Origin of the sequence: Acinetobacter calcoaceticus DSM 30006 = CIP 81.8 (assembly GCF_000368965.1) — a bacterium.
Taxonomy (GTDB): Bacteria; Pseudomonadota; Gammaproteobacteria; order Pseudomonadales; family Moraxellaceae; genus Acinetobacter; species Acinetobacter calcoaceticus.
In genome coordinates, this window is record NZ_KB849780.1 from 2,362,011 (window position 1) to 2,592,696 (window position 230,686).

General features: G+C 39.3%; 221 protein-coding genes, 8 tRNA genes, 3 rRNA genes and 1 pseudogene (2 of these 233 only partly in view). 55 read left to right on the plus strand and 178 right to left on the minus strand.

Annotated features, from left to right (window positions below):
• Positions 1 to 461, plus strand: the 3' portion of a protein-coding gene (locus tag F936_RS15980) for a hypothetical protein (protein ID WP_005048875.1). Its footprint begins 424 nt before the window's first position; 461 of the gene's 885 nt are visible here — the last part of the coding sequence; its start codon lies beyond the left edge, outside the window; its stop codon occupies positions 459 to 461.
• 110 nt (positions 462 to 571) lie between these two features.
• Here F936_RS15980 and F936_RS15985 read toward each other — a convergent pair whose 3' ends face one another.
• From F936_RS15985 to F936_RS16000, 4 genes are read right to left on the minus strand one after another with little or no spacing between them, the layout of a single operon-like run.
• Positions 572 to 3,289, minus strand: a complete 2,718-nt coding sequence (locus F936_RS15985; RefSeq protein WP_005048877.1) for a toprim domain-containing protein — start codon at positions 3,287 to 3,289, stop codon at positions 572 to 574.
• 15 nt (positions 3,290 to 3,304) lie between these two features.
• On the minus strand, positions 3,305 to 3,487 hold the full coding sequence (locus F936_RS15990) for a hypothetical protein (protein ID WP_005048879.1): 183 nt from the start codon (positions 3,485 to 3,487) through the stop codon (positions 3,305 to 3,307).
• 4 nt (positions 3,488 to 3,491) lie between these two features.
• Positions 3,492 to 3,725, minus strand: coding sequence for a hypothetical protein (locus tag F936_RS15995; protein ID WP_005048882.1), 234 nt, complete (start codon positions 3,723 to 3,725; stop codon positions 3,492 to 3,494).
• Positions 3,726 to 3,730: 5 nt separating this feature from the next.
• Entirely contained in the window at positions 3,731 to 3,931 is a 201-nt protein-coding gene (locus tag F936_RS16000; protein WP_005048885.1) for a hypothetical protein, read from the minus strand.
• 85 nt (positions 3,932 to 4,016) lie between these two features.
• Here F936_RS16000 and F936_RS16005 point away from each other — a divergent pair, with 85 nt between their 5' ends.
• Entirely contained in the window at positions 4,017 to 4,370 is a 354-nt protein-coding gene (locus F936_RS16005; RefSeq protein ID WP_005048886.1) for a hypothetical protein, read from the plus strand.
• Between the two features lie 147 nt (positions 4,371 to 4,517).
• Positions 4,518 to 5,372, plus strand: a complete 855-nt coding sequence (locus F936_RS16010; protein WP_005048888.1) for a hypothetical protein — start codon at positions 4,518 to 4,520, stop codon at positions 5,370 to 5,372.
• 31 nt (positions 5,373 to 5,403) lie between these two features.
• Here the strand turns inward: F936_RS16010 and F936_RS16015 are convergent, their stop codons facing one another.
• From F936_RS16015 to F936_RS19385, 3 genes are read right to left on the minus strand one after another with little or no spacing between them, the layout of a single operon-like run.
• Positions 5,404 to 5,970 carry a hypothetical protein gene (locus F936_RS16015; RefSeq protein WP_016802067.1) on the minus strand — a complete coding sequence of 189 codons (567 nt, stop codon included), beginning with the start codon at positions 5,968 to 5,970 and terminating at the stop codon, positions 5,404 to 5,406.
• Positions 5,971 to 5,981: 11 nt separating this feature from the next.
• Entirely contained in the window at positions 5,982 to 6,788 is an 807-nt protein-coding gene (locus F936_RS16020; RefSeq protein ID WP_005048891.1) for a Rha family transcriptional regulator, read from the minus strand.
• A gap of 4 nt (positions 6,789 to 6,792) precedes the next feature.
• Positions 6,793 to 6,963: a hypothetical protein gene (locus tag F936_RS19385; protein ID WP_005048893.1), complete on the minus strand. Its 171-nt coding sequence runs from the start codon at positions 6,961 to 6,963 to the stop codon at positions 6,793 to 6,795.
• Positions 6,964 to 7,290: 327 nt separating this feature from the next.
• On the opposite strand from F936_RS19385, the gene F936_RS16025 reads away from it, so the two are divergent.
• From F936_RS16025 to F936_RS16040, 4 genes are all read left to right on the plus strand, one after another.
• Positions 7,291 to 8,130 carry a hypothetical protein gene (locus F936_RS16025; protein ID WP_005048895.1) on the plus strand — a complete coding sequence of 280 codons (840 nt, stop codon included), beginning with the start codon at positions 7,291 to 7,293 and terminating at the stop codon, positions 8,128 to 8,130.
• Between the two features lie 163 nt (positions 8,131 to 8,293).
• Complete coding sequence (locus F936_RS16030) at positions 8,294 to 8,737, plus strand: OB-fold protein (protein WP_005048897.1); 444 nt, start codon at positions 8,294 to 8,296, stop codon at positions 8,735 to 8,737.
• Positions 8,738 to 9,056: 319 nt separating this feature from the next.
• A complete protein-coding gene (locus tag F936_RS16035) occupies positions 9,057 to 9,722 on the plus strand; it encodes a hypothetical protein (RefSeq protein ID WP_005048899.1) in 666 nt (221 codons plus the stop codon).
• A gap of 80 nt (positions 9,723 to 9,802) precedes the next feature.
• Positions 9,803 to 10,000 carry a hypothetical protein gene (locus F936_RS16040; RefSeq protein WP_005048901.1) on the plus strand — a complete coding sequence of 66 codons (198 nt, stop codon included), beginning with the start codon at positions 9,803 to 9,805 and terminating at the stop codon, positions 9,998 to 10,000.
• A 236-nt stretch (positions 10,001 to 10,236) separates the two neighbouring features.
• On the opposite strand, the gene F936_RS16045 is transcribed toward F936_RS16040, so the two are convergent.
• A complete protein-coding gene (locus F936_RS16045) occupies positions 10,237 to 10,677 on the minus strand; it encodes a hypothetical protein (RefSeq protein ID WP_005048904.1) in 441 nt (146 codons plus the stop codon).
• On the minus strand, positions 10,664 to 10,975 hold the full coding sequence (locus tag F936_RS16050; RefSeq protein ID WP_323806868.1) for an ogr/Delta-like zinc finger family protein: 312 nt from the start codon (positions 10,973 to 10,975) through the stop codon (positions 10,664 to 10,666). Before F936_RS16050 ends, F936_RS16045 begins: the two co-directional genes overlap by 14 nt.
• 104 nt (positions 10,976 to 11,079) lie before the next feature.
• Between F936_RS16050 and F936_RS19665 the strand changes: the two genes are divergently transcribed.
• Together F936_RS19665 and F936_RS16055 are read left to right on the plus strand one after the other, a co-directional pair.
• Positions 11,080 to 11,280 (plus strand): Com family DNA-binding transcriptional regulator, encoded by a 201-nt coding sequence (locus F936_RS19665; RefSeq protein WP_080595375.1) that lies wholly within the window; start codon positions 11,080 to 11,082, stop codon positions 11,278 to 11,280.
• Positions 11,246 to 12,049: a DNA adenine methylase gene (locus F936_RS16055; RefSeq protein WP_005048910.1), complete on the plus strand. Its 804-nt coding sequence runs from the start codon at positions 11,246 to 11,248 to the stop codon at positions 12,047 to 12,049. Before F936_RS19665 ends, F936_RS16055 begins: the two co-directional genes overlap by 35 nt.
• Here F936_RS16055 and F936_RS16060 read toward each other — a convergent pair.
• The 25 genes from F936_RS16060 to F936_RS16180 form a co-directional block, all read right to left on the minus strand.
• On the minus strand, positions 12,037 to 13,539 hold the full coding sequence (locus F936_RS16060) for a contractile injection system protein, VgrG/Pvc8 family (protein ID WP_005048913.1): 1,503 nt from the start codon (positions 13,537 to 13,539) through the stop codon (positions 12,037 to 12,039). The two genes, F936_RS16055 and F936_RS16060, sit on opposite strands and share 13 nt — an antisense overlap.
• Entirely contained in the window at positions 13,536 to 13,958 is a 423-nt protein-coding gene (locus F936_RS16065) for a phage tail protein (protein WP_005048916.1), read from the minus strand. Before F936_RS16065 ends, F936_RS16060 begins: the two co-directional genes overlap by 4 nt.
• 5 nt (positions 13,959 to 13,963) lie before the next feature.
• Positions 13,964 to 16,606, minus strand: coding sequence for a phage tail tape measure protein (locus F936_RS16070; RefSeq protein ID WP_005048919.1), 2,643 nt, complete (start codon positions 16,604 to 16,606; stop codon positions 13,964 to 13,966).
• The gene (locus F936_RS19090) at positions 16,603 to 16,764 is read right to left on the minus strand and encodes a GpE family phage tail protein (RefSeq protein ID WP_323806869.1); all 162 of its coding nucleotides are present in this window, start codon (positions 16,762 to 16,764) and stop codon (positions 16,603 to 16,605) included. The genes F936_RS16070 and F936_RS19090 overlap by 4 nt, the downstream gene beginning before the upstream one ends.
• Entirely contained in the window at positions 16,731 to 17,066 is a 336-nt protein-coding gene (locus F936_RS16080) for a phage tail assembly protein (protein ID WP_005048920.1), read from the minus strand. The genes F936_RS19090 and F936_RS16080 overlap by 34 nt, the downstream gene beginning before the upstream one ends.
• A gap of 65 nt (positions 17,067 to 17,131) precedes the next feature.
• Entirely contained in the window at positions 17,132 to 17,650 is a 519-nt protein-coding gene (locus tag F936_RS16085) for a phage major tail tube protein (RefSeq protein WP_005048922.1), read from the minus strand.
• A gap of 10 nt (positions 17,651 to 17,660) precedes the next feature.
• Positions 17,661 to 18,833, minus strand: coding sequence for a phage tail sheath protein (locus tag F936_RS16090; RefSeq protein ID WP_005048925.1), 1,173 nt, complete (start codon positions 18,831 to 18,833; stop codon positions 17,661 to 17,663).
• 102 nt (positions 18,834 to 18,935) lie between these two features.
• Positions 18,936 to 19,217, minus strand: coding sequence for a hypothetical protein (locus F936_RS16095; RefSeq protein ID WP_005048927.1), 282 nt, complete (start codon positions 19,215 to 19,217; stop codon positions 18,936 to 18,938).
• Between the two features lie 11 nt (positions 19,218 to 19,228).
• Complete coding sequence (locus F936_RS16100) at positions 19,229 to 20,617, minus strand: phage tail-collar fiber domain-containing protein (protein ID WP_005048930.1); 1,389 nt, start codon at positions 20,615 to 20,617, stop codon at positions 19,229 to 19,231.
• A 13-nt stretch (positions 20,618 to 20,630) separates the two neighbouring features.
• Complete coding sequence (locus tag F936_RS16105) at positions 20,631 to 22,760, minus strand: SGNH/GDSL hydrolase family protein (protein ID WP_005048932.1); 2,130 nt, start codon at positions 22,758 to 22,760, stop codon at positions 20,631 to 20,633.
• A 1-nt stretch (position 22,761) separates the two neighbouring features.
• The gene (locus tag F936_RS16110; protein ID WP_005048935.1) at positions 22,762 to 23,364 is read right to left on the minus strand and encodes a phage tail protein I; all 603 of its coding nucleotides are present in this window, start codon (positions 23,362 to 23,364) and stop codon (positions 22,762 to 22,764) included.
• Positions 23,364 to 24,257 carry a baseplate assembly protein gene (locus F936_RS16115; RefSeq protein ID WP_005048938.1) on the minus strand — a complete coding sequence of 298 codons (894 nt, stop codon included), beginning with the start codon at positions 24,255 to 24,257 and terminating at the stop codon, positions 23,364 to 23,366. The genes F936_RS16110 and F936_RS16115 overlap by 1 nt, the downstream gene beginning before the upstream one ends.
• Positions 24,254 to 24,598: a GPW/gp25 family protein gene (locus F936_RS16120; RefSeq protein WP_005048940.1), complete on the minus strand. Its 345-nt coding sequence runs from the start codon at positions 24,596 to 24,598 to the stop codon at positions 24,254 to 24,256. Before F936_RS16120 ends, F936_RS16115 begins: the two co-directional genes overlap by 4 nt.
• Complete coding sequence (locus F936_RS16125; RefSeq protein ID WP_005048942.1) at positions 24,595 to 25,260, minus strand: phage baseplate assembly protein V; 666 nt, start codon at positions 25,258 to 25,260, stop codon at positions 24,595 to 24,597. The genes F936_RS16120 and F936_RS16125 overlap by 4 nt, the downstream gene beginning before the upstream one ends.
• A 72-nt stretch (positions 25,261 to 25,332) precedes the next feature.
• Entirely contained in the window at positions 25,333 to 25,785 is a 453-nt protein-coding gene (locus F936_RS16130) for a phage virion morphogenesis protein (RefSeq protein WP_005048943.1), read from the minus strand.
• Entirely contained in the window at positions 25,786 to 26,286 is a 501-nt protein-coding gene (locus F936_RS16135; protein ID WP_005048945.1) for a phage tail protein, read from the minus strand. It lies immediately after the preceding gene.
• Positions 26,283 to 27,137 (minus strand): N-acetylmuramidase domain-containing protein, encoded by an 855-nt coding sequence (locus F936_RS16140; protein ID WP_005048947.1) that lies wholly within the window; start codon positions 27,135 to 27,137, stop codon positions 26,283 to 26,285. The genes F936_RS16135 and F936_RS16140 overlap by 4 nt, the downstream gene beginning before the upstream one ends.
• The gene (locus F936_RS16145) at positions 27,134 to 27,406 is read right to left on the minus strand and encodes a phage holin family protein (RefSeq protein WP_004842378.1); all 273 of its coding nucleotides are present in this window, start codon (positions 27,404 to 27,406) and stop codon (positions 27,134 to 27,136) included. Before F936_RS16145 ends, F936_RS16140 begins: the two co-directional genes overlap by 4 nt.
• Complete coding sequence (locus F936_RS16150; RefSeq protein WP_005048951.1) at positions 27,403 to 27,759, minus strand: putative holin; 357 nt, start codon at positions 27,757 to 27,759, stop codon at positions 27,403 to 27,405. Before F936_RS16150 ends, F936_RS16145 begins: the two co-directional genes overlap by 4 nt.
• Positions 27,760 to 27,761: 2 nt before the next feature.
• Positions 27,762 to 27,974, minus strand: coding sequence for a tail protein X (locus F936_RS16155; RefSeq protein ID WP_005048954.1), 213 nt, complete (start codon positions 27,972 to 27,974; stop codon positions 27,762 to 27,764).
• 3 nt (positions 27,975 to 27,977) lie between these two features.
• Positions 27,978 to 28,211 (minus strand): hypothetical protein, encoded by a 234-nt coding sequence (locus F936_RS16160; protein ID WP_005048957.1) that lies wholly within the window; start codon positions 28,209 to 28,211, stop codon positions 27,978 to 27,980.
• Positions 28,208 to 28,657 (minus strand): head completion/stabilization protein, encoded by a 450-nt coding sequence (locus F936_RS16165; protein ID WP_005048960.1) that lies wholly within the window; start codon positions 28,655 to 28,657, stop codon positions 28,208 to 28,210. The genes F936_RS16160 and F936_RS16165 overlap by 4 nt, the downstream gene beginning before the upstream one ends.
• Before the next feature lie 101 nt (positions 28,658 to 28,758).
• Positions 28,759 to 29,649 (minus strand): phage terminase small subunit, encoded by an 891-nt coding sequence (gpM, locus tag F936_RS16170; RefSeq protein WP_005048963.1) that lies wholly within the window; start codon positions 29,647 to 29,649, stop codon positions 28,759 to 28,761.
• A gap of 6 nt (positions 29,650 to 29,655) precedes the next feature.
• On the minus strand, positions 29,656 to 30,666 hold the full coding sequence (locus F936_RS16175; RefSeq protein WP_005048966.1) for a phage major capsid protein, P2 family: 1,011 nt from the start codon (positions 30,664 to 30,666) through the stop codon (positions 29,656 to 29,658).
• Between the two features lie 48 nt (positions 30,667 to 30,714).
• Positions 30,715 to 31,545, minus strand: coding sequence for a GPO family capsid scaffolding protein (locus tag F936_RS16180; RefSeq protein WP_005048969.1), 831 nt, complete (start codon positions 31,543 to 31,545; stop codon positions 30,715 to 30,717).
• Between the two features lie 177 nt (positions 31,546 to 31,722).
• Here F936_RS16180 and F936_RS16185 point away from each other — a divergent pair, with 177 nt between their 5' ends.
• Positions 31,723 to 33,501 carry a terminase large subunit domain-containing protein gene (locus tag F936_RS16185; RefSeq protein WP_005048972.1) on the plus strand — a complete coding sequence of 593 codons (1,779 nt, stop codon included), beginning with the start codon at positions 31,723 to 31,725 and terminating at the stop codon, positions 33,499 to 33,501.
• Entirely contained in the window at positions 33,501 to 34,562 is a 1,062-nt protein-coding gene (locus F936_RS16190; RefSeq protein WP_005048974.1) for a phage portal protein, read from the plus strand. Before F936_RS16185 ends, F936_RS16190 begins: the two co-directional genes overlap by 1 nt.
• A gap of 258 nt (positions 34,563 to 34,820) precedes the next feature.
• Here the strand turns inward: F936_RS16190 and F936_RS16195 are convergent, their stop codons facing one another.
• The 15 genes from F936_RS16195 to rpe form a co-directional block, all read right to left on the minus strand.
• Positions 34,821 to 35,333 carry a hypothetical protein gene (locus tag F936_RS16195; RefSeq protein ID WP_005048977.1) on the minus strand — a complete coding sequence of 171 codons (513 nt, stop codon included), beginning with the start codon at positions 35,331 to 35,333 and terminating at the stop codon, positions 34,821 to 34,823.
• A gap of 610 nt (positions 35,334 to 35,943) precedes the next feature.
• Positions 35,944 to 36,020: transfer RNA gene (locus tag F936_RS16200), tRNA-Pro, on the minus strand.
• 4 nt (positions 36,021 to 36,024) lie between these two features.
• Positions 36,025 to 36,100: transfer RNA gene (locus F936_RS16205), tRNA-His, on the minus strand.
• A gap of 32 nt (positions 36,101 to 36,132) precedes the next feature.
• Positions 36,133 to 36,209, minus strand: a tRNA-Arg gene (locus F936_RS16210).
• A gap of 56 nt (positions 36,210 to 36,265) precedes the next feature.
• Positions 36,266 to 36,342: transfer RNA gene (locus F936_RS16215), tRNA-Pro, on the minus strand.
• Between the two features lie 142 nt (positions 36,343 to 36,484).
• On the minus strand, positions 36,485 to 37,549 hold the full coding sequence (gene nadA / locus F936_RS16220) for a quinolinate synthase NadA (RefSeq protein ID WP_003655894.1): 1,065 nt from the start codon (positions 37,547 to 37,549) through the stop codon (positions 36,485 to 36,487).
• Between the two features lie 145 nt (positions 37,550 to 37,694).
• Complete coding sequence (gene argJ, locus F936_RS16225; RefSeq protein WP_005048980.1) at positions 37,695 to 38,915, minus strand: bifunctional glutamate N-acetyltransferase/amino-acid acetyltransferase ArgJ; 1,221 nt, start codon at positions 38,913 to 38,915, stop codon at positions 37,695 to 37,697.
• A gap of 133 nt (positions 38,916 to 39,048) precedes the next feature.
• On the minus strand, positions 39,049 to 39,528 hold the full coding sequence (locus tag F936_RS16230) for a methylated-DNA--[protein]-cysteine S-methyltransferase (RefSeq protein WP_005048982.1): 480 nt from the start codon (positions 39,526 to 39,528) through the stop codon (positions 39,049 to 39,051).
• A gap of 11 nt (positions 39,529 to 39,539) precedes the next feature.
• Positions 39,540 to 39,860, minus strand: a complete 321-nt coding sequence (locus tag F936_RS16235) for a DMT family transporter (RefSeq protein WP_003655889.1) — start codon at positions 39,858 to 39,860, stop codon at positions 39,540 to 39,542.
• A gap of 149 nt (positions 39,861 to 40,009) precedes the next feature.
• Positions 40,010 to 41,005 (minus strand): cation efflux transmembrane domain-containing protein, encoded by a 996-nt coding sequence (locus F936_RS16240; RefSeq protein WP_005048984.1) that lies wholly within the window; start codon positions 41,003 to 41,005, stop codon positions 40,010 to 40,012.
• Positions 41,006 to 41,033: 28 nt separating this feature from the next.
• A complete protein-coding gene (locus tag F936_RS16245) occupies positions 41,034 to 41,789 on the minus strand; it encodes a copper resistance protein B (RefSeq protein ID WP_005048985.1) in 756 nt (251 codons plus the stop codon).
• Positions 41,776 to 43,713: a copper resistance system multicopper oxidase gene (locus tag F936_RS16250; protein WP_005048986.1), complete on the minus strand. Its 1,938-nt coding sequence runs from the start codon at positions 43,711 to 43,713 to the stop codon at positions 41,776 to 41,778. The genes F936_RS16245 and F936_RS16250 overlap by 14 nt, the downstream gene beginning before the upstream one ends.
• A gap of 40 nt (positions 43,714 to 43,753) precedes the next feature.
• Complete coding sequence (locus F936_RS16255; RefSeq protein ID WP_005048987.1) at positions 43,754 to 44,149, minus strand: hypothetical protein; 396 nt, start codon at positions 44,147 to 44,149, stop codon at positions 43,754 to 43,756.
• A gap of 103 nt (positions 44,150 to 44,252) precedes the next feature.
• The gene (locus F936_RS16260) at positions 44,253 to 45,074 is read right to left on the minus strand and encodes a Cof-type HAD-IIB family hydrolase (protein WP_005048988.1); all 822 of its coding nucleotides are present in this window, start codon (positions 45,072 to 45,074) and stop codon (positions 44,253 to 44,255) included.
• A 356-nt stretch (positions 45,075 to 45,430) separates the two neighbouring features.
• The gene (gene rpe, locus F936_RS16265) at positions 45,431 to 46,117 is read right to left on the minus strand and encodes a ribulose-phosphate 3-epimerase (RefSeq protein ID WP_003655878.1); all 687 of its coding nucleotides are present in this window, start codon (positions 46,115 to 46,117) and stop codon (positions 45,431 to 45,433) included.
• A gap of 184 nt (positions 46,118 to 46,301) precedes the next feature.
• Here rpe and F936_RS16270 point away from each other — a divergent pair, with 184 nt between their 5' ends.
• Complete coding sequence (locus tag F936_RS16270; RefSeq protein ID WP_005048990.1) at positions 46,302 to 46,574, plus strand: DUF2218 domain-containing protein; 273 nt, start codon at positions 46,302 to 46,304, stop codon at positions 46,572 to 46,574.
• Here the strand turns inward: F936_RS16270 and fghA are convergent, their stop codons facing one another.
• From fghA to F936_RS16300, 6 genes are all read right to left on the minus strand, one after another.
• Positions 46,575 to 47,420, minus strand: coding sequence for an S-formylglutathione hydrolase (gene fghA / locus F936_RS16275; RefSeq protein ID WP_005048991.1), 846 nt, complete (start codon positions 47,418 to 47,420; stop codon positions 46,575 to 46,577). It lies immediately after the preceding gene.
• Positions 47,389 to 48,840, minus strand: coding sequence for a C13 family peptidase (locus F936_RS16280; RefSeq protein WP_005048993.1), 1,452 nt, complete (start codon positions 48,838 to 48,840; stop codon positions 47,389 to 47,391). The genes fghA and F936_RS16280 overlap by 32 nt, the downstream gene beginning before the upstream one ends.
• A 136-nt stretch (positions 48,841 to 48,976) precedes the next feature.
• A complete protein-coding gene (locus F936_RS16285) occupies positions 48,977 to 49,768 on the minus strand; it encodes a class I SAM-dependent methyltransferase (protein ID WP_005048995.1) in 792 nt (263 codons plus the stop codon).
• Positions 49,769 to 49,779: 11 nt separating this feature from the next.
• Entirely contained in the window at positions 49,780 to 50,445 is a 666-nt protein-coding gene (tsaB, locus tag F936_RS16290) for a tRNA (adenosine(37)-N6)-threonylcarbamoyltransferase complex dimerization subunit type 1 TsaB (RefSeq protein ID WP_003655868.1), read from the minus strand.
• A 136-nt stretch (positions 50,446 to 50,581) separates the two neighbouring features.
• On the minus strand, positions 50,582 to 51,109 hold the full coding sequence (locus F936_RS16295) for a gamma carbonic anhydrase family protein (protein ID WP_080595378.1): 528 nt from the start codon (positions 51,107 to 51,109) through the stop codon (positions 50,582 to 50,584).
• A 19-nt stretch (positions 51,110 to 51,128) separates the two neighbouring features.
• Complete coding sequence (locus tag F936_RS16300; protein ID WP_080593110.1) at positions 51,129 to 51,758, minus strand: CoA pyrophosphatase; 630 nt, start codon at positions 51,756 to 51,758, stop codon at positions 51,129 to 51,131.
• A gap of 114 nt (positions 51,759 to 51,872) precedes the next feature.
• Between F936_RS16300 and F936_RS16305 the strand changes: the two genes are divergently transcribed.
• Entirely contained in the window at positions 51,873 to 52,421 is a 549-nt protein-coding gene (locus tag F936_RS16305; protein WP_016802050.1) for an NUDIX hydrolase, read from the plus strand.
• A gap of 54 nt (positions 52,422 to 52,475) precedes the next feature.
• Here the strand turns inward: F936_RS16305 and filF are convergent, their stop codons facing one another.
• The 6 genes from filF to filA form a co-directional block, all read right to left on the minus strand.
• Positions 52,476 to 54,428, minus strand: coding sequence for a putative pilus system protein FilF (filF, locus tag F936_RS16310; protein ID WP_005049000.1), 1,953 nt, complete (start codon positions 54,426 to 54,428; stop codon positions 52,476 to 52,478).
• 18 nt (positions 54,429 to 54,446) lie between these two features.
• Positions 54,447 to 55,688, minus strand: a complete 1,242-nt coding sequence (filE, locus tag F936_RS16315; protein WP_005049003.1) for a putative pilus assembly protein FilE — start codon at positions 55,686 to 55,688, stop codon at positions 54,447 to 54,449.
• Positions 55,682 to 57,346: a putative pilus system OmpP1/FadL family transporter FilD gene (gene filD, locus F936_RS16320; protein WP_005049004.1), complete on the minus strand. Its 1,665-nt coding sequence runs from the start codon at positions 57,344 to 57,346 to the stop codon at positions 55,682 to 55,684. Before filD ends, filE begins: the two co-directional genes overlap by 7 nt.
• 12 nt (positions 57,347 to 57,358) lie before the next feature.
• Positions 57,359 to 58,546, minus strand: a complete 1,188-nt coding sequence (gene filC, locus F936_RS16325; protein WP_005049005.1) for a putative pilus system protein FilC — start codon at positions 58,544 to 58,546, stop codon at positions 57,359 to 57,361.
• 44 nt (positions 58,547 to 58,590) lie between these two features.
• Positions 58,591 to 59,424, minus strand: a complete 834-nt coding sequence (gene filB, locus F936_RS16330) for a putative pilus system C39 family peptidase FilB (protein WP_016802052.1) — start codon at positions 59,422 to 59,424, stop codon at positions 58,591 to 58,593.
• Positions 59,425 to 59,732: 308 nt separating this feature from the next.
• Positions 59,733 to 60,581 carry a putative pilus system protein FilA gene (gene filA / locus F936_RS16335; protein ID WP_005049007.1) on the minus strand — a complete coding sequence of 283 codons (849 nt, stop codon included), beginning with the start codon at positions 60,579 to 60,581 and terminating at the stop codon, positions 59,733 to 59,735.
• 355 nt (positions 60,582 to 60,936) lie between these two features.
• On the opposite strand from filA, the gene F936_RS16340 reads away from it, so the two are divergent.
• Positions 60,937 to 62,295, plus strand: coding sequence for an anthranilate synthase component I family protein (locus tag F936_RS16340; protein ID WP_005049008.1), 1,359 nt, complete (start codon positions 60,937 to 60,939; stop codon positions 62,293 to 62,295).
• Positions 62,296 to 62,298: 3 nt separating this feature from the next.
• On the opposite strand, the gene hisC is transcribed toward F936_RS16340, so the two are convergent.
• The 13 genes and pseudogenes from hisC to F936_RS16405 form a co-directional block, all read right to left on the minus strand.
• Positions 62,299 to 63,384: a histidinol-phosphate transaminase gene (gene hisC, locus F936_RS16345; RefSeq protein ID WP_005049009.1), complete on the minus strand. Its 1,086-nt coding sequence runs from the start codon at positions 63,382 to 63,384 to the stop codon at positions 62,299 to 62,301.
• A gap of 69 nt (positions 63,385 to 63,453) precedes the next feature.
• Positions 63,454 to 64,743, minus strand: coding sequence for a histidinol dehydrogenase (hisD, locus tag F936_RS16350; protein ID WP_017389985.1), 1,290 nt, complete (start codon positions 64,741 to 64,743; stop codon positions 63,454 to 63,456).
• A 106-nt stretch (positions 64,744 to 64,849) separates the two neighbouring features.
• A complete protein-coding gene (hisG, locus tag F936_RS16355) occupies positions 64,850 to 65,533 on the minus strand; it encodes an ATP phosphoribosyltransferase (RefSeq protein ID WP_003655841.1) in 684 nt (227 codons plus the stop codon).
• On the minus strand, positions 65,533 to 66,789 hold the full coding sequence (gene murA / locus F936_RS16360; RefSeq protein WP_005049013.1) for a UDP-N-acetylglucosamine 1-carboxyvinyltransferase: 1,257 nt from the start codon (positions 66,787 to 66,789) through the stop codon (positions 65,533 to 65,535). The genes hisG and murA overlap by 1 nt, the downstream gene beginning before the upstream one ends.
• 6 nt (positions 66,790 to 66,795) lie before the next feature.
• On the minus strand, positions 66,796 to 67,047 hold the full coding sequence (gene ibaG / locus F936_RS16365) for a BolA family iron metabolism protein IbaG (RefSeq protein ID WP_004794487.1): 252 nt from the start codon (positions 67,045 to 67,047) through the stop codon (positions 66,796 to 66,798).
• A gap of 138 nt (positions 67,048 to 67,185) precedes the next feature.
• Positions 67,186 to 67,524 carry a ribosome hibernation-promoting factor, HPF/YfiA family gene (hpf, locus tag F936_RS16370; protein ID WP_005049016.1) on the minus strand — a complete coding sequence of 113 codons (339 nt, stop codon included), beginning with the start codon at positions 67,522 to 67,524 and terminating at the stop codon, positions 67,186 to 67,188.
• 168 nt (positions 67,525 to 67,692) lie between these two features.
• Positions 67,693 to 69,141: an RNA polymerase factor sigma-54 gene (locus tag F936_RS16375; RefSeq protein ID WP_016802280.1), complete on the minus strand. Its 1,449-nt coding sequence runs from the start codon at positions 69,139 to 69,141 to the stop codon at positions 67,693 to 67,695.
• A 279-nt stretch (positions 69,142 to 69,420) separates the two neighbouring features.
• A 5S ribosomal RNA gene (gene rrf / locus F936_RS16380) occupies positions 69,421 to 69,535 on the minus strand.
• A gap of 182 nt (positions 69,536 to 69,717) precedes the next feature.
• Positions 69,718 to 72,611, minus strand: a 23S ribosomal RNA gene (locus tag F936_RS16385).
• Between the two features lie 370 nt (positions 72,612 to 72,981).
• A tRNA-Ala gene (locus F936_RS16390) sits at positions 72,982 to 73,057 on the minus strand.
• 56 nt (positions 73,058 to 73,113) lie between these two features.
• Positions 73,114 to 73,190: transfer RNA gene (locus F936_RS16395), tRNA-Ile, on the minus strand.
• A gap of 59 nt (positions 73,191 to 73,249) precedes the next feature.
• A 16S ribosomal RNA gene (locus F936_RS16400) occupies positions 73,250 to 74,787 on the minus strand.
• The 16S, 23S and 5S rRNA genes sit together here with 2 tRNA genes alongside, the layout of an rRNA operon.
• 520 nt (positions 74,788 to 75,307) lie before the next feature.
• Positions 75,308 to 75,878 (minus strand): annotated as a pseudogene (locus F936_RS16405) (TetR/AcrR family transcriptional regulator).
• A gap of 89 nt (positions 75,879 to 75,967) precedes the next feature.
• Between F936_RS16405 and F936_RS16410 the strand changes: the two are divergent.
• Positions 75,968 to 77,182 carry an oxygenase MpaB family protein gene (locus tag F936_RS16410; RefSeq protein WP_003655498.1) on the plus strand — a complete coding sequence of 405 codons (1,215 nt, stop codon included), beginning with the start codon at positions 75,968 to 75,970 and terminating at the stop codon, positions 77,180 to 77,182.
• Between the two features lie 67 nt (positions 77,183 to 77,249).
• On the opposite strand, the gene F936_RS16415 is transcribed toward F936_RS16410, so the two are convergent.
• The 4 genes from F936_RS16415 to def all read right to left on the minus strand — a co-directional run bounded on the left by F936_RS16415 (position 77,250) and on the right by def (position 80,698).
• Positions 77,250 to 77,456 carry a hypothetical protein gene (locus F936_RS16415; RefSeq protein WP_003655499.1) on the minus strand — a complete coding sequence of 69 codons (207 nt, stop codon included), beginning with the start codon at positions 77,454 to 77,456 and terminating at the stop codon, positions 77,250 to 77,252.
• 54 nt (positions 77,457 to 77,510) lie between these two features.
• Positions 77,511 to 79,625, minus strand: coding sequence for a TonB-dependent copper receptor (locus F936_RS16420; protein ID WP_003655502.1), 2,115 nt, complete (start codon positions 79,623 to 79,625; stop codon positions 77,511 to 77,513).
• A 73-nt stretch (positions 79,626 to 79,698) separates the two neighbouring features.
• Positions 79,699 to 80,124, minus strand: a complete 426-nt coding sequence (locus F936_RS16425) for a DUF2946 family protein (protein ID WP_005049024.1) — start codon at positions 80,122 to 80,124, stop codon at positions 79,699 to 79,701.
• Positions 80,125 to 80,167: 43 nt separating this feature from the next.
• Positions 80,168 to 80,698, minus strand: a complete 531-nt coding sequence (gene def, locus F936_RS16430; protein WP_004795267.1) for a peptide deformylase — start codon at positions 80,696 to 80,698, stop codon at positions 80,168 to 80,170.
• 122 nt (positions 80,699 to 80,820) lie between these two features.
• Between def and F936_RS16435 the strand changes: the two genes are divergently transcribed.
• From F936_RS16435 to F936_RS16445, 3 genes are read left to right on the plus strand one after another with little or no spacing between them, the layout of a single operon-like run.
• Positions 80,821 to 81,975, plus strand: coding sequence for a LysM peptidoglycan-binding domain-containing protein (locus tag F936_RS16435; RefSeq protein ID WP_005049027.1), 1,155 nt, complete (start codon positions 80,821 to 80,823; stop codon positions 81,973 to 81,975).
• A 20-nt stretch (positions 81,976 to 81,995) separates the two neighbouring features.
• Positions 81,996 to 83,126: a DNA-processing protein DprA gene (dprA, locus tag F936_RS16440; protein WP_005049029.1), complete on the plus strand. Its 1,131-nt coding sequence runs from the start codon at positions 81,996 to 81,998 to the stop codon at positions 83,124 to 83,126.
• Between the two features lie 51 nt (positions 83,127 to 83,177).
• Complete coding sequence (locus F936_RS16445; protein ID WP_003655507.1) at positions 83,178 to 83,747, plus strand: L-threonylcarbamoyladenylate synthase type 1 TsaC; 570 nt, start codon at positions 83,178 to 83,180, stop codon at positions 83,745 to 83,747.
• Positions 83,748 to 84,137: 390 nt separating this feature from the next.
• Here the strand turns inward: F936_RS16445 and F936_RS16450 are convergent, their stop codons facing one another.
• Positions 84,138 to 85,058, minus strand: coding sequence for a DMT family transporter (locus tag F936_RS16450; protein ID WP_003655508.1), 921 nt, complete (start codon positions 85,056 to 85,058; stop codon positions 84,138 to 84,140).
• A gap of 104 nt (positions 85,059 to 85,162) precedes the next feature.
• Positions 85,163 to 85,816: a TetR/AcrR family transcriptional regulator gene (locus tag F936_RS16455; protein WP_080595492.1), complete on the minus strand. Its 654-nt coding sequence runs from the start codon at positions 85,814 to 85,816 to the stop codon at positions 85,163 to 85,165.
• A gap of 135 nt (positions 85,817 to 85,951) precedes the next feature.
• Here F936_RS16455 and F936_RS16460 point away from each other — a divergent pair, with 135 nt between their 5' ends.
• The 4 genes from F936_RS16460 to F936_RS16475 all read left to right on the plus strand — a co-directional run bounded on the left by F936_RS16460 (position 85,952) and on the right by F936_RS16475 (position 89,358).
• Positions 85,952 to 87,166 carry an MFS transporter gene (locus tag F936_RS16460; protein ID WP_005049032.1) on the plus strand — a complete coding sequence of 405 codons (1,215 nt, stop codon included), beginning with the start codon at positions 85,952 to 85,954 and terminating at the stop codon, positions 87,164 to 87,166.
• Positions 87,167 to 87,187: 21 nt separating this feature from the next.
• A complete protein-coding gene (locus tag F936_RS16465) occupies positions 87,188 to 87,952 on the plus strand; it encodes an AraC family transcriptional regulator (protein ID WP_005049035.1) in 765 nt (254 codons plus the stop codon).
• Positions 87,953 to 88,073: 121 nt separating this feature from the next.
• The gene (locus F936_RS16470) at positions 88,074 to 88,619 is read left to right on the plus strand and encodes a glutathione peroxidase (protein ID WP_004640554.1); all 546 of its coding nucleotides are present in this window, start codon (positions 88,074 to 88,076) and stop codon (positions 88,617 to 88,619) included.
• A gap of 142 nt (positions 88,620 to 88,761) precedes the next feature.
• Entirely contained in the window at positions 88,762 to 89,358 is a 597-nt protein-coding gene (locus F936_RS16475) for a hypothetical protein (protein ID WP_026055602.1), read from the plus strand.
• 62 nt (positions 89,359 to 89,420) lie between these two features.
• On the opposite strand, the gene F936_RS16480 is transcribed toward F936_RS16475, so the two are convergent.
• The 10 genes from F936_RS16480 to F936_RS16525 all read right to left on the minus strand — a co-directional run bounded on the left by F936_RS16480 (position 89,421) and on the right by F936_RS16525 (position 97,597).
• The gene (locus tag F936_RS16480; protein WP_003655525.1) at positions 89,421 to 89,840 is read right to left on the minus strand and encodes a F0F1 ATP synthase subunit epsilon; all 420 of its coding nucleotides are present in this window, start codon (positions 89,838 to 89,840) and stop codon (positions 89,421 to 89,423) included.
• Positions 89,841 to 89,857: 17 nt separating this feature from the next.
• The gene (gene atpD / locus F936_RS16485) at positions 89,858 to 91,252 is read right to left on the minus strand and encodes a F0F1 ATP synthase subunit beta (protein ID WP_003655528.1); all 1,395 of its coding nucleotides are present in this window, start codon (positions 91,250 to 91,252) and stop codon (positions 89,858 to 89,860) included.
• Between the two features lie 30 nt (positions 91,253 to 91,282).
• On the minus strand, positions 91,283 to 92,152 hold the full coding sequence (atpG, locus tag F936_RS16490; RefSeq protein ID WP_003655530.1) for a F0F1 ATP synthase subunit gamma: 870 nt from the start codon (positions 92,150 to 92,152) through the stop codon (positions 91,283 to 91,285).
• Between the two features lie 77 nt (positions 92,153 to 92,229).
• Positions 92,230 to 93,774, minus strand: coding sequence for a F0F1 ATP synthase subunit alpha (gene atpA / locus F936_RS16495; RefSeq protein ID WP_004640548.1), 1,545 nt, complete (start codon positions 93,772 to 93,774; stop codon positions 92,230 to 92,232).
• 46 nt (positions 93,775 to 93,820) lie between these two features.
• A complete protein-coding gene (locus tag F936_RS16500) occupies positions 93,821 to 94,357 on the minus strand; it encodes a F0F1 ATP synthase subunit delta (protein WP_003655534.1) in 537 nt (178 codons plus the stop codon).
• 12 nt (positions 94,358 to 94,369) lie between these two features.
• A complete protein-coding gene (locus F936_RS16505; RefSeq protein ID WP_003655537.1) occupies positions 94,370 to 94,840 on the minus strand; it encodes a F0F1 ATP synthase subunit B in 471 nt (156 codons plus the stop codon).
• Between the two features lie 38 nt (positions 94,841 to 94,878).
• The gene (gene atpE, locus F936_RS16510; protein ID WP_000424060.1) at positions 94,879 to 95,124 is read right to left on the minus strand and encodes a F0F1 ATP synthase subunit C; all 246 of its coding nucleotides are present in this window, start codon (positions 95,122 to 95,124) and stop codon (positions 94,879 to 94,881) included.
• An 84-nt stretch (positions 95,125 to 95,208) separates the two neighbouring features.
• Complete coding sequence (atpB, locus tag F936_RS16515; protein ID WP_003655543.1) at positions 95,209 to 96,084, minus strand: F0F1 ATP synthase subunit A; 876 nt, start codon at positions 96,082 to 96,084, stop codon at positions 95,209 to 95,211.
• 104 nt (positions 96,085 to 96,188) lie between these two features.
• Positions 96,189 to 96,587 carry an ATP synthase subunit I gene (locus tag F936_RS16520; RefSeq protein WP_003655545.1) on the minus strand — a complete coding sequence of 133 codons (399 nt, stop codon included), beginning with the start codon at positions 96,585 to 96,587 and terminating at the stop codon, positions 96,189 to 96,191.
• Between the two features lie 170 nt (positions 96,588 to 96,757).
• Positions 96,758 to 97,597 carry a metal ABC transporter solute-binding protein, Zn/Mn family gene (locus F936_RS16525; RefSeq protein WP_005037453.1) on the minus strand — a complete coding sequence of 280 codons (840 nt, stop codon included), beginning with the start codon at positions 97,595 to 97,597 and terminating at the stop codon, positions 96,758 to 96,760.
• 127 nt (positions 97,598 to 97,724) lie between these two features.
• On the opposite strand from F936_RS16525, the gene F936_RS16530 reads away from it, so the two are divergent.
• Genes F936_RS16530 through znuB form a run of 3 tightly spaced genes read left to right on the plus strand, consistent with a single transcriptional unit; the run spans position 97,725 to position 99,796 of the window.
• Positions 97,725 to 98,222 (plus strand): transcriptional repressor, encoded by a 498-nt coding sequence (locus F936_RS16530; RefSeq protein WP_003655556.1) that lies wholly within the window; start codon positions 97,725 to 97,727, stop codon positions 98,220 to 98,222.
• On the plus strand, positions 98,195 to 98,983 hold the full coding sequence (znuC, locus tag F936_RS16535; protein ID WP_016802044.1) for a zinc ABC transporter ATP-binding protein ZnuC: 789 nt from the start codon (positions 98,195 to 98,197) through the stop codon (positions 98,981 to 98,983). The genes F936_RS16530 and znuC overlap by 28 nt, the downstream gene beginning before the upstream one ends.
• 3 nt (positions 98,984 to 98,986) lie before the next feature.
• Complete coding sequence (znuB, locus tag F936_RS16540) at positions 98,987 to 99,796, plus strand: zinc ABC transporter permease subunit ZnuB (protein WP_005049046.1); 810 nt, start codon at positions 98,987 to 98,989, stop codon at positions 99,794 to 99,796.
• A gap of 1 nt (position 99,797) precedes the next feature.
• Here the strand turns inward: znuB and F936_RS16545 are convergent, their stop codons facing one another.
• Complete coding sequence (locus F936_RS16545) at positions 99,798 to 100,424, minus strand: LysE family transporter (RefSeq protein ID WP_005049049.1); 627 nt, start codon at positions 100,422 to 100,424, stop codon at positions 99,798 to 99,800.
• 159 nt (positions 100,425 to 100,583) lie between these two features.
• Between F936_RS16545 and F936_RS16550 the strand changes: the two genes are divergently transcribed.
• Positions 100,584 to 101,504, plus strand: a complete 921-nt coding sequence (locus F936_RS16550; protein WP_005049051.1) for a Dyp-type peroxidase — start codon at positions 100,584 to 100,586, stop codon at positions 101,502 to 101,504.
• Between the two features lie 44 nt (positions 101,505 to 101,548).
• Here F936_RS16550 and F936_RS16555 read toward each other — a convergent pair whose 3' ends face one another.
• Positions 101,549 to 103,246 carry an NAD-dependent malic enzyme gene (locus tag F936_RS16555; RefSeq protein WP_005049054.1) on the minus strand — a complete coding sequence of 566 codons (1,698 nt, stop codon included), beginning with the start codon at positions 103,244 to 103,246 and terminating at the stop codon, positions 101,549 to 101,551.
• A gap of 495 nt (positions 103,247 to 103,741) precedes the next feature.
• On the opposite strand from F936_RS16555, the gene argS reads away from it, so the two are divergent.
• Together argS and F936_RS16565 are read left to right on the plus strand one after the other, a co-directional pair.
• On the plus strand, positions 103,742 to 105,532 hold the full coding sequence (gene argS / locus F936_RS16560; RefSeq protein ID WP_004640529.1) for an arginine--tRNA ligase: 1,791 nt from the start codon (positions 103,742 to 103,744) through the stop codon (positions 105,530 to 105,532).
• Between the two features lie 156 nt (positions 105,533 to 105,688).
• The gene (locus F936_RS16565) at positions 105,689 to 106,303 is read left to right on the plus strand and encodes an SPOR domain-containing protein (RefSeq protein ID WP_003655571.1); all 615 of its coding nucleotides are present in this window, start codon (positions 105,689 to 105,691) and stop codon (positions 106,301 to 106,303) included.
• Between the two features lie 40 nt (positions 106,304 to 106,343).
• Here F936_RS16565 and F936_RS16570 read toward each other — a convergent pair whose 3' ends face one another.
• The 8 genes from F936_RS16570 to guaA form a co-directional block, all read right to left on the minus strand.
• Positions 106,344 to 107,012, minus strand: coding sequence for a glutathione S-transferase (locus F936_RS16570; protein WP_003655573.1), 669 nt, complete (start codon positions 107,010 to 107,012; stop codon positions 106,344 to 106,346).
• 112 nt (positions 107,013 to 107,124) lie between these two features.
• Complete coding sequence (locus tag F936_RS16575) at positions 107,125 to 107,532, minus strand: OsmC family protein (protein WP_005049058.1); 408 nt, start codon at positions 107,530 to 107,532, stop codon at positions 107,125 to 107,127.
• Complete coding sequence (locus tag F936_RS16580; RefSeq protein WP_005049060.1) at positions 107,529 to 108,476, minus strand: pirin family protein; 948 nt, start codon at positions 108,474 to 108,476, stop codon at positions 107,529 to 107,531. Before F936_RS16580 ends, F936_RS16575 begins: the two co-directional genes overlap by 4 nt.
• Positions 108,477 to 108,634: 158 nt before the next feature.
• Entirely contained in the window at positions 108,635 to 108,940 is a 306-nt protein-coding gene (locus F936_RS16585) for a DUF3861 domain-containing protein (RefSeq protein WP_003655579.1), read from the minus strand.
• A 22-nt stretch (positions 108,941 to 108,962) separates the two neighbouring features.
• Complete coding sequence (locus F936_RS16590; protein WP_005049063.1) at positions 108,963 to 109,352, minus strand: transcriptional repressor; 390 nt, start codon at positions 109,350 to 109,352, stop codon at positions 108,963 to 108,965.
• Between the two features lie 13 nt (positions 109,353 to 109,365).
• Positions 109,366 to 109,893, minus strand: a complete 528-nt coding sequence (locus F936_RS16595) for a PadR family transcriptional regulator (RefSeq protein WP_005049064.1) — start codon at positions 109,891 to 109,893, stop codon at positions 109,366 to 109,368.
• Between the two features lie 298 nt (positions 109,894 to 110,191).
• Complete coding sequence (locus F936_RS16600; protein ID WP_003655584.1) at positions 110,192 to 110,701, minus strand: DinB family protein; 510 nt, start codon at positions 110,699 to 110,701, stop codon at positions 110,192 to 110,194.
• A gap of 332 nt (positions 110,702 to 111,033) precedes the next feature.
• Positions 111,034 to 112,602 (minus strand): glutamine-hydrolyzing GMP synthase, encoded by a 1,569-nt coding sequence (guaA, locus tag F936_RS16605; RefSeq protein ID WP_005049067.1) that lies wholly within the window; start codon positions 112,600 to 112,602, stop codon positions 111,034 to 111,036.
• A gap of 384 nt (positions 112,603 to 112,986) precedes the next feature.
• Here guaA and F936_RS16610 point away from each other — a divergent pair, with 384 nt between their 5' ends.
• Positions 112,987 to 114,204 (plus strand): DUF445 domain-containing protein, encoded by a 1,218-nt coding sequence (locus F936_RS16610; RefSeq protein ID WP_171061279.1) that lies wholly within the window; start codon positions 112,987 to 112,989, stop codon positions 114,202 to 114,204.
• Between the two features lie 66 nt (positions 114,205 to 114,270).
• On the opposite strand, the gene F936_RS16615 is transcribed toward F936_RS16610, so the two are convergent.
• Positions 114,271 to 114,708 (minus strand): DoxX family protein, encoded by a 438-nt coding sequence (locus F936_RS16615; RefSeq protein WP_005049072.1) that lies wholly within the window; start codon positions 114,706 to 114,708, stop codon positions 114,271 to 114,273.
• A 194-nt stretch (positions 114,709 to 114,902) separates the two neighbouring features.
• Here F936_RS16615 and F936_RS16620 point away from each other — a divergent pair, with 194 nt between their 5' ends.
• Positions 114,903 to 115,544: a DedA family protein gene (locus F936_RS16620; RefSeq protein ID WP_004640509.1), complete on the plus strand. Its 642-nt coding sequence runs from the start codon at positions 114,903 to 114,905 to the stop codon at positions 115,542 to 115,544.
• 7 nt (positions 115,545 to 115,551) lie between these two features.
• Here F936_RS16620 and F936_RS16625 read toward each other — a convergent pair whose 3' ends face one another.
• The 5 genes from F936_RS16625 to F936_RS16645 form a co-directional block, all read right to left on the minus strand.
• On the minus strand, positions 115,552 to 116,142 hold the full coding sequence (locus F936_RS16625; RefSeq protein WP_004640507.1) for a LysE family translocator: 591 nt from the start codon (positions 116,140 to 116,142) through the stop codon (positions 115,552 to 115,554).
• A gap of 214 nt (positions 116,143 to 116,356) precedes the next feature.
• Positions 116,357 to 116,743, minus strand: a complete 387-nt coding sequence (locus F936_RS16630) for a hypothetical protein (RefSeq protein WP_004795328.1) — start codon at positions 116,741 to 116,743, stop codon at positions 116,357 to 116,359.
• A 10-nt stretch (positions 116,744 to 116,753) separates the two neighbouring features.
• Positions 116,754 to 117,596, minus strand: a complete 843-nt coding sequence (locus F936_RS16635) for a ParA family protein (RefSeq protein WP_005049075.1) — start codon at positions 117,594 to 117,596, stop codon at positions 116,754 to 116,756.
• A gap of 77 nt (positions 117,597 to 117,673) precedes the next feature.
• Positions 117,674 to 118,066: a SirB2 family protein gene (locus F936_RS16640; RefSeq protein WP_005037496.1), complete on the minus strand. Its 393-nt coding sequence runs from the start codon at positions 118,064 to 118,066 to the stop codon at positions 117,674 to 117,676.
• Positions 118,067 to 118,077: 11 nt separating this feature from the next.
• Entirely contained in the window at positions 118,078 to 118,386 is a 309-nt protein-coding gene (locus tag F936_RS16645; RefSeq protein WP_004640501.1) for a BolA family protein, read from the minus strand.
• Positions 118,387 to 118,616: 230 nt separating this feature from the next.
• On the opposite strand from F936_RS16645, the gene F936_RS16650 reads away from it, so the two are divergent.
• Together F936_RS16650 and F936_RS16655 are read left to right on the plus strand one after the other, a co-directional pair.
• Positions 118,617 to 118,692 (plus strand) — tRNA-Gly (locus F936_RS16650).
• A gap of 45 nt (positions 118,693 to 118,737) precedes the next feature.
• Positions 118,738 to 118,813 (plus strand) — tRNA-Gly (locus F936_RS16655).
• Between the two features lie 172 nt (positions 118,814 to 118,985).
• Here the strand turns inward: F936_RS16655 and F936_RS16660 are convergent.
• The 9 genes from F936_RS16660 to abaR form a co-directional block, all read right to left on the minus strand.
• Positions 118,986 to 119,747: a 4'-phosphopantetheinyl transferase family protein gene (locus tag F936_RS16660; RefSeq protein WP_005049078.1), complete on the minus strand. Its 762-nt coding sequence runs from the start codon at positions 119,745 to 119,747 to the stop codon at positions 118,986 to 118,988.
• On the minus strand, positions 119,747 to 121,600 hold the full coding sequence (locus tag F936_RS16665) for an alpha/beta fold hydrolase (RefSeq protein ID WP_005049080.1): 1,854 nt from the start codon (positions 121,598 to 121,600) through the stop codon (positions 119,747 to 119,749). Before F936_RS16665 ends, F936_RS16660 begins: the two co-directional genes overlap by 1 nt.
• A 53-nt stretch (positions 121,601 to 121,653) precedes the next feature.
• Positions 121,654 to 122,928, minus strand: coding sequence for a hypothetical protein (locus F936_RS16670; protein ID WP_005049084.1), 1,275 nt, complete (start codon positions 122,926 to 122,928; stop codon positions 121,654 to 121,656).
• The gene (locus F936_RS16675; RefSeq protein ID WP_005049086.1) at positions 122,925 to 126,566 is read right to left on the minus strand and encodes an outer membrane lipoprotein-sorting protein; all 3,642 of its coding nucleotides are present in this window, start codon (positions 126,564 to 126,566) and stop codon (positions 122,925 to 122,927) included. The genes F936_RS16670 and F936_RS16675 overlap by 4 nt, the downstream gene beginning before the upstream one ends.
• 24 nt (positions 126,567 to 126,590) lie before the next feature.
• Positions 126,591 to 130,550, minus strand: a complete 3,960-nt coding sequence (locus F936_RS16680) for a non-ribosomal peptide synthetase (RefSeq protein WP_005049089.1) — start codon at positions 130,548 to 130,550, stop codon at positions 126,591 to 126,593.
• Entirely contained in the window at positions 130,547 to 130,807 is a 261-nt protein-coding gene (locus F936_RS16685) for an acyl carrier protein (protein ID WP_003655615.1), read from the minus strand. The genes F936_RS16680 and F936_RS16685 overlap by 4 nt, the downstream gene beginning before the upstream one ends.
• Complete coding sequence (locus F936_RS16690; protein ID WP_080595499.1) at positions 130,804 to 132,579, minus strand: acyl-CoA dehydrogenase family protein; 1,776 nt, start codon at positions 132,577 to 132,579, stop codon at positions 130,804 to 130,806. Before F936_RS16690 ends, F936_RS16685 begins: the two co-directional genes overlap by 4 nt.
• A 51-nt stretch (positions 132,580 to 132,630) precedes the next feature.
• Complete coding sequence (locus F936_RS16695; RefSeq protein WP_005049093.1) at positions 132,631 to 134,520, minus strand: fatty acyl-AMP ligase; 1,890 nt, start codon at positions 134,518 to 134,520, stop codon at positions 132,631 to 132,633.
• An 842-nt stretch (positions 134,521 to 135,362) separates the two neighbouring features.
• Entirely contained in the window at positions 135,363 to 136,079 is a 717-nt protein-coding gene (abaR, locus tag F936_RS16700) for a LuxR family transcriptional regulator AbaR (RefSeq protein ID WP_005049095.1), read from the minus strand.
• Between the two features lie 635 nt (positions 136,080 to 136,714).
• Here abaR and F936_RS16705 point away from each other — a divergent pair.
• Both F936_RS16705 and abaI read left to right on the plus strand, forming a co-directional pair.
• A complete protein-coding gene (locus tag F936_RS16705; protein WP_005049098.1) occupies positions 136,715 to 137,131 on the plus strand; it encodes a DUF4902 domain-containing protein in 417 nt (138 codons plus the stop codon).
• A gap of 63 nt (positions 137,132 to 137,194) precedes the next feature.
• Entirely contained in the window at positions 137,195 to 137,761 is a 567-nt protein-coding gene (gene abaI / locus F936_RS16710) for an acyl-homoserine-lactone synthase AbaI (protein WP_003655624.1), read from the plus strand.
• A gap of 140 nt (positions 137,762 to 137,901) precedes the next feature.
• On the opposite strand, the gene F936_RS16715 is transcribed toward abaI, so the two are convergent.
• From F936_RS16715 to F936_RS16745, 7 genes are all read right to left on the minus strand, one after another.
• Positions 137,902 to 139,263 (minus strand): MFS transporter, encoded by a 1,362-nt coding sequence (locus F936_RS16715; protein ID WP_005049103.1) that lies wholly within the window; start codon positions 139,261 to 139,263, stop codon positions 137,902 to 137,904.
• Between the two features lie 122 nt (positions 139,264 to 139,385).
• Positions 139,386 to 140,411: an enoyl-CoA hydratase/isomerase family protein gene (locus tag F936_RS16720; RefSeq protein ID WP_005049105.1), complete on the minus strand. Its 1,026-nt coding sequence runs from the start codon at positions 140,409 to 140,411 to the stop codon at positions 139,386 to 139,388.
• 12 nt (positions 140,412 to 140,423) lie between these two features.
• Positions 140,424 to 141,197 carry an enoyl-CoA hydratase gene (locus tag F936_RS16725; protein ID WP_003655631.1) on the minus strand — a complete coding sequence of 258 codons (774 nt, stop codon included), beginning with the start codon at positions 141,195 to 141,197 and terminating at the stop codon, positions 140,424 to 140,426.
• A gap of 21 nt (positions 141,198 to 141,218) precedes the next feature.
• Positions 141,219 to 142,346, minus strand: a complete 1,128-nt coding sequence (locus tag F936_RS16730; protein ID WP_003655633.1) for an acyl-CoA dehydrogenase family protein — start codon at positions 142,344 to 142,346, stop codon at positions 141,219 to 141,221.
• An 11-nt stretch (positions 142,347 to 142,357) separates the two neighbouring features.
• Entirely contained in the window at positions 142,358 to 144,007 is a 1,650-nt protein-coding gene (locus tag F936_RS16735) for an AMP-binding protein (protein WP_005049109.1), read from the minus strand.
• Positions 144,008 to 144,084: 77 nt separating this feature from the next.
• Positions 144,085 to 144,975, minus strand: coding sequence for a 3-hydroxyisobutyrate dehydrogenase (gene mmsB / locus F936_RS16740; protein ID WP_005049112.1), 891 nt, complete (start codon positions 144,973 to 144,975; stop codon positions 144,085 to 144,087).
• A gap of 11 nt (positions 144,976 to 144,986) precedes the next feature.
• Entirely contained in the window at positions 144,987 to 146,504 is a 1,518-nt protein-coding gene (locus tag F936_RS16745; RefSeq protein ID WP_005049114.1) for a CoA-acylating methylmalonate-semialdehyde dehydrogenase, read from the minus strand.
• Positions 146,505 to 146,670: 166 nt separating this feature from the next.
• On the opposite strand from F936_RS16745, the gene F936_RS16750 reads away from it, so the two are divergent.
• The gene (locus F936_RS16750) at positions 146,671 to 147,552 is read left to right on the plus strand and encodes a LysR family transcriptional regulator (protein ID WP_005049117.1); all 882 of its coding nucleotides are present in this window, start codon (positions 146,671 to 146,673) and stop codon (positions 147,550 to 147,552) included.
• 57 nt (positions 147,553 to 147,609) lie between these two features.
• Here F936_RS16750 and F936_RS16755 read toward each other — a convergent pair whose 3' ends face one another.
• The 5 genes from F936_RS16755 to F936_RS16775 all read right to left on the minus strand — a co-directional run bounded on the left by F936_RS16755 (position 147,610) and on the right by F936_RS16775 (position 153,777).
• Positions 147,610 to 149,043 carry an amino acid permease gene (locus tag F936_RS16755; protein WP_003655645.1) on the minus strand — a complete coding sequence of 478 codons (1,434 nt, stop codon included), beginning with the start codon at positions 149,041 to 149,043 and terminating at the stop codon, positions 147,610 to 147,612.
• 372 nt (positions 149,044 to 149,415) lie between these two features.
• Positions 149,416 to 150,855 (minus strand): amino acid permease, encoded by a 1,440-nt coding sequence (locus tag F936_RS16760; protein WP_005049120.1) that lies wholly within the window; start codon positions 150,853 to 150,855, stop codon positions 149,416 to 149,418.
• Between the two features lie 162 nt (positions 150,856 to 151,017).
• A complete protein-coding gene (locus F936_RS16765) occupies positions 151,018 to 151,377 on the minus strand; it encodes a RidA family protein (protein ID WP_003655648.1) in 360 nt (119 codons plus the stop codon).
• 10 nt (positions 151,378 to 151,387) lie between these two features.
• Positions 151,388 to 152,491: an alanine racemase gene (gene alr, locus F936_RS16770; RefSeq protein WP_005049123.1), complete on the minus strand. Its 1,104-nt coding sequence runs from the start codon at positions 152,489 to 152,491 to the stop codon at positions 151,388 to 151,390.
• 20 nt (positions 152,492 to 152,511) lie between these two features.
• Positions 152,512 to 153,777: a D-amino acid dehydrogenase gene (locus tag F936_RS16775; protein ID WP_005049125.1), complete on the minus strand. Its 1,266-nt coding sequence runs from the start codon at positions 153,775 to 153,777 to the stop codon at positions 152,512 to 152,514.
• 136 nt (positions 153,778 to 153,913) lie between these two features.
• Between F936_RS16775 and F936_RS16780 the strand changes: the two genes are divergently transcribed.
• On the plus strand, positions 153,914 to 154,381 hold the full coding sequence (locus F936_RS16780) for an Lrp/AsnC ligand binding domain-containing protein (protein ID WP_003655656.1): 468 nt from the start codon (positions 153,914 to 153,916) through the stop codon (positions 154,379 to 154,381).
• 41 nt (positions 154,382 to 154,422) lie between these two features.
• Here F936_RS16780 and F936_RS16785 read toward each other — a convergent pair whose 3' ends face one another.
• Entirely contained in the window at positions 154,423 to 155,568 is a 1,146-nt protein-coding gene (locus F936_RS16785; RefSeq protein ID WP_005049128.1) for an acetyltransferase domain-containing protein, read from the minus strand.
• Between the two features lie 74 nt (positions 155,569 to 155,642).
• Here F936_RS16785 and F936_RS16790 point away from each other — a divergent pair, with 74 nt between their 5' ends.
• The gene (locus F936_RS16790) at positions 155,643 to 157,733 is read left to right on the plus strand and encodes a TonB-dependent siderophore receptor (RefSeq protein ID WP_005049131.1); all 2,091 of its coding nucleotides are present in this window, start codon (positions 155,643 to 155,645) and stop codon (positions 157,731 to 157,733) included.
• Positions 157,734 to 157,778: 45 nt separating this feature from the next.
• Here the strand turns inward: F936_RS16790 and F936_RS16795 are convergent, their stop codons facing one another.
• The 7 genes from F936_RS16795 to F936_RS16825 all read right to left on the minus strand — a co-directional run bounded on the left by F936_RS16795 (position 157,779) and on the right by F936_RS16825 (position 163,225).
• The gene (locus F936_RS16795; RefSeq protein WP_005049133.1) at positions 157,779 to 158,156 is read right to left on the minus strand and encodes a nuclear transport factor 2 family protein; all 378 of its coding nucleotides are present in this window, start codon (positions 158,154 to 158,156) and stop codon (positions 157,779 to 157,781) included.
• Between the two features lie 28 nt (positions 158,157 to 158,184).
• Positions 158,185 to 158,568, minus strand: a complete 384-nt coding sequence (locus tag F936_RS16800; protein ID WP_003655664.1) for a ribonuclease E inhibitor RraB — start codon at positions 158,566 to 158,568, stop codon at positions 158,185 to 158,187.
• A 127-nt stretch (positions 158,569 to 158,695) separates the two neighbouring features.
• Positions 158,696 to 159,361: an RluA family pseudouridine synthase gene (locus tag F936_RS16805; protein ID WP_016801754.1), complete on the minus strand. Its 666-nt coding sequence runs from the start codon at positions 159,359 to 159,361 to the stop codon at positions 158,696 to 158,698.
• A gap of 111 nt (positions 159,362 to 159,472) precedes the next feature.
• A complete protein-coding gene (locus F936_RS16810) occupies positions 159,473 to 160,174 on the minus strand; it encodes a DUF1003 domain-containing protein (RefSeq protein WP_003655668.1) in 702 nt (233 codons plus the stop codon).
• Between the two features lie 77 nt (positions 160,175 to 160,251).
• On the minus strand, positions 160,252 to 160,755 hold the full coding sequence (locus tag F936_RS16815; protein WP_005049139.1) for a DUF2867 domain-containing protein: 504 nt from the start codon (positions 160,753 to 160,755) through the stop codon (positions 160,252 to 160,254).
• Positions 160,756 to 161,243: 488 nt separating this feature from the next.
• A complete protein-coding gene (locus F936_RS16820; protein ID WP_005049142.1) occupies positions 161,244 to 162,443 on the minus strand; it encodes an MFS transporter in 1,200 nt (399 codons plus the stop codon).
• 197 nt (positions 162,444 to 162,640) lie between these two features.
• Positions 162,641 to 163,225 carry a TetR/AcrR family transcriptional regulator gene (locus F936_RS16825; RefSeq protein ID WP_005049148.1) on the minus strand — a complete coding sequence of 195 codons (585 nt, stop codon included), beginning with the start codon at positions 163,223 to 163,225 and terminating at the stop codon, positions 162,641 to 162,643.
• A gap of 251 nt (positions 163,226 to 163,476) precedes the next feature.
• On the opposite strand from F936_RS16825, the gene F936_RS16830 reads away from it, so the two are divergent.
• Positions 163,477 to 164,178, plus strand: a complete 702-nt coding sequence (locus tag F936_RS16830) for an SDR family NAD(P)-dependent oxidoreductase (RefSeq protein WP_005049151.1) — start codon at positions 163,477 to 163,479, stop codon at positions 164,176 to 164,178.
• 86 nt (positions 164,179 to 164,264) lie between these two features.
• Here the strand turns inward: F936_RS16830 and F936_RS16835 are convergent, their stop codons facing one another.
• From F936_RS16835 to F936_RS16845, 3 genes are read right to left on the minus strand one after another with little or no spacing between them, the layout of a single operon-like run.
• Positions 164,265 to 164,723, minus strand: a complete 459-nt coding sequence (locus F936_RS16835; RefSeq protein ID WP_026055552.1) for a hypothetical protein — start codon at positions 164,721 to 164,723, stop codon at positions 164,265 to 164,267.
• Positions 164,724 to 164,729: 6 nt separating this feature from the next.
• Complete coding sequence (locus tag F936_RS16840; protein WP_005049156.1) at positions 164,730 to 165,467, minus strand: hypothetical protein; 738 nt, start codon at positions 165,465 to 165,467, stop codon at positions 164,730 to 164,732.
• The gene (locus F936_RS16845) at positions 165,457 to 168,243 is read right to left on the minus strand and encodes a type VI secretion system Vgr family protein (RefSeq protein ID WP_005049158.1); all 2,787 of its coding nucleotides are present in this window, start codon (positions 168,241 to 168,243) and stop codon (positions 165,457 to 165,459) included. Before F936_RS16845 ends, F936_RS16840 begins: the two co-directional genes overlap by 11 nt.
• Before the next feature lie 261 nt (positions 168,244 to 168,504).
• Between F936_RS16845 and F936_RS16850 the strand changes: the two genes are divergently transcribed.
• The 3 genes from F936_RS16850 (at position 168,505) to F936_RS16860 (ending at position 170,720) form a co-directional block, all read left to right on the plus strand.
• Complete coding sequence (locus F936_RS16850) at positions 168,505 to 169,197, plus strand: tetratricopeptide repeat protein (protein ID WP_005049160.1); 693 nt, start codon at positions 168,505 to 168,507, stop codon at positions 169,195 to 169,197.
• Positions 169,198 to 169,872: 675 nt separating this feature from the next.
• Positions 169,873 to 170,157: a hypothetical protein gene (locus F936_RS16855; RefSeq protein ID WP_005049162.1), complete on the plus strand. Its 285-nt coding sequence runs from the start codon at positions 169,873 to 169,875 to the stop codon at positions 170,155 to 170,157.
• Positions 170,158 to 170,378: 221 nt separating this feature from the next.
• Entirely contained in the window at positions 170,379 to 170,720 is a 342-nt protein-coding gene (locus tag F936_RS16860; RefSeq protein WP_005049165.1) for a hypothetical protein, read from the plus strand.
• 262 nt (positions 170,721 to 170,982) lie between these two features.
• On the opposite strand, the gene F936_RS16865 is transcribed toward F936_RS16860, so the two are convergent.
• The 3 genes from F936_RS16865 to F936_RS19435 all read right to left on the minus strand — a co-directional run bounded on the left by F936_RS16865 (position 170,983) and on the right by F936_RS19435 (position 172,731).
• Positions 170,983 to 171,492 (minus strand): GNAT family N-acetyltransferase, encoded by a 510-nt coding sequence (locus F936_RS16865; protein WP_005049167.1) that lies wholly within the window; start codon positions 171,490 to 171,492, stop codon positions 170,983 to 170,985.
• A 407-nt stretch (positions 171,493 to 171,899) separates the two neighbouring features.
• A complete protein-coding gene (locus tag F936_RS16870; protein ID WP_005049170.1) occupies positions 171,900 to 172,475 on the minus strand; it encodes a DUF4126 domain-containing protein in 576 nt (191 codons plus the stop codon).
• A gap of 121 nt (positions 172,476 to 172,596) precedes the next feature.
• Entirely contained in the window at positions 172,597 to 172,731 is a 135-nt protein-coding gene (locus F936_RS19435) for a zinc ribbon-containing protein (RefSeq protein WP_004640417.1), read from the minus strand.
• Between the two features lie 234 nt (positions 172,732 to 172,965).
• Between F936_RS19435 and F936_RS16875 the strand changes: the two genes are divergently transcribed.
• Both F936_RS16875 and F936_RS16880 read left to right on the plus strand, forming a co-directional pair.
• On the plus strand, positions 172,966 to 174,072 hold the full coding sequence (locus tag F936_RS16875) for an AAA family ATPase (RefSeq protein WP_005049172.1): 1,107 nt from the start codon (positions 172,966 to 172,968) through the stop codon (positions 174,070 to 174,072).
• On the plus strand, positions 174,069 to 174,839 hold the full coding sequence (locus F936_RS16880; protein WP_005049175.1) for a hypothetical protein: 771 nt from the start codon (positions 174,069 to 174,071) through the stop codon (positions 174,837 to 174,839). Before F936_RS16875 ends, F936_RS16880 begins: the two co-directional genes overlap by 4 nt.
• A 328-nt stretch (positions 174,840 to 175,167) precedes the next feature.
• Here F936_RS16880 and F936_RS16885 read toward each other — a convergent pair whose 3' ends face one another.
• The 5 genes from F936_RS16885 to F936_RS16905 form a co-directional block, all read right to left on the minus strand.
• Positions 175,168 to 175,683, minus strand: coding sequence for a hypothetical protein (locus tag F936_RS16885; RefSeq protein ID WP_005049177.1), 516 nt, complete (start codon positions 175,681 to 175,683; stop codon positions 175,168 to 175,170).
• Positions 175,684 to 175,901: 218 nt separating this feature from the next.
• Entirely contained in the window at positions 175,902 to 178,508 is a 2,607-nt protein-coding gene (gene acnD, locus F936_RS16890; protein ID WP_005049178.1) for a Fe/S-dependent 2-methylisocitrate dehydratase AcnD, read from the minus strand.
• Entirely contained in the window at positions 178,508 to 179,665 is a 1,158-nt protein-coding gene (gene prpC / locus F936_RS16895) for a bifunctional 2-methylcitrate synthase/citrate synthase (RefSeq protein WP_005049181.1), read from the minus strand. Before prpC ends, acnD begins: the two co-directional genes overlap by 1 nt.
• Before the next feature lie 66 nt (positions 179,666 to 179,731).
• The gene (gene prpB, locus F936_RS16900) at positions 179,732 to 180,616 is read right to left on the minus strand and encodes a methylisocitrate lyase (protein WP_004706036.1); all 885 of its coding nucleotides are present in this window, start codon (positions 180,614 to 180,616) and stop codon (positions 179,732 to 179,734) included.
• Positions 180,609 to 181,319, minus strand: coding sequence for a GntR family transcriptional regulator (locus F936_RS16905; RefSeq protein ID WP_005037608.1), 711 nt, complete (start codon positions 181,317 to 181,319; stop codon positions 180,609 to 180,611). The genes prpB and F936_RS16905 overlap by 8 nt, the downstream gene beginning before the upstream one ends.
• Positions 181,320 to 181,834: 515 nt before the next feature.
• Between F936_RS16905 and F936_RS16910 the strand changes: the two genes are divergently transcribed.
• Positions 181,835 to 183,049, plus strand: coding sequence for an amino acid aminotransferase (locus tag F936_RS16910; RefSeq protein ID WP_003655711.1), 1,215 nt, complete (start codon positions 181,835 to 181,837; stop codon positions 183,047 to 183,049).
• Between the two features lie 51 nt (positions 183,050 to 183,100).
• Here the strand turns inward: F936_RS16910 and dld are convergent, their stop codons facing one another.
• The 4 genes from dld to lldP form a co-directional block, all read right to left on the minus strand.
• The gene (gene dld / locus F936_RS16915; protein WP_005049184.1) at positions 183,101 to 184,807 is read right to left on the minus strand and encodes a D-lactate dehydrogenase; all 1,707 of its coding nucleotides are present in this window, start codon (positions 184,805 to 184,807) and stop codon (positions 183,101 to 183,103) included.
• Positions 184,808 to 185,104: 297 nt separating this feature from the next.
• Positions 185,105 to 186,256: an FMN-dependent L-lactate dehydrogenase LldD gene (gene lldD / locus F936_RS16920; RefSeq protein ID WP_005049186.1), complete on the minus strand. Its 1,152-nt coding sequence runs from the start codon at positions 186,254 to 186,256 to the stop codon at positions 185,105 to 185,107.
• Positions 186,253 to 187,005 carry a transcriptional regulator LldR gene (gene lldR / locus F936_RS16925; protein ID WP_005049187.1) on the minus strand — a complete coding sequence of 251 codons (753 nt, stop codon included), beginning with the start codon at positions 187,003 to 187,005 and terminating at the stop codon, positions 186,253 to 186,255. The genes lldD and lldR overlap by 4 nt, the downstream gene beginning before the upstream one ends.
• A gap of 19 nt (positions 187,006 to 187,024) precedes the next feature.
• The gene (gene lldP / locus F936_RS16930; protein WP_171061277.1) at positions 187,025 to 188,692 is read right to left on the minus strand and encodes an L-lactate permease; all 1,668 of its coding nucleotides are present in this window, start codon (positions 188,690 to 188,692) and stop codon (positions 187,025 to 187,027) included.
• Positions 188,693 to 189,067: 375 nt separating this feature from the next.
• On the opposite strand from lldP, the gene F936_RS16935 reads away from it, so the two are divergent.
• Entirely contained in the window at positions 189,068 to 190,438 is a 1,371-nt protein-coding gene (locus F936_RS16935; protein WP_005049191.1) for a phosphohexomutase domain-containing protein, read from the plus strand.
• A 43-nt stretch (positions 190,439 to 190,481) separates the two neighbouring features.
• On the opposite strand, the gene galE is transcribed toward F936_RS16935, so the two are convergent.
• The 18 genes from galE to tviB form a co-directional block, all read right to left on the minus strand.
• Positions 190,482 to 191,498: a UDP-glucose 4-epimerase GalE gene (gene galE, locus F936_RS16940; RefSeq protein ID WP_005049193.1), complete on the minus strand. Its 1,017-nt coding sequence runs from the start codon at positions 191,496 to 191,498 to the stop codon at positions 190,482 to 190,484.
• Positions 191,491 to 193,161 (minus strand): glucose-6-phosphate isomerase, encoded by a 1,671-nt coding sequence (gene pgi / locus F936_RS16945; RefSeq protein ID WP_005049196.1) that lies wholly within the window; start codon positions 193,159 to 193,161, stop codon positions 191,491 to 191,493. Before pgi ends, galE begins: the two co-directional genes overlap by 8 nt.
• Positions 193,158 to 194,420: a nucleotide sugar dehydrogenase gene (locus tag F936_RS16950; protein WP_005049199.1), complete on the minus strand. Its 1,263-nt coding sequence runs from the start codon at positions 194,418 to 194,420 to the stop codon at positions 193,158 to 193,160. Before F936_RS16950 ends, pgi begins: the two co-directional genes overlap by 4 nt.
• A gap of 117 nt (positions 194,421 to 194,537) precedes the next feature.
• Positions 194,538 to 195,413, minus strand: coding sequence for a UTP--glucose-1-phosphate uridylyltransferase GalU (galU, locus tag F936_RS16955; protein WP_005049201.1), 876 nt, complete (start codon positions 195,411 to 195,413; stop codon positions 194,538 to 194,540).
• Positions 195,414 to 195,424: 11 nt separating this feature from the next.
• Complete coding sequence (locus tag F936_RS16960) at positions 195,425 to 197,299, minus strand: polysaccharide biosynthesis protein (protein WP_005049204.1); 1,875 nt, start codon at positions 197,297 to 197,299, stop codon at positions 195,425 to 195,427.
• Between the two features lie 141 nt (positions 197,300 to 197,440).
• The gene (locus F936_RS16965; protein ID WP_005049206.1) at positions 197,441 to 198,616 is read right to left on the minus strand and encodes a DegT/DnrJ/EryC1/StrS family aminotransferase; all 1,176 of its coding nucleotides are present in this window, start codon (positions 198,614 to 198,616) and stop codon (positions 197,441 to 197,443) included.
• A 23-nt stretch (positions 198,617 to 198,639) separates the two neighbouring features.
• Positions 198,640 to 199,290, minus strand: a complete 651-nt coding sequence (locus tag F936_RS16970) for an acetyltransferase (protein ID WP_005049209.1) — start codon at positions 199,288 to 199,290, stop codon at positions 198,640 to 198,642.
• Entirely contained in the window at positions 199,287 to 199,898 is a 612-nt protein-coding gene (locus F936_RS16975) for a sugar transferase (protein WP_005049212.1), read from the minus strand. Before F936_RS16975 ends, F936_RS16970 begins: the two co-directional genes overlap by 4 nt.
• Positions 199,895 to 201,136 carry a glycosyltransferase family 4 protein gene (locus tag F936_RS16980; RefSeq protein WP_005049215.1) on the minus strand — a complete coding sequence of 414 codons (1,242 nt, stop codon included), beginning with the start codon at positions 201,134 to 201,136 and terminating at the stop codon, positions 199,895 to 199,897. The genes F936_RS16975 and F936_RS16980 overlap by 4 nt, the downstream gene beginning before the upstream one ends.
• 1 nt (position 201,137) lies before the next feature.
• Complete coding sequence (locus tag F936_RS16985; RefSeq protein WP_005049218.1) at positions 201,138 to 202,244, minus strand: glycosyltransferase family 4 protein; 1,107 nt, start codon at positions 202,242 to 202,244, stop codon at positions 201,138 to 201,140.
• A gap of 5 nt (positions 202,245 to 202,249) precedes the next feature.
• Complete coding sequence (locus F936_RS16990; protein ID WP_005049220.1) at positions 202,250 to 203,476, minus strand: O-antigen ligase family protein; 1,227 nt, start codon at positions 203,474 to 203,476, stop codon at positions 202,250 to 202,252.
• Between the two features lie 11 nt (positions 203,477 to 203,487).
• Positions 203,488 to 204,798, minus strand: coding sequence for an oligosaccharide flippase family protein (locus F936_RS16995; RefSeq protein WP_005049223.1), 1,311 nt, complete (start codon positions 204,796 to 204,798; stop codon positions 203,488 to 203,490).
• Positions 204,795 to 205,952: a glycosyltransferase gene (locus F936_RS17000; protein ID WP_005049226.1), complete on the minus strand. Its 1,158-nt coding sequence runs from the start codon at positions 205,950 to 205,952 to the stop codon at positions 204,795 to 204,797. Before F936_RS17000 ends, F936_RS16995 begins: the two co-directional genes overlap by 4 nt.
• A 15-nt stretch (positions 205,953 to 205,967) precedes the next feature.
• Positions 205,968 to 206,462, minus strand: coding sequence for an acyltransferase (locus tag F936_RS17005; RefSeq protein WP_005049228.1), 495 nt, complete (start codon positions 206,460 to 206,462; stop codon positions 205,968 to 205,970).
• Positions 206,459 to 207,547, minus strand: coding sequence for a DegT/DnrJ/EryC1/StrS family aminotransferase (locus F936_RS17010; RefSeq protein ID WP_005049230.1), 1,089 nt, complete (start codon positions 207,545 to 207,547; stop codon positions 206,459 to 206,461). The genes F936_RS17005 and F936_RS17010 overlap by 4 nt, the downstream gene beginning before the upstream one ends.
• 1 nt (position 207,548) lies before the next feature.
• Positions 207,549 to 208,127: a UDP-2-acetamido-3-amino-2,3-dideoxy-D-glucuronate N-acetyltransferase gene (wbpD, locus tag F936_RS17015; protein WP_005049232.1), complete on the minus strand. Its 579-nt coding sequence runs from the start codon at positions 208,125 to 208,127 to the stop codon at positions 207,549 to 207,551.
• Positions 208,124 to 209,074: a Gfo/Idh/MocA family protein gene (locus F936_RS17020; RefSeq protein ID WP_005049235.1), complete on the minus strand. Its 951-nt coding sequence runs from the start codon at positions 209,072 to 209,074 to the stop codon at positions 208,124 to 208,126. Before F936_RS17020 ends, wbpD begins: the two co-directional genes overlap by 4 nt.
• A 32-nt stretch (positions 209,075 to 209,106) precedes the next feature.
• Positions 209,107 to 210,402 carry a Vi polysaccharide biosynthesis UDP-N-acetylglucosamine C-6 dehydrogenase TviB gene (tviB, locus tag F936_RS17025; protein ID WP_005049237.1) on the minus strand — a complete coding sequence of 432 codons (1,296 nt, stop codon included), beginning with the start codon at positions 210,400 to 210,402 and terminating at the stop codon, positions 209,107 to 209,109.
• A gap of 375 nt (positions 210,403 to 210,777) precedes the next feature.
• On the opposite strand from tviB, the gene F936_RS17030 reads away from it, so the two are divergent.
• The 5 genes from F936_RS17030 to F936_RS17050 all read left to right on the plus strand — a co-directional run bounded on the left by F936_RS17030 (position 210,778) and on the right by F936_RS17050 (position 216,169).
• Positions 210,778 to 211,878: a polysaccharide biosynthesis/export family protein gene (locus F936_RS17030; protein WP_005049239.1), complete on the plus strand. Its 1,101-nt coding sequence runs from the start codon at positions 210,778 to 210,780 to the stop codon at positions 211,876 to 211,878.
• Positions 211,879 to 211,883: 5 nt separating this feature from the next.
• The gene (locus tag F936_RS17035; protein ID WP_005049242.1) at positions 211,884 to 212,312 is read left to right on the plus strand and encodes a low molecular weight protein-tyrosine-phosphatase; all 429 of its coding nucleotides are present in this window, start codon (positions 211,884 to 211,886) and stop codon (positions 212,310 to 212,312) included.
• Between the two features lie 18 nt (positions 212,313 to 212,330).
• Positions 212,331 to 214,514 carry a polysaccharide biosynthesis tyrosine autokinase gene (locus tag F936_RS17040; RefSeq protein ID WP_005049245.1) on the plus strand — a complete coding sequence of 728 codons (2,184 nt, stop codon included), beginning with the start codon at positions 212,331 to 212,333 and terminating at the stop codon, positions 214,512 to 214,514.
• A 191-nt stretch (positions 214,515 to 214,705) separates the two neighbouring features.
• A complete protein-coding gene (locus F936_RS17045) occupies positions 214,706 to 215,431 on the plus strand; it encodes a BamJ family beta-barrel-assembly machinery protein (protein ID WP_005049247.1) in 726 nt (241 codons plus the stop codon).
• 48 nt (positions 215,432 to 215,479) lie between these two features.
• Positions 215,480 to 216,169, plus strand: coding sequence for a BamJ family beta-barrel-assembly machinery protein (locus F936_RS17050; protein WP_005049248.1), 690 nt, complete (start codon positions 215,480 to 215,482; stop codon positions 216,167 to 216,169).
• A 48-nt stretch (positions 216,170 to 216,217) separates the two neighbouring features.
• On the opposite strand, the gene F936_RS17055 is transcribed toward F936_RS17050, so the two are convergent.
• The 3 genes from F936_RS17055 to ampD all read right to left on the minus strand — a co-directional run bounded on the left by F936_RS17055 (position 216,218) and on the right by ampD (position 219,709).
• A complete protein-coding gene (locus tag F936_RS17055; protein ID WP_005049250.1) occupies positions 216,218 to 217,432 on the minus strand; it encodes a hypothetical protein in 1,215 nt (404 codons plus the stop codon).
• 84 nt (positions 217,433 to 217,516) lie between these two features.
• The gene (murJ, locus tag F936_RS17060) at positions 217,517 to 219,067 is read right to left on the minus strand and encodes a murein biosynthesis integral membrane protein MurJ (RefSeq protein ID WP_171061278.1); all 1,551 of its coding nucleotides are present in this window, start codon (positions 219,065 to 219,067) and stop codon (positions 217,517 to 217,519) included.
• Between the two features lie 72 nt (positions 219,068 to 219,139).
• Entirely contained in the window at positions 219,140 to 219,709 is a 570-nt protein-coding gene (ampD, locus tag F936_RS17065) for a 1,6-anhydro-N-acetylmuramyl-L-alanine amidase AmpD (protein WP_004640357.1), read from the minus strand.
• Between the two features lie 171 nt (positions 219,710 to 219,880).
• Here ampD and nadC point away from each other — a divergent pair, with 171 nt between their 5' ends.
• Positions 219,881 to 220,726 (plus strand): carboxylating nicotinate-nucleotide diphosphorylase, encoded by an 846-nt coding sequence (nadC, locus tag F936_RS17070; protein WP_005049254.1) that lies wholly within the window; start codon positions 219,881 to 219,883, stop codon positions 220,724 to 220,726.
• Here the strand turns inward: nadC and F936_RS19105 are convergent.
• The 6 genes from F936_RS19105 to F936_RS17090 form a co-directional block, all read right to left on the minus strand.
• Entirely contained in the window at positions 220,723 to 220,890 is a 168-nt protein-coding gene (locus F936_RS19105) for an ABZJ_00068 family colistin stress protein (RefSeq protein WP_005049256.1), read from the minus strand. The genes nadC and F936_RS19105 overlap by 4 nt on opposite strands.
• Positions 220,891 to 221,354: 464 nt before the next feature.
• On the minus strand, positions 221,355 to 223,523 hold the full coding sequence (locus F936_RS17075) for a phosphocholine-specific phospholipase C (RefSeq protein ID WP_005049258.1): 2,169 nt from the start codon (positions 223,521 to 223,523) through the stop codon (positions 221,355 to 221,357).
• Between the two features lie 21 nt (positions 223,524 to 223,544).
• Positions 223,545 to 223,679 (minus strand): hypothetical protein, encoded by a 135-nt coding sequence (locus tag F936_RS19635; RefSeq protein ID WP_255787789.1) that lies wholly within the window; start codon positions 223,677 to 223,679, stop codon positions 223,545 to 223,547.
• A gap of 134 nt (positions 223,680 to 223,813) precedes the next feature.
• Complete coding sequence (rph, locus tag F936_RS17080) at positions 223,814 to 224,530, minus strand: ribonuclease PH (protein WP_003655775.1); 717 nt, start codon at positions 224,528 to 224,530, stop codon at positions 223,814 to 223,816.
• A gap of 174 nt (positions 224,531 to 224,704) precedes the next feature.
• Positions 224,705 to 225,868 (minus strand): fatty acid desaturase family protein, encoded by a 1,164-nt coding sequence (locus F936_RS17085; protein ID WP_004640351.1) that lies wholly within the window; start codon positions 225,866 to 225,868, stop codon positions 224,705 to 224,707.
• A 33-nt stretch (positions 225,869 to 225,901) separates the two neighbouring features.
• Positions 225,902 to 226,927, minus strand: a complete 1,026-nt coding sequence (locus F936_RS17090) for a ferredoxin reductase (RefSeq protein ID WP_005049260.1) — start codon at positions 226,925 to 226,927, stop codon at positions 225,902 to 225,904.
• Between the two features lie 173 nt (positions 226,928 to 227,100).
• On the opposite strand from F936_RS17090, the gene F936_RS17095 reads away from it, so the two are divergent.
• Entirely contained in the window at positions 227,101 to 227,739 is a 639-nt protein-coding gene (locus tag F936_RS17095; protein ID WP_003655781.1) for a TetR family transcriptional regulator, read from the plus strand.
• A 137-nt stretch (positions 227,740 to 227,876) separates the two neighbouring features.
• The gene (locus F936_RS17100) at positions 227,877 to 228,524 is read left to right on the plus strand and encodes a TetR/AcrR family transcriptional regulator (protein WP_004640346.1); all 648 of its coding nucleotides are present in this window, start codon (positions 227,877 to 227,879) and stop codon (positions 228,522 to 228,524) included.
• A 108-nt stretch (positions 228,525 to 228,632) separates the two neighbouring features.
• Here the strand turns inward: F936_RS17100 and F936_RS17105 are convergent, their stop codons facing one another.
• A complete protein-coding gene (locus F936_RS17105) occupies positions 228,633 to 229,250 on the minus strand; it encodes a thiol:disulfide interchange protein DsbA/DsbL (protein ID WP_004640344.1) in 618 nt (205 codons plus the stop codon).
• Positions 229,251 to 229,430: 180 nt separating this feature from the next.
• On the opposite strand from F936_RS17105, the gene ubiG reads away from it, so the two are divergent.
• Complete coding sequence (ubiG, locus tag F936_RS17110; protein ID WP_005049263.1) at positions 229,431 to 230,144, plus strand: bifunctional 2-polyprenyl-6-hydroxyphenol methylase/3-demethylubiquinol 3-O-methyltransferase UbiG; 714 nt, start codon at positions 229,431 to 229,433, stop codon at positions 230,142 to 230,144.
• On the plus strand, positions 230,141 to 230,686 hold the 5' portion of the coding sequence (locus F936_RS17115) for an HAD family hydrolase (RefSeq protein WP_080592408.1). 156 nt of this gene lie beyond the right edge of the window; the window shows 546 of its 702 coding nt (coding positions 1–546); it begins with the start codon at positions 230,141 to 230,143; its stop codon lies beyond the right edge, outside the window. The genes ubiG and F936_RS17115 overlap by 4 nt, the downstream gene beginning before the upstream one ends.

The following is a 230,686-nucleotide window of genomic DNA, read 5'->3' on the forward strand; positions in this document are numbered from 1 at the left end:
GGGCTTCAAAATCTAAAGACTTTTATGGAACATTTAGCAAATTAAAAGAGTTTTTCCAAAATAAAGATACAAAAGAATTAGGGGGGTTAAAATTATTTATAAAAGGATTTGTAGATCCATATTTGGCCATAACTACGGATTTTAATATTATATCCATAAATCAAGATTGGCAAAAAGAATATTTTATGTCAATCAAAAATGCAGCGACCAAAGCTCAAGGCTCTAACACTCCATTAATTGAAACACCATTTAACCGCATTTCCATTAAAAATGAAGACATCATTGGATTTATAATTGAAATACGGAATAAGTATTTTCATGCTCTAACAGGTGCAAATGCAAGTTTCACTTCTAAAAATATAATGTGCACTGATGAATTTTTTGAAATCATCAATGAACCTTGTATTAATTGGTTAGCATTTCTTATTATGGAAGTAATAAAAATTGATTTAACACTTTAATATCCTATTTAGGAGATTTTATTTTTTTAACTAAATAGTCTTTAATGGCTGAATATTATAGTATTACAGCCATTCGTTTAATTTCCAAACTATATACTTTATATGGGGAATCAATCCCGTTGTGAAGCTGGTTTTTCAAAGATCCAACATCGTTTTGTTGAATTGGTAATTTTGCTCTGTATGGCTTTATTGGCTTCAATGAAGCGATAATGCAGGCTATGGCGCAGTGCATTTTGAAGATCATTTACATCAGGTAATGCATATCGATAATCCGCTGCGACCTTGTATAAATGGGCAAAATTGATGGCGATAATGTCTGTCTTAGCAGAGTGGTTTACGACCGTATCGTGGTTTTCCATTTTTCTAATTGAATCTTCCATTTCTTCGATCGTGTTCCAGAAGTTCTGAACAATAACTGGATCTGATTTGAGGACCTTGTCACGGCTCTGAGCCATCTTGATAAATTCTTCAGTCACCTGTTTTTGTACTTGTGGTGGCACTTCAATTACATGACGACACATCGCATCAAATAGAGACATAAGCTGCGCGTGGTTATGAACAATACGAGAGCTTTGAATGTTGTATTGTTCCTGGTGCAGCATCGCATCATATTTTTCATAGCCAATATTGAAGGCTTCTAAAATGTCTTTTTCTTTGCTTAAACATTGCAAAAGAAACTGGCTAACGTTCTCTGGTTCGTACTTTGATAAGTTACGTGATGCATAAAGGCTTGTTTTGCTTAGTTGATCTTTAAAGAATTTAACATGAACAATACGACCCATGATTGCTTCTGAAGCTAGTACTTCAGCATTCTGGCTAATAATTAACGTGCCCATAAATAATGGTTCGTATGTTGTATTACCTCCTGATTTCACACCCATTGCACCTAGTGACCCACCGTCATACATGGTTTTGCACATATCCCAGTTGAACTGCTTTGATGCATTTTCCCCTTGGCGATCTGACTCAATGAATACGACAGGGAGGTTAGATACTTGGCGTAAAGTACGGATTAAACCTGCTTTGGATGTTTTAGTAGGATCTAGACCTTCATAGTTCACACGGCCAAACAGTTTCCATAGAAATTGGATTAAGGTTGATTTACCTGTGCCGGGTTCACCTACTAGCTCCAAGAATGGAAAAGACTTGTGAGTCTTACGAATCTGTTGTGCATATAAACCACCAAAAAAGGCTGTTAAACCGATTAAGCCTTTAACGCCATAGGCATCAATGAGATCTTTAACCCAAGTTTGTTGATACTCTTCTTGGTTCTTGTTTATTTCCAATACAAATGGCGCATTGCACTTTAAGTTTGTATGGCGTGGAAGCTCAAAATAATCTTCCTTATTGATTACGAATTGTTTACCTGATTGATAAGCCAAATCGCCTAAAACATAGGTTTTTTGCTCTAAGTGATAGCCGACATAATCGATTAGCTGAACACGTTTAATATCCTTGAGCTCACGTTTTAGGAATGTAAGCAGCTGCTTACTGTTACCTTCATAAAAAACACCAGGTGCAACATGTAGAAGACGCTTGCCAAACTCTGGAGCTGAAGAAATGTGGGAAGGGCTAAATGTGTTTTTAATCGTCTTCGCACCACGTGGGAAATCTATCTGAAAGTAATAATCTGCTTCATCAACTTCTTTCTGATATTGGTAGTAAAGCCCGTGTGGTCTGCACTCCATCATAATTTCGACATCTGCCGCATGTTCAATGGCTTTTTCACGACGTTCAGCAGTAGCTTTGTCTTTTTCTTCTTGTGCCCAGTCTTCATTGTTATTTGGTTCGAAACTAATGTCTTTTAAGTAGTCATCATATTTATCCATATTCAACTTGAACCAATAAACGCAGTTATTGAAATCGAACGGAAATGACTTGGTACCATAACGCTTGTAGATAAGTATGCCTTTATCCACAGGTTTCTCTGCGATTAATAAAGAACCGTAATATTTATATGTTTCTATGTCTGAAAACTTGAGACGATCTTGTTTATAAAGGTCATTCCAGTCTATTTTTTTACGCCCACCAGGAGGAAGTGCAGCTTCTGATTCAAAGCCGAGTTCTTCTGCTAAAGCTATATTTTTTCTTATACCTTCATGGCCAGCGTTGTCGTTATCGTATGCCCACACTAGCTTTGGTAAAGAAAGCTCTTGTTCGGCACATTTCATTGCAATGTGATTAAGTAAAATTTTTGGGAAATTGCCAGCTGATAATGCTGAAAAACTGGTAATGCCCGATAACCAAAGAGCGATCGTGTCGAAGATCCCTTCAGTGATCCAGATCTCTTTAGACTCGATATAATTTGTGTTTGGAGTCATCCAAGCATGACCTGCCGATAACCAGTCTTCTTTAAAGGTAGTTTTAGGCAAAACGCCTTGTTCATCTAGAACACGCTGCCACCAACCTATGTTCTCTTTGTCATCGGTTATTGGAAATCTTAACGTAACAGAAGTGGTTTTCTTTGGCTTATAACGCGTGATGCTTTCTTGCGTGTATAGACCTTTAAGTTGCTCTAACGGAAAGCCACGGCCTTCAACTAAATAAGCATTTACAGTTTTGTTTGGATCTTCAGGTGTAGGTTCAAATCGTTTTTCCCATTTTTCAAATAACTCTGGGAATAAATCACGAATGTGGTTTTCGCTACCACATTCGTTTTTACGTGGGCAGAAAACTACCCACGGTTCCTCAGGATATACCCAAGCTGATGCTTCCTTATGGTTGCAGTCTGGGCATCTACCACGCAATTTATTGTTGCCTTTTACTTTGAAGCCGTAGATATCTTGCAACTTCTCTACTACTAAAGCTTTGGTTTCTGGAAACATCATTTTCAATAAACTGCCTTAAAATAAATGCCGATTTTTCTTTCTAAGTTCCTGCCCTGCTAATTTTCCAAGTAGTTCTTGGATCCTTTGTCTGGCAAGGTACTCAATGGTTTCTTCAATGGTTTCATGACCTAAAGATTTTTGTACTTCCTGTACAATTTCCTTCTCTTTATCCGTAAGAGCTATTTCCTGTGTTGGCATCAATTCAGCTCCTTGAAAGGTGATCTGATGCGCCTTTGTTTAAGTAGTTCTCTAAGCTAAAGTTATCTTGAATGTCTTCTGCGATTAGCAAAGCTAAAGCTTGTTTCATCACAAGCTGACGCATGATTACGCCAGGATTAATACCTGTAAGCCGTGAGACAACTTTAAAAAGATCAGATTCATCATCAGTTAGGTTGACGTTGTAACGGTTATCCCGTTTTTGCTTCATTAGACTCATTGGTATTAGTTCTCCTTAGTTGCAGTTTGCTTTTTACCTAGGTAGTAGTTTTGGGAAATAATGCTTGAACGGCTCATTCCTGCTTCTTCAGCATTTTTATCAATTTCTTGGACTTCTTCTTTTGGTAGATAAACGATGCACCGAACACGTCCACCGGTGATCTTTTTAGACCGAGGACGATTTAGAGGTGAAATATTTGTACTCATACTTTATCCTAGCGGGCATAGTGATTTGCTATGACTCACTATAGCACAAATATTTAATCCTTCAATTCAAAAAGGGAATATTTTTATGCCTAATCTCGACCCTAATATTGGGATAGAAATTGGAAAGCGATTCAATGAAGAACTCGAAAAAAAGAATTTAAAAGCTAAACCGTTGTCCCGTGTGATTGGTGCGAGTGACAACACTTTGGGTGTGTATGTCCGTGGAAAAATTCCTGATCAATGGTCTTATTTACATAATCTACATAAGCAAGGTGTAGATATTCGATATGTAATTCTTGGAATTGATCCTGATTATGCTGGACTTACTAGTGAAGAAAGCTTGCTTTTAAAAGCCTATAGACAGCTCAGCTCTGAAGCTCAACAAGCATTGCTTGGGTTAAGTAAAGTGATGGCAAAAGATTTAGAAAAAAATAATTAAATATGAGAAAAGCCTCCATATTGGAGGCTTTAATTGATTTTATCGAATAATTGTTGTTTTTTTAGGCAAAATGGAATATCAATTTAGTATAGTAATATTACTTTAAAACCAAAATAAACATATACCTATACAACAAGGAAGAAAACTATGAAAATCTCAAAACTAGCTATAGTTCTTTCACTATTATTAACAAGTAGTATCTCAAATGCTGACTTATTTGGATACTCTGGGAATAATCCAACAACAAATCCTAAAGGTGAGATAGTAGCCACCAAATTAGATAATCCTTTTGCTGGTTTTCTGATACTAGATGGTACTATTTATAATCCTGATAATATTTCAAATTTTCCAGGCAGCGTAATTGTTATTTATGAAGACTCTAATGGTAAGACCAAAGGATATCCCTATATTGATCGTATTCTTAAAGATGGTATAAGTAATCCAAAAATAAGATTATCTGATCTAAAATATGATACTTACCTATTAGATACCAAGGATGCAATTAATATGGGAATCCCTGCTATAGGAGTTGAATATGAAAAAAATTCAAAAGTAGAATATAAGTTTTTTAAAAGTGCAGATAGTTCTATCAGTATTGATGATCTTGATAAAAAGAAATTTAGTGAATTAGCGAAGGCAGCAAAAGCAGAGTTTGAAAATAAAAAAGACGTAAAATTTAAATCAGTTGCAGTGATTCTTGAAGCAGCTATTTTAACAACGTCATTTTCAATGCTGAAAGGTACAAAAGCTAATTCAAAAATTACTGGGCCTGGTTGGCAAGTTGGTGGATTGTTTTATTCTTCTCAAGAAAAGTCGAAAAGCAGAACACAAGTTGGCGTTATTACAGCGAATTACACCCCATCTCTTTCTGATACTATAATTAAAACTCTACCACCTGTTATTCCAACTTTATCACTAGAAGGTAAACAAGGTATAAGAGTTGGAAATACAGATAAAAGCTCTACTGAAACAAAGTTTAGTAATATTATGCGATTTGAATAATTTAAAAAGCCTCCATTTGGAGGCTTTTTATTTACTCAGTGCCTTCAACATATTGCTGAACAATTTCTAGCCTCTGCTCTAAATCCATTAACTTATAAATCAGATCATTTCTTTTATAAATTACATCTCTATTTTCAGACCCAGTTTCCAATGAATTACGCCAAATGCGTATAGCACTTAAAGCCATGTCTAAGTTCAATTCTGCATCTTTATCTAAAAGTTCCATATTTACCCCATTAGCAATTTGATTTAATTGAAATTGCCAAACCCGTACCTCTGTGTTGTTCCAGATCGGGCTGCTAATGGTGAGTTCTCCATTAAACTTAGGATAAATAAGATCTTTTAGCGACGAATTTAATAACTTTATATCGATTTTTTTGAATGAACGATCAGTTTTTGACAGTTCTTCAATCAAATCATTAATTTGATCAGGGGAAATTGATAAGAATCCCTTATCAGTCTGGTGGTTAAAAAGGATTTGACTGCTGGTCACACTATCTATGAGCAAAAATAATTGTTCGCACAGCAAACGGCTTTTTTCATTGGTTGCTTGAACCCGTGGTGCAATGGGCACATAGGGAATAATATTTTCGTTCATCATCATTCCCCTTAGCGACCGACATCAATCATGGTAGGTTGGCTACTTGTAAATATCCAACAACGAATCGTTTTACGTTCCAACCTGCTCTGAATTGCAATATTGTGTTCCAAATACTTAGGATATGGCGGTTTACTGTGAGGTAAAGTCTGAATTAGATCTGGGCGTTTAAACAGATTGGGGAATAGATCTAGAACTTGTGTGAGGTTAATCGCAATTTGATCGGTACGATTGCTGTGATTAAAGTTGTGAATGCCATGTGTGTACATACTTGACCAAAATGACTCAAGTGAACTCGCAACATTTGGTGCAATCTGATCATTTTCGCCCAAACTTAAGCAACTAATCGGAAGATGTTCACGAACAATACGCCCTCCTCTAAACCAAATCACCTCGGCAATATCATCAAAAATATTATTTACAGTTAGGTTAGGGCTACCTGAGCGTAACTGAACTACCGATCCAACTTGTATTGTTTGCAATTGATTTCGCTGTTTTAAGAGCAGCTCTGCCATTTGGTTAAAAGCCTTTATGTAGGCTTCTTTGATCTGAGCTGCTTTTGCACCTGTAAAACCCATCGCAAGGAAAATAAAGCCGTCTTTGGTCATCTCATACATTGGACGGGATTTTCCTTGCTCATCTAAATAATCAGCCGACGCAAAATTGCGTTCGCTAAACTCAGTTGAGCAGTCAATATTTTTTATTGCACGAATAATGTCACTGTGACGCTTTCCAAATACTTCGGCAACTTTAAGACTGTCAGTTTTGATTTGATCATTTTGAATGAATACAGCATTTTGTAATTCGAGTGTCGTCATGAGATTACTTCCCCAAAAAAAAGAAAGAGAATGTAAACGCGACCATACAAATAAATGCAGATCCTTCATAGAGGTTTTTGAGAAAGTTAGAACGTTTGATTTGCTTCTGGCGTTTTAAAAACGCTTCTAAATCATGGATAGGCGTGTGTTCGATGATTTGAATAGATTTTTTCATGGTGAATACTCTAGTAAGTTCTTTGCAAACCTACCGCCATTCTTTCCACGGAATGGTGGCAGACCGAACAGGGGTGGAAATACCGTACTAGAGAACGGCCAGCTAAAAGCTGCCCTGCCCGATCTACCATAACAAGTATAGCCGATTAGACATTTTAGGCAAAAAAAAGCCGCTTCAGAGCGGATATTTTCTGCCCTCTAGTACAATTTACAGGTTTCCACGCCTGTACGCAGATTTTGCTGCGTTTTTCCATATTGCCGATAGTGAATCGTTATGTCAAGATACCATTTTGCTATTTTTAAATAATTCCTAGGTTATTAGCCACTTATGCAAGATCAACAAAATAATGAATCTTTAGAAATTAAAAATCATCAAGTACTTCAGGTTTTCAAATATTCATTTTTAAAAGACTTTAACTTTTTTAAAAGTAATTTACCCTTATTTATTATTCTTCCATCAATCTTAGGTGGAATATGGCAAATACTTGAACTATCTTCTATTGATCTATCCTATATTAGATTCTTTTCAATTAATCAAATAGTACCAGATGGTTTATTGGCATTATTCTTATTGTTTTGGTTTTTCGGACTTTATAACTTAATAAGATTCTTACCATATCCTAAACTTGACTTCGATAATGACGAATTTAAAGAAACTTCTTTTATTTCAATCGTTTTTTTCAATTTCATTCCCTTAATGGCAATTATTTTAGCTTATAACTATATTTATAAATTCAACTATAATTCATTTTTTTCAATATTAATTAACTCATTCCTACTTGCTGTTATAGTTTTTATAATCTTAGGAATAATTAAACAGATAGATGCATATATATCTCATAAAAATAATTTTATAAAAAAAGTCTTTTTGCATTACGATTTTAGAAAGATCATGTTTATAATATTTGTTATTTTCCTATCCCTTCCTGCTTTTCAGATGGTAAAAGCGGCTAGAGAATTAGTAAGCATACCAACAAACTTGAATAACTTTAACAAGGCTACAAATAAGCTATCTAAAGAATATAAGCTAAATTCACATCCCAAATTATTATATTTCAGCAAAGATTATTTATTTTACGAAATAAAAATTGGAAATAAAAAAATGATTGAGATCGTAGAAACGAAAAATTTATTTTCTGATGATTCAAAAAAATCAAAAGATGAGTAAGGTTTGATGCTCCACTTATCGAAATCCTTAGACGACCTTCAAAATGACTTAGACATTATGCGACCTTAGCGTTATATTCTTGTAAAATAGTGAATCGTTATGTAAATATACTTAAACTTTTATTAACTATATTTTGTTTACGTAAAAAATAAGAGGGTATGACATGTTAAAGATTTTAAAGTGGATTGCGATAATTATCATTGTTTTAGTTGTGCTAGGCGTTATTTTTGGCAAAGATGATAAGACACAACCAGCTTCTAGTTCTGCTGAACCAACTGCTCCAGCTGAGCCACCAATCGAAGTTACTGCAAATGAATTATTGAATGCTTATAAAAATAATGAAGTTGCTGCAAACCAACAATTTAAGGGTAAAACTCTATTAGTTTCAGCTACAGTAAGCTCAATTGATGCTGGTATCTCAGATGAACCTTACCTCACTTTAAAAGCTGGTGGCGAATATGAGTTTAACCAACCACAAGCTCATTTAGCTGATGCTGAGCAAAACAAAGCTGCTAGCTTGAGCAAAGGCCAAAAGATCAAATTATTGTGTACAGGTAATAGTGAGATTGCTGGTACTCCAATGCTAGATAACTGTTCAATTCAATAAGTTAATATTTCTTAATCAACCGTCTAAAACTAGCTTTTAGACGGTTTTGTTTTGTGAGAAAAAAATGTCTTCTAAAAAATATCCCAATTCAAAGAAAAAAAAATCTAGTGATTGGAAAGGCTTTATTTATTGTTTCTTATTAATTATCTCAGTTTTTGGAATGTGAGTAGGCTTTCCCTATGCATTACCGCATCTCCATACCATAACTAACACTGCAACATATGGAACTTTTGGTGATTCATTTGGTGCATTAAATACATTATTTAGTGGCCTTGCATTTGCAACACTAATTATTACCTTGATTTTACAGAGCAAAGAGTTGCAATTACAAAGAAAGGCTGTTCAAGACCAACAGTTAGAAATTGAGAAAAGTAATGATATAGCTGAACAACAAGTGCTGATTACAGAACAACAAGCAGAACTTTTAGAAAAACAGATTAAAGAAGCTCAGGTTCAGAATTTCTTCAATATACTTTTTCCATTACTTAATAGAAAAAAAACTTACTATGAAGATGCTGATAGTTTACCTATTTTTGGCTCTTCTTCTGCATTGGAACATTTAAAGGAAAACGGTACTTTTAAGAAATTACATTATGGTGCAACAACTACATATGATAAGTTTATGAAATTTCATGGGGATGAAAATCTTCACAAAGATGAAATTCTAAAAACTTTAAAAAACATGATCCTTAATATTTCTCCTTATATTATCCCTTATAGTCATTTGAGAGCATCTCAATATAAAGAATATTTCTTATATATCATTAATTTTATTGAAAACTTTAAAGGTATTAATAATGAAGATAGAGAAGTGGCTATGTCTATTTTTCTTTCAGATTATTCTAAAATAGAACTATACGCCATTTCTCTATTAACACTTGAAGATGATGTACTTATGGAAAAAGTTATTAAGCACAAAGTTTTTAATTCATTTATAGAGGACGATGTTGGAAAATCGGTTTTTAGCTTATTATTCTCAGAATAAAAAAAAGCCGCAAAGCGGCTTTTTTATCGAATTGGCATCTGTTCTTAATCTTATTTATAATTCTCAAAAGAGGAAATTTTATGCAAGTCATGATTAGGGTTTTAGAAGCTAGAAAAATAGAGCACGGTTGTAATTTGCTTGCTGAAATAAATAAGAAAGGTGAAGTCACCAATCTGTATGATTACAATGGGAATGAATTAAAAATAAATTTCTTACGCAATGAGGTTTATTTTAATAAGATTTGGTGGACGTTCCCCTCTAAAGTAGAAAACTTTTAATTAAAATCTAAGCTATCTTCATTATGTTTTTCTCTATATCCAGCCAGCCACATTTGCGGTGCTTCTGCCCAACTTCTTAGCCCATACGGTTCTTGAATACCACAATAGGCGTTCATGAATCTTTCATGTCACCAAATATACATCCCCTTTCCACGTCTTATAAAAGGAGGATTCATATCATCACGGACGTTCTTAAAAAATAGTTCAAATAGTTCTTCAGGATGCATATTTACCTCCTACTCTGCCAAATCCCAAGTGCACAAATACTTGGTTTTAAAATTCAGTGAAAGAAATGCATAAGACATTGCATCTGCTATATCACTAAACTTTTTAACAGCACTTTTAGTTGCCTCCAGCATTGAAGCTTTCCATTCCTCAAATGATGGCCATTCATATTTTGAAATTTTTAGTTTTGGGATAGGTCGTGGTTTAAAAGATTTTTTATATTGTGAAAATGACTGATAGCAAGCTTTACGCAATTTTCTATCTGAAACTTTTTTTATATTTTTAGGGTTAAAACAAAAATTTTTAGAATAATCCCACTGGAGCATTGGCAATCTAGCAGAGCATAATCCAATAAAATTAATAGTGGTTCGACCACATGCCCTGCCTTTAATAATAATATTTGTCTTTAAAATCGCTGAAATAATCGGATTTAAATAATTATTCTGAAGCATGATCTTGCTCCATTCTATCGTCATTAGCGGCCTTTATTTGCAGTAGCGTTGGTATATGTATTTTAGGATCTGGTGAAGCACTGGGTGAAATAGTGTGAGTGATTTCGATATGTCCCCCACAAGTGAAACCACAAAATAAATTAGGGCATATGAGCCAAACATCTTTAAGTAGTGGATGTCTTTGTTCACTCGATCTGATCTTCAAGTTGGTACTTTTACAATGTGGGCAATTTATTTGTGGACGGGAATTGTTCTTGTTAATTTTGTTGTAGTTATCGGGTGAAATCATTCGGCACATCCTAAGAACATATTTATATATATTTTAAATTAAAAGAACAAATATTTGTTCTTTTTCTATATTTTTTATAGTATTTAGTTGGTTTTTCTAATGCAGAAAAATATATGCAAAATTTAAAATGCCAATGTTGTTTTAAATTATTGGCTAAAACTAAGGGATTTGATCACTTTGAGATTAAATGCCCTCGCTGTAAGACATTAAATACATTCCAGAGCACCCAGAGTGCCTTACCTGAATGCCCAGAGCATCAAACACAATCAGGTAAGATTCATGACACAAAACCTCTCACCACAATACAATCCTAGTGGCCATAGTTTCAGTGGTTGGCTCGGCGGTAAATCACAACTGGCCAGAACCATTATTGATATGCTTCCAGAACATAAAACATATGTTGAAGTTTTCGGAGGAGCTGGCTGGGTTCTTTTTAAAAAGACTCCTTCAAATGTTGAAGTTATTAATGACATTAATGATGATCTGATTAACTTATATCGGATTTTAAAATTTCACTTTGATGCATTTTTGGCTGAATTTGAATTGATGTTATTTTCACGGACCCAATTTGACGATTTTAAACGTGATCAATCTGGTCTCACTGATATTCAACGTGCAGTTAAATTTTATTATTTACTACGCTCTGCCTTTGGTTGCCAACTAGATGGCACTTTCACCTATTCTAAAGATAGAACTAACCGCATGCGCCTGGGCGAACGTCTACGTGAACATCTGCTTTCTATCCATGAACGTTTGCAAAATGTAGTCATTGAAAATCGGTCTTATGACTATGTCATTAATCGGATGGATAGCCCTGACACCTTGTTTTATCTGGATCCACCCTATTGGGATTGCGAAAATGTTTATGGTAAAGGCATTTGGTCTAAAGAGGATTTTTATACTTTAAAAGACAAGCTAGATAAGATTAAAGGGAAGTTCATTTTAAGCTTAAACGATGTGCCTGAAGTGAGAGAACTCTTTAAGGACTATCAAATGACACATCGTAAAATCCGTTGGTCTGTGAACTCTAAAGCAGCTCATGAAGATCACAACGGCAATGAGTTGATCATTTATAACTTTTGATCTGTTTTGACTTGCTCAAGCATATCTTTTTTAGCATTAAGGCGCGGTAATTCGCGCTTTAATCGCTTCTCGGCAGCAGCTTTGCTATGAAAGACGCGATCAATCACTTTTGGATTAGATTGATCACCTAAAGTTACCCACTGACGTGGGGTTTTATTCTTTCCGACCGTGTATTGAGTTTTCAAGCCAGTATAAGGTTTCTGATCTAGTTCGTTATGCGCTGTAAATTTACCTGTTTCAAGGTCTAATAACGCGTATTCACGATCAAGCCGCTGCTGCGCTCCAGCTTTAGTAAGATAAAGGTAAGAGAAGTGTTTAGGGTTTGCTTGATCCCCTTTTGTAAGCTTAACGGCCTTGTCTCCCTCTTGATAATAAACAACGACTCCAGTCCATTTTTTATCTTTTTCTGAGACAAATTGGTCTTCGAATAATTCTGAAACATCGTCTGCATCTGGGAAAAAAACTTCAAGCTGAAGATCAGTTGTATATCCACCAGAGCTGTCTAACGTATCGGTGATGGTTGTTCCAAGCCAATAAATTTCGTCAATTTGTTCTTTGATCCCAATAAATAAAAAAGTCTGTTCCGGGACAAGATCTGGAATACCTTTGGCCAGCTTATAACTGAGTGTTTCGGCTGTTCGTTTAAAGTGGTTAAGTTTGGCTCTTGCAGCTAAAGTTGCAGTTTGTTTATCACGATGAATATGACGTAGTTCTTTTATATTTTCGTTTGATTGATCGCCGACAATGACTTCAAGTTTTTTGGCCATCTTCTCATCATAATAAAAAGCACGAATTGCAGTGACTTCTTCACCTCCATCACTATAGCTATAACGATGTTCATCGCCCATTGTCCTGGTCAAAAGGTAAGTTGGTAGATCTTGGCCAGAAATGGTCTGACTCTGGCCTTTTGGCATAAAGAGTAAGGTACCGTTTTTGATGGTTGCTATAGCATCATGCTCATCTGCTAAACGAGTCAGTAAATTTGCGTCTGATTCATTTTGATCGATATGAATAATTTTATGTTTGGCCAGTTCTTCAGATACTTGGTCATTAAGATCATGTTCGATTGCAATCTTTCTAATCAGATCACCCAAAGTAATATCATCAAAGCTACGTTCCTTTTTTTGCTTTAATGATTTTTTCATATCTGCGCTGGTCGCACGGATCCGAAGTGTATCTGGTGCTCCGCCATGCTCAACTTCTTTAACGATGTAGCTACCTTTATAAACAAGTCCAGAATGCTGCCAACCAAGCCATGCTTGTATGACTGCACCCTTACTTGGTATTTCAAGTAAACCATCATGATCGGACAGCGTTAAATCAAGCGTATCAACCTCAAAACCACGTTTGTTTTCAATACGCATTTGCCCTAAGCGATTGTTGACCTTTGATGAGATATCCACGCCATCTACAGCAAGCCTATAAATAGGAACAGAATTCGCCTGCAGAACATCATCAACAACTGAATTTAATGCGGAAATAACGGTCATAATAAGCCTATCAATTTGCCTGCAGCATTACCGATTAGAGTTCCTGGTTTCTTTCCTTGCGTCAGTTTTAAACTAAACTCAATTTTTCGAGGGGTGCCATCTTCAAAAAAATAAGTTTGTGTTTCTTGCAAATCATCAATGTGATAAAGCCCAAAAACTTTACCTGTTCCTGCAATAAGCGGAAAATCTTTACCTGTATCACCCATGGTACGTAAAGCTGTGATACTCATCTGAGAGCCGAACTCCGGCACAATACTTCCTTCTAAAGAAATGGTATCTTCCCCTCTACCAACAAACTGATAGGCTGGCATATCGCCAACCCGTGAATTACTTGGATGCCGCCAATTAGTACTACGCTGTAACTGCTGGTAAACCGTAGTCGGGATGCTAAACGGGAACATGCCCAATATCATCATCATATGATTTACTCCTGATCTGCCATGATTGTGCGTACACGTGACAATTTGTCGCGTTGTAAACGCATAACGACTTGTTCAATTTGACGTTCAAGATCCTGAACAAGTTGTCCTGGTGCAGCATGAATATGGATGGTGTATGTGTCTCCAGCCACAGCTAATGAAGACTGTCGGCTTGAGGTTAGGTTTGGTGCAGTCTGTATTTTTGAAATGACTGGAGCAGCAATATCAATCTGATCCATAACTGGTGATTGGGTTTTATTGGTGAACAAATTGAGAACTTGATTGTATTTGTTCTTTAACTCTGGAAATGCCTGAGTTAAACCCATCCCAATACCGCCAACAATATGCCCACCTAGACCAGCCATTACACGACTTGGACTACGGATAACCATTCTTTGTTTCAACCAATCGGGCATGTAATCTGCAACGGTATTCCAGATCTCTTTAAGTTTCGGAAAGTATGATTTGATACCATTGATCAAGCCATTGATAATATTTGCACCAAATGTTGAAAATTTTGTTGGTAACTCAAATCCGAACCAATTCATCACAGTTGCAAATGCAGAGTAGAACAGGCCAAGTGGTGACCAATTCAAAATAGTTGCAGAAATATTGCCAATACCACTTTGAAAGAACCCTTTAATCATGGTCCAAACTTTTTGGAAGTAAGGGCCAATAGTGTCCCAATTTTTGTAAATCAAATAAACGCCAAAAGCGACTGCAGTAATTAAAGCTAAAAGTGGATGTGCCATCGCTAAGCGCCCTAACCACATTAATGCAGATCCGACTCCAGTAATCGCTCCTCTTAATAATGAAAAAGGAGAAAGGAGAAGTCGGAATGCAAAACTTAATGCACTCCCTTGCACACCCAATGTCACCATCATGAGCCGCAGACTTAACATGCTTAAAATGAGTGGTGAGAAAACAAGAAGTAAACCTCCAATAGCGACTAAGCCTCCAGCTATCAACAGTAGGCCTGTACCTAGTGCTTTTGCCAAAGTCGGGTTCTGTTGCATCCACCCGGTAAAACCTTGCATCGCATTTGTTGCCATCACTAATGCTTGGGTATAGATCGGTAAAATAGTCTGGCCAAACTGTAAATATGCATCGTTAAGTTTTGCTCTTGCTTCTAATTCTTTACCAGATGTTGTGCCTTGAGCCTGTGTATTGAGCTGATCAATATTGAATGCACCTTCATTTAGTTTGGCATTTTTATGAATTTGGGCACGTTGCATATACATCTGAGAAAATAAGTTGGATGCAGTACGGTTACTGAAGATACTTCCGATCGCATCAATGACATCCCCTTCTTTTGTTATACCTCTGGCATTCAGTGCCGGCACTAAAACTTTTTCCATCCAAGCGAATTGATCTTTTTTAAAGAGATCTGCACCTTTGATTGCACCAATATCTAAATAAGATAAATCTCCGGTCTTGTTATGCTTAACTTTTGAATAGTCACCGATAAGACCAAATTTATCCAGATTTGCAGCTGCTCGCTGCGTGGTTCTACCCTGATATAAGTTTTGGTAAGCAGACATCATGGATGTACCCACACGGAAACCTCCCATTTCTTGCACCAAGGGTTCCATTTTGTAGTAAAAGGCTTTGTTATCCATGCCCTTTGCTGCAATACCACCTGTTTTAATGACGTTGAGCCATTCTTCAGCCTGCACACGTCCACCTGTAGCCGTGATGACTTGCTGAATGATATTGGCTTGTTCTGTAAATGATTCTTTACTTTTTAGGCCATTACGCATTTCTATGACTTTAAGCATATCCATGAATTTTTTTTCATTTTCTACACCGTGATCACCGTACATGGCTTCATTTGCAAATTTCATTTTGGCCAGTGTTGGAGCTACCCATTGAGCATGATGTACATCACCAAAAGCTGTGACACCATCACGGACCAGGGATAAGTTATCAAGCGTACTGGTACCAAAAGTTTTCATTGCCTTAGCGTATTGAATCGCTTCATCTGTGGCTTTTTTACCAAAGCCTAATGAGGCAATACGATTTTCTTCAACATCTACACGTTTGGATTCATCAAGTGGTTTACGCATTTGATATAAGGCAGCTGTACCAGTTGCAGCCATGCCAGCACCATACATAGCTGCAGTACGAACATTCCCCGACATATTGCTATGTGATTTTTGGATACGGTTCAGGTTTTCGAGCTTATTTTTTTGACTGTCGATCGATGTATTCGCGGCACTAATTTTTTCTTTTAATTCTTGCTGCTGTTCAGCAAAGTTTTTTGACTTTAGGCCAGCATTGTTTAGTTCATTTCTGAGCTCAATAAGACGTGGTCGACCTTCAGTCACAACCTTAGTCAATTGCTTAACTTGGGTTTCAGCTTTTTTTAACTCTTTTGTCAATTTTGCATCAGGATTAACTGCTAATTGCTCACGTAATGTCTGTACTATTTTTTTATTACGTTCTAGTTCAGTAGAGGCTTGTTTAACGTCCTCTTTGAGCTTTTTAAAAGAATCGAGTTGCTTTTGTTGGTCATTAAGTCGTTTTAATTCATCACGGGTATTTTTTAATGCTTTGGAAGCAGCATTGCTACTTCCAATCATTAACTTGAGAGCTGGGCTTAAACTATCTTTTGATCCAAATAGGACTTCAAGTTTTAAGGGTTTCATTCGGCATCATTTCCATTACGATCAATGGCTTTTTGATGCCATTGCATCAGCTGACTGAGTGACATATCTATAAATGCTTGGGGTGGCCAATGAAAGACCACCGCAATATTTGCTATTGCATCGTCTACTGTTGGCGTAATACTTGAACACGCGTCGATTTCGGTTGCAAAAAAAGTATGATAACTCCACCAATTTGAGCCAGATCAGCGGGTTCTAGCTGATTAATCTGAGATTTAGTTAACTCAGGAGTACAAATACGTGGAAGTACAGCACAAATTGCTGTTACATCCCCTTGTAAAAGATCTGCAATTTTTACACCCTGCAATGCTGGAACATTTGGTTTACGGATCTCTAATGATGAAATTTCTAAACTACCCATCATGAGTGGTTTTTCCAGATCTACTGTCTGAATGTCAGGGTTAATAGTTGCAGTGTTTTCTACTTGCTCTAAAGTTTTCATAGTGACGTTCCAAAAAATATATAAAAAAACCTCTGCTCACGGGGCATGAACAGAGGGATGGAAAGTTAAATTAAACCGATGTTGGCACGGTGCTTTTCGAGAATATCGACACCACCAACCTTTTCTTTAAGACCAGTAATGTCAATTTCAATCTCAACTACACCATCGATCGTGAGTTTGTAATAAGACCAAATTGTTTTTACAGTGATTTCAGTGTCATCACCTGCTTTAGCATTACCAAAATCAATTTCTTCATGACGGCCACGAACTACAATTTCGACAGCAGTAGTTTCACCTGTATCATCACGCTGATATGAACCAGCAAAACGTAAACCGATTGCTCCGACTGTAGCTGCACCGAACTGCCTTAAAACAAGTTTATCGATACCACCGAGTTTCCACGTCATTTCAATCGAATCATCGCTTAGACCTAAATCGACTTTGACGTTGCCATTCATACCACCGCCACGCCAGTTTTCGAATTTACGGCCTAGCTTTGGTAATGTGACTTCACCCGTTTGTCCCAGATATGAATTACCTTCGTTATATAGGTTTGAGAGTTTTAATTTGCTTGGTAGAGCCATGATCTAGTCCTTATCCTGCTGTTACACGCGAAGCAAAGTCGACCAGGTAACGGTCAGTGATACGCTGGCGTAATGCTAAGTTTTCAAGTGGTGGGACAGGTCCGTAGTCATAGTCGATATAGAACTTGCCTGACTTTATGAGTTCTTTGGTATTGATAACTGGATCTAACCAGCACTCACCACCAAGTAAATAATTGCTTAGAGTCATTTCACGCATTTTTGCGTTAATGCCTTCAATAATGTCTCTGGCCAGACCAGGTGTAAGAGGTAGGTCAACTGCCCACATGTGCCCTTCAGCCATGGTATCTGCAAGGATTTGCGCAGTACGCGTGTAGTTCTCAAATGCAAATAAAGGATCATCAGAACAAGTTCGTGAACCCCAGAAACGGAAGCCATCACGCTGGATAAGCGTGGTAATGTCATTCTGGTTCAGATAGCCAGCATCTGTATCAGGATCTTGCAACTGCCAATACACATCTTTACTAATGCCCGTCACACCATTAACTGCAACGTTAGAAAGTGTTTTATGCCACCCTGTCTCATTATCAATTTTTGCTCGGAGGCCAAGTGCTCGAGCAGTCGCTTCAAAAGTGGTGGTTGCGTTGGTCGCTGTATCCCAACCTAAGAAATCTGGCCAAATAACCATTGCTTCACGTGCACCAAAAGTTTGACGGTACGCTTGGGCTTCTTCCTTAGTTTGGCAACCATTTGCTGAGATGTAAGCGAATCCACGTAGCTTTTGTGCCAATGCGACCAAGGCAACTGATACAGCAGATGTATCAAGACCAGGAATGCCTAAAATCCGTGGTTTCACTCCAAGCTGTGCTTCAGCTGCAAGCAAGGCTTTCATACCAGTGTATTTACCATTGACCGAACCACCGATAATTTCAGAAGTCTGTTCAGCAGCATCAGTTTTTTGTTCTACACGCACGACTACAGTGGCTGGATTGGTTTGATCTGCAATTGCTTGAAGTGAACGTGCCAACGTACCCTGATCCCCTGCTTTATCTAAAGCAGCTTGTACATTGGTCAATAGCACTGGTGTATTTAAAGGAAATTTTGTTGCATCTGCGTCAGATGCGGTACAGACCATACCAATCACTGAGCTGGATACTGTACGAATGGGACGAGTGCCATCATTGAGTTCTAAAACTCTGACACCGTGGTGATAATCTAGAGCCATAAAAATAGCCTGTATTCTGGTTGGTTTTCAGATCACAGGCTTACAAATTGGCGTTTTTAAGTCATGTTTTAAGGTTTGTATATGAGTTATATACAAATGCTCTTAATTATTGATTAAAGCTACTACATCAGGGTTACTCTGTAAAAACTCTGCTAACTTCTGCTCTGGAGAGATTGGCTCTGGTACTTTGGGCTTCGGAATTAAATCCCAACCTTTACCATTGAACCTTGGCCATTTATCTTCTGGCCAATCTTCAGGCGGTGAAGTTTCAGTACTGTTCCCCGGCATTAAAAAAACACCAGGTTCAAGCGGAGATTCATCTGCAGCAGTTTTACAAATATAAAGGCCAGCCTGATTGTACTGGTAAACTATTTTCTCGTTCATAATGTCCTCAATCAATATTTAATACAGCAGAGCCAAGCAACGTTACGTGGACGTGTTTCGTCTCCAATCACCCCTGATGGATTTGGCTGTGCATCTCCCACATCAGAACCATCATTTGTATAGTAATAGCGGTTATCCCAATCAGTACCACCATTCGAACCTAGCTTACCGAGACTTGGGGATGCACCAAATGGCCAAATAATTGTTGGATCAGCTTCCCCCAGAGAAAGATGTTTATGCTTCTGCACTTGCTGACTTTGTCGACTACCGATAACACGACCAACATCAATGCCTCGGCCATCATCTAAACCGCGAACAAATTCTGCGCGACCGTCTGGCACGTTAAAAGTTGTTACCCCATCTCCAGCGCCATACATCGTTCCAATAGCAGCAAATAAATCTGCGTATACAGTTCTTGAAACAGCTGCAAAATTTGCCTTTAAAAAACCTGTAGGTGCTTTATTCATAGCAAAGTAAACGATTGCTCCAGCTGGTAGGCCATTAGCTTTGGCTTCTTCTTTACTGTACACATTCAAATTTTGACGGGCTAAAACCTTATTGGGAACATCTGCTAGATTTTTATCTTTGGCCAAAGGATAAGGTGCAGATCCAAGCGGATCATTTTGTACACCTAATATTTTGGTACCAGCTGGATATGACTTACCTAATATTGATTCAGTCGCACCATTTGCCGTCCAGCCATCTGCACCAGTTGCTTGATGTAAGCGTATGCCATTGATGTAAACAGCTAAACCATTAGTTGTAACTGTTGACCAGGTCACATGGGTTTGATCGGCTGCCAATACTTGCTGCTCTTCAATTGAATCAACAAAAATATTAACTTCAGATGCATTTCCCCACTCTACATCCCCATCATTATTTGATTTCTTTTTTAAAACTTGGCCAGTGGTACCACCAGGTAAAAGCTTGGCAGTGTTAATTGTATTAATGATCCAGCTATGTGTAGCAATCACGACATTTGGATCAATTTTTAATTCAACACTTTCAGCATTTTTTACAAAAAAAGGAATACGGAAAACCGTATCATTTGTAATACCATCTTGTGCAACTGGTTTTGTGATATCAGGTAAATTACCAACAGCAAATAAATTACCGTTACTATCAAAAATACCGATCTCACGTATAACGAAACTGCCAATAGCAGCAGGAATAATCAGTTCAGCAGTAAATTTCAAATCATTTTCTGGATCAGGATAAACACGGTTTACTACCGCTCTAAATCGTTCACGAACTAAAGCTGTCATGTCTAGACTTAATTGAATAGGTTGGCCACCGCCATCACCCACAGCCATATGTGTGAGACGAATTTGAGTAGCAGTTGACTCAGCCTGAGCAAGTAGCTGTAAACCTAATGTTGTATGAATAGTTTTATATTTCATTTGTTCACACCTGCTAATTAATGAATAGAGTATTTCTCAAATTTTCGTAAATTAATTTATTACCTAAATCATTTGGGTGTAACAAATCAGGTGAAGTAAATATCGGTTGGTTTTCAATCATAGCTGTTGATGTATATTTGTAATGACTGATATGTGGTAATTTCCTTTGTTCTGCAACTTTAGAAATAACTTGGTCTACGATTCTCATTTTGAATGCATAAACAGGATTAGATTCATTTGATAAGGAAGCATGTGCTGAAGTGGCTAAACAGATTCTAGCTTTGCTATTAGACAAAATTTTAATTTTATCAATACAAGTATTTAATCTAGTTTCAAAACCAGATTCTCCTCCAGCAGTACCACGATCATTTGTACCAAGCATCATCAAGACAAAATCATCATATTCAGTAATAGTATCTTCAAATAACTTTCGGTCTAACCAAGTCAAAGTACTTGATCCACTGATCCCTTCATTAATTAACCAAATCTTCTGTATTGTTTGGCAACACTGTATATGAGCATAAGAGTTTACATTTGTCGCAATATTCTTGACGCGGACCTTATGTTTGCCATATTCAAATGTAGTGGAAAAAGTATTTTCGTATGAGGATGTTTCAGAGTAATAATTAAATGTACCTACTAGTGTTTCATCAATATAAACTTCAACAATATCGTTGATATCACCAATATTCCATTTCTGATAAATAATTGAAATATTGTCTGAAGTGATTTCAAATGAGAATTCATTTTGACGTAATGACTGAAAATTCAAACCTAGTAAATTGATAGCTTCACCATTTTTACTGGGTTGTGTTGAAATAGTTTCTAAAACTGTAGATTTAGGAACAAAAGTACCTTTATTAGTTTTAAAAACAAATTTATCTATATCTTGCTTAAAACTAATTATACGATTTCGTTTTGTATAAGCACGGCCAGGTGCATCCTCAGTTATACTCCGATCTCCGAATGCATAAGCTAAATATTGTAGATATAAGTTAGCCCAAGTTGGTGATATAGGGTCCATTTTATTTCGGGGATCTGTTAAATAACCTGTTCGGGGATCTGTTGGTGAGATATTACTTACACCCATTCCCCATGTAATCGAATCTCCAATAAGCTTAAAAATTAAAGAATCAAAACTATTTAATTTATTAATCAAACTTGTTTTGAATGCTTCTAATGGATTTATATTTAGTTTAATTATATTTTGGACTTCTTCCTTATAATTATTTAACTCAGATGCTAGAATTAATCGTTCCCATGTAGTCCAACCATTTGTTCCCCAATGGGACCTTGTTTCTACTCTATTTGAAGCACGATCATAGGCAATTTGTCGCTTTACGTTTCCAATTTCAAAATGATCAATAATCCATTGTATTCCTGCTTCAGGATGATTTGTAATTAAAACATCATCGGTCGAATAAACCGAATATCTACCATTATGTGAAATCGTATTTAATGGTTGAATAAACGGATTTACAGCATTTGCCCATGTTTCCACAAGAGACTTTGTACCAATTTGCTCCCAAAGGCTATAAGTAATCCCACTACCATCAGTACCACGTATAAATAATTTGCCTGAAAAAGTTAAATAAAATTGAGGAATCAAAGTTCCAGTAGAACCTGTGACAATTTCGTAAGGTACAAAAACACCAGGTTCATTTCCTGGTGGATAACTATTTTCAGTAGAGGGAGTTCCATTTCTAGCGATATAAATTCCTGTCTTCTTGATATTATTTAAATTTTCACTCGATAAAATTACAGGAGTAACTAAGGGATTTTTACTAAAGAATTCTTGTAAAAGTTTAACTGGATCATATTTTGATTTTGTAAAATTGCTACCATCCCATCCCCAAGGACCATTTTTTGATGGATCAGGATCATCAAGAATGGTAATCGTAGAATTTTCTGAAAGACTGGTTTTAGCCGCATCCATTAAATCATATGTTTCAAATGAGTAATTTCCGCCAGCTAATTCTGCAACTTCATCTTTCGTAGCGGAATTAGCTTTTAGAAATTGAGTACGATTTACTAATGATTTTGCCTGTTCATTCATATTTCCATTTTCGCCCCCCATAGCTAATTCATTTTCATCAAGTAATCGAACTGGGGACCATTGTGGTTGGCCAATAATTTCAGTCATATTAGAACACCTTTATACCATTTAATTTCTGTGTACCATCAAGTCTCCAAGTTCCATCAAGAGTTAGAGAGCCTGGATAATTTGAATATTCATATTCACTGCCGATGAGAGTGAATAAAGCAATTTCAGCTTGAAGTTCACTAGTGACAATGAGAGTTGAGTCAATTAGATGCGAACGTAAGTTCTTATTATTTCGGATGATTGCAAAAAGCTTTTTGAAGTGCTCGGGAGATACTTCCGCACTACTTGTTTCAATAAATATTTTGAATGTGTAGGGTTCACCAGGCGGTTGCATGTTGAACCATTCCTGCACACGGACAGTAAAGCCCAAAGCACCCAAAGCGGCTTCTAAACCACCAATGGTTCCTTTATGACAATGCACGTTATATGAAGCTTTAATCACTGCCCGTTTTTTTTCTTCAGACCATGAGATATCCCAATCATCAACTGATTTTTCCCAAGCAAGCCAAGGTAGAACCACTTCAGGCGCTTCTAAAGGATCATTAAATGTTCGGGCAGGCGTTGGTACATTAGAGATACGTGAGAACGCATCTTCAAAGGCATGTTCAAAAACCGTAGAGTTTGGAGGTAATAACTTAGACATTATTCCCCCTTGATTCTGACTGCTATTTCGTTGCAGTAAGCAGCTTGACCAGATACGGGTTCAATTTTTGCAATTGGTGAAATCAGATCAACATCAATGACACCCTTTCGTTGAAGGGCACTTGCTATACCCGTAATAGAAACTTTGGTATTCAGTTTATGGACAGAATTAACATATTCCTGAAGCTTTAAAACAGCGTCTTGAAGAACTATATTTTTATCAGGACCATCTTGAATTTCTAAGACAGCTTCAACCTGATAATGAATAATGCTTGCTGAGTAAACCTGAACATAATCTGTAAGAGGCCTAATAAATTTTTTATTTAATGCCTTATCAACACTATTAATAATTTCTTCTGAAGCAGCTCCATCACCCTCATTAGAAAGGACATACATGGCTGCAATACCTCTATCAGGTGATACAGGTTCAATATCTTTGACTCTTACATCAGCATTCATTCCATGAAACAAATAGGATCCTTCAGATCCGGCAGTTGTATAACCTTCAGGGGCTAGTTGGACTCTTTTACGTAACAAACTATCACTTTCATAAATAGCTTCTGATGTTTCTGTTGCTTCAGAAATTAAGCGTCGTTCTAAATTCTTTTCAGCTGCTTTATGATCTAAGTCTGTTCCTGAAGCGTAGGCTAATAACACCGCTTTAGCTGAATCATTAGCACGTTGACGAACTAACATTTCCCGAAAAGCAAACACTTCTGCCAGTTTATATGCTGGATCTGATTCTCTGAGTTTGGTGTACTCAACTCCAGTTGAATCCATGCGATCGTAATAATCTTGAAGACCTGCAGCAAGAATCGTTTCAAAATCAATTTGCTCAACAATGGCTGGTTCAGGAAGTTGTGAAAGATCAATAGCTGTTGATGAAGTTGTCATGCTGCAGATCCCATTTGAAGTGGAATATTTAAGTTAAGAGACTGGCCAGTAAGGGTATGAACGGCTTCTAAATCGAGTTGCATACCACCAGCAAACACAGCACTGACATTTAAACTCTCGATACTGATCCGCTCTTCCCAACGCGATACTGGCGTATAGATTGCGCTGTAAAGTTTCACTTTAAGAACATCACTCATGGGTTGATCAATTAAATCGGCAACGATAGATCCATACTCTCGTCGCATTACTCTGCTACCAAGTGGAGTGGTAACGATGTCTTCAATCGATTGCTTAATGCTTTCTATTTCTGTGATTGGTACACCTGATCGTCTAGACATCATGGCACTGGTACTCCTGAAGTATCACCACCAGATTGAATACCGGAAGTTTTATGGAGCTTGAGACTGATTTCACCTGCTTTCACATCACCCTCTGTACTAAAGTCTCCACTTGAGTGACTTGATCCTTGTACTAATTGGCTTCCTCCAACGGTGTTATTCCCTGTCATGGCTGTACTGCCATTGGTTTGGACGTTACCGTTTGTTGTTGAGTCGCCATTGGTGATGAGATTTCCATTAATGGTTGTATTCCCATTAACAGTTAAACCACCAGGTGCAGTTAGGATGGCGGTTGCATTGGCTGGCAAGATTGCTTGTAAAGAATGATTATTGGTGTCGTAGCTAATGACAGCACCATCTTCAAATACCCGTAACTTAATATTCTGATCTTGTGATGGCGTAGGAAAGTCTTCGTTATTCAAACCAACAACAACAATGCCAAGCTCGATGACTCCACAAGGACTAAGTACAATGCATTCTTCGTCTTTACTTGGTAGATCATGAGTGGAGTCTTTCCCAGCTCTCAAATTTAATAGACGTAATTCTTTAGTTACGATGTCACCTAAATTGACTGTAACTGTATGAAAAGGACTAGACGGGGTTACGGTCTTGATACGACCTAAACGGATCGTATTTTCAAGACGACGGATGGTTTCTGCGTTCATGCTGCAATCGTTATGCAGCTAAAGGTTTAATGCATTTGGTTTGGTTTGTATGTCAGTTATATACAAGTGGTTTTATTTTGAATCGAAGAGTTTTAAAACATCGTTTTCTATGATTTCAACTTCAGCATCAGTAAATCCAAGTAAGATTCGTTGAGCATATCTGACCTTAAATGTCCGACCGTTATATTTCAAATTATCGACCAAGCCGTCCTGGTGAATTCTGGCAAGCCTTGATACTCGTTGATCAAAACCAATAGTCACACCATCAGGGATTTTTTCTATTTTCATGAATTTTGCTGTTTTTAATTTCATGAACATCTTTCTTTTAATTTGGCCCTTTTTATTTCTTAAATTTTTTCTAGGGATATAAGAACTTCCATCAGGGTTTTGTTGACGTGTAATTCTCTGGCTTTGGCTTGCACGAACTTTTCGAGCAATCATCATTGCAAATTTTCGACGTTCAGCATCACTTAATGTTGTTAATAGCGCATTAAGATGCTCGGAAAGAAATTCAAGCTCAGCCATTTATAAAAAATACTCTTGCTGTGGATCTCTTGAGGTCCAAGATGCAAGCTCATTACCATCTTTATCAAACAAGGTAACTTGTTTTGATTCTTCAGCTTTATGATATTGCGGCTCGTCAGGATAATCGACACTAAGACCTTCACTAGTTTGTTTAACGATAACACGCTCAGTTAATGGCATTTGGATTGCCAAATCTACTTTATCGTTTGCCAAAATTTCAGCTTCAAACTTAATGCCAGATTTAACTTTATCTAGATTGGCCATTAGTTCAGATTGGTTGACTCGAACCCAGTCGAGCACAGGAATACTAACTGCAGCAAGATCGCCAGCATAATCTGTCAGAATCATGGTCAGTGTATAGACATATTCAAATGATAAACCATTTGCCATCGTACTCCGCACCGCACCCTCATCAACAAAAATAAGAATGCGATCTGGGTCACGACATAGTTCAGGGATAGCAGCTAGTAAGTGTGCTCTTAAACTTTGTGGTTTTTTCATGCTGCTTTGATCCCACCATAAATAGGTTCTAAATGATCGTATTCTTTTTGGAATTTGGCCTGATACCCAAGTTTTTTATAATTTGGACCATTATAAAGTGTGAAAACAATCTCCCAATTTTCTGCTCGCAGCGCATCGATCAAAGTGACTTTTTTCTTATCAAAAGTACCTGTTTTCCATTCAATGAATCGGATAAAAGCTTCTAGTTGATAAGACTCACTAGCAAACTGTTGTTCAACAAATTCTTGTACAGATGCATAGCCTAACTGTTTCCAGTTTTCACCCATTACTTGAAATTGTCCCCAACTCGTCGACATCAAAGCACAATCAACATCAATTTGTTTTGCCTGTTCCAAACGAACATATTCAGCTTCATTACCCTGATATCCACCTGCTTTACGGTTAACAATATTAGGACGTTCATCAGCCATTTTGTCAGCGAAAGCAGTTCCTTTTTTCAGCCTTAAATATGCATACATACGGTGACGTTCAAACAGGATTTTAGGTTTACTATTACTAAGAAAACCGACTCCCCTGCCTTCAACTGCACCAAAAACACGAATGGTAAGCTCCGAAACTTTCAAACGCTCAGCTGCTTTTTTATAGTCACTATCTTTAAGAAATTTAGATGTATCTTGGTCAAATAGAGCTGCTCTTGTTTTGTCCCCTATTTTGCCATCTGCTACTAAGTTTTTTTGCTTTTGGAATGTCATTACAGCAAATTCAGTAGATGCACCAAAATCGCCATCGATGGACAGTTCTTTTCCTTTAACGCCTTTAAAACCAAGCTTTTTCAACTGCTTCTGCAATGTAATGACATCATTACCTTTTGATCCGAACTTTAAAATCATGTTGTACTCCAGATAAGTTTTGCGACATTACCTTTCGCACGGCAAATAAGGACGGCCAGAAGTACTGCAAAAATTGCATCCCATAAAGTGACTGGATCTTTAAAAAACAGGATGTGAATTGACTGACCAATAAAAGCTGCAATAAGTATCGTGGCTAAAATAGAAAAGCCATGACGGTGACGAAGCCCTTCAGCATCAAAACAAATGATTCGTAGGCCACAGATCAGGTATGCAATAAGAGCAATCAGTTGAAACATAATTTCGATCATGACTTACCTCCTCCACGAAATTTATTCCAGATGTCAGTTAGGCTGGATTGATCCACCCAAACCATAATTTTTAAAATAATTGGTAATGAAAAAATAGAAGCAATCATCCCTGCTGTAGCATCATTAGTAATGAACGTTCGGGTAGTCACTTCCGGTGCTAACAAATATCCAAAACCCACAGCAATAATCATTGTTGAAAGTCGTTGTAGAGGTTTTAAATCTTTTTTCGTTGTTGCAAAAAGAGCTGCTCCGAAAACTGCTCCAAGTAATGCATTACCATTTACGAATGGGAGCAATGAAGCTGCGCTAATTGATACTGCTGTTACAGCTGCTGTTGTAGTTGGTTCTGGCATTATTAATCCCACAGTTGGACAGTTTGTTTAATTTGTTGTGGTGTATCGATATCAGGAAGAATCACTGAAGTGCCAATCGGTAGAAAAACACCGATATCAGCTAGATTGGGATTTGCTTCAAGCACTTTTTCAACCACGCCTGAACTGCGTCCGTAATATCGCCAGCATATTGAATCGACGGTATCGTTCTGAATTGCTGTAATGGTTTTACTCATGGCCTAATCCTTACAGTCCAAGTTTTCAATAATTGAAACTTCGCACTCATAAGTTGTTGGATTAATGCCCCCAGAGTTAGGGATAATTCTGGATTCAGTTTTTAAACTATTTTTGGTTAAGTCTAGACCTAACTCTGCTGCTATTTTTTCAAGAGCCAAACGCTCTAAAGATTTTTGGTCAAATCGATAGCTATGAGTACGTTGATGCTTTTCTACAGATGAAATTTTCATTTTCATATCAACTCCACAACACTATGGTTTTCACCTTTAAGCTGTTGAATTGCCCATTGCTTATTTCGTCGATAATCTTCAACTGAACATTCAGTTACTTCCGATTTTTTAACGCCAGAGTTAGTACTGTCATAATTTCGATAGTTTTCATTTACTTTTGCAGCCACCCCATTAGAGACCGCTGACAGGTAAAGAACCTCAGTATCTGGTTTACCGTCAATCTGATTAACAGCTAAATCCACCAGTTTTTCGGCTTTCATCACAAGGCTTGCAAGCAGCCGATTTACATCAATGATTTCTTCGCGGATAACTTGTCTTAAACGAAAATCAGTGACGGATCCGTCGATACGAACAACACTTCGTATTTCATCAAGAGAAATATCAGGAAAGAATGTGCCACTGGAAATAATGATATTGCTTGGTGTAACGGCACCATTTGCGACAAATCCCATGTAGATCTCCTTCATAGTGCACTGGGAGGGGCAATGGCTCGTTGAAGATTTACTGTGATGTGAAGATCACGACCATTGCACTCCAGTGCGGTGCGGGGCACTTATTCAGATGTCGGTACCAAACTGCCGTGGTTATCTACCACTGGCGTTCCATTTTGATTTAACAAAACGTTGGCGACTTCTGGTTGTTCTGCTTCATTAACCACTGGGTTTTCGTTTAATAAAACATTAGTGGCTTCTGGCTGTGTAGATTGTTCAGATAATTGAGATTCATCTTTATTAAAGATTGCATTCAATTTACTGGCTAGTTTCGTCATCTTGTTTAGATCAGTACGGCCGCCACATTTGTCATCGAGCTTACATGCCTGGTCTAAGAAATCACGAGCACGGGTCGCATGCACTAAATCAACTAACTCTTCACCAGTGACAAAACGCATTTCAGTTTTACCCAAGGCTAAGTAAAGCTTGGCTTTAACTTCATCAGGCATATCACGCTTGGACTGAACCAATGATTCATCTGTAATTAGCTGCTCTAAACGCTCTAATACAGTGATATCTACCGTAACATCGGTTTTAAGAGTTTTTAAAAATTCATCAGCAATATCTTCAGTAATAAAGCATGCTTCAGAACGCTCAAAACGATCTGGTAGCTTCAAGCCATGTTCAAGAACATATTCAGCAATATTGAGTGCAAATTCATATTCACCGATATCAATTGCCCAAACTAAAATCTCAGTGATAACTGCATCTTGAACACCAGGCTTCACTTCTAAAATGCCTTCAATATATGGCTTATAATTTGGAAGTAACTGGCGTTTCAGTTCGATTTTATTTTGTTTTGACTGAATATTTTTGAGACGATTCTTATCACTGTTGAGCTGCAAAAGTTGCTGCTCATAGGCGTTTGTATTTAGCATGGTACCGAACTCCGCAGCTGTTTCAGCTGCGGATTTGGCCTGATGCTGTTGGAAATGCTTTCGAGCCAAGTTCATATTGAATTACTCCGGCTGAATTTCGATGTTTTCAGCCATACAAGCAAGACCAAGATCTTCGATGTAATAATCTTCATTTGAAGACTCATAGTTTTCGATCTGGTCACGTTTTGGATTGTCGATGACTGTACGACGACGGGCACCTTCCTGAACATAAATCGATAAGTTATCGAAAGTAGTTACAAAGATGATTCCTTCAGGGAAAAACGGTACTGAGTAAACAGGCAATCCACCCATACGTTTTTGGCTAATGATGATGTCCGCAGCCAATTTTTCAGAGTTGTCTTGGTCTTTGTTTACAAGTGGGAAGTACTTATCCGAAACAGTTTTTCGGTTACACATTACGACTAAATCTGGATTTCCTTGATGAACATCATCAATCATTTCATCAACAATATTCATTACAAGTGCATCTAGGTTTTTATAGTCACCTGTTTTACCAATTGTAATTTTGTTTAGTACAGCACCTGATTTCATCACACGCGATTGGTTTTCTTCGCGCATCTTTTGCAACCAGCCTTTATTAACATCTTGCAATAAAGGATTTGCAGTAATGTCTGTATTGGACGCAATGCTGGTACCATTAAAACCAATCATGATTCGGTCAAGTGCTTGACGTTTTACGATAGCACCGCGGAATCGGCTATAAAAATCTTTGAATTTTGCCCATTGATCAAGTTTTGCATATTTAATTGCTGTGTCGAAATCCGTTTTACGACAAAAGTAAAAACGCTCATCCATACTCGTTGGATCAGTTGCTTGACGTTCAGTAGCATCTGTATTTGTACGTGAAGCAATAGGACGAGAAATACCAAGACCAACTGCTGAACCTGATTGTTCAGGAACAAGAAAAATATTAACTTTTTTCAGAAATTCAGAAGATTCTTGGATTTTATCTTCAAGTTTTTGTTGAACCGTTGGAGTCACATTAAATTTTTGTGAAACCTTTTCTACACCATTGAGTTTTGCTAACTCAATCATGACTTTATTGTACTTAGTACGTGTATCTGTACGCATGTTTTTTTACTCTAAATATGAATTAATTGGGTGCTTAAACCGACTGAATTAGCAGTCGACTTCGCCGACTTCTTCAGTAAATTTGCTGTTGTTTGACTGTGGACGTTGTTGTCCTTGAGGCTCTTGATCCAGCTTGTTTTTTAGTTCATTAAAATCAGACTGCAGCTGCTCGTATTTATTCTTGAACTCAGAAAATTCAGCACCTTGATTAGCTGTTTGCTGGGCAATTTCTAGGATGGCCTGTTCGTTTTGACTGAAGTTTTCTTGAGTCTGCTGTTGTTGCTGTTCTTGATTTTTAAATAAGTTTTTAACTTTATTCACCAAGTCACTAGCAAATGACTCTTTAACTTCTTCGAATTCGAGCTTTGTTTCTTGTGCTGCACTGAATAAATTTTCAGGACGTAATTTCTTCGCTTTGAGTGGATTTTCAGTTGCCCCAGCAGCAAATGAGAGCATTTCTGTCCCAAGTGATGCAGGACTATCAGTAACCGCAAGACCTACTAAATAGGCTTGGCCAGTTTTTGCAAAATTTTCATCGACTTCGATAGACGTATAAATTTTTTGATTTTTTTGATTTAAAGCAATCAAATTTTCATTTGGCTGGATCTGAACATACAAAGCATCTTTTTCTTCGCCATTAATTGTAACTTTCTCTGTTTTTACTGCGAGTACATCACCATAAGCACAAAAAATGCTTTCAGGTGAAAGCCCTTTAATGTGTTCTAAATTAATACGCGCACCATACGTATTCAGACTATAAGTTTGCGCCATTTGGATGATCCATTCAGGTTGAATTTCACGACCATCTGTAGTGTCACCAGCCACGGCAACTCGAAACCATTTCGATTTAAATTTTTTCGGCTGTGTTTTATCAGTCATTCTGCTGTACCTGTTGCAAGGTTTTTTGGGCAATTTCAATAGGTGCAGAATGGGCAATATTAGTTATGTGTAGCAATTGAGCATGCTTGTATATAACTGACATACAAATTGCCATGACTGATAAAAGAGAACTTGCCTGCCATCGTTTGCGGATGAAATCAAATCAATCCGCAAGATATGAACGAACTCTCACAACTAGCTAATCTTGAGCTGATACTCGACAACAAATTAAAAGCCAAGTTTCTCTTTTGGCTTGGCTGGAAAATTGTCGATATAGCTGAAGCGCTAGACGAAAATGAACGTACAGTTCAGGCTTGGAAAACCAGAGAAGAGTGGGACAAGACACGATCTGATAGTCGTGTTGAAGAAGCATTAACAGTTCGTTTAATGACACTTACGCTGAAGAATAAGAAGTCGAGTGGTGACTATAAAGAGCTAGGCGAATTATTTAAAAATTATAAAGAATTTGCCCGGATTGAACGTTATAAAGAAGGTGGTAATGAAGCGGATCTTAATCCCAATATTGCCAAGCGTAATGCAGCGCCCAAGAAGAAAAAAGAAAATAATCAGTTTACTGAAGAACAAGTTGAACAACTTATTTCAGCTTTTGAAGATAGCTTATTTGACTATCAACGCGATTGGTATAAAGCAGGCAATCAACGTACTCGAGTAATTTTAAAAAGTCGTCAAATTGGCGCTACTTGGTACTTTGCTCGGGAAGCGTTGGTCGATGCAGTCAAAACTGGCCGTAATCAAATTTTCTTATCTGCTTCAAAAGCTCAGGCCCATATTTTCAAAGAATATATTAAAGGTTTTGCTTATGAGGCATGCGGAGTTGAATTGGTCGGAGATCCAATCGTACTCCCAGATAATAATCAGGCTTCATTGTCATTTTTAGGTACAAACTACAGAACGGCCCAAGGTCACCACGGTAACTTTTATTTCGATGAGTTCTTCTGGACATTTGGCTTCAATGAATTAAACAAAGTCGCGTCAGCAATGGCTTTGCATAAAAAATGGCGTAAAACCTATTTTTCAACGCCTTCGACGATGGCACATGAAGCATATACATTCTGGACTGGAACACGTAATAACCGTGGTCGACCGAAAGACCAAAGACTTGATATCGATGTATCACATGATTCACTGAAAAATGGTCGTTTATGTGAAGACCGGATGTGGCGTCAAATCGTTACGATATTAGACGCTGAAAATGGCGGGTGTGATTTATTCGATATTGAAGAATTGCGATTCGAATATTCACCTGAAGAATTTGCAAACCTTTTGATGTGCCAATTTATTGATGATGGTGCATCTATTTTTCCATTAGCGATGCTCCAACCTTGCATGGTTGACTCATGGGAGGTTTGGGGCGATGACTACAAACCATTTCATAGTCGACCTTATGGAAATAACCCAGTCTGGATTGGGTATGACCCAGCAGAAAGCGGTGATAGTGCTGGCTTAGTAGTTGTTGCTCCCTCCCCTGTTCCTGGTGGAAAGTTTCGAGTACTTGAAAGAATCCAATTCAGAGGAATGGATTTTAAAAATCAAGCTGAGATGATTCGCCAAACAACCCTACGCTATTACGTGACTTATATCGGCATCGATATAACAGGTATGGGAACTGGTGTATCTCAATTAGTTAAACAATTTTTCCCAAATGTCACCGAGTTCAGCTATTCACCAGAAGTCAAAACAAAGCTTGTGCTTAAAACAATGGATGTAATCAGAAATGGGCGTTTGGAGTATGACGCAGGCTGGACTGACCTTTCTCAATCCTTAATGAGCATTAAAAAAACTCTTACAGCAAGTCAGCGCCAAATGACATTTACAGCTGGACGCTCTGAAGAAATCGGACATGCGGATCTAGCTTGGTCTCTCATGCATGCACTTTATAACGAACCACTTGAAGGCCAAACACAAATGAATCAATCTTTCATGGAGATCTATTAATGAATCCCCTATCGACAGCAAAAAGTTTAGTCAGTTTTGCCAAAAGCCAACTACCAGTTTTTCAGAGCAAATCAACTAATAAACAAGAATCAATGGCCTTTACTTTTGGTGATGCAGTTCCAGTACTTAATGGAAATGAATTATCAGATTACATGGAATCTTGGTTTAATGGCCGATGGTATGAACCACAGGTTAGTATGAATGGCTTAGCCAAATCATATAAATCGACACCATATTTAAATAGCGGAATTATTTTTAAACGTAATTTTCTGGCTAACCTTTTTATTCCACATGCAAAGTTGAATCGAAAAGCATTTGAACAAGTCGCATTGGATTATGTTTGGTGTGGTAATACCTACTTAGAAGAAATCAAATCACGACTCGGAAGTGTCATTCAATATAAACCAGCTTTAGCAAAATACATGCGTCGTGGTGAATATTCTGATCAGTTCTTTTTACTTTGTGATGACCATAAAGGCTATCAAGAATTTGAGTTTTATAATCGGGTTTGTCATATTCGAGAAACTGATATTGATCAGGAAATTTATGGAGCACCTGAATACATATCTGCTTTACAAAGCGCATGGCTCAATGAATCGGCGACATTATTCCGTCGTAAGTACTACAACAATGGATCTCATGCTGGGTTCATCTTATATGTGAATGATGCAGCACAGGATCCGAATGATATTACAGCCTTACGTCAGGCACTAAAGGATAGTAAAGGACCAGGCAACTTCCGTAATTTATTTTATTATGCACCTGGTGGAAAAAAGGATGGTATCCAGATCTTGCCTGTTTCCGAAATTGCGGCAAAAGATGACTTCACAAATATTAAATCTATCACCCGTGATGATACTTTGGCAGCACTTCGCATACCTCCACAACTCATGGGTATCGTTCCAAATAATACGGGTGGTTTTGGATCAATTAAGGATGCAGCAGAAGTCTTTTACCAAAATGAAATCCTTCCACTTCAGTCACGCATGCAACAGCTCAATGAGTGGGCTGGTGACGAGGTCATTAGATTTAAGGAGTATGATTTAAAAAACGTCACATAATCGTTTAGAAACAAGAAAGCCAGCTAATGCTGGCTTTTTTTATGGGATTTTGGCAACCCCACACAAATGAGAATAATTATCATCTAAATCACAGGCCACTGGCTTCCGCGCAGTCACCCGCGCGCCTGCGGTTCATCTAAATGAAGCTATTTTACTGCAACCCGTTTCACTGCAACGAGAAACGAAGGAACCGTTGATACTTAGGCTATTGAACCTTATAAACTTAACTTATTAATACTGCATTTCACTGCAACATTACTAAAACCGAGATTCGGGTTCATAAATCCCTTTTCTGATCTTGTAAGTACTTTTTCTTTCTTCGATTTCACTCTTAGTTAAATTTTCCAACTTAAATTGTTCAATAGCTGCGAATGGAATATTTAAACAATAATCAAAATCAGACTTTGTCGGAGGTGATGCCTCCCAAAGCTTACAATCATATATTGAGGGTAAATTCTTCATGATGGTCAGATAGTCTGAAGACCTTCTGAAATCTTCATCGAAAATCTTATTTTTGCATTCTTCGAGATCATCAAATTCAAAAAAATCAAAGCGGTAATCATAGTAATGACTTGGGACAATGACTACCTTACAACCCATTATTTCGTCAATTTTATATTTTGACTCAAATAATACTTTCCAATTCGGATTTTTCTTAAATTCATCATAAAGATCTCTATAAACGTTATTACCTATAAAAATTAGATCAGGAAATGAATCAAACCTTAATACATATTCATCATAAGATTTTCGAACCGATTGAAAGGACATAGCAGTTATCTGTGATCAATTGACTAATTTTATTCTAGAACATTACTAACTTCATTATCAAAAATTCTTCGGAACAATATTTAAATCTATATTTAGACCTAAGCACATAAATATAGCTTTAAATAGGAAGTCGAATTCATTTGAAGTAATAATGTAATAACAGAAGTTAAGCTATTAATATTTAATAATAAATTAGATTACATAAAAGTGTAATTTCTTGTAATAAGTTAAGTAATATTTTATAAGTTATTGATTTTATTGAACAGGATCTAGATTGAAAAACACTTATTTGTACAGAAATAAATTACATGCTTATTACGTTAATATTACATTTTAAAAATAGTTTAATGTATTGAATATAAATGATTTATTTGGAAATATTACTTTATTACTTCAAAATCTTCATAACCCAATTATTTTTCATTGGTGCTTAATATAAGGGGTTTTGCATGATTTTCATACTCAAATCATTTTTTTGCTGGGAATGATTTGGGAATGCTTCAGTAAGATATATGTACACATGAACACATGGTGTCCTATGGGTAATATGTACTATGAGATTTAATTGAGAGGGTTTTTAATATCTGATTTTCTTTTAAAATCAAGAATATGGTCGGAGCAGTAGGATTCGAACCTACGACCCCCTGGTCCCAAACCAGGTGCACTACCAGGCTGTGCTATGCTCCGAAATTGGGGTGAATGACGGGATTCGAACCCGCGACAACTGGAATCACAATCCAGGGCTCTACCAACTGAGCTACATCCACCATCAAATAGTTCTATGTACCAAGCTACCGAGTGGCGCGCCTGACAGGATTCGAACCTGTGACCATCCGCTTAGAAGGCGGATGCTCTATCCAACTGAGCTACAGGCGCTTAACCGATGATGCTTATCATGCGATACTTCGCCGATCTTAAAATATTATTTTAAGTGGTCGGAGCAGTAGGATTCGAACCTACGACCCCCTGGTCCCAAACCAGGTGCACTACCAGGCTGTGCTATGCTCCGATCTATCTCAGCTTTTGCTGTATCGCACATCGTGCGGTACGGTGTGCATTCTAGGCGCGACGCCCTCAGACGTCAACACCTATTGTCAAAAAAAGTTAAAAATCCTTATCAAATGTATATTTAACAAGCATTTTGAGGATTTTTAACGCTTTAACGATGCACTAAAGGCTAACATTCGATCTAAAGGCATTTTGGCACGTTCAGCGAGTGCTGGATCTACGTGTATTTCCTGATCGCCCTTTTGTAAAACTTCTAAAATTCCATCGAGTTCATTCATAGCCATCCACGGACAGTGAGCACATGAACGACAAGTTGCACCCTCACCTGCTGTTGGCGCCTCAACTAAAATCTTATTGGGTACAGCTTGCTGCATTTTGTAGAAAATACCACGGTCAGTTGCCACAATAAGTCTTTCGTTTGGCAAAGTCTGCGCAGCTTTAATCAATTGAGAAGTACTACCTACCGCATCTGCAATGTCTACAACCGATTCTGGCGACTCAGGATGTACCAATACCGCAGCGTCTGGGTACAATGCTTTCATGTTGGCAATGCCACGTGCACGGAATTCTTCATGCACAATACATGCACCGTCCCAAAGCAACATATCAGCACCGGTTTTCTTTTGGATATAGCGACCTAAGTGCTGATCTGGTGCCCAAATAATTTTTTCGCCCAAGCTATCAAGATGTTCAACAATTTCGACCGCACAGCTTGAAGTCACCACCCAATCTGCTCGTGCTTTAACAGCAGCAGATGTGTTGGCATAAACAACCACGGTGTAGTCAGGGTGCTGATCACAAAAGGCCGTGAACTCATCAACTGGACAACCTAAATCGAGTGAACACGTCGCTTCGAGTGTCGGCATTAAAATTGTTTTTTCAGGAGACAGAATTTTTGCTGTTTCTCCCATAAATTTAACACCTGCCACAACCAGTGTAGAGGCAGCATGATCTCGTCCGAAACGGGCCATTTCTAAAGAGTCAGAAACGCACCCACCTGTTTTTTCGGCAAGTTCCTGTACTTCAGGGTCGCAATAGTAATGAGCAACAAGGACAGCATCACGTTTTTTGAGCTCTGCTTCGATCTGAGCAAACTTTTGTTGTTTTGCTTCTTCACTTAAGCGGTTGTCTTTTGGCTCACCTAAACGGTCTAAATGCGCTTGTACAATGTTTTTTGCATCGTTGGCAATTAAAGTCGCATCACTCATAAAACGTCTTCTCTATCCTTCATGCTGGCATACCTGCTCGCATATAACGTTACTGCTTAAATGATTTAAGAACTTGAATCATTTAATATCAAAAGATGGGGCTAATAAAAAAGCCTCTTTGTCGAGGCTTGATTATAACTGATATTTAAGAACGGTAATCAGCATTAATTTTGACATAGTCGTAAGATAAGTCACAGGTATATACCGTGTCTTTGGCCTGACCGCGTCCTAAATCAACTCGAATGGTAATTTCTGTTTGTGCCATAACACGCGCACCCGCCTCTTCGGTATAGTCCTCGGCAGCTCCACCATCCTTACAGATTTGTACATCATCTAGCCATACCTGAATTTTAGATACGTCTAAGTCTTTCACTCCAGCATAGCCAATTGCTGCCAAAATACGGCCCCAGTTCGGGTCAGATGCAAAAAGTGCAGTTTTGACGAGTGGTGAATGAGCAATACTATAAGCAATATCACAACATTCTTGAGTGTTAGCACCGCCTTCTACAGCAACAGTAATAAACTTCGTTGCACCTTCGCCATCACGTACAATTAACTGTGCTAAACGATTCATAACACGAGCCAGTACTTCTAACACTTGAGCATATCGTGCATCGTTAATTGAAGTAATTTCAGCTCCACCTGCCTGACCTGTTGCCACAAAAATACAAGAGTCATTGGTTGAGGTATCGCCATCAATCGTAATACGGTTAAATGAATGCTCAACCGTTGTCTTTAATAAGCTTCGTACTAAATCACGGCTAATAGGTGCATCTGTAGCTACAAAGCTCAGCATGGTTGCCATGTTTGGACGAATCATGCCAGCGCCTTTACTAATACCTGTCATAGTATAAGTAATGCCATCTAGCTCAAATTGTTCAGATGAGCCTTTAGGCACTGTATCTGTGGTCATAATGCCAGATGCCGCATCATACCAAGCAGCCTCTTGCAAAGTGTTTAATGCAGGTCGAAGTCCAGCGAGTAAACGTTCCATTGGAAGCTGTTCGCCAATCACACCTGTAGAAAACGGTAAAATTTCTGAGCTGTTTACCCCAGCAATCTCAGCTAATTTTGCGCAAGTATCTTGAGCATTTTTCAAGCCTGTAGGTCCAGTACCTGCATTGGCATTACCCGTATTAATCACTAAATAGCGAGGATTACCTTGGGTAAGATGGGCTTTAGAGACATGAACAGGTGCAGCACAAAATGCATTTTGGGTAAATACACCTGCAACATTTGAACCTTCTGCAAACTCAAAAATGACTAAATCTCGTCGGTTTGGGTAACGTACATATGCTTCTGTTGAGCCAATTTTTACACCTTTTACCACATGCATTTGTGGCATTGTTACGTCACCGACAGCCATTTTTAGAACATCCAGAGTTTGTTATGAATAAGATTAATATTTCAAAAAAGCGATGCAATGAAGCACACTCTTTATGAAATATCATTGTTAACAGCTTAGTAGAAAAGTCTAAAAAAATCGAGCGCAAAACGGCTCATTGTTGCTCTAGCTTTAATAAAATATCTTTCTTATCAAGACCACCAGCAAAACCAACTAATGCCCCACCCGCACCAATTACTCGGTGACAAGGCGCAATAATCGAAATCGGGTTTTTCCCATTTGCAGCGCCCACTGCTCGTACAGCTTTTTCATTACCAATTTGAAGTGCAATCTCTTTATAACTTCTTGTTTCCCCATAAGGGATGGTGAGTAACGCAGCCCACACCTGTTTTTGAAATGCGGTTCCTTCGAAATCTAGTGACAAAGAAAACTCACAGCGCTTGCCTTCAAAATATTCTTCTAATTGCTGCTGAGTTTTTAATAAAACTGGATGTTCAAGTTGTTCGACCAGCTCAGCCAGCCGAACACGTTTCGGATTTTCATTGTCCCAGAGTACTGCCACCAAAGCATTTTCATTCGCAACCAGCTTTAATTGCCCAACAGGCGAATCAATATACTTATAAGACAGAAACATAATTTATTCTCTTAGGACGGCGATGAAATTTTCATTAAAACCAAACCTGACACAATCAGTACAGCGGCAATCATTCGCATAGCTCCAATAGGTTCATTGAGAAAGAATATGCCCACTAAAAATGATCCAATTGCACCAATTCCTGTCCAAACCGTATAGGCAGTGCCAAGAGGTAAAGTTTTCATTGAAATTGAAAGTAGAACTACACTCAAAATCATAAAAACTACGGTAATAATACTAGGGGTTAAGCGTGTAAAACCTTCAGACATTTTCATAGAATATGCCCAAATGATTTCAAATACACCTGCTAAAATTAAAATAGCCCAAGCCATAACATTCACTAATTTTTATATTGTCAGGTCGTCCTGACATGATGACCCATTATGGGGGAGGTCGTTCCTCCTTTATGTGAGGACTCAGTTTACTTTAAAATAAAAAATGAAGGCAAACCCTATCTAAAGCTAGCCTGTCTTAGAAAATCTTATTGGTTTTTTAACTGTAAAATTTTTCGGGCACTATTTAAAACAAATAAAACAATAATCAGTCCAATAATTAAATCAGGATAAGGAGAACCTGTCATTGCGACCAATATTCCCGCAACAATAACACCTAAGTTTACAATGACATCATTTGCAGAAAAGATATAACTCGCCTTCATGTGCGCCCCACTCTCTTTATGGTCACTCATTAAATAAAGACAAGTAATATTCGCCGCAAGAGCCAATCCACCAATTAAAATCATTAAAATTGAAACAGGTTCACTGCCATATATAAAGCGGCGCAGGACATCAATTAACACAATTATGGCTAAGCCGAACTGCAACCAACCAGAAAGATGTGCAGCCTTTAATTGAGCATTAAGATTTTTACCTACCACAAATAAGGCAATACCATAGATTGCAGCGTCTGCGAACATATCGAGTGAATCGGCGATTAACCCTGTCGATGATGCAATGATGCCTGCCATAAACTCAATGACAAACATGACCCCATTAATGAGTAACAACCATTGTAAAACTTGCTTTTGTGCTGCATTCATTGAAGAACTGGTTCTAACCTTTTTAGGTTTTTCAACAGGTTCATAATGTGGCTGCGTTTGTTGTAACTCGGCTCCTAATCCTAGACGCTGTAGGCTTTGGGTAATCATTTCAGCTTGAGCACTGTGATAAATCGCCAAATGGCGTGCCGGTAAGTCAAAATTAAGTTCCTGAATATCGTCAGCGTAAGAGGCTAAAGCCATCCGTACCATTTGCTCTTCGGCTGCACAATCCATGTGAGGAATATGATAATAACTCACCCATTGGCTCTTCTTAGCCCCGAGTTCACTTGGCGTAGAATACTCCTGAGAAGGCATGCTTGAGCACCCGCAGCTAGAACTACTTTTACTTAAATGTATTTGATTCTCTTGTTTTTCTAAAGCCATCTGTGCACCATAACTGACACAAAAAACAATGCCATTAGTATAAACCAATGGCATGTCGTTAAGCTTACTTTTTGTTCTGCAATTAGAATTTAAGTGTTAACCCTGCTCCATAATACCAACCATGTTCAGAGTCGGTTCCAGTTTGCCAAGCAGTTTGTTTTAAGCCTTTTTCATAGCCATAACCGAAATCAACAAAAGGCATTACCTTTTTGTTGATTTCATAACGGGTTTGAAAGCCTGCTTGTAAACTCGATAGACCTGTTTTACTGGCATAGCGAGATTCATCTTGCAAAACAACGTCTGCTTTTAAATAAGGTTTACCAATTAACTTTTGGGTAAAGAGTAAGTCTCTTTCAGTTTCTAAGCTTAGCTTCCATAGCTGGTCTTCACCTGCATAAAGATATGCATCGGTTTCAAAAAAGTAAGGCGCCATGCCATGTAAACCAACTACACCAGCCCAGCGATCTTGCTTTTTGTCTTCCCGCTGTAAACGCTCGTAATTTACCCCAGCCTGTACATCCCAATAATCAGCTACATTTCGGCTGTAAAGTAATGAGCCACTGTAATTAGTATCTTCTGACTCGGCCTTTTCAACATGAGCTTTGATAAATAGTTTGTTTTCATCAGTTCCCACCCAACTTTCTAATTCAGAAGAAAAACTACCTTCCCCTTCTTCATTTTGAGTCCAGCCCGTATCAATTGTAGTCGCCTGATAAACCTGACCACCATGTTCGCGTAAATGATCATGTGTTAAAGGTTCTTGAGCAAAAGTAAATACAGATATGCTCGAGAAAGCACCGCAACATATCATTTGAGAAAATAACTTAGTGATGCGCATGACTAGCTCCTTTCTCATTTTCAGATTGAACAGGCGATTGAGCTTGAGGTAGCTGTTGCCCATCATTCACTTGAGCCACAATCAACTTATTCATCATTCCGGCACTCATGTGATAGAGCAAATGACAATGAATCGCCCATTCTCCTAAGGCATCGGCTGTCAATAATGCAGTAACTGTCTTTCCTGGTGGAACAATAACGGTATGTTTATTTGGCAAGTTTTCAGCTTGTTGACCATTTTCCAATTGCATGAACATGCCATGTAAATGCATTGGGTGAGCCATCATGCTGTCATTCACGAACTTCAAGCGAATACGTTCGCCATATTTAACTTGCAATGGCTCAGCTTCGCTAAATTTCTTGCCATTAATGGTCCAGATATAACGCTCCATGTTTCCGCCTAAACGAATAACTAATTCGCGTTCTGGTGCACGGGTGTCTGGTTGAGGTGTTAAAGATTGCAAATCACTATACTGCAATGCTTTCATACCGACTGGTGTTGAAGCATTTGCCCAGCCATACACCGGCTCATCTTTTTTAACTGTAGTTTTAGGTTGAGCAGGCATCTCATGATTCATATTCATCATAGCGTGATCATGCTCACTAGATGGCTTTGCCTGCATATCGTGTTTCATTTCAGGCATAGCTGACATGTCGTGCTTCATTTGCATCATGGAATGATCATTTTTGTAAGATGACATGTCTTTCATGCCATGGTCCATGTTCATCATTGCATGATCATGATTGGCATGGCTTGTCTCTTTTTTCATTTCAGGCATGGTCGACATGTCATGCTGCATATTCATTTGATGTCCAGCATGTTCATCACTCGCTCCATCACCATGACTCATGCCCATATCATCCATGGTCAATAAAGATCGCGGACGTGGCTGTGGCATTTGAATTGGACCAACCACCTGAGTATTTTCATCATGCAAAGTACCGATAGCAAAGCCACTACGGTCAATTGACTCAGCCTCAATTTGATAATTTGCCTGTTTAGGTTCAACAATCACATCGTAGGTTTCGGCTGTGCCAATACGAAACTCATCAATTGCAACAGGTTTTACTGGCTGCCCATCTGCACTCACGACTGTCATTTTTAAGTTTGGAATTCTGACATCAAAAAATGACATTGCAGAGGCATTAATGAAACGTAGTCGGACTTTATCTCCCGCCTTAAAATCACCTATCCAGTTTTGCTGCGGTGTCTTACCGTTAACTAAGAAGGTATAACCCGTCACATCAGACATATCTGTTTTTAACATCCGCATCTGATTCCACATCGAACGATCTTGCCAAGTTGCTTTTAAGCCTTGTGCTTTAACCTGCTTCCAGACATCAGATGCGGTTTCACGGCGATTTTGATAATACTCAGCAGATTTTTTCAAATTCTTCATAATGCTATCGCTAGAAGAATTATGAAAATCTGAAAGCATCACAACATAATCACGGTCAGTTTTTTCATGGGCTGCAACTGGTGTTCTCCCTTTCGGGTAAATCACGAGTGGGCCATATAAGCCATCTTGTTCTTGGCCTTTACTGTGGGCGTGATACCAGTAAGTGCCGTTTTGTTTCACCTTAAAGCGGTAAACAAAATCTCCGTTTGGAGCAATTCCTTTGAAATTATTAAAACCCGGTACACCATCCATTAAGCCTGGCAATAACAAACCATGCCAGTGCAAAGACGTATCCTGATTCTTTAATTGGTTATGCACATGAATAACAGCGTCATCCCCTTCTTCGAACTCAAGGAGTGGTGCTGTAAATTTTCCATTTACGGTAATTCGTTTTAGCGGTTGGCCAGTAACATTGACCTGTTGTTCATTAATATTAAGGTGATATTCCTTAATTGCCGCGAGGGACCATGGTGAAACCAATAGCCCAAATACAGCGACTAAGCTGCTAATTGTTTTATGAGACATTGCTGTAATCCTTTTTAATTAAAAAATAAGTAAGAAAGGATTAAGCTTTAGGAGGACGTAAAATTTCTTGCCAGTATCCAGCTAAATGCTGAGCCTGATAAATACTGCTAAATTGAGACGATATTGGAATAAATGATGATTCAAGGTCTGGTACAGCTTGTTGCAATGCCAGATTCACGATTTGGCAATGTACAGGGTTACAGTCCTTACAATGCTCACCGTGCGAATGAAGAGACTGTGTCATGGTTTGATGACATACAGTCTGATCATCTGCTTGAACATGTACAGAGTGATCAGTCATTTTTTCACTATGACATGGCATAGTGTGAAGATCATGCTGCATAGGCGTCTGAGCAATAGACACACCACTCCACCCAATGACCAAAGTCATTAGGAACACAAACCAAGCATACTTGCGTAGGTGTTGTAGGGCCATTGTCGTATATTGCCTAGAGCAAACGGATAATCTTAATAGTACTAGCATAACCAAGTTTCTACTGATATACAATTTTCAACTCTAGGCAATTGATCTTCATCAATTAAGAAAATGGAGCTTCATGCTTAAGCATTAAATCGATTACTTGCAATGCACCCTCTTGCTCATTACTCGCAGCCCCATAAGGTGCTACTGCTTTTAAAGCTTCTACTGCATTTTCAACCGCAAACCCATAACCCACTGCTTTAATCATCTGGATATCATTATTATTGTCGCCAATTGCAACGACTTGACTGGGTTCAACCTTCCATTTTTCTAATAAAAGCTTCAAACCATGTGCTTTATGCTGGTCAGGAAGAATAAGATCGATAAAGTCAAAACCACTTGAAACGGGAACTAACAATCGATCTGCAACAAAACTTTGCTGCTGAAGATCTTGAAAAATAGCAAAACTTTCGTTTTTCTGAGCAATAAAAGTAATTTTGCACACTAAATCATTTAATGCATAAAAATCCTCTACAACTATTAGCTTTTCGAAGTATCGAGCGACCTTAGCATAGTCATCGGCTCGCATAGACTTGTGTACATAAGCGCTCTGCTTTCCGCAGATCACCATTTTAGACGTATAGGTTGAATCAATTGCTTTTAATGTCTCAATAAATTGTTGGTGACTTAAATGAGCAAAAGCTATTTCTTGCCCTGCATCTACAACATGTGCACCATTTTCTGCAATAAAAGCAATTTCATGACTAATTTCTGGAAAGTAGGTAACAAGCTTTGCAAGTTGGTTACCACTGGCAACCACAAAATGAATATTATTTTGTTTGAGTTGTTCGTACTGTTTTAAAAAACGTGCTTTGTTGTACTGCTTCTTAGAATTAAGAAAAGTCCCATCCATATCTACCGCTAAGATTTTTATCGTCATTAATTATCTAAATCTCTTACTAAAATCTTATTAAACCAAATTTAGCTTTATTTTTCATGACACTTTTACAGTTTTACATCTATATATTTCTTAAAAGGTGTCCACATAATATTATCGTTTTTTACACTGGTTATTTTTTAGTAAAGCTTAATAAAAAATCAGGTAATAAAATATCCAACTCGCATAAAAAAAGAACGCCAAAACGTTCTTTTTTCATACATTATGCCTAGAGAATAAGCAGTTGATCTAATTTTGTTTATTTTACCAACATCTTATCCATATGGTTATCAACACAGTTATCCATACAGTTATAAACAAAGTTATCCACAAGCCTACCCTTGATTAAGCATACTTTTTTAAGCGTCTACACTACCTACTTTCGCAAGCTCTGCACGCATTTGATCAATTACAACTTTATAATCTGGTTGACCAAAAATGGCTGAACCAGCAACAAACATATCTGCACCAGCTTCTGCAATTTCACGAATATTTGCAGGGCCAACACCACCGTCTACCTCTAAACGAATATCACGACCACTCGCATCAATAATTTTACGAGCTTCACGCAATTTTTCTAAGGTCATTGGAATGAACTTTTGCCCACCAAAGCCAGGGTTCACACTCATGATTAAAATTTGGTCAACTTTATCAAGCACATAATCTAAATAGTGTAATGGCGTTGCAGGGTTAAATACTAAACCGGCTTTTGCACCACCTGATTTAATCAGCTGTAATGAACGGTCAATGTGATGAGAGGCTTCTGGGTGAAACGTAATAATATCAGCACCAGCTTCCAGAAAGTCTCCAATAATGCGGTCAACCGGAGACACCATTAAATGCACATCAACAGGCGCTTTAATTCCATAATTTTTTAAAGCCTTACAAATGCCAGCACCAAAAGTTAAATTTGGAACATAGTGGTTATCCATTACATCAAAATGCACTACATCTGCACCTGCGGCTAACACTTTGTCTACATCTTCGCCTAAACGAGCAAAATCGGCAGATAAAATAGAAGGAGCAATCAAATAAGGCTTGGACATAAGTGGATGACCTGGCTAAGAGTTTAAGGAGAGGCTTAAAATTATAACAAAAAACCGTCTACTTGGCCTGCTCTTCCTTGCTCAAATCGCAACATTTCAAACTTGCAACGTAACGTTGCAACATTAGAATGCTAAGCGCTAAATGAATTTGTTAAGGTACATTAAAGTAATGTGAGGATTGATAATGAAAAGCACAACTCATCTATTAACAAATGATGGTAAACGTATTGCAAAACGTCTAGTTAATCATTGGAAACACAAATTTGAAGTACAAGAGACTGAACAAGATTTCAAAATCTTAATGCCTACAGCAACCATTACGCTTGTCCCTGCACCAGAGCAGTTAAACGTTGCTATTGATAGTCAGCTAGATGACCATGACCACTTAGAAAAAGTCGTGCTTGATCATCTAAACCGCATGGCTCAACAAGAATTTCAGGTGGAATGGCAGCATTAATTAGCCATTTACCTTTTCTAACTGGATTGCATGAAACTGTAAATGCTCATCCATAAAGGTTTGAATAAAGTAATAGCCATGATCATAGCCAGCATGTTGTCTTAAAGTTAAAGGTTGTCCTGCTTTTAAACATGCTTGCTTAAATTTTTCAGGGTGAAGTTGTTCATAAAATTGGTCATCCAATCCCTGATCAACCAAAATTTCATCAAACACTGCACCATTTTTCAAGACTAAAGCTGTGGCATCATGAGCAAGCCAGCTTTCTTGGTCATTGCCCAAATAGTGACTAAAGGCTTTTTCACCCCACGCACATTCAGTTGGTGCACAAATCGGTGCAAAAGCAGATACAGACTTGAACTTCTCAGGATATTTAAACGCCAAAGTTAATGCGCCATGACCACCCATCGAATGCCCAAAGATACCGACTTGTTGAGCGTTTACGGGAAAGCTTTTCAAAATGAGTGGATATAACTCATCAATCAAATAGCTTTCCATTTGATAATGCTCAGACCAAGGTGTTTGCGTTGTATTAATATAGAAACCTGCGCCTTGACCTAAATCCCAATTATCCCCTGCAGCGACTTGTTCTCCACGAGGAGAAGTGTCCGGTGTAATCAGTATTAGACTTAATTGTGCCGCCATATGTTGTGCGTGCGCTTTTATGGCAAAGGTTTCTTCAGTACACGTTAACCCAGCGAGATAAAACAAAGTTGAACAAGGCCTACCTTCTAAAGCGGCTGGTGGCAAATACACACCAAACTTAGCTGGCCCTTTTAATAACTGAGATTCAAATTGGTAAACACGTTGCTCACCTTCAAAGCAGCGGTTTTTTTGCAGGAGTTGCATCGTTTTTGGCCTCTGTTTTTGTTTGAGCAATATCTACACTACCAGTATTTTGCTGAGGAAATAGATACTTTTCCAATTGAGGTAGCATAAGTTCCATATTTTTACCAATCATCCACTGAGGCTCTGAAGGTTCTACACCTTGGGCCACTTCCCATTTGGTTACCGTTTGCTTAGCTGTGTTAAACGAATCTTTCATCGAAGATTGCTCTCGCATAGCCAAATCAAACAAAGCTCGACCAAAATAAATATAGTCAGCTTCGTTATTACATCCAAAAGAAGTTTTATCAGCAGCAGAGGCAGTAATAATTAAAGTATCAGGAGACTGTAAAGCAGGAATAAAGCTTCCTGAATAACAGGCAGAGATGACAATCACACGCCAGCGAATACCGGATTTATCAAGAGTTTCACGCAACCATTTAGGGTCTACTTGCCCCAGATCTAATGGTGCATTTTCAATTTCGAAGTGATTCTGTTCACCATGTGAAGTCATATATAGAAATAGCACATCACTATCACGGTTCATTTGCTGCCCCATACGGCGTAGGGCTAACTCTATACTGGTTTTAGAGGCAATCGGAATTTCTGTGCGGGTATCTGGGTTATTAACCAGCATCATCGAACGCCCAATCGTTCCGAAACGTGTATCAAACTGTTCTTTAATACGGACTACTTCCGATTTAAAAACATCTTGATAACTATCACCAGCAACACCTAAAAAATACCAATGGCTTTTTGCCTGCTCACCATATTCGACTTGCTCTAACGAGTCATTCAGCAGCTTACTTTGTGCATACAAAGCATCTTCAGCAAATGTTGGAGCCGAATCTTCGACCTTCCAAATCGGTTGATCTTTTACAGAAAGTTGCCAGACCACCATCGTCGCAATAGTCGCAACCATGACGAGTGCGCGTTCCCACCAAGGCCACTTGAGCTCGCGTGAGAAAACCCAAATCACCGCTAAACTTTGCCATACGAACAAAGCCACGAATAGGCTCGGTAAAATTCCGTTATAAATAGCATCGGGAATAAAGTTGAGATAACCGTTAGAACCTAAATACTGAATTAAACATTGAATTAATAAGATATTTGTATCTAGAACCAACCAAAGTAAAGCAGGTACTAGCATTAAGCGAGGTTGGTTGGTGCGCTGTGATAAAAATATACCGACAATTAAAGCAATGAATGGCCAAAGTGCGTAACCAATTAAACCTTGTGAATTGAAATCACCGATTTGACCAGCCACAAGCCAGCTATAAAGAGAGTTAGTACATCCCCCTAAAATTCCCCAGACAATGAGCTGAAGAATTGATGGATGTACAATTTGTAAAGAACGTCTTGATCCCAAAAACAGCCACATTCCGGCAATTTGGTTGCTTTTAAAATCATGCCAAAAGTTAATGGAGGGTTTAAGATCAATCATAAAAGGTTTTCAAAAATTTCGTTTTTGTCAGGCATCTTAAGTGTATGCCTGCTAAGAATTTTAGCAATCATGCTTTTGAACTATATCACATATATTTGTGCATTATTCAAGCAATAAAACCTAACCTTACATAAGCCTACTGAAAATACGCATCAAAACGACAAGCATCTCCTTGCCATTGATGAGCTGGCTCCTGATTTGCCAAAAAAATAGCATGGCGTGGCCGTTTAACCACTACACGTTTAGCAACTTCCTGTGCCAAAACCAGCAAATTATCCCCCAAATCCATCTCACCATCTTCAGGTAAAAGTAGATGTAAAAGCTGCATCTGTTTTTTAACTTGAGCTTGTTTTTTGATTACTTGATGATTCTGGTCACGCTGTGGGAACATCGGATCGAGATAAACCACATCAACCATTTGAGCTGTTTGCTGTAGTTGTTGTAAATAACTTGCAGAGTCAGCAAAGATCAGTTGAATCCGATCCATAAACTGGCTTAAAAAGCTATCTTGTTCAGCTTGGGCTTTTGCATCTTCAAGCAAGGTAAATAAAATCGGATGGCGCTCAACCAACTGTATTTGTGCGCCAAGATAAGCCATGAGCAAACTATCATGTCCTAAACCAGCTGTAGCATCAATTAAGATAGGTTTTTCACCTAACTGACAAGCCCGAGCAATCATTTCTGATTTAAGACTTGCACGTTTTAAACGGGAAATTTCGGCTTTCCAGTCGGGCTGCATTTTCATGCCATTTGCAGATAACCATAACCCGTTTTCATCTGCACAAAGTGCCAACTCAGGATTTAAACGCAAAAAACGTGCATTGAGCTTTTCAACTGGCTGCAAATCGACAGTCACACCTCTAGAACAAAGCACAGCTTGGTAGTGCTGTGCTTTGCCTTGAAAATCTACTTCAAAATATATGTGCATGAGTAGTGCCTTTATTTTGCTTTACCCTGATCTGCTATTTTTTTCCATGCATCATCACGTAAATAAACTGGTAAAGCATGTTCAGCATTAACCCACTGCTTTTGCGCTGCATAAACACGTGCAATAGAAGCAATGTCTTGTGCAGTTGCAGTGATTGTTTGATGCTCTGCATCAGCTTGAAGGAGTTTTGCACCCGAACCAATTAAGCAATGTTTTGCATAAGTAGCCGCTTGCTCATAGCCCATTAATTTTTCTTCATCAATACATTGCATAATTCCATGCTCATCTAGAACAAAACTTGCAATATAAACTTCATTCATACGAGCATCGAGAACCGCAGTCACCTGTTCCAAACCTTCAAGTCTGTATGCTGCTTGTGCTAAAGCTTGCAAACTCGAAACGGGAATAACGGGTAAATCTTGTGACCATGCCAAAGCCTGAGTCACAGCTGCATTAATTCGGACGCCACTAAAAGAACCCGGCCCACGGCTAAAGGCAATTGCATCCAGACCAGCAACCTCAAGACCTGTTTGTTGTAGCCCTTGCTCAATCATAGGCAGAATGGTCTGAGTTTGTGCTTTCGCCCGCGTATCGAGTTGAAAAAACAGTTCTTGGGTTTCATCGACTAATGAGATAGAACACTGCTCATTTGCAGTTTCCAACGCCAGCAATTTCATGCACAACCTTAGTATTAAATCAGATTAAAAACGGGAGTTATGATACCCCACTCGGCTCTGATAGGCGAGTCGTTCTCTGTCTAAATAAAAATGCCAAGATTTAACTTGGCATAAAAAATATTTTGCTAAAAAAGAGTTAAAAGTGAAATTCTTTTAAATCACTATAGCTTTTAAAATGTTCAGTATAATGCAATGCACTCAACCGTATTTTTGCAGCACCATCTTCATCTAAAGTTTTAACAATTTTGCCGGGTGATCCCATCACCACTGAGTTATCTGGAATGATTTTCCCTTCAGGAATTAAGGCATTCGCACCAATAATACAATTTTTACCAATCACAGCTCGATTTAAAATCACGGCATTCATACCAATCAGGCTATTATCACCAATCGTACAGCCATGCAGCATGACTTTATGTCCGACCGTGACATATTCACCAATATTCAGCTCAAGCCCAGCATCTGTATGTAATACAGAATTTTCTTGAATATTAGAGAAATTACCAATTCGAACTACACAGTTATCGGCACGTACTACAGCTCCAAACCAAATGCTGACTTGACGACCTAATTCCACTTGCCCAATTAGCGTTGCTGTTGGAGCAACCCAACCATCCCATGGTTCATATAATGCTTTTGGATGCTGTCCTTGATAGCTATACATCATAATTTATCAATCCTGATCATTTATTCTTATGAGAAAATTTTGGTATACCAAATGTTGGTGAATTGAGTAAAAATGGCCACTCTTTCTGATAACCCAATCCATATTTAAACAGAGCAACTAACATACGAGCAGTTAAACCCCAAATAATTTCATTATCAATCTGTAAACTTGGAAAGTATAAAGATTGATGGGCATAACGTACTTCATAAGGCATGGGTCTTGTATCAATTAATTCTTGCAAAGGTACAAAAAAAATTCGATCAATTTCGGTAGGCTGAGGTATTAAGTGAACCTCTGGAGGAATAAGCCCAACGATCGGTTTTACAGACAAACCACTTCGTGCACGTTGCATTGGCAAATCGCCGAGCAACTGCACATCAAAAGGATTTAAAGCAGTCTCTTCCTGAGCTTCTCTTAGCGCTACAACGATATTACTGGTATCACTGGGGTCACGCTTTCCACCCGGAAAAGAAACTTCCCCCGCATGGTTGTTCATATGTATTGAACGGCGTGTAAGCAATACCTTAGGATCATTTTCATTTGTAATCGCAATCAGTACTGCTGCTTGTGCTTCTTGTATGCGGGTGGAAAAGCGCAATCTTTGCTGTAACTTTTGTGTTAGCAAGTGCTCTTCCATACCATTCACCTATTATTCTGTCTCTCTTTGCATCATATCTGAAAAATAAACTTAAGACATAGAGTTGATGCGTAAGTCTAAAAATTCAGTTATGCTGAGTCATCTCTATACTCGATGATAATTATGAGTTTCTGTGTAGCGTGTGGGCATAAAACCGAACAAAAAATTCCTTTAGGTGATCATAAAGTACGTCGTGTTTGTACTCATTGTGGCAATATCCATTATGAAAACCCCAAAGTAATCTGCGGTGCCTTAGCGTTATGGGAAGACAAAGTATTACTCTGTCGTCGTGCGATTGAACCTCGTTATGGTTTATGGACGTTACCTGCTGGTTATATGGAATTGTTCGAGACCATGGAACAAGGTGCAGCACGCGAAACTCGTGAAGAAGCAGAAGCCGAGATAGAAATAGAACAACTTTATTGTATGTACAATATTCCTCGTATTGGCCAGATTTATGTGCTGTTTAAAGCACAGCTGAAAGATGGAATTTTTGGTGCAGGCGAAGAAAGTATTGAAAGTCGTCTTTTTGAAGAACATGAAATTCCATGGGGAGAACTTGCCTTCCCTAGCGTTGAACACACACTAAGACATTATTTTGAAGACCGAAAAAAACAAGTTTTTCCAATGCATCTTGAAACTTTGGGTACTCGTTTAGACCACACGGGTTAATCAATTAGATAATAAAAAAGACCGCTAGGCGGTCTTTTTTATTTGTTTAATATGTTAAGACTTAGTTTTAATTGCTTTACAAGCTGGAATAGATTGATTCGCCAATTTGATTGTTACTGTACCAAATTTACGTTGAGCCAAAGCTTTATCCGCAGCGGTTGGAGCAGGCACATCCTTAAGCGTATTATAGCTTTCTTGAGCTGCCGCATGTTGATTAAACCAAGCAGTATTAGTATCGAAATCAATGCTCGTACTATCTACCTTATTTGCCAATAAATTAAATAGATTCAATTTCGCAGGCCCCGGAGAAACGCCTACAAAAGTTACCCCAACCATCGCACCATCAATATTCTCAAATTTTGGATTAGATAAAATCATACGAACGTAAACAGACTGTTGGCTATTTGAAGGATCATCAACTGTCGCCGCTGTAGTACCAATTCGATATTGTTGTACGCCATTACTATCCACTAAACTATTTTCAGACACAGTCGCACATTGGCCTGACATATCATTTGTTGTTGAATTAGGTTTGATATCAGTACGAATATCCCCATGTTCATCAATAACAATACCTAAATTTACAGGTTGAATCGTCTTATCTGAAAAATTAAATGTCAGAGTCGCATAAAGAGGAAAAATATAATTCTCTCCCACCTTTACGTTACCAGAAGTTTTGAAAACCCTTCTCTCTAGATAACTAATAGGACTGCTTTTAACAATACTCAATATCCCATTGTAGCTATCACCATCAACATTTTGACGCCAGAGGCCATAATGTTGCGGATTACCTGTACTGAGTTTTGTTAAGTATTTATAGAATGGTTCTGTCCCTGCCACTCCATAATCATTAAAGAATTTACCTTGATAAATCTGTAAATCTTCATTCGGATTATCAGAGGCGCTTAAACGAAGTGGAGTAGTTGGCTGAATCTCACGGCTAATAGGATTTAACCAACCATTCTGTGCATTTGCATTTAATCTAGCTGGTTTAACTTTTGAGGTTAACAAATAAGGGTTTTGTACTTTATTGTTTATTACAATAGCATTACCCTTCCACTGCAAACCATATCCTAATGTATAACCTTGTCGGTCTGATAATAAATAAAACTCATCTGCTGAATGTCTTAAGTTAATTGTGTTATTAAAACATTCTTCTTGTATAGCTCTATTACACCCATAAAAGACTTGATAGTTTTGAAATATGGGACTTGAACTAGTAAATAAATTGAATGACTCAAAAATGCCAGCATTACTTAAGTTCGTTGTTTGTACAACTAACTTATAAGCTTCATCATCAGAGATTTGTCCTACATCTAACCAAGGTTTTAAAATATTCGCATACGCACCATTTTTTAATTCTGTAGCTGTTATGCTCTGAGAAATTTTAGTAAGCTGATCTTTCTTTGTATCTGTAAGTTGGGTGGGTTGTATATCCCCAATCAGGTTATCACCATTTTCCACACCAATACTTTGAAAGATTTTTATTAAAGCAATCGCTACTTTAACTGTTTCATCATTTTTATCTAATGTTGCTGGAGTTTTACCTGTAACACCACTTGCTAAATCCAGCACTCTTAGATATATCGGATTGATCACTTTAGTCCTACCATTCACGGCAGTAAACTTCCCAATCGTATCCAGATTAACGTTTCCTAAGAAAACCTTTTTATTATCTTTACTCTGAACATAAAAACGTGCTGTATCTCCTACTTTGCACGACCCAATTACCGCATTTCCTGAAAGTTTAGTCGCATAATGAAAATTTGTTGCCGAACTACAATCGAAATTAATACCAGCTATTGGGTAATCTAAAGCGAATTGCAAACAAGTTGTATCTTCTGCACCCGTGTCACTCGTTGTTGGTGTACAACTGCCTGAAGATAAATTTCCGTTATTAGTACCAGAATTCGGATCTTCGCTAATATTGGAACTACCGCCACCACAACCATTTAGCATAATCGCTAATGTAGTTAGTGCAAAAGGCCATAAAACTTTTTTATTCATTAGATACCCTACTTATTTTTAACGTAATACGGAAATTTGAATTTGTCCCTGATTTGTTAACTCTTTTTCTGCAACATCTACCGCAGAAGATAAAGGCGTCATCATCATGTAATGTGCTGAAGGTGGTACTTTCAAAACGCCTTGAATTGATGAATGTTGTAACATCGTTGAAGGATAAGATTTACTCTTAAAGCCACTAACTCCTTCTAACATACAACCTTTATTATCTAAAAAGATAACTAAAGGCCAGTAATATAGAGGCTTCTCATTACTAGCAGCAAATGACATAAGTTTTAAATGCTGAACAGAAGGATTTAGCTGTACTACTTCATATTCAAATTTTTCTTTCAATGGCTTACGAGGCCATAAACTTACTTCTTTATTTATGCTAAGCGTCTTAATTGCTTTGTTATAACCTTTAATAAAACATTTGTCTTGTTCAAAAGCTGCTTCTAACTCTTGCGAAGATAACCGCATATATGTTGGGGCCAATACAACAGTAGATTCGTCATCTTTAGTCTGCCGATTAAAAAGCTGATCTAAAGTTGATCGACTCACACCTTTTTTACGCTCTACTGACTCAGTTCGTCCTAAGCCATCAGGCATAAGATAAAAACGCTTTTTACCTTCAAGATTAAATTCTTGATCTTCAAGATACTCATTATTTACATATTCTATATTATCAATCGTTGTAAATTTAGACTTATCCTGTGAAGAGACAGCTGATGGGGCTGCCTGTGATATGCTTTTTATTGGCGGCGGAACTAAAATAAGCTTTTTCTTCCACTCCTCATTAGAGACTGATTGAACCTTTTCATTTTCGAGAGATTTAGTTTTCTCCGCAGATGTTTTTAATTCGCTAACAGCGACCGTAGCTTCGCCAGTATTTTTCTGAGCTTTTTGTGGTGCAGTCGGTGCAGTCGGTGCAGTCGGTGCAGTCGGTGCAGAATTTAATTTTTTTTGTGGCTGTTGCTCTACTCTTTTTGGTGAATCTGTATTGCGTGCTTCCTCTTTAAACACTTTTTGAGCGGGAACAACTATCATATTAGTTGTTGGATTTTGGTGCTGTGTTTCTTCTATTTTAGAGGAGGTTTGTTTTTTCTGGTCAACTCTTTTACTAGGCACAATCATAGGACGGCCATCGGGACCTATAATCGTATAGAATCCGTCTGCATAAGAAACAGAAACATTCGCTATCGCAACACATAAGGTTAAGATAGCGAAATTAGGGCTAAACATCCTTTTATACTGTTTTACCATTTTGTTCTATAACTCAAACCAAGTACTGTGACTTTTGTATTCGTTTTTACATCTAAACCTGAATAAGGGTTTAATAAAATATTATCGACACCACACTTATTCGATAAAGTACTACTACAAGCTGGAATATTGTCACGACTACGTAAGAAACCGACAGAAAGATCTAAGTCTGTATCAGTATCAAAACGATAGCCTACTCCCAAACCGAATAATTGCGCATTATTGATCGGAACCATGGTATTACGTTTATCATTAGGAATAGCACTAGCGCGCGGTTCATAACCTGCTCGTAGTTTCAAACGATCAGTTGCTGAATACTCTAAACCAATACCCCAACTCCATGGTGAAGTAAACTTTAATGGCAATGCTAAAGAGTTATCAGTCACATCATTCGATAAAAGTTTGGCAATCTTTAATAATGTAATCTGTCTATCAAATTCAAATTTAAACTTATCCCAAGCAGAATAATCCGTCCATCCAACATCAAAGTTTAATTGTAAATCTGGAAATATTTTATATTTAATACCCGCCTGAAAATGTGCAGGATACTCTAAATCCATCGCGACTAAACCTGACTCAGTATCAGGAACATATCCAGGTAGTCCAAGAATTGCAGCTAAAATTTGCCCAGTTGCCGATGAGTTTAATCCCTGAACCAACTCTTGGGGAGCTTTGGCATTATTAATCATGTATTTGCCTTTAAGACGCATCTTGGCAGCACTTTGATATACCATACCAAAGCCAAAATCATCTGTTGGCTCCCAAAGCAATCCCAAGTTATAACTAGGGCTTAATGATTGTTCTAATGAAACTTGTAATGAACCCATTTTATTAAATGGATTCATTCCTTCTTTCGTATTACAAATTCCCAATAACAGCAGATCAGTAATCATATCGTTATTGTCTTTGAATGGTGCACATACCACATCATCAACCATACGCAATACACCAATCATTTCATTAGGAAAACGTAAATCGGTATTTAAAGCAATCGCGTTATACGACATACCAATCGAAGCACCAATTGATAAATGATCATTTACTTGATAACCAAAAGATGGGGATAGATATGTAATACGCTCTACTGCAACCTGTTGTCCCATATAATTACCGGGATTGCCATTTTCTGCTCCAAAACCCGCTACCAAAGGCGCATACATTGCCGTTGCATAGGTTACTTTTGAACCTGGTGGTTTATAAGCTATACCTGCTGTAGGAGCAACGAGTGGGTAGCCTGCTCCCAAGTCAACCATTTTTTTAAGAATTGGTACATATAAGCTTGCATACTCGACATCACCATGTACAGAACCTTTAAAATCTGTACAAATGTTGGCAGAAACTTCTGGTCCATCATTACAAACTAGTGGATCGTCTGAATAACCAAAAATGTTGTACCCAGGAGGAGCTGAGAACTCACGCTGAATATCAAAGTTTGCAAGAATACCTTGTACATCTGTTTGTAACCCATCAATTTTCGCTAGTGCTGCTGGGTTAAAATGAACTGCACTAATCCCTGGAGGATCTGCCGTTACAGCATTCCCCATCGATAGTGAACGAATATCAACAGCTAGGTTTTGTCCTAATTGAGCATTGGCAAAGCTAGAAAAACCGGAAATAACAATTGCCGCCGTTAAAGGACATAATTTAGGATATTTCACCTGCCTATCTCCTTATTTTTGTTTTTTGTTAAAACCTAAAATATCTAGCGGGAATGACAAACCAAGTGAAATATCTGGCGCATCTTCTGTTAAACCAATACCTACCGTGCCATTAACAATCGTTTCAGGTGAAACACGGACACCAAGAGCAAAAGAGAGCATCGCACTACTTTGATCTGGAGACGTATATGAGTCGCCATTATCAAACTGGAATTCAGCATTCATATTAAAGCTTTGCTGATACGACATGGTTAGAGATACATCGTAGTTAAATGAATAAGCAAAACCGAAAGAAAAACCGCCACTAATTCCAGGGTCAAATGAGGTTAATGTACGTGTACCACGGGCTTGATTTAATCCACTTTCTTTAAAACCATAATTGGCAGAGGCTGAAGCAAATAAAACAACGGGATCAATATATTTACGAGTACTCGCGCCCACACCAGCTGAGTAGTAACCTTTACCTGTTGAAAGTTCATCTAAACCAATTTCATATGGGCTATCACCTGTCTTAGACGATAAACTACCAAAAAGCACCAAGGGTAACCGACCTTGTTTTAATGGAAAGGGTTCCCAGCGAGCGCCAAGAGAAATATCCCCCAATCCAGCAGTTGTGGTATCACGAATAATTTCAGACTTTGCAACAAAAGGAAGAGTTGCTGATAAAGTTAAGTTATCCAAAACCCCATACTGGACCGTAAAACTATTTGTCAAAGTATGGTTAGCATCTTCTTCGACACGTAAACGGTTAAGTTGAGATGAATTATCTGATAATGCTAAATCAATTCGTGTATCACGGTAATAAGTGTAATCAAGGTCATAATAAGATGAGATGCCCCCTTTTTTAATTAACGAATATTGCCGCTCATTTGAAGTAAATACTTCTTGTAAATTCGTCTCTTGGCTTGCATCACCTTCTTTTTTCTGTAATGCAGTTGCCGCTTGATGCGCGCCACCATCATTGGCGGGTACCGTACTATTATCAGTTACAGGTGTATCAGACGGCTGTACTGTGCTTCCTGCTATAGCTGTATTCGAGTTTGTTGTATCTACAGAAGAACTTTCTGTGCTAGCTGCATTTACATCTTGGCTCGATCCGTCTACTTGTCCTTGCTGTACTTGATCCTCTGCATAGATTGTCCCTGTAATGGCACTCATACTTAAGGCCAATACACTCATCTTGATCCATCGATTATTCATGTTTTTCCCACCCAATTTATTTATTTTACTAAATTAAAATTTGACTATTTACGTTTGTAATAAAGACGCATATAGGTTTCTATTGGTAGTCCATAGGTCGCAGAGTGATTATCGTTATCTAACACGCGTCTCATGGTTGAGGCTTTATTTGCTAACCGATCATAATTAAATGTCGGATATTGCACATCAACAAAAGCATATCTGTTGACTGTTGCATCCTCTACATGACGCATATCTGCATCTTTTAAAGCCAATAGATCTTTACGCTGAGATTCAGGGACTGAAATAACAAATAAAGTATTATTATCCCAAATTTCTTTAAAACGATTTTCATCAAAGCTGATATTGCCTAATGCAGGATCAGCCACATAGACTCGCCCATCTTTATAAGCTTTATATACGACAAAATGTTTAAAACCAGCATAAGAAATTGGAACAATTGCAGGTTGTCCAAGCTTAACTAAATCGGAGAACTCACCACGATAACCACCGCTATCTAAACCGATTGCTGTGACAAAGCGTTTCATATCAAGTAGTGAGAAGCTGCGGCGTTCAATAATGCGTTGATATTCGCCATACTGTAGCAAACCGCTCATAGTCTGTTGCTCAGTCAAACTGGTTCCGACATACCCATTTAACAAAGTGGTAAGCGCAGCCGAACCACAGCTATAGTCATATGCTTGCCGAACAATTCCACGGAATTGGTCTTCTACAGCAGGTTTGATCTTGACTGGTTCAATATGATTTCGATGAAATGATAAATTACGGGAATCGGCAGTCTCTGTATAATAAACAGTTCCCGGTGGCTTTTTTTCTATTTCGAAGGCTTCTGTCGCAAAGTAATACATCAATGCTGAGCCTAAAACTATCTCTAACATAAGCACTTGGTCTAAATTGTGGCCTAACCGGCCTTATTCATTTTATTCTTAGAGCAATAGCTCTACATCCCTGTGTGTTGAAGATACCTTTTTTTTCTGTAAAAAACAGCTTTTTTTTAATCTTTTTGATGAATGTATAGTTCTACTTTAATTAAAGTGTTAATTAACTCTCATTCTTAATTATCAATACTTTTAATATATCTAGTACACATATAATAATATTATTAATTCTTATGAAAAATTTCATTAAAACCCCAATAAAAAAAGCGCGTATTAAACGCGCTTTTTTTAATTTTGAACTTTTTAAATTAGTGGCCAGAAATTGTAATTGTAGAAGTACCTACATTTAAACCTTGAATTTCTAAATCACCAATTGAAGCATTAGCAGCCGCACCCAGGTGAATCCCTTGCGCATACACATTCATGCCTTGAGTACTATTATTTTGGATTTTTAAGCCAGTTGGTACAACTGAAATATTCGCATTCACGTCTAAATCACCAGTAGTATTACCAGCACCACGTACCATTACTTTATCTAGGACAATTTTACCGCCGCCAGCAGCATCATTAATACCAAAGTTAGATAGTGTTAAACCACCTTGTAAACTTGAATTTACTTTGATCATTGCACCTTGTGGAGTAGCACCTAACTGAACATTCGCTGAAATCTGACCTAAAGATAAATCTAAACCAGAGATAATTTCAGTTGGAGCTGTTTCTGTAATACCACGTACAGCAGTTGTCTGGTTTAAAGTACCCGAAGTACCAACACCAATTGAACCAACATGAATATCAACGGCACCTACTGTTGCAGCAACGTTTAAGAAAGCACCATTTGAGCCCGAAGCACCATTCGTATCAATTGCTAAATCTAAAAGGTTACCTGTACCTGTTTGAGTAAGAGTAACACCGCTGATTGCAATTGCACCACCAGTACCTGATGCACCAGTAATACCTGTTGACGTTGCCAAACCATCATTATCGTGTAGATATAATTTATCGATAGAAACACCGCCAGAACCTAAAGCGATACCGATGTTAATACCATCTTGACCTGTAGCAGCACTAAGCGCAGCATCGTCCATTGACTGCATTGCCATTGCATTTGCGCTGATAGCTAAAGAAGAAACTAAAGCAAGTTTAGTGAACATTTTCATTGAGCACTCTCCCAAGAGCATTTATTTTTTGACTTTAACCACTCTCATTGTCTCAAGTTGCATTTTTCTTTATATAGCAACCGAAACTTCCAATCCTTGAGTAGTTTTGCTTAGCAATTACTAAATTACATCTACGTTACTTTTTGTTCAACTAGTGTTGTGCATTTTTTGCCAACTACCCGACAAACGGTACACCCAATTTATTCCGCTTTTAGCTTCCAAATACAACTCCAATCCCACACTAAAATTCGACTATTTTATCAGCGAAAAGTACCTCCTTCATAAGTCTTCTCCCTGACGATCCACAAGTTGTAGTAAACTAATATTTCCCTCATTAACTATTCTCTTATTTAAAATGTCTCAGTTAAAGAAAAAAATCTCATTACATGGTAAAAATGCTGCCGAGATTTTAAAAAATTTGCAAGGATTAACTGGGCTCATTTATTTAAATGACAATAACAATCCTATTATTGGTTTTCTTCCTCAACAATACATTCTTATTCAAAATAAAAATAATTTAATTTTTCAGCGTCAAAATTTTAATGAATATAAAAATATATCAAAATCGAATCAGTTATTAGATTTTATTCAACTTAAAGAAAATAATTTAAAAGAAAATAAAGATAGTGAATCGATAACAAGTTTTAACGGTGGCTATATTGGTTTTATTAGTTATGATTTTGCTGCACATCAATTTATTAACGGTCAGAATCATATACAGCCATCTTTATTCTTAGGCCAATATCGTTCTTTTTTAAAATATATAGATAATGACTGGTATTTTTTTAGCGATGAAGAAAATGCTCTTGATCTCGTCACATATATTGAAAAAGAATTAGAGACTACTATTGTCAATAATTCTAAAAATACATTTGAATTAAAGAATGCTATTCAACCAAGATGGTCTAAAGAACAATATTTTGAGGCTTTTAATAAAATACAAGAATATATTAAAGCTGGAGATTGTTATCAAATTAATTTAACCCAAGAATTTAAAGCTGATTTTAAAGGATCTTTATTAAATAAAGCTGAAGATTTATGGAATCTTACTAATGCACCATATGCAGGTTATTTAAAATTAGATCAATTTGAGTTATTAAGTTGTTCCCCTGAGCTCTTCATTGAATTCAATCAAAATAAACAAATCAAGACCCGACCGATTAAGGGAACCATGCCTCGATATGAGAATATTGAAAAAGATTTTATTTCTAAACAAACTTTAAAAAACTCGCAAAAAGATCAGGCAGAGAATGTCATGATTGTTGATTTATTACGTAATGATTTGAGCATTTATGCCAATACTGGGTCGGTAAAAACAACACAATTATTCGAGATTGAAAGTTTTAATCAAGTCCATCACATGGTAAGTGAGATCGTTGCGACTCTTAAAGATGATATCAACCCTATGCAAATGTTGCTCTCTGCTTTACCGGGGGGATCAATTACAGGAGCCCCAAAAATTCGGGCAATGCAAATTATTGAAGAATTAGAAGAAGAAGCAAGAGGTGCTTATTGCGGGACATTAGGTTACTTCAATTTTGATGGAACGGGTCGCTGGAATATACTTATCCGCAGCTTTCAACAATATCAGAATCAGCTTTCTTTGTGGGCCGGCGGTGGTATTACGATTGCCTCAAATGCAGAAGCAGAATATCAAGAAAGCCTTGATAAAATCTCTGCTATGCTGAACTTGATGAACAGCACAGCAGAATAAAACTTAAAGAATATCTTGTTTTAACGTTTGCACTAAACGCATATTCTGCTCATCAGTACCCACTGTAATACGCAAAAATTGATTAATACGAGGCTTATTGAAATAACGCACAATAATACCTTGTTCGCGTAATTGCTGCGCGAGTTGACCTGCATCATGAGTTAAGTGTGAAGCAAAAATAAAGTTCGCTTTAGAGGGCAAAACTTTAAAACCCAAAGCAGTTAAGTTATCTACTAGCTTTTCACGACTAGAAATAACTCTCTGAAGTTGTTCTTCAAAATAAGCTTGATCTTCAAAAGAAGCTACCGCGGCTGCAATTGCAAAACGGTCAATAGGATATGAGTTAAAACTATTTTTGACAGCTTCAAGCGCTGCAATTAAATGTGGCTGAGCGATTGCAAAACCAACGCGCAAACCAGCTAATGAACGAGACTTCGAAGTTGTTTGACAAACAACCAAATTCTCATAGCGATTTACAAGACCAACTGCGGATTCTGCTCCAAAATCAACATAAGCCTCATCGATCACCACCACCCGATCTGGATTTGCTTTTAAGATTTGCTCGATATCAGGCAAACCGATTGCAATACTGGTTGGTGCATTAGGGTTTGTAATAACAATCCCACCATTTGGTTGTATATAGTCCTTAGCCTCTATCTCGAAATTCTCATTAAGTGGAATTTCTTTAGTCTTTGTTCCAAAGAACTGACTATAAACTGGATAAAAACTATAAGTAATATCTGGATAAAGAATAGGTTCGTCTTGAAGGAAAAATGCTTTAAAAATATGAGCAAGTACTTCGTCTGAACCATTACCCACAAAAACCTGAGAAATCTCAATATTCTGTTGCTTAGCAATCGCTTGTTTTAAAGCTGTTGCATCTGGGTCTGGATATAAACGCAATGCATCAGCTTGCTGAGACAAAACAGCTTGAACTGCTTCAACTACTTTTGGTGATGGTGGATATGGGTTTTCATTCGTATTAAGTTTCAATAAATTCTGAATTTTAGGCTGTTCACCAGGAACATAAGGCTCTAATTCACGAACTTCTGGACTCCAAAAGCGCATTTGTGCTGTAGATAAAGTCATGGTCTTATCTCAAAAAAGGGCTGAAAATCAGCCCTGAGTAATAATTAAAAAACTACAAGGTTTATAAGCTTATTGATAACGATAGCGTGCTGAGCGTGCGTGGGCATCTAAGTTCTCTTGGACAGCTAATATGTCGGCTGTTTTAGCTAACGTTTTAACCCCATCTTTCGAACACATAATCAAGCTCGAACGTTTTTGGAAATCATAAACGCCTAAAGGAGAAGAAAAACGAGCAGTTCCAGATGTCGGCAATACATGATTTGGGCCCGCACAATAGTCACCGATTGCTTCAGGTGTATAACGCCCCATGAAAATTGCTCCAGCATGACGAATATCTTCGCTCATCGCTTCGGCATCATCTAAGCACAGCTCCAAATGCTCTGGTGCAACCTGATTAATCAACTGAATTGCTTCTGCACGGTCTTTAACTAATACCAAAGCACCACGGTTTTCAATTGAAGTTCGCGCAATATCTGCTTTTGGCAATTCATTTAAATGCTTTTCAATTGCCAACTCTACTGCATTGAGTAAAGCTTCATCAGGAGTAATAAAAATAGCTTGAGCCACTGTGTCATGTTCAGCTTGGGATAAAACATCCATAGCTAACCAATCTGCATTATTCTCACCTTCTGCATATACTAAAATTTCAGAAGGTCCAGCAATCATATCGATGCCGACTTGACCAAATACAGCACGTTTAGCAGCTGCTACAAAACGATTCCCCGGACCAGTAATTTTATCTACAGGTGGAATGGTCTGTGTACCATAAGCCAAAGCTGCTACAGCCTGTGCCCCACCAATGGTAAATACGCGGCTAACTCCCGCAAGATAAGCTGCGGCAAGAACCAATGGATTTAACTCACCATTCGGTGCTGGAACAACCATAATAATTTCAGGTACACCCGCAACATGAGCAGGTACTGCGTTCATTAGAACTGAAGATGGATAAGAGGCCAAACCACCAGGCACATAAATACCGACACGGTCTAGAGGCGTAACTTTTTGTCCTAGTGTATTGCCCAACTCATCTATATAAGTCCAGCTATCTTGTTTCTGAGCTTCATGAAATGTACGAACACGCTTTGCTGCTAACTCTAGAGCATCACGAATTTCTGGGCTTAAATTATCAAAAGCAGTTTTAAGTTGTTCTTGAGATAATTCTAAATCTGAAAATTGATGCGCAGGATGTCGATCGAACTGTTGAGTGAGCTTTAAAACATGATCATCACCATGCTGACGAACATCAGCAATAATTTGATCTACTGTTTGCACTAAATTAAGATCGTTCACGGTTTCGAATGCTAAAAGCTCAGCAAAAACCTGTTTGAAGTTCTGATCTTGAGTCGATAAACGTCGCATCAATTTACCCACAAGGCGAAAAAGAAAAAGCAAGTTTACTCTTTTTCTAAGCGCTTGTGGGCATCATCTGGCTTAACTATCGCAAAAGCATGATGGGAAATTGCTTTTAACGCGATTGAACAGCTTGCTCAAGCTGTGAAATGATTGGATTTAACAAAGTTTGTTTACGTTTAAAACTGGCTTTATTTACAATTAATCGAGAAGATACTTTGCAAATCTCTTCTAATGGCTCAAGACCATTCGCTCTTAAAGTATTACCAGTATCAACCACATCTACAATGTAATCGCCTAAACCAACCAAAGGTGCCAGCTCCATAGAACCATAGAGCTTAATAACATCAACCTGCTCACCTAAGCTTGCGTAATACTGACGTGTAAGATTGACATATTTCGTGGCAATTTTTAAACGACCCTTTGGATGCTCCATGCCTACTTTACCAGCAGTCATTAACTTACATTTAGCAATTTGCAGATCAAGCAACTCATATACATGCTGAGCACCATGCTCCATCAATACATCTTTACCTGCTACACCTATATCTGCTGCACCATTTTCCACATAGGTCGGTACATCAGACGCACGTAAAATCAAAATACGTACTTGTTTATGCGTAGTAGGGAAAATGAGCTTACGAGACTTTTCCGGATCTTCGAGCAAATTAATACCCGCTGTAGCCAATAAAGGTAACGTCTCTTTTAAAATACGCCCTTTACTTAATGCCAAGGTCAAACCATGATCAAAATTACCCATCACATCAAAATTAGGATCATCGTTTCTTACATCATTCATTAACTTACTCGCTTAATTTTGGCACCTAAACCTTGAAGCTTCTCTTCGACATGTTCATAACCACGGTCAATATGGTAGATACGATCAATTAAGGTATCACCCTCTGCAACTAAAGCAGCCAGAACTAAAGAGAATGAAGCACGTAAATCTGTTGCCATAACAGGTGCTGCCTGTAAGGTTTCAACTCCGGTTACAACAGCATCGTGACCTTCCACCTGAATATTAGCGCCCATTCGTGACAACTCAGGAACATGCATAAAACGATTTTCAAAGATCGTTTCAGAGATTGTCGCAAATCCACGGCCAATAACATTTACTGCCATTAGTTGTGCTTGCATATCAGTTGGAAATTCTGGATGTGGCAAAGTTCTAAAACTTACAGCTTTAGGACGTTTACCCAACATATCAAGTTCAATCCAGTCATCACCACGAGTGACTTCAGCACCCATTTCTTCAAACTTATCCAAAACAGACTCAAGCAATGCTGGATCTGTATGAGTTGTTTTTATACGCCCACCCGTAATTGCAGCAGCTGCTAAATACGAACCTGTTTCAATACGATCAGCAACAACAGCATATTCACAGCCATGCAAACTTTCTACGCCAGTTACAATAAGAGTATCTGTATCAAGACCTTCAATCTTGGCGCCCATTTTAATTAACATTTGAGCAAGGTCAGTGATTTCAGGTTCACGTGCTGCATTACGAATAGTCGTAACACCTTCTGCCAATGCTGCTGCCATTAAGATGTTTTCGGTACCGCCAACAGTCACCATATCAAAAACAACTTCACCGCCTTTTAAGCGACCATCAACTGAAGCATGGACATAACCATTTTCAACTTCAATATGCGCACCTAAAGCTTCTAAAGCTTTTAAATGCTGATCCACAGGTCTTGAACCAATCGCACAACCACCTGGTAAAGAAACTTTAGCATTACCATAACGTGCTAATAATGGTCCTAAAACCAAAATCGAGGCACGCATTGTTTTTACTAGTTCGTAAGGTGCAAACTGATTATCTAAAGTAGAGGTATCTGCTTTTACTGTGTCATTTTCATAGCCAATCGTTACCCCTAATCCACCAATTAGCTTTACCAACGTATTAACATCTTTAAGATTTGGAACATTGGTTATTGTAATTGGAGAGTCTGCAAGAATAGTTGCAGCAAGTAAGGGTAAAGCCGCATTTTTAGCACCAGAAATGCGCACTTCACCTTCGAGCTTAACACCACCCGTAATTAAAAATTTATCCATTAATATTTAAGCTCCGAAAAGGCTTGCTTTACGCCATTCATCTTTGGTCATTGCACGAATTGTTACCGCGTGAACTTCCCCACTTGCAATATAAGTATTTAATGGTGCATAAACTAACTGTTGACGAGCCACTGTACGCTTACCTTCAAATTGATCATCCACTATACGGAGGTCAAATTTTCCGGCCTGTCCGCTCACCGCCACTTCCGCTACAGGGAAAGCTTCTTTTAAAATTTGAGTGAGCTGTTCACTATTCATTGCAAAGACCTCTGACACAACCTAAGGGGTAAAACGGAGTATTTTACTATAACTTTTTCCAAGAATTCAGTACGTGTTTATATTTTATCAATAAAAAAGAGGCTATCTTTCAAGCCTCTCTTAACTTCAAAAAACTTATTAAACAGAAACAGTAACTTGCGAATAAGTACATTGCATTTTTCGATATCTTAATAATTGTCTTTTTAATTTTTCAGTCAACTTTTTAATTGAAGTATACATATCATCAGCAGTTGCCTGAGCAAACAACTCAATCCCCGGCAATCTTACAATAGCCTCTGCAACATGATTTGAACTGCCCTTATGAGAGCGCTTATCAACTTGATGATCTTTCGTTAATTTAATCTGCATACTGTTCACCTGATCTAGGTGTTTCGTTAATTGATTAAATTTTGATTTAATATTTTCTTCTATAGCTGGTGTAATTGCTAAATGATGTCCACGAATCGTTATTTGCATAATTCTATCCCTCACCTTTTTTAGGTTATCTAAAGAAGAACTAAAACGATTTAATGTTATCAAAAAGATAAATTGGGACAATTAAACCATTTTAGCTACTCCTCTTGGTGAAAATGAAATTTCATTATTTCGTCATAATGAATCTCTAGAATAGCCATACTTCAAAATTTAGATCAAGACTTTTCTTTCAGACGATGAAGGAATATGTAACGATTCTCGATATTTTGCGACGGTACGTCGCGCCACTTCAATTCCCTCATCTTTTAATAATGTAGCAATTACATTATCTGACAAAGGTTTACATGGATTTTCACTTGCTACAAGTTTTTTAATCATGGCACGAATTGCAGTAGAAGAAGCCTCACCTCCCGCAGTAGTACCTACATGGCTAGAGAAAAAATATTTCAACTCAAAAAGGCCCCGTGGAGTAAGCATATATTTATTTGTGGTTACGCGAGAAACTGTAGATTCATGCAATTCCACCTCTTCAGCAACATCTCGGAGAACCAGCGGTTTCATTGCTTCAGCACCTATCTCCAAAAAAGCTTTTTGATGCTCAACAATACAAGATGCTACTTTTAATAGCGTCTTATGTCTTTCATCAATGCTTTTAATAAAGTTTTTTGCCTCAAGCATCTGATTACGTAAATATAAATTGTCTTCACTTTGATCTGCTCTACGAATCATACTTGAGTAAAAACTATTAATTCTTAATTTAGGCAGCACATCTGGATTTAGTTGAACCTGCCAATGTAAATCTTTTTTAGAAACCACCACATCGGGAATTTGATAATCTGATTCTTGTTTATCAAATTCCATACCAGGATAGGGTTTTAATGTTTTTAAAAGATTGATTGCAAACTTCAATTGATCTTTTGTTAGACCTGTCTGCTTGAGTAATTTATTTAGATCATTTGCTATTAAAAGTTCGTAATATTGCAATAGGCTTTTTGCCTCGTTTAAATATTCAACGTCTTTCGATAAAAATTCGAGCTGTATTTTTAAACATTCTGCTAAATTACGTGAACCGATTCCTAATGGGTCAAGTCTTTGAATATGCTTTAAAACAACCAAAACTTCATCTTCTTCTATCTCTTCTTCAATATCCATTTCATTCAATAATTGCTGTGATGCTAAAATAATTTCCTCTAATTCAGCATCCAAGAATCCTTTATCATCTAATGCATCAACAATACAATAAGCAATTAATTGATCTATTTTAGAAAAGTGTAGAAGATTAACTTGTTCTAGAATATGTTCTTTTAAAGATAATTGAACTTGGCGATTATCCTCTCGCTCTTCAAATTCTGGAGTAGCCAAAGCCGTCGATTGATGAGTATAAATATCATCCCATTCAGTATCGACTGGTAAATCATCAGGCAAATGGTTTGCATTTAGTTCAGTTGTTAAGTCATCTGAGTCTTTACTTTCTAATGTAGACAGACTTTCCGTTAATGACTCTTCTTCTATTTTTTCAAGTAAAGGATTACTATCTAGTTGGATCTGAATTTCTTGTTCAAGCTCTAAACTAGAAAGTTGTAACAAACGAATCGCCTGCTGCAATTGAGGTGTTAACGATAGAGAATTCGCAACTTTCAACCCAACAGATAATTTCATATATTTTAGATTCCATAAAACAAGCAAAAACCATGCCTATTCAACATTTATAACATATAGTTTCTATTTATCATACATATCAGTTTGAAATTTTCAGAAGAAAAATAGATTTTTTATTAAAAAATCTTGCTGCAGAATAGCCCTATTTATCGATTAGATATTTTTGTTAATTAATTGCTACTTACGCAGGCTTACTATTTTCGGATTCTTTATTTTCGTATTTTAATTTGCGCATAAAAAAACACCCTCAACTGTTAAGTTGAGGGTGTTTGAATAATGAGCTGGCGATGACTTACTCTCACATGGGAAACCCCACACTACCATCAGCGCTAAGAGGTTTCACTTCTGAGTTCGGGAAGGGATCAGGTGGTTCACTCTTGCTATGGTCGCCAGCACAACTGGTATGGATACTTGCATTGGTCTTATTGGTTGCCGATGCGTTTTCCAAATCTTTACAGATGGGCTGATTGAGTCTTACTATATTTTGTTCATTTTAGCTAAGCGTATAACTAAATCAAGTTGCTTTGCATATTAATGAATCGATTGATGCTTTATATACAACTGCTTGGGTGTTGTATAGTCAAGCCTCACGAGCAATTAGTATTGGTTAGCTTCACATATCACTATGCTTCCACATCCAACCTATCAACGTCCTAGTCTCGAACGGCTCTTTAGAGGACATAAAGTCCTAGGGAAATCTTATCTTGAGGTAGGCTTCCCGCTTAGATGCTTTCAGCGGTTATCCCTTCCGAACATAGCTACCCGGCGATGCGACTGGCGTCACAACCGGTACACCAGAGGTTCGTCCACTCTGGTCCTCTCGTACTAGGAGCAGATCCTCTCAAATTTCCAGCGCCCACGGTAGATAGGGACCGAACTGTCTCACGACGTTCTAAACCCAGCTCGCGTACCTCTTTAAATGGCGAACAGCCATACCCTTGGGACCTGCTTCAGCCCCAGGATGAGATGAGCCGACATCGAGGTGCCAAACACCGCCGTCGATATGAACTCTTGGGCGGTATCAGCCTGTTATCCCCAGAGTACCTTTTATCCGTTGAGCGATGGCCCTTCCATACAGAACCACCGGATCACTAAGACCTACTTTCGTACCTGCTCGACTTGTGGGTCTCGCAGTTAAGCGCGCTTTTGCCTTTATACTCTACGCGTGATTTCCGACCACGCTGAGCGCACCTTCGTACTCCTCCGTTACTCTTTAGGAGGAGACCGCCCCAGTCAAACTACCCACCAGACATGGTCCTCGCCCCGGATTACGGGGCAGAGTTAGAACCTCAACATTACCAGGGTGGTATTTCAAGGACGGCTCCATTGGAACTAGCGTTCCAACTTCAAAGCCTCCCACCTATCCTACACAAGTAAGGTCAAAGTTCAATGTCAAGCTGCAGTAAAGGTTCACGGGGTCTTTCCGTCTAGCCGCGGGTACACTGCATCTTCACAGCGATTTCGATTTCACTGAGCCTCTGCTGGAGACAGCGCCGCCATCATTATGCCATTCGTGCAGGTCGGAACTTACCCGACAAGGAATTTCGCTACCTTAGGACCGTTATAGTTACGGCCGCCGTTTACTGGGGCTTCGATCAAGAGCTTCGCTTACGCTAACCCCATCAATTAACCTTCCAGCACCGGGCAGGCATCACACCCTATACGTCCACTTTCGTGTTTGCAGAGTGCTATGTTTTTAATAAACAGTTGCAGCGGCCTGGTTTCTGTGGCTGTCATCAGCTCAGGAAGCAAGTTCCATCACCAACAACAGCGTACCTTCTCCCGAAGTTACGGTACCATTTTGCCTAGTTCCTTCAGCAGAGTTCTCTCAAGCGCCTTGGTCTACTCGACCTGACCACCTGTGTCGGTTTAGGGTACGATTCCTGTGTAACTGAAGCTTAGAGACTTTTCCTGGAAGCATGGTATCAGCCACTTCGCTGTACAAGTACAGCTTGCTATCAGATCTCAGCATAGAGCACCCCGGATTTGCCTAAGATGCATGCCTACTTCCTTTCACCTGGACAACCAACGCCAGGCTGACTTAACCTTCTCCGTCCTCTCATCGCATTACACAGAAGTATTGGAATATTAACCAATTTCCCATCGACTACGCCTTTCGGCCTCGCCTTAGGGGTCGACTCACCCAGCCCCGATTAACGTTGGACTGGAACCCTTGGTCTTTCGGCGAACGGGTTTTTCACCCGTTTTGTCGTTACTCACGTCAGCATTCGCACTTCTGATACCTCCAGCATACTTCTCAATACACCTTCATCGGCTTACAGAACGCTCCCCTACCACTTGACTTAAAAGTCAAATCCGCAGCTTCGGCACATAGTTTTAGCCCCGTTACATCTTCCGCGCAGGCCGACTCGACTAGTGAGCTATTACGCTTTCTTTAAAGGGTGGCTGCTTCTAAGCCAACCTCCTAGCTGTCTATGCCTTCCCACATCGTTTCCCACTTAACTATGATTTTGGGGCCTTAGCTGGCGGTCTGGATTGTTTTCCTCTTGACTACGGACGTTAGCACCCGCAGTCTGTCTCCCGGATAGTACTCATAGGTATTCGGAGTTTGCATCGGTTTGGTAAGTCGGGATGACCCCCTAGCCGAAACAGTGCTCTACCCCCTATGGTATTCGTCCGAGGCGCTACCTAAATAGCTTTCGGGGAGAACCAGCTATCACCAGGCTTGATTAGCCTTTCACCCCTATCCACAAGTCATCCCCTGGCTTTTCAACGACAGTGGGTTCGGTCCTCCAGTTAGTGTTACCCAACCTTCAACCTGCTCATGGATAGATCGCCTGGTTTCGGGTCTATACCCAGCAACTAAACGCCCTATTAAGACTCGATTTCTCTACGGCTCCCCTATACGGTTAACCTCGCTACTGAATATAAGTCGCTGACCCATTATACAAAAGGTACGCAGTCACCGAACAAGTCGGCTCCCACTGCTTGTATGCATGCGGTTTCAGGATCTATTTCACTCCCCTCACAGGGGTTCTTTTCGCCTTTCCCTCACGGTACTGGTTCACTATCGGTCAGTCAGGAGTATTTAGCCTTGGAGGATGGTCCCCCCATATTCAGACAAGGTTTCACGTGCCTCGCCCTACTCGTCATCATTATGTGTGCCCTTTCGTGTACGGGAATATCACCCTCTACGTTCGCACTTCCCAGAGCGTTCCACTAAAACACACATAACTTAATGGGCTGATCCCCGTTCGCTCGCCGCTACTAAGGGAATCTCAATTGATTTCTTTTCCTAAGGGTACTGAGATGTTTCACTTCCCCTCGTTCGCCTTGCAACACTATGTATTCATGTTGCAATACCTACCTTAAAGTAGGTGGGTTCCCCCATTCAGAAATCTCCGGATCAAAGGATATTTGCCGCCTCCCCGGAGCTTATCGCAGGCTATTACGTCTTTCATCGCCTCTGACTGCCAAGGCATCCACCACATGCACTTAATTACTTGACTATACAACCCCAAACAGTCGTTATTACCTACAAGGAGTAATAAGACATGATCAATGATTTCTCATCAATCTCTTACAGTTTGAAGTACTGTGTATTTAAACACTGTACAGCTTCAATCTAATTCATATACCAAAACGCTTGATTCAGTTAATTTGCTAGTTCTCAATTAATTCCAAGATCAGAATTACTTCCTCTCTCTTCATTATTGAGTGAACAATTTATTTCAGACTCAATTTTGCCAATCTGTTAATGAATAAACATGCCTTCGTCAGGTCATGCTTAATACCGTGATACTTAAATCACAGAAGTTAATAAACCAAGATTTAAATCTTTATTTACTAATTTCTGTAATCCGAACTTCTCTTAAGTTCTGGTGGAGACTAGGAGAGTCGAACTCCTGACCTCCTGCGTGCAAAGCAGGCGCTCTACCAACTAAGCTAAGTCCCCAGCTTACATCATCAGTTATGTATCTTCTTTTCTATAACTTCAACCAGTCAAAGTCATGGTGGGTCTGACAAGACTTGAACTTGTGACCCCACGCTTATCAAGCGTGTGCTCTAACCAACTGAGCTACAGACCCTCAGATACATCTATGAAGAACAACTTGTTGTGGATTCTTACCAATCGTCAATCTTTCGTTAAGGAGGTGATCCAGCCGCAGGTTCCCCTACGGCTACCTTGTTACGACTTCACCCCAGTCATCGGCCACACCGTGGTAAGCGTCCTCCTTGCGGTTAGACTACCTACTTCTGGTGCAACAAACTCCCATGGTGTGACGGGCGGTGTGTACAAGGCCCGGGAACGTATTCACCGCGGCATTCTGATCCGCGATTACTAGCGATTCCGACTTCATGGAGTCGAGTTGCAGACTCCAATCCGGACTACGATCGGCTTTTTGAGATTAGCATCCTATCGCTAGGTAGCAACCCTTTGTACCGACCATTGTAGCACGTGTGTAGCCCTGGCCGTAAGGGCCATGATGACTTGACGTCGTCCCCGCCTTCCTCCAGTTTGTCACTGGCAGTATCCTTAAAGTTCCCGACATTACTCGCTGGCAAATAAGGAAAAGGGTTGCGCTCGTTGCGGGACTTAACCCAACATCTCACGACACGAGCTGACGACAGCCATGCAGCACCTGTATGTAAGTTCCCGAAGGCACCAATCCATCTCTGGAAAGTTCTTACTATGTCAAGGCCAGGTAAGGTTCTTCGCGTTGCATCGAATTAAACCACATGCTCCACCGCTTGTGCGGGCCCCCGTCAATTCATTTGAGTTTTAGTCTTGCGACCGTACTCCCCAGGCGGTCTACTTATCGCGTTAGCTGCGCCACTAAAGCCTCAAAGGCCCCAACGGCTAGTAGACATCGTTTACGGCATGGACTACCAGGGTATCTAATCCTGTTTGCTCCCCATGCTTTCGCACCTCAGCGTCAGTGTTAGGCCAGATGGCTGCCTTCGCCATCGGTATTCCTCCAGATCTCTACGCATTTCACCGCTACACCTGGAATTCTACCATCCTCTCCCACACTCTAGCTAACCAGTATCGAATGCAATTCCCAAGTTAAGCTCGGGGATTTCACATTTGACTTAATTAGCCGCCTACGCGCGCTTTACGCCCAGTAAATCCGATTAACGCTTGCACCCTCTGTATTACCGCGGCTGCTGGCACAGAGTTAGCCGGTGCTTATTCTGCGAGTAACGTCCACTATCTGAAGGTATTAACTTCAGTAGCCTCCTCCTCGCTTAAAGTGCTTTACAACCATAAGGCCTTCTTCACACACGCGGCATGGCTGGATCAGGCTTGCGCCCATTGTCCAATATTCCCCACTGCTGCCTCCCGTAGGAGTCTGGGCCGTGTCTCAGTCCCAGTGTGGCGGATCATCCTCTCAGACCCGCTACAGATCGTCGCCTTGGTAGGCCTTTACCCCACCAACTAGCTAATCCGACTTAGGCTCATCTATTAGCGCAAGGTCCGAAGATCCCCTGCTTTCTCCCGTAGGACGTATGCGGTATTAGCATTCCTTTCGAAATGTTGTCCCCCACTAATAGGCAGATTCCTAAGCATTACTCACCCGTCCGCCGCTAAGTGATAGTGCAAGCACCATCACTCCGCTCGACTTGCATGTGTTAAGCCTGCCGCCAGCGTTCAATCTGAGCCATGATCAAACTCTTCAGTTAAAAATCATTTTGCACCTTATTAAAGACAAGGTGCCAATTCTGGCTCATCAATTTTCTGACTTAAATTTCGCTCAAATAAACTTCGAGTAATTTAAAACAATCAATCAATGAACATATTTCGATCAATCAATCAGTAAAAATCCACACAAGTTGTTCTTCATAATCTCTTAATGATCTTCTTACTGGTTCGTCACCAGCAAGCTAGGTCGGCTATATTACTCTTAATCTCTTAAAAGTCAACAGGTAATTTCGATATTTTTAAAACTTATTCTCAAAACCAACTTCTTATCAAATTCATCACTTAAAGCAATCAACTCAATTCCAAGTAACTGTTTTTCAACAAGTTTCTATCTGCATCACCGCCGATGGATGTGCATTATAGACTATTAAATTCCCTTGGCAAGCGAAAATTAAAAACTTATGACCTGAGCGTTCATTTTTAAAACAACAACCATATTAACCAATTGTTTTATATCAATAATTATTTTAATTATTTATTTTTGACTTAAATAAGCCAGGATCATGCTCGATAATTCTTGTTTAAGTTGTTGTTCTGAGATAAGAAAATTGTTCTGACTAACATATCTCATCATTGTAAAAAGCGTACTATTGATAATTACAAAGGATTTATGCTTCACCTGTTCGAAGTCCCATTGATGGGGATTTCTACTAAATGTATATAGTCCAACTTCAAAAAAATGTTTTTCTAAAATCTGAGCAGCTTGCGAATGACTATAGTCATGCCAATGCTTCAGTACCTCTATAAAAAATCCATGATCGGCTTTTAATGCAGCAAATCCTAGTTCTATTGCTAAGGGGATAAGGATATCCAAAGGAATATTTCCTTGCTGCATAACTAATTCTTTGAGTTGTTGCCCCAATAGTTCGCTTTTACGGCGCAACAGTTCTTCTATGATTTGATCTTTATTCTCAAAGTATTGGTAAATTGAACCCACACTTACTCCAGATCTCTCTGCAATTTTAGGAGTCGTGGTATGGAGCAATCCATATTGGGCAATACAGTGCTGTGTCGCCTCTAAAATATGGTCAACAATAATTTTTGAACGCTGTTGCTGTGGGGCTTTTCTCATTGGTTTTTTTATTCTTTAAATGTGAATTGAATGCGAATAATTATTCATATTAGCCTATTTATTATTCAGTTCAATAAGTAAGTGACAATATGCAAACAAGTAGCCCGACTCGACTTGCCTCTTTTAATGACATGCAAGACAGTAATTTCTTTACTCAGTTTTTAAATGTCTGTTGCGAAAAACCAGCACAACCAAACTATGCAGAATATGTGTCTTTACAACGTGCTCTTTATGAAGGGGACGTTGAAATGGATAAAGTAATTGATTGGGTTATGCAAAATCCAAAAGATCACCGCATGATTTTTGAGAAGATATTATTTCAAGGCCGCGATGACTTATCTGAGCCGATGCCCACCGAGTTAGAAAATTTCTTTAATTACATTGAACAAAAGCCTGAATGGCTAGACCAACACCAAATTGATGAGGCTATTAAATTTACTCATCGTTTAGGAATAAATAATGGTTTTATTCTTAGAGATTTATCTTTGATGGCGGGATATTTATATCCAGGATTTAATCAACCTTTAATTTTAACTGGCGCATTGAAGAAACAAGCAGGAATACGTTTAGCAGAGACTACAAAATGGTGGGTTGATATTACTGAACCCCATGGTCTTAGCCGTTTGAGTTCAGGTTTCACCTCAACCATTTATGTTCGCTTTATTCATGCACTTGTTCGCCGACAATTAAAAAAGTCTGATCGTTGGGATAGCGAAGTTTGGGGAATTCCTCTTAATCAATTTGATTTAGCAATGACTAATTTGGCTTTTAGCAGTGTAGTTTTACTCGGTATTAGAGCTTTAGGTGTATGGCCGACAAAACAGGAAACTAAGAATTTTTTACATTTTTGGCGTTATGTTGGCTGGTTAATGGGTATTGATGAAAAATGGCTTATTCAATCTGAAACCCAAGGCTGGCGGTTACTTTACTGGATGCAGTTTGCCCACCCGCGCTCCGATCACAGCAGTGTTGAGTTAGGATCAAGCTTATCTAAAGAGCCTTTTGAGAGAAAATATCTGCATTTACGCTCTTTGCAGCAGAAGCTTGCTTACCGACAACATTTAGAACTTACACAATTTTTTATTGGTAAGAAAAGAATGAAACTACTCGGATTGCCTCAGCAGTCTGCTTCATGGTTTGCTTATTATCTGATTTTGCGTAATTCATTACTTTATAGTGGTGCAAAGCTTTCACCAAAAATTGAAAACTTCTTATCCAAATCAGGGCGTAATATACAAAAACTTGGTCTAAGTCTTTATCAGACTCAAGGTAAAGCAAAAACCTTGGCGAGTATGCATCAATAATTTTCCAAGCCTAAAAATAAAGAATGGAAGTCTGGATATCAGACTTCCATTCTTAAATGTTAGGAACTTATTGAGGCGATGAACTATGCATTTCAGCATGATTCATTTGCTCGTGTGACTCCACCATCTGCTTCTTTTTTTGACTTGGCATGTAGTCAGGCTCATTGTTGATCGCCAAGTAAAAAATAATCATAAATAATAAGCTCAAGATAGAAGCCACAATAAGTAACTTCCATCCCCACCAAGACTGTTCAGGCGATAATTTATTTGTCATTTCATTTCTCTCATTCAATTAATATTTTCAGTTCATTTTATTCGCTATAGCTTATTAAAACTTCATGCTCATACGAACCCAGTAGTTTCTTCCGATATTATTGAACTGCTCTTCACTCGCAAATCCAAAGCCTGCACTACCCGCTTTGTTTAAGTGTTCGGTGTAGGTTTTATCTAATACGTTGTCGATACCAGCAGATACATCAATATCTTTACGAAGGTTGTAGCTTCCGTTCAAAGATAATGTTGAAAAACCTTTACTTGGTTTTAGGTCATATCCCACGATGTTACCTTGATGTAGACTCACGCGGTTTTGCTCAGCAACAGCTCGCCACAACAGACCTAAATTATATTTATCAGCTACATATCGAATATTTAGTCGACCTTCTAAAGGTGAAATTTGAGGTAAAGGTTTGTCATCTGTGGTGTTTTTACCCCATGCATACATAGCACTTAAATCTGCCTGAATATGGTCGGTAAATTGATATCCAATACCCACTTCCGCCCCTGCAATGGTTGCATCGACATTTTTAGCGCCCGCGGTAATATCATGACTCATATCATGTCCACCCATATCCGTGCTTGGGTGGTGGTGGTAACTCATTAAAATGTAGTCATCTACTAAACCTGCATAGGCAGAAGCCCATGTATTTAAAGCGCCATGTTGTTGCTGAAAGCCCAGATCCAACTGTAGTGTTTTCTCAGGATTTACACCGTTAAAGGTATTGGTTGAGCCAGCATTACCATGTTTAGGCGAAAAAAGTTCCCAATAATCAGGCATACGTTCTACATAACCTAAACCGATATAGCTTTTTAGGTCATGCTCAGGATATTGATTTTCCCAGCGGACAAATGCACTTGGTAAAGTCTTTTCAAGTTTAGTATTAAAGCCTTTTGCTTGAGAATCTGCGCGCTCATCTTCAACTGTTACTCGATCTAAACGCACACCTGTAACCAGTTTGTTGAGATCGTTCCATTGATAACCGAGTTCACCAAAAGCACCATATGATTGAAAACGCATATCTTGACGATATGGAATATTCATAGAAGGCATCGTTGGTGATGACATGCTGCCGCCATGTTTATTAAATTGAGAATCTACACCTGTGATCAGACTCCATTGATTCCATTCAGATGTCATGGCTAAGCGCGAGTTTAGTGTACGGCGTGTCACTTGCATTGCCATTGGGTTCGGCATCAGCATCGTCATACCACCATGGTTCATTTCAACTAATGGCGGTGTACGCAAGCTAAAGTTATCCATAATATGGTCGTTATAGCTGTAGTTCACCTGCCCTTCTATTTTCTTGATGACATTAGTGATGTTTTTCTTTTCAAAACGTAGACCTAAGCTTTCACGCGCAAATTGTGAACCGTCCATTGAACGTCCAGCATAAAGCGATTCGCCATCAGATTTTCCACCAGTGAGTTCAACCCAAGTGTTTTCATCTGGAGTGAAACCAATCGCCACATCAGCATTCCATTTTTCCCATGCTGAAGGTACGGTATTGCCGTCACCATCTTGATAACTATTGGACTCTGAACGATTAGCATTTAAACGGATATATTTTTTCTCATCACCAATTGCCGCTTCAACATTATGGTCAATACGCCCATATGAACCTAACAAAACACTGGCTTGCCCACGATAAGGTTTCTCTGTAGTGAGCTTTTCAGGCTGACGTTCAAAAAGGACAGTCGCTGCTGAACCCGTATTGGCATATTGAACTGTTTGCGGACCTTTAATCACAGAAATACGATCATAACTTTCTGGAGAAATATAAGAAGTTGGGGCATCCATACGGTTTGGGCATGCGCCTAAATTTTCAGTTCCGTCAGTTAGAATTTTTATGCGTGAGCCAAACATACCTCGGAATGTTACATCGCCATTTGTTCCACCGCTTTGTATTGAGTTAAAACCCATAATACTTTGCAGGTAATCTGCACCATCTGTAGCAGGTACTGGCTGAATCGGTTGCTTTGGATCTGCATGAACAATAAGACCGTTTGCATCATTGCCTTGCTGTGCTGTAACAACGATAGGTGCCAATGAATGAAGTGTTTTGGTATCGACATCATTTTTTTGGGAATCAGCAAAAACTAGACCCGAATGAGAAACAGCAAGCATCGCAACCCATAAAGGTTGTAATAAGAATTTAGAATGTGACATTTTTTATACGCTCTAAAACATAAATAAAGTGATATTGAAGTCAATCAAGACCCCAACAAAAATTTGCTTTTATTTATGCAAATAGAGGTGGTGCACGCCCTTGCGGGAGTAGGAAAAGTCGCTGTAGCGCAAAATAAACATGTTTGAATGCTTGTTGATAGGCGACTAAGCGAACTTGTATGCGAACTAAAACTTCTTTTACGCCGAATTCAGGCGGTAAAACCAGATTGGCATAGACGGTACAATATTGACATTGGTGATTTGCATCATGATGGTTATGGTGTTCAGGTACTTGAGCCTGCTCAATATGATGTTCATGATGTGAATGCATGGTATGTGACATGGCTTCCGTCTGTGCTTTGGGTTTCAGCAAAGCACGGGTAATAGTTTCACAGACCGGAGCAATTTGATATTGCTTCGGTAATAGCGGCTGTAGAAATACCGCGACCTGTAAAAATACTGCTGCACATGCAAGCAGTAAACCACTACGAAAAACCAAAAATCACATCCACACTATATTAATATTTGAAGAATAGAAATTTTTAACGTTTTACTGCAACTTTTTCACGCTCACGTTGACGAACAACTTTTTCGACTTTTTCACGCGCACGCTGACGTTTAAGTGGCGACAAATAATCCACAAATAATTTGCCATTTAAGTGATCCATTTCATGTTGGATACAAACAGCGAGAAGTCCATCAGCTTCTATCTCAAATGCTTGACCTTCAAGGTTAATTGCCTCAATTTTCACACGTGACGGGCGCTCAACTTTGTCGTATATTTGTGGCACCGATAGGCAGCCTTCTTCGTACTGCTGCTTATCTTCTGTCAGCGGAGTGATTTTGGGGTTAATAAAAACCAAGGGTTCATCTTTAGCTTCAGATAAATCTATAACGATTAACTGAATATGACGATCTACCTGTGAAGCTGCTAAACCAATACCTGGTGCGGCATACATGGTTTCAAGCATATCTGCTGCAAGTTGACGAATTTCATCAGTAACTTCTTCAACAGGCTTAGCAATGGTACGAAGACGGGGATCAGGAAAACTTAAAATAGGTAATAAGGCCATACTGACGTCCTCACTTATGCCATTGATTGAAAAACCAAATGAAGGAAATACTTCATCGAAAAATTGTGTGTAAGCCGCCTATTATAACGCATCTGCACACATAATTTTTAGGAATTATCATAATGAAAAAGGTTTTTAACGGCATGGGTGAATTTCATGCTTTGGGGATAAAAAAGCATTTGCTTGCTTTCGCACTTTTTACAGGGGTTGCAATGGTTACAGTAGCAGAGGTTCATGCTGCTAGTCCGAACCATAATCCACCCTCTCTAAAAAGTAATGCACCACATGTCTACGTTGTAAAACGAGGAGATACGCTGTGGGATATTTCTGGTCATTTCCTAAGTAAACCTTGGCGCTGGCCAGAAATCTGGGCAAGTAATCAGCACGTCAAAAATCCACACTGGATTTATCCGGGTGACCGCTTATTGTTATGCAGTTTAGCTGGTCGCCCATTGATAGGTAAAGATGAGGGAGATGGTTGTGTCGGCATTATTCGTCGCTACACAGGCCAAACAGCAAACTTACAACCTCAAGTTCGTGTGGAGTCGCTCAACGATAATGTGCCTGTTATTCCACTTGAACATATCAAACAGTGGTTAGAACACAGCACAATTTTGCCAGCGGATGCTATTGAACATACGCCTTATATTGTTGGCACTGCCGATCAACGTGTACTTGCTGCAAAGGGCCAAACGATTTATGCACGCGGACAAGGTTTAATTGATGGTCAACGTTATGCTGTCTACCGTGAAGGTGAACCTTACTATTTCACAGACAGTAAAGGCAAAAAACACAGCCTAGGTATTGAACTACAACAGGTTGCGTCAGGTATTGCGATTTCTTCTGAGAAAGACATAACAACACTTGAGCTAACTGATAGCTACAATTCCGAAGTGCGTCGTGGTGATCGGGTCATGCCAGAAGAAGACGCGACTTTGCCTACTCTATTTTACCCAGTGGATGCTAAACAAGTGACGGATGGTGGCAAGATCATTCGTGTGATGGGTTCAATTGGTAGAGCAGCCAAAAATAGTGTAGTGACTTTAGACCGCGGTACGGCTCAAGGCGTTCAGGTGGGTCAAGTCTTTGATATTACCCAACAAGGTGAAACCATTCGAGATCCTAAAACCAAAGAACCAATACAGTTACCTGGTCAACAAATTGGTAGCCTTATGGTATTTAGAACTTTTGATCAGCTCAGCTATGCCTATGTATTAGAAAGTGACTTACCTATTAAAGTAGGTTCAAACATTCAGCCACCTCGTCTTGATGATTAACGCTGGATATACACTTTACAATGCTTACTCAACTTTCTTCACACCATTACCACACCCTTAAAGTGTGGTATTTGGTTCAGCACTCTTTAGTTAGCTTTAAAAAAATTGTCGACTACTTCGATAGCTGTGAAACGGCTGTCCAACCTGCTGGGTTAGTCCAATGGTCTAATCTCGGTTTACATACCAATCATTTAAAACGCGTAGATGAATTTCAAACTGCTCAAGGTCAGGCTCATTTTGAAAAACTGATTGAGCAGATCCAGCAATATACTGACTTTATTTTAACGCCAGATGACTCTGGCTATCCTACGCAATTGCTACCTTACACAGATCATCCTCCCATCATTTTTGGAAAAGGCCAAGCTCAAGCTTTGTTACAACCACAAATTGCGATTGTTGGTAGTCGAAAACCAAGCCCACATGGTCGTCAGGTTGCTTATGATTTTGCCTATTACTTAAGTGAAAAAGGATTTTATGTGAGTAGTGGCTTGGCATATGGCATTGACGAAGCCGCTCATCAAGGAGCTTCAGTACATCAACGAACTATTGCTGTAACCGGAACCGGTCTAGACAGCACCTACCCTGCTCAGAATAAAAAACTTGCAGAACAGATCTTGGCTCAAAACGGCGCCATCATTACTGAGTTTTTACCCGGTACGCTACCATTACAGCAGCATTTTCCACGTAGGAACCGAATTGTTAGTGGTTTGAGTTTAGGCGTGTTAGTGGTAGAAGCTACTTTAAAAAGTGGCTCTCTGATTACTGCCAACAAAGCTGCTGAGCAAGGTAAAACGGTGTTTGCTATTCCTGGCCATATTTATAGTGAGTTTCATCAGGGCTGTCATCAACTCATTCGTGAGGGTGCAATCTTAGTCGATCATCCTGAACAGATTATTGAGGACCTTGCTCTTCCAACCCAATGGCAGAGTCAACAACAAAATCAAAGTGAGACAGCTGAAACTGGCGCGCCAGAAATTCCTGAACATTTAGTTAAACTATATCAATCTTTAGACTGGGTGGGTCAAGATATTGATCAGCTTATTGTGCACCATTCACAACCGGTTGCAGAACTCACCTCTTCACTCATGGAACTAGAACTACTTGGTTTATGTATGCAACAATCAGGGCTGTATTTACGTTGTCGCTCTTAGTACTGGAGCGCACAATAGCAATTCTGTCTGATTGAAAGGAAGAGTATTACCATGATTACCACCTCAGTTACCGAAGCAGCCGAAAGTTTACATCAAGGTCAAGTCTTGGCGTATCCAACTGAGGCAGTTTGGGGGCTAGGTTGCGACCCTTTTAACGAACAAGCTTTTCAAAAAATCCTCGAACTTAAACAGAGACCTATTGAGAAGGGGGTCATTTTATTAGCCGGCCATATTAGCCAAGTTGAGCACCTGTTAACCTCTTTACCTGAAGCGACTCAACAAGAAATTATTGATTGCTGGACGAATCACCAACCTTCAGAAAGAGCCACAACTTGGCTCTTGCCTGCTGGTGAACATATTCCTTCATGGATTAAAGGTGAACATCCTCTTGTCGCTGTTCGAGTCACCACACATCCTTTGTGTGTGGCATTATGCAATGCTTTTCATGGTTTTATTGTTTCGACTAGTGCCAACCCGAGCGGGCAAGAACCTGCTCATTCACTACAAGATGCCTGCCAATACTTTGGTTCACAATTAAACTATCTCAATGGTGATTTAGGCCAAAGTCAGCAGCCAAGTAGAATTATCAATGCTCTCACAGGCGAGATTATCCGCGCTTAATTTCAGACAAAAAAAAGCTCAGTTATATAGGGATAACTGAGCATAAAAAAGGATGGGTATATACCGCATCCAGAGGGTTTGGATATCTCTGCAACGAAAGATAATTTGCAAAAAAGAGCGTCTTTCGTAGTGGTCGCTATTATGTGGCAATAGACTAAATGAGAGAAATATATAATTTCTCTAAAAAAAGCATGAAAAGTGTAGGAAATTTACGATTTTTCGCTTAAAAATTAAAATTATATTAATATTTTTATTCGGCTTTTTTAATATTTATATTTCAACCTAGTTTTATAATCTATTTATAAATCATATAGAAAAGCTTTAACTAATAAAAAAATGGCATATTTTCATTAGTTTTTTTAAAAATATGCCATAGTTTTTTTAGTCGTCTTAGTTTTGCTCTTGTATGAGTTCACTCTTTTTGGAACTGACCTTCTTTTGAGCCATGATGATACCAATTAAAATTATTACACCACCTAGTGTGTGATAAATGGTCCACTGCTCAGATAACCAGACACTCGCAATAATTGCTGTAAACACGGGAACTAAGTTCATAAAGATACTTGTTCTATTAGGACCTAATTGCTGAACAGCCAACATCCAAACTAAAGGCGCAATGAGAGAAGCAAAAACACCTGCATAAATAGCACTCGGAGCATTTTGTGCATTTAAAGCATCCAGTCCGAACCAGAAAATCAAAGGAAGGTGAAATATTACAGAAAAACCAATCTGGACATATAAGCTCGTCATGATTGGAAGTGGCAACTGCCATTTTTTAAGAAAAACCCCATAAAATGCATAAAAGAACACAGCAATAATCATTAATGCATCACCAAGATGTCCACCAGAACTTAATAAGTGGCCAATATCTCCTTGGGACATGACATAGAGCAAACCTGCAAAAGACAAAATACTGCCAAAAACTGCAAAGCGATTAGGCACATCTTTTAAAATGGCAAGAGAAACAAAAATAGTAAAGATGGGAATAAACGCATTCACAATTCCCATATTAGTTGCACTGGTATAATGTGCAGCTGTATAAGCAAGTCCTTGATAAAGAACCATTCCAAATGCACTTAATACTGCTAATTTAGGCAAATACTGTTTTAATAAGTGTCGCTGTTTCCAAACTGGTAACAACATAAATGGGGTTAAAATAATAAAGGCGATCAACCACCGGTAAAAACTGATACTGACTGGAGAGATATAATCAGAAACATAGCGGGTAACTACAATATTTAAAGACCAAATCAGTACTGCCAAAATGGGAAATATAAATGCCCATTTATGATATTTCATGACCTGACTCATAGTAATACGCCATCTGTAAAAGAGAGTTTATTTTGAAGAATGTCTTAATAAATTGAAATATCGTATTTCCGACATTGATATTGAACTTAGGACATCATCCGTTTTTAGAATAATGTCCAAGTCTTCATGGCATGTTCCACAACTTTGTGTAATTGCTCGGTACTCGCCCCATCTCTTGCTTGAATCGTTAACCCTTGAATGACAGTTGCATAAAAGTCTGTCATTTCCTGTAACGGTGCATTCGAAGACAAATCACCCTGCTCTACACCTTGTTGAAGACGTTTGAATAATTTTTCTTTGGTCTTTATTCGTTTATCGAGAAGGTTCTGCTGCACATTCTGAGTAGCGTCAGAACAATTCATAGCAGCAACAACGAGCATGCAACCAGCAGGCTTATTTGGCTGGACGAGTCTTTTAACGTTATCGTATAGATAAAGTTCAAAAGCGATTTTTGCTGTTTTTGCTTCTAAAAAGATGGTTTCAATAGGGCATGCTTCATGAGCCAAGTAGTAATCAATACTTTGATAAAACAGCCCAGCCTTATCTCCAAACGCACTGTATAAACTTGGTGCTGTAATTTCCAAAGCCTGTGTTAAATCACTGATCGACGTTGCTTCATAGCCATGCTCCCAAAAAAGCAACATTGCTTTTTGCAAAACCTGCTGTTCATCAAAGCATTTAGGCCGCCCACGTTTTTTTTTCAGCGTGTCTTCAGCAGCGATCAAATTCGTTTCATGCGTATTTGTCATAAAGATCACATCTATTTTTATAACAATCGTTATTAAATTAATTGACGTTCGATTTTTTATCAACTATTTTATTTTCATAATGATCGTTAGTTAATTAATAAATTGCCTTTGTTCACTCCAAATTTAGCCAAGTAAGGATTTCCTATGGACCAATCTTCTATCTCTAAAGCGCGACCCACGACCTCCCCACAGGGAAGCTGGTTTGCTATTTTGGCCGTTGCCATTGCAGCATTTGCATTAGTAACAAGTGAATTTTTACCTGTTGGTGTTTTAAATAGTGTTGCAACAGATTTAAATATTTCTGTAGGTACAGCCGGTCTTATTATTACTGTACCCGGCATTATGGCCGCGATTGCTGCCCCCTTATTACCAGTTTCAGTGAAACAACTTGATCGACGCTATGTTCTCATTTTACTGACAGCAATTATGGTTATTGCCAATACCATTACTGCTTTTGCTGAAAACTTTCATATTCTATTACTTAGTCGCTTAATTTTAGGAATCTCAATTGGCGGATTCTGGGCCACGGCAATCGCTTTAAGTGGAAAATTAGCTCCCGCCCATCTCCCTATTGCTAAAGCAACTGCTGTTGTAATGGCAGGCGTAACTTTTGCGACAGTTTTGGGTGTTCCTATGGGAACATGGTTAAGTGAATTTTATGGCTGGCGCAGTGCTTTTGGAATTACAGCAGGAATTGGCTTAATTGTTTTAATCTTACAATTAATCTTTTTACCTAAACTTGTTCCAGACTCACCAATCCATATGAGGGACTTACCAGCATTATTACGCACGCCTAAAGCACGTAGCGGCATGCTGATTGTCTTGCTTATCGGTCTTGCTCATTTTTGTGCATATAGCTATTTAGCACCTTTCTTTAAGAATATTGCAGGCTTTAATGGTACAACGATTAGTTCATTATTATTGCTCTATGGAATTGCAGGTATTTTCGGAAATGCATTTGCTGGATATAGTGGTAATTTGAATGTCCGTTATACGCTTGCCTTTGTTAGTGCTTGCTTTGCAATTGTATTTTTTGGATTCCCACTTTTTGCCATTCATGAATTTGGTGCTATTGTCTTAACTGCTTTATGGGGCTTCGCATTTGGTGCTTTTCCTACCTCAGCCAATATCTGGATGTTTGTACATGCGCCACATGCAGTTGAAAAAGGTATGCCTCTTTTTGTAGGTATGTTTCAGGTCATGATTGCCACAGGTTCATTATTAGGCGGTTATGTGGTTGATCATTTCAATGAAAATACCTTAATTTATGGCGTATTAAGTTTTGTTGCTTTAGCACTCGTAAGTACTTTTACCTTAGCAAAAGGCTTAAACAACCCTAAAGCGACCTGTGAAAATTAAAATATTAGTCTGAGTACAAAGATGAACAATGAGGACCAACAATTTTCTTTATTGAACAGTATAGAAGTTCATGAATTTCTATATCAAAAAGAAGATATTGTTCGTCCTCATGCCTCTCTCTGGGGAGATTTTAATTTCAGCTTAAATGGCATTTTAGAAATGCAGGTGGAAGAACAGCTATATCTGTCCCCACCTAGTTATGGACTTTGGATTCCACCTCAAACGGTTCATCAATCGACTGATATTGATCACGAAATTCACTATATCTGTATTCGTCTACATCCCCGTCTATGCTCTATTTTAGGAGATGTCTGTCAGTGTTTTAGTATCCAGCCCTTTTTTCGAACCTTGGTCCTCCAAATTCTGGAACAACAGAAGCAGAATAAAAAACCTGAATATTTAGAACATCTTTTACAAGTCTTATTCGACCAATTACAACAAGCCCCAGCCTATTCGCATTATTTGCCTCAAACGCGACATCCAGTTTTATTGCCTATTTTAGAAAAGCTTTCCGACCCATTACTTTTTGATCACTCTTTACAACAGTTACTCCAAAATTTCTCGGTAAGTGACCGTCACCTATTACGTTTGAGTCAACAAGAGCTACAACTCTCTTTATCTGAATGGAGAAATCGAGCCAAAATTGTTTATGCAATTCATCAAATACGACAAGGGACACCCATTAAGCGTTTAGCATATGATTTAGGTTATCAACATAGCTCAAGTTTTATTGAGTTTTTTAAACGTTATACTGGGCAAACACCTATTCAAATTAGAAATAACTAGAATTCAGTTTATCTTTTAAAATCTTTTTCTTTTTTGAACACGAATATTATTGCACTACCCCTCAATAGCAGTTAAAACAAATGCGTTACTTGATATCAACTACAATCTTTAGGAAATACTCATGACACAATCTGTATATCACATTCCAGTAAAAGCTATTTCAGGCGAAACGGTTGACCTTGAACAATATAAGGGCAAGGTTTTACTTATTGTAAATACTGCTTCTAAATGTGGTTTAACTCCACAATACGAAGGCTTAGAAAAGCTTTATCAAGCAAAAAAAGATCAAGGTCTTGAAATTTTAGGTTTTCCAGCAAACAACTTTAAAGAGCAAGAACCAGGTTCAGATGAAGAAATTCAACAATTCTGTTCATTAAATTATGATGTTCACTTCCCTTTATTCTCTAAAGTGTCTGTTGTCGGTGAAGATAAGCACCCACTCTATGAAACTTTGACAGCAGCTCAACCAGAACGTACTGGTGAAGGACCTTTCCGTGAGCGTCTAGAAGGCTTAGGTATTCCAACTAATCCAGCTCCAGAAGTTTTATGGAACTTCGAAAAATTCTTAATTAATAAAAATGGCGAAGTAGTGGCTCGTTTTGCTCCAAACCTAACTGCGGATGATGAACAAATCGTTAAAGCAGTTGAAGCAGAGTTAGCAAAATAACGTTTAAAAAACGTGAAAAAGAGCGTTTTCTACGCTCTTTTTTATTATCTGGTCAAAATGTTGTTTGTTTGCAAAAATACAATCTTTCTCCATATTTTATGCCTATAGTACCTATTTGCTTTATTTGATGTTGTTTGTAGTTATGAAAAAAATTTTACAAGGTGCATTTCTTCCTTTTGTAATTTTTGCCTCAGGCATGCTTTTACTCGGGTGTGATCAGGCACAAGACCATGCTACTGAACAAGAAAATACTGAAATAACCGAACAGGCATCTGATCAAACTATTGAACGACAAGAGTCAGATATTGCTCCGAGTCAAACCGAATTTAAAAGCGGCAATATTTTTTATATGGTTCGAGATGCTGCTAATTTACAGCTTAAAGCTGGAGATTATGTTGAACAACTGAAAGACACTCAACTTGACGTTGAACAAGCTATTCAAGATAAAAATCAAAATGAATTAAAAACAACTGTTTCAACTTTAAAACAGCAATTACAAGGTTTAAATCAAGCTCTTCTCACCTTAGATATCAAAAGTCAGGAAATTGAGAATATTCGCCAAAGTTTATTACATGCCAATCAAAAAGCTCTAAGCATGCCTTTACTAAATGGGAAATTAGATCAAATCAATTTTGACCAGATTGAAAAACAGCTGAATACCATTCAAATGGATATGGTTAAACTCGCAGCTATGATTATGGCTGGAGATGAAAAACCTGATCCAAAAACTGATTCTTAAGTTATATCCAAATAATAAAAAAGCCACCTTACGGTGGCTTTTCTTGATGAACACTACACAAATTATAATGCGCGGTTCTTCATCTTACGGATAGTTTCAAGCTGACCTGAAATCTCTGATAGAGATGCCAATGCAGCAGCTGAGTCCAAATCACTCTTTTGGTTCGCAAGCAATTGTTCAGCATTTTTACGTGCTTCTAAAATTGCAGCTTCATCCAAGTTGTCAGCACGGATTGCAGTATCTGCAAGAACCGTTACAACATGAGGTTGAACTTCTAAAACACCGCCAGATACATAGACGATTTCTTCTGTACCATTTTCCAACTGAACACGAATCGGGCCCGGTTGAAGCAAAGTCACAAGTGGTGCGTGTCCTGGCAAAATACCAAGTTCACCACCTGCGCCTTTCGCGATTAACATCGTTACTGCGCCAGAGTAAATAGACTCTTTAACACTTACGACATCACATTGCATAGTCGCCATGAGATGATCTCCTTAAATTAGAGTTTCTCAGCTTTAGCAATCACTTCGTCAATACCACCAACCATATAGAACGCTTGTTCTGGGATGTGATCGTATTCACCAGCTAATAGACCTTTAAAGCCACGAATCGTTTCTTTAAGCGATACTAATTTACCAGGAGCACCAGTAAACACTTCAGCTACGTGGAATGGTTGAGAGAAGAAACGTTGGATTTTACGCGCACGGTAAACAACCAATTTATCTTCTTCAGCTAACTCATCCATACCCAAGATTGCGATGATGTCTTTAAGCTCTTTATAACGTTGCAAAATGTTCTGTACAGAACGCGCAATTTCATAATGCTCTTGACCAACAACTAATGGGTCTAACTGACGTGAAGTTGAGTCAAGTGGATCGATCGCTGGATAGATACCAGAAGATGCGATGTCACGGCTCAATACTACTGTTGCATCTAAGTGAGCAAATGTAGTTGCAGGCGATGGATCTGTTAAGTCATCGGCAGGTACGTATACTGCTTGGATCGATGTGATCGAACCAGATTTAGTAGACGTAATACGCTCTTGAAGAACACCCATTTCTTCTGCAAGTGTAGGCTGGTAACCTACCGCAGATGGCATACGACCTAACAATGCTGATACTTCAGTACCTGCAAGAGTATAACGGTAGATGTTGTCGACGAATAATAATACGTCACGACCTTTACCATTTTCGTCTTTTTGATCACGGAAGTATTCAGCCATAGTCAAACCAGTTAACGCTACGCGTAAACGGTTACCTGGTGGCTCATTCATCTGACCGTAGACCATTGCTACTTTGTCAAGAACGTTAGAATCTTTCATTTCGTGATAGAAGTCGTTACCTTCACGAGTACGCTCACCAACACCAGCAAACACAGATAAACCTGAGTGAGCTTTCGCGATGTTGTTGATCAACTCCATCATGTTAACGGTTTTACCAACACCAGCACCACCGAATAAACCAACTTTACCACCTTTTGCAAACGGGCAAAGTAAGTCAATTACTTTAATACCAGTTTCTAAAAGGTCAGTAGAAGCAGCTTGTTCAGCATAAGAAGGCGCTTGACGGTGAATTGGCAAACGTTCTTCAGTTGCAACTGGACCAGCTTCATCAATTGGGCGACCCAAAACGTCCATGATACGACCAAGCGTAGCTGGACCTACTGGAACAGAAATCGGTGCATTTGTGCTAGTTACATTAAGGCCACGTTTAAGACCTTCTGTAGAACCCATTGCGATGGTACGAACAACACCATCGCCAAGCTGTTGCTGAACTTCTAATGTAGTTTCAGTACCGTCAACTTGGAGAGCGTCATAGATCTTAGGAACGCTATTGCGCTCAAACTCGACGTCGATAACCGCGCCGATGATCTGAATGATACGACCGCTACTCATTGCTGTCTCCTCAATTCAAACTTAATAATGTTAAACGGCAGCGGCACCGCCAACGATCTCAGAAATTTCCTGAGTAATCGCGGCTTGACGCAGCTTGTTGTAAATGAGTTGTAGGTCTTTAATCAGTTGTCCTGCGTTGTCTGTCGCTGCTTTCATCGCGACCATACGAGCTGACTGCTCACATGCAACGTTTTCAATCACACCTTGATAAACCATAGACTCGATATAGCGAACCAACAAACCATTTAACAATTGTTCTGCTTCTGGTTCGTAGATATAGTCCCAACCATAAGTACGGTTGAGATCATCGCCTTCTTCTGCTGGTGCTAAAGGAACAAGTTGTTCTACTTTAGGCTGCTGAGTCATTGCATTAATGAAGCCATTTGATACGAGGTAGATACGATCTAATTCGCCCTTATCAAATGCATCAAGCATAACTTGGACTGAGCCAGTTAACTGTTCCAAACTCGGCGCATCGCCAAGTTGGGTAGTTGCACCAAGCACTTTACCGCCGTAATTCTTAAAAAACGAAACCGCTTTTTGACCAATTAAAGCAAATTCAACTTCAATTGACTGCTGTTGTTGTGCTTTGACATGCTGCACAACTTTCTTGAACAAGTTAATGTTCAAGCCACCGGCCAAACCACGATCTGAAGACACTACGATATAGCCAACACGCTTAACTGGGCGGTCAACCATATAACGGTGTTTGTATTCAGGGTTTGCTTGGACTAAGTGAGCAATTACACGGCGCATATTATCGGCATACGGACGGCCCTGAGCCATGCGCTCTTGCGCACGACGCATTTTAGAAGCAGCTACCATTTGCATCGCGCGAGTAATCTTTTGCGTGCTCTTGATACTAGCTACTTTGGCGCGAATTTCTTTTAAATTTGCCATACGCTTAACCTAGTATTCGAAAGCCCTTTCGAGCTTCCGAAGGTTGATCCGTGAACCAAACTTAACTAAAACTAAACTTAGTAAGTTTGAGTCGCTTTAAAGCTTTCAATACCTGCTTTGATTGCTGCTTCGATGTCTTTGTTGTAATCACCAGTTTCATCGATTTGTTTCATCAACGGAGCATATTCTGAGCGGAAGTAAGAGATTAACGCAGCATCAAAGTCTACGATTTTCTTAACTTCTACGTCAGACATATAGCCTTCGTTAGATGCATAAACAGAAACAGCTTGGTCAGCAATTGAGTAAGGAGCGTATTGCTTTTGCTTCATTAACTCAGTTACACGTTGACCATGTTCAAGTTGCTTACGAGTTGCTTCGTCAAGGTCAGAAGCGAACTGAGCAAACGCAGCCAATTCACGGTATTGTGCTAAAGCAGTACGGATACCACCAGACAATTTTTTGATGATCTTAGTTTGAGCAGAACCACCAACACGAGATACAGAGATACCCGCGTTCACAGCAGGACGAATACCTGCGTTGAATAATGATGTTTCTAAGAAGATCTGACCGTCAGTAATCGAAATTACGTTCGTTGGTACGAATGCAGATACGTCACCTGCTTGAGTTTCAATAATTGGCAATGCAGTTAAAGAACCGGTTTTACCAGTTACTGCGCCATTAGTGAATTTCTCAACGTAGTCAGCAGATACACGAGAAGCACGCTCAAGAAGACGTGAGTGAAGATAGAATACGTCACCCGGATACGCTTCACGACCTGGTGGACGACGTAAAAGTAATGAAATTTGACGGTAAGCAACAGCTTGCTTAGACAAATCATCATAAATAATAAGAGCGTCTTCACCGCGGTCACGGAAGTATTCACCCATTGTACAGCCAGAATACGGAGCTAAGTACTGCATTGCAGCAGGATCAGCAGCCGCAGCAGCGACAACAGTTGTATACGCCATAGCGCCAGTTTCTTCTAGCTTACGTACAACGTTTGCAATTGTTGATTGTTTTTGACCAATCGCAACGTATACACATTTAATGCCAGAATTTTTCTGAGCGATAATCGCATCGATCGCCATCGCTGTTTTACCAGTTTGACGGTCACCAATAATCAACTCACGCTGACCACGACCCACAGGAATCATGGTATCAACTGATTTATAACCAGTTTGAACAGGTTCGTCTACAGACTGACGCCAAATTACGCCTGGTGCTACTTTTTCAACAGCATCAGTTAATTTTGCATCAATTGGGCCTTTACCATCAATTGGGTTACCCAAAGCGTCGACAACACGGCCAAGAAGTTCCGGACCAACTGGAACTTCAAGTACACGACCTGTACAACGAGCTTTTTGACCTTCTTGAAGGCTTAAGTAGTTACCTAAGACAACGGCACCCACTGAATCCTGTTCTAGGTTCAGTGCCATACCAAATAAGCCGCCGTCAAATTCGATCATTTCACCGTACATTGCATCAGCAAGACCGTGAATGCGCACGATACCGTCGGATACCATAACAATGGTACCTTCGTTTTTAGCGGTCGCGCTGGTGTCCAGATCGCTGATACGCTGTTTAATGAGCGCACTGATCTCGGATGGATTCAGTTGTTGCATTGCGCTATTCCTCAATCTTTTAATAGTTCAGTCTTCATCATTTGCATTATGCAAGAAGACGAGTACGCATTTTTTCAAGCTTGTTAAGCGCAGAATCATCTATCACTTGATCGCCTGCACGAATCACAACACCTGCAATAAGCTCAGGTTTAACTTCAACTGAAACAGTTACAGTACTGTTAAAACGCTTTTCTAAAGCAGATTTCAACAATTGCTCTTGTTCAGCAGTTAATGGGAAAGCCGATTCAATCACGACATCCACATTGTTGTTATTCTGTGATTTAAGCTGTTCATATTCTGCTTCAATTTCAGGTAACAACATTAAACGATCGTTATCTGCAAGAAGTGTCAAAAAGTTAGACACTGCTTGAGACTGATCTTCACCTAAAACTTTAGCAAAAAGCTTCACTTGCTCCACAGGAGTAAGTTCAGGGCGATTTAAATAAGCGGAAAATGCTTCGTCTTGCACCGCAGCACTGAGCACTTGTAACGCATTCGACCAATTGTCTGTTGCACCTTGCTCAGAAGCATAAGCAAATGCTGCTTTGGCATACGGACGTGCCAACGTCAAGAGTTCAGCCATGATTCGCCTCTCTTAAAGTTTAGCAGCCAGCTGAGACAGCATGGCGTTATGAGCTTCTGCGTCAACTTGCTGGTTCAGGATTTTTTCTGCGCCAGTTACTGCCAAAGCAGCTACTTGTTGACGTAATTCTTCGCGAGCAGAATTGATTTCTTGATCAACAGCTTCTTTAGCCTGTTGACGAATACGCTCACCTTCAGCCGCAGCTTGAGTACGAGATTCTTCGATCAATTGTGCTGCACGACGGTTCGCTTGTTCGATCAATTGAGCCGCTTGTGCTTTAGCTGCATCAAGCTCTTGCTTTACTTGCGATTGTGCATCGGCAAGCTCAGCTTTCGCTTTTTCTGCTGCATTTAAGCCATCAGCAATTTTACGCTGACGCTCACTAATCGCATTGATTAGTGGTGGCCAAACAAACTTCATGCAGAATGCAACAAAGAATGCAAACGCAATCGCTTGACCAATCAATGTGAGGTTGATATTCATTGCAATTCCTCAAATAGTGGATTTAGGAATTAAGATGATTAACCTACAAATGGATTAGCGAAGATGAAGAACAAGCCAATACCAACACCGATCATAGGCACAGCATCAAGAAGACCCGCGATTAAGAACATACGAGTTTGAAGTTGTGGAGCCAATTCTGGTTGACGAGCAACAGCTTCTAGAAAGCGACCACCCAAAAGACCAAAACCAATCGCAGTACCTAAAGCACCGAAAGCGATCAAGATAGCAGATGCAATTGCAACTAGACCTAAAGTGAGTTCCATGAAAAATTCCTCAGAGGTTAGGTTATTACCAAATTAAATTAAAAAAATTCAGCCCAACCATCGTTTGATAGTTAGGCAATACCATTAATGTTTTTCGCTTGCCATGCTCAAGTAAACGATGGTAAGCATCATAAAGATGAATGCCTGCAACGTGATTACAAGAATGTGGAAGATCGCCCAAGGCACAGACAACGCCCATTGAATCCAAAACGGCAATAAAGCAATTAGGATAAAGATCAACTCACCGGCATACATGTTACCGAATAGTCGGAGAGCTAATGAAATCGGACGAGCAAGGAATGTTACCAATTCCAAAATCAAGTTCACTGGAATAAGCAACGCTTTTGCAACTGGATTACTTGGGTTAAATGGGTTAAGTGCCAACTCGCCAACGAAACCGCCAACACCCTTTTCACGGATGCTGTAGAACAAGATAAGTACAAATACAGATAAAGACATACCTAAAGTAATGTTTGGATCTGTAGATGGAACGATCTTGAAGTAAACGTGGTGAGGGTCCATACCAAATACGTTTGCACCTACAAACGCTGCAACTTGAGGAATCCAGTCAACTGGGAACAAGTCCATTAAGTTCATGAGGAAAATCCACACGAAAATAGTGAGTGCAAGCGGAGCGATTAAACGTGATTTGCCATGAAAAGTATCACGGACACTTGAGTCAACAAACTCAATGATCATTTCGATTGCTGACTGGAATTTAGTTGGAACACCTGCATTTGCAGCTTTCGCAACGATCCAGAACATCAAACAGAAAATCACACCAAGGCCAATTGACCAACCCATTGAATCCAAGTGAATTGCAGTGAACCCCATCGAATGAGCTTCTTCAGCAGTCTCAGCCAATTTCCATGTACCGTCTGGCATTTTGCCATAGGTCATATTGGTCAAGTGATGCTTGATATACTCTGTCGAAGTGAGGGCATGTTCTTCAGCAGCCATAAATCACACCTGGTCAATGTCAATTACTAAAAAGAAGGGTTACGAACATCGGCGTACTGTCGATATCTCGCCACCCTCCAAAAAATCTTCAATTCTTCTTGTTTCTACACCCGTTTTTCTAGACGTGACACCCAAAATGGAGCGACCCACGACATTGCCTGAACGAGAATAAAACCAAACAGCAATGCTAACGGTGATAAAGGTTTAACATTGCTCAAAATCAAAATAAATCCAACGATCATGATTGCAAATTTGCCTAACATGCCCCTATACATGTTAGACAGCACTTGTTTTGATGCTCTCGCACCTGCTGTTCTGAAGGATTGCCACGAGAAATAACTCATAGCAAGCCAGCAAACCAGTGCACCAAGTGCCGCACTTAATGCTGCTGTCATGTCTTTTATGCTCCACGCCACGAGGGCGGAAACAGGGATCATACATGCTTGTAAGAAGACCAAAGCTTTTGCTAATCGTCGGTCAATCAAGCGACTAGTTCGGCTCATTATTTATCCACTCACAGCATAAATGCTTGACAAGTTTAGCTGATGATCGCTTTTAATCGCAGGCATTATAGAGTTACACCCCTGAACATGCAATCTTTTCCCGACTTTAGTCGGGGTTTTTCATGACCGGTGGTGCTGACGCTACAGTCAGCCTTTGTTTATTTTTTATCTTACTTTTGCGTACTTAATACACATTTATCTGTTTTTATAGCCAGTTTCTTCCATGCAGTGACGAAATCATCCTCGTTATTCATGCTCTCGTCTACTGGTTGAAAAGTAATGTTACCTAATTTTTGATACTGACTTTTAGTAGTAAAACTTTCTGCGAGCAAACACATCTGATTTTTCGGTCGATTATCATTAAGATACTTAATTTGAGCTGCTGTTGGTGCAACATGCGGATCATCTGTCAAAGCACCTGCGAACTTTAAGTTTAACGAGCGCTCTAAATATTGATAGGCATCATGATATGACCAATATGGCTTACCATTACTTGTACTATCGTAAACTTGTGCAGCCTGAAACATCTTACGGGCAAACATATTGGCATTATTCCAATATTTAGCCTTATTTTCAGGATGCTGCTGAGAACGTAAAGCAGCGATAAAGAAACCGATTCGAACTGCATTGTTTGGTTCTAACCACACATGGGTGTCTACTGTATTAGGTAAAGCCACGCCGCGTGTACTACGCAGGGGTAAAACAGAAACTATGCCACTATCTAATAAGGCAATCGCTTTTTTATTATTACCTAACAATTTATTTAGAGGTGCTTCATGAGCCTTACCCAACCAGATCACTAAAGATGCATCATTAATTGCTTTACGGTGAGCCGGAGTCAACTGTACGTCATGACCTGTCTGACCTTTAAGCAAAAGCTGAGGTTCTTCAACACCCTGAGTGATTTCTTTTGCAATCAGATAAATCGGGTGTGTAGAAACCACCAAACCCTGACTCCACCCTAACGTACTCAAAAGCGAGAACATACTGAAAACAAAAAAACGGAACATGCTAGACCATCAATTTAAATTAGCTCGAAGCATGTTATAATATAACAAAGTTACAAAAATACCTAAGATTAATCGAATGAAGCATCGCTTCATGCTAATATTCCGTTAAAAATTCGAGGTTATTTCTATGAGTTCCTGCTCGCATGAACATCATGATTCTTTGCATGGTGTGCATGATCACCATAATGTCGCAAACCGTTTAGCTGAAGCAGAAAATTTATGTTCTGCGACTGGCGCACGACTTACGCCTTTGCGCAAAGAAGTTTTGGAACTCATTTTAAATGCTTCGGGTCCAATGGGTGCATATGACTTACTCGCACGTATAAAAAGTCAAACCGATCGCCCGGCTGCTCCTCCAACTGTATATAGAACTTTAGATTTTTTATTAGAAAAAGGTTTGATCCATCGCCTAACTTCTATTAATGCCTATATTCCCTGTTGCCACCCTCGAGAAGGCCATCAAGCAGCATTCTTGATTTGTACCGAATGCCACATGGTTAAAGAAGCCTCTTCTCAAGGCTTAACTCACCAGCTGGACCAACTTGCAGCGTCAGATGAGTTCGTGGCTCAACACAGCATTATTGAAATTTCGGGGAAATGCCAACAGTGCCGCACAACTCCTTAAATCCTGTATTAATTCAGCTTGAGCAGGTTTCTGTTCATCGCGATAATCGGGATATTTTAAAAAAAGTTGATTTTGCTCTACATCAAAATGAAATTGTGTCTTTGATTGGTCCCAATGGTGCAGGTAAATCAACACTTATTAAAGTTTTACTCGGTATTCTCCAGCCGAGTAGTGGCCGAATTATCCATCATAAAAAACTTAAAATGGCTTATGTGCCACAAAAGTTCAATCCTTCACATAGCTTACCTTTGCGCGTTCAGGATTTACTTGATTTAGAAAAATGCAACCCTGCCCTGCGTCAGGAAATTATTCAAGACACAGGTATTTCCAAATTACAACAATCAAAAGTACAACAACTTTCCGGTGGGGAGCGTCAGCGGGTACTACTAGCACGAGCACTACTTCGCCAGCCAGATATTTTAGTTCTTGATGAACCGATGCAAGGCTTAGATATTCAGTCTGAGGCTGAACTTTATGAGTATGTCCGCAGTTTGCCGGAACGATATAACTGTGCAATTTTAATTGTTTCCCATGACTTACAATGGGTGATGGAAGGAACACACCGTGTAGTGTGTTTAAATAAACATATTTGCTGTAGTGGACTACCCGAGAACATTCAACAACATCCTGAATATCAGGCTATATTTGGAACTCAACGGGTTTTCTATCAACATCATCATGATCACTGTGCTCACGGTGATGCTGCACACCCCTGCCCTCATAATGACCGCCCTCACATCCACCCAGAACCGGAAGCTTAAGCCATGATGGAATGGTTACAATTATTGTTGCCCGCATGGATTATGGGAACTCTGCTGGTGTTTTTGACCGCGCCTCTTGGTTGTCTAATGCTTTGGAGACGAATGTCTTTTTTCGCTGACACCATGGCACACGGCACCCTACTTGGGGTCGCTATCGCAGGTGCTTTAAGTCTTCCTCTTTGGCTTGGTGTTGCAGGCACTGCCATTTTATTAGTCGCAATTTTATGGGCGCTCCATGACAATCGCTTACCCAATGATGCTCTCTTAGCCTTATGTTCAGCGACATTACTGTGTAGTGGTTTATTGTTTATTCAACATGTTCCAAGTTTAAGACCAGAGCTGTTAAGTTACTTATTTGGTGATTTACTCAGTATTGATTGGCCTGACTTACCTGTTTTCACTTTAGTAATAGCGATATCACTCGTAATTCTTTACCGCTTTTGGCAACCTCAAATTCAGTTTGCAATTGATCCAGACATTGCAGTCAGTGAAGGTGTTAGTGCGAACTGGCAACGTCTTATTTTCATGCTTTTATTGGCTTTATTTACTGTCTTAGCTTTGCGTGCTGTAGGTTCTTTACTTATGGGTGCATTACTCGTAATACCTGCTTTAAGCGCTCGCTTACTAGCAAACTCACCAAAGCAAATGGTTATTTGGGCTTTTGTATTAGCCCAGCTTGGGGTTAGTGTCGGCTTATGGTCAAGCGCAGCACTGAATATCTCTACAGGCTTGAGTATTGTTTTATGTATGGCGTTAACTTTTGCCATTATTTTTATAACTCAAAAGCTAAAAAATCAAACACAGGCGGCCTGAATTAGGACGCCTGATGAACTGTACTTAATAATAAAGCCGCACAGCTAAACATAACAGCAAACCCCCTATTCAAATATTTTTGCTGTTTAGGGGAACGAAGTAATCTTAGAACCTTTGATGCCAGTCCTGTATATCCAGCCATGACAACCAAATCAATACTAATCATAGTTATAGCCATAATCAGGTACTGTATCCATTGAGGCTTACTCAAATCTAAAAACTGCGGCAGCACAGCCAATAGAAATACAATCGCTTTGGGATTACTAATATTGACCACAAAGCCATTTAGCAATAGCGCAAATACAGATTTATCTCTTTTTTCTTGTTGAATTTCTATATCTTTTATAGGTGCTGTCCATTGTAAATAAGCAAGATATAACAAGTAAATCACACCAAACCATTTCACAAACTGAAAAGCCAAAGGTGTCGTTGCAAATAAAACCCCAACACCCGCTGCCACCACCATAATTTGAAGTAGCAAAGCAATTTGTAAACCGATTGCATTCCAATAACCGTGTCTAAAGCCATAGTTTAAACCACTCGACATTGAAGCAATTGCTCCCGCACCTGGTGAGATACTAATTACCCAACAGGCCAACATATAAGCGAACCAAACTTGCAGAGACATAGTGAAAAATAGACTATAAAAGTGGAATTATACTGTTTTATAAAACTATCTTGGTGAGAATTCAAACAATAAAATCAAGAAATAGACTACTAACAGCTCTGCGCATCAGGCACAATAATTAAAACTCATATCAAATTATAATCGAGGAGATTCCTTCCAATGAGTGCTCAATCTGTCATTTTGCCGTTGCCATCAGACCATGCACGCTTTATTGTTCTTCGTTTAAAAGACTTAACTATTGATGAATTAAAAAACCAACTTAATGCTTTATTTGAAGCACGTGACCGCCTTATTACCCAACATTCAGATGCTCAAATTAAAACAGCAGTCGCTTTTGGTCCTGAATTATGGGAACAGCTATATTCGCAAACTCCTATAGGCTTTAAACAGCTAGAGCCTGAACAAGGCGCATTCAATATGCCAGTCGTGCCAGCAGATGTTCTCATTCATATTGCCAGCATGCGCTCTGATATTTGTTTTGCATTGAGCCAAGCATTTTTTGAAGGTATTCAAGATAAAGTTGAGGTTCTTGATGAGCGTGTATGCTTCCGTTATTTCGATGGCCGAGATATGACCGGCTTCATAGACGGAACCGAAAACCCTCAATTTCCAGATGACCGAGCTGAAACAGCGCTCTTACCAGAAAGCACTGGAGTATTTGCAGATGGCAGCTTCATTTTCGCGCAGCGCTATGCCCATGATTTAGAAAAGTGGAAAAAATTGAAAGTTGATGCGCAAGAAAATGTTATGGGGCGCACCAAACTTGAATCTATTGAATTAGATGATGACGTTAAACCAGAAAACGCCCATGTTGCCCGTACTGTTGTTGAAGATGATGAAGGCGAAGAAATGGAAATTCTACGTCATAGCCTACCTTATGGAGATGGTCGAGGTGATCAAGGCCTATTTTTTATTGCCTACACGAAAGATCTCACTATTATTGATGCCATGTTAAAGCGTATGTTCGGTACAAGTGGAGATGGTATTCACGACCGTTTATTGCATTTCGTGACCCCACTTGATGGTGCTTATTATTTTGCACCTAGTGAAGAGTTGCTAGAAGAAATTCTAGAAGACTAAAATAAAAAAGAGGAGCTTAAGCTCCTCTTTTTATATTCTCATTCTTAGAAAGGAATACGCTTATATTTACGGTATTCAGGTTTCCAGAATGACTGATCAATTTTTTGTTTCAACAAATCATCACTAATTGTTACAGCGACACCATCAGCCATAGCAGCTTTTGCAACTTCGAACGCAATAACTCTAGACACTTGTTGAATTTCACCCAACGGCGGCAATAAATCAGCTTGTGGATCTTTAAGTAATGGAGAGCAATTTGCTAAAGCACTACTTGATGCCATTAACATATTTTCTGTAACACGCTTAGCACCCGATGCCACCACACCTAAACCAATGCCTGGGAAAATGTACGAGTTATTACACTGAGAAATATTGTAAAGTTTGCCGTGATGATTCACAGGAGCAAACGGACTACCTGTTGCAATTAATGCTTTACCTTCAGTCCACTCCACAATATCAGCAGGTACAGCTTCAACACGTGAAGTCGGATTAGATAATGGCATTACAATTGGTCGTTCACAATTTGCTGCCAAAGTCCTAATAATTTCTTCTGTAAACAAGCCAGGCTGTCCAGAAACACCAATTAACACTGTAGGCTTAGCATTTTTAACAACATCGAGTAGTGAAATGACTTCTTCGATATTGCCCCACTGATCAACCACCTCAGCTTTTTGTGCTAACTTACGCTGGAAGTCTAGCAAGTTTGGTTGATTCTCAGTGATCAAACCAAAACGGTCTACCATATAAACGCGAGCACGCGCTTCTGCATCGGTTAAACCTTCTGCAATCATTTGTGCAACAATTTGTTCTGCAATACCACAACCTGCCGAACCCGCACCTAAGAAAGCAATTTTTTGATCTTTTAATTGCTTGCCCGCTGCACGACTCGCTGCAATGAGGCTACCGACAGATACCGCTGCTGTTCCTTGAATATCATCGTTAAAACAGCAAATTTTATCGCGATATTTTTCTAACAGTGGCATTGCATTTTTTTGTGCGAAATCTTCAAACTGAATTAATGCTTTTGGCCAACGACGCTTCACAGCTTCAATCACCATATCTACAAATGCGTAATATTCATCGCCACTAATACGCGGCTGACGCCACCCCATATAGATTGGATCATTTAACAATTGTGGATTATTCGTACCAACATCAATTGTAATTGGCAATGTATAAGCCGGGCTAATACCACCACAAGCTGTGTAAAGCGAAAGTTTCCCAATCGGGATTCCCATTCCGCCAATACCTTGATCACCAAGACCTAAAATACGCTCACCATCTGTAATGACGATAACTTTTACATTGTTTTTATTTACGTTTTGCAAAATATCATCAATCACATCGCGATCTGGATATGAAATGAAGATACCGCGGTGACGACGATAGATATCAGAGAAACGCTGACATGCCTCACCTACGGTTGGGGTGTAAATAATCGGCATCATTTCTTCGAGATGATTTTCGATTAAATGATAGAACAAGGTTTCGTTGGTATCTTGGATATTACGCAAATAGATATGTCGATTGATATCATCAGTGAAAGCGCAATATTGCTGATAAGAGCGCTGGCTTTGCTCTTCAATAGTTTCAATAATATGGGGGAGTAAACCGTGTAAGTTAAAGTTACTTCTTTCTTCTTCAGTGAAAGCCGAACCTTTATTTAAAAGTGGTAACTCTAAAAGTGTAAAACCTGCATATGGGATATAAAGGGGATGTTTACTTGGGTGTCCTGATATCATTGCCTATCTCATTTTCCAGCTTAGAGTAGAGAAAAACACGTTTTGTATGGTCTCTAAAACTCTTTGTGCGTATAAGCTTAAGCCTAATTCGTTCAAAATAGATATTTTAAACCGTGATGTTAAAATTGAAGACTATTTAGTTAAAACATGTTTAAAAATAATTAATAAATATCAACACTTTAATAATTTTATATTTTTAAAAATTCTTTTATTTATCTAATTTAAAAAGCTTTTAATATATATTTTTACTTACATAGCCATTTTTATAATAAATAATGGTGAGATTAAAAGCTAATCTACTTTTTAAAACTTCTTAGAAGGCTTGTATTTGTTTGTTTTTAGAATAGTGAAGTGATTCACCCTGCAACATTCATTTAAAAAATAATCCTCAGTAAATTGCACAAAAAGAATTACTGGAATATCAAATCCACTCCCCTAACTCATAGGAAATTTGCTATATTTGACGTTTTTCTGCGACATCTATTTTCGATTGATATGAATACGGCAATACAAGCAGCTCTCGACCATGCAGTGCAAACTCTTCAACAAGAAGGGGTGCTTCCTTCCGACTGGAATAACACAAGCAACTTAACACGCACCAAAGACCGAAGCCATGGCGACTTTGCTTCTAATATTGCCATGATCGGCTCGAAAGCTGCTGGTATGAAACCACGTGATTTAGCTGAGAAAGTTCTAGCTGCATTACCAGAAGTTGTAGATATCAGCAAAGCTGAAATTGCAGGGCCTGGTTTTATTAACTTCTTTTTAAATGCAGATCAGCGCTTTGCTATTCTTGACCAGATTCAAGCACAAAAAGAAATTTTTGGTCGCAGTCAGGCAAACGCAGCGAAAAAGATCCAAGTAGAATTCGTTTCTGCAAACCCAACGTCTAGTCTACATGTAGGACATGGTCGTGGTGCTGCATATGGTATGACTGTTGCCAAATTACTTGAAGCAACAGGTGCTAAAGTTGACCGCGAATACTATGTGAATGATGCTGGCCGTCAAATGGATATTTTGGCGACTTCTACTTATTTACGTTATTTAGAATTACTAGGTCAAAACCTTGTATTTCCAAAAAATGCTTATCAAGGCGATTACGTTAAAGAAATAGCACAGACTATTATTGATAAAGATGGCGACGCATATCTTCGTGAAGTGGCTGATGTCTATAAAGATGTGCCAGAAGATGTACAGTATGCTGAAGAACTAGATAGCGACGGCAATAAAGTCGTTTTATCTGGCGACAAAGAAAAACATATTGATGGTCTTATTGCCAACTCTCAACAATTACTAGGTGAAGGCTACCGCGTATTCCATCAAGCTGCTCTTCATGCCATTTTAGATGATATTAAAGATGACCTTGCTGACTTTGGTGTAACGTTCAACCAATGGTTTAGTGAAGCATCACTTAGCGCAAAAATTGATGAAGCCTTAGAAACACTTGATCAACGTGGCTTCCTTTATGAAAAAGATGGCAACATCTGGTTTAAATCGACTGAATTTGGCGATGAAAAAGACCGCGTTGTTAAGCGTCGTAATGGCCAAACCACCTACTTTGCATCAGATATTGCTTACCACTTAAATAAATTACAACGTGGTTATACCGACCTGATTGATATCTGGGGTTCTGATCACCATGGCTATATTTCTCGCGTAAAAGCGGCAATTGATGCAATGGGTTACGACTCTAAAAAATTGACTGTGCTTTTGGTTCAGTTTGTAAGTTTATGGCGTGGTGGCGAGATGGTTCAAATGTCATCTCGTTCAGGTCAGTTCGTGACTTTACGTGACTTGCGTAAAGAAGTGGGTAACGACGCGGCTCGTTTCTACTATGTGATGCGTAAGAGTGAACAACACATTGACTTCGACCTTGACCTTGCTGTGTCACAAAGTAAAGACAATGCTGTGTATTACATTCAATATGCACATGCACGTATTTGCCGTATGTTAGAAAAAGCGTTAAGCACAGGCTTACAATTCGATGTAAATGCTGCACGTACACATGCTACTCGCCTATCTCTTGATGCTGAAACTGAGATTCTTGCTAAACTGGCAGCTTATCCAGATGCAGTGTTGCGTGCTGCAAATGCGTATGAACCACATCAGGTGGGTAACTACTTAAAAGAATTAGCTGCCTTGTTCCACGCTTGGTACAATGAACATAAAGTATTAGGCGATGATGCTGAGCTTACACAAGCACGTTTATTGCTTTCAATCAATGTACAACAAGTGTTGCATAATGGTTTAGAATTACTTGGTGTATCTGCACCAGACTCTATGTAAAAATTATATTGCATGGCAGTAAAATAAAGGTCATGCAACATATAGTAAGCAGTGGTTTGTAGAGTTAAAATAGCTTATACAAGCCACTGTTTTTAGCATCGTAATACGAGAATCAAACTCGAATTAAAACAATCAAAATACAGAGGAATAATCCACGTGTTTGGCAAAACGCAACGCGGTGTATCTGAAAGACCTAACAAGCCTAAAAAGCCCCTAATTCCCAAATGGTTAGGGACACTTGTCGCTATTTTGGCGGTCTTATGTATCGCTGTAATGCTTATGCTTTGGAAACCTTGGCAACCTGTTCCGGCAAAAAATCAGATTACCTCTGAACACTATCAAGAAGAAGATACCAATAAAGACTATCGTTTCTACGATCTATTACCCCAACAGCAAGTAACTCCTATTCCGGAACAAGCGATTCCTGAAAGCAAAAATCAAGGCACAGCCATGATTGTTGAGGCACCAAGTGCAACTCAACCAGCTGCTTCAGAAAGTGCAGGAATTGATACGAATCCATCAGCCACCGCTCCTCAGCAACCTACTTATATTTTACAGGTTCGCAGCTATAATGACCCAGATCAAGCTGATGCTCGCCGTGCAGAAATCATTTTAAATGGCTTATCTGCAGATGTAGTTAAGAGTACTGAAAATGGGCAAATATGGTACCGTGTTATTTCTGGACCTTATGACACTCAAGACGCTGCATTGGCTGCTCAACAGACTTTACAACACAGCGGCATTGACTCTATCGTGATCAAACGCAAGTAAAATATAAATAAAAAAGGAACAAATATTTGTTCCTTTTCTTTTAAATATCAGCACAATTCCTTTCATTAGAACCCATTCCCTTTTTTTTCGCTTTTTGAAACGCTACCCTTCGCCGAATACGATGTAAAAAAGCCTGAATATTAGGGTATTTCCCTTGCAAACGTGATTGCAAAGCTTCTAGAGGGAAACTCATTTGAATATCTGCAAATGAAAAGTCGCCTGCAAAATATTCATGCTCTGCCAAATAGTTTTCTAAAAAACTAATATGATCTTTCATACGTGGGCGGACAAAATTTGCCTTCACCCCTTCCGTGATTTTTTTTGCTACTGGTTGAATTAACCACGGCACATGCTTATTTACACTATTCATGACCAAAGTCATGACTAAGAGTGGCATGAGTGAGCCTTCTGCATAGTGCATCCAATAAATATACTGCTGTAAATTTTGAGCTTGCGTAGGTTTAAATTGTTGATTCTGATCATAACGTTGCTGTAGATATTCCAAGATCACAGCAGATTCTGCGATGACTTGCTCATCATCTGTCAGAATTGGAGCCTTACCCAAAGGATGAATACATTTCAATGTTTCTGGAGCGGAATAGTTAGGTAGGCGCTGATAATAATGAATATCATAATCTAAGCCTAATTCTTCTAAAGCCCATAAAATTCGAAACGATCGCGAACATTCCAGGTGGTGTAAACTAATCATGTTATTGCCTGCTTTTATTTTTCTTTTTACATAAAAAACAGCATATGAACATGCTGTTTTATTCCATTTGTGGGATGGATATAAAATCATCCACCTCAACAAAATAGCATTTTTACACTGTAACAAGCACAGTATGAATGTCTAAACTACGTAACAAAGTTTTAGTGACTGGTGTTTTACCACATACCGTTAAGATTTTTTGCTGAAGTTCTTCATCTGGTAAGTCTTTAAAAACAATACGACGTTCAATATGTTCTTCATGCTCTCTATTGGTATGAAAATCAATTTCAACCGAGAACTCACCAAAATCATAACCTTTGTGCTTCGCATACATTCTTAAAGTGATAAGCGTGCAAGCTGCCAAACTTCCAGTAAGCAAATCATAAGGCGCTGGGCCTTGATCTTGCCCTTCTAGCTTTTCAGGCTCATCACAAAAATATTGATGGCGACCACTGGTAATTTCACCCTTCCATTGCTCGGCAAGGGGCTTTGCTTTACTACTTGCGATTACTGCTGTCATTTTGATGCTCTCATTTGATCTGGAAGAACAGGGGCTTCTAAACGTGCACCAACATAATCTGGGATTTCACCAAACCGCGCATCATGACTAATCCATTGCTCGCGGGCTTCTTTTAAATCATCCCTTGTACGTGCAACAAAATTCCACCAGAGCAAAATTGGCGTTTCAAACGGTTCACCACCAATTAAAAGAACACGATTGCCTTTTTTTACTTCAATCTCAATTTCACTCAGTCCAATATCCAAAACAACCATGTTATCAGCAGTTAACTCATGGCCATTCACATGGGCAATACCTTCTAATGCCATAAAACCATATTCATAATTAGGATTTAATGGAATACGGGTTTTCGTATCTTCGGTAGCAATTAAGTCAACACCCACTAAAGGCGTATGTACCACTACTGGAGAAGTAGTTGCCAAATATTCACCCACAAGAACGGTAAATTCTAGACCGTCCTTTTCAACAACAGGCAACTCAGGATAATGTTCAAATTTCGGATCCATATTGCGCTTATGGTCAGGCAAAGCAATCCAGAGCTGAGCAGCGTGCATTTGAGTTTCAGTATCAGGTGCAACTTCTGTATGAGAAATGCCATGACCCGCCGTCATCAAGTTAACTTGCTTAGGACGAATCAGTTGTTTTGAACCTAAACTATCGGTATGCATCATAGTCCCTTCAATCATCCAAGTGAAGGTTTGCAAACCAATATGAGGATGAGGGCCAACATCTAAACCATCACCCGCAGGAAAAGACACAGGGCCTGCATGATCTAGAAAACACCACGCACCAATCATTCGCTTTTGTCTGCTAGGCAAAGCCCGCTTAATCACTGTCCCCTGTCCAATTTCAGCAGAGCGAATTGGAAATTCCTGAATAAACTGATTGGCAAATTTTTCGCAATCGTTTGAATCAGAAATATCGTAATCATTATTATTGCTCATGATATTACTCTCTTTTACCTATGCTTTTGCAATGAGTTGTTGTACTGATCTTAACAATACACTCATTATTCAATATAGTCTTTTAGTAATACACAGGGTGTTATGAATGAGACAATCCATTTTTAATTATAGAAAAATCAAGGCTGCATAAAACATGTTTAAGATGATTGATCTTTAACAAGCTGTTTTAGGTTCTTCATGAATTGACCAAATTGCGGGAAAAACTCTTGAAATAGCGGATGGTCGCGATTTTCTAACATAACTTCGCTAAAAAGTTTTAACCCAACTCCAAAGGATTTTGTAGTTTCATCATCAAAAAAATTTGCTTTTTTTAAGCGTTCGACAATTTCAAAGATATCGTCATGATTACCCGTATAGAACTCAAGACGCTCAGTATATGTAGAGGCCTCTCCTTTTGCATTCTTTAAATGTTGTACAGTGACATGATATTGATGTTGTTTCATATATAAATTCTCTATTAGAAATTTAATGACTTTGGATGATTTCGACCTGTTTAAGATCGATTTGAAATTGTGTAAATACTGACTGTAAAGATGCTAAAAATTGCTCTTGTTTAGCGGCTGTTAGATCTGTACAGCGAATTTGCAATAATTGATTATTCTCGACTGTTGGTAAGTTAAATTTAGCTTCATCTCGTTGTGGCTGACGATTTGAAATTAAACCCGCTCCCGCCAAGTCGTTCACTACCCGATAAACTGTGGCTAAACTTAATTTCTGTTTTTGGGCATATAACTTTTGGTAAATCTGTTTGACAGTTAGATCTTCTGCTTGCTGTTGAATTAAAGACAAAACAGCAAGTCTTGGATGAGTGACTTTTAGGCCCGTTTCTTTGATTTTATGCTGTAGCTCTAACATTTCTATTTCCAACTTATAATCGCCCAATCGCAACCGCAGCTTGATCAATTTTTTCGGCAATTTGATAAATCTGCTCTTGCTGTAGACTCGCCGAGTTCAACTTCAAACGTAACGCTGTTTTTAGGTTTTCCATCGCACGGTGAATTTCAATTAATTCATCATTACTGTGAATTTCACGTCTAAGTCGTAATTTTTCTAGTAGCTCAGTCAGCTTGTCTTGTTGTTCGGTTAAGTAAGCTTTACCCAACTCTGTGATTTGATATTGCTTACGTTCTACGTCTAACAAAGTAATGAAATTCATTTCTTCCAGACTAGTTAAAGTTGGGTAAATGGTACCTGCACTCGGGGTATAGCCATCGCCTACCAAGTCACTTATTTCTTTAATAATTTCATAGCCATGCTTTGGGCTTTGCTGAATGAGATGAAGCACCAAAAGTTTCATTCTACCCGCTTCAAAAAGCCTCCCACGACGCCCCGAACGGTGGTGGCCGCGATGATGTTCGTGGTGTTCATCATGATGATGTTCTGATTGCTGTCCCATCTTTAAAGTTTCTCTAATATGTTTAATTTATGACTATTAAGATATATCTTAATATATCTTTTATCAAGAAAAACTAACAGCTTAAATCTATTACTTTGATATTTATTAATATTAATTTTAAACCTTTAAAAGTTAAGTAATAAAAAAGAGTGCTTATGCACTCTTTTACTAGCAATACCTAACAAATATGTTTACAAAACAACCAAATTATTTCGAATACCGCCTTTGTGTTTTTCAAAGACCTGATAAATATATGACTATCTAAAAAATAATAATTTTAAATTCAGATAAATATAAGTTAAATGTGATGATTTTCTTCGATTAGCATATATACCAAATCAAGCTCAGGACAATCATATCCCATTGAGGTTAGAGCTGCTGTGACTTGCCCTCTGTGATGAGTTCCATGATTAAAAACATGTAATAGTGTTTCGGCATATGGCAGGCTCATCTCTTTACCAGTAGATGTTTTGTACTGTAGATCGTATTTAAATTTTTCAATATCAACACATTTTAAAAAATTTATCCAATTACAAGCCTTATCCTCTAACTGAAAGATCAACTTGTCTTTATCATTCTCTATGATGGTATTTAGCTTTAATATCGGTGAAGGTTTAGCTAAAAAACGAGGAAACCAAAGATAGTGTTCGCCAACAAGTAAATGATTTAAAGTTCCAGCGATACTTTTGAAATAAAGTCCACAATCAGCATTGAAGTCATCATTAGAAACATTCCTCAAAACCTGATTTAATTTTTGAGTAGACCAAACGTTGTATCGAGCTAATAATTCAAACGTTTTTAAATCCATTTATAAAGAACCGGTTATTAATTTGTCTAAAATTAACATAACACGGCTTATGAGAAATGAAGTTAACGTCTTTAGCAAAAAAATCAAATATTTAAAACTTTCACTTCATTATAAAACAGCAAAAAGCCGACTTTTCCAAGTCGGCTTTTTATTAATCCATTCTAGAAATACCACACTGCCGTAGGCATCTTGCACTTCACTTAAAACAATGTTTTAAGTTCGTTCATGTCGCAATTCAGGCAAGAAGGCTGCTTCTTGAAATCCCATACTGCCGCAGGCATAGCCTTTGGCGTAAATTTGGCTAAAAGCTACCGCTTTTAGAAAGCCCAAATTTACTCCCATTCAATTGTTGCTGGCGGCTTAGATGACACGTCGTATACAACACGTGATACATCTTTAATTTCATTCATAATACGCGTTGAGATTTTATCAACCAATTCGTATGGTAAATGTGCAAAACGAGCTGTCATAAAGTCAACTGTTTCAACTGCACGAAGTGCAATAACCCATGCATAACGACGACCATCACCTACTACACCAACGGATTTAACAGGTTGGAACACAGCAAATGCTTGAGCTGTTTTGTCATACCAACCGCTGTCGCGAAGCTCTTGCATAAAGATGTCATCAGCAAGACGAAGAATATCTGCATATTCTTTTTTCACTTCACCTAAAATACGAACACCTAAACCTGGTCCTGGGAATGGGTGACGGTAAATCATGCTGTGTGGCAAGCCAAGTGTTGTACCTAATTTACGTACTTCATCTTTAAACAAGTCACGTAAAGGTTCAACCAATTCAAATTCTAAATCTTCTGGTAAGCCACCCACATTATGGTGAGATTTAATAACGTGTGCTTTACCTTGTTTGCTTGCAGCAGATTCGATCACGTCTGGGTAAATCGTACCTTGTGCCAAGAATTTCACGCCATCAAGTTTACGTGCTTCTTCAGCAAAAACTTCAATAAACTCACGACCAATGATTTTACGTTTTTTCTCTGGATCAACTTCACCAGCTAATGCAGTTAAGAAACGCTCTTCAGCATCTGCACGAATTACACGGATACCCATGTTTTCAGCAAACATTTGCATTACTTGGTCGCCTTCGTTTAAACGAAGTAAACCGTTATCAACAAATACACATGTCAACTGGTCACCAATCGCTTTGTGTAAAAGCGCAGCAACTACAGATGAGTCAACACCACCAGAAAGACCTAAAAGAACTTTTTCATCACCAATTTGCTTACGTAACTGTTCTACACGTAAGTCAATGATGTGTTCAGGTGTCCAAAGGCCACCACATCCACAAATTTTATGAACAAAATTTGCAAGTAATTCTTCACCTTTTGCCGTGTGCGTTACTTCTGGGTGGAATTGCACACCATAGAAACGGCGTGTTTCGTCACTTACAGCAGCAACTGGACAACTTGGCGTGCTTGCAGTAATGCTAAAACCTTCTGGAATCTGGCTCACTTTGTCGCCATGGCTCATCCAGACATGAAGTTGGTCTTCACGGTCTTGTAGGTTGCCAATCAATTGGTCGCGTTTAACGATATCAACTTCGGCATAACCAAACTCATGTACAGTACCCGGCTCAACTTTACCGCCTAACTGTTCAGACATGGTTTGCAAACCATAGCAAATACCCAATACTGGAACACCCAACTCAAACACCACTTGCGGTGCACGTGGGCTGCCTTCTTCATGCACACTCTCAGGTCCACCTGACAAAATAATGCCATTTGGCTTAAAAGCGCGAATGTCTTCTTCAGACATATCAAAAGCATACATTTCAGAGTAAACACCAGCTTCACGTACACGACGTGCAATGAGCTGGCTATATTGAGAGCCGAAATCCAGAATCAGGATACGATCTTCAGTAATTTGAGTATTGGTAGTCATGACAAACCACTAAATGGCAAAAGAATTAAGCGCGCCATTTTAACATTTTTCACGCTTCGGCGCACCGCAAATCATCATATATCTTATTTTTTTCATTTCTGAATCATTTCTATAGCTAGATTCTGTGATAGAAATCAATATTTACTTATATTTATCAATAATCTGAGTTAATCTTAAAAACTTCACAGGTATTGATAAATTCATCACATTCTATGCAGCATCACCATGAATTTGATGTTAAGATGACCCATAAAACAGGCATTACCATGGAAAGGTAAATACCATAAGCGATATTTGTCTGTGCTTAAACAATTATCCATTTTTATGGCTTGTTGCCCCCTATCAAAATCAATAGAAATCCAAGGAACAACAATGCTTCAAACTATGATTGCAGATTTCCAGCAACATTTTTGGTTGTATATCTCTATTCCTTTTATGAGTGGTTTAATTGGCTACATCACCAAGGTGATTGCCATTCAGATGATGTTTTCACCACTTGAATTTAAAGGCATTAAACCATTTCTAGGTTGGCAAGGCATCGTGCCACGCAAAGCCGAGAAAATGGCAACAATCGCTGTTGAACTGATGACAGCCAAGCTCATTAAACCTGAAGAAATTTTTGCCCGCCTAGATCCTAAACGCATTGCTAAAGAAATAGAAAAACCATTGCTGGCCGCAGCTGAAGATATTACCCGTGATGTTGCGCAAGAATATCAGCCTGGGTTATGGGAAGGCATGCCCGAGTTTGCTCGTCAAAGACTGATTCGCCGTGTGCAATCAAAAGCACCCGAGATTGTTGAACATATCATGGGTGAAGTACAACGTGATGTGAACCGATATTTTGATATTAAACATCTGGTTATTAGCAACTTGCTTAAAGATAAACGCCTACTCAACAACATTTTTAAACGAGTTGGCAAACAAGAATTTAAATTTTTCAGTAATGTCGGATTTTTCTTCGGTTTTGGTATTGGTGTGATCCAAATGTTTTGCTGGATCGTCACGCAAGGAAAATACCCATGGATGCTTCCAATGTTTGGCGGCTTTGTGGGTTTTTTCAGTGACTGGATTGCACTGCAAATGATGTTTAGACCTCTTTATCCTAAAAAAATATTTGGTTATACATGGCAAGGGTTATTTATCAAACGTCAAAATGAAGTTGCAGCCGATTATGCTGCGCTCATTTCTAAACAGCTTCTGACTTCACGTCATATGATGGAAGAATTATTTTCTGGTACACATTCTGATCGTGTTATTGATCTGGTTAACCGTCATGTAAAACAAGAAATTGATATGCAAGCTGGTGTTATTCGCCCATTGGTTGTATATGCAATTGGCGGAGAAAAATATCAGAATATGAAATCGCAAGTTGCTGAACGCATTATGCAACGGCTTCCAGAGACTATGAAATACGTAGAGTCTTATGCAGAAGATGCCATGAATATTCGTAGTACTTTAATTGAACGCATGCAGAAATTAACGCCTTCTGAATTTGAAGGCATGTTACGCCCTGCATTTAAAGAAGATGAGTGGTCCTTGATTGCCGTAGGTGCTGTACTTGGTTTTGTTGTTGGGGAATTACAAATTCAGTTCATGCTCTAATTTTCAAATCATAGAAATAAAAAAACCGGATGAGTTGATCATCCGGTTTTTATTTTGTCTTAAATATTATTTTTCAATTGCATGATCCAGACTAATACGACCAGCACCATGAAGCATCAAGAAGAATAAACCGCCCGCCATTGCAAGGTTTTTCATAAAGTGAATACCGTTGTTATATTGCGCCGCTGCATCAGCACCACCTTGGTGGAATAAAAAAGCAGTAAGAATACTAAAGATCCCAAGCCCAAAAGCCGCAAAGCGTGCTTGGAAACCAAATAACAAGGCTAAACCACCACCGAACTCAACCAAGATAACTAAAGGAAGAATTCCAGCTGGAACCCCCATTGCTTCCATATATCCAGCAGTTGCTGCATAACCGGTAATTTTTCCCCAACCCGCAACAAGGAAGATATAGGCGATAAGAAAACGCGCAACAAGGCTAATGAAACTGTCTGCGCCTGATTGCGTTACGATATTTTTGACCACTACATTTGGATTAAACATATTGCCACCTTTATTTAAATGCTTATTTATTGATGAGCTCATTCTAGGTTTGGGACATTGATAATTAAATACTCAAAATCCATATATATCGTTGCATAAACGAGATGATCAATTTGTATTTTTTTGATGTTTTATACTGACTTTCTATAGGCTCACTGCTAGGATTTGAGCACGGTTTACCACTTGCTCTTATCATGGAACTTCTTGATTTTATTCTACACGTTGATCAGCATCTCGCCGAATTTATTATAAATTACGGGACGTGGATTTATGGCATTTTATTTTTAATTATTTTTGTTGAAACCGGTTTAGTGGTTATGCCCTTCTTACCGGGAGATAGTTTGCTATTCGCGGCAGGTGCTTTAGCTGCATCTACAGGTGCGATGGATCCATGGGTATTAGGCACTCTACTCTTCATTGCCGCTGTTTTAGGTGACACGGTAAACTACCATATTGGACGTTTTATCGGTCCACGTGTGTTTGAAATGAACTCTCGATTCATTAATAAACAGCACTTAGTTAAAACTCAAGAATTCTTTGCTCGCCATGGCGGCAAAACCATTATCTTTGCTCGTTTCATACCATTTGCCCGTACCTTTGCACCTTTTGTTGCGGGGGCTGGTAGCATGAACTATAAGTTTTTCCTAACTTATAACATTATTGGCGCATTCTGTTGGGTCGCTTCTTTTGTAACTTTAGGCTACTTATTTGGAAATATGCCAATCGTTAAAGATAATTTTACCCATCTTATTTTTGGCATCATTATTATTAGCGTTTTACCAGGCATCATCGCATTTATACGTGAAAAACTAAAAAATCGAAAAACCAACGTTTGAGATTAATTTAGAAAAACCGGAATACCACTGGAAGCATACATAAAATAAGTAACATGGCCGATCCTTTATATAAATGATCGGCTTTTATTTTTTTGATTGGACCCGTTAACAATGCCCGTCCAAAAATCATCCAGAAACTTGCAGCCGGAATTAAGATCAATGAAAAAACACCAAACACTATGAGAAAATTTTCAGGCGAATTCCATGCTTCAGCAGGAAAGATCCCCGCTGCAAACAACAAAGCTTTAGGGTTTTTTAAGGTAGATAAGAATAATTGGCGGGGGCGAATATTACGGTGACTTTGACTGAACTGTTGTAAATGGGTGTTCTTCCATAAGTGAAAAGCAAGCCAGAATACATAGAACACACTCGTAATATGCAAAATGAGTAGCAGTGCTGGCCAAATTGGAGCAGCTAAATGAATAAATACAGCCCAAAAACTAATCCCGTAGGCATAACCTAACCATTCCATTGGAATAAGCCAGAATGCTTTAGATAAACCCTGAGAATGAGCAGCGGTTGCAAGTAAAGCATTTGTCGGCCCCGGAATGAGCAAAACAGCCAACATTGCCAATACAAAAAACCAACTCTCAATCATAAAGTTTCCACAACATCCAAGATGGGGCCACCTTAAACGATATAGGCAAAATATAGCAAGTTTATGAGGTCTTTTGATTATATAAAATACAGCAGTTATTAAGCTCGAAAATTTAAAATATATTGATTTATATTAATTTTATTATGAAACATTTTGCTAAACTTTATTCATCACAATATGCTTTAACTAGCATATTGTGATGCGAAATTGACTATTAATTCGTCTTTTTTCGAACAATAATCGGACAGTTTTTGAATTGAGCAGCCTGAACTATTGCTTCTTGCTGACCTAACACACGTGAAAGCTCAGTGTTTTTCGTTGAAGAAGATTGTCCCATATTTACAGAGATGGATGGACCGAATCCCCAACCGCCTCGTCCCCAGCCACCACCGAGTCCAAGTCCAACACCCATACCGGTACTTTTCGGAGTTTGTACTCCATTATCGATATATTGTTGAATACGGTTATATTCACTTTGTAGCTGTTGGCAGCCCAAAGATTGATATTGTGTCGGAGACACGTAAGTCGGTTTTACCGTCGTCGCACAAGCGCCTAGTAATAAAGTGGCTGCCACCAAAGGCGCAATATATAAGCCTTTCATCATTTTTCTCTTATCGTTTTGGTTCAATCTCACCAAACAATGTCTCATAAGCTTGAGTCAATTTATGTTCTGGTGCCAAATGAGCCAAAGGTAAATTTTTCTGATGCGATTCTTTCATTAAAACCGAAGGCGGTAACATGCTATTAAGTACAGGCAACCCTTCATCTTTCAACTGCTGAACCACTTCCCGAGGTAATTTTGCTTGAGCTTGAAATTGGTTGACGACAATTCCTTCAATTTCCAAGCGATCATTATGATCATCTTGCGTTTCGAGAACATTTTCAATCAATGTTTGTAACGCGCGCTTTGAAAAGACATCACAATCGAAGGGAATTAAGACTTTATCTGCTGCTATCAGTGCTGACAAAGTAAAAAAGTTAAATGCAGGTGGTGTATCTATATAGATACGATCATATCGTCCAATTAAGTTTTGAATTGAATCACGTAATTTATAAATTTTATGTTTACTTTCAAGTGCATGTTCAAGGGCACCAAGTGTTGAGCTGGCAGGAAGCACGTCTAATTTTGCAAAGGGAGTTGAGTGTACAAAGCTATCAATATCTTTATTTCGCGGGGCTTTTAAAATCGAACCTAACGCATTACCGATTAAACCCTTTTGTTGATTGTTTCCCAACACATCATCAAAGAAATTTTCGATATTTGGTTCTATAATTGATTTTTCAGCAGAATAAGTTGCGTCATCCCCTAAAAGGTACTGACTAGAGTTGGCTTGAGGATCAAGATCAATGACCAATGTCCTTAAGCCATGTTTGGCACTAATTGCGGCCAAATTTACAGTAATACTTGATTTCCCTACACCGCCTTTTTGGTTAAACACCACACGAGTTAACATGTTTCCCTCTGCATATTTTTTTTACTGTACGCAGTTTAACCTAGAGCTTAAGCAAAAAGGCAAAGAATGTAGAACAATTAAGCAAAAACAGGCTTCACAATCACTAAAATAATAATAGCAATAAATGCGATAGCGCTAATCATTAAACCGGCCCTACGTTGCGCTAATAAAAGAGTGTCATCTTTTTTAAAGGCTTTCATAAGGGAAGATAATAAGACTAAAAATAGAATAATTTTAGCGTAAAACCACGGTTGTACCTGAAAGTCTTTCATGACCAATAAAATTGCGCCAGTAATAAAAACTACGGTAAATGATAGATGTTGTAAGGCAACTAATATTTTACGTCCCGTCGGATTTGGTTGTTCGCCTTGCACCCCCACAAACAGAGTCGAAGCGCGTAATACAAAAACCATAAGTGCGGCAGCCACCGCGGTCATGTGAATAATTTTAGTTAGTAAATGTGCATCCATGGAATTAACCCTTAGCTTTTAGGTGCATGTGCACATTCTGGGCTAGCAGGTGCCTGACCTTGCCACTCACTTGGTAAATAAGCATGAATTGCTAAAGCATGAATTTGCCCTGGATTCATTAAGTCTGAAGCTAAGGCATAAACTTTTTGATGACGTTGAACCAAACGTAATCCATTAAATTCATCGCTCACTACAATCACTTTAAAATGTGATTCTTTACCTGGGAAATAACCACCGTGTCCGGCAGACTCATTGATGACTTCCAAATGGCTGGGTGCAAGGGTCTGTAACCGTTCAATCAATTGTTGTTCAAGGCTCATAGCTTTTCCTTTTACGATTATTCGTATATTTGAACCTAGTATACCCTGTCTGCACACAAACAAAAGTTGCTCTTGTACGCTTTGGCTTCAAACAAAATGTCTATTTATTCGGCAACTTATCGATAAAAATACTTCTAAATACTCATTTCTGTTTTTATTTTATGCAATCAGCATAATTATTTGCATAAAGTTGTTGACCCATGTTTCGCTTAATGTATTATAAGCGGCACGCGGGAATAGCTCAGTTGGTAGAGCATAACCTTGCCAAGGTTGGGGTCGCGAGTTCGAGTCTCGTTTCCCGCTCCAAATTGGTTTTTTTTGAGAAAGTTTTCGTAAAAACTGCTTATATATGCGGGAATAGCTCAGTTGGTAGAGCATAACCTTGCCAAGGTTGGGGTCGCGAGTTCGAGTCTCGTTTCCCGCTCCAAATTTAAAAAGCCCTAGTCGAAAGACTGGGGCTTTTTTCTTTTTATTGATTCATAATTTTTACGGTCTGCCTATTCACAGCATACTTTATTGAGAATGGCATGGCTCGGCTCAAGGCTAAGTATTTCATTACTAGATTCACATTTTTAAATAGTCAGTTATAACGATTCAATCTAGTTATATTTGCAAGGCATTGGAGTTATTCGATGCATAGATATAAATGGTAATAATTGAAAACAATCCAGATTAAATTTTTCTAGGCTACGACTTTGTTGTAAACATATAGAAAAGATAAAGTCGGAATCATACATATAGCTTTCAAAATAATACTTTTCTGTCTTTTGAGCATTATTGGTTGAGTCGAGAAACTGTATACGTTCGGACAACACATGAAAGTTGAGCATCTTTAAATGACGACTCATTCCATCACCAGTACATTTGATATAAGCCTCTTTTAGCGTCCAAATTTGAAAAAACCGCTGATATACACTGAATGGATCAGTTGCCTCATTCCCCTTAATCCATTCAATTTCACTCGGTGCTAACACACTATCCACACGCATCCAATCGAACTCACGATCTACTCGTTCAATATCAACCCTTATTTCCCCGTCTTCAGTCACAGCAAGGATAATAACGTCCGCTGAGTGAGTAAGATTAAAATACACAGCCTTGCTGCCTTGTACAAAAGGCTTGCCGTTGGGATGTAATTGGAGGTTGACCTCATAGGGTGCGATACCTAGTTTATCTGCCAACACAGACTTCACTAACACACGAGAAATCAAGAAAAGACGAGCCGCTTTAGGGTGATATTGATCATATCTCAGCTTTTCTGCCTCGTTGAGAAAGCCGAGATAATGACTCAATACCAAATGGTCTTGTGGTACCCGTAAAACTGGGCAGACATAAACCTGTACTTGGGCACTATCAGACATTAGGAAGCTGTAGTGCTGATGTATTTCGTCAGAACTGGCGCAAGGTAGTCATAAACCGCGTCTACATGTGTGACGTGTGGATTATGGCCTGCACCAGCTATGATATGTACAGGGATATCAGGATTTATTCTAGTAACCATTGGGTCGTTTTCTCCCACAATGATTTCAACTTTAGAGCTAAGCTCATTTAACAAAGCTGTTTGAGTTGCACGCTGCTGCGGCAAACTAATGCGATGCATATACTCACTAATATGCTTGGCTACCGACACTCGACGCAATGAATCCATCGCATAACCAACAGACGGATTCTGTTGCCCATCTGGATGCAAGTCTTTAGCAATCACATCTTTTGGTACAAAACGAAAAATAAGGTTAGAGAGGGTTTGTATCCGAAACATTTTAGCGGCCTGCGCCTGAACAAAATAAGGCGATATGAGGATAAGGCGTGCAACTTTATCTGGATATTTCTTTGCAAGATTCAATGCAAAAAGACATCCTAACGAATGCGCAATAACAACACTATTTGGCGCTAAAAGCTTTGCAGCAGTGTCGATAAACTGACGGTTATTATCTTCCATCATCTCATAACTACCTGAACGTCCAAGTCCCGGCAGGTCCATCATAGCGACTTGATCGTATGTGATTTTATTGACGATTGGAGACCAGCATGCACTATCGAATGGAATCCCATGTAAAAATAATGCAGATGATTTTTCTGATTTAACTGGTTGTTTAGTATAAATTTCTGTCCAATATCGACTCTGATAGCCAAAACCACTAGGTGTAGGTACTTGCCTGCGACCAAACCGTGTAAGAACCAAGCGATCAATCCAGCGAGAGAAATAAGGACTGATATTGATCAGGTCCGCAATCCCCATCTTCGCTGCCATCGTCTCTGCCCCAGCAACATGATAGTGCTCAGTAGAAATGAAAGAGAGTTGCTCTTTAGAACCGTCAAGTAATACCTCAGGTAATTTCTGGAGCAGAACTTTGGGTACTTGTAAATGTGGTGAGCTGACGCCTAAGTGCTCGGCAGCTAGGTGAACTAGGCTATGAAATTTCGGTGTCGCAGGATCGAGCAGCATATACTCCTGAGCAATGGTCTCAGGATAAGACATCGTTCGGATCAGGAAGCTCACGATATACTGCATATTGCACAGCGGCAGGAATGTGTCACGCCCACCAGGCAATGCCAGCAGACGCCCCTGATATAGCTTATCAATCATATCGGCGACACCTATATACTGCATATCACCATAAGTATAAAAACCATCAATGACTGTCGCTGGATTTATTGCAGTCCATGGCACATTTAAACGCTTACAGGCCTCAATGAAGGCTTGATAACCCAAAATTTTCGAAGCCTCATAGCCACCATGTTTGCAATACAACTCATCAGCCGACTCTTGCGGTGGAGCAGCCACACGATATCCGCCAATCCAGATGAATCGCTCAAGCTGCTTCAATGTTGCAGCCCATTCAATCAAAGCGAGTCCTGATTTAATGTTCGTACGCTCTGCTTCAGCTTTGCTAATGCCCCAATTAAATGAAGCAGCAAGATGATAGACAACATGGATCTTTGCCTGAGCATCCGCTAGCAGAGAGTCCAGCTTAAAGTCACGGCTTAAATCATATTCAACAAACGAAATAGATGGATCAACTAGCCCTTGCGTTGCAATGAAACCTAACAGCTTATCTTTCTTGGTTGCGGCATTACGCAGCGCAGCAATCACCTGATGACCTTCACGTAAAAGTTCAACGATCAGTCTGCTGCCAATAAAACCAGCTGCACCTGTTACTAATATGGTCTTCCGTGAAAAATTATCTTTTTTTGCGTTATTTAAATTATCCATAAATCACCTTATTAGGGACTGGGCACTCCAGCATTGTTTTGGAGCGAATTATCTTAAAAATTATATCGAATCTGGGCATACACCAGACTGTTATCTCTAAATTGTCCTAACACCGTATCATTTTTACCCCAGAAGCGATCTCCACCTGCATTCAACTGCCAGTGATCATTGAGGCTGTAATTAATACGTACTCTCAACAATTCATTAGGTTCTGGTGCAAAATAGAATCCCGTTACTTCCAGCTTTAGATTATCGTTCAGCAAGTTAAGTGCATAGCGCAGCATAGCTCCATACTGATCCTGCTCATATTGGTCACTGATTGTTTGCTGATAACGGTAAACTTCTCTCAATAATGGATTTGTTAGGCTGTCGGCAGATCTAAAGTCCTCCGTATGTTTGTACACGCCTACTAAACTCAGCGTGGAGTTCTTTAATGACAATTCCGGTCCCATGACCACAGTTAAATTATTTTTCTTATGTGAAAGATCTTCGCTGCCATCCGAGTCTGTCTTTGTATACGCAGCTTCACCTCGCCACACGAGATCGTTATGGTTATAACTGAAATCAAAGCCATACACAGACATAGGATTATTTTTCAGCTGCAATGTTGCCTCCCCTGTTGGAGATGCAGAAAGAACTGACAGATCGGGCATGTGATCCAAACCTGAGAAATACGATGCCCCAACATCTAGACCATCCACAGAATAATCCCAGCGCATTGCAAATGCAGGACGGCTCTTACGGTCTATGTCATACTGAACACCAGCAATTTGACGCAATGGAATCACATCTGAACGACTACGCGGATACCACAATGCCGTCCATTTATTGGTTCCAGATTCAGGAATATACGTCAATTTGAGAGCATCATTTCCAAGACGTTGATCTGTCTCATCTGGCACCAGACGCGTATAGTCACGGGGCGATAGGTTATCCGTTGGGTTAATCCCATCAGCTCTCCCCCAGACTACAATCTGGCGACCAACGTCGAGATAAACCGTCTGATCCCAGTTATAAGATGCGTACAACTCACGTAAGTTGCGATTCACCTTACTCACCTGATCTGGGTTTACAGTGTGGTCCGTTTCGTCTCCAATATTTATGTCGTAATGGATCTTAAACTCAGGGTTAAACTTGAGCGTACCATTGGACCAGAAACTTGCTTGCCCAATGTTTTTTAACGAGCTTAGATCACGATCCGATGACCAAACATCTAATCTGGCTGAGTTCTGGCTCACAAAACTAATTTCGCTGTCATCTGCATGAGCATGCTGCAGTAGCATAAAGCTACTGCAGCATGCAAATACCCAATAGGCACCTTGCGTCATTTTTCAAGGCTCTGCGGTGAGAAAATCTTATCAGATAAGGTTTTTTCTGCGACAAAATCACTGACGATAACTTGTGTCATATGCTGAGTTTGCAGATTCTTTGCCATAGATTTCATGGCCTGCCATCTTGGTTTCACTTTGCCGTAAGGACGGATATCCGTGAACTCAATATGTTTTAACGGCTTACCTGCTGTATCCCAAATGTCGATGGTTGCTGTAACAAAGTTGTCTTTGAGTATGCACATGCGACGTTTGCTATAACCAAAGTCACTCTTCACTGTATTATTGATTGGCGTTGCTTCAATCATGTAGCAATCTTTACCATTAAATTTGCCATCTGCAAGTTTAGTGTACTTCCAGTCACTTAACTTATAGCCAAGTACATCACCATAACTAAAGTCCGTACCGATAAAGGCATCACCCTTATTCGCCGATGCAAGACGGCGCACTTTTTTCAATGCAGGCAAATAGACAAACATGCTATCACTGCCTTTTGAGTTCTCAATCAACAGTGTCGTGGTTCCTTGTACATCTGCAGGCGAGATGAATTCGGTCAAACGCATATTATTTTGAGTATTCCCAGCCAGTTTGGTCATGTTTTTAGTCAGACGCACACGTTGATCGCCATTTTTAGAGGTCAACACAAACTTGGCACTGGCAGTTGAGCTCAGAAATTTAGAAGCATCATCACTACGATTAACAATATCTTGAACTTCATCTGCATAAGATGTTTTAGGCATCGACATTGTGAGCGCCGTACCCAACAAAAGGCTTGTCACGACAGTTTGTGCAACGGTAATGTTCTTCTTATTTGAGGGAAAGATAAAACGAGGTTTCAAGATTAGAATCATTGTAGGTACCATAATTAAGGTTGCAAATACACTGAAAAGCATCGCAATCACAATAAACATCGCTAGCCATTGATGGACGTGGAAGCCTTGTGACAAGGACAGCACACCGTAACCACCAGCAACCGCAGTCGCGACAAAAAGAGAAGCCTTACCAGCAGTACTTAAAGTTTTACGAATAGCGTCTTTGATATCGCCCCCTTCTTCGCGCAAGATTTCACGCAAGCGATAGAGGAAGTAAATGGCATAATCTGCACCAATACCAACAGCCATGGCCGAGATGAGGGAGTTCGGAATATTGAGTGGAATGTCGAGCCAGCCCATCACACCAAAGATCGCAAGAATCGAGAATAGAAGTGGTGTCAGGACAATTAGTCCCGCTGAAAGTGAGCGGAAGACCAGCGCTGAGATAAAGAATACGGCAAATGAAATCTGTAGAATGTTCATGAGCTTGCCGTGAACCATTGTTTCAGTCAAAGCAATGGTCTGAGTCACATCACCACCAAAACTTACGACAGCTTTATCGCCCAACTGACCCGCCATATACGTTTTTAGCGACTCAAGAATTTCTTTGATGCGATGATTACTACCCGTTTTCAGCAGAATCGTGATCTTGGCATAGCGCTGAGTCGTATCAATGTAAGATTCAAAATCAGTCGGCTCACCAGACATTGAATACAACAGCAGATACTGAGCAACAACATCTTTGGTTGCAGGGACCTGAAATGCCTGTGGCTGATCAGCATTCATTGCCTGATTCATTCTCTTGATATAGTCCACGATAGAGATTGTTTTACCGACCTCTGGAATTGAATTCGCGAACTTTTCTGTATTATCAATCGCTTTTAGGATTTCTGGGTTTTCAATACCATCACGAACTTTAGTATCGACCATGATGTAGAGACTGTTTGTGCCACCAAGAGACTGATTCAGAAACCTGTCGTCTTGCTGCATCGGTAAGTCGCGCGAGAAGAAGTTGCGGCTATCGTTATCCACCACAATACGGCTTGTGCCAATAGCAAGAAAAACACCCAGTACTGCAATCACAGTCATTAGCATCATTCGCGGACGAACTGACAAAATGACATCGCCAATGCGTTTTGGAATCCAGTCCCAAATCGGCAAACCTTTGCGTGCGACCTTGGTAACCGAAGGTGGTGGTAGCATCGAGCGAAGTACAGGAATAAAAGTCATCTCAATGATCAGCGTACTGATGATCCCGATTCCTGTAAAAATACCGAATGAACGGATGGTCGGAATATTAAAGGTCAACAGCGAGAAGAATCCAGCCGCTGCAATTCCGCCAGCCAATATCATAACTGGACCAACACGAACCATAGACTGCACCACGGCTTCACTATTCGCAGCTTTAGGTTCCATACCTTGGGCAGTCAGTCGATCAAAGTCTTCATAGTATCGCTTGAGCAACTGCACGGCGTGCCCTGCCGCAATGGCCAGAATCAGAATAGGTGTAGGAGAGTTAAAAATATCCATTGGCTGTTTGAACAGACCCATCATACCCATACCCCATGCCACAGCCAGTAAAGCTGTAACTAGTGGAAGGATCAAACCCTGCTTACTGCGGAATGCTTCGAAGTGCAATAACCCAATGACCAGTATGGCAATCGGGAACAAGATATTGATCCGTTTAGAGTAATCTTCAGCTTTATCCAAATAAACAGGATTGCCGCCGACACTGATGGTCATATCCTTAGACTGTTCAGCCGCTACGATTTTGTTGATCGGGCCCATCATCTTTTGGAAGCCCTCTGGGCTTTCCTCAAGCTCAAGCAAAATAGCAGCAGTTTTCTGATCTTTAGATACGACCGAATTCATGTAGATTGGATTCAGCGCCAACAGTTTTTTCAGCTGATCGACATCACTTTCGGTCACAGAACTGTTCGGCAGTAGTTTCTTAGCATCAAATCCATCCGAATTGGCCGTGATCCCTTTGGCCTGACGTGCAGCCAGACTCATCAAGGTGGATCGAACCACACCCGGTGCATTATCCACTTCTTCGGTAATGCGTTTGACTTTTTCTAACACTTGCGGCTGATAAATATCACCCTGCTTCGGTGTAATACCAATCACGACCATATACTTGGAGCCGAATTTCTTTTCTATCAGCTTGGTCGAGGTGATATAAGGATGTCCTTTGGGCGCAAGCGCATCTGGGTCAATAATAATTTTCACGCCAGATGCGAGATACGCCAGTGCAATCGTCAAGAGCATCACCACCGTCAGTACAATACGGCGATGTTTGAGAATCCAACGCGCATATTGTTCCATCACCTGATGAGTCTTACGGCGTGGTTTATTGGTCTCGTGCGTCTGCTTACCAACCGACTCATAGGCTTCACCCTTCTGAGCCAATGCTTCAAGATTAGCAACATCTTTCTTAAACTGGGCGAGGACCATCTTTTTTAGCAGTGCTGGGGGCAATACACCAAAAAAGCTGCCTGGCTCAGCCTCAAACACCCATTCAATCCATGTACCTTCTGGATGTGGTTTGAAGCGGTAAGTACCGGTGTAGTGAAAAGGTCCTTCCACTACTTTAAACGCATACAATTCGTTCGGTACGAAATGTGTGATTTCACCTTTAAAGGACATCTCACGTCCAATAAAGCTAAAACCGATTTCATACTTACTGCCCACACGCGGAGTATTGTCTAGCAGTTCAGAATGCTTACACGACAATTGCCAGCCTGCATCATTGGCCGGATTTGCAAGATAGTTGAAAACCTTGTCAATCTCGGCCGGTATGAGGAAAGCATGTTCTATGGTCACCATAGTGGTTCTACCTTCTTGTATTTCTTATGCGGGAATTGGATACATCTGATCAATTGTCTGGGCAACAGCCACGACATTCTCAGCGTACATAATCGATGAATGATCACCAGGCAAATCAACCTGTGTAAACGTGTCTTTGACCAGTTGGTCCCAGCCTAGACTTTCGCCAAAATCTTCCAGCTCATCTTTGGCCTTAACCAAGAGGATCGGAAAATCTTCAGGCTCTGGGAAATAGGTCTGGAGTGCGATGCCATTCGCCAAATAGGTATCAAAGTAAAGTCGGAAATCTGATGGGTCTGCATCTAGAGGTAGAACATTGATGGCCTTGGCTTCTTTAAGCACATGATCAAACATGTGATCTGGACTCAATTCACGCAAGTATTGCGCTGGTATCGTCAACTTCTTGCCATAAGGCGCAGCCAGATCACGGGCAAACCAAGACAAAAGCATTGCATCGTCGGCATCTTCAGGCACATTCTCTGTAATTGGAGCTCGGGTATCGATCATGACAATCCCTGTGACCTGCTGCCCCATTTGACGCAACTGATGACTGATCTCGTATGCAATCGCACCGCCAAAGCACCAGCCACCGAGGAAATAAGGTCCCTCAGGCTGCGTCTTTTGCATTTCAGCAATATAGAGCGTCGCCATATCTTCGATTGCTACTTCTGCTGCATCTGCTTCAATTAGTCCAGGAGACTGAATAGCGCGCAAGGTACGATTCGGATTGAGATGACGCGAAAGTTCCATATAACAGAAGGTACTGCCACCAATTGGATGGAACAGCCACAGCGGTTGCTCGTAAGTTCCACGGCGCAGTTCAATTACGATGGAAGGCTTAATTTCTTTATTTTCACGAATGATCTCGCCCAGACTCGCCACAGTGGAATATTGCGCCAGCAAAGCAACTGATAGTTCGGTACCAAATGCTTTTTTGAGGTGATTAACAAGCTTCACAGCCAGTAACGAATGTCCACCCAAGTCAAAGAAGTCATCATGTATACCAACCCGTTTAACCGACAAAATCTGCTCAAAGGTAGTACAGAGTTCAATTTCAATCGGATCACGTGGCGCAACATAATCGTTACTTTGCTCAAACACAGGCTCAGGAAACGCTTTACGATCTAGCTTATTGTTAGCCGTCATTGGAAACTGGTCCAATGTAATAAACGTATTTGGCACCATGTAAGCTGGAAGATGGATTTGCATCGTCTTTTTCAGACTAGCAATGTCAATCTCATGTCCAGTCACATACGCCACCAGTTTCTGGTCGTTGTCAGCTGTGGTCTTAACCAGCACTACTGCATCTGTGATACCGTCGATCTGTTTGAGAACATTCTCGATTTCACCTAGTTCGATACGGAATCCACGGATCTTGACTTGAAAGTCTAGACGTCCATGATGAGTCAAGCGTCCATCTGTACGCAGACAGACTTTATCCCCTGTTCGGTAGAGTCGACCGGCATTTGGTAGAGATGACAAAGTTCTAAATTGCGCATCTGTCAGTTCAGGTCGATGCCAGTAATCGACTGCCAGACCATCACCTCCAATCCAAAGCTCTCCCATAACGCCTGGCGGGACTAAACGCTGCTGTTCATCAAGGACATAAAGCTGGGTGTTCGCCAGTGGTTCGCCTAAATCAATAAATTTTGCATCAGTGATACGAGCCGCACTTGACCATACCGTAGTTTCGGTCGGGCCATAAACATTCCAGAGACAGCCAACTTTACCCAGCAGTTTTTCTGCCAGAATAGTATCTAGCGCTTCGCCTCCACAAAGTGCAGTCAACCCCGCATTGCCAATCCACTCACTATCTAAAAGCATCTTCCAAGAAGCCGGCGTTGCCTGCAAGATATTGATAGACTTAGCATTTAGATAATCTACCAATTGATTGCCATCTTGTGATACCTCTCGTGGGCAAACATGCACCACACCGCCGTACATCAGCGGAATGAGTAACTCAAGAATTGAAATATCAAACGCATAAGTGGTGATTGCTAACAACTGAGTCTCAGTCGTTACTTGCAATCTATCATTCATGGATAGCAAGAAATTGATTATTGAAGGATGCCCAATACGCACGCCTTTAGGCTTCCCTGTCGAGCCTGAGGTGTACATCACATAAGCGGTCTCACCAAAAGCAAGCGTCTCGCGTACTTGCTCAAGGGGTACAACACCAGCTTGATTGATATCCAAACGCGGTACAGAAACTGTGAGTGCATCCATCAACTCGGTTTGAGTCAAGATGACTTTAGGTTCAGCATCTTCGATGATGTTATGTAGACGTTCACTTGGGAAATTAGGATCTAGTGGTACATAGGCTGCCCCTGCCGCCCAGATCCCGAGGATTGCTGCTGGTAATAATGCCGTGCGGTCTAGCATCAGACCTACACGATCGCCACGAGTAACGCCATGTACACGCAAATATTCAGCAATACCAGCGATATGTTGACCTAACTCACGATAGCTAACCGCATGATCCTTCGAGGTCAGAGCATGATGATCACCACGCTCATCGATCTGCTTTAGAATCATTCCCAATAGATCATGTTGAGGATAATCAGTAGCCTGTCCACGTAGGGCATCGAACTGGATACCATCCTTATAATCAGGTGCGATATCTAACTCAACGATCTTACGCTCAGGATGAGCCACCATTTCTGATAGTACAGCTTGCAGCAGTTGCACCATATTATCGGCAGATTGTGCAGAAAATAGCTCGGAGTTGTATTTCAATACGCCAACGAGTTCGCCTTGATATTCACCGCCCATTTCCAGCGTAAGATCCAATTGACCTTCTTGCTGGCGAACCGGAAAACTTCCTAACGTCAGGTCTTGACCAACCAAAGTCGCTGGGGTCTGGATTGGCAAGAGTAGTTCTTTAAACTCATCCATGCCGCCTAGACGTTCCCAGAACATTCCCACCTGCGCCAATGGATTAATACTGCCATCACGCTTTGGTGAAACAGCCTCAACCACTCTGGAAAAGGCAACTTTTTGATGCTTGAGACTTTGTCTTAATTGTTCCTGCACTTGCTGTGTAAACTGACGTAAAGGCTGATCAGCATCAATGTCCATGTGAATAGCAATCGTATTGACAAACTGTCCCAGTGCATTGCGCAGAGAACGTTCAAGTCGACCAGCTACTGGTGTGGCAATAACGAGATCATTTTCATTCGATAGTTTATGTAGCAGGATATAAAAGCCAGATAGTACGAGTCCAAACAGCGTGATCTCATAATCTTTCGCCAAGTTCACAAGACCAGACGACACTGACTCAGGCACACGGAAAACCAGTGAGCTGCCTTTATGTTGCTGCACAGCTGGACGTGGATAATCAAGCGGAATGCTATGCACGTGTGGTGCATGTTGCAACGCATTTTTCCAGAAGAGTAGACTCTCATCAGCATCATCGGTCACAGTACTCTGCTGCTTATCTGCATACTGTGCAAACTCGATTCCGTTCACTGTATCCGACTCTGTAACTAGTCCAAAACGTTTGCAAACATCACGCAACAAGAGACCAATCGACCAGAAATCCATTAAGGCATGATGAATCACAACCGCAATCACATAGTGATTTTGACCGCGCTCATAGCAATGAATACGCCACAGCGGTGGCTGGGTCAGATCAAAGGGCTGCTTCGTATCCTGCTCGACTAATTGCGTCAAATCAGATGCATCGACATGGCGGGCATCCGACACGATAATATTAGGATAGATACGATCCCAGATAAGTTGCTCAATACCCTGATCATTGGCAGGCATGCTTACACGCAGCAGCGGATAATCATGCATTACCGCCTCTAGAATCTCCATCGGCTTGTTGCCTAATGGTTGGTTAACCTTCACATCAAAGGCCACCACCATATTGTAGGCACTGCAAGTCGACTCAAGCCGCTGGATATACCAGATGCCGAGCTGTTCTGCAGAAATCGCATGGCGCGATAGAATTGCAGGTTCCAGTCGTACAAGGTTGTTCACGAAGCAACTCCCTGCTCCAACTGAGAAACGATATATTCAGCCAACGCATTAATTGTTGGGTAATCCCATAGTAGTGTCGGCTCAAGTTCCAGTTGTGTCAGATCCTCTAGATCCCCAGACACCGACAAAGCGACGATCGAATCAAGACCGTAACTGGTAAATTTTTTCTGTGGATCAAGAGTCTGGGGCTCTACGCGCATTTCTTTGGCTACTAGCGTGCGAATGATTTCGCTCCAGTAAGCTTTATCTTTATTCATGGGGTAATATCCTCTTTAACCGGTTTGGCATCACGCGGTGCCAGTGCAAAATCGATGACAGATAACATATGGTTGTTTGAAATTCGGTCTAGCAGATCTGCCAATGTGCTTTCACGCAGTGATGTCATTGGAGGGGACGTCTGCCCTTCAGCAGCATTTAGGAAAATGATCAGCCATGCACCATCCTGCAAAGCAGGTCTTAGGCCACGACGGTTAAAGACCCAGAAACCCAGCACAGCAATGCGAGCAAACAGCTCGGCATAGTCGCGGGCTAAGCTGAAACGTAATGTTTCGAACTCTTTAGCCGCTTCTGAACTTGAGAAATAATCTTGAATTTTTTGATCTAGCGTGCGCTGCTCGATAAGAAGCTGATCAGCACGCTCACGTAGCGTGGACAGGGTCTCAGCAGCCAGCCCCACTGTAACGTCAGCATCGTTGAGCATCTCGATGATCGTTCCCAGTGACTCCATCACCAAGTCACCATCTCGGTTGAAAATCTCAAGCTCGCGGAAATCAATAGCGTCGTTTTCCACCTGCAAGTCATACAACTGGCGATAACGTGCTTTAGCTTCGGCTTGGTCGAGATGGTCGGCTTTTTTGCTACGTCCTTTATTGGCAGATTTGAGCTGAAAACTCAGGCTGTCTAGACAGACGGTGCTACTGCCGTCAAATACACTAACGATCAGATGATCTCTGAAAGCTTTCTGGTACATTCCATCAGCATATGCATTTCTTAAGAAAAAACGCGACCCAAGCACTGAGGAAGTAATTTTGGCCAGTGACTCTACATACTCAGGTACCAGTACCTTAATGATCGGTGACCATGTGCTGAACTGATTGATACAGACGTGTAGCCCACGCGCGCCAACGAGTGATAACACCTCAGCTGCTAACAGATAGGCATAGGCTGTAGCAAGTTGCTCACGTACTAGCGGAATGCTTATTACTTTTTTGTTATACAACTCGCGTTCGATAGCAAACTCGGTCGCGATGCGCAGCATCGTATCGCCCGCACCCAGAGAGAAGCTGCTGCAATATGCACGCGTCACCTGTAGCGTCTTGAGTCCAAGTTCCAATCCCTGACCTTCTTCACCGATCAGGGTATCTTTGTGAATTTCAGCATTGTTAAAGCCAATACCGCTAATATCTAGCCCACGCATACCCACCGTCGGCAAGCGGTTCAAGCTATAGGTTCCTTTAGAAGCCATGTGACGCTTATCAAGCCAGAATGCACTCAGGCTACGGGGTCCACGATCATCTGATGTTTTAGCAATCAGACTTAAAGAGTCACCTAGAGTCGCACGATTGATCGACCACTTTTCGCCATTTAAGACATACTTGCTCTCGGAAGCTTGTGCAGTTACTTCACTGGATAACAGATCGGCTCCATGCGCTTTCTCGCTATAAGCAAGCGCTGGTGCAGCACCACTCAAAATCCGACTAGCGATGTTTTCGCATTGATTAGGATTACCGCCGATCCATACGATCACAGACCAAGCATTAGTGCTATAGGTCGAATTGATTGTTAGATCACGTCGTGCAAGTACGCGATGCAGATATAGCAACTCTTCACCAATTTCCATGCGACCTCCAAGCTCTGAAGGTACATAAAAACGGTTCATGCCCACAGCATTCAGAAAGTCAACAGCACGCTGAGGGTACTGCTCCTTCTCATCACGCTCGATGGCCGCGGACCAAGAAAAATCATTATTAGTATCATGTACGGAGCCTAAAATTTGCTCCAGACGAGCAGCAGATTGAAACTGCCGCAAATTGGACGTAAGTGACATGAGTTTTTTGCTCAAATGATTAAAGGGTAAGGATTAAAACAAAGCACTTTTGAGTCGATTAAAAATGAGCGCGCGCACTTCTCGTTCTTTGATCATTGAGTTAAGTAGATTGGAGCTATAACGAATCATCTGCCCCCGCTGCTCACGATCACGGATGACTTCTAAGCCGTTCTTGACATAGTTTCGAGCAATCACTGTTCTACGGTTTGGATGGGTTAAACAGATCAGTTGACCGCGCTCGATTTGCTCTTTAATTTTTCTTCTTCTGATTTTGCCGCTAGTCGTCTTGTTTATCCGACCTTGATGCAGCAAATAAACACCTTCTACAGGCAAGCCGATATCAGCCGCCACTTGCTCTTTAACCTGAGTTCTGATGGTTTCAAAATTAAGTGCCTTGTCTATCGACTTCTTCTTGATCTCAAGCACAACCGTAACACCGTCAGAATTACCGAAATTCACTGCTGCGACACAGCCTTTACGGACAGCAGGATGCGCCACTTCGACGGAGCACTCGATATCTTGCGGGTAATAGTTTTTGCCACGGATGATGATCACATCCTTAAGGCGACCAGTCACATATAGGTCGCCGTTTTTGATAAAGCCCATATCACCAGTTCTTAAGTAATGCACTTGACTAGGCTTACCTGCTTTATCGAGGATGGTTGCAGCAAAGGTTTCCTGATTGACCTCCGGCTTCTGCCAGTAACCCGCAGTGACACTCTCACCTGCTAACCAGATTTCACCGACTTCATCAGCCCCCACCTCTTTGCGGGTATGCGGATTGACAATACGGCAATCAATGTGTGCTGAGATCTTGCCACAGCTCACCACTTGCACAGCTGTCTGATCTTGGCTGATCTGCACCAAATTGGCATTCAACTTTTCACGATCGATTGAAATAGCATTGAGAGGACCAGTCACACCACTGACTAAGAGCGTAACTTCTGCCAAGCCATAGCATGGCAAGAAAGTATCTAGTCTCAATTGCGACTGAGTATTGAACTTCTCCATGAAACGCTGCATGACGTTGGCCTTGATCGGCTCGGCACCGTTAAACAGCACACGCACACGGCTCAGATCAAGCGATGCAGCCTCTTCGTCCGAGATGCGGTGTAAGCACAATTCATAGGCAAAGTTTGGCCCACCACTAATCGTGACCCCTTTTTCGCTGATGAATTGCAGCCATTTAAGAGGTTTACGGATAAAATCCAGCGGTGACATCACATAGCAAGTCAGACCTACATACACGGTCTGTAAAACCGAGCCGATCAATCCCATATCGTGATAGACAGGTAACCATGTAAGACCGATATCATCGGCTTGTGTACCAAAAGCTTCAGCAATCATGACTTCATTTGCCATGATGTTTTTATGGGTGACGATTACCCCTTTAGGCCAACCAGTTGACCCTGAAGTGTATTGAAGGAAGCAGATATCATCTTCAGCAATATGTGGAAAATCCTTTTCCACCAAGTCACGTTGCAATTGGGCGTCAACGGCATGCAATATTAAATTTTCATTTTGAGCTTTTAATGTGATCAGACCTGATAGCTCAAGAATCTTCTGAGTTGTGAGTACGATCTTTGGCTCACAGTCATTCATAATATTCAAAATATTAGAAAAACCGTTGCGATTAAAAGGCAAGCTGACAGGTACTGCGATAATTTTAGCTTTCAGACAAGCAAAGAACGATACGATAAAGTCCAGTCCAGGCTCGAACAGCAATACAGCACGATCACCACTGTCTACAAGGTTCAATAATATTTGAGCTTGATATTGAACCCGCTCGTTCAGATCTGCATACGTCAGAGATTGAATACCACCAGATTGTCGTCCCAAATATTCAAAAGCAATCTTGCCTCCATTTAAATTTGCGTGGGATTCCAAAGTTGCAATGATATTATCCGTACCCATTACAGCCATAACTTAACTCCAATTATTTATAATTCACCCTTAAAACTCGCTAATTCAGAAATTACATGTCTAGCTGGGGCTTTTAATAAAAAATGAATATACTTTTTTTGTTTAAAATATAAATTCACATTATATTTTATGTGCGAGTGTTTTTTATTACACCTGTAAGGGTTTACAGGTTGGCCTATATTTATTGAAAATTAAGACACTAGATCTCTTTCATAAATTATTTTTATTCAGTCAATTTTGTGAAATCTGGAAATTAAATTAAAACTCAAATTCAATCTTTCATATCTATTTCAATAATATTTAACAAGGTTTCTAGCCTGCCAAGTTACAACCAGTCCATATTCTTATTTTATTGTTCTCTTGATTGTAGATCTTGTATTTAAGATCTAATTTACTGTGTGCTTTCTCTTTTAAAGGGCAATAAAAGATTCAGGCAAAATCCCCTAAGAGCCTTTATCTACAAGGATAAATCTGCCTTAAATTGCATTTGAATAGCTTAAAATTATGTACAGTATTGTGACCAATATATAAACCTATAAATCAATACGTTTCATCTACCAATGACGCATAAAACATGAACACTCAATTTTATAGCAAGAACATTAATCAAAAAAATTATTTACTATTAATGTTAGAACAATAAAAGCATCCCATTAATTCAAATTTAAAATATAAATTCCAAAGTAAATAGTTCTTCTCCACAAAAAATCCATTTTAATTAAAATTCTATTAAATTAAAAAATACTTTTTAAATAATTTATTTTATTTTAAATATACATCTAATAATAATTTATTTTATTAAAATCCAATATTAAATTTCTCTATTTTATATATATCTACCTCTATAAAATCCCCAACATCACAGCCCGAATAGCTGCTGAAATTTTATTATTCACATTTAGCTTCTGCATTGAATTTCCAAGATGAAAATTTATGGTTCTTTCAGCCACCCCGAGAATCTGAGCAATCTCTGCTGACGTTTTACCTTCCGCAGTCCAACGTAGAACCTCTTTTTCCCGGTTCGTTAAATAAAGATTAAACTGAGCAAATTCTGCATCATTCACAATTTTAGCAATGCTGGAATGCACTGTCTGAGACAACCAAAACATATTGGTATATTGAGCTTTCTGTTCTTTTTCTGATAATTGGTCAGTGGATCTTGCTAGTGTTAACATTCCCCTTGTACCAATAAAGTCACGGCTTGATTGTGCCCAACCGACATTTAAACCATAAGAACGCGCCTCCTCCCAAAAATCTTTTTGAGATTGTGTGTTCGCAGATTGGCTCGACCAGACAAGAGGTTGAAGTGACAGCATACAATGCTGTACGGTTGGATCTACCACCACATATTGCTGTTTAACATAACGCTTCTGCCATGCTTCGGGATAATTATTCAACATAATTGTTTTTGGTTCAGCAATAGATAAGGGTGCCTGCATTCCATAAGCACAATAATCAAATCCGAGCTTTAAAGCTGTAGATTTGACGACCTCAAATAGCTGATATTCATTTTTTACCATCAGAGATGCTGATAGTAAATCCTCTTGCCAATTTTCCATTTACTCTCATTAGACCTTATTCATAAATCATTTTTTTAGTTGCATATAGTGAATTCACAATCCAATTAACAACATTTTTGAGCCTGAGAGGGTGGTAAATTCTTCGGATAAACTAGTTTCAGAAAGCTTTTTAAGGTTGTTATATTGCATCTGTGAATTATGCTTGAAAGTCTCAAATATAAAGAACGCATTTTATTCCAAAAATGAGTATTTTTTACTTTCAAAAGAAGTCTATTATTTATCCTTATTTGTATGTTTCTATTAATTTAACTAAATAATAACTTCTACTAACAATACACTCCGTATAAGTTTTCTATTTATTATCTGGCGATAGCGTAGAATAATTATAATGATCTCGAAAATATTATTTTAATAATAGGATAGATATTATCTACAATACATATAAAAAACTCAAACTATTGATAATCTTGCAACAAGCAACTCTCATATCGAAGCTATAGATAGCTCAATTTCTGCATAAGTAAAACTCGCTGCCCGAAGTACTTTCTAAAGAACAACTTAACGTTGTATACCACCAGATTACGGCTAACCTGTAAAAACTAACAGTATTTTGTTGGCAATAATTTATGTTATTTATCTATAGAACTGTAATTCAAGTCACTTGAACAGGTAGCATGGTCACAATCCCCCCTGATTTCTCAATCTCAACAGATGGTTTTATTCGGATGAATGAAAACCAGCTTATGAATTATCCCCTCCAGCACCTCCTATCTATTGTTGAAACTACACAAATTGAAGATTCTCAAATTCTATATTATGGGTTTACTGAATGGGCAACATCACGGAGCCCAGCTTTAAGTACCGGATGGGACTGGGAATTTATTGAGAACAATGGAATTGCTAGCTTAAAGCGAATTGGACTACCTCGAAGCAATATCATGATTGTTGATGTATCTGGTACAGATATTGGATGTGATGTTACTGAAACATTAATCGAAAAAAAAATAGATACTTTGTTTTGGGAACAGTTCATTTATGCTCAAATTAATACAACGCAAACAAAGACTAAATTAAGTCCAAATTTCTCTTAGAAACCTGTTAATTCTTACAGTTACCACCTTTCCAGCTGTCAAGTAAAGTCGCCTGAAAAATAAGTGGAAGCACTTGTAATGAATGTTATTGTTGGATTCCAAAACAATTTTTCAGAAGGCCTATATACCAAATTTAAAAGTTACCGCTACAGGGTATTTGTTGAACATTTGGGTTGGGAATTAAACTGTCCAAATAATGAAGAACTAGACCAATTTGATAAGGTCGATACAGCTTATGTCGTTGCTCAAGATAGAGAATCTAATATTATTGGCTGTGCCAGACTTCTTCCCACCACTCAACCCTATTTACTCGGTGAAGTATTTCCTCAATTAATGAATGGAATGCCTATTCCTTGCTCGCCAGAAATTTGGGAGTTATCAAGATTTTCAGCGGTAGATTTCTCGAATCCACCTTCCTCTGCTAGTCAAGCAGTGTCATCTCCTGTCTCTATTGCAATTCTGCAAGAAGCGATTAAATTTGCAAGAGAACAAGGCGCAAAACAACTCATTACGACCTCACCTCTTGGTGTAGAGCGATTATTACGTGCTGCGGGTTTTCGTGCTCATCGTGCAGGTCCGCCAATGGTTATCGACGGATATGCTATGTTTGCGTGCTTAATTGAAGTGTAGTTGGTTAAATCAAAGTCTAAAAAATTGGTGACATTGCAAAGATTAAGGTCTTAAGCCGGAATCTCGTTTCACTCATTAAATTTCAAAAGCCCTAGTCAAAAGATTAGGGCTTTTCTTTATTTGAAGATTCAAACTTAATATTAAGACTGCTCAGTAATTTTGGTTTTCAAATTTAATTCTGATTTCTTATGATAAGCCTCATCAGTTTTAGTCTGCCAATCACGTGGCATAAATGAAGTCGATATAATCGCAACCACTGCCATAGAACCAATATAAATCATAATTAAGTAAGGGTTACCCTGCCCGATACTTAAAAGTTTCGTCGCAATTAGCGGTGCTAAACCACCACCAAGCACTCCAGCTAGCTGTACCGAAATTGAGATTCCGCTATAACGAATTTCTGCCGGAAATTGACGTGCAAAAAGCTGAGCTTGTGGTGCATACATAATCGGGAAAACCACACCAATCGCTAAAACAATTGCCGTCCAGACCAATACAGGATCTTTTGTGTTGAGCATGGTAAAGAATGGATAGCAATAAAGTGCCAATACGCATAACCCAAACATAAACATATTGCGTTGACCTACTTTATCTGACAAATGTCCACATAACGGCGTCATAAATAGAATGACCACAGCACCGCAAATGGTGGCAAATAAAATGTCCTGACGTGGAATCCCAAGTTGAGCAGTGGTGTAAGCCAACGTAAAGGTTGAAGCAATATAGAACCATGCATTCTCGGCAGCACGCGCCAAAATAATCGTGATGAGCTGCTTCGGATGATTTTTAAAAACTTGTAAGGCAGGGACTTTAACTTCTTCGGACTGCTGTTTTACTTTTTCAAAATCTGGTGACTCTGGTACTTTCACTCGAATGTACCAGCCTACTGCCAGTAAAATAATGCTGGCAAGAAATGGTAAACGCCAACCCCAACTAAACAATGCTTCTTCAGGTAATAACGACACCAGTCCTAGAGCAATTGAGGCTAACATTAAGCCACCGCCCGTACTGGCTTGAGGCAAACTTCCCCAAAAACCCTTACCGCCTTCGGGTGCATGTTCAACGGCCATGAGCACAGCACCACCCCATTCACCGCCCATTGCCATACCTTGAATAAATCTCAAGATGACCAAACCGATTGCAGCCCAGTAACCAATTGACTCGTAAGTCGGTAATAAGCCAATGAGAACCGTCGGAATCCCCATTAACATTAGCGTTAGTAACAACATTGACTTACGACCAATTTTGTCACCAAAATGACCAAAGACTAAACCACCTAGTGGTCGCCCAATAAACCCAACGGCATAAGTTGCAAATGCAGCAAGTACACCTGTAAGTGCATCCAGATTTGGGAAAAATAATTTATTAAAGATGAGAGCTGCTGCTGCGCCATAAATAAAGAAGTCATACCACTCAATGGTAGTACCGACCATGCTAGAGATACCTGCTAATCGATGTGACGACTTTTTAGAATGTGAACCGTTTCCTTGTATTGTTTGCATCGCAATTTCCTTTCTTGGATTTTCTTGTTTTGTCTTTTTTATGCTTATGACCAGCCCTGACCATAAGCATTTTCAGGTCTCGCTTTATCTCCTTAAGCTTTTTATATTGTTGTAATGCGGGCTTAGCTTAGCTTTTCTAAAATTTGCTCTAGCTCCGGATTACGTTCTTGCCACTGTGGTTGTTTATCTTTATCGACAATGAGTGCACGAACGCCCTCAATAAAGTCACCATGCTCAAACCAGATATCCTGTAAATCACGCTCAAGTTGCATACATTGCGGCAAAGAAAGCCCACGGCCTAAATGTTGCAGCTTCAAACTCGTTTGTTTGGCAATAAATGAACGTTGCTGCAAAATGCTGAGCATCTTGCTAGTCCAAGTTTTTAAGCTTTCATCTTTTTCATTTTCAAGACTTTGTTCAATTTCATCTAAATGCTGAAAACCGAAATGTTTACGAATACCTTCCGCCAATTGTTTTAATTCACTTTCGGCAGGACGAGTAATAAATCGAGTAATGATCTGCTCAATTCCTTCTTTACTTAAACTTGGCGTATCAACAAGTGCTTCTTGCAATGCTTGTAACTGCTCGCTTGGCACATGGTAGTCAATTAAATCGAGATAGAGTGCATCGCTACTGCTGATCTGCTCACCCGTAATTGCCATATAAACGCCGATATCATCAAGTCGAGACAGGAAGTGTGTTGCTCCAACGTCTGGGAAAAAACCAATGGCAGTTTCAGGCATGGCAAATCTAGACTTTTCACTGCTCACGACAATATGACAAGCCTGAGCTAAACCAAAACCACCACCTAACACATAGCCATCAAGCACAACGCTGACTGGCTTTTCATATTCACGCAGCGTGGTCAGCATTTTATATTCGGCACTAAAATAGCCTTTATAGTCAGCCGTGCCATTTTTATAACTGTCGTAAAGATAGCGAATATCTCCACCTGCACAGAAAGCCTTTGGACTATTTGACTTAATTAATACTGCCTGAACAGCAACATCATTTCGCCACAGTTCCAATTGGGCACCAATACCTTCAATCATATCTAGTGACAATGCATTGAGATGAGTCACACGGTCTAGAGTAATAATGCCCAACTTACCTTGCTGCTCAATCATTAAGTGATTTTCTGTATTCATTTTATTGATCTCTTATTGATTTTTAAAATTTGGCTGGCGTTTTTCAACGAAAGCCTGCATTCCTTCTTTTTGATCAGATGTCGCAAAAATTGAATGGAACATACGTCGCTCAAAGCGTAAACCTTCTGTGAGATTCACTTCATAAGCTCGGTTAATGGTTTCTTTGAGCATCATGTTTGCAGTTAAAGATCGTGCTGCAATTTTTTCTGCGGCTTGCAGGGTTTGTTCAAGTAATTCTTCTTTACTAAAAACACGTGCAACCAGCCCACTTTGCTCTGCCTCTACTGCGCCCATTTGTCGCGCGGTAAAGCACATTTCCATTGCTTTGGCTTTACCAATCGCATGAGTTAAACGCTGTGTACCACCAATACCCGGAATTACGCCTAAAGTAACTTCGGGTAAGCCAAACTTGGCATTGTCAGCACAATAGATAAAGTCACACATGAGCGCTAATTCACAGCCGCCGCCCAACGCATAACCACTGACTGCTGCAATTAAAGGTTTACGGCGCTGTGCGATACGGTCGGCAAGATGGAAAAAGTCATCAAAATAAATATCTGGAAATGCCAAATCAGCCATTTCTTTAATGTCTGCACCTGCGGCAAAAGCTTTTTCAGAACCTGCCAATACCATGCAACCAATTTCGCGGTCTTTTTCGAGCTGATCTAATGCCTGATTAATTTCACTAATTAATTCACTGTTTAAAGCATTGAGCGCTTGAGGGCGATTTAATGTAATCAGTCCAACCCCATTACGCTTTTCTAATAAAATACTTTGCCACTGCATGATTTATTCCTTGTTCTGGTTTTATAGACTACGTGCGATGACTAAACGTTGAATATCGCTCGTGCCTTCGTAAATTTGACAAATTCTGGCATCACGATAAATGCGCTCAATCGGAAAGTCTTTCAAATAGCCATAGCCACCAAACACTTGTAAGGCGCTCGAACACACTCGCTCCGTCATTTCCGAAGCAAATAGCTTAGCCATTGAAGCTTCATTTAGACACGGTTGGCCTGCTTCTTTTAAACGTGCAGCGTAGTGAACAAGTTGTCTGGCAGCTTCAATTTCGGTTGCCATACTAGCAAGGCGAAACGCGATAGCTTGATGCTCAAAAATCGGTTTGCCAAAAGTAATACGCTCTTTGGCATAGCGAGTTGCTTCTTCGAGCGCCGCACGTGCCAGACCCACTGCCTGCGCGGCAATGCCGATACGACCACCTTCTAAATTGGCAAGTGCAATTTTTAAACCTTCGCCTTCTTTGCCAAGCATGAGACTTTTATGAATGCGCACATCAGTCAGAGCAATCTGGCAAGTATCGGATGCGTGCAGGCCTAGTTTTTCTTCAACACGAATCACTTCGTAACCCGGTGTATCGCGTGGGACTAAAAATGCGCTAATGCCCTTTTTACCTGCGCTAGGGTCGGTCACTGCAAACACAATAATTACGCCTGCATTGTTGCCAGAGGTAATAAACTGCTTGGCGCCATTTAAAATGTAATCATCGCCATCTTTAACCGCACGAGTTTTAAGTGCCGCTGCGTCTGAGCCTGTATGCGGTTCAGTTAAGGCAAAAGCACCGATCATTTCACCTTGCGCCAAAGGCTTTAAGAAACGCTCTTTTTGCTCATCGGTACCAAATTTTAAAATAGGCACACAGCCAACCGAGTTATGTACACTCATGATGGTTGAGGTCGCACCATCTGCTGCTGCGACTTCTTCGAGTGCCAATACATAGGCTAAATTACCCGTGTCTGAACCGCCCCATTGCTCTGAAACAAGCATGCCCATAAAACCAAGTTGCCCCATTTGAGCCAAGGTTTCCTTTGGGAAGGTCCCATCTCGATCCCAATCACTGGCATTGGGCTTAATTTGTTCTTGGGCGAAACTTTTCGCCATATCACGAATGAGTAATTGTTCTTCGGTAAATTGCATTGTTATTTCCTTTACCCTGCTTTAGCTTGTTGTTTAGCAATTTCTTGATTACGCAATAAAAAGCGCTGAATTTTACCACTTGGAGTTTTAGGTAATTCACTCACAAATTCAACTAAACGTGGGTAAGCATGTGCAGAAAGTCGTCTTTTAACAAATTGGCTAAGTTGTTCAGCAAGCGCATCTGAGGGTTGAGCATCGGCAGCTAAAATCACGAATGCTTTAACGACTTCGGTACGATCTGGGTCAGGCACACCAATCACTGCTGCTTCAATGACAGCATCATGTTCGAGTAAGGCACTTTCCACATCAAAAGGTCCAATGCGATAACCCGATGTCGTGATCACATCATCACTGCGTCCAACAAAGCTCATGCTGCCATCGGGATGTAACTCGGCAGTGTCTCCAGTTAAGTAGTAATGCCCTACAAAAGGTGATTTGCGGCTTTCTTTATAGCCACTGAACCACATCATTGGAGACTGGCTAATATCCACCGCTAAAATTCCTGGTGTATCTGCAGGCAGTTCTTCACCCTGTTCATTAACAATCGCAACACGATAGCCCGGACTTGGGAAACCTGCTGAACCGGCATGAATTTCATGTTTTAAACCATGATGATTACACACCACCATGCCCACTTCGGTTTGTCCGTAGTGATCATAAATCGGAGCATCTAAGACTTGTTTAAACCAGCGAATTACTTCTGGGTTAAGCGGCTCACCTGCACTGCTAACGACACGGAATAGCCCTTTTAACGGCGCCATTTGTGCTGGATCAGCCGCCATCATCATACGGTAGGCCGTCGGTGCACCTGCCAAATTGTTAATTTTATAATCTTTCACAATTTGACATAGGCTATCTGTGCTGAAACCACCTTCATAGAACAAAGTAGCGTGGCCTAAAAATAACGGCCCAGTAATCGCATAGTACAGACCATAAGCCCAACCCGGATCGGCAATATTCCAAAACGAATCTTCTTCGGTTAAACCAATGGCATCTTGCATATATCGACCAACGGCAATCAATGCTTTTAACGGCACTTCCAAAGGTTTCGCTGGCCCTGTAGTGCCTGAAGTAAACATCAATAAAAATGGATCTTGGATGCTACGCATGACCAAATCGCATTGATCAGACTGCTGCTTAACTTCATTCCAGAAATTAAAATCATCTGCTTTGAGCGGAGTACCTTGCACATCGGCAACCGTCACAATTGGAGGGCAATTCTCAATTTCATCAAGCTTACTGCGGTTACCTACATCGGTCACCACCAACTTGCTTTGTGCAAGCTGAATACGGTGCTCAATCGCCTTTGGACCAAACGCAGTAAATAGTGGCTGGTAAACAGCACCAATTCGCCAAGCTGCAAAAATGGTCACGATCAGTTCAGGTGTTCTTGGTAATAAACCTGAAATACGGTCGCCTGCTTTCACACCTTGTGATTTTAAAAAGTTGGCAAACTGACTTGACCATTCTTTTAGTTCACGGAAGGTATACTGTTCTTTTCGGCCGTCTTTTCCTTGCCAATACAGCGCAATTTTGTCGCCATCTGCGTGTCGATCACAGCATTCATAACAAGCATTTAAAGCATCGAGTGAACCTGATAACATTTTTTTTGCAGTACTTTCCAAATCGAAAGCCTGTGCAGCATTTTGATAATCCATCATATCTTTTCCCTCAGTCCGGATTTGTTGTTATTCACGACAGGGTTTAATTGAGTTAAAGCCATCCTTTGGCTTTGCCGTTATGCCTCTTGAGGCAGGTATTGCTGAATAATGCTCGAAAAATCGAGATTGGCATTACCACGCATGCACATTTGCTGATAGAGCTGCTGCACCATACCACCGAGTAAAATCGGCTGTTTAACTTGACCTGCGGCCTCTACCGCAAGTCCTAAATCTTTCAACATCAGCTGAGTTGCAAAACCGTCTTGATAGCCTCGAGATGCTGGGGCATTTTCATTAATATGCGGCCATGGGTTACACACATCCGAGCTCCAGCAACGACCGCTTGAGCTATTAATGACACCTGCCAATGCTTGTGGGTCAATGCCTAGCTTCACACCGAGTGCCATACCTTCGGCAACGGCAGCCATTGAAATACCCAAGATGAGGTTATTGCAAATTTTGGCAATTTGGCCTGCACCGACCTCACCACAATGAACAATATTTTTGCCCATGTGGCTGAGCACAGGTTTCACTTCATTAAAAGTTTGCTCATCGGCACCCACCATAAAGGTTAAAGTTCCCGCTTGAGCACCAATGGTCCCACCAGAGACTGGCGCATCACAGATTTTAATATTTTTGCTATGTGCAACAGCAGTAATATCTTTAATGGTTTGCGGATCAATGGTACTGCTATCAATGCATAAGCTACCTGCTTTTAGCACTTCCAAGACACCATTTTCACCTAAGTAAACTTCTTTAACATGCTTTGCCGCAGGTAACATGGTAATGACCACATCAGCTTGTTTTGCTGCTGCCTGCGGGCTGTCGCATACTACGCCACCCGCCTCGGCGAAGTGCTGAATAGCAACTTCACTGAGGTCATAACCATAAACTTTGATTCCGGCTTTCAGTAGGTTATGGGCCATTCTGCCGCCCATATTCCCTAAACCGATAAAGGCGATATTCATCCGTGATCCCCTTAACGTAAACTAATGGTTGTGTTTACTGCACCAACCTCATGGCTGTCTTCAAACCAGCGACTGGTAATGGTTTTGGTTTGGGTATAGAACTGCACAGCTTGTTTGCCGTATGGTCCCAAATCACCAAGTTTTGAACCTCTTGAACCCGTAAAACTAAAGAAAGGCACTGGTACAGGAATTGGAATGTTGATACCAACTTGACCAATATCAATTAAGTTTTGGAAAGTACGTGCAATCGCACCGCTTTGCGTAAATAAGCCGACACCGTTACCAAATGGGTTGGCATTGATTAAAGCAATCGCTTCCTCAAGGGTGTCTACGCAAATAATTGAAAGTACAGGCCCAAAGACTTCTTCTTTATAAATACGCATGTCGGTATTTACGCCACTAAAAATCGTTGCGCCTACGAAGTTACCCGATTCATAGCCTTGAACTTGAACATCGCGACCATCGAGCAGTAACTCTGCACCTTGCTCAACACCGCTATTAATTAAATCAATCACACGCGCTTTGGCACGTTTTGAAATGACAGGGCCAATATCGGTATTCGGCTCATGGCCTGCATTCACTTTTAAGGTTTTCGCTTTTTCGACTAATTCTTGAATCCACTGCTTGCTTTCACCCACCATGACTGCAACCGACAATGCCATACAGCGCTGCCCTGCTGCACCAAACGCTGCGCCCACCAAGGCATTTAAGGTTTGTTCTTTATTGGCATCTGGCATGACAGCCACATGGTTTTTTGCACCCATCATCGACTGCACACGTTTGCCATGTTGCCCTGCAAGGTTATAAACATGCGTTCCAACCGCAGTTGAGCCAACAAATGAAATGGCTTTAATGTCTTTATGCGTACATAAACGATCAACAACTTCTTTACCACCATGCACAACGTTGAGCACACCTGCTGGAACACCTGCTTGAATCGCAAGTTCAACGAGCATCATGGTCGATAACGGGTCTTGTTCTGATGGTTTTAAAACAAAGGTATTGCCACAAACGATCGCCATTGGGAACATCCACAGTGGAATCATCGCTGGAAAGTTAAACGGCGTAATGCCGGCACACACACCCAAAGGTTGCTGCAAGGTATAAGTGTCTACACCACGTGCCACACCCTCGACATATTCACCCATTTGTAGAGTACCGATTGAACAAGCATGTTCAACCACTTCTAAACCACGTTGAATATCGCCTTCAGCATCTGCCAAGGTTTTGCCTTGTTCAGCCGTCAGTACTTGCGCAATTTCCTTCATGTTGGCACGAATCAAATCTTGCAGTTTAAGCATGATGCGCATACGTGCCTGAATTGGGGTTTGGCGCCAAGAAGCAAAAGCATCTTGTGCAGCTTGAATAGCAGCATCGACTTCTTGAACCGTTGCAAATGGTACACGACCAATCACTTCTTGAGTTGCAGGGTTAACAATGTCTTGCCATTCCTGTGTTTTAGATTCGATAAAGTTTCCGTTAATGAGTAATTTAGCGGTTTCCAATTCGATTTTTTGGATTGTGTTCATAACCTCTCCGTAGGCCATATTTTTATTGTGTTCAATTATTAGAAAATACTTTTTCGACGTATTTTCTTTATTTCAGTTTCAATTGAGACTAACAAAGAAATCTTTGACCACCAACGCAAATTCATGCACGATTGATGTGCAAATATGCACAGGGATTACAATAAAAATGAAAGTGGATTGGGATCATCTACATTTTTTTCTGGTTTTAGCTCGCACTAAAACTCTAACCAATGCTGCGCGTATTATTGGGGTAGAGCATAGTACGGTTGCAAGACGGATTCAGGCCCTAGAACTTGCTTTAGGTACAACACTCTTTAAGCGTGAAGCGACTGGTTATGAACTGACACTTGAAGGGATGGCACTTGTTCCTCGAGTTGAGCAAATGGAACAAGCTTTTTTACAAATTGAAAAACCACATCAACCTTTGCAAGGTCGTGTGCGAATTGGCACACCTGAAGGCTTTGGAACTGCGTTTTTAGCCCGCTTACTGGCTGAGTTCTCTATTCAGTATCCACTGCTTACCATCGACCTGATTCCAGTGCCGAAAATGATTAAGCTCTCACACCGTGAAGCAGATATTGTGGTGTCAATTGACCGCCCCACTTCTGGGCCATATATCATTACGCGCTTGTCTGACTATTGTTTAAAGATTTATGGTAGCCAAAACTATCTGACTCAGAACCCACCTATTCGCGGTTTAGAAGATTTAACCCAGCATCGCTTCGTGAATTATATTGATGATCTGGTCTATAGCCCCGAGCTGTACTGTTTAGAACGATTGCCCTTAAAGCTTAATGCCAACTTCCGTAGCAGCAGTATTTTGGCTCAACAAATTGCAGTAAGTGCTGGTGCAGGGCTTGCGATTTTGCCCAAGTTTTTGGCAGATGATAAACCGGAACTTGAAGAAGTGTTAGAGCAGCAAGTTCGCTTTACCCATACGTTCTGGATGTTGACCTTTGTTGATTTACAACATGAACCGCGCATCAAATTAGTTTGGGATTATCTACGCAAACAAGCCGATAAATATCAACATTTATTGGTTGATTAAAGAGTCTAAATAAAAAAGCCAATCATGATTGATTGGCTTTTTTAAAATTATTAATAATTAATCAAAAGTTTCTTGGCCTAGTTTTTTCATGCGCGGTTTATAAAACACATGATAGCTAACGCCTAAAACCACTAGCCATAATGGACTAACATATACCGCTTTTAAGGTATCTGGTTCTAATGCCAAAATCACTAAAGTGAACAAGAAAAATGCAATGACAACATACGCCATCAACACCCCACCCGGCATTTTAAAGGTCGATTTAGCATGTAACTCTGGACTCAACTTACGGTAACGTAAATAGCACGCCATGATCAGAAGCCATACGCTAATAAAGAGAATCACGCAGAGTGAACTTGCCAAAGTAAATGCTTCCATCGTATTTGGAACAAAGTACTGCAACACTGCCCCGCCCATAATGAAAATACATGAGAAGATTAAACCATTTGAAGGTACAGCACGTTTTGATAAACGCCCCAATGCACTTGGTGCCTGACCATCTTTCGACAAACCGAACAGCATACGACTGGTTGAAAACACACCGCTGTTCATTGAAGACATCACTGAAGACAGCACCACTAAGTTCATAATAATGGCAGAAACTGGAATACCTGCATTTAAGAATAACTCAACAAACGGGCTTTTATCTGCGCGAATGTGATCCCATGGTGTCACTGACATCACCACAAAGAGTGCTAAGACATAAAATAGAATAATACGAATTGGAATCGCGTTAATCGCTTTCGGTAGATTTTTCTCTGGATCTTTAGTTTCAGCCGCTGTTGTACCAATCAATTCAACGCCAATAAAGGCAAACACGGCAATCTGGAAACCTGCCAAAAATCCGCTTACGCCTTTTGGAAATATGCCGCCATGCGACCACACATTACTTACACTCACAACCTCGCCATGTGGAGCTTGAAAATGAGTGAGGATCATGTAACCACCGACTCCAATCAGGCCAATAATGGCCAAAATCTTAATGAGTGCAAACCAAAATTCAACTTCACCAAACAACTTCACCGTAAGAAGGTTAAGCCCTAAAACAAATAGTACACAGCCTGCACTAATCATAGCCTGTTGTATGGGAGAGAAACTGGCGCCTTCTGGTAACCAGAAACTTAAATAGTTAATGACGGCAGAAAGATCGGCAATACCCACTAACACCCAGCCTAACCAATAGGTCCAGCCTATATAGTAGCCAGCCCCTGGGCCGATTAAGTCGTATGCCATATCAACAAATGATTTGTAATGTAAGTTGGCAAGCAGTAGTTCACCCAATGCACGCATCAGAAAAAAGAACATGCCACCAATTAACATGTAAATCACGAGAATTGAAGGACCTGCGAGGGAGATTGTTTTGCCCGACCCCATAAATAAGCCGGTTCCAATTGCGCCGCCAATTGCAATCATTTGTAGATGGCGATTATTTAATTTCCGTTGTAAATGATCAGGGGAATTTGCCTCATCTGAATGATGAACCATTGTCATATTAGAAGTCCTTTTTATATTTTGCTTAATTTAAATCAGCAACCTATAGGGAGAAAAACGAACCGTATATCGTGGGTTGCTGAGTCTATACATCAGGACAAGATGTTCAAGTATATTTTTTCCTTAATTGATATATCGTTTGTCCAGATTTTTTTTAAGTCACATTATTTATGTACTGCCTTCACGGCAATTTTAATTAATCAATCTGGGTGCTCCAGATTAGCCGAAGTGTAGCATGCGATAATGCTATATGTACTTTTCCAATACCCCGAAAATCGCACTATTGACTCAAAAATAAACAATATTATTCCGATAAAAAACCGAATAAAAATAAAAAAAGCCAATCATAATTGATTGGCTTTTTATTAAAACTTAATGATCATTGACGAGTTCACGTCCTAGTTTTTTCATGCGTGGTTTATAGAGCACATGATAAGTGACGCCTAAAATAACCAACCATACTGGACTGACATATAGTGCTTTTAAAGTATCTGGCTCTAATGCCAAGATCACCAAAGTGAAAAGCATAAATGCCAGAACTATATAGCTCATCCAAACACCGCCCGGCATTTTAAAAGTTGATTTTTCATGTAACTCTGGACGTAATTTACGATAGCGTAAATAGCACACCATGATGAGACTCCACACACTAATGAATAGAATCACACAGAGTGAACTTGCCAAAGTAAATGCTTCCATTGTGTTTGGAACAAAGTACTGAAGTACCGCTCCACCCATAATGAAAATACATGAGAAAATCAAACCATTTGAAGGTACGGCACGTTTTGATAAACGGCCAAATGCGCCCGGTGCCTGACCATCTTTCGATAAACCGAATAGCATACGACTGGTTGAAAACACACCGCTATTCATTGAAGACATCACCGACGACAGCACCACCAAGTTCATGATGATTGCAGAAACCGGAATACCCGCATTTAAGAATAACTCAACAAACGGGCTTTTATCTGCGCGAATGTGATCCCACGGTGTTACTGACATCACAATAAACAGTGCCAATACATAGAACAAAATAATACGTATCGGAATCGCGTTAATTGCCTTCGGTAAATTCTTCTCTGGATCTTTAGTTTCAGCAGCCGTTGTACCTACAAGTTCAACCCCGACAAAAGCAAACACGGCAATCTGGAAACCAGCCAAGAAGCCTTCAGTACCTTTCGGGAATAAACCACCATGCGACCAAACATTACTCATGCTTGCTACAGCACCTTGAGGAGCTTGGAAATGGCTGAAAATCATGTAACCACCCACGCCAATTAGACCAATAATCGCCAAAATCTTGATAAGTGCAAACCAGAATTCGATTTCACCAAACAAACGTACTGTCAGTAGGTTAAGACCCATCACAAACAATACACAGCCAGCGCTAATCATGGCTTGTTGTGTTGGAGAAAAGCTCGCGCCATCGGGCAGCCAGAAACCTAAATAGTTGATGACCGCTGAAAGGTCCGCAATACCCACCAGCACCCAACCTAACCAATAGGTCCAGCCCAAATAATAACCAGCCCAAGGACCAATCAAGTCATGAGCCATATCAACAAAAGATTTGTAATGCAGATTTGCAAGGAGCAACTCGCCCATTGCACGCATTAAGAAAAAGAACATTCCTCCAATGATCATATAGATCAAAAGGATTGAAGGACCTGCGAGGGAGATAGTTTTACCCGAGCCCATAAATAGGCCGGTTCCAATCGCACCGCCAATTGCAATCAGTTGTAAATGACGGTTAGACAGTTTTCGTTGCAGATGATCAGGAGAATTTTCTGTATCTGAATGACGAGCCGTTGTCATATTAAAATTCCTTTTTGAATTCCTTTGTTAAGATCAGCAACCTATGGCGAAAATCGAACCGTATGCCACAGGTCACTGAATCTGTTCACCAAAAAATGACTGGTTAAACCGTATCTATCTTCCTTCTGTTAGATACATCATCATTTTTGGAGTAAAAACGAATTACTTTTGTGCTGCCGTCACGGCAATTTCAATGAGCCAGTCTGGATTAACCAAATCGGCCTGAATTGTGGCACGCGATGGAGCAACACACCCTTTTAACCAATCAACCCAAATTGCATTTACGGTTGAAAAGTCAGAAAGATTTTTCAAATAGAGCTGTGCAGAGAGCAAGCGAGATTTGTCGGTATCGGCAAGCGCCAAAAGTTCATCAATCGTTGCAAGAATTTCACGAGTTTGACCTGCCACATCTTGCTCGGTATTTTTAGGTACCTGACCTGACAAATAAACCACTTTGTTAAAAACAGTCACAGCGCTCATGACTTCATTGGTTTTGATCTTTTGTATATCTGAATTCGACATTCGGATTTCCTTATACCTGATTAATAAATTGAACACGGGCGGTGACAGCACACATCAGTTCATACCCCACCGTACCGGATGAAACTGCGACATCGTCAATAGGCAAAATAACGCCTGTACTTGATTGGCCCCAGAGCACCACTTCGCTGCCGACTTTGGCACTATCAATGCCAGTTAAGTCGACTGCCAACATATCCATGCTGACGCGGCCGATTGTACGAGTGCGTACAGAGTCCACTAAAACTGGAGTACCTGTCGGTGAAATTCGCTGATAACCATCGGCATAGCCACAAGCGACAATCCCAATCGTCATTGCTTGCTCTGCGACAAAGTTTGAGCCATAACCTACGCTTTCATTCGCATTTAAATGCTGAACGGAAATAATTTCACTGCGTAAACTCATGGTGGGTTGTAAACCCCAATCGGCAATACTATGCGTTGGATAGTCTGGCGAGCTGCCATAGAGCATGATGCCGCTACGTGCATAATCTGATTTGAGCTGGTCTTGATAACGCAGAATAGCTGCACTATTACTTACCGATCTTTCACCCGGTAAATCTTTAATAATGTCTTCAAAGGCAGTAATTTGATAATCAATACCCTGCTGACCGAAACGATCGCCATCCGCATCTGAAAAATGCATCATGTGCGTAATCTTGGAGACGTTTGCTAAATTATTTAAACGTTCCCATGCCTGAACATAGTGCTGTGGTTTAAAACCAAGACGGTTCATGCCACTGTTCATTTTTAGGCAAACATCAAATTTTGCTGGATAGGGATGCTTTTGAACCCACTCAATTTGCTCTTCACTGTGAATGGTGAAACTAAGCTGATACTTCACACAATCAAATAAGTCTTGAGGAGAAAAAATCCCTTCGAGCAACAGAATTGGACCTGTCCAACCTAAAGCACGAATTCGTTTTGCTTCATCAAGATCAAGCAACGCAAAGCCATCTGCTGCTTTAAACGCTTCATAGACACGTTCAATTCCATGTCCATAAGCATTGGCTTTTACAACGGCAAAGACCTTACTGTTTGGCATAGCCTTGCGTACCACCGCCAAGTTGTTTTGTAAGGCTTGACGGTGGATGACTGCGGTAATAGGACGAGGCATGATTAATTTCCTAACGTCCGTTATGCAGCATGCGCATGAGAATAGCGCTGAATTGAAAGACCATCTGTACTGATTTCAGTCTTATGATTCAATACGATGTCGCTGATTAATTTTCCTGAACCACACGCCATTGTCCAACCTAAAGTACCGTGGCCTGTATTCAAGAACAGATTTTTAAAGCGAGTCGCACCAATAATTGGGGTACTGTCTGGCGTCATTGGACGTAAACCGGTCCAGAAAGATGCCTGTGCCATATCACCGCCCGGGAACAAGTCCTGAGTCACCATTTGCAAGGTTGCACGGCGGTCTTCGTTCAGACCTAAGTTAAAGCCACTTAACTCAGCCATTCCACCTACACGAATACGTTGGTCAAAACGGGTAATCGCAATTTTGTAGGTTTCATCAAGCACCGTAGATTGCGGAGCAAAAGCAGGGTCAATAATTGGAATCGTTAACGAGTAACCTTTCACAGGATATACAGGTAACTGTAGATCGAGTGGTTTCAAGAAATCACGTGAATAACTACCAAACGCTAAAACATAACGATCTGCGGTTAAGACTTTGCCATTGACCTGAACGCCCTTAATTTCATCGCCTTCAACAATCAATTTTTCTACGTTCTGGTTGAACTGGAAGTTAACCCCCAGCTCTTTAGCAATTTGAGCTAAAGCATTAGTAAATAAATAACAGTCGCCTGTCTCATCATTTGGTAAATGCAAACCGCCAATAAGTTTATCTTGCGTATTTGCTAAAGCTGGCTCTACACGACCAAGCTCATTGCCATTTAATAATTCGTAACTTACGCCACACTCTTGTAGAACGCTAATGTCGCGTTGAACCGCTTCCATTTGCGCTTCTTTACGGAATAACTGCAAAGTGCCTTTCGCACGGTTTTCGTAGTTAATACCTGTATCTTTTCTTAATTCACGTAAGCAGTCACGGCTGTATTCAGCCACACGCATCATACGTTCTTTGTTAACAGCATAACTTTGTGGATTACAGTTTTTCAGCATTTGCGCCATCCACTGTAACTGCCACATGCTGCCATCTAAATTAATAGCAAGCGGTGCGTGGTGTTGGAACATCCACTTCACAGCTTTAAAAGGAATTCCTGGTGCTGCCCAAGGGGTTGAATACCCTGGCGAAATTTGACCTGCATTACCAAAACTTGTTTCTTCAGCAGGACCTGACTGACGATCAAGAACAGTGACCTCAGCTCCTTGTTGAGCTAGATAATAGGCACTTGCCACTCCGATAACGCCGCTACCTAATACAATTACGCGCATTTCTATTCCCTCACGCACACCAGTTTATTTAACTAGTATATTTCTGCTTAAATAGTTTATTTCACTGTTTTTCAGGCTATAATCTAGGTAAATATATGTATTTCTCGTGAGAATTTAAAAAAAAGAGGAAATATCTATGCGCCCCCTAGATCGTATAGATCGCATGATTCTGGATATTTTGCAGCGTGAAGGACGAATTGCGATCAGTGAGTTGGCATCGAGAGTCAACTTGTCGACCACCCCCTGTTCAGAGCGTGTCAAACGACTTGAACGCGATGGCATCATCATGGGTTACTTCGCACGGCTAAACCCAGCCTATGTGGACCGTAATCTGCTCGTTTTTTTAGAAATTAAGTTATCTGCCAAATCAGGCGATGTATTTGATCAGGTTGCCAGAGACTTAGTCGAGATTCCTGAAGTACTCGAATGTCATCTCATTTCAGGTGAGTTTGACTATCTTGTAAAAGCCCGATTAAAAGAAATGAGTGCCTACCGCCGCTTGTTAGGAGATCTGTTAAAGAAACTCCCCGCTTCGGCATCTTCACATAGTTATGTGGTGATGGAAGAAGTCAAAGAAACTCTATATCTAGATGTGAGTAAGTAAAGCGAGGCCACTATTGAACTCGCTTTACCCACATTTTAAAATTAGAAATATTTTAAAATCGAAATATGTTTATTTTGATGTTTGAATTTCGAGAACCACTTAACTGCCGGATAAAGTGCAAAAGACAACACAATCGTGATTAACCATAGCATCCATACATGGTCGACCGACAAATAATTTCCATGGTTGACGCCCCACATATTCACTGCAAACACATACATCAGTTTCAACACATATAAATGCAGTAAATAAAAGAACATAGGCACTGAGCCAAACACCACCAATGGTTTTAAAAATGAATATTGCTGCATACGTTCAAAAGCAATCAGCACAATTAAACCGATTCCAACATTCAGCAAAATAAATAATAAAGACGGTGGATACTTGGTAAGGTTAAAAAAGCTCATTAACGTCAGTTGTAATGACTCAAAATGCTGCCACGGCTGGTCACCATAGATATTGATAAAACGCAGTAAAACGAATAATCCAATACTAGCCAGACCGATACTCAATAAATAGCGGCTTCTTTGTTTTGAAGTATATTTTGAACTAAAGAATTGGCCTAAAACATAACCCAGCAAAATAACACCAATCCAAGGCAAAACAGGATAGCTTGTTCTGAGCTTTATACCTGCAAACTCAATCCAGCCACGCTCGTGTAAAACGAACCATATATTCTGTAAAAAAACATTTGTAAAATGCACAGAATCTAATAAGTTATGCCCAAAAATAATCACTAAAGCCGCGCCAGTAAGAACAGGCAACGGTAAACTCACGCAGCAAGCCAAAACCACCATGCTAATCCCAATCGCCCATATCACCTGCAAATAAATAACATCTGGTGGAAAAGTTGCTGTCCAAGCAAAGTTCACCAATGTCAGCTCTAACACAATTAAAAATAGACCACGCTTCAATAAAAATGCACAGGTTTGCTGTAAATCCTGCTTTTTTGAATGAAATAAAAAAGCCGAAATACCTGTTAAAAGAACAAAAACCGGAGCACAAATATGTGCCAATAACCGACTACCAAATAATGCAGGTTCAGTCGCTGTTACATCCATTGGATCTATGACCTGCTTATGCAAATAGAAAGTTTCTCTTACATGGTCGAGCAACATAATCAAGATGACCAAACCACGTAAGGCATCAATCGACTGTAAACGCTCAATATTTTTTTCTAAAGACATAGCGATAATCAATAAAATAATGTAACGTTATACTATTACATTTAATCCCTTTTGTCTTTCATGGCTGCTCATTTATGCAACACAAATTAGGTTTGTTGTCTTCCTTAGGTCTATCGTTTATATCGACACTCAGTTGGGGAGAAGAAACGTCAACGGTACTGGCAACCATACGCGTTCAGGCTGAAACTACCCAAGAAGATGTAAGTCAAAATAGTTCAGCGACTAAATTTTCTCATGATGTTTTGGACGTCCCTTTTAATCGTGCTTTTGTTTCTAAACAGGTGATGGAACAACAAGACGTTCAGCGCATTGATGATGCATTAACCTTAGTCAGTGGGGTTTTTCATCAGAATAATTATGGTGGTGGTTTTTGGGATAATTACTCTTTCCGTGGTTTTAGTGGTGATCCAAACTTAGGGGCAACCATGATTCGTAATGGTTTGAGTGTAAACCGAGGTGTTAATGCTCCTAAAGACATTGTAAATATTGACTCTTTAGAATTTTTAAAAGGGCCAATGGCTGCGCTATATGGCCGTGGTGAAACAGGTGGTTTGCTCAATCTAAATAGTAAAAAACCACAGTGGGAAAGCGAAAGTGAAATTAACTTACGCGCCAATAGCCAAGAACAATATCGAATGAGTCTGGAACATACCGCCCCGATTAACGATGAACTGGCCTATCGTTTAGCAGTGGCTCACGAAGATAATCAAAGCTTCCGTGATCATGTCAGCAGTGAACGCTGGTTCTTTTCGCCGCAGCTCACATGGAAAATTTCAGACCAGACTCAACTCGACTTTGATAGTGAATTTACTCAGCACAAAGGAACCTTTGACCGTGGGGTAAGCACCGTTAATCACCAGTTTGTAATGGACCCGAAAACCTTTACAGGCGAGCCTGACGATGGTGACATGAAGGTAAAAGATTACTTTTACCAGTTGCGTCTTAGTCACGAGTTTAATCCTGACTGGAAAATTAATAGTGCGGTCAGTTATAAAGATGCTCAAATGATCGGCTTTTCGACCGAACCACGACGCATACAAGCCGATGGTCGTACTTTAGAGCGTCAACGCCGCTATCGTGATTATCAAAGTGAAGATGTGCTAGCTCAAACAGAGTTACTCGGCAAAATTGATACATCTTGGGCCCGTCACGAAATTTTAGTTTCAACCGAGCTTGGTCAACTCGACTATCAACAATATCAGCTGCGTCGTAACCACAGCTCAGGCATGCCAAACACAATTGATATTTACCAACCTGAATATGGGAAATATTTACCAGATTTAGCGCCGTTCACCAACACCAAAGAACAGCAACGTTACTTTGCTCTTAATGTACAAGATCAAATCTTTTTTAATGATCAATGGAGTGTGTTATTCGGCAACCGTTTTGATCAGGTCGAACAAGACTTTAAAAATCACCTGACTCAGACCGAAAGCAACCAGACACTTCATCAAAATAGCCCACGCTTCGGAGTAAATTTTAAAGCCTCTGACCAATGGGCTTTTTATACGAACTATGGTCGTTCATTTGCCATGAATAGTGGTATGAATCGAAATGGACAAACCTTTGCTCCTGAAAAAGGCGAAAGCTATGAGGTTGGTACAAAATATAAAATAAATGACCAAAGTGTACTCAGCCTTGCTCTGTTTAAAATGAAAAAACAGAATGTACTAACCACAGATCCAATCGACAATGCATTCCAAACAGCCGCTGGTGAAGTTAGCAGTAAAGGGATTGAATTTGACTTCAATAGCCAAATCAATGACCACTGGCTCGTCAATGCCAACTATAGTTATACCGATGCTCAAATTGAAAAAGACCAAGACCTAGCAAAAGGTGCACGTCTGAGCAATGTGCCAAAACACCAAGGTGCTGTGAGCACCAATTATGAATTTCTGCAAGAAGGCACGAAAAAGGCAGGTGTAGGTGCCAACCTCACCTATGTCGGTGAGCGCAGTGGTCATAACATTGATAATGGATTTAACTTACCGAGTTATACGCTGGTCAATTTAAATGGCTACTATGCCCCATCCGACCGCTTACGTTATCAACTGAATGTAAGTAACTTGTTTGATAAAACTTACTATGTCTCAAGCTATAGCGATTTGTGGGTTCAACCAGGTGATCCACTCAATGCCTCAATTTCGGCACAGTGGAAATTTTAATTCATCCATAAAATAAAAAAGCCCGAATCATTTTCGGGCTTTTTATTAAAACATACCGTTTTCATTGATGAGTGGATCTGGCTGTATTTGCCCAATGTCCCAAAACTCAGCAATTTTTCCATTTTCGAAACGACAAATGTGAACTACTGCCAAGGTTGTTAACCCGTTCATTTGCATTTCAATTTTAGAATGCACAGCAACTAAATCATCATCTTCAATGACATGTTGAACTTCAAAGAATTTATTTGGAGTTTCAATTGCACTTTCACGCATTCCTTCCTTCAAAGAAGTTGCATCACCCGCATAATAAGGGTTGTGATGCTTGAAGTTAGGCACGGTGTAATTGCTATAGGCTTCATCGACTTCACCAGCAGCGGCAAGCTCTAAAAACCGTACAGCAATTTGTTTTTGAGATAAGTTCATGATTATCTCCTACCCGTTATTTTAGACCTTACTGTAACAGGTCATCTTCTTCATCTTCATCCTCATCGAAGACATAGGCCATGCAGCCCCACCCATCATATTCGCCCTGAAACTTTTCAGCGATGCTGGTAAACCATTGCTCTAAGTCAACAATATCTGAGTACTCTGGTTCCATGTTGACAAAGACCGTAATCACCCATTCATTTGGTTCAACAGAATCATCTTGAAAGAGTGAAACTTTTTGTTCTTGATAAAGTAAATAGAGCGCACATTGCTCTGCATTTTTCTGATCTTGAAAGGCGATAGAAAATTCAATTTCATGTAGATCGGTTAAATCATCCCCATCTTCAGCCATTTGCCAAAGTACATTGCCGTTATCATCGTCTGGAAATTGTTCGTAATCACGAGTCATAATATGATCCCTTGTTGTTGTTGCCGTATTAATATTATTCGGCATTAAGAATACCCGACTTTTATTGCAGTTTGGGTATATATTCCGTTCCCAATTGCATCAAATTAATTTTTTAATTATATAAATTTTAAAAAGGCACCTGCGATTCAATCACCACATCCGTTCCATTTAATGGATGGTGAAAAGCCAAATATGCGGCATGTAACGCCATACGGTTTAAGTGAAATTGCTTAGGTTCAGGGTGATATAACTTATCACCCATAATCGGATGTCCAATATGCATCATGTGTACACGTAGCTGATGCGAACGCCCTGTCACCGGCTCTAGTAAAACGCGGCTTTGATCGGTTTTTTCATCATATATGAGAGATTGAAATAAGGTTTTGGCATGTTTGCCCAACTCAAAATGCACGATTTGTCTCGGGCGATTTTCCCAATCGGTAATGAGTGGAACCTCGACGCTCCCCTCTTGATTTACTCGCCCTTGTACCAAGGCAATATAATGTTTTTTGACTGTTCTGGCCTGAAACATTTTACTTACCGCAACCTCTGCATCGCGATGCTTTGCAAACATAAGCAAACCCGAAGTCGCCATATCTAAACGATGCGTAACCTTAGCCAAAGGGAACTTTTCAAGTATGCGTAAATAGGCACTATCATGATGTTCAGGCAACCTCCCCATAACCGACAATAAGCCCGCTGGCTTATCAACCACGACCAAATCGTCATCTTCAAATAGGATTGAAAGCGGATCTTGTGGCGGAGCATAAACAAAGTGGTCGTTTAAAGGCATGGTCGTAGAAACAGCAAGGGAGCATGGCGGCAGATCATAAAGAAATTTCCGATTTACCGCAAAATATTCTATACAGCTCATCATGTTCCACGTGAAACTCAGATTCAGTTTTTACCGTTTTTTATTCATTTCAGATAAAAGATCGAGCTGGATTTCTTGAATATGTGCAAGTCTTTCCCATTGATGTGATAAAAGATGATCCATTTTTTCATGTAAATGGCGAATCTCAAGCTCAGCTTTTAAATTAATTTGATAGTCATGTTGAGCGCGTAACCGATCTTTTACCTCTTGGCGGTTTTGACTCATCATAATGACAGGTGCCTGAATTGCAGCTAAACAGGATAATACCAGATTAAGTAAAATAAATGGATAAGGATCAACTGGATGTACAACCATCACTACAGTATTTAAAATGATCCAAGCCACTAAAAATAGTCCAAAACAAGTTAAAAAGACCCAACTTCCGCCAAAAGAAGCTATTTTATCTGCTAGTTTTTCACCCAAAGTCCAATTCTGATCGAACTCTGTCTCTGTATTTCGACTAATCAGCTCGTGCCGTTGCATACTGCCAATCACTTCATTTTCTAAAGTTGTTAACTCGCCCTTTTCTGAACGTAATAGTGATTGCACATACTTAATACGGTAGTCCGCCAAATCAGCACGACAAATAAAGGTTGAAAAAGACCAATCCGGATAATCTTTCAAGATTTCTTCACCAATCACATCTCGAATAACTTCACCAGAGACCAGATCTTTTAAGGGAAAGCTCTTTCCACAAACGGCGCATTGGCGACACTGGTTTTTATTGTCCATTTATTCAGCTCGCAATTGATAATACGTATATTATATAAACGATTTCAATGGATAACATCGTAAATAAAAATAGTGCTCTAACCCAATATCTGTAAAGTGGCTGGTACTATTTTTCGGTGGGCAGGAATCACAGGCAACATGTACAGCCGCCCAAGTAAATTTTTAATATGGACTACTGTGGTCACGGTAAGAACTTGAGTCTCTTCATTTTTATAAATAGATAAAGTCACATTTAAATGTTTATCGTCATCGCCAACCACTAACTCATTCTCGGTACGCTGTAACAAGGTAAAAATTCCAATTTGATCACCAGCTACATATTCATTTTCTTTTTTATTCGAATCAATTTGCTTAAAACTTCCTAAATCTTTAAGCCCAATCTTTGAAGTAATTTTATTACGTAAATTCATACTCCATTCTATCCATTGAGGCGTGTGATGGAACAGTTTAATAAGCTGCCCAAATACATTCAGGTCGGGTTGGCCAAGCACAATACTCCACGAATCGTGGAAGTAAGCATTGTTCAATTGAGATGAGATTTGGCTGTCATGCGGCAAGGCAGAAAGATAAGGCTTATTCATAAATTATATTCTTGTAAAGTATCGTTTTTATTATAGAGAATTTTTTAGGGTGTCAAGGGAAAACATCTATGGTTTACTTCAACAATTATAACTTTGTAAGTTAGAACCTTATGCCTATAAACTTTTGATCTATAGCGTCCTAAGCCGAATCGAGACCTTTTGGGTGAGTACACACTAACGTTATACGTTTTGGTGCATGCTACTCTTTTCGATCCCTATCACACCCTTGAGATATAGTTTAGCCAGCACCCTGCGGGATTGTTTTTCTAAGAACAGCTAATTTTCATTATTTTTGGAAATTTTTACGCCATTAAGTAAATTAAAAAGAATTTATTCCCATTTCACCATAATTAGTTAAATTTAAATTCCACTTTATTTGTATTTTACGGTTTATTTTACCAAGTCATTAACTATTTTTTATAGCATTGCATCAAAATATAAAAATTAAATCACCCTTCACTTCTTCAGTCATGAAGGGCAAAAATCTTTTATGAAGATATAAAACCATGCTTACGAGCACTGTAAACAGTGCATAACGCGATGAGAGCAAACACCAGCATCATCCATGGAAAAGACGCTGCGCCAAGACTTTCAAGTAATCCCCCGCCAACCATTCCACCGAATGCGATAGCAAGGTTAAACATAGTGACCAGCATGGACTGTGCGACATCTGCTTCATGACCCGCAGTATTTGCTAAGGCTGTTTGTAATAATGTTGGAGCACCACCAAAAGTTACTCCCCACAGCACAACCCCAGTTATAACTACAAAACTCGAAGAGCTGTAAGCACCTAACAGTATTGTTGCGATAGCAAATACAAATAAGCTTAAAAGCGTTATTTTTCTTAATGATCGATCGATAAACATCCCTGTAATGAGAATGCCTACAATTGAAGAAATACCAAATATAAAAAGTATGGTCTCAACTTTGTATGCCTGCCCTGTCGAAGCCAAGAAAGGCGAAATATAAGTATAAAGAATGCTATGGGCTAGTATCCAAAGGAATACGACTGCTAAAACAGCTCTAATGCCGGGCATTAAAAGAACTTTTAAAATGGGCAACCTTTTTTGTGCTGACTGTCCTGCAAAATCAGGAATACAAAAACGAATCCAGACAAATAAAATCAATGCCAGTAAAGACATTATCCAAAATACGCCACGCCACTCAAACAGCGTTCCTAACCAAGCACCCAAAGGAACACCAATAGACAAAGCAATTGGCTGCCCAATCCCAGCAATTGCTAAAGCTCGACCTTGATAAGATGCTGGGACCATCCGTCTTACATAACCCGCTAAAAGCCCCCATATAACGCCCGCCGCCATACCTGCAATGAAACGAGCAATCAAAGTCAAAATATAATCATTTGATAAGGCAGTAATCGCATTAAATAAAAGTAACCCTGCAATCGCACTGAGTAACAAGGGTCTCCGATTCCAACTACGGGTAAAACTAATGAGAGGTATTGCCGCTAAAACCGAACCTAAGGCATACACTGCAATAAGCTGCCCTGCGTATGCCTCTGAAATATTTAGCCCTTGACTGATTTGGGGCAAAAGCCCTGCTGGCATGGTTTCTGTCATGATGGTCAGAAAACCTGCAACAGTAAAAGCCAACAGTTTCCAAATTGGTAATTGAGCAGAAAACTCATCGGTTAACTGATGAGATGTTTCATCACTCTTAATATTCATAAAGCTTTACTCTCAAATTCTTTTTCAGCGGACTTACCATGCTCTGCATAGCTATACGCTTGTTTTACAACGTTAGGATAAGAAGACATTTGTTCTCCATGTGAACTAAAAATCATTATTATGGAACGATCATTCCAATTTGGATTAAATAAAACCTTAACTATTCAGCTCAACAATAGTTAAGGTTTAAATGAGTTTTATAAAACGTTTAAAGCAATCTCGACCACATCCATTAAGCATTGCTTTCTTTGTTCAAGTGGGCTGCCTTTCGCTAAAACACGCAAACCTTGCATAGTATTTAGAAAGAAACTTGCTAACGCACGCGGATTTTGAGTAGAAGCAATTTCACCAGATTGTTGAGCTTTAATTAATAAACTCTCTAAAGCATGCTGTAGTTTCTGTAGGTTACTTACAACAAATTGAGTGACATCTTCATCATGGCCAGCCAACTCTAAACATGCATTTGCGACCAGACAGCCTTTGTGTTCTGCATCATTTAGCTCATCTTCAACTACATTAATCAGTAATTGCCGAATCAGTGCTTTTGGCGAGCCTGAACCAGACAACAACTTCACATTATTAAGTGTAGTTAAAAGTTCATAGCGTTGTAATGCCTTTTGATAAAGCCCTTGCTTACTTTCAAAAGTACTGTAAAGGCTACTTCTAGATAATCCTGTACCTTCAACTAAGTCTTGAACTGAAGTCGCTGCATATCCATGACGCCAAAAAACATGCATGGCTGCATCAGCAATTTCATCAGTTTCAAATTCCTTTGTTCTCATAAGCAGCCTTAACAGGAACGATCGTTCCAATTAATTTATGATAGGAAGATAGAGAAGTCAAATTAAAAGTTATTTTATCAATCGTTGTCCCATCTGGATCATTCAAACCAAACTTACTCATTACTGCTTTTAAGATTTTTTGTTTTGCTCTTTCAGTATTATTTTTTATAGATAACTTTTTCGCTTGAATACATTATAAAAACATATTATAAACTATTTCTAACCAAATAATTGGTTTTTGGAACTTTATAATGAACAACAATATTATAATCTTTGGTTATGGAACAGGTATTTCCAAAGCCGTAGCACATAAATTTGGCAAAGAAGGCTATAAAATCGGGTTAGTGGCACGAAATGCCGAAAAACTCGAAAAGGCCATTTTAGAACTTAAAACACATGGTATTGAAGCTTACGCTTTTACATATGATTTAGCAGTTCTTGAAAACATACCAAATCTTATTAAATGCATTAAAGATCAATTAGGAGAGATTAAAAATATTCATTGGAATGCTTTCCATGATATTGAAGGCAACATATTGGAAACCCCTCCACTGGAGCTCACCAAAAGCTTTCATATTCGCGTTTCGAGCTATATTGCTACGGTACAAGCTTGCCTACGTGATTTAGAAAAAAATCACGGCAGCATTTTATCGACAAATGGAATTTTCGCGTTCGATGCGGTCGGAATAGATTTAGTTGCCAAAGAATATTCATCATTAGCAATTACTGCTGCCGCCCAATATAAAACCACCAACTTACTTGCTCATAGTTTAGCTGACTCAAATGTTTACGTGAGCCAAGTGATTGTGAATGGTTTTGTTGATGGGACATCTGGCGCACAAGATAAGACCTACACCGTACATCCCGAAACCATTGCAGAGCAGTTCTGGTACTTACACCAACGTAAACAAGAAACTGTTTCTCTTTGCGGTGAAGCAATTCAAGCTGCATAAAATTATTTCTTATGACAGAAGAAGCGTAATCAATTACGCTTCTTCTACTTTTTAAATTTATACTTTTTGGGTGCAGAATTATTTAATTATTTCTCATATTCTGAAGGATCAATTTTGTATTTTTTAAATAAAATAGAGCGTACAGAATCATTTATGCTGTCATCATATTTAATAATTAAATAAATATCTTTCTTAGTTAAAGGAATAGTTTTTAAAATATCACTTAGCTCTGTACTTCTAATGGAACGTACTTCACTTGGTTGTTTAGATATTTCAGGATCTTGCTCTTCAAACTTAAAATCAACACCTTGCAAGTTGAAATAAATCATAACTCTTCTGTTTAAAGAGTCACTATCATCATATAGAACTGTTCCTGCTGGAAGGATTGTATATTCCGAATAATTATCACCATTTGAAGAAATTTTTAGAGGCTTCTCTAAAATATGTATCTTAGGCATTTCTCTAAAGCTCCACAGATAAAAATTTAAAACTAATTGAATTAAAAACAAAATTCCTAATATGATTATTACCAGATTTTTTTTCATATATCCCTACTTCTTCAGATGATATGTATTTTTAATATCTACTTTTACATCAGGAGACTTCATTAAATAATCATTTAAATTATCGGGTAAAAATAGGTATTTTGGCATTTCATATTTACTTGCTTTAAATGCTAATTTTGCTGTAGTTGGTAATACTTTATCAGCATTTACAAACATATGGCCTGATTTCGCCATACTTGGGATTGCTTTTTTCGTTGCTTCCAAGCTTTGAGTAGTACAATTAGGGGCCAAAGCAAAATAGTCTTGAGATAAAACATAGCTTTTATAGTATTTTTCAGTTCGCCTTAATGTAGCTGTTTTCAATAAATCATTATAATAATTTAATACAAGCATAGCCTGACTATCAAAAATTCTATAGCCATAAGCATGAGTTGTTCTAGTTCTTGAAGTTCCTGATCCTTGGCTATTTTCATCAGCAATATAAGCGTCAAAGCTACTCCAAATCCTTAATATTCCTTCTCCGCGGGGACTACTAGCCCCCTCTAAAGTAAAAATACCAAAGCTTTCAGGTTTCGTCTTTCCATATCTACCAAAATCATAAATATAATCCTTACCTTTCAACTTAATATAAACAGCCGTATGGCCATAAGGCGACTCTTTATCCCCTTCTCCATAAGCACTCCCTACTAATAGATGTAACTCAGCCTCTGGTTTCAAAGGAACTTTCTGGGTCGGTGGATTAGCTGTATTTGTTGTTGTACTTGTTGTTGAATTATTCCCCATTTACAAAATCTTCCTGTTCGAACCAATTAACAACTAATTCATCATTTTCAGCAGACTTTATGGTTTTTGTCATTCCTTTCTCATTAGTAAAACCATAAGACTTTATTCCTGTTCTTTTATTCAAAATTGAATAAGGAATTCCTTCTAATGGTTCATTCTTAGACGAATCTATAGCTTGGAAATTACGATGCTCGTTTTTAATACGCAAATCAGGCAATGCAGGAACATTCGCATTCGCACTTCCGCCCCCCATAAACAAATGCTGTCCAGCCTTCACCTCAAATTTGCCGCTTGTGGTCATAAAAATGCCTGAACCAGTAATTTTGACTTGAGAGCCGCCTGCGGTGAGCACAATTTCTTTGGCTGCGGTCGCCTCAATTTTGTCTTCTGCTGAAATAATCTGAACAGCTTTACGAGCAATTAAATCTGCGCCATCGCCTTGTGCTTGTATCTCAACTTTACCTTTGCCTGCATAGAGTCTAGCCCCTTCTTGAGCCGCAAAAAGGCTAATTTTATTTTGGGCATGCGCGATTAAATTCTTTTGTGTAGACAGATTTATGCTGTCCCCAGCAGTTTGGTTTAGCTGCCCATCTGCGCTTAAGTGAATATCTTCGTTACTGCTCAGCGCGATGCTGTTTGGGCTTGCCAACAACATAATCGCCTCTTTAAATGTTTTGGCTTTTGCGTTGTCTTGCTGCTCAAGTTTTTCAATAAAAGACTTTAGGTTTTCTAAATTTTCTAAAGGGTCAGTTTGCTGATTTTTAGTAATTTCACTGAGTGCCTTGGCATTGTTGAGGCCACCTTCTATTTGTTTTTTGGCGTCGGTTGCATCAAGGTGTACGCCTTGGGCTTGGTCCTGTTTATGGGTACTAATGAGTAAGCCACTACCCGCTCTTACCGCGCCCCTCTGGTCTGTTCTGAGTTCGAAACCTTCACCTCGGCCATCACTTTCCGCCTTGTCTTTTGGATGGCTTAAGTTACCCAAGTTTAGCTGACTAGCTGCATGACTGCTTTGTAGCTGAGCACTGATTTGCCCTGTCGTGTCATCAAAGCGCAGCTGGTTAAAACCTTTGCCGTCGACTTCTTCGGAGCGAATGCCGCTGAGCTTTTTGGTGTCGGGTAGCTGTCCTTTCTGATCAAACTGGGTTGGGTGACGTTCAGCTTCGTGAATGCGGCCCACCACAAATGGACGATCAATGTTGCCGTCAAAGAAGTCGATCACTACGATCTCACCAACACGTGGCAAGAAGCGTGCGCCATAACCTACGCCCGCCCACGGGGTCAGCACATCAACCCAAGCCGAGTCGGTATCATTGTCGTTACTGCCCGCACCGCCATCATGGCTATGGTCATCAGCTCGGGTAAACAGGAAACGGACTTTTATACGTCCCCACTGGTCTACATGAATGCTTTCGCCTTCCAGTCCCACCACTCTAGCGCGCTGCGGATAAGCTGCTGGTCGGTGTTCTAGCGGGCTATATTCAGGCACAGCTTTAATGTTACGTCGAATGACATTCAGCTCAGCAAAGTGACGCTGCTCAGGGTTTTGCGTGTCGAGTTGGGCTGCCTTGAGCTTGTCTTTTGGTAATAGTCGCTCAAGTTGCTGTTGTAATTCTTTCGGTAAATTATTCTGGTTATAGTAGTGCTTGCTTAAAATTAAGAACTCTTTATCAGCACTGTCGTGGCGATCAAGTTCAGGATGATCGTTCAGTTCAAACCAGTAACCCACCTGCGCATCGCAGACATTACCTGAAACGGTAAATTGTTTCGAACTTAGGTGATGGTAAGCATTGATGTTCTGATTGAACTGTTCAATCTGACTATTACCGGAAGCTGTGGCTTGGTCTTCACCATTTAAGTCTTGCATCCACGCTGGGCTGACGTGCCATGCATCTTCAAGGTTTAGACTGGCATTGTCATAGTGTTCGCTGTGCTTTTGTGTGCCTTGTACGCTGCCACTGCCTTCTTCTTGTTGGAGGGCATCGGCTTGCCAGCGTTGCACATGAACAGAAGACGGTTGTAAACGGCGCTCTGCCTTGACTTGGGTAATGCTATCGAACTGTTCTGTAGCACTGCTGCGTTGGTAGCGCAAACTACGTCGTTCAAGCGCCTGATAATTTTGGTTATCATCAATTAAACGTAACACTTGCGGCTGAATGGACGCATTCGGGTCAGCGACCAAAAGCTGCGATTCATCAACCAGCCAGTTAATGCCTTCGCTACGCCACAAACGGGTTAAAAAGTCATAATCGCTTTCGTTTGACTGCATCACAAATGGACGCACATCGTAGTCTTTGCTTAAACCTGCCGTGTCGAGCGTTAAGCTTGAGGCAAATAACGGACTTTTGCCTTGCCATTCTTTAAACAGAATTTCGCTAATGTCCCGCACGCTTTTATTCATAAACACGCGGCTATTACGACGTTTATGCCAGAGTGCAGTTGGGTCTTTTAAGGTGAGGTTATAAATAGTGAGTGAGCCGTCGCTTTGCCCTTGGCTCGCTTCGGTAATAATGCCTGTCGTTCTAAAGAACTGGCCCATGTCAGTGACCTGATCGACGGCAACCTGACAGCCAATAAATTGTTTTAATGCGATGTGTGCGTTCGTCGACAGACACAGTAACTCAGCAACGCTGCCCTGATTGAGCGTATGTTCGCCATCAACACGTTGCAAGAAGACTTGCTGATTTAAAGACTGATTTGAGAATTGGATATGAACAGCACGATTTTGTGAAACAAGGCCTAAACGCTCCAATATACTCGACACACTCATCTGCATTTTTATTATCAATCAAACTTATATTTAGGCCGCATTTTAATTAAAAAAAGACTAATCTGTCTATCTATACTCATTTTCAAAATGTAACTAGTCTAAATATGCTGTTTTACGTTAATTTCTTATTCAATAGGTATTTAAACCGTAAAATCAGATCATTTTAAAGTGATATAAACCACGCAGATATATTTAATATTTTTCTTTTATATTCAAATAGATATTAAAGAAAGTAACTACTCAAATTAATAAAATTCAGGATGAGATATGAAAATAAAAAAGTCTGCTTTTTATATACTTATGGTGATTTTCTCACTTCATTCTCCAGCATTTGCTGAACCGAGTGTTGCCGATATTCAATATCGTGCGGAACAAGGGCAACCCGTGGCTCAATATCATTTGGGTATGATGCTTTTAAGTGGCGAACAAGGCGTTGTTAAAAATTATGAGCAAGCTTTTAAATGGCTAACTGCAGCTGACCAAAATGGAAGTGTGGGCGCAAAATATAGTTTAGGCATGATGTATTACACAGGCGCGGGTGTCGAAAAAGATGCCAAGCGCGCTTTTGATTATTTTAGTAAGGCTGCGGCCAAGGGTCATGCTAAAGCGCAATATAACTTAGGGGTGTTATACGACAAAGGTGAAGGAACTGCGCAAAATTATGTGCAGGCGTTTGAGTGGTTTAGTCGTGCTGCCGAGCAAGGCTACCCACCCGCAGAATATAATTTAGCTCAGCTATATAAAAAAGGTCACGGCGTCACCCAAAGTGATGAGCAGGCACTTAAGTGGTACACCAAAGCGGCTGAGCATGGCGAAAGTGATGCCCAATACAACTTGGCCCAGATGTATTTAAATGGTGAAGGCACGTCGAAAAACCTACAACTGGCAAAGAAATGGTTTCAGCAAGCTGCCGATTCAGGCGATGTAGATGCGAAAGAAGTTCTTAAAAGTTTAGAATAAGGCAACCATCTCTATAATATTTTTATTTATAAGATGATGAATTTCTATTGTTAATAACATTGCATGCACAACTTATTTTATTCTTTATTTTTTCTAATTAAATATAAACATTAACTCTATTATTTTAAAAATATATTTAGATTTATTATTAAATCAAAAATATTTTAAATATTAAATTGACGTAATTAAAATCACCGATTATTATCTCGTTGCTGGCCTACATTGCCAGTCGGTTTTGACAGACCGTTGATCCACGGCGGGTTATAGTACAATCTATAAGTCGTTAGACCCTTGCGTCCCCTTTCTTTGCGGTAGGACGGATGGGGGACGCCCCGTGCGTGCTGGTTCCATGGATCCCAGTCTGTCAACCCCCATTCGTTCTACCACCATAATCAATTGACGGTGATCTGGTGGTAGGACTCCATTTTTTAAGGAGTTGACCATGATACTTATCAAATTTATTCCCTATCCAATTTAATCATTTTATTTATTTAAAATTTGGGTTTTCCATTGCCTAATTTTTTTAATTTATAAAGTATTTTTTATTTTAAAACTTAAATTATTTTATTTTTCTGTATTTATGGGAGGATTAATTATTACCTAAAAATTATTTTAATCCTTAAAACTAATTATATTTTCATTCTACTCATAGATGTAAATCATTATGAGAATAATATGACAATTTATAAACCTATTTTGGCTTTAAGTTTCATTCTAGGTAGTTTGGATATTTCGGGTTGCAACCTACACACCCAGCAGGAGTTTGAAAAAATTTGCCTGTCAGGTGGACACACCAAGACCAGTTGCGACTGTATTTACCAGCGACTTGAACAAGCTTACTCCCCTAAGCTCATGCAACGCCTAGAACATGTCAGTTTGCAAAGTCCTGTTCTCCCACAGGACTTTGCCCCTACTTTTTTCAGCGTCATGCAGCGGTGTGACAAAAGTAGTATGGGCTAAGCATTTGGCTTAGCTCCTTTATCTCTGTGTTGCAATGGTTTCTTACTTTAAATCAGCGCAAAAGATTAAAGTCTGTTGTGGCACAGAGGCCTAAAGAAGAATTTTTTTAAGAAATTTGAACTCTTATAGTTTAGATATTTCTATACTCAGCTCGTTTTTAACGATAAAGTCATGTTTAATAAGTAGTATTTTTTATCATTAATATCATAGAGCTAATAAAAATGAGTTTTTATACAGAACTACAGGTCCGTTATACAGATTTTGACACGATTGATTTATCTACCGAAAAGCAAAAAATTCTAGAAATATTAACGGAGGATTCAATCCACGAAGATGTTTATGGTGATTTAGTAGAAGCCTTTACTAATGGTCATGCAGGTCTTCGTATTGATTCCGTTTATTGCCTAGAACTCATAGAAAAAATTACCGCCCTATTTCCAAATGCAAATTTTGAATGTCGAGGGTTAGGAGAAGAGTACTTCTATACGTGGATCCTCTGTGTTGAAAGTGGCCAGATCATTTTTAGCAGCAAGCCTTGGGAAAGTGAAAATCCTTTTATATAAGAATAATCATACGTTCATATTGTTTTGTACGTTTTAACCTACAAGCTTTTAGGGATTTTGCGGATTGGCGACTTCCCGCTTTTTTCCTATGATGAGTTCATACAGGAACAGGATGTTCCGGAACACAAAACTACAATAATAGGTTCATGCACTAGGAGCGTGAGATACGACAGGAGTCATATCTAGCAACCAAATACGAAAAAGCTCGACAGGATGTCGGGCTTTTTTTATTGCTGTTTAAAAATGCTCTAAAAGAAAATTCTTATATTGTTTTATTCACAACATATCTTTGAACTACTTGGTTGAGAGTAATTTCGGAATGAAGACGACCATTATTTGCCTGAATGGTTTTTGCAGAAGCTAAATTAGATTTATAACAATGTATATGTAACTCCGTTAGGCCTAGCTTCCATGCCTCCTGAATTGTAAGCTCTAACAATTTCGAGCCAAAATTTTGTCCACGTTTAGAGGGACGAATACCTAAACCAATATGCCCACCACAATATTCAATTTGTTCATTGAGTTTAAGTCGCAAGTTAGACGCGCCAATAATTTCATTACCTTCTACTAACCAATATGTAATGTTGGGAACATGCCCTTCTTCTAGGGATTCCCCTTTTTCATAATCTCTTAGTTTATTCAAAAACGAATCAAAATTTGTATGGTCAAACTCCGTTGTCAAAGGATGACGATCTTCATCTGCTAATTCATTAATATAGTTGTTATAGCTCTCTTTAAATCTTAAATGAGGTTTTACCAACATAACGGTCATTTATTTATTACTCCCGATAAAATTGTTCTTTTTACAACCAAACTTAAACATAACATATTGTTATCAATGGCAACTCTTATTCTTCTCAACATCTTAAATGATTAGGTATAAAAGTAAGCCCCCTCTATTCGCCTCCCGTTGTAACTACAAAATGCCTCACACCATGTTTCAATGTACGCTTTAACCTACAAACTTTTAGGGATTTTGCGGATTGGCGACTTCCCGCTTTTTTCCTATGATGGGTTCATACAGGAACAGGATGTTCCGGAACATAAAACTACAATAATAGGTTCATGCACTAGGAGCGTGAGATACGACAGGAGTCATATCTAGCAACCAAATACGAAAAAGCCCAACAGGATGTTGGGCCTTTTTTATTGTCATTTAAAAATTATGAGGAAGCTAACCTATAGCGGGCTATGCACCTGTTCTTGCTTTTTATGACGTATCCAACGGATTGCCAAAATAACAGCAATAACCACCACAACTGCAACAAGCGCGGGAACTAGCAAAGCTGAAACAGAAAGTAAGATTGCCCCAATCCACTCCCCTGTAGCGACTACAAAATTCCCCAAGCCACCTGTGGTTGCAGTTGAAACACCGCGTGCAGCGACTGTACTCATTTGCACCACACCTGCCGTACCACCGCCCACAATAATGGCTGCTGCCCAGCTCGCAAACTGAGACATTTCCCCACTACTCACTGCCATAGTCGCTAGCGTACCCGCAATCATAGCCGCAGGGGTCGCAACAGTGTCTAAGGCATTATCGACCCATGGAATATAGTAGGCCGCAACTTCACAGACTGTTGCCACAGCTAAAGCCAAGCAAACCGACGGCATAGCTAACCACTCAAAACCTTTTGATGGCTCAAACCATCCCATCATGGTTGCAATGCTCATGACCAATAGCGGCACAAACACGCGAAAACCGCAGGCAGCGCTCAGGCCCACACCAATACATAAACCCAATATAGTTTCCATAAAGGTTTCCTTTTCATGCCCATCACGGGTCTTGTTATGTAAGTCTTATTTTAAACTAACAAAAAGCCCCATCGGGTGACAGGGCTTTTTGTTAAATGCGAACGCAAATATTATTTTATTCTTAACGTTTAAACTCAGTGCAATAGCATTTAGTGCACGGCGGTAAACGATCTGTATTAATTTCTAAAAACACTCTCTGGCCACATTGAGCGCAGAAATAGAAGCCTGTTCCGGGTTTTTCGCCAGCTGTTACCATGATTGCGTTCCTATAATCGTATAGATATTAAACAGGAATATAACCCAGTTAGAGTGATTGTCAATTGTCCATTTCGCCCGATGATGATGGCATAAATGCAAAAAATGTTATTTGTACGATTTATCTTACAAACTTTTAGGGATTTGAACAGCTTATACTATCCGTATTTTTTTTACGGCAAAGTGATGGTAAAGTACCACTACTAGTTTCCATAAATTAATGGATGGCAACAAAATGCTTACCAAGTTTACTGTTCATAATTTCAGAAAATTTGAGAATCAAATTGTCTTTGATTTTAAAGCTGCAAATTATGAGTTCAACATAGAATGTGTTAAAAATCAACATATCAAGACTGCTCTAATCTATGGAAAAAATGGAACAGGTAAAACAAATCTTGCATGGGCAATGTATGACATAGTAGCTCATATTACAGATAATAATAGTCATTCATTACCAACAAATAATTACCTAAATCAAGATTCAGACCTTGAATACGCGACATTTGAATATGATTTTTTGTTTGAGAAGTCAAAAGTTCATTATTCTTACAAAAAGAATAGTGAAGCTGAGCTTATTTCTGAAGTACTAAAAATAGATGATATTGAGTATATTAGTCGAAAGATAGGTTCTCCTTTTACTTGCTCATTAAAAGGCACAGAAACTTTAAATAAAAATTTAGACAAAGACAATAAAATTTCAGCTTTAAAATATATTTACAATAATAGTAATCTTGATAAAAGATCTCCACCAAATAGAGTTTTTTCTCAGTTCATGGCATTTGTGAATAGCATGCTACTTTTTCGAACTCTTTTTGACTCTCTTAGTTATGTTGGTTATAAAAATGGTTCCGACAATATTTATCGAGATATTTTAAAAAAAGGAAATCTCAAAGATTTTGAGTTTTTCCTAAACGAATGTGATATTAAATGTGAACTAGCAGAAGCAAATAGTAATAGCGAACCAACTATAGGTTTCAAATTCAAGGATAAAATTATTCCTATTAGTCACATAGGCTCAACTGGGACAAAAAGCCTCGCACTTTTTTACTTTTGGTGGCAGGAAATTAAAAATGGTAAAATATCTTTTCTATTTATCGATGAATTCGACTCATCTTATCATTTCAAACTTTCTCGTCAAATTGTAAAAAGGCTAAAAGAGATTGACTGTCAAGTTGTTCTAACTACACATAATACCAGTCTTTTAGATAATGATTTGATCAGACCAGACTGTGGTTTTAGAATTTCTGAAAATGAAATTACCTCACTTCATAATAGCACTAACAAAGATATTCGCTTAGCTCACAACATTGAAAAAATGTATCGCTCAGGAAGCTTTGAATGAGTAATGGTGTAATTTTATATTTAGTTGAAGGTAAAAAAGAACGTTCTGTAACTAGTCAAATCCGAAGTCTTAATGAATTTTGTGGTTTTGACATATTGCCTTCTGGGAATAGTATAGTTTATGGAACAACAATTTATGGCTTATTTAAAGAAGTTAAAAAATATTTACAAGAGGGGATTGAATTTGATTTATTCCCAATTTTAAAGAAACTCGCCAATCGTCCAGAAAATGAAGAAATTGATATTTTGTCAAAACATGATATTTCTGAAATATATCTAATTTTTGATTATGATCCACATGCCACTAATTTTTCTCAAGATAAAATTAAAGCTATGTGTGAAGTATTTAATGATGAACAAACTATAGGTAAATTATTTATAAATTATCCTATGGTAGAGGTTTTTAGACATTGCTATAAGCTTATTAAAGCTGAAGAGTTATTTTTTGAAAAAACCTGCCCACTACCAATAAATCAGCTATCTAACTATAAAAATTATGTCTCTTCAATTCACATAGATATTACTAATATGGATTGCCCACATACTCTAAAAAAAGTTATTTCAGATACCATTATAAAAACTAATTTTTTAGTAAATAATATATTAGAATATCCTATAAATAAATCATCTATACAGCAAGAATTAATATTAGAAAAACAGTTATCTTATTCTGATGATTTTCATTTACTAAGCGGAATTCCTCTACTTATACATTATTATCATCGACATGAAATATTATTTAATGCTTTAAAAACAAATACCCAATAATTAATATTTTAAATTATGAATTTATTCAAAATTTAAGCCACTTAGCCTTCTAAAAAGCCTTGTGTAAAACGCTGTATACACCGTCCGTTTAGATACAGGCACTTCCTCAATTTCATTTTGTACGTTTTAACCTACAAACTTTTAGGGTTTTTGCGGATTGGCGACTTCCCGCTTTTTTCCTATGATGGGTTCATACAGGAACAGGATGTTCCGGAACATAAAACTACAATAATAGGTTCATGCACTAGGAGCGTGAGATACGACAGGAGTCATATCTAGCAACCAAATACGAAAAAGCCCGACAGGATGTCGGGCTTTTTTTATATTCTTATTTTTCTGCTAAATAGCTTCTTACACGTGCATCATTGAGTAAAGTCATTACCCCTTCTGCAATACATCCATTTAAATCTTGTACTAACACACCACTCGTATGAGGAACGGTAAATGGAATAGTTTGTCCATTTCCTAAAGTCACTTCGAATTTAATTTTACTGCGCCAGAAAAGCAGATTGGTGTAGGTACTACGTAATGAATTTACTTTAATCGCAATCGATTTCGACCCATTACCATCAACAGGTTGACCATTTTTCAATAGTTCCTTTTGAGTCTGTTGTACCATCGTTTCTGTAATAGACTTAATGCTAGAGTCCAGTTTTGTACCCATATAAGAATATACAATCACTCGTTCATCTGAAGTTTGAGCATTGGTCACATCAGTCTTGCCAACGACCTTCACAGGCTGAATTAAGCCTGCACGCAGAGGATATTCTGTACTTACATAAGGCATCGTCCCACAAGCAGTTAATATAAGAGAGCATATTGAAATAATTAATAAGTTACGCATTGATATTTTCCAAGAAATCTATTGTGATTTATATTTAAGTGTAAGCGCCGCGTATCTTAATGTAAGTTAAAGAGAATTTTATGACAAAAACAAAATAATTTTAAAAAAATATAATATATGCAGTCATTTTTTATAATTAATTATCTACGTATAAACAAATAAAAACCCCACTCTAAAGCAGGGCTTCTAAAACTATATCAATTATTTTTAACTCAATATTAAGCCACTTGGCCTTCTAAAAAGTCTTGCGCAAAGCGTTGTAATACACCACCCGCTTCATATACAGAAACTTCTTCTTCGGTATCTAAACGGCAAGTCACAGGCACTTCAACAATCTCTTCTTTACCATCTGCTGTGGCACGTTCAATCACTAAAGTTAAAGTCGAACGCGGTGCAATATTACCAATCACGCTATAAAGCTCTGTACCATCTAGCTTTAAAGTCTTGCGGTTTACACCCGCTTTAAACTCAAGTGGTAACACGCCCATACCCACCAAGTTAGTACGGTGAATACGTTCAAAACCTTCTGCCACAATCGCTTCAACACCCGCAAGGCGTACACCTTTCGCAGCCCAGTCACGGCTCGAACCCTGACCGTAGTCAGCACCCGCAACAATAATTAATGGCTGCTTACGGTTCATGTAGGTTTCAATTGCTTCCCACATACGCATCACTTCGCCTTCTGGCTCTACACGCGCTTTTGAACCTTGCTTAATGGTGCCGTCTGAACGAACTACCATTTCGTTATAGAGTTTCGGGTTCGCAAATGTTGCACGCTGTGCAGTCAAATGGTCACCACGGTGCGTTGCATATGAGTTGAAGTCTTCTTCGGGTAGACCCATTTTATGAAGATATTCACCCGCAGCCGAGTCCATCAAAATCGCATTCGAAGGCGACAAGTGGTCGGTGGTGATGTTGTCACCCAAAATGGCAAGCGGACGCATGTTCGCTAAAGTACGTGGTGCAGCCAACGCCCCTTCCCAATATGGCGGACGGCGGATGTAAGTACTTTGTGGACGCCAGTCATAAAGCGGACTTTCAGCTTCTACGGTTACACCTAAGTCAAACATTGGAATATAGACTTTACGGAACTGTTCAGGCTTCACAGCTTCTTTTACTAATGCATCAATTTCAGCGTCAGATGGCCAGATATCTTTCAGGTAAATCGGGTTACCGTCTTTATCGTGACCCAAAGCATCTTTTTCGATGTCAAAACGAATCGTACCCGCAATTGCATACGCCACAACAAGCGGTGGAGATGCCAAGAACGCTTGTTTTGCGTATGGATGGATACGACCATCGAAGTTACGGTTACCAGACAGTACTGCTGTTGCGTACAAGTCACGGTCAATAATTTCTTGTTGGATGACTGGATCTAACGCGCCCGACATACCGTTACATGTCGTACAAGCGTAAGCCACAATACCAAAACCAAGTTGCTCTAAGTCTTTTAGAACACCCGCTTCTTCGAGGTAAAGTGCAGCCGCTTTTGAACCCGGTGCAAATGATGATTTCACCCAAGGTTTACGAACTAAACCTAGCTCATTTGCCTTACGTGCCAACAAACCTGCCGCCACGGTGTTACGTGGGTTAGAAGTATTTGTACATGAAGTAATTGCCGCAATAATGATTGCGCCATCAGGCATTAAGCCATCAGAACGGTTTTCAACAACACCCGCAATACCTTTTTCTTTTAGGTCCGCAGTTGAAACACGCGCATGTGGGTTTGATGGCCCAGCAATGTTACGTGTTACTTTTGATAGATCAAAACGTAGTACACGTGGGTACTCTGCTTTGGTCATGTCAGTTGCCCAAAGGCCGATTTCTTTTGCGTACTGTTCAACCAATGCCACTTGAGCATCTTCACGACCTGTTAGGCGTAAGTAGTCAATCGTGTTCTGGTCGATGTAGAACATTGCAGCCGTAGCGCCATATTCTGGTGTCATATTCGAAATGGTTGCACGGTCGCCCACAGACATGCTGTCAGCACCTTCACCAAAGAACTCAAGGTATGCACCAACCACTCGCTCTTTACGCAAGAATTCAGTTAGAGCAAGTACGATATCTGTTGCAGTAATGCCTGCCTGACGCTGACCTACAAACTCAACACCAATAATGTCTGGCAGACGCATCCAAGATGCACGGCCCAACATTACGTTTTCAGCTTCTAAACCACCTACACCCACAGAAATTACGCCCAAAGCGTCTGTATGTGGAGTGTGTGAATCTGTACCTACGCAAGTATCTGGATATGCCACGCCATCACGCGCCTGAATCACCGGAGACATTTTCTCTAGGTTAATCTGGTGCATGATGCCGTTCCCCGCAGGGATTACATCGACATTTTTAAATGCTGTTTTAGTCCACTCAATAAAGTGGAAACGGTCTTCGTTACGACGGTCTTCAACAGCACGGTTTTTTTCAAAAGCGTCTGGGTCTGCACCACCGAATTCCACTGCTAAAGAGTGGTCGACAATGAGCTGTGTTGGTACGACTGGATTGACTTTAGATGGGTCGCCGCCTTTGTCAGCAATCGCATCACGTAAGCCTGCAAGGTCAACCAAAGCAGTTTGACCCAAGATGTCGTGACACACGACGCGCGCTGGATACCAAGGAAAGTCCAAGTCCTGACGGCCTTCAATTAACTGTTTTAAATAAGCAGTTAAGTTCTCAGCATCGGCACGGCGTACCAATTGCTCTGCGAGTACTTTAGACGTGTAAGGCAGTTTTTCGTATGCGCCTGGCTGAATATCTTCAACGGCTTGACGCACGTCGTAATATTCAAGCTGGGTTCCTGCCAGCGGTTTACGGTATTTTGTGTTCATTAACCACGCTCCGCCAATGGTTTAAATTTGAGGTTTTCAGGGCCTGTATAGTTCGCGCTTGGACGAATGATCTTGCCGTCTTGGCGTTGTTCAATCACGTGCGCTGACCAACCTGCTGTACGTGCAATCACGAATAATGGTGTAAACATTGCAGTTGGAACGCCCATTAAGTGATAGCTCACAGCACTGAACCAGTCGAGGTTCGGGAACATGTTTTTCGCATCTTTCATCACTGCTTCTAAGCGCTCAGCGATGAGGTACATTTTGGTGTTCTCTTGTGCTTGTGCCAAGTCATGTGCCACTTTTTTGATGACTTCGTTACGTGGATCAGAGATTGTATAGACAGGGTGACCAAAACCGATCACAACTTCTTTCTTCTCAACTCGGCTACGGATGTCTGCTTCTGCTTCATCTGCATTGTCGTAACGTTGTTGAATCACAAATGCAACTTCGTTTGCACCACCATGTTTAGGTCCACGAAGCGCACCAATACCGCCTGTAATTGCCGAGTACATGTCAGAACCTGTACCTGCAACTACACGTGACGTAAATGTAGATGCGTTGAATTCGTGCTCAGCATACAAAATGAGTGATGTATGCATTGCTTCAATCCACTCTTCAGATGGTTTTTCACCATGAAGTAAATGCAAGAAATGCGCTGCAATTGAGTCGTCATCCGTTTCAACTTCAATGCGACGACCGTTATTGCTGAAGTGGTACCAATAAAGCAGCATTGAACCTAGGCTTGCCATTAATTTGTCGGCAATGTCTTTTGCGCCAGCTTCGTTGTGGTCTTCGTGCTCTGGAGTTAAACAACCTAAAACTGAAACACCAGTACGCATTACATCCATTGGGTGTGCAGACGGTGGTAATTGCTCAAGTGCAGTTTTAAGTGCTGCTGGTAAGCCACGAAGTGCTTTTAATTTTGCTTTATACGCTTTGAGTTCAGCTTTGTTTGGTAGTTTGCCATGTACGAGCAAGTGAGCAACTTCTTCAAATTGGCTGCCGACCGCAAGGTCAAGAATGTCATAGCCACGATAGTGCAAGTCGTTACCACTACGTCCTACGGTACAAAGTGCTGTGTTGCCTGCAACTTGTCCGCTAAGTGCAACTGATTTTTTTGGTTTGAAGCCTGTTATTGTTTCATTTGAGCTCATAAGATTGTCCTTTCCTATCTATTTAAATTATTTGGGAAACACGGCATATGTACCGTGTTTTACTTCTTATTTCTTTTTAGCAAATGCGTTGTCTAAGTAGTCTTCAAATGCATAGTAGTTAATGCGTTCATATAACTCTTTACGCGTTTGCATAATATCAACCACGTTCTTTTGCGTGCCTTCTTTACGCAAAGTTTCATACACAGTTTCGGCAGCTTTGTTCATGGCACGGAAAGCAGAAAGCGGATAAAGCGCAAGGCTTACATCGGCAGATGCTAACTCTTCAGTGGTAAACAGTGGTGTAGAACCGAACTCGGTAATGTTTGCCAAAATCGGAGCGCCTGTCTTCTGAGCAAATTGCTTGTACATATCAAGCTCAGTAATTGCTTCAGGGAACAACATGTCTGCACCCGCTTCAATGTAAGCACCCGCACGGTCAATTGCAGCTTGCAAACCGTCTACAGCCAAGGCATCTGTACGCGCCATAATTACGAAGCTGTCATCACCACGTGCATCAACCGCAGCTTTAATACGGTCAACCATTTCTTCTTGAGTCACAATGGCTTTGTTCGGACGGTGACCACAACGTTTTGCGCCCACTTGGTCTTCGATGTGCATTGCCGCAGCACCGAACTTGATGAGTGCTTTTGTGGTACGCGCAATGTTAAATGCAGAAGCACCAAAACCTGTGTCAGCATCGACCAATAATGGAAGATCACATACATCGGTAATACGGCGTACATCGGTCAACACATCATCAAGGTTACTGATTCCCAAATCAGGTAAGCCTAAAGAACCAGCGGCTACACCACCACCTGATAAGTAAATCGCTTTATAACCTGCACGTTTTGCCAAAAGTGCATGATTGGCGTTAATGGTTCCAACCACTTGTAATGGCTTTTCTTGGGCTACGGCATCGCGAAATAGCTGACCTGCGGATTGTTTAGCCATTGTTATATTCTCCTTGTGCTTGTAGCAGTGTTTGCTCAATAATTTTGTAAGAAGCATTGATATGTCGATGCATGAGCAGCTCGGCAAGTTCACCATCGCCTTCTGCAATTGCATCTAAAATACGGATATGTTCGTCCCAAGCTTTGCTCGGACGATCGGGTGTGTTTGAAAACTGAATTCGGTACATGCGGATGAGGTGATAAAGCTCATCACACAGCATTTTTTCTAAGGTTTTATTGCCACTACTTTTGATAATGCAGTAGTGAAAATCGTCCTGCCCTTCTTGCAAGTAATATCCTTTACCTGCTTTAAAGTTTTCATCTTCAGCATGCATACGCAATACATCACGCAGCGCTAAGATTTGCTTTTTATCAATATGCTGTGCAGCAAGTTTGCAAGCCAACCCCTCTAAAGAAGCACGAATCTGGTAAAGCTCTTTAAACTGTTGCAGCGATAGCGAAACCACGCGCGCACCCACATGTGCAGTGCGCTCAACTAATTTTTGGCCTTCAAGGCGATGAATCGCCTCACGCAAAGGTCCACGGCTAATGCCATAAGTCCGTGCCAGTTCAGGTTCAGATATTTTGCTACCTGCCGGAATTTGACCCAAAACAATAGCCGTCTGTATTTGTTTAAATACATTCTCGGTCAGTGTTCTACCCTGACTTTGTAGAGGCTCTGGTGCGAAGGTCAAATCTTGCATATTGTCGACAATTTTTAATCAATTATGGCTTTTATAGCGGTATGAATGAAAAAAATCAAGGTGATTGTTGACACTTTAGAGAACGCACTAGGTCAATTTTTATAGATTAACCTCTTATTTCACCTTATATTTAGACTATTACGCCGCCTATCTATTAGTATTTATAAAACAAAGAGTTAATATCAATTTGTCTATAGTTTTATGGTTCTTTCTCAAGTGTTTTTTGGGCGCTAAACTTTTGTTTCAAACTTTAGTCTACAATCCTTGTATGACAGTAAGATTGTAGACAATCTGTTTGAATGAAATCATGAGTTATAAATTAGTATCTATTTACCGTAATTTCTTTTAAATCTTTTTTATCGTTTCTTCTGGAAAATATCGATATTAGTGAAATTATCTGGTGCTTCACAGTAGCTTTATTGGTACATTATTGAGCATCGACATAGATGTAATGTATTTTTCGAGACAGAAAAAACTTAACTCTATGCATATTGTTGAATGAAAGGACTTTTTTGATGTTTCAACATATCCCCCCATACGCAGGCGACCCAATTCTCTCTTTAATGGAACAGTTCAATGCTGATACTCGTTCTGAAAAAGTAAACTTGAGTATTGGTCTTTACTATAACGAAGACAGTATTGTTCCTCAGTTAGAGACCATTATTGAGGCGCAAAAGCGTATTGAGCCTAAGAATGGTAAAACCAAACTTTATTTGCCAATGGAAGGCTTCAAACCTTACCGTGAAGCAATTCAAGCACTTTTATTTGGTGCAAACAGCCCAGCAGTTAAAGCTGGCCGTGCTGTAACCATCCAAACTCTTGGTGGTTCAGGTGCATTGAAAGTGGGTGCTGACTTCTTAAAAACTTATTTCCCAAATTCAGACGTTTGGGTAAGCCAACCAACTTGGGATAACCACGTTGCGATTTTCAATGGCGCTGGCATCAAGACTCATTTCTACCCATATTTCGATAACGAAACTCGTGGTGTAGATTTTGACGGTATGTTGTCTACACTTAAAACTTTGCCTGAGCAAAGCATTGTTTTATTGCACCCATGCTGCCACAACCCAACTGGTGCTGACTTAAACCCAGCGCAATGGGATCAAGTGATTGCGGTATTAAAAGATCGTAACCTTATTCCTTTCCTAGACATCGCTTACCAAGGTTTTGGCGATGGTATGGAAGAAGATGCGTATGCAATCCGTGCTTTAGACCAAGCGGGTCTAAACTTCATTGTGAGCAACTCATTCTCTAAAATCTTCTCTTTATATGGCGAGCGTGTTGGCGGCTTAACTTTCGTATGTGACGATGCAGAAGCTGCTCAGTGCACATTCGGTCAGTTAAAAGCGACTGTACGCCGTATTTACTCTAGCCCTCCTACAACAGGTGCTTGGTTAGTTGATGAAGTGTTAAATGACGCTGAACTTAACCAACAATGGCAAGGTGAAGTGAAAGAGATGCGTGAACGTATTATTAAAATGCGTAGCATCTTAAAAGATGAACTCACTAAAGCATTACCAGACCGCGACTTTAGCTACCTTGTAAACCAAAAAGGTATGTTCAGTTACACAGGTCTAACTGCTGAGCAAGTTGATATCTTGCGTGAAGAATATGCAATCTACTTAGTACGTAGTGGCCGTATTTGTGTAGCAGGTTTAAACATGAACAATGTTTACACTGTTGCTAAAGCAGTTGCTGAAGTGCTTGCTAAATCAACAGAAGCAGCATAAAACAGCTTTAAAAGAAAAGGCGCTTCGGCGCCTTTTTTTTATATCTCTAACTTAAGATTTAGCTTTGCCCCAATACTTAAGCTTTGAGGTGTGCCCAATACCCACATTAAAGCTATTGGTTGGGTCCAGTTTTTGGTAAAAGTTCGCTAAAGCAGGTTTAGCAATGTAGAGATGCCCAACGTTATGCTCTGCCGGATATTCAGCACGGCGCGCATCGAGTAACTTCCACATTTGATGTTCCATTTCTAAAGGGTCATTGCTCTTTTTAAGAATATAGTCCTGATGGAAAACATGGCAAAAGAAATGCCCGTAATAGAGTTTATGGATAATATTCTTTTCCATCTCGGCTGGCAGTTGCTCTACCCACTCACGATCATTACGACGCAAAGCAATATCCAGCGCAACAATATCTTCAACTTCACTACGGTGCGTGTCACGATAACGAATTGCCGCTCCTGCAATCGCAAAACGATGTAAAAAAGCCTTTCGACCTTCCTCTTCACTACATACGAAATAGCTACCTGACTGATGCACTGCAAAATATTCTTTTAAAAACTGCTCGGTCTGTGTTTTTGAATTATTTTCAACACGCAGCACTAAATGGTGCTCATAACGATCTCGATATTCCGTCATACGCTTTGGCAAGTGGCTCGGTAAAAAGAACGTAATCGCCTGTAAAATATGATCAGTTAAGCCTTTAATTTTAAATCTTTCTAAAAAGCCATCGACTTTATCTTTCATGGCAAAAGCTTTTGGAACATTGGCTGTTCCGAACTTTTCAATAAACAAAAAAGTATCTTTTCCATACTTTTCACCAATCAAGTAAGCATCGCGGTGAATATATTCGCCTGCGATTGGTAGACTTGGCAAAGAAGTGAGTAAATAACGGCGAATGGCTGTTAAATCATCGGCATCATTACTGCCAATATAAAAGACATTGCTCTCTACTTTTTCATACGTATCAAGGCGTACAGCAAAAACACAGACTTTACCTGCTGAACCAGATGCTTCAAACAAACGTGACGGGTCAGCATTAAAACGAGCTGGCGAATCTTCATCGACTTGAGTCACATCGTGGGCATAGCGATGGTCCGAGGCCTGCTTTTCACCATCATCTAAAATATCTACGGCTTGATATTGCTGTTTCTCTAATCGAGTCAAAATTTCTTCGGGTGTTGAGCCTAAATTCACACCCAAATGATTCACCAGTTCTAATTGACCAGCAGCATTCACCTGAGCATACAACGCCAGTTCAGTATAAGCAGGACCACGGCGTACCAAGGCACCGCCAGAGTTGTTACACACACCGCCTAGTACTGATGCGCCAATACATGATGAGCCAATCACCGAATGCGGTTCACGGTCATAACCTTTTAAAATTTGCTCTAAATTATCTAAGGTTGCACCCGGTAAACAAATCACTTGCTTACCATCATGGATGACTTGAATACCCTTTAATCGGCGCGTACTCATAACCAAAACAGGACGGTCATAATCATCCCCATACGGGGTTGAACCACCAGTGAGTCCTGTATTTGCCGCCTGCATAATCACAATACAATCTGCATCAATTGCAGCTTGTAACACCTGCCATTGCTCTAGCAGTGTTCCCGGCACCACCACAGCAAGTACTTTTCCCTCACCAAAACGACGACCTTGGCGGTACTGGCGTGTACTTTGATCATCGGTCAAAACATGAGAGCGCCCTACAATATTCTGTAAACGTTCAATCACTGCTTGAGGAGAAAATGTTTGCATGATGGTTTCCTTTTGGTCATCCATTTATCAAATTAGACCAATACGACGGGGTCTCACCGTTTGTAATTTATAATTTAATTAGCTCATTCTCTAATTCGAATCAGCCCTATATTTACTATCTCGGTTGGCGGCATGGATGCCGCCTGTTGAGCAACTGTACAAGGAAGTACGGTTTGCTCAACAAAAGGTTTTTGGTTACTTTTGACCTTTCAAAAGTGACAAATGCCTATACGCAAAACATTAGCAAATCACCAAATTTTAAGGCTGTGCTTACTGCTTCACTTAAAAAGTTATTTCTTAAAAACCTTGTTTAATCGCCTGTACTAAACAATCCGCATTAATATCCGAAATCGACTTAGCACCCGTGAGCGTCATCGCAACACGCATTTCCTTATCAATCAAATCAAGCAAGTTCGACACACCTTGCCCACCTGCTGCTGCCAAGGCATACACAAATGCGCGACCCAGTAAAACCGTATCAGCACCAAGTGCCAACATACGCACCACATCTAAACCATTACGAATGCCCGAGTCAGCCAAAATAGCCAAATCACCTTTAACTGCATCAGCAATTGCAGGCAATGCACGAGCAGATGACATCACGCCATCTAACTGACGACCACCATGGTTCGACACCACAATCCCATCAGCACCAAAACGCACAGCATCTTTGGCATCTTCAGGGTCTAAAATGCCCTTAATTACCATTGGACCATCCCAAAACTCACGGATCCATTCAAGGTCTTTCCATGAAATCGATGGGTCAAAGTTCGAACCCAACCAACCGATATAATCTTCAAGTCCAGTTGGTTTACCTAAATATTTAGAGATATTACCTAAGTCGTGCGGACGACCCATTAAACCCACATTCCACGACCAGTGTGGATGGAACATGGACTGCATATAACGACGCATCGCAGCATTTGGCCCACTCATACCCGAATGTGCATCACGGTAACGTGCACCTGGCACAGGCATATCTACAGTAAACACCAGTGTTGAACAGCCTGCCGCTTTGGCACGCTCCAAAGCATTACGCATAAAACCACGGTCGCGTAATACATAAAGCTGGAACCACATTGGACGACTAATTGCAGGTGCAACTTCTTCAATCGGACAGACCGAAACCGTTGAAAGCGTAAATGGAATACCCTTTTTATCGGCTGCCATCGCGGCTTGAACTTCACCACGGCGCGCATACATGCCTGTTAAACCGACAGGAGCCAACGCAACCGGCATCGATAAAGTTTCATTAAACAGTTTTGTCTCTAAACTTAACGCTGACATGTCATTGAGCACACGTTGACGCAATGCAATTTCTGACAAATCTTGTACGTTACGCTTTAAGGTATGTTCCGAATACGCTCCACCATCAATGTAATGAAATAAAAACGGGGGTAAGCGACGCTGTGCCGCAGCACGATAATCATTGCCAGAAGAAATAATCATTTTGAATCAACTCTATTTAAACGGTTTGCACGTTTCTGACGAGCTTCGTCTTCATTCAGAGAACGCACATGATTAATCACAAATTCAATATGACCGCAGACAGCTTGGCGTGCGGCCTCGGGATCTTTACGATCGATCGCATCCATGACCTGAAAATGCTGTTCACTCAGCAAGTCACTATTTATTGGATCGTTATAAACTTTTTTACGTCCCAACAAGACGTTGTATTGCAGTAAATCAAACAGGCTACGCATCATTTGAATCAGCACCACATTGTGCGATGCTTCTGCAATCGCCAAGTGGAATTCTGCATCTGCCACCGCAGCCTGTGCTGAGTCACCCGCATTTTGGTGGCGACTAATTTCATTAAAATAATGATGAATTTTGGCACGATCTTCAGGTGTTGAACGTAAAGCGGCATACCATGCCGTACCCCCCTCGAGTAATAGCCGCGCTTCTTGTACATCAAAACGATATAACGGATCTTCTTCAATCAGGTTGCTAATCGGGTTCACAATGAGTTGCTGTGGCCACTGTTCAGGTAACTGTTGAATATAAGTCCCATCTCCACGGCGGCTAATAAGCACACCTTGACTATTGAGCTGTTGAATCGCTTCACGCAAAGAAGGACGAGAAACCCCTAAGCTAGTTGCAAGCTGGCGCTCGGCAGGCAAACGGTCACCTTTTCTCATGTGACGCTCTTCAATTAATGCCTGCAATTTCATGACCACTTGATCGGAGATTCTCATCGCTTTTCCTTCACTGGAGTTATGGAATCATCCACGGAACCAGATAAGCCTGAACCGTAATAATGATGCCAACAAAGACAGTGAATATGATGCTATGTTTTACCGTGAAACGGAACAAGTCAGATTCTTTTCCAACCAAGCCTACTGCTGCGCAAGCAATTGCAATCGACTGTGGAGAAATCATCTTACCTGTCACACCACCACTGGTATTCGCTGCTACAAGCAATACTTCCGGAATACCAATCTGCTGAGCAGTAGTTGCTTGTAATGCGGAGAACAAAGCATTCGAAGATGTATCTGAACCCGTAAGGAACACACCAAGCCAACCTAAAAATGGCGAGAAGAACGTAAAAGCATGACCCGTATGCGATAGAGCCAAAGCTAAAGTTGCAGATAAACCTGAATAGTTCGCAATAAAAGCAAAAGCCAACACCATACCAATTGAATAAATCGGTGTTTTTAACTCATTTAGTGTTTCACCAAAGGTCGTTACTGCCTCACTCGCTTTCATTTTCAAGAAAATAGCGGTGATAATTGCAGCAATAAAAATTGCAGTACCTGTAGCAGAGAACCAGTCAAACTTATAAATCGCTTCATATGGTTTCATCTCTGACACAATCGGTGGCATTTTTTCGACCAATTTATGCAAATACGGCACCTCAAGTTTAAAAATTAAATGTTCCAGTGCACCATCTTTTGCAAATAACGCTTTAAACGGCTTAACACTCCAGATGGTTACCATCACTGTTAAGATAGCAAATGGAGACCACGCCTTAGCAATTTTCCCAATGCTATAACGCTGAATTGTTGTAGGTTGCTGAGTTAGCGTTTGACCAGCTTCAGGTTCAAAACGGAAAATATGTTTTGGTTTCCAAAAACGGAACAACACAGTCAGACTGACCAATGACGCAATTGCCGCCGTAATATCCGGTAATTCAGGACCAATAAAGTTAGATGTTAGATATTGTGCAATCGCAAAAGCGCCACCGCCCACCAACACCGCAGGCCAAGTTTCCTTAACACCACGCCAGCCATCCATAATTGCCATGATCCAGAACAGCACAATCAGCGTTAAAAACGGCAACTGACGTCCAACCATCTGGCTAATTTCCATGGTATCTACACCAGAAACCTGCCCCGCCACAATAATTGGAATACCCATCGCACCAAATGCAACTGGCGCAGTATTCACAATCAAACATAAGCCAGCAGCGTAAAGTGGTTTAAAACCTAAACCAACGAGCAGTGCAGCGGTAATTGCGACAGGGGCACCAAAACCGGCAGCCCCTTCAAGGAACGTACCAAAAGCAAAGCCAACTAGTAACATTTGTAGACGCTGGTCTTCGGTAATTGACAAAATGCTTGAGCGAATCACCTCAAACTGGCCTGTTTTTACCGAAATTTTATATAGAAAGACTGCCCCAATAATAATCCATGAAATTGGCCATAGACCGTAGAAGAAACCATAAATAAGGGATGCAAAGGCCATTTGACCCGGCATTTGATAGAAAAAGAGAGCGATCAACAATGCAATAATGACTGTGCCCGTACCCGCAATACTGCCTTTTAAACGAAAAACCGCCAAGGCTAAAAAGAAGAAAATAATCGGGATTAATGCAACTGCACTGGACAGCCAAATATTATTTAAAGGGTCATAAAGTTGTTGCCACATATTGAGCATTGTCATCTCCTTGAAATGCTGGGGCGATTTTTTGTACCTTAAAATTTTAAACATTTAACACAATTGGTATGACCAATTAAAATTTACGTGCAAATGTTATTCCTTAAACCACAGAGCTCATCATAAACACGAGCATTGGCAAGTTCAAGCATTAAATAATCACTAAAATTGGTATGACCAATAGTGCCAAGTAAAATCAAGCTATTTCTAATTCATAAATTTATTTATTAGACTAAAGTCGTAAAAATACTTTCTTATAAACTTAAATATAAACTACAGAAATGAAGCGTAGAACTTGAATATAAAAACTATAAACATAACCATTAATTGATAAATGTATAATAATGCTCAAAACTCAAATCATTTGTATTGAACTGAATAATGACTACTTTAACGTGTTTTAAAGCCTATGATATCCGAGGTAAACTCGGCACCGAATTGAATGAAGAAATCGCCTACAAAATTGGCCGCGCTTACGGACAAATCTATAAACCAAAGACTGTAGTTGTAGGTTGTGATATTCGTCTAAGCAGTGAGTCTTTAAAACAAGCGACCATTCGCGGCCTAAATGATGCTGGTGTGAATGTGCTTGACTTAGGCATGACAGGAACTGAAGAAGTTTACTTCACCGCTTTTCATTTAGATGTACAAGGTGGTATTGAAGTTACCGCTAGCCACAATCCAATGGACTATAACGGTATGAAACTGGTACGAGAAAATGCTCGTCCAATTAGTGCAGATACGGGTTTAAAAGAAATTCAGGCTTTAGCAGAAACGAATCAATTTGAAGAAGTTAGTCAAAAAGGCACTACTCAAAGTTATAACATCTTGCCTGAATTTGTCGAACATTTAGCCACTTATATTGACCCAGCAAAAATTCGCCCGTTAAAGTTAGTGGTAAACGCGGGTAATGGTGCGGCTGGTCACGTTATTGATGCCATTGAAGAAAAATTCAAAGCGCTTAACGTACCAGTTGAATTTATTAAAATTCACCATGAAGCAGATGGTACTTTCCCAAATGGTATTCCCAACCCAATTTTAATTGAAAACCGTGACAGTACCCGAAATGCTGTACTTGAACATCAAGCAGATATGGGTATTGCTTGGGACGGCGACTTTGACCGCTGCTTCTTGTTTGATGAAAAGGGTCAGTTCATTGAGGGCTACTATATTGTTGGCCTATTGGCTCAAGCGTTCTTAATTAAACAACCTGGCGAAAAAATTGTTCATGACCCACGTTTAGTGTGGAACACCTTTGATATAGTCGATGAATACAACGGCATTGCCGTACAGTCAAAGTCTGGTCATGCCTTTATTAAAGATGTAATGCGTGAACACAATGCAGTATATGGCGGCGAAATGAGTGCTCATCACTACTTCCGTGACTTTGCTTACTGTGACAGCGGCATGATTCCGTGGTTACTCACGATTGCCCTACTCTCTGAAACTGGACAATCGCTTTCAACCCTCGTTGAAAATATGATTACCAAATTCCCTTGTAGTGGTGAAATCAACTTTAAAGTAGCTGATACACAGACCACTATTCAAAAGATTTTTGATTACTACGCAGAACAGCAACCGCAAATTGACCGTACTGATGGTGTAAGTTTGGACTTTGGCGCATGGCGCTTTAACGTCCGTGCTTCAAACACGGAGCCTTTGCTACGCCTCAATATTGAAAGCCGTGCAGACCGTCAAGCCCACCCTATGCAACATTATGTAGATGAGTTAACAGGATTGATTCAAGGCTAATCCATAATAAAAAAGGAGCGATTCGCTCCTTTTTTATTGATATTTAATTATATCCATTAGGATTTTGCTTCTGCCAATTCCAGCTATCAACAAGCATATCTTCCAAGCTATAGCAGGGCTTCCATCCTAGTTCTGTTTTAGCCCGAGAAGCATCGGCATAGAAACTGGCCAAGTCCCCTGCTCTACGATCCGCAAACTCTGTCACAATCTCGACATGGTTGACCTGTTCAAAAGTCTCTTTAACTTGAAGTACAGAAATCGGTTGTCCCGTCCCAATATTCCAAGCTCTACATCCTGTATTACTTAGACGATTCAGCACAGCCAATTCATGCGCTTTAGCCAAATCCACGACATGAATGAAGTCTCTTTCACAGGTACCATCTTGAGTTGGATAATCTTTACCAAAAATGGAAAGCTTATCACGGCGGCCAACGGCAACCTGAGTTACATACGGCATTAGATTATTTGGAATCCCTTGAGGGTCTTCCCCAATACGCCCGCTTTTATGCGCACCAACCGGATTAAAATAACGTAGCAGAGCGATAGACCAACGCTGATCAGCCTCTGCCAATTTCTGCAACATCTGCTCAATCACTAATTTGGTATAGCCATAATTATTATTGGGCATAGTAAGTGGCATATCTTCCTGATAAGGCGATAGATTAAACTCACCGTATACAGTCGCAGACGAGCTAAAGACCAAGCGATAAACACCTGCCTTTTCCATTGACTTAACCAGTTGAATACTGCCTGCAATATTATTATCAAAATAAATGAGCGGTTTTTCCTGGCTTTCACCAACCGCTTTTAAACCTGCGAAATGAATAACTGCATCAATTGCATAGCTCTGAAATACACTGTCTAACTCATTTGCATTGCGTATATCACCCTCTACAAAAGTTAAACTTTTTTGGGTGATCTCTTGAACTCTCGTTAATGATTCTTTTGAGCTGTTTGAAAGATTATCAAATACAATAACTTCATGATCAGCTTGTAAAAGCTCAACACATGTATGTGAACCAATATAGCCCGCACCACCAGTGACTAGAATTTTAGCCATCTACTTTTCCTAACAATATTTTAATTAATCCGCGTGTTGAGGCATCAAGTTTTGAAAAATCATTTTGAACGCCACTTAAAATTGGAAGTAATTGATCAGCAATCTGTTTACCCTTTTCAACCCCCCACTGATCAAACGGATTAATGTTCCAAATCACAGATTGAACAAAAACTTTATGTTCATATAAAGCAATTAACATTCCTAAACTGTAAGGATTAAGTTCTTTTAATAATAAGGTAGAACTCGGCTGATTACCTTCATATTGCTTATAAATTGGCAGATTTTCTAATTCAGTTGAGTCCAAGGCTTCATTACCAAAAGCCAATAAACGCGATTGCGCCAAGCAATTAGAAAGAGCAAGATGATGTTGTTCAACTAAGGCCTCAGCATTTTCTGCATAGGTAAAATGATCTGCATTATAACGTTGGATTGGTGCAATAAAGTCACAGCTTACTGCTTGTGTACCTTGGTGTAAGAGTTGGTAAAATGCATGTTGAGCATTGGGTCCAACTTCGCCCCATATAATTGGGCAGGTATCTAATTCAACCTTGTGACCATTACGCTGCACTGACTTACCATTCGACTCCATTTCAAGCTGTTGCAAGTACGCAGCAAAATATTTTAAACGCCCGTCATAGGGTAATACTGCATGGGTCTGAATATTTAAAAAATTATTATTCCAGATTCCTAATAATGCCATTAAAACCGGAATATTCTGATCAAAACTCGTATTTTGAAAATGCTCATCGACTGCGTGAGCTCCAGCTAAAAGTTGCTTGAACCCTTCAATACCAATCGTCAAAGCAATAGGTAAACCAATACAAGACCACAGTGAGTAACGACCACCTACCCAATCCCACAGCAATAATTGATTTTCAGGTGCAATCCCCCATTCAGACATTTTGTCCGCTTTTGTGGATACACCAATAAAATGGCTCTTTAATACGTAAGCATGTTTTCCTAACGTCTTTTCTAACCACTGACGCACTGTTTGAGCATTCGATAAGGTATCAATCGTGCCAAAAGACTTAGATGAAATAATAAATAAAGTTGTTTCAGGACGAAGTTGGTGGAGTAATTCTGATAACTGACTACCATCCATAGTCGACACAAAGTGAACATTTAAAGGCTTAGCCGTTTTCACCTTGAAATCAGACAACGCATGAGTCACCATTTGTGGCCCTAAATCAGAACCACCCACCCCAATATTAACAACGTCTTGAATCACTTCGCCAGTTGAGCCACGATATTGTCCTGCATGGATTTTTTCCACTAAGGCATACATACGTTGTAACTGGCTATGAACTTGTTCTGTTAAATCTGGAAACTTTGAATAGTCAACCGGTAAACGCAGTGCCCAGTGCATTGCTTCACGTTGCTCAGTACAGTTAATTTTATTTTGTGAAAAAAGGCGATTAATCCATTCGGTTAAGTTTTTAGTATTCGCAAGAGCTACTAATTGTCCCAAAATATCTTTGGTTAAGCGGTGCTTACTATAATCAAAAAATAATTGATCAAATTTAACAGAATAATTTTGAAAACGATCTGGCTCTAAAGCAAATAACTCTTTTATATGTAATTTTGAGTTTTTTTCACCTAAAGTTTGAAGATGGGCGAGAGGTGAGACTAATTCTTTTGGAAATTGCTCAATTGATTTACTCATAAGCGACCTACTCCTTCATAAGCAAAACCTTTCGCCTTTACATAAGCTGGATCATAAATATTACGCCCATCTAAAATTAAAGGATGCTTCATTAACTGTTGTAGTTGCTTAAAGTCAGGACTCCAATATTGCTTCCATGCAGTGACTAGACATAATGCATGAGCATCTTGCACCGCCTCATATTGATCAGTACATAAAATTAAATCTTCACGATGCCCATAAATTGCAGCTATTTCATCCAAAGCTTGAGGGTCATGCAGACGCACTATTACACCTTGTGCCCATAATGCAGCTAATAAAATATGAATCGGTGAGTTATGTATATTCGAAGTATTTTCTTTAAAAGAAGCCCCCCAAATCGCAACTGTTTTGCCATTTAGACTACAGTGATAATAATTCCATAACTTACGAAATAAAATTTCTTTCTGCTGCTCATTAATCGCCCAAACTTGTTCCAAAAGGCGACTTTTTGTTCCAGTTTCAGACACAGTACTCGAAAGTGTTAAAATATCATGCGAAAAATTCTCACCGCCAAATCCTACACCCGGCGATAAATATGCAGCACCAATACGTGTATCCGCAGCTATACCATGCTTTACATTCGCAATATCAATACCTAACTTTTCGGCAACCATAGCCAAGTCATTCATATAACTAATGCGGGTAGCCAACATGCCTGAAATACTAAGTTTGGTGAACTCAGCATCTAAAATTGGCATAAATAAATATTGATAACTAAATTGGAAAAAAGGACGCAATAACTCCTGCATAGTTTCACTTGCATCTCTAGATTCCACACCGATAATGACATGTTTTACATTCAATACACTATTAATAGCATTACCTTCCTGAATCACATCAGGAAAGTAAACCCACTCATCTTTTGGCAAATGCTGTTTTAATTTCTCTGTACCGTGCAAACCAAAAGTAGAACCATTAATCATTAACCGTGGATGAGTAACTGGTCTTTCACTCAACTTTTCAACCGTTTTTAATGCAAGTTCAATTTGTGTTGGGCTAAAACAGAATAAATAAACTTCAATATCTAAAGGAATCTCAGAAAAAGGGCTCTCTTTTAAGAAACCCGCTTTTCGCTGCTTATTTAAATAATTATTTACGTCTTGATCTTGATACGAAAGTACAGAAATATTTTCTTCACAGGTGACACTTGTACACCAGTAAATTTGATTACCATATTCAGCTAATAACGCTGCCATCACGCCGGCATGTAACGTTGTTCCAAATACTGCGATTTTCATTGCACACCTGATTTTTTCGTATTTTATAGATTTCTCTTCCCTTTACAGGAAGAGAATATACTGCTCAGCTACTATATTCAGTGGTTTTTACAAACACTTAAGCAGAACTACAAAACTTTATAATTTAAGTTCTTGAATCAGCTGTTTAAATTCCAATCCTAACTTAGGGTGTTCTAGACCATAATGTAATACAGCTTTTAAATATCCAAGCTTACTACCACAGTCAAAAGTTTGGCCTTGCATCCGATAGGCTTCAACAGTATCTGTTTGTTGTAACATCGCAATCGCATCCGTTAACTGAATTTCATTACCTGCTCCTTTTGGTGTATTTTCCAAAAGCTGCATAATTTTTGCAGGTAATACATAGCGACCAACCACAGAAAGATTAGAAGGTGCAGAACCTACAGCAGGCTTTTCGACAATCCCCTGCATGGCAATACTTTCACCCTCATTTGGACTGTGTGCGACATCTACAATCCCATATTGATCAACTAAGTTATCAGGCACCGCTTCCACCATAATCTGTGCAGCTTGGCTTGTTTCATAGCGAGCAATCATACGGGTTAAATCATTTTGACCTGAGCTGTCTTTCACCAACACATCTGGTAATAACACAGCAAAATCATCTTGCCCAATAATACTTTTTGCACATAAAACAGCATGCCCCAAACCCAAAGGCTGGGGCTGCCTTACACTTACCACACTTACATGAGATGGAATAATCTGAGTAATTTCTTCAAGTAAATCGAACTTTTTCTTTTGCTCTAGAGTCGTTTCCAGTTCAAAGTTTCGATCAAAATAATTTTCAATTGATGCCTTAGATGAATGAGTTACCAAAATAATTTGCTCAATTCCAGCTTCTACAGCTTCACGCACTACATATTCAATTGCAGGACGGTCAACCACTGTGACCATTTCTTTGGGAATTGACTTACTTGCTGGTAAAAAACGTGTACCTAATCCAGCTACAGGTAAAACTGCCTTTTTAATCACACATTCACTCTCTAATTAACCATAATATCTTTACTACGTTTATAACCATCAACATAGTGTTCGAGTTGACATAGCGCCCAATCAATATCTTGTTGGACAGCAGTCATATTATTAACTCGATCAAAAACTTCTTGAATCTCTGTAAGAGGATAAAACTTTTCGAAGGATCGAAGAATTCTACTGTGCTCGGTATATTCAGTATTTTCTTGGTCAATTAATAATTCTTCATAAAGTTTTTCACCTGGGCGTAATCCACTGTAGTGAATTGCGATATCCCCTTGCTCTGAGTCATGTTCACGCACAGTTAAACCACTTAAAGAAATCATTTGTCGAGCTAAATCCTGAATACGGACAGGTTCACCCATATCAAGTAAAAAGACATCTCCACCTTTACCTAGAGCACCAGCTTGAATAACTAACTGAGATGCTTCAGGAATGGTCATGAAGTAGCGTGTTACATCTGGGTGGGTCACAGTAATAGGACCACCTTTTGCAATCTGATTTTTAAATAAGGGAACTACAGAGCCTGAAGACCCTAATACATTACCAAAACGTACAATACTAATTTGAGTTTGCTTTTGAGCTTCAGCCATTGCCTGACAATAAAGCTCGGCCATGCGTTTTGATGCACCCATAACATTGGTTGGACGTACTGCTTTATCGGTCGAGATTAGAACGAATGTCTCAACACCCTTTTTCACAGCTGCATTTAAACTATTCGCTGTTCCAATCGCATTGTTCTTGAGGCCAGCAATAGGGTTACATTCTACTAAAGGTACATGTTTATAGGCAGCGGCATGATAAACAGTCTGTACGCTATATTGCTCAATAATACGCTCTAATTTTTGTTGATCCTGAACAGTACCTAAAATTGGAACAATTTCACATTGAGCGCTTAGACGTAATTCTCTATCTATGCTGTAAAGAGCAAATTCTGTAATTTCATAAATGATCAACATTTTAGGTTGATTTTTAATAATTTGTCGACATAACTCCGAGCCAATAGAACCACCGGCACCGGTTACCATCACGATTTTATTATGAATATTTTTTGCAAGAAGATGATCTACAGGTGGTACTGGGTCACGTCCCAATAAATCAACAATGTCTACTTCACGAATATCAGCAACCTTTAGTTCACCATCAACCAGCTGAGTAAGGCCTGGAAGTTCCGTAATTTTAAGATGTGCAGGTTCTAACTGTTGAATAATTTCACTTTTACGTACGCGACCTACTGAAGGTAATGCTAATAAAATTTCATCAGTTTTATATTTTTCAAAACGTTGTAAAGCTTTTTCTAGAGACAATACTTTTAAACCACCAACCATATGGTCTTGTAAAGATGGATTGTCATCAATAAAAAAAGCGGGCAAGTGGTTACCAGAACGATAAAGCACAGCTGCAATTTGCTGACCAGCATCACCTGCACCATAAATTGCTATACGCTTTCTCTCTTCCCCTGTGAGTAATGCAGCCTTTACAATAAAGCGGATAAATGCACGGCTACACCAAACCCAACTAAACATTAAGAAACCAAACATCAATGGAATTGATGTTGGAACAAAAGCTGCAGAGAATGCATTTAGGCTATATAAAACAACTACCATCAGTGCAACAGCAATCGCTAATTTTGCAATAAAGGCTTCGTTAAAAGTACGGACAATAAAGCGATACACCCCTGTTATCATTAAACTTAAAATAGCAACGATAGTAACGATTGCTACTCCATAGTTAATGCCTGGGATAACTTCAGCACCTAAGTCAAATAAACGAAGGGCGTAACAAAACCACAAAATAACAGGAAACGCAAAAAGGTCTACAAGAACCAAAAAACATTGTTTGGCGAGTCTTGGCGCAGACGCAAACTGATAAATAATCTTTTTCACAATACTCTTCTAATCGTTCTAGTAACCGTGCGATATTTATACTCATTTCTCATATAACTAGAAATAAAATTTACGCAGCGGTTACATAACTTTAAATCAGATCATAATTCAAAAGAAAGCTATGTGAATAGCTTCACATTTTTATGATTGTATAGCTCTACTAACGGCATTAATTGCAAGAATTGTTTTTTCTATACTGTCTGGACTCAAAGTCGGATGTACCAAAAACATTAAGCTTGTTTCACCTAGTTGCTGCGCATTTTCCAAACGTTTTTCTGGAAGCCATGGGGTACCATCAAATGCATGCTCTAAATAAACTTCTGAACAAGAGCCACTGAAGCAAGGTACGCCTTGCGCATTAATTTCTTGCATTATACGATCACGTGACCAGCCATCTGGTAATGCCTCTAAATTTACTTGCACATAACATTTATAATGCGCATGAACATAATCATCTGAAGCGATATGAACGTTAAAGTAAGGAGAGTTTTCAAACGCTTTTAAAATCTTTTCTGCATTTTCAGTACGCTTTTGTGTCCATTCAGTCATACGTGTTAACTGAATTCGACCAATAACTGCTTGCATTTCCATCATGCGCCAGTTAGTACCAAATGAGTCATGCAACCAGCGGAAACCTGGTGGATGTTGTTTATTATAAATACTGTCGTAGCTTTTACCATGGTCTTTATATGACCACATTTTTTTCCAAAGCGCCTCATCATTTGTGGTGACCATACCACCTTCACCACCAGTTGTCATAATTTTATCTTGGCAAAAAGACCAAGCAGAAATATGACCGATTGACCCTGCAGCTTTACCCTTATATTTTGAACCATGAGCCTGTGCGCAATCTTCAATCACATAGATGCCGCGCTCGGCAGCAAGTTGCATAATCGGATCCATATCGCACATCCAACCAGCCAAATGCACACAAATAATCGCTTTAGTATTTGGTGTAATTACGGCTTCAATCGTACGTCGTGAAATATTCTGAGAATCTAGCTCTACATCTGCGAAAACAGGATTAGCGCCTGCTGTTACAATAGAGCTTGCTGAAGCGAGAAAAGTTCGAGAAGTTACGATAACATCGTCACCTGCACCAATGTCTAAAGCTTTTAATGCAACATCCAGCGCAACGGTCCCATTTGCTAAAGCTACCGCATATTTTGTACCAGAAAACTCGGCAAATTCTTTTTCAAAAATTCTACATTCTTGGCCAGTCCAATAATTTACTTTATTTGATAGTAATACATTTTTGACTGCGTCAGCTTCTTCTGTAGTAAAACTTGGCCATGGTTCAAATGCAGTGTTTAACATTCTGATTTCCTAATAAAAAATTTTTACTTTCTTTCTAAAATTCTTGCAGGGTTGCCTACAACTGTTACACCCGCAGGTACACTTTTAGTTACTACAGCGCCCATACCAACAACAGCACCTTTACCAATTACTAAAGGTTTTTCTGGTGTGCCTTGTTTTATTACAGCTCCTGTACCAATGTAGGCATGATCTTCAATATGAATGTTACCATTACATTTAGCGCCAGGTGCGAATGTAACATAATCTCCAATTACACAGTCATGAGCCACATAACTATAAATATTAGCGTGAAAAAACTTTCCAATTTTTATATTAGAAGTTAAGCAAGTAAATGGGCAAAGTAAGCTTCCTTCCCCTATCTCAACTTCATCAAGAATAACTGTGTTTGTCGCCTGAACCGCTAAATGCTGTATACCATCTTTTTCTAAAAGGCTAACTAACTTCTCACGAACAACACTATTTGCTATGGCAATTGTTACGGCTTTATGGTCAGTTGGTTTACTAATAAAGTCGATATAGGATATTACTGGGTATCCATTTAAAGTCGCTCCAGCTTGACCATCGTCAATAAAAGCGAATTGTTCTTTACTTAATGTTGGGAACTGCTGACGCACTAAAGGCATAACTTCCTTACCAAAACCACTAGCGCCATAAACACCAATAATCATTGTCATTTTTTCTCTATTTCCTTCTCTTCTGAACCTGTGAATTTACTCATCGTTGCTTCACCTGCCTCATTAATATCATCTTTAGCGATTACTTTTTTAACGGTTTGTAGCATTATTTTAAAGTCCAACCAAAGCGACCTATTTTCAACATACCATGTATCAAGCTTAAACTTTTCTTCCCAGCCTATTGCATTACGACCATTCACCTGAGCATGACCAGTCATTCCTGGACGTACTTCATGCCGCTTTGCTTGTTCTTTATTGTAAAGCGGTAAGTACTCCATCAATAAAGGTCGTGGACCAACAATACTCATATCACCTTTTATTACATTCCAAAGCTCCGGCATTTCATCAAGGCTTGTAGAACGTAACATTTTACCAAAGGAGGTTAAGCGTTCACTATCTGGTAAAGGATTACCCTGAATATCTATTGCATCTTTCATCGTTCGAAATTTAATCATTTCAAATGGTTTACCATTTAGGCCTGGACGAACTTGGCGGAACAATACTGGCGAGCCTAAGTTTTTTTTCACCTTATATGCAACATATAAATACAATGGTGAGAGTAGAATCAAAGCAATAGATGCTATAATGATATCCAGTAATCGTTTCATAAGTTATCCTTAAAAACAATATTTTCGAGTTTTTCTGCAATCATGCCATATTCAAGGTTTTGCAATACAAACTGTTTACCATTGGCACCTAACTTTTGCCGCTGCTCTGCGGTAAGCAAATATAATTGTTCTACCGCTCTTACAATTGCCTGAGGATCTTCTGCTTCAATCGTAATTCCCGCTTGTGCTTGCTGAACAATATCACCCTTACCAGAAAAGGCATGGATAATTGGTTTGCCTGCGTATAGATATTCGGGTAATTTATTAGGTGCTATACCAAAACGGTAAAGTGAATTTTTCTGCCAACCTATATAACAAACATCAAATTGCTCAAGCATTGACTGAATTTGCTTCTTTGGAATCGCATCAATAAAAGTAATATTCTGTAAGCCCAAAGTATTAACTTTTTGTATTAAACTATCTTTTTCCTTTCCTGAACCCACAAGAACAAAATGTAAATGTGGATTATTTGATAGCATCTGTGCTGCTTCAATAAGATCATCTATAGCATTAGCTACACCAATTGTTCCTGTGTAACCAATGATAAATTTATTTTGAGGTAATTGAGTAAACGTTTCTGTACTTAGAGGTTGTTTTTGAGAAACTTCCTCTAAAGGCACCCCATTAGGGATCCAATGAAACTTACTACTGTCTAAACCTCGACTTTGCATATGTTCAACAGCATTATATAAATTTGAAAATACGTAATCAGCTTTTCTATAGGCCCTGTCTTCAATCCATTGCATAAATTTTATGAATGGATGGCCTGGAGAATGGCCTCCTAACTCCATTAATGTTAGAGGCCAAATATCCCGCACTTCAAAGATAAAAGGAGTGTTAAATTTATTAGCTAAATATTTAGCACCCAAATACCCAATAAGCGATGGTGATGAGTATAAAATTACATCTGGTTTTGCTGGAATTACATCTGCCATATTGCGTAACAGCCAAGAAAACTTAAACCAGTTTAATACACGCTGTTTGCTATGAGCTTCCTGATACTCAGGTAAATTGACCCATACAAATGAGAAATTAGGAATAATTTCCTCAACGAGATATTTTTCCTCAAATTTCTTGGGATTACGAAGCAAATGACTATAACGCCCGGCAATCACATAAACTTGATGACCCTTTTTAGCTAACTCTTGCGCCAAATAGTAATGTCGACCACCCATTGCTGTTTCAGGGGTTGAACTATATTGGTTAATAAACCAAAATGTTTTTTTATTTTCCATCATTTCAAATATCCAAAATACTTGAATAGAAATTCAAAAGTTTATTTTCTTCAATGCTCCAATTATATTTTTCTAAAACTGCAGCTCGTCCCTGTTCTCCCATGACTCTAGCCTTATCAGGATTATTTATAAAATAATCTATAGCCTTAGCAATTTCATGAGGTTTTAAAGGATCAACACAAACCCCACACTGCGCGTCATTTACAATAGAGCGCCATAAAGGAAATTCTGAAGCAATTACTGGTATTCCTGCACACATATATTCAAACATTTTTACAGGCAATGAATCTAAATAGCTTCGTGTTGGATGTAAAACAACTAAGCCCGCAACAGATGAAGCTAGGGTATTTTTTATTTCATTTCGACCCACATAGCCTAGAAAGTCAACTTTTTCCCATCCTTCCATTTCCATTACAGATTGCTCTAAGTTTTTATCTGAAAAATCCCCAGCAAGTACCAGTTTTGCTTCACTTTGTGTTGAATTAATTGCCTGAACCATCTCAACAATCCCACGCACATCTGCTAAGCCACCGATATAACAAACTTGATTTCCTTTTAAAGTATCTGTAGGTATCGAGCTAAACTCTTCTAATTTAGGGTAATTATTGATATCAATTGTATTTTTATTAATTTTAAGAAATTTATCCCGAATAAAAGGTGTAGCTGCCACAACACCATCTAATTTCGCACAAGCATATTTTTCATAAGCTTTAACTAAAAAAGCGATGATCTTTTTAGATATAGGATTCAAATAATGTTTCGACATAATCTGATTAGGTAAATCTTCATGTGCATCAAAAAAAACTTTTTTCCCCATTTTTTTTAGTTTTAAACCTATTGGAATAAGTTCTGGATCATGGAGATGATAGATCTCTGCATCTAAACTAAGTGCTTTTTCAAATATAGCTTTAGGTGCATTAAGCATGCGATTTTTACGCCCGGTGAACTTACCCACATCTAGAATTTTGACCTGATTATTTACTTCATTACCTTTTCCATCAGCCACCACTAAATAAGTATCATATCTTTTTGCCAGTGAGCAGCATTGTTTTACAAAAATTCGCGTATCATAACGAGGATGAGCTGAAGTTAAATGCACAATATGTGACATATTATTTACCTAATATTTTTAACTGGTCGAGAAAATAAATATGCTATCGATAAAAGGAAGAAGAAAGAAAGTGGTTTAAATGGGTTGTCTAATTCAACCTCAAAAAACTGATGGATTAAGATAGCGACAACACAAGAAGAAAATATTAAAATAGTCTTATCGCTTCTATAAAAAACAATTCTTTCCACTAATTTTTTCAAGAAAAATAAAACAACTAAAATAAAGCTAGAAACACCTAATATACCTAATGACACTAAGAAAAATAGATATAGATTATGGGTACTATAAACATGCCCACCGCTAATAAATTGGTAATTACCTAAACCAACCCCAAAAAACAAGTTCTGATTAAACTTATCTAAAGCATCAGCCCAAATAACATCTCTGTATGATAATCCCGCAGAATCTAATTTGGCAACGAACATCTCACCATATTGAGAAATGAAGATCAAAGCCAAAATTAGTAAAGCAAATAAAGCTAAAATAGATACTTTCAAGTAAATCTTCACATTAGAAAAGATATAAAAAAATATACTACCAATTAGAACAGAAAATATAGCCGCTCTAGCCAATGTTAAAAACAATAAAATCAAAATAAAAAATAACATTAAAGCACTTAGAATTTTCAATATTTTTTTATTACAACTAATAAAAAAATTAAGGAATGAAAAAAAACCAATCAATAATATAGAGGCAAAAGAATTTTGATTTAAATATATTCCATTTATTGCTAAGAGACGATCTCTAGAATAAACATCAGCATAATAATCTAAAGTATTTGCATCAGAACCATAAAATTCAAACTCAACAATTCCTAAACTAGATAATGCAGAAAAAATAGAAATTACTCCAATAGATAGTACTATTGGCGACAATATTTTTTCTATACTAAATCTAGAAACAATATAATTTAATATAAAAAAAATAATTGGATAAAAAATTATTATTAATATAAACCTAACAAGGTTCGGACTATTATTAATATTGAAAAATTGACTAAGAAAAATTGGAAAAATAAACAACAAAGTTAATACTAAATCTTTGTAGTTTAAAAAATTATTTCTAATTAATGCTAAGAACAGCAAAATAGTTAATAATATATTTAACCCAACAAAACCATAATATATCGAAGTAGGAATAACATCAACTGTAGAAAAAAAGATACAAAAAACCAAAGAAAAATATAACTTGTATATAAAATGATTTAAATTGAAATTTTCTATATTAATCATACACTATATACTCAAAAGACAACAGGAATTAGAGAGCAGCATAAACTTAAAAAAGAAACTATATAAGTTTTACTTAAATTACAATTAACCCAAATATAATTTGAAAAAATAGTTCGCATAATAAAAAAAACATAAAATGATATTGCCCCTGCAACAGATGCGCCAACTGCACCAAACTTAGGAATTAGAAAAAAACTTAAGCTTATATGGACAACTATAGCCGAAATACAACTCCATAGAGTATATTTTGTTTTTTTCATCAAGTTTATACCTATACCTGTAACTTCAGACAATGTATATAATAACGGTGCTATTGCACAAAGAGGAACAATTAAATGTATATCAGCATAATTTGAAGGTAAAATTTTAACAATAATTTTTGAAGCAAAAACTAAAAAAATTATTACCATTAATATACAAATTGAGATCTTATATGAAACTGCTCTAACTTTATCAGGAATAGAATTATCATAAATATTTGAATCATTAACCCACTTATAAACAAGAGGTGACCAAATTGTATTAAATACACCAGAAAATATCGCAACCCCACTTGCAATACTAATTGCCATGGCATATAAACCTAGCTGTTTAAGATCAGAGAAAATTTTCAAATAGAATCTATCTGCTAATTTCAATCCCCAAATTACAGCCCCAGTTAAAATTAATGGCAAACCAAAACTATAGTATTTTTTAATACTATAAATATCAATTTTACTTTTCATCGATTTTTTAAAATTATTTCGATTTATCCATAAAAAATAAATAAAAACAATAAAAACAGATAAAAATTGCGACCAAAGTATATTTTCAAACTTCGCTGGACCCATTTTAAAAAAAACAATTATCAACAATAAAAATATAATTTTAGGTAATAACTGACTTAATGAGAATAGCAAGGCTTGTTCTTGTACCCGTTGTATAGCGCCTAGCATTTTTATTGAGAGACTAAAAAAACAGGTTAGAATAGTTAATATGTAAAGCTGAATAGAATATTCATCATATAAAAATAATATTATCTCCTCACGAAAAAAAACGAATGTAAATAATATAAAAATTAAAGAGGGTAGCAATGCTCCTAAATAAATATTTTTAAGAAGAGACTCCTTTATATCTGAATCATAATATTCACGTATAAATGCTTGATCCAATCCTAAACATAAAACCAATGAATACAAAATAACAACAGATTGAAATATAGAAAATTTAGCTACATCAGCAACATTATAAAGCCATGCTATCAAAGGGATTGTGATTAAAGAAATAAGTGCTGCGCCTAATGGACCAACACTATAACGCATAATCTTTTGCTTAATATTCATACAACAAATTTCTGATAAATATATTTTAACTTCATGGTAACTGCTTCCTCACTATATTGCTCATAACAGCTTCTTCTGATTTTATTTTTATCATATTTACTACTTAACATAGTTACCATAGCTTCAGCTAATTCAGCTATATTATTCTTTTCGACCAATAAACCATTTTCTTCCTCCAGAATATCCTCTGGTCCTCCACATTTAGTAGATATAACGGGAAGCCCACTGGCTAAGCTCTCAATAATAACAACTCCGAAGGTCTCAAAATTACTTGATAGTATAAAGCAATCACTTTTATTCATTGCCTCCGCAATAAAATATCTATCTTTTAAACCTAAAAAATTTATATTAGTGAGCATATTGTCTTTAACATACTTTTCTAATGCGCTTTTTTCTTCACCCTCACCAATTAAATCCAATTCAATATTGATGAATCCTTGCTGAATCAATTTATGATATGCTTTAACGATATTAATTTGTCTTTTATTTTCATTCATAAAAGCAACATTAAGAAATTTGAATCTATTATTATTTGACTTTTTTTCTTCTAAACTTTTTTCAAAAAAAATTGGATTAACAATATTAGGTATAATGTCCCACTTACCACTAGTCTCAAATTTACTCATAAAGAATTTTGCCATTTGACTTGAAACAGCAATATTACATGAGCTATTATTTAAGATCTCTTTAGTTACTTGTAATTGATAGGGTGTATATAAATCTCTTATATAACCACTACTATGCTCTGTAACAATATAATTAATCTGATATTTAGTTTTTATGTATTGTGCAATTTCTCCCATATATAAACAAGAATGCACATGTATAATATCTGGTTTACCATATTTTTCTATATATTTTTCAACTCCTTGTTTACCAAATATTGTATTCAAAGTATTTATTAAAAAGGGTACTTTGGGAAACCACAACATAGTTTTGAACCTAATAGTATTAATCCCACTATCATCTTCATAAAAAAAACCATGTTTATAGCTAAAAATTGTTTTCCAATTTTTTAGTGATCTAAATTCATTCGTAACTACTCCTACTTGGTTTCCTGCTTTCAATAGAGCTAAAGCCTGATCTCTAAAAAAACATCCTCTAATATCTTCTTGATACGCAGGATACCATGAGGGAAGAATCAAAATATGCAAAAAAATTCTCCAATATTACTTTACAATAGAAATAATCTTTGCAGGTATACCGGCTATTATTAGGTTACTGTCAAATGATTTTGTAACAACTGAATTAGCACCAACAATTATATTATCTCCTAATATTACTCCTTCGCGAATAAAAACATTATCACCAATCCAACAATTATTTCCTATTTTGATATCTTTTTCGACATGATTAATACCCCCTAGACTATTATTGGTAGGCTTTTCCTTTGAATGAGTAATAGCTTTTATTGATACGTTATATCCAATGGCACAACCATCTCCGATAATAATCTTCGAATTATGTCCACTTGATAAGTGCGCTCCATTCAAATATGTTTTTTCACCAATGAATAAATTATTTACAGGTAAATTTAAAATACACTTAGTCCCGATACTAGCACTAGAGGCAATACCTTTAAATTTTGATACATTGTATAAATGTGTTTTCTTAACAGCCCAATTGACAATCTTTGTAATTAACCGCGCAAAAAGTATACTCATATTATACCTTCTATTTTTTGCACGATAATTTTTTGTGATCCTTGTTCTAAATATGGATGCATTGGTAAGCTCACTACTCTTTCAGCAATCGCATCACCTACAGGCAACTTCACACTTACATCGGCCACAGCAGGTTGTTTATTCAAAGGGATTGGGTAATGCACAGCTGTTGGAATACCTTGAGCTTTTAATTTCTCTTGTATTTCTGCACGGTTCTCAACCTGAATCGTATATTGTGCCCAGGCACTGGTATTATGCGATTCTAGATATGGTGTTGTATGAATACCTGCCTGATTAAATAACTGATTATAAACTTCAGCTACTTTTTGACGTGCTTGCATTTCATCATCCAAAATTTCTAATTTTGGTAATAAAATAGCTGCTTGCAAGGTATCTAAACGACTATTCACACCCACACGGATATGATGATAACGCTTATCTTGACCATGACGCGCAATTTGACGGATTACTTTAGCCAACTCATCATCACTGGTAAAAATAGCTCCACCATCACCATAACAACCTAATGGCTTACTAGGGAAAAAGCTGGTACAAGCAACGGTACTTAAGTTACAGCTTTTACGACCTTTATAAGTTGCTCCGAAACTTTGCGCAGCGTCCTCAATAACAGGAATACCATACTTTGCAGCAATTGCATTAATAGCATCAAAGTCGGCACATTGACCATATAAACTCACAGGAATAATGGCTTTGGTCCGAGGGGTAATTGCTGCTTCTAATTTTTCAACGTCTAAATTATAAGTCTTCGGATTTACATCCACATAGACTGGCTTTGCGCCCAATAAAGCCACTGTTTCCGCTGTCGCAATATAAGTAAAGCCTGGTGTAATGACTTCATCACCTGGTCCAATACCAAATGCCATTTGTGCAATTTGTAAGGCATCTGTCCCATTGGCACAAGTAATGCAGTGTTTAGCACCTACATAGGCAGCAAGTTTTTCTTCCAACTCAATTACTTCTGGGCCTAAAATGTACTGACCATGTGTCAATACATTTTGAATGCCAGCATCAATTTTATCTTTAATTCGATGTTGCTGTGTTTTTAAATCAATAAAGTCAATCATATTAACCCTGCTTTGTCAGTGTCGTTCCATCTAGTTTATAAACTGCTTCTGTATGTGAACAGGTTACTTGGGCTTGCCCTTGCAAAGGAAGATCAAGCTGCTCACCAAACTCACTCATCCAGCCAATTTGTTTCGCGGGCACCCCGACCATTAGTGCATAAGCAGGTACATCTTTATTCACTACAGCACCAGCACCAACAAAAGCATATGCTCCAATGGTGACACCACAGACAATCGTACAATTTGCCCCTAATGTGGCTCCCTTTTTCACCAGCGTGTCACGATATTGATCTTTACGCTCAATTAAAGAACGAGGGTTATACACATTGGTAAAGACCATGCTTGGGCCACAAAATACACCCTCTTCCAAAAATACATTATCGTAAACCGATACATTATTTTGGACTTTACAATGGTCACCAATCACAACGCGGTTACCAACAAAGACGTTTTGACCTAAAGACACGCCTTTACCAATTTTGGCACCACCACAGACATGAACGAAATGCCAAACACGTGAGTCTTCACCAATTTGTGCGCCATCATCGACTATGGCAGTTTCATGTTGATAAAAGCTCATGCTTTTTTCACCTTTGCCAATAATGGATGTGGATTTTCTGGGTTTTCAACAATTGGAGAAACACGGATCACTTCAACTGTTTCAATTGCTGCACGGTTCTCTTCAACACCATAACCTTTACCTTCTAATACACGTTGATAGCTTTGTGTATGTAAATCGGTAAAGCCACCTGAAAACTCAAGCTCTTCATTTTCAATGGTAATACTACGATAGGTTAACTTTTCACCTTGCACAGCATTTTCTGGCAAGTTATTCGCGTCAATTGACAAGAACCAACGCACGCGCGCACGTTCGTATTCCAAATAACCAGAAGCCGTTTTCTCATCACGGAAATGCACTTCATTTTTAACGATTTTGCCGAAAATAAAATGCAACATGTCGTAAAAATGCACACCGATATTGGTTGCTACACCACCTGATTTATTGTCTACCCCTTTCCATGATTTTAGATACCATTTACCACGAGAAGTTAAATAAGTAAGGTCAACATCAAATACTTTATCAGCCGGCGCAGCTTGAACCTTGTCACGCAGTGCGATAATAGATGGGTGCAAACGTAATTGTAAAATTGAGTTTACCTTGCCACCATATTGCTTTTCATATTCAGAAAGCATATTTAAGTCTTCTGAGTTCAGCACCAGCGGTTTTTCACAAATGACTTCAATGCCATTTTTCAAAGCATATTTCATATGTGGTGCATGTAGATAGTTGGGTGAGCAAATCGCTACATAATCCAGCTTTTCACCTTTTAGCTTTTGGTCTTCTACATAGGCTTCAAATTCTTCAAACTCAGTAAAGAATTCCGCTTCAGGGAAATGACTATCCATAATTCCCACAGAGTCATTTACATCCATAGCAACTGCTAAAGTATTACCTGTTTCTTTAATAGCTTTAAGGTGGCGTGGTGCGATATATCCAGCTGCACCAATAAGAGCAAATTTTTTCATGATCAAAACTTCAATTTAATAATAAGATAAAATTAGAGACGGAATACAGTAAAGCCTGCAGCTGACATTTCAGTGCGATCAAAAAGGCTCTTAACATCAGCTAACACAGGCTTTTCACCCTTCATATAACTGCGCAATTCACTTGCTGAAAGTGAACGGAATTCATTGTGACCTACCGCAATAATGACACTATCCACAGGGTTTTGAGCGTCAACTTTCCCAAGCTCAATACCATATTCATGTCTAACTTCATCTGCATCTGCCCATGGGTCTGCCACTACAACTTGCGCACCCCAGAACTCTAACTCTTTAATAAGATCTGCTACTTTACTATTACGAATATCAGGACAGTTTTCTTTAAAAGTCACTCCGAGTACACCAACTTTTGCACGAGGGACATCAATACCGTTTTGAAGCATCAGTTTAATCGTGTTACGAGCAACATAACGGGCCATATTGTCGTTGATACGACGACCAGCAAGAATCACTTGTGGATGATAGCCAACTTCTTCTGCTTTATGAGTCAAATAGTAAGGATCAACACCGATACAATGCCCACCGACTAAACCTGGACGGAACGGTAAGAAGTTCCATTTACTACCAGCTGCTTCTAAAACATCTAGAGTGTCGATACCAATACGATCAAAAATAACAGAAAGCTCATTTACTAAAGCAATATTTAAATCACGTTGCGTGTTTTCAATAACTTTGGCAGCCTCTGCAACTTTAATACTAGTTGCTTTGTGAGTACCAGCAGTAATAATGCTTGCGTATACGGCATCTACAGTATTTGCAACTTCGGGAGTGCTACCACTCGTAATCTTTTTAATTTTAGTCAATGTATTAACTTTATCGCCAGGGTTAATACGTTCAGGACTATAACCAGCAAAAAAATCTTCGTTAAATTTTAGCCCAGAGACTTTTTCTAAGATAGGAATACAAACTTCTTCTGTAGCACCTGGATATACTGTAGATTCATATACAACAATATCGCCTTTCTTTAAAGCTTGCCCTACAGTTTCACTCGCTTTTCTTAAAGGGGTTAAATCTGGTCGGTTAACCTGATCAACAGGTGTTGGAACAGTTACAATAAAAAAATTACTTTGTTCTAAGTCATCTAAATTTGCACTAAAACTTAAGTGTTGTGATTGTTGCAGCTCTTCAGGTGTAACTTCTAGAGTATGGTCTTGACCACTTTTTAATTCATCAATACGTTTTTGATTAATATCAAATCCAATTACCGGCCCTTTTTTCCCAAACTCAACCGCCAATGGCAAGCCTACATAACCTAAACCTATAATCGCTATTCTTAAATCGGCAAGTTGCATAAAAGTTAGCCTTATTCCTTACAAATTGTATATATTAAATAATGATACATATGACCAAATATCGTCGTGCGTAACTATATCAGTTTTTTTTTATTAACCGTAATTCAATTGTATAAAAGTGTTTACAGATCTTAGCTTCTTTTTAGATAACCTAATTTATCTTTACATCAAATTTCTATTTCCAGAGAGGTTAACTAATGATGTGGTAAAGTGTACTGATATAAATTAAACATACAAAGCTCTACGTTTTTTTCTATGTTTTTTATTTTTTTTTCAGCTAGAATCAGACCATCTCTGTCTAACCTAAGCATTTAATGCTATACGATTAATGATACAGACAGTATCAATTAAAGATAAATACACAAAGGGTTGCTTGTGAAGTATTGTCAGTTTTTTTCTGTTCTTACCTTAAGTTTAAGTGCTGCCAGCTGTGCGGTCACTTCCGGTTTACAAACTTACGATATTCCAAATGAAGGCGTTTATAGAACCGACCTTGGAACTACGGTTAACGTTGTTAAAATTTCTCAAGAAACACTACCAGCAATACAACCAGCTCAGGTCGACTATCAACGCGACTATGCAGCCCTATTTAAAAATCAACAACCGGTTTACCGCTTAAGCTCAGGCGATGTACTCTCAATTCAGCTATGGGCTTATCCTGAAATCACCCCCCCTGTAAACAACGTTAATAATGAGCAATCTGTTCAGGCAAATGGTTATCCAATTGACCAGAGTGGTTATATTCAATTTCCGTTAGTAGGCCGCTATAAGGCTTCCGGTAAAACTCTGGCTCAAGTTAACCGTGAGTTACGTGGTCAATTAGCCCGATTTTTAAAAAATCCGGATGTTACGGTAAGAGTATTATCCTATGAAGGTCAGCGCTTTTCCGTCCAAGGCAGTGTCATAAAAGGCGGACAGTTTTATTTAAGTGACCAGCCTGTAAGTGTATATACAGCTTTAGGACTTGCTGGTGGCGTAAGTGATAGAGGCGATAATACTTACATTCAGCTTATTCGTAATGGTCGAACCTATAATTTAAATACGATCGATTTAGAAAAAGCGGGTTATTCATTACATAAACTACTAGTTCAACCGAACGATACAATTTATGTAAGTACACGCGAAAATCAGAAAATTTACGTCATGGGTGAATCAGGCAAGAACCAAGCTTTACCAATGCGTGATCAAGGTATGACACTAACTGATGCATTAGGTGAAAGCTTAGGAATTAACCCAATTTCGGCGAGTGCAAGCCGCATTTATGTAGTACGCACTAACCCTAATGACCATACAACAGAAATTTATCATTTAAATTTAATGAGCATTGGTGACTTTGGCTTAGCCAATCAATTTAAACTACGTAGTAATGATATTGTCTATGTAGATGCGACCGGCTTGACTCGCTGGCAACGTGTGGTTAACCAGATTATTCCTTTCTCAAATGCTTTATATAACATAGACCGTTTGGGGCAATAATTGTTATGCAATTTAAAAACATTTTAGTGGTCTGTATTGGAAATATCTGTCGTAGCCCTATGGCAGAATATTTTTTAAAACAACAATATCCTCAATTAAATATTGAATCTGCAGGCATTTCAGGGCTTGTAGGCCATCAAGCAGACAACAAAGCACAACTTTGTATGCAACGTCTAGGCATCGATATGCAGCCTCATATTGCAAGAAAGTTAAATGCGGAACATATTAAAAAAGCTGACCTTATTTTGGTCATGAGTCACAACCAGCAAAAACATATTGAGCAAACTTGGCCCTTTGCAAAAGGTAAAACTTATCGCTTGGGTCATTGGCAGAATAGAAATGTGCCAGATCCTTATCAGCACGACCAAGCTATTTTTGATGAAACCTGTCAGCTCATTCAACAGTGCATTGCTGACTGGAAACCTTATATTTAACGCCAAGATTTTAAGCTTATGAACCAAAATACGAATACCGAAGATACAATTGATTTAAAAGAATTGTTTTTTTCACTCATTGCGCAGTGGAAGCTTATCGCTCTATGCGTTATTTTAAGTCTTGTATGTGCTCTACTCTACTTACGTGTCACCCCCAATACTTACTCTGTTGATGCACTAGTTCAAGTAGAAGACAGCAAGGGAGCTTCTGCTGCACTATTAGGCGATCTGTCCAATATGATTGAGCAGAAGTCACCGGCTCAAGCTGAAATCGAAATTTTAAAGTCTCGTTTAGTTTTAGGTTCTGTCATTAAAGAACTACATCTAAATATACAGATTTCCAGTACAGAAAATACTCTTAGTCATCGCTTATTGAGCGATACTGAATATAAAACTGAATATAATAAAAAATCCGTCATCTTTAAGGATGGTCTAAAAAGTTTTGAAATTCGTACACTAGAAATTCCAGCGTATTATCTAGATAAAACCTTACATCTTAACTTTGATAAACAATCTTTACGTTTAACTGACCCAGCAACTGAAGAAGTAGTATTAAATGTCCCTTTAAATCAGTTAAACCAAGTTGCAGGGCCGTATGGTTCTTGGAAAATTGCAATATTCACAAAAGATCAGTTTGATACAACTTATAATATCAGGAACTTATCTTTACCTGCTGCAGTGAATACAATAAGCTCAAATTACTCCGTTGCAGAACAAGGGAAGCTTACCGGAGTATTAGGCTTAAACTATCAAGGACAAGACAAAGAGCATATTACTAAAGTTTTAAATGCAATTTTAGCAACTTATAGCGCACAAAATATTGAACGTCGTTCGGCAGAATCTGCTCAAACCTTAAAATTCTTAGATGAACAGCTACCAGATCTAAAAAAACAACTTGATGATGCTGAACGTCAATTTAACAAATTCCGTCAGCAATATAACACTGTTGATGTGAATAAAGAGTCCGAACTATATTTAACTCAAAGTATTACTTTAGAAACTAAAAAAGCGGAGTTTGAACAAAAACAAGCTGAAATGGCTGCAAAATATACTGCTGAGCATCCAGCAATGCGCGAAATTAATGGACAACTCACTGCCATTAATAAACAAATCGGTGATTTAAATAGCACATTAAAACAACTACCAGATGTACAACGTCAATATCTACAGTTGTACCGTGAAGTTGAAGTAAAGACTCAGCTTTATACAGCACTACTTAACTCTTACCAGCAGCTTCGTATTGCAAAAGCAGGGGAAATTGGTAATGTACGTATTGTTGATACTGCTGTTGAACCAGTTGAACCAATTAAACCTAAAAAGTTACTAGTCCTTATCTTATCTTTATTCTTAGGCGGTTTTATTGGTACTTTAATTGCCCTATTACGTAATATGCTACGTACAGGGATTAAAGATTCTAGTCAAATTGAAAATGAGTTAGATTTACCAGTCTATGCAACCGTGCCACGTTCACCAATTCAAGAAAGTCGTATTAAGATTTTAAAGAAGAAGAAGAGTATTCCTATTCTTGCCGTTAAAAACAGTGATGATATTGCAATTGAGAGCTTGCGGAGTATCCGTACAGCAATCCACTTTGCATTAGCAAATGCAAAAAATAATATTATTATGATTGCGGGACCATCTCCAGAAGAGGGTAAATCATTTATTTCGACCAACCTTGCAACAATTTTTGCGCAAGGAGATAAACGAGTCTTACTGATTGATGCAGATATGCGCCGTGGTTATATGCATAAATACTTCGATGTTGATGTGAAACCGGGTCTTTCTGAATTACTAAGTGGGCAAGCTGATCTACAAAAAGTATTACACAAAACTCAAGTTGCTAACCTTGATGTGATTACTCGTGGTAAGAGTCCAACAAATCCTTCAGAAATTTTAAGCTCAAACCAATTTAAAGAATTACTTGAGCAGCTACAAAGTCAATATGACCACATCATTATTGATACTCCACCAGTGCTTGCAGTAACAGACGGTATTATTATTTCGCAATATACAGGTGTGAACTTAATTGTTGCTCGTTATGCTAAGTCACAAATGAAAGAGCTTGAATTAACACTTAATCGCTTTGAACAAGCGGGTGTTAAAGTCAACGGCTTTATTCTCAATGACATTCAACGTGCTAGCGCGGGTTACGGTTACGGCTATAACTACGCCTATGCTTACAAAGCACAAAAAGAAGATTAAGCGTAAAGTCATGAAAAAACCGGATCAAATGATCCGGTTTTTTATTTAAGATTTTTTTAAGTATATCCCTACTAAAACTAACTAAAATATATAAAAAACCACTCGTTTTTTTTGTTAAACATTCTATGCTTAAGCATGCTAAGATCGAAAGCAGCCTTTTTAGACTCAAATGATTATTTTTGGAACCTTTTATGAGTAAAGCCTTACCCATTGCTGTCGCTGTAGTTTTAGGCGGTGCTGCACTTGTACCAGTATATTATGCAAGCCAACATCCGACCACAGAAGTCGGAAGCAAGGCAAATAAAAATGCCTCTCCAATTGAAAAAATCAGCTATGTTCTTGGATATGAAGTTGCTCAGCAAACTCCACCTGAGCTAGATACAAAATCATTTGTGAAAGGGATTCATGATGCTCGTAGCAAGCAGCCAAGTGCTTATACTCAAGAAGAGTTGAAAGCTGCTGTAACCGCATATGAAAAAGAGTTACAGCAAAAAATGCAGCAACAGAATAATCCAGAACAAGCGGCTGGAGCAGTGTCTGAATCTGCAGATGTTCAATTCCTTGCAGAAAATAAAACAAAAGCTGGGGTCAAAACCACGGCGTCTGGCTTGCAATATATCATTACTAAAGAAGGCACAGGTAAGCAACCTACTGCGCAGTCTATCGTTAAAGTACATTACGAAGGCCGTTTAATTAATGGTCAGGTTTTTGACAGTTCTTATAAACGCGGTGAGCCAGTTGAATTTCCACTCAATCAGGTTATTCCAGGCTGGACCGAAGGACTTCAATTGATGAAAGAAGGTGGTAAAGCGACGTTCTTCATTCCATCAAATCTTGCCTATGGCCCTCAGGAAGTTCCTGGCATTCCAGCAAACAGTACACTGATTTTTGATGTAGAACTCATTTCAGTGAAATAAAAACACTCAGGAGAGTAGAACACTACTCTCCTTTTTTTGGAAAACAGCATGAAAAAAATTGGTCTAATTATTGCAACATCAACAATGAGTTTATCTGTTTTTGCTGCAACGCCTATAACGAATAAAAGCCCAGCAAAAGAACAATTTAGCTATAGTTATGGCTATTTGATGGGTCGTAATAATACAGATGCTTTAAAAGATTTAAACCTTGATATTTTTTACCAAGGTCTTCAAGAAGGTGCGCAAAGTAAAACAGCACGCCTAACTGATGAAGAAATGGCAAAAGCGATTAATGACTATAAGAAAACCTTAGAAGCCAAACAACTCGTCGAATTTCAAAAAACAGGGCAACAGAATGCTCTGGCTGGTACAAAATTTCTAGCTGACAATGCAAAGAAATCCGGTGTGATCACGACTAAATCTGGTCTTCAATACCAAGTATTAAAAGAAGGTAATGGTCAAAAACCGAAAGCCACATCTCGTGTTAAAGTGAATTATGAAGGGCGTTTACTAGACGGAACTGTATTTGATAGTTCTATTGCGCGTAATCATCCGGTTGAGTTTCAGCTCAGTCAAGTGATTGCAGGTTGGACAGAAGGTCTGCAAACCATGAAAGAAGGCGGAAAAACTCGTTTCTTTATTCCGGCTAATCTTGCTTATGGTGAAGTCGGTGCAGGTGACACGATTGGCCCAAATAGCACTTTAATTTTTGATATTGAATTAATAAAAATTCAATAAATTTTAATGCTAAGTATTAGTTTAAATTAATACTTAGCATTAAATAACTTAAATTTTTGAGGAAAGAAATGAATTATAAATATACAAACATTCATTGAAACTTTTACGATCTATAATTTTTTTTTGCTCTATTATTTTTTTCATTGTCATATCACACTTATCTTCAGAAACATTTTCTCTTATTTGATGATAATAATTAGTATAAGTTTGCTTTATATCTTTATTTGATAAAAACACCCACCACCCCATACCAAAAGAGTAGGTTAACTCATATGGTCCATAGCCTTGTCCTTTTCCTAAACTAGGGTACTCCCATCGAAATATACCATTTCTTCCATCCATATAATTTGTTAAATAAATATGATTATTCCTAATAACTAAAACTTTTTCAAAGAACTGTTTATTTAAACCCTTCCTATATTTTTCAACCATTAATTTATCTTTTTTATCTAATCCAGCATTTTCTAAGGACAAAAGTAATTTAGGCATTCTAAAAAAATGAGAGCTATCAGTTACCATTTGTTTTAAAGGTTTCTTAGTCTTAACAATATCTTTTCTACTATAACCAGCATATGCATAATCATTATAATTATCCCAAATACCCACATCAAACAACCATCCACCCTCTTTAGTAAAACTACTTCTGCGCTTAAAGACCTCTAATGCAATTTGGACAATATCATTTAAATCTTTATCATTTGGATATTTTTTTTTAAGATTAGCTGCAACACCGAATAAAAATAATTCTTCATCTATTATTCCCACTCTATAGTCATGACTATTTATTGATGCATTTAACTTCCAGTTTACTCTTTCTCTCATATTCTTAAAATTATTAACACCGCCCCATTGCCAGGCAGTAGATTTTAACCAAAAGTTTTTTACACTTACTAACAAATACTCATTTAATCTTTCATTTTTATAATTTGAGAGAACTGCATATTCACTTAAAAAGTAGTAATATTGCCATGTAGTTAATCTTTCTTTATGTATATTTAGATCAATAGTATCTACACCCTTATCTAAAAATTTATTTATATGAATATCAAAATCCTTTTCTAGAGGATTTTGATTGTTCTTATATATATAATGCATTGGTACCATTAAAAAATGAGAAGAATTATATCTCTCTTTTTTATCCCAAGTAGGTATAGATAAGTATGCTTTTATACTTAAATAATTATTTAATTCATTATCAGCGACCACTTTTCCTTGTGTCGAAATTAACAAAATAAATAAAATTAATTTATATGAATAATTCACACTTAAATTCCTATATTATATAAAATATTATTTTAATTAAATTGCTATAAAATTTTGAATTAATAGCAATCAAATAATTTTGTATCAATGTTTTAAATCTCTAGGACGGAAGCCTGTAAGTAATAGGCCGGCCAGATAAGCAACTATACCGACTACACACAATCCAACCACTTCGGCAACACGTAACCACTGTGAAAGTTCACCGTTATACCAATTTAACGCAAACCAAAGTGCTGCAATCATGGCAAGGTTCGCTAAACCATATTGAAGAAACAGCTTTTTCCAATGTGAACCAAATCGGAAAATATTACGCTTATGTAAATAGAAGTAGAGTAAACCCGCATTCACTAAAGCCGAGCCTGAAGATGCCAATGCAAGTGCCATATGCTCTGCATGCCAATCAATCAGCTTAAAGAAACCAATAAATATAACGTTTAAAATAGCATTCGCTGCAACTGACATTAAACCGACACGTACTGGTGTTTTGGTATCTTGCTGTGCATAAAAACCAGGTGCAAAGACTTTAATAAGCATAAACGAAATCACCCCTACACTCATACATTTCAGTGCTAGAGCTGTCATTTGTGTATCACGTAGGTCAAACTCGCCACGCTGGAATAATGCCTGAATAATCGGTGTAGAAAGCATAAATAAGGCAATACTTGCTGGTAAGCCAACTAATACAATAATTTTTGCAGCCCAGTCGATCATACCGCGGAACTTTGCTTGATCTTGTTCTGCATGACGGGCAGACAGTGAAGGTAAAATCACTGTACCAATCGCAACGCCAATTAAACCTAACGGCAATTCAGTCATACGCTCTGCACTGTAGAGCCAAGACACTGAACCATCTTGCATGAAAGATGCCCAAATCGTATTTAATAACAGGTTAATCTGAGTCACAGATACACCGAATAATGCAGGAAGCATTAATTTTAAAATGCGTTCTACACCTTCATGTTTAAAATCAACTTTAGGTGGAATCAGCAGATTTTTACGCCATAGCTCTGGAATTTGTATCGCTAACTGCAAAACACCCGCCACAACAACTGACCAGCCTAATGCTTTGATCGGTTCAGCCATATACGGCGTAAGCCACCATGCGCCTGCAATCATCGCTACATTCAGCAAAACTGGTGAAAAAGCTGGTGAAGCAAACGAACCATAACTATTTAAAATACTGCTGGCAAAAGCAGTCAGCGACATAAACAATAAATAAGGGATGGTCAGACGGAACATACTGACTGCTAAATCGAACTTTTCAGGATCACTATGGAAACCCGGGGCGTACATATAAATGATAGCAGGCGCTAAAACCATAGCCACAAAAGTAAGTAAGGTCATGACTGTCAGCAAACAGCCAAATACCCGACTAATTAAGATCTGCACTTCAGCGTGTGCTCGGCCTGTTTTATATTCGGTGAGTACCGGAATAAAGGCCTGAGAAAAGGCACCTTCGGCAAACAATCGTCGAAAGAAGTTGGGAATACGAAAAGCGACGACGAAGGTATCAAAATCTTTACCCGCACCAAACACGTTGAGCAATACGACGTCACGCACTAACCCTAACACTCGTGACAACATCGTCATTGCACTGACAATAAAAGTCGATCGCCACAATGCCATCGTACTCACCTACAGCTATATTCGAAAGACGCTATTGTAATGAAACTAGAAAATCTTTTCGTTGTGAAATGATGAACAAACTCAAGTTTTTTTCTGACCCAACAATTGTCTAAAGTGCTGCCATTTAAAATAAGGTCCCGGATCAGTTTTTCGGCCGGGCGCAACATCTGAATGTCCTGCAATATGGTTTTTAATTTCAGGATAAGCCTGACGAATGGCAGTAACGACGTCGGTTAATACATTGTATTGTACTTCTTCAAAGGGCAAATCATCACTCCCTTCAAGCTCTATACCAATTGAATAATCATTGCATTCTACTTTGGCTAAATAACTCGAACGCCCTGCATGCCATGCCCTATCGTTAAAATTAACAAACTGTAGGACTTCCCCACTACGTAAAATCAGCAAATGCGTAGAAACCTGCATCCCCTCAATGGTCTGGAAATAAGGATGAACTGACCAATCTAACTTGTTTTGAAAAAACTGCTCAATATACCCGCCTCCAAATTGAGATGGTGGCAAGCTAATATTATGAACAACAATCATTTGAATTTCGGTACCAGTCGGCCGCTGGTTAAAATTTGGAGAAGGGATTTGTTTCGCCCCTTTTAATTGTCCATCTATAACTTCATACGGTGTGATTTGCTTCATTGAGATGCCAATAAATTGCTTGCCAATTGTTTTAGTTTAAAACAGTTATCTACTTTTCAAAGTAGTAAATACGATTGTTTATCGCGATTAATCTGATAAAACAGCTTATTTTTAAAGTCGACGGTGCTAATATATCGCAAGTTTTAGGGTCATCTACAAAATGGAAACCGTATGAGCATACCTCAGTCTTTGCTTGAACAATCAATTCAAATCAATATTCAACAAGCATTACAAGAAGATATTGGGGACGGTGATATTACCGCTATGCTCACACCTGAAGATGAACAGGCAACAGCAACCATTATCAGCCGTGAAGATATGGTTTTAGCTGGACAGCCTTGGGTCAATGCACTCATCTCAGCTTATGACAATACGGTACAGGTGACTTGGTTAAAACAAGAAGGTGAGCGTGTTGCTGCAAATGAAGCCTTTTTAAAGCTTGCTGGTTCTGCGCGTAGCTTACTTACTGTAGAGCGCCCTGCTTTAAACTTTATTCAAACTTTATCTGCGGTTGCAACAAAAACAGCTGAATATGTTCAACAGCTCGAAGGTTTAAATACAAAACTCCTCGATACACGCAAAACCTTACCAGGCTTACGCATTGCACAAAAATATGCTGTAGCTGTCGGTGGTGGACAGAACCATCGTCTCGGTTTATTTGATGCGTTCTTAATTAAAGAAAACCATATTATGGCGGCAGGTGGTATTGCTCAGGCAATTGCCAAAGCCCATCAAATTGCACCGGGTAAACCTGTTGAAGTCGAAGTTGAAACTTGGGATGAGCTAAATCAAGCGCTTGAAGCTGGTGCAGACATTGTCATGCTTGATAACTTCAGTCAACAACAAATGATTGATGCTGTAAAACATGTTGCAGGCCGTTGTAAGTTAGAGGCATCAGGTAATATCACCATTGAAAACTTGCGCGAAGTTGCCACTACTGGTGTTGACTACATTTCTATGGGTGTACTGACTAAAGACGTTAGAGCTGTTGATTTATCAATGCGTTTTAATGCTTAAATAAAGTCCACATCGTTATTAGTATTTTTTTGCGACTTGGTCATGTCTGCTGCTTGTGTTTTTTGCCATGCTGACTGAGTCGCTTGCGCCCCACTATCACGTGGGTCGGCAGCCATTAAAACGAAAGTTACTACAGCTAATAATACAATAAAACCTTGTAGCATAAATTTTCCCCATTACTCTTAAAAAATTAAGATCCTACAATAAAAGATAAATATGACGGAGCTGAGGAGGTTCTGTTACAAAAGGTAAGTCTTTATTTTTATTATTCATCTATACAACAGTCTCTCCCCCCAAATACAATTTTATATCAACAGCCTAAACCCTGTATTTACTATTGTGACAGGGATATCTTGTTTCTCTCTATCAACCTACGCGACGGAGTCTTACCGTCTAGAATTTTTTGCCAACAGCTAATTCTGTTACTTTGGTTTTGCCCTGAATGGCGACTAAAGCCATGCAAGACCAAAGGCATTGTCATCTGCAAAACCTGCCCACTTTCATCCTCTATCCTATTTTGTTGCAAAAATAAGATCCTTATAGATTATAGACAGGTTGCAGATGACTTTTAGCACCAGCTAATGAGGAATAAATTCCAATACCCTCATTAAGGAAATAACTTACCAACTTAAGACTCTAAATAACCCATATATGGATCAGAAATTGAATCTTCTTGAGTTTCTATACGACCTGCAAAGCGACGGCTAAAAGTAGCATCATCAGCTAATGTCACAGTGAAGTCGTACCAACCACCAAATTCAGACATATCCCAAACCAGTTCTTTTTCAGGGCGATCCGTTTCTATAGTCCATGTCTTATTTGCAAGATAAGCATTTGCTTTGACTGTCAGCTTGACTGACTTATTACCATCATGACGCACTTTTAAATACAAATTCGCATCACATTCTTCCACACACACTCTAATTTCCGGCAATGCTTGAGTCTGGTTAGCTTGACTCAAATTGCCTTTAAATGCGCGGTGGAAACCATTTGGCCCAAGTACCCATAAATCGTACTGCCCATTTGTAGCATTCCAGACATCATCTAACTGTTTACCCGCTTCAACCATATAACGGCGTGGAATCGCTGTAAGATCTAATCGGTTATACACATGGAAAACCGCTGCCTGTTTACCTGTATTTGAAAACATCAGCTTTACTGTCTTTTGTGCTGCATCAACTTTAGCACTGGTATGCAAAATATAAGGCAAAGCACGTGAAGGTCTAATGCCCATTTCCTGCTGTGCAAATTGTTGTTGGCTTGGAACCGAAACTTGTGGCAATAAAGCTTGAGCCACGCGAATAGCATCTGCTTCTGCTTTTGTTTTCTTACCTACTAACTCATTTACAGGCAAAAGGTTCGGTGTTTTAAAATCAAAAGCTGTAGTTAAATCGCCACACACGGCACGGCGGTATGGACTAATATTTGGTTCTTGCACACCAAAACGCTTTTCTAAGAACTGTAAAATAGAAGTATGGTCAAAGACTTGTGAATTCACCCATCCCCCACGACTCCATGGTGAAATCACATACATTGGAACGCGTACACCCGGTCCATAAACACGTCCATCTGTTGCAGGTTGAGATTTTGCTGTAGCGACTGCTGGATGAGTAAAGTACTCATAAGACACTTGCTGATCACTTAAAGTCGTTTTCCCCTGAACTACACCTTTTTCATCTTTAGAAGGTGCACTTGGTGAAGGAATATGGTCAAAGAAACCATCATTCTCATCAAAGTTCACTAATAAAACCGTCTGACTCCAAACTTGAGGTTTTTCAGTTAAAGCATTTAATACTTCCTGAATATACCAAGCACCCTGTACAGGACTAGATGGCCCTGGATGTTCACTGTAGGTCGCAGGAGCAACCAACCAGCTTACTTGCGGTAATTTACCTTGAGCGATATCTGTTTTAAAAGTTCCTAAAAAACCACCATCCGGCATGGTATTGGCAATACCCTTATAAAGCGGCTGTGTTGCATCAATCTTTTCATCGTATGCAGGACAAACGAGAGCATCATTACTTACAGGTTGCCCTGACTGCTCATTTGCACGGCGATACTGTTTGAAACCTGCTAGAGGATTGTCGGTAAAGTTATCCGGCATATTTTGATAGATTTTCCAGCTAACACCAGCCTGTTGTAAGCGCTCAGGATAAGTCGTCCATTCATAACCCTCATTTGAAGGACCAATACCATCAAACTCATTTACGACACTGGCAACACCTGCACCTGTAGGACCATTGGTTCCAGTCCAGATAAATTTACGGTTTGGATTGGTACCGGCATGCATCGCACAGTGGTAAGCATCACAAATGGTAAAAGCATTGGCTAATGCAAACTGATATTCCACTTCCTGCTTTTTGTAGTACCCCATCGATTGCGGCTTTTTATGCGCCACCCAATCACTCATTCGACCATTGTCCCAAGCGGCTTGGCCATCCGACCATGAATGAGGCGTACCTGAAACGCGCTGTGCATTTCCTAAGCGGCTATCCAAATGGTAAGGCAATATTTTATTTTTCTTAGCATCATATTGTTCCCAAACCTTTCGGCCTTCGGTCATTGGAATGGTAAAGCGGTCTCCAAAACCACGCACACCTTTTAGTGTTCCAAAATAATTATCAAAAGAGCGGTTTTCTTGAGTCAAAATCACGATGTGTTTAACATCTTGGATAGTTCCATTTTCAACTTTGGCATCAATTGCCAGCGCTTTTTGGATACTAAGCGGGAAACTCGCTAAAGCAGCTGTCCCAAACATGGTTTTTGTAGAATTTAAAAGAAATTCGCGACGATTCATTAGTTCTATCCTGAGTTCTTATTATGGTGCACAGTGCATTTTGCAATTACTGGTTGGCGGTGTTGTTGGCGATGAATTATCTGAGTCGTTATCATCGTTACAAGCACTGAGCATGAGTGCTAAAGATGTAATTAATAAAAGTGAAAGTTTTCGCATTGGTTTTTTCCAAACGGTTTAAATGCGAACTACTAATAAAGCGTAAAAGTGACAAACAAGTGATGTTTTTATGTCGATTTGATGAAGGTATAAAAAAACGCATCCGAAGATGCGTTTTTTTAGAAAGTTTAAAATTACCAGCCTAAAGCTTCTTGTTGCTTTTTAACAAGCTCGGCAATTCCTTTTTCAGCCATTTCTAACATGGCATTACTTTGTGCACGGGTAAATGGTTTATCTTCGGCTGTACCTTGAATTTCAATAAATTCGCCAGCTTGTGTCATTACTACATTTAAGTCAGTTTGACAGTTCGAATCTTCTTCATAACAAAGATCAAGTAGTACTTCATCTTGATACATACCCACAGAAATTGCAGCAACTAATCCTTTAAGCGGATCATGCTTAATTTTCTTTTGAGACAATAAAACATTCATAGCATCAACCAATGCTACAGCTGCACCAGTAATTGCTGCCGTACGTGTACCACCATCTGCCTGAATCACATCACAGTCGATGGTAATCGTGTTTTCGCCAAGCTTTTTCAAATCGACCATAGCACGTAAGCTACGACCAATCAGACGTTGGATTTCCTGTGTCCGGCCCGACTGTTTACCACGCGCTGCTTCACGGTCACACCGTGAGTGTGTTGAGCGCGGTAACATGCCATATTCAGCAGTGACCCAGCCCTGTCCTTTTCCTTTTAAAAACCGTGGAACCGAATTATCGATACTTGCAGTACAAAGGACTTTGGTGTGACCAAACTCAACCAGAACTGAACCTTCTGCGTAACGGGTATAGTTACGTGTGATTTTTACTTCACGTAACTGGTCTAATTCACGTTGGTCAATACGCATAATCCTTCCTAACTTCTCTTAAATACAAATCTGGGCATAGTATAGCAAAGGATTTTGACAGGTTGAGTTTATTCCCTACTTTCAAATGTAAGTCTGCACTTTTAATGACTCAAAAATAAAAATAGCCCCTTAAAAGGAGCTATTTGGAATACCTTAAACAATGCTCTGTCTTTATTAAGCAACTTTGCCAAACATGCCTTTCACCGCCTCAACAAAGGTCCGCTTGGTCGCCACTAAACGATCAACCACATTGTCAGGCAAAGAGTGAACAGCCAGACGTTTATACACACTCAAAATTTGAGATCCAAAGGGCGCGGTATTGTACTGTTGACCGAACTCTGCACAAACTTCACGTACTTTAGGTGCCATCTCTTGATAGCGGTTGGCAGGTACATCAGGAAACAAGTGATGTTCGATTTGATGACTCAAGTTGCCACTCAAGAAATGCATGATTTTACCGCCAGTAAAGTTTGCTGAACCACGAATCTGACGCAAGTACCACTCTGCTTTAGTTTCATTATCAATATTGTCAGTGATAATTTCAGAGTCTTCTGTGAAATGACCACAATAAATCACGGTCGATGCCCAGTAGTTACGAATCAAGTTAGCAAAAAAGTTACCAGCCAATACTGGCAAGAACATTGGTCCTGCAATTAGTGGGAACAGCACATAATCTTTACCAAACTGACGTACCATTTTTTTACGTAGATTTTTAGATTCTACATACACTTCTTTCCAAGTTTTGGTGCCATCAAACAATACTTTTTCCATCTCTAGACGTTGCAAAGCCAGTAGCCATTCAAAACCCGTTGACAATACAAAACCCATTGGCACGTTGAATAAAAAACGAGGTTCCCACTTTTGCTCACGGCTCATGCGCATTACACCATAACCGCTAATATCATGATCCATGCCAAACACATTGGTATAGGTATGATGCTTATAGTTATGGGTATATTTCCAGTCTTCACCCGTACACACCGTATCCCAGTCATAGGTTGCACCGTTAAGCGTTGGGTCATTTAACCAGTCAAACTGACCATGCATCACATTATGGCCGAGTTCCATGTTTTCAACGATTTTTGATACGCCTAGCATAGCCGTACCCAACAACCATACTGGTGGAATCCAACCACCAAACATCAACATGCCACGTGATGCAATTTCGGTGTAGCGTACAAAATTACGTACTTTGTAAATATATTTTGAATCTTCTTCCCCGAGATCTTTCATCACTTCAAGACGAATTTCTTCAATACGGCGACCAAAAGCTTCTGTTTGCTCTGGGGTTAAATGTGCCGATTTTGATGTTGCTTTAATTTCCACTGCCATATTCATAATGGTATCCTCAAATCTCTTTTATGTTTGTTTTTATAGATCAATCGTGACTGGGCTAAGGGCTTGGTTCACGCATAACTTAATTGCACGATTTGGTTGATCGTCAATTTCACCTGTTAATATATTCTGGGTGACACCACTGACTTTGGTACACGTACATTGGTTGCATACACCCATACGACAACCATGCTGTGGACGTAAGCCTGCTTGCTCTGCACTGCTTAATAACGTTGTCGTGGCAAGAAAGTTTTGTTGCGAACGACGGAATATGATTGGTTGTGCTTCATTAGACTGTTCGATTTGAACAGGCATGAAAAACTCTTGATGGAAGTTTTCCAACACATCGTGTTGCTTATAAATATCTTGTGCCTGACGCATCATGCCGTGATGACCACATGCATACATTTGTAGGTCTTTAAAGCTCGGGACCAGTTTCGTCAACAATTTCGCATCTAAATGCTGCTTTTGCTCAGTGGTATTAAAAAAATGATATTGAAGCTCTGGATGCTTTTCTGCCAACGCTTTTAATTCAGCATGAAAAATTTCTGCGCGATTAAAGTAAATGACATGAATCTGTTTAAGCTGCTGTTTCAAAGCTTGCTGCAAAAGTGAATAAATTGCAGTAATGCCACTACCTGACGCAATTAAAATCGCAGGTTGCTGACCTTGGTGCAAAGTAAAATCACCTTGTGGCTGTGAAATCTCAATGCACTCTCCCACATGTAAGAGTTGAGCTGCACTAGACACTAAGCCCTGTACTTTAATACCTAAAGAAATTTCACCTTCATTCGTTACTTCAATAATTGAATAACTACGCTGGTGGTAAACCCCATCTATAAGTAGGGTCAATAAAATACTTTGTCCAGCACATACCTGATCGAATTTAAAATTACGATTCGGTTTTAGCTTGATAAGCACCATATCGGTATGTAGAGACTGAACTGCGGTAACTTCTGCAAGTACCCGTTTCCAAGCCCAAGTCACGTTAATTTTTTGCAAAACAAAATCAACGAAATCTTCTCGAACCAAATGTGGCTGATAACTAAGTGTTGCGTTCATACGTTCCTCTTTTGTATCTGGCTATTTATTTGAGTGAACACATGTTCGTATAGTGAACATATGTACACTATATTTATAACTGTTCACTCAGTCAACACTTGTTCACTATTTTTTTTATGAAAGTTTGCTCTTTTTTGTTAGACTCTGGCTCACGGTTTAAATAGGCTCTTTTAATGTCGATACGGGATGAACGAAAACAGCAAAGTCGTCAGGCACTCCTTGATGCAGCCTTGCATCTGAGCACGTCTGGGCGTTCGTTCAGTAGTATCAGTTTGCGTGAAGTTGCACGTGAAGTTGGTTTGGTGCCGACAGCGTTCTATCGTCATTTTCAAGACATGGATGAACTTGGTAAAGAACTGGTCGACCAAGTCGCGCTACATTTAAAAAGTGTTTTACATCAATTAGGTCAAAGTTATTTACAACATAAATCTACGAAAACTCAGACCAGCATTGAGCTATTTGTTCAGGCGGTAAATCATAGCCCTAAGCAGTGGCAATTTATGATTTCAGAACGTTGGGGAGGTTCAGAAACGGTTCGTGCAGCAATTGCCAGAGAAATCGAATTTCTAATTGAAGATTTAACAACCGATCTTACGAAACTCGAAAATTTCAAACATATTCAACAACCTCAAGACTTAAATGTCTTGTCTACTATTTTGACCAACATGTCATTTACATGGGCAATGACGTGGCTCAACCTATCTAAACAATATCAAGACGAGCAGCTCAAACAGCAACAAACTGCCTTTATCGAAAATGCCTCTACACAAGTTCGCTTACTCTTTAGAGGGATTGCAAACTGGGAACGGTAAAAGCGGCAAATGACAAAAAACAGGTTATGTGGTAATACGTAAAGAGAGAAAGAAAAAGGCTAAAAATTTCGAGAAAAGTCTTTTTCTTTTTACAGGAAGTAAACTATTAGTTAGGCCAAACTGGTGTGGGAATACCTATGAATCTTGATCGTCATACACAGTTTTTGATGCGCAAAGAAAAAATTCTAAGCGTGGCAGAAAAATTGTTACTAGAAAACAATCAGGAAATTACTCTAGATGAGTTAGTGGCCGAGCTGGATATTGCTAAAGGCACACTTTACAAGCACTTTAGAAGCAAAAATGAGCTTCTACTTGAGTTAATTATTCAAAATGAAAAGCAAATTTTAGAAATTTCTAAAAAATATAATACAGATTTCAAAGAATACGCTCCTCATTACATGCTTCATCATTTGCTTACGCCTGGAAAAACGATTCTATTGCATCAACTTGAAGAAAATCTGACGATGACAGAGTCTAAGTTGAAGCATCTTTTCGAAGAGCTTTATGAAATCCGCCAACAGCGTATTTTGGCTATTAAAGATATTACGGAAAATTATTTAAAATCATTAAATTATGATATGTCGATTCGTGATTATTTGTCTTACATCTGGTCACTGACTTATGGCGCATCACTACTTTTAAACTCTACTTATTATCAGCGTTCCATTGGTTCTCGCCAAAAGTTAATTAATTTATATATTAATCAGGCCTTATCGCTACCAACCCAAACTGCTAATTTTGATGTTTTAAATTTTCAAATTGAAGATGAAAACCCAAAAAATTAATTGAAATATTTCGTGATAATTAACAAAAAATTGAACATCGATATATATTTTAATTGAATAAAAATGGGCTTCAGATGAAGCCCATTTTTGAAGTAAAGCCTAAACAACTTATTTGGCTTTACGTTCTTTCTCAATTAAATAATTAAGAACTTGAGTGACTTTACCATCTTCACCCTGCACAACATATTTACCATTAACTACAACCGCAGGTACGCCGGTTAATTGGTACTGTTGAGCAAGTTTATTTGACTCGGCAACTTTTGCAGTCACAGCAAATGAGTTGTAAGTGCTATTAAATTTCTGCTCAGGAACACCGTAACGAGTAAAGAACTTCGCAGCAGAAGCCTGATCAAAAATTTGTTGACCGTTCACCATAATCGCATGGAATAATGGTAAATGCGTGCGCTTACGTACACCTAATGCCTCAGATGTATAATATGTACGCGCCCCTTGTTCCCACATTTTATTCATTGCAGCCGGTGTACGTACAAAACGCACATCTTTAGGAATCTGTTTTAACCACGTTTGCATATGTGGTTCAAGTTTAAAACAGTGTGGACAACCATACCAAAAGAACTCTCGAACTTCGATTTTCCCCGGAACTTCCACTTTGCCTGGATTGGCAATCACGGTGTAGTCTTTACCAGCAACAAAATCTGCTGCCATTACACTACCCGATACGGCCATAATTGCTGCACTCAAACCACCCAAAACCAATTTTTTCATTGCTACAGCTTTTCCTCTAAGTTGTTATGCATTAGCTTATGCCCTAAATATAAAACAAATATGCTAAATTCGTTTTGCTTCTGTGAAGTTTTTTATTGGGTTTATCGCTTTTTTCCCAATAATCGCTACACTAACGGCGAACTACATCCAAAAAGATAACTCAAGTTTAGAGGTAGCACCATGTCGCAATTGAATGTTGATTTACAAGAAATCGCAAAGTTTGAAGCACTTGCTGCCAAATGGTGGGATCAACATTCTGAATTTCGCCCACTTCATCAAATTAATCCACTACGTTTAAACTGGATTGATGAGCGTGTAGGTGGTCTTGCTGGAAAAAAAGTACTTGATGTCGGCTGTGGTGGCGGCATTTTGGCCGAGAGCATGGCACGTCGTGGAGCAGATGTACTCGGTATTGATATGGGTGAAGCACCGCTAGCTGTAGGCCGTTTGCATGCTCAACAAGACAATGTTCAAAATATTGAATATCGCCAAATTCCTGTAGAAGAATTAGCACAAGAACAAGCTGGTCAATACGATGTGGTGACGTGCATGGAAATGATGGAACACGTTCCAGATCCTGCATCTATTGTAAGAGCTTGTCAGGCTTTGGTTAAACCGGATGGTCATGTGTTCTTCTCAACTATTAACCGCAACCCAAAATCTTATTTATTTGCCATTATTGGTGCAGAATACGTACTACGCATGTTGCCAAAAGGTACACATGATTATCATAAATTTATTCGCCCATCTGAAATGGCACATGACATTCGTAATGCAGGCCTTACTTTAAAAGAAATGACTGGACTGCACTACAACCCGCTTACCAAACATTACTGGTTAGCGCCAAATGTCGACGTTAATTATATGGTTCACACAATAAACACAGGTGCATGATGAAAGCTGTTTTATTTGATTTAGACGGTACTCTTATCGATACGGCTGCCGACTTCATTCGTATTATTCAGCAAATGTGCCGTGATGAAAGACGTCCGGTTGTTGATGCCGACCTAATTCGTACTCAGGTTTCTGAAGGCGCTCGTGCGATGGTTAAATTGGTCTATCCAGAGCTGGATGTGACCAATCCGATTTTCTTGGCACATCGCCAAAACTTTTTAGACCTTTACGGCAATAACATTGTAGTTGATACAGATCTGTTTGAAGGCATGTATCCACTTCTAGAAGAGTTAGAAGCTAAAGAAATTCCATGGGGTATTGTGACCAATAAACCTCGTGGTTTAAGTGAAGCTCTTTTAGCAAAGTTAAATCTGACCGAACGCTGTGCGGTTTTGGTATGTCCTGAAGATGTCAGTAAAACCAAACCAGACCCTGAACCGATGTATTTGGCGGCTAAACAGTTAAATATCCCAGCAAATGAAATTATTTATGTCGGCGACCACCCACGTGATATTGATGCTGGTCGATATGCCAATATGTAT

Coding starts and splice junctions, on each gene's coding strand:
- F936_RS16270 (WP_005048990.1), top strand. CDS start 46,302: ATGAAAAGCACAACTCATCTATTAACAAATGATGGTAAACGTATTGCA.
- F936_RS16685 (WP_003655615.1), bottom strand. CDS start 130,807: ATGAATAAAGATAAAGCTTACTGGAGCGAAATCATTCGCACGCTAGTA.
- F936_RS16760 (WP_005049120.1), bottom strand. CDS start 150,855: ATGACAACGGCTCGTCATTCAGATACAGAAAATTCTCCTGATCATCTG.
- F936_RS16530 (WP_003655556.1), top strand. CDS start 97,725: ATGAGTTCCTGCTCGCATGAACATCATGATTCTTTGCATGGTGTGCAT.
- F936_RS16870 (WP_005049170.1), bottom strand. CDS start 172,475: ATGGAAACTATATTGGGTTTATGTATTGGTGTGGGCCTGAGCGCTGCC.
- F936_RS16235 (WP_003655889.1), bottom strand. CDS start 39,860: ATGGCTTGGGCTATTTTAATTTTAGCAGGTGTATTTGAAATCATTTGG.
- F936_RS15995 (WP_005048882.1), bottom strand. CDS start 3,725: ATGAGTCTAATGAAGCAAAAACGGGATAACCGTTACAACGTCAACCTA.
- hpf (WP_005049016.1), bottom strand. CDS start 67,524: ATGCAAATAACGATTCGTGGACATCATTTAGCAATTACACCAGCTATA.
- F936_RS16195 (WP_005048977.1), bottom strand. CDS start 35,333: ATGTCCTTTCAATCGGTTCGAAAATCTTATGATGAATATGTATTAAGG.
- F936_RS16935 (WP_005049191.1), top strand. CDS start 189,068: ATGACTACTTTAACGTGTTTTAAAGCCTATGATATCCGAGGTAAACTC.
- F936_RS16125 (WP_005048942.1), bottom strand. CDS start 25,260: ATGAACGCAGAAACCATCCGTCGTCTTGAAAATACGATCCGTTTAGGT.
- F936_RS16420 (WP_003655502.1), bottom strand. CDS start 79,625: ATGTCACATTCTAAATTCTTATTACAACCTTTATGGGTTGCGATGCTT.
- abaR (WP_005049095.1), bottom strand. CDS start 136,079: ATGGAAAATTGGCAAGAGGATTTACTATCAGCATCTCTGATGGTAAAA.
- F936_RS16830 (WP_005049151.1), top strand. CDS start 163,477: ATGAACAACAATATTATAATCTTTGGTTATGGAACAGGTATTTCCAAA.
- F936_RS16130 (WP_005048943.1), bottom strand. CDS start 25,785: ATGGCTGAGCTTGAATTTCTTTCCGAGCATCTTAATGCGCTATTAACA.
- F936_RS16885 (WP_005049177.1), bottom strand. CDS start 175,683: ATGCGTAACTTATTAATTATTTCAATATGCTCTCTTATATTAACTGCT.
- F936_RS17095 (WP_003655781.1), top strand. CDS start 227,101: ATGTCGATACGGGATGAACGAAAACAGCAAAGTCGTCAGGCACTCCTT.
- dprA (WP_005049029.1), top strand. CDS start 81,996: ATGCTTACTCAACTTTCTTCACACCATTACCACACCCTTAAAGTGTGG.
- F936_RS16100 (WP_005048930.1), bottom strand. CDS start 20,617: ATGAAATATAAAACTATTCATACAACATTAGGTTTACAGCTACTTGCT.
- F936_RS16435 (WP_005049027.1), top strand. CDS start 80,821: ATGAAAAAGGTTTTTAACGGCATGGGTGAATTTCATGCTTTGGGGATA.
- F936_RS16450 (WP_003655508.1), bottom strand. CDS start 85,058: ATGAGTCAGGTCATGAAATATCATAAATGGGCATTTATATTTCCCATT.
- F936_RS16600 (WP_003655584.1), bottom strand. CDS start 110,701: ATGGATTTAAAAACGTTTGAATTATTAGCTCGATACAACGTTTGGTCT.
- F936_RS16730 (WP_003655633.1), bottom strand. CDS start 142,346: ATGCAATTTACCGAAGAACAATTACTCATTCGTGATATGGCGAAAAGT.
- F936_RS16750 (WP_005049117.1), top strand. CDS start 146,671: ATGAAAGTGGATTGGGATCATCTACATTTTTTTCTGGTTTTAGCTCGC.
- lldR (WP_005049187.1), bottom strand. CDS start 187,005: ATGAGAATCTCCGATCAAGTGGTCATGAAATTGCAGGCATTAATTGAA.
- F936_RS16970 (WP_005049209.1), bottom strand. CDS start 199,290: ATGACAATGATTATTGGTGTTTATGGCGCTAGTGGTTTTGGTAAGGAA.
- ampD (WP_004640357.1), bottom strand. CDS start 219,709: ATGAAGCAAATCACACCGTATGAAGTTATAGATGGACAATTAAAAGGG.
- F936_RS16460 (WP_005049032.1), top strand. CDS start 85,952: ATGGACCAATCTTCTATCTCTAAAGCGCGACCCACGACCTCCCCACAG.
- F936_RS16250 (WP_005048986.1), bottom strand. CDS start 43,713: ATGTCTCATAAAACAATTAGCAGCTTAGTCGCTGTATTTGGGCTATTG.
- F936_RS16855 (WP_005049162.1), top strand. CDS start 169,873: ATGACAATTTATAAACCTATTTTGGCTTTAAGTTTCATTCTAGGTAGT.
- F936_RS16175 (WP_005048966.1), bottom strand. CDS start 30,666: ATGCGTACAGATACACGTACTAAGTACAATAAAGTCATGATTGAGTTA.
- F936_RS16975 (WP_005049212.1), bottom strand. CDS start 199,898: ATGAAACGATTACTGGATATCATTATAGCATCTATTGCTTTGATTCTA.
- znuB (WP_005049046.1), top strand. CDS start 98,987: ATGATGGAATGGTTACAATTATTGTTGCCCGCATGGATTATGGGAACT.
- F936_RS16065 (WP_005048916.1), bottom strand. CDS start 13,958: ATGATGATGATATTGGGCATGTTCCCGTTTAGCATCCCGACTACGGTT.
- F936_RS16180 (WP_005048969.1), bottom strand. CDS start 31,545: ATGACTGATAAAACACAGCCGAAAAAATTTAAATCGAAATGGTTTCGA.
- ibaG (WP_004794487.1), bottom strand. CDS start 67,047: ATGAATAGTGAACAGCTCACTCAAATTTTAAAAGAAGCTTTCCCTGTA.
- F936_RS16120 (WP_005048940.1), bottom strand. CDS start 24,598: ATGATGTCTAGACGATCAGGTGTACCAATCACAGAAATAGAAAGCATT.
- F936_RS16475 (WP_026055602.1), top strand. CDS start 88,762: ATGAAAAAAATTTTACAAGGTGCATTTCTTCCTTTTGTAATTTTTGCC.
- F936_RS16045 (WP_005048904.1), bottom strand. CDS start 10,677: ATGCTTCAGAATAATTATTTAAATCCGATTATTTCAGCGATTTTAAAG.
- F936_RS16525 (WP_005037453.1), bottom strand. CDS start 97,597: ATGTTCCGTTTTTTTGTTTTCAGTATGTTCTCGCTTTTGAGTACGTTA.
- F936_RS16140 (WP_005048947.1), bottom strand. CDS start 27,137: ATGATTTTAAAGTTCGGATCAAAAGGTAATGATGTCATTACATTGCAG.
- nadC (WP_005049254.1), top strand. CDS start 219,881: ATGAGCATACCTCAGTCTTTGCTTGAACAATCAATTCAAATCAATATT.
- F936_RS16305 (WP_016802050.1), top strand. CDS start 51,873: ATGAGTTTCTGTGTAGCGTGTGGGCATAAAACCGAACAAAAAATTCCT.
- filA (WP_005049007.1), bottom strand. CDS start 60,581: ATGAAAATGTTCACTAAACTTGCTTTAGTTTCTTCTTTAGCTATCAGC.
- F936_RS16610 (WP_171061279.1), top strand. CDS start 112,987: ATGATTGCAGATTTCCAGCAACATTTTTGGTTGTATATCTCTATTCCT.
- F936_RS16445 (WP_003655507.1), top strand. CDS start 83,178: ATGATTACCACCTCAGTTACCGAAGCAGCCGAAAGTTTACATCAAGGT.
- F936_RS16865 (WP_005049167.1), bottom strand. CDS start 171,492: ATGACCGTTATGTTGGTAAAACCTCATTTAAGATTTAAAGAGAGCTAT.
- F936_RS16255 (WP_005048987.1), bottom strand. CDS start 44,149: ATGGCCCTACAACACCTACGCAAGTATGCTTGGTTTGTGTTCCTAATG.
- F936_RS16845 (WP_005049158.1), bottom strand. CDS start 168,243: ATGCAGATGAGTGTGTCGAGTATATTGGAGCGTTTAGGCCTTGTTTCA.
- F936_RS16095 (WP_005048927.1), bottom strand. CDS start 19,217: ATGAACGAGAAAATAGTTTACCAGTACAATCAGGCTGGCCTTTATATT.
- F936_RS16800 (WP_003655664.1), bottom strand. CDS start 158,568: ATGACTCGTGATTACGAACAATTTCCAGACGATGATAACGGCAATGTA.
- F936_RS16555 (WP_005049054.1), bottom strand. CDS start 103,246: ATGATATCAGGACACCCAAGTAAACATCCCCTTTATATCCCATATGCA.
- F936_RS16640 (WP_005037496.1), bottom strand. CDS start 118,066: ATGGATGCACATTTACTAACTAAAATTATTCACATGACCGCGGTGGCT.
- pgi (WP_005049196.1), bottom strand. CDS start 193,161: ATGAGTAAATCAATTGAGCAATTTCCAAAAGAATTAGTCTCACCTCTC.
- hisC (WP_005049009.1), bottom strand. CDS start 63,384: ATGACTTTATCTACAGCACAAATGCGCTTTTGGAGTCCAGAAGTTCGT.
- F936_RS17010 (WP_005049230.1), bottom strand. CDS start 207,547: ATGATTGACTTTATTGATTTAAAAACACAGCAACATCGAATTAAAGAT.
- F936_RS15990 (WP_005048879.1), bottom strand. CDS start 3,487: ATGCCAACACAGGAAATAGCTCTTACGGATAAAGAGAAGGAAATTGTA.
- F936_RS16745 (WP_005049114.1), bottom strand. CDS start 146,504: ATGAACACAATCCAAAAAATCGAATTGGAAACCGCTAAATTACTCATT.
- F936_RS17040 (WP_005049245.1), top strand. CDS start 212,331: ATGAACCAAAATACGAATACCGAAGATACAATTGATTTAAAAGAATTG.
- F936_RS16020 (WP_005048891.1), bottom strand. CDS start 6,788: ATGACGACACTCGAATTACAAAATGCTGTATTCATTCAAAATGATCAA.
- mmsB (WP_005049112.1), bottom strand. CDS start 144,975: ATGAATATCGCCTTTATCGGTTTAGGGAATATGGGCGGCAGAATGGCC.
- F936_RS16505 (WP_003655537.1), bottom strand. CDS start 94,840: ATGAATATCAACCTCACATTGATTGGTCAAGCGATTGCGTTTGCATTC.
- F936_RS16965 (WP_005049206.1), bottom strand. CDS start 198,616: ATGTTAAACACTGCATTTGAACCATGGCCAAGTTTTACTACAGAAGAA.
- F936_RS16580 (WP_005049060.1), bottom strand. CDS start 108,476: ATGAGCAATAATAATGATTACGATATTTCTGATTCAAACGATTGCGAA.
- F936_RS16670 (WP_005049084.1), bottom strand. CDS start 122,928: ATGACGCAAGGTGCCTATTGGGTATTTGCATGCTGCAGTAGCTTTATG.
- F936_RS16725 (WP_003655631.1), bottom strand. CDS start 141,197: ATGCAGTGGCAAAGTATTTTATTAGAAAAGCGTAATGGGGTTGGACTG.
- F936_RS16015 (WP_016802067.1), bottom strand. CDS start 5,970: ATGAACGAAAATATTATTCCCTATGTGCCCATTGCACCACGGGTTCAA.
- F936_RS17075 (WP_005049258.1), bottom strand. CDS start 223,523: ATGAATCGTCGCGAATTTCTTTTAAATTCTACAAAAACCATGTTTGGG.
- F936_RS16585 (WP_003655579.1), bottom strand. CDS start 108,940: ATGAAACAACATCAATATCATGTCACTGTACAACATTTAAAGAATGCA.
- F936_RS17005 (WP_005049228.1), bottom strand. CDS start 206,462: ATGAGTATACTTTTTGCGCGGTTAATTACAAAGATTGTCAATTGGGCT.
- F936_RS16375 (WP_016802280.1), bottom strand. CDS start 69,141: ATGAAATTATCTGTTGGGTTGAAAGTTGCGAATTCTCTATCGTTAACA.
- F936_RS16660 (WP_005049078.1), bottom strand. CDS start 119,747: ATGTCTGATAGTGCCCAAGTACAGGTTTATGTCTGCCCAGTTTTACGG.
- F936_RS16910 (WP_003655711.1), top strand. CDS start 181,835: ATGTTTCAACATATCCCCCCATACGCAGGCGACCCAATTCTCTCTTTA.
- fghA (WP_005048991.1), bottom strand. CDS start 47,420: ATGCAACTCCTGCAAAAAAACCGCTGCTTTGAAGGTGAGCAACGTGTT.
- F936_RS16085 (WP_005048922.1), bottom strand. CDS start 17,650: ATGGCTCTACCAAGCAAATTAAAACTCTCAAACCTATATAACGAAGGT.
- argS (WP_004640529.1), top strand. CDS start 103,742: ATGAATACGGCAATACAAGCAGCTCTCGACCATGCAGTGCAAACTCTT.
- F936_RS16840 (WP_005049156.1), bottom strand. CDS start 165,467: ATGGGGAATAATTCAACAACAAGTACAACAACAAATACAGCTAATCCA.
- F936_RS16735 (WP_005049109.1), bottom strand. CDS start 144,007: ATGATGGATTATCAAAATGCTGCACAGGCTTTCGATTTGGAAAGTACT.
- F936_RS16080 (WP_005048920.1), bottom strand. CDS start 17,066: ATGAAAACTTTAGAGCAAGTAGAAAACACTGCAACTATTAACCCTGAC.
- F936_RS16415 (WP_003655499.1), bottom strand. CDS start 77,456: ATGACAAATAAATTATCGCCTGAACAGTCTTGGTGGGGATGGAAGTTA.
- F936_RS16165 (WP_005048960.1), bottom strand. CDS start 28,657: ATGGGATTTGTCGCAAATGGTGCCGTTACACCAAGCAATATCATTATT.
- wbpD (WP_005049232.1), bottom strand. CDS start 208,127: ATGAGCTTTTATCAACATGAAACTGCCATAGTCGATGATGGCGCACAA.
- F936_RS17035 (WP_005049242.1), top strand. CDS start 211,884: ATGCAATTTAAAAACATTTTAGTGGTCTGTATTGGAAATATCTGTCGT.
- galE (WP_005049193.1), bottom strand. CDS start 191,498: ATGGCTAAAATTCTAGTCACTGGTGGTGCGGGCTATATTGGTTCACAT.
- F936_RS16810 (WP_003655668.1), bottom strand. CDS start 160,174: ATGGACAATAAAAACCAGTGTCGCCAATGCGCCGTTTGTGGAAAGAGC.
- F936_RS16805 (WP_016801754.1), bottom strand. CDS start 159,361: ATGCCTTTAAACGACCACTTTGTTTATGCTCCGCCACAAGATCCGCTT.
- argJ (WP_005048980.1), bottom strand. CDS start 38,915: ATGGCTGTCGGTGACGTAACAATGCCACAAATGCATGTGGTAAAAGGT.
- F936_RS16160 (WP_005048957.1), bottom strand. CDS start 28,211: ATGAAAATGAAAATTTCATCTGTAGAAAAGCATCAACGTACTCATAGC.
- F936_RS19385 (WP_005048893.1), bottom strand. CDS start 6,963: ATGAAAAAATCTATTCAAATCATCGAACACACGCCTATCCATGATTTA.
- rph (WP_003655775.1), bottom strand. CDS start 224,530: ATGCGTATTGACCAACGTGAATTAGACCAGTTACGTGAAGTAAAAATC.
- F936_RS16340 (WP_005049008.1), top strand. CDS start 60,937: ATGTCTCAGTTAAAGAAAAAAATCTCATTACATGGTAAAAATGCTGCC.
- F936_RS16285 (WP_005048995.1), bottom strand. CDS start 49,768: ATGCACATATATTTTGAAGTAGATTTTCAAGGCAAAGCACAGCACTAC.
- prpC (WP_005049181.1), bottom strand. CDS start 179,665: ATGAGCTCAAATGAAACAATAACAGGCTTCAAACCAAAAAAATCAGTT.
- atpA (WP_004640548.1), bottom strand. CDS start 93,774: ATGCAACAACTGAATCCATCCGAGATCAGTGCGCTCATTAAACAGCGT.
- guaA (WP_005049067.1), bottom strand. CDS start 112,602: ATGACTACCAATACTCAAATTACTGAAGATCGTATCCTGATTCTGGAT.
- atpD (WP_003655528.1), bottom strand. CDS start 91,252: ATGAGTAGCGGTCGTATCATTCAGATCATCGGCGCGGTTATCGACGTC.
- F936_RS16010 (WP_005048888.1), top strand. CDS start 4,518: ATGAAAATCTCAAAACTAGCTATAGTTCTTTCACTATTATTAACAAGT.
- filC (WP_005049005.1), bottom strand. CDS start 58,546: ATGAATAATCGATGGATCAAGATGAGTGTATTGGCCTTAAGTATGAGT.
- F936_RS17045 (WP_005049247.1), top strand. CDS start 214,706: ATGAGTAAAGCCTTACCCATTGCTGTCGCTGTAGTTTTAGGCGGTGCT.
- F936_RS16645 (WP_004640501.1), bottom strand. CDS start 118,386: ATGAGCCTTGAACAACAATTGATTGAACGGTTACAGACCCTTGCACCC.
- F936_RS17100 (WP_004640346.1), top strand. CDS start 227,877: ATGAATCTTGATCGTCATACACAGTTTTTGATGCGCAAAGAAAAAATT.
- prpB (WP_004706036.1), bottom strand. CDS start 180,616: ATGGCTAAACAATCCGCAGGTCAGCTATTTCGCGATGCCGTAGCCCAA.
- filE (WP_005049003.1), bottom strand. CDS start 55,688: ATGGTAAAACAGTATAAAAGGATGTTTAGCCCTAATTTCGCTATCTTA.
- F936_RS16825 (WP_005049148.1), bottom strand. CDS start 163,225: ATGAGAACAAAGGAATTTGAAACTGATGAAATTGCTGATGCAGCCATG.
- hisD (WP_017389985.1), bottom strand. CDS start 64,743: ATGCGACGTTTATCGACTCAAGATCAGAACTTCAAACAGGTTTTTGCT.
- F936_RS17085 (WP_004640351.1), bottom strand. CDS start 225,868: ATGAATATGGCAGTGGAAATTAAAGCAACATCAAAATCGGCACATTTA.
- F936_RS16775 (WP_005049125.1), bottom strand. CDS start 153,777: ATGCGCGTAATTGTATTAGGTAGCGGCGTTATCGGAGTGGCAAGTGCC.
- F936_RS19435 (WP_004640417.1), bottom strand. CDS start 172,731: ATGGTAACAGCTGGCGAAAAACCCGGAACAGGCTTCTATTTCTGCGCT.
- F936_RS19105 (WP_005049256.1), bottom strand. CDS start 220,890: ATGCTACAAGGTTTTATTGTATTATTAGCTGTAGTAACTTTCGTTTTA.
- F936_RS16135 (WP_005048945.1), bottom strand. CDS start 26,286: ATGAAAAAACCACAAAGTTTAAGAGCACACTTACTAGCTGCTATCCCT.
- F936_RS17050 (WP_005049248.1), top strand. CDS start 215,480: ATGAAAAAAATTGGTCTAATTATTGCAACATCAACAATGAGTTTATCT.
- F936_RS16620 (WP_004640509.1), top strand. CDS start 114,903: ATGGAACTTCTTGATTTTATTCTACACGTTGATCAGCATCTCGCCGAA.
- F936_RS16995 (WP_005049223.1), bottom strand. CDS start 204,798: ATGAATATTAAGCAAAAGATTATGCGTTATAGTGTTGGTCCATTAGGC.
- F936_RS16410 (WP_003655498.1), top strand. CDS start 75,968: ATGCAAACAAGTAGCCCGACTCGACTTGCCTCTTTTAATGACATGCAA.
- F936_RS16795 (WP_005049133.1), bottom strand. CDS start 158,156: ATGAACTTATCTCAAAAACAAATTGCTGTACGGTTTTTAGAGCTTGCC.
- F936_RS17105 (WP_004640344.1), bottom strand. CDS start 229,250: ATGAAAAAATTGGTTTTGGGTGGTTTGAGTGCAGCAATTATGGCCGTA.
- F936_RS16295 (WP_080595378.1), bottom strand. CDS start 51,109: ATGTATAGCTATCAAGGACAGCATCCAAAAGCATTATATGAACCATGG.
- F936_RS16695 (WP_005049093.1), bottom strand. CDS start 134,520: ATGGCTGTAATGGGTACGGATAATATCATTGCAACTTTGGAATCCCAC.
- F936_RS16480 (WP_003655525.1), bottom strand. CDS start 89,840: ATGGCGACTATGCAATGTGATGTCGTAAGTGTTAAAGAGTCTATTTAC.
- F936_RS16110 (WP_005048935.1), bottom strand. CDS start 23,364: ATGTCTAAGTTATTACCTCCAAACTCTACGGTTTTTGAACATGCCTTT.
- alr (WP_005049123.1), bottom strand. CDS start 152,491: ATGCCTCGTCCTATTACCGCAGTCATCCACCGTCAAGCCTTACAAAAC.
- F936_RS16615 (WP_005049072.1), bottom strand. CDS start 114,708: ATGTTTAATCCAAATGTAGTGGTCAAAAATATCGTAACGCAATCAGGC.
- atpB (WP_003655543.1), bottom strand. CDS start 96,084: ATGGCTGCTGAAGAACATGCCCTCACTTCGACAGAGTATATCAAGCAT.
- F936_RS16545 (WP_005049049.1), bottom strand. CDS start 100,424: ATGTCTCTGCAAGTTTGGTTCGCTTATATGTTGGCCTGTTGGGTAATT.
- F936_RS16150 (WP_005048951.1), bottom strand. CDS start 27,759: ATGCCAGAACCAACTACAACAGCAGCTGTAACAGCAGTATCAATTAGC.
- F936_RS16260 (WP_005048988.1), bottom strand. CDS start 45,074: ATGACGATAAAAATCTTAGCGGTAGATATGGATGGGACTTTTCTTAAT.
- F936_RS16950 (WP_005049199.1), bottom strand. CDS start 194,420: ATGAAAATCGCAGTATTTGGAACAACGTTACATGCCGGCGTGATGGCA.
- F936_RS16005 (WP_005048886.1), top strand. CDS start 4,017: ATGCCTAATCTCGACCCTAATATTGGGATAGAAATTGGAAAGCGATTC.
- F936_RS16465 (WP_005049035.1), top strand. CDS start 87,188: ATGAACAATGAGGACCAACAATTTTCTTTATTGAACAGTATAGAAGTT.
- F936_RS16550 (WP_005049051.1), top strand. CDS start 100,584: ATGAGTGCTCAATCTGTCATTTTGCCGTTGCCATCAGACCATGCACGC.
- F936_RS16115 (WP_005048938.1), bottom strand. CDS start 24,257: ATGACAACTTCATCAACAGCTATTGATCTTTCACAACTTCCTGAACCA.
- F936_RS19635 (WP_255787789.1), bottom strand. CDS start 223,679: ATGCGAAAACTTTCACTTTTATTAATTACATCTTTAGCACTCATGCTC.
- F936_RS16720 (WP_005049105.1), bottom strand. CDS start 140,411: ATGAATACAGAAAATCACTTAATGATTGAGCAGCAAGGTAAGTTGGGC.
- acnD (WP_005049178.1), bottom strand. CDS start 178,508: ATGAACACAAAATACCGTAAACCGCTGGCAGGAACCCAGCTTGAATAT.
- F936_RS16055 (WP_005048910.1), top strand. CDS start 11,246: ATGACACAAAACCTCTCACCACAATACAATCCTAGTGGCCATAGTTTC.
- F936_RS16715 (WP_005049103.1), bottom strand. CDS start 139,263: ATGCAAACAATACAAGGAAACGGTTCACATTCTAAAAAGTCGTCACAT.
- F936_RS16625 (WP_004640507.1), bottom strand. CDS start 116,142: ATGATTGAGAGTTGGTTTTTTGTATTGGCAATGTTGGCTGTTTTGCTC.
- F936_RS16030 (WP_005048897.1), top strand. CDS start 8,294: ATGTTAAAGATTTTAAAGTGGATTGCGATAATTATCATTGTTTTAGTT.
- F936_RS16040 (WP_005048901.1), top strand. CDS start 9,803: ATGCAAGTCATGATTAGGGTTTTAGAAGCTAGAAAAATAGAGCACGGT.
- nadA (WP_003655894.1), bottom strand. CDS start 37,549: ATGAGTGATGCGACTTTAATTGCCAACGATGCAAAAAACATTGTACAA.
- F936_RS16240 (WP_005048984.1), bottom strand. CDS start 41,005: ATGCCATTGGTTTATACTAATGGCATTGTTTTTTGTGTCAGTTATGGT.
- F936_RS16595 (WP_005049064.1), bottom strand. CDS start 109,893: ATGGGACAGCAATCAGAACATCATCATGATGAACACCACGAACATCAT.
- F936_RS16675 (WP_005049086.1), bottom strand. CDS start 126,566: ATGGTGACCATAGAACATGCTTTCCTCATACCGGCCGAGATTGACAAG.
- F936_RS16520 (WP_003655545.1), bottom strand. CDS start 96,587: ATGAGCCGAACTAGTCGCTTGATTGACCGACGATTAGCAAAAGCTTTG.
- hisG (WP_003655841.1), bottom strand. CDS start 65,533: ATGAATGATGTAAGAAACGATGATCCTAATTTTGATGTGATGGGTAAT.
- F936_RS16790 (WP_005049131.1), top strand. CDS start 155,643: ATGCAACACAAATTAGGTTTGTTGTCTTCCTTAGGTCTATCGTTTATA.
- F936_RS16070 (WP_005048919.1), bottom strand. CDS start 16,606: ATGAAACCCTTAAAACTTGAAGTCCTATTTGGATCAAAAGATAGTTTA.
- F936_RS16755 (WP_003655645.1), bottom strand. CDS start 149,043: ATGACAATGGTTCATCATTCAGATGAGGCAAATTCCCCTGATCATTTA.
- F936_RS16145 (WP_004842378.1), bottom strand. CDS start 27,406: ATGATCGAAATTATGTTTCAACTGATTGCTCTTATTGCATACCTGATC.
- F936_RS19665 (WP_080595375.1), top strand. CDS start 11,080: ATGCAAAATTTAAAATGCCAATGTTGTTTTAAATTATTGGCTAAAACT.
- F936_RS16470 (WP_004640554.1), top strand. CDS start 88,074: ATGACACAATCTGTATATCACATTCCAGTAAAAGCTATTTCAGGCGAA.
- rpe (WP_003655878.1), bottom strand. CDS start 46,117: ATGTCCAAGCCTTATTTGATTGCTCCTTCTATTTTATCTGCCGATTTT.
- F936_RS16000 (WP_005048885.1), bottom strand. CDS start 3,931: ATGAGTACAAATATTTCACCTCTAAATCGTCCTCGGTCTAAAAAGATC.
- F936_RS16785 (WP_005049128.1), bottom strand. CDS start 155,568: ATGTCTTTAGAAAAAAATATTGAGCGTTTACAGTCGATTGATGCCTTA.
- F936_RS16985 (WP_005049218.1), bottom strand. CDS start 202,244: ATGTCACATATTGTGCATTTAACTTCAGCTCATCCTCGTTATGATACG.
- F936_RS17090 (WP_005049260.1), bottom strand. CDS start 226,927: ATGAACGCAACACTTAGTTATCAGCCACATTTGGTTCGAGAAGATTTC.
- atpG (WP_003655530.1), bottom strand. CDS start 92,152: ATGGCAAATTTAAAAGAAATTCGCGCCAAAGTAGCTAGTATCAAGAGC.
- F936_RS16980 (WP_005049215.1), bottom strand. CDS start 201,136: ATGATGGAAAATAAAAAAACATTTTGGTTTATTAACCAATATAGTTCA.
- F936_RS16105 (WP_005048932.1), bottom strand. CDS start 22,760: ATGACTGAAATTATTGGCCAACCACAATGGTCCCCAGTTCGATTACTT.
- F936_RS16705 (WP_005049098.1), top strand. CDS start 136,715: ATGGTCACAATCCCCCCTGATTTCTCAATCTCAACAGATGGTTTTATT.
- lldD (WP_005049186.1), bottom strand. CDS start 186,256: ATGATTATTTCTTCTGGCAATGATTATCGTGCTGCGGCACAGCGTCGC.
- tviB (WP_005049237.1), bottom strand. CDS start 210,402: ATGCAACTTGCCGATTTAAGAATAGCGATTATAGGTTTAGGTTATGTA.
- F936_RS16500 (WP_003655534.1), bottom strand. CDS start 94,357: ATGGCTGAACTCTTGACGTTGGCACGTCCGTATGCCAAAGCAGCATTT.
- F936_RS16835 (WP_026055552.1), bottom strand. CDS start 164,723: ATGAAAAAAAATCTGGTAATAATCATATTAGGAATTTTGTTTTTAATT.
- F936_RS16155 (WP_005048954.1), bottom strand. CDS start 27,974: ATGAGTAAAACCATTACAGCAATTCAGAACGATACCGTCGATTCAATA.
- F936_RS16090 (WP_005048925.1), bottom strand. CDS start 18,833: ATGGCTCTAGATTATCACCACGGTGTCAGAGTTTTAGAACTCAATGAT.
- lldP (WP_171061277.1), bottom strand. CDS start 188,692: ATGACAATGCTCAATATGTGGCAACAACTTTATGACCCTTTAAATAAT.
- atpE (WP_000424060.1), bottom strand. CDS start 95,124: ATGGAACTCACTTTAGGTCTAGTTGCAATTGCATCTGCTATCTTGATC.
- F936_RS16060 (WP_005048913.1), bottom strand. CDS start 13,539: ATGACCGTTATTTCCGCATTAAATTCAGTTGTTGATGATGTTCTGCAG.
- dld (WP_005049184.1), bottom strand. CDS start 184,807: ATGCAAACATTTTCTCCTCAAGCAGTGATTGAACGTTTACAGAATATT.
- F936_RS16860 (WP_005049165.1), top strand. CDS start 170,379: ATGAGTTTTTATACAGAACTACAGGTCCGTTATACAGATTTTGACACG.
- F936_RS16820 (WP_005049142.1), bottom strand. CDS start 162,443: ATGAATATTAAGAGTGATGAAACATCTCATCAGTTAACCGATGAGTTT.
- F936_RS16765 (WP_003655648.1), bottom strand. CDS start 151,377: ATGTCGAATTCAGATATACAAAAGATCAAAACCAATGAAGTCATGAGC.
- F936_RS16875 (WP_005049172.1), top strand. CDS start 172,966: ATGCTTACCAAGTTTACTGTTCATAATTTCAGAAAATTTGAGAATCAA.
- murA (WP_005049013.1), bottom strand. CDS start 66,789: ATGGATAAATTTTTAATTACGGGTGGTGTTAAGCTCGAAGGTGAAGTG.
- F936_RS16245 (WP_005048985.1), bottom strand. CDS start 41,789: ATGCGCATCACTAAGTTATTTTCTCAAATGATATGTTGCGGTGCTTTC.
- F936_RS16665 (WP_005049080.1), bottom strand. CDS start 121,600: ATGGATAATTTAAATAACGCAAAAAAAGATAATTTTTCACGGAAGACC.
- filF (WP_005049000.1), bottom strand. CDS start 54,428: ATGAATAAAAAAGTTTTATGGCCTTTTGCACTAACTACATTAGCGATT.
- filB (WP_016802052.1), bottom strand. CDS start 59,424: ATGTTAGAGATAGTTTTAGGCTCAGCATTGATGTATTACTTTGCGACA.
- F936_RS16990 (WP_005049220.1), bottom strand. CDS start 203,476: ATGATTAATATAGAAAATTTCAATTTAAATCATTTTATATACAAGTTA.
- F936_RS16280 (WP_005048993.1), bottom strand. CDS start 48,840: ATGATTGATCTTAAACCCTCCATTAACTTTTGGCATGATTTTAAAAGC.
- F936_RS16630 (WP_004795328.1), bottom strand. CDS start 116,743: ATGAAAGGCTTATATATTGCGCCTTTGGTGGCAGCCACTTTATTACTA.
- F936_RS15985 (WP_005048877.1), bottom strand. CDS start 3,289: ATGATGTTTCCAGAAACCAAAGCTTTAGTAGTAGAGAAGTTGCAAGAT.
- F936_RS16850 (WP_005049160.1), top strand. CDS start 168,505: ATGAAAATAAAAAAGTCTGCTTTTTATATACTTATGGTGATTTTCTCA.
- F936_RS17020 (WP_005049235.1), bottom strand. CDS start 209,074: ATGAAAAAATTTGCTCTTATTGGTGCAGCTGGATATATCGCACCACGC.
- F936_RS16185 (WP_005048972.1), top strand. CDS start 31,723: ATGAACGAACTCTCACAACTAGCTAATCTTGAGCTGATACTCGACAAC.
- F936_RS16230 (WP_005048982.1), bottom strand. CDS start 39,528: ATGTTTCTGTCTTATAAGTATATTGATTCGCCTGTTGGGCAATTAAAG.
- ubiG (WP_005049263.1), top strand. CDS start 229,431: ATGTCGCAATTGAATGTTGATTTACAAGAAATCGCAAAGTTTGAAGCA.
- F936_RS16590 (WP_005049063.1), bottom strand. CDS start 109,352: ATGTTAGAGCTACAGCATAAAATCAAAGAAACGGGCCTAAAAGTCACT.
- tsaB (WP_003655868.1), bottom strand. CDS start 50,445: ATGAAATTGCTGGCGTTGGAAACTGCAAATGAGCAGTGTTCTATCTCA.
- F936_RS16025 (WP_005048895.1), top strand. CDS start 7,291: ATGCAAGATCAACAAAATAATGAATCTTTAGAAATTAAAAATCATCAA.
- F936_RS16905 (WP_005037608.1), bottom strand. CDS start 181,319: ATGCAAGATTTGACCTTCGCACCAGAGCCTCTACAAAGTCAGGGTAGA.
- F936_RS16050 (WP_323806868.1), bottom strand. CDS start 10,975: ATGTGCCGAATGATTTCACCCGATAACTACAACAAAATTAACAAGAAC.
- gpM (WP_005048963.1), bottom strand. CDS start 29,649: ATGAACTTGGCTCGAAAGCATTTCCAACAGCATCAGGCCAAATCCGCA.
- F936_RS16880 (WP_005049175.1), top strand. CDS start 174,069: ATGAGTAATGGTGTAATTTTATATTTAGTTGAAGGTAAAAAAGAACGT.
- F936_RS16780 (WP_003655656.1), top strand. CDS start 153,914: ATGCGCCCCCTAGATCGTATAGATCGCATGATTCTGGATATTTTGCAG.
- F936_RS16575 (WP_005049058.1), bottom strand. CDS start 107,532: ATGACAGCAGTAATCGCAAGTAGTAAAGCAAAGCCCCTTGCCGAGCAA.
- F936_RS16815 (WP_005049139.1), bottom strand. CDS start 160,755: ATGAATAAGCCTTATCTTTCTGCCTTGCCGCATGACAGCCAAATCTCA.
- F936_RS16635 (WP_005049075.1), bottom strand. CDS start 117,596: ATGTTAACTCGTGTGGTGTTTAACCAAAAAGGCGGTGTAGGGAAATCA.
- F936_RS16190 (WP_005048974.1), top strand. CDS start 33,501: ATGAATCCCCTATCGACAGCAAAAAGTTTAGTCAGTTTTGCCAAAAGC.
- def (WP_004795267.1), bottom strand. CDS start 80,698: ATGGCCTTATTACCTATTTTAAGTTTTCCTGATCCCCGTCTTCGTACC.
- znuC (WP_016802044.1), top strand. CDS start 98,195: ATGCCAACAGTGCCGCACAACTCCTTAAATCCTGTATTAATTCAGCTT.
- F936_RS16570 (WP_003655573.1), bottom strand. CDS start 107,012: ATGATTAGTTTACACCACCTGGAATGTTCGCGATCGTTTCGAATTTTA.